The following is a 230,686-nucleotide window of genomic DNA, read 5'->3' as shown; positions in this document are numbered from 1 at the left end:
TCAATAGCGATGAATATAAAAAAATCGTTAAAAGCTATATATATCATATTTTATTGCCAAAATCTATTGATTCAGAATGGTGTTATATTATTGGAGTTATAGGGAGTATAGCATTCGCAATTTCTGCTATCACTATATCCTCTAAAACAAATGCCACGTTGTTTGGTACTTTTGTATTAGCAATGTTACCATCTCTATTAGGATGTATTTTACTCGATATTGTAATAGTACAACACCATGGTGATAATATAAATCTTGTTTTGACTCCATATTATACTTTCCGTGTTTTTATAACGGTACTTGTTGGCTTCTCTACCGTTAAACTCCTAGCTTATTATAATAAGCAGTTATATGAAGATAGTTTTATCCAAAAAATATGGAGTAATACTCTTGTTATTTGTGATTCTTTAGGGCAAGCATCCTTTATGATAATTGGTGTTGTAACCGTAATTGTACAAAGAATTGAACCGTTAGAGTTTTGGGGACCATGTTTTGCGTGTTTGACTTCTAGTGCTGGTATAATACTGCGGAATTTAATTTGTAAGCATGACAAGAATATGGAGTATATACCTAGAGAAGTTAATTTTGAAATATTCATATTATGGGGTGGGATCTTTAGTATATTATTAGATGCTTATGCTTATAATCCTAATTATAGTACAATAAAATACTCTATTATTACGGTAATTGCAGGTGCTTTTGTCAGTAGGTTTTTAGTTCACTACTATAATATTCCAAACTTAACTTTTCGTTCGGATAATGGGGGTATTACGAATTAATTCTTTTAGCTAAGGTAATGGTGATAGAATTGATGTCATTCCCGCGTAGGCATTGCCCGCGTGGATCACTAGTACATCATTTCCGCGTAGGGTGATGTCACCCCTGCGAAAGCAGGGGTCTAAAGGTGTTAAATAGTCTTCTATGCTATTTTCTTAGACCCCTGCCTACGCAGGGGTGACATTCGAAGGCGCAGGGACATTGCTTCTAGTTAAGCTAAGATTAACATATGGCTAAAACCTTCTCAACCCAATTCGGGATAAGAATTGGCAAATTCTTATCCCGAATTCGCGTTTCTCAGGTTAACTATAATAAAGGAGAATTAGATATGAGTAAAACAGATGATAAGGTATCAACTTTTACTAAAGCCGTTAAGCAAGTTTTTAAATCGGCTAATCATACTTTGAAAAAGCTACAAGAAAATATTTATAAAAAAGAACAAGCAATATTAGATATAAAGAACCTTAAAGATCAAGAAAAAATTGCCAAACAATCAGCAAAAATAGAAAGAAAGATAAAAAAAATAGAGGGATATAAAGAATTAGTTGAGCAAAGGCAAGCATATTTATTAGCAGAAATGACTAGCTATAAAGCAGAAATTACTAGGTATAAAGAGTTAATTGTATTAGCAGGGCAAAAACCTCAAGAAAAAAAGACAAAGGAACAACTGAAGTCATGGGAAGAAAAACTTAAAGCATGCAACAAAGAGATAGAGGATTATAACAAGTTAGTTAACTTACATGACAAACAACAAGTAGGAAAGGAGATAAAACAGGAACAAAAGCAACAAGAACAACAGCAAAAGCAAGAAAAAAAGGAGATAAAGCAACAGCAAAAGCGAGAACTTTCCTATCAAGAAGAAAAAGAAAAATTTTTTAAAATATGTAGCGATATTTTAAAAGATCAAACTCATTTAGAGAAAATATTATCTCCTTTAGCAGAGCCACGAACAAAAGAAAAAGGTATTGCTAAAGGTCAGGCATTTAAAGCTGCCATAGAGGGCATACAATTTGCAGTAAGTCATGCTAAAACAACTGTTGGTGTTATAACTTCAGGGGGGTTTTATGCTAAGGAAATAGAGAAATTACAGAAAATATTAAATGGTGAAGAAAAATATGATCCATCTAACTCTCCTTTCTTTATAAAATTATTGCAGGATTCTGATACAAAAACATTTCTTGCTCAAAATGTCGAAATAATTAATGGACTAGTGGAAAATCTTGCTCCAATTCTTGCCAAGATTGCATTAAAAGAGTTGGGGAAAATAGATGAGATACAAAAAGATTTTAATTCTAAAAAAGATGATATACAGAAATTACCGGAACTAGACAAAGAATTACAAAAGCTAAAATTGTTGACAACAAGAAAAGAATCTAAAATTAAAGAATTAGAAGAAAAAATTGATTCTTTAAAGTCTCTACAAGCCAAGTATGATAGGGCTATTTTATTACAAGAATTAAAGAAAGCTGGTTTTGATGAAAAATATATAAATAGTCAATTATTACCTATTGTCAAAAATACCGTTGTTGAGATACTTAAAAACCCTGAAAATATTATAGAAATTGTGCAGCTAACTGCCTATAGAGCTTTATCTGATGACCCTCAAGTAAAAAAAGATTTACTTGGTACAATATTAGATAAAATAGATCTTAGTGTACTCATAAAAAATGATATACTATCTAAATTCTTAATTAATGATGGAGAAAATATAGCAAAAGCATTGCAAATAATCATTGGATCAAATACAGAACTGCAGGGAACGCTTAGTAGCTTAGGAATGGGAAAAGAATTATTACCGGAAGTAGTACCTGTGCTTTCAGAACTTATTGGTAACATTTTAGCAAACCATGAAGGGGTTAGTAATATATATGAAGCTTTAAAGCCAGTTATATTGGATAATACTGATGATAAAGTGCGAGAGGCTAAAACTATTTCGGAAGTAAGTCACCTAGATAAACAAGGTGGAGCTAAAAAACTTGCTATTGTAAAACAGTTACCTAATATTTTGTTACAAGATGCAACCTTAACAACACTAAAGGAGAGATTGCCGGATGTTTTAGCAAAAAATAAAACAGAGATTGCCAATATTGCTGTTCAAGTTCTGCCAAAGTTGCTTGCAACACTAAAGAGTAATGCTGAATCTTTAGCTCAAAGCAATACTCAAAATTTAAAAAAGGAGGATATTTATAAAGTAGTAGTATCACCTATTGTTCCAATTCTAGCTAATGTGAGCCCTGAATTTTATGGGAAGGTAATTCCTCTAGCTATTGATGTGCTACAAAATACCATGAAAGCACTAAGTATAAAGCAAATAAAGGGACTCTATCAAGATATACAAACAATAAATCAGGAAACTGGTGATATTAAATTAAAAGATCAAGCTACAGAAAGACTAGTTAAACAATTTATAGGATTACTTGAAAATGCAGATATCCAGCAAAATATAAAGGAGGATTTGCCAAATTTACTTAGAGCAAATACAGGAACTATCAAGGCTATAGTTAATAATATTAGCAATAATAATCCCCAAATTGCAAGATATGGTGTGCCACAAGAATTGATAGATGCTACAGTACCATTAATTGTCGATATAGTGTCAGGAGGTCTTAGTGCAGTGCCAGAGCTAGTTAGAATTAATAGTAATTTAGCTAAGTACCAAAATGAAGCTAGTAATGAAGCTACGTTAGGAATTTTGTCTAATATAATTGATGATGTAGGTAGGATTGCTCAAAATATTACTCCTCTATTAACTAAGAGCATCCCTGCTTATTTACAACAAAATAAAGATACTATTTTAACAGTTACAAAAAATGTAACTGAGCAAAAAGAGATTAAAGCTAGCCTAGATCCTGCTGGAGTTAAACCTGAGCTAGTATTAAAGATGGCTGAGTTAGCTATTGATACTGTCCCACAAATATTACCAATAGCAGCTGATTTGGTTAATGCTACTTTAAAAGATAAAGAGGGGGTAACAACTATTATTACTAAAATTCAGGACCTAGTAAATAGTCCTGAACAAGAGAAAATTGCTCAAGCTATTACAGTAGCAGATTCTATTTTAGATTTTATAAATAAACCAAAAAATGTAGAGGTGAGGAAAATAATTGATAAAGATATTCCAAATTTTCTTGGCAAGAATGCTGAGCGATTTGGTTCTGTAGTTGATGAATTTCTCAATACAACAGTTGTGGGTAGGAATTTAAAAGTAAAAGGTCAGGAAATTATTGAATTAGCCAGCAAAAAGATACCAGATTTAACAAATATAGCCGAACAATTTAAGACTGGTAATTATAACATGGTTATGTTCGGGATATTCAAATTGTTATCTGACAAGAAATTAATAGGAATAGTATCAAAAACATTAGTTGAAGGGGCTAGATTCCTAATACAAAGAAGTTTTACCTCACTGAGAACCCGTAGACAAAAATGGAGTAAATCTTTAGACGAAATTCACTTTAGTTTTTCTAATAAAGATTCTCAGCAGAGTTCTCAGCAAATAGATGAACGGAAACTTGATTTAGGCGAGTTACTTCAACAACAAGCTGATGCCACTGATATTGGTACAATCTCAAAAACTGTAGAATATTCTCTAATAAGTAGAGATTTCAGAGGTTTGGTTTTTGACAAAGAAAATCCGATACCTACTGAAAATGTTATAATTAATGGGTTTAATTTTGATAATGCGATATTTAAAGAACGGTCTTTTCAAAATAGCGAAATTAGCAATTGCTCTTTTAAAGGAGCTATTTTTAAAGATAAAATTAGTTTCGAAGGGGCAACTATTGATGCAAAATCTTTAAAAACTCTTTTGTCTGCAATTAATCAATATAATAAAAATCATGCAAATAATAAAATAACTTTAGATAATGTTAAAATTGTTGGCGATATAAGTGGGCTAACATTTAAAGATATTTCTATGAAAGGCACGGATTTGACTGAGGCACAATTTACTTCAGAAGGCTCTAAGAGCAAGGCAATTAGTAAAGCTACGTTTGATCAGGTTAGTTTTGACGAGAAGACGAAATTACCTGAATATAAAAAAGATGTTCAAAGTGAGGCTAGAAAAATAGGACAAGAAGCAACCAGTTATGTGGCAAAGAGTACTAAAAGCAAGAATAGTGAAATGGCCATTAATGATATAAAGGATAGTGTATCTAAACATGTTATGCCAAATGGATCATCTAACAGCGATATAAAACGTTTGCCATCTCCTAAGTCTAAACAAGCAACAATTACTGGAAGCGTAATATAATACTAAATTTAGTGATATACTGCAAAAACTTGAAGAATTGGTAAACCAATTTTCAAGTTTTTGGGTATTGAGTGAGTCTATAATAGAATTTGTGTGTGTGCCAAGAAACATAGTACCCTACATTTTTCTATAATCGTCATCGCGAGGCATCTTTAGATGCCGTGGCGATCTAGGTAAACAGCGAAGCTGTTTTTTCTAGTACGCTTCGCGTATCCTGGATTGCCGCGTCGTCGCTTTCAGCGACTCCTCGCTAATAGACGATCAGCAGCCATTTTAATAGTGGTTATATAAAAAATGTAGGGTACTATGGCCAAGAAAAGGTGCATTAATCTTATGGGTGAAAGTCCCGTTATATGTCAATTCGGGATAAGGGATAAGAAAGAATAGTGTAGATATAAGAGTTGCAAGGAGTTAATGCCTAGATACTTAATATTCTTATGCATTTGTTATTTGGCGAGGAAACAGGTAGTTATTTTATTGATGCAACGACAATCAAGGCTTGCCATAATAAAAGGCAATAGACCTCTTTCGAAACTGGTTGACGTAGTTCAAAATTATAAATGCCAGAGATCAAATTAAATCTAAGACCAAATCTTTTACGTCTATTTCGATATTTGTCAGCAATAATTTTGAACCGTTTTAGCATACCAATAACGTTTTCATTTAGAACTCTTTCTCCTGCTAACCTACGATTATTCTTTTTATCATTTTTAGTTAAAGGATTTTTCTTGCTTTTTTTCTTTGGTAATTCAGAATTATTGTGAATTTTTTGTATACCTTGATATCCTGTATCAGTAATCGCTTTAACCTTAGGATGGATAAGAATTTTGGATTCCTTAAATAATCTAAAGTCATGTTTTTTACCTCAGTACAGGACAAAAAGATTAACAAGGTGATAATCGGAGTAAAGATGGTATTATTGGCTTAATAAATTTTGTTATAACTTCCATCCATTTTTCCATCATTTCTGCAATATTCAAAAATATTCTCTGCAAGTAATCTAAGCCATACCTGAATAAGGATATAGACTTTCTACCATGTTTTTTAAGCTTTATAGGTTTGATAGAATTTTGCCATTGACCCACAACATAAGCAAAAGTAAATGCTATAGCAAGTAAACCAAGCAATTTACTAATTCTATCTAAATGTATTATATGGGTATTTTCAAAATTGAAGCCCCGCGTCTTAAGGCAAGCAAAAAAGTTTTCTATTTCCCATCTTTTTTTATATATATTTAGTGCTATATACTGCTCGTAAATGAAGAGTTGAAGGAAGAGAAGAAAGAAGCTAGAATATGATAATGGGAAATATTTTAACATCTGAACAAAGAACGGCACTGAAGTCACGTCATGGTAATGAACGAGATAGGAGAGTATGTGACCGAATTAAGGCAGTTTTGCTGTATGATAAAGGTTGGAGCTATGGAGAAATAGCAGAAGCATTGCTGTTAAGTGAAGAAGCTATAAGAAAGCATGTAAGAGATTATCAAAAATTTAATAAATTAGAGACAGCTAACGGTGGTAGTGCAAGTAAGCTAAGTGAGCTAGAAGAGAAAGAGTTAATAGAGCATTTAGAAATATGTAATTATGTTTATGCCAAAGATATCAGCAATTACATAGAAGAAAAATACGGTGTTAGCTATACAATAGCAGGAGTAACAAAACTATTAAGGAGATTAGGCTTTGTATATAAAAAGCCAAAGATCGTACCTGGCAAGCTTGATGTAGATAAGCAAGAACTATTTAAGCTAGAATATAGTTTGTTAAAAGGTAATCTCAAGGCTAAAGAAGCTATATATTTTATGGATAGCGTTCATCCTCAGTATCAAACAAAAGCCCGTTATGGTTGGATCAGAAAGAATCAAAATAAAACTTTACCAACATTTAGTGGCTGGAAAAGGAAGCATTTAATAGGAGTAATTAATTTATCTGATTTGCAATTAGTTAGCACAGATAATCCTAAAGTAAACGGTGATTATATAATCAATTTTCTACAAAAATTAGAAGCAGAAAATCCTAATAAAGAGAAGATATATTTGATTTGTGATAATGCTGGGTATCATAAGTCAAAGAAAGTAAAGGAGTATCTAGTAAATAGCAAAATAGAATTAGTATTTTTACCTCCCTATAGCCCTAATCTTAATCCGATTGAACGATTATGGAAATTTATGCATAGAATTGTAACAAATAATAAATTTTACCATAATTTTGCTCAATTCTCAGAAGCTATAGATAGATTTTTTGGTAATATTGATAAATACAAAGGTAATTTGCTTACTCTTATAACTGACCAATTTCAGACTATAACTTTTAATCATTTTGCCAACTCTTCAGGTTAATTGAGTATATTAGGGTTATCATTGGTAGCTATGATAACCCTAATATAGCACTAAATATATATAAAAAAAGATGGGAAATAGAAAACCTTTTTGCTTGCCTTAAGACGCGGGGCTTCAATTTTGAAAATACCCATATAATACATTTAGATAGAATTAGTAAATTGCTTGGTTTACTTGCTATAGCATTTACTTTTGCTTATGTTGTGGGTCAATGGCAAAATTCTATCAAACCTATAAAGCTTAAAAAACATGGTAGAAAGTCTATATCCTTATTCAGGTATGGCTTAGATTACTTGCAGAGAATATTTTTGAATATTGCAGAAATGATGGAAAAATGGATGGAAGTTATAACAAAATTTATTAAGCCAATAATACCATCTTTACTCCGATTATCACCTTGTTAATCTCTTTGTCCTGTACTGAGGTTTTTTACCGTTAGAAAAATCTGTACATATTACTTGGTGTGTTTTCTTGTCTACCACTATTTGAGTTTTTAGTGTATGCCTTTTCTTCTTTCCTGAATAATAGAATTTTTGTTTTTTTTGGGTCTTTCTATAGGACTCTCAGTAGCATCAATCAAGACTACTTCATAATTCATATCACTCTTCATTAGAGCTTTACGACCTGGAAGAGCAAAGTTTGGGTGTTTAACTAGGGTGTCTTCTACCCATTTAACAGCTTTATATGCTGAACTTTCACTAATCCCATAGTTCTGACCTATATGGAAATAAGTACGGTATTCTCTAAGGTATTCTAAGACCATCAGCAACTGTTCCTCCAAATTGAGCTTATTTTTACGCCCACCTTTTGATTTCTTAAGACCATCAGCTTGCCTCAAAATATCCACCATCTTTGAGAATGTTCCCTTCTTTACTCCTGTTAATCGACGAAATTTTTCATCCTCTAACTCTTTAATCTGATCGAATTTCATATTATTACTTCAAATCAGATATTTATAACACCATTCTACATCATTGTCTAGTTTCGAAAGAAGCCTAATGAAAAAGGACAATTTTTAGCATTAAAAATGACTAAAGGAAACGTTGATGATAGGATTCCAGTACCTGAGTTAACAGATGGTTTAACTGGAGTTATGTATGCAGATAAAGGATATATTAAGCAAAACTTATTCGTCAGTTTATATGAAAGAGGATTAAAAATGGTGCATGGGATTAAGAAAAATATGCCAAATAAATTAATGGGTTTAAAGGAGAAGATTATGCTCTCAGTACATGACATAAAGGTTAACATGATATAGTTGTTGGTCATCATCTAACTCTTTTTTTTAGCACCAGCACTATGTTGATGAGTCCTAACAATGGTTGAATCAATCATGGCATACTCGTTATCAGCATCTTCAGCCAGCATCTCAAAAACCTTTTTCCACACACCTGTCTTGCTCCACCTTGAATGACGTAGGTGAATCACTCGAAAATCTCCAAAACGTTTAGGTAGGTCTCTCCAAGGTATACCAGCCCTATATCTATACAAGACTGCTTCTACAAATAGGCGATTATCCTTGGCTGTTACACCAACAGACTCTTTCCTTCCAGGTTATCTTTAATCCGATCCCATTGATCGTCACGTAGAGCATATCGACGCATAGAGAAGATTTATCCTTAATTTTCTCTCTATTACACAACAAATAAACCCTCCTGTCAACTTAATTGATGACACGCCCTAGACTATCTAAAACAATTGCCGCAAATAGCCAAGAAAACTATTTAGACTTTTCTAGACTCCTGCTTTCGTGAGGGTAACATCAACCCTAACAGGAGAGGCTAACTTGTTACATCGAACTCAGTTTATGTAGATTATCTACACGGGTTTACTGGGTTTCCGAAATTTGTCCAAAACTATTATATTATCTGCTGAATTAGATTTACTTTTAGAATCGCTAGATACCTTAATTGTTTCTCTTTTCTTCTCGTTAGGTAATTCATTAGATTTGATTGTTTCTAGCTTAAACTTTAGGCTGTAACCATTATTAGGATCAACAAAGCTGATAAGCGAATCAAATGGTACATAGATAGTTTCTTTGATACCATCAAAACTAATTGTTACAGAAAAGCCATTGAGTCCTGCAGTTAAATCTTCAAATTGATGTTGTATTACTATAGTGATTTCTTTTGGATAACGTTTTTTTATCCTAGAAGATAAAACTACTGCAGGATTATCAGTTCTGTAAGAAATATACAAGAGTTGATTCATCTGCAACTTATCGGTACGAATTTTTGAAAGAATCTTTTTTACAAATTCCAACATACATTCGTTCAGAAATTGTTGATATGGGGTGTTCATAGTTATAAACTAAATAAAGAAAATAACACAAAACTAGATATAGCTAATCCGAAAATGTTTGATCCATAGTAATAACCTTGATGTCATTACCCGCTTTCGCGGGAATGACATATCTTCTAGTAACATTAACATATAACTAAAACCTTTTCAGGTTAGCTATAGGCTGAACAAAATTTAAATAGTCTTATTCAAGCCTTATTCACATGAGGTTTTGTATATCTCTAGTTATGCAAGATAAAATTCTAGCGGGGCTTTTTCTGTTGCCCGGTTAAGCCCCCAACCGCGTAGGATTAGGCAGCTAGTGCTGCAGTTCCTACGAAACGTTCATTATCATTTGCGTTTCTTTTTTTAACCCAACGACACAAGGTCCGGCGGAATTATACCGAGTAAAGATAATTTTTTTATTAAGCACGTCGATCCTATTTCGCCCCCATGAAAGCTTATGGATAGAACCTGTAGTATCCTTCTATCACAACTTAATTTGGTGGAAGCGTCGGGTACCGCCCCCGAGTCCGCAACCTCTATTCTAAATCACGTTTATTACTATAGCTACAAAAGCAGCAATTTTATGCTACAACAATTATAATAGGATGTAAAGGGCTAAATTTTAAAAAAGTCTATTGTATATACTTATAAGAAGTGCGATAATAATTAACATGAGTTCGATTCTAATCCCCTCGATGTCATTCTTAGCAACGGCGGGAATGACATTATACCCAGTATGGAAGGATAATTATTACATCGAACTCAGATTAATTAAAACAGTTATTTGATTTTTATGAAACTAATAAAGCTATTCTTTCTTGTTATATGTTGTTCCTTTTTGATGACTGGTTGTGATAATCAATCTAAGGAACAAAATTTAATAGTTGCAACTTCTGCAGATAACCCCCCTTACGAATTTATCCAAAATGGTCAAATAGTAGGATTTGATATTGATATTATTAATGCTATAGGAGAACAAATAGGGAAAAAAGTTATAATTAAAAATTTTGATTTTAATGGTTTACTTGCATCCTTGACTACTGAAAATGTTGATATAGTGATAGCTGGATTATCGGTAACCGAAGAGCGTAAAAAACATATTAGCTTTTCAGTTCCTTATATATCAACGAATGTGTCAATATTGTATAGATCAGCAGATAATTTAAAGAATACTGGAGATTTGGATAATAAAGCTGTGGGTGTACAACTTGGTACAACATGGGCGGTAATAGTTCAGGATTTAGCTAAGCGGTTTAATATTAGAATAAATTATTTATCAAATAATTTAATGCTAGTCGAAGAGTTAAAGTCAAAAGTTATAGATGCGGTGGTACTAGAGGCATCCCAATCTAAGAAATTTATTGAAAATAATCCTGATCTTGCTAGCTTCAGTTTAACAGAGTTTTCATCTGAACTAGCTATCGCTATGCCAAAAAATTCTAAACTTATTGAGAGTGTTAATAGAGCTATTGCTGAATTGACAGAAGATGGGACAATTAGCCGTATTACTAAAAAATGGCTTCAACAGTGAATTCCGAACGATTTAAACAAGCTCTTAGCACTTTGCCTACAGGTGTTACTATTATCACTACTTTATACAATAATAAGCTATTTGGTTTTACTGCAGATTCCTTTACCTCAGTTTCCTTGTTACCACCTTTGGTATCGTTTTGTCTTGATAAACAAGCTTTTAGTATGAGTGCTTTTACTAGTAGTGAGTATTTTGCTGTTAGTATTCTAGCTGAGAATCAAGAAGATATTTCTAGGCATTTTTCTAAGTTTAACACTGATAAATTTGCGGGTATTTCGTATAATTTAGGGTGTGCTACTAATTGTCCTTTGATTGAGGGGGCAGTTTGCCATATTGAATGCAACAAATTTAGTCAATATGAAGTAGGAGATCATGTTATATTGATTGGTGAGGTAATAAATACTATAGTGAACAGTAACTTAAACCCACTAGTACATTGTTTAAGACAATATAGAGGATTAAAATGACTGTTTGTATAGGTGTTTGTGGTGCAACTGGTAAAATGGGGCAGATGATAATTCAAAGAATGAATGGATTTAATGCTTGTACACTTTCTACAACATTTACTAGAAAAAATAGCATAGATGATCTTGCTGTGTTTTGTCAGAATTCTGATGTAATTATCGACTTTTCTAGCAGTGAAATATTAGAAAAATTACTTGATTATGCTATTAGCTACAACAATAAATTAGTTATTGGCACTACTGGTTTGACTCAATATCAGCTTGATCACTTAAACGTAGCTTCCAAAAGCTTGGCTATATTATATTCAGCTAATATGAGTTTAGGTGCGAACTTACTTACAGTACTGGCAGAAAAGGCGGCAAAAATTCTAGATAATACTTACGATATAGAGATTCTAGATTGTCACCATCATATGAAGAAAGACGCCCCTTCTGGTACAGCTATAATGTTGGGTAAGGCTGTAGCTAAGGCTAGAAATTTAGATTTTGATGAATATGCAGTATTTAATCGTAGTCAAAAAGGTCAAAGACAGCCTGATGAAATTGGTATTAGTTCTATTAGGGGAGGGCAGGTACATGGGGAGCATGAAGTGTTATTTTTAGGTAATAACCAAGTTCTTAGTATAAAACATCAAGCATTAAGTAAAGAATCCTTTGCTGATGGTGCAATTCAGGCTGCCGTTTGGTTATTTGATAAACCAGCCGGTCTTTATTCAATGCGTGATATGTTCTCGCTACTTCAAAAATGTTGACGATTTTTGCATAAAGTTTGCATAAAAATTTCCATGAAAATGTATAATAATATACATTGACATAAGACCTTATTATATAGTATAATCCTGTGTTATAAATTATGGGAAGGGAGATCACGATGTCTCGTAGATGTGAGCTTAGTGGAGTAGGTGTTTTATATGGTAATAAAGTATCACACTCACAAAGAAAAACTAGAAGACGATTTGAACCTAACCTAAGGGTGGTGAGGTTTGTAAGTGATCTGACGAAGCAAGAATATAAGCTTTCGGTAAATGCCAAATGTATGCGTTCTGTTGAGAAAGTAGGTGGTTTTGATGCATATATGCTTAAAATATCATGTGATGTACTCTCAGATAAAGCACAGGTAATTAAAAGAAAGATAGCTGAAAAAAAAGTTGGTGCTTCATTATGAAAACTGGAATACACCCAAAATATAAAAAATTCAAAATTATTATCAGTAAGGATGTTTTTGAAACAAATTCCGGTGGTCATGCAGAAGAGATTCTGATGGATGTTGATTATAGGAAACATCCAGCATGGACTAAAGAATCTGGAAATGTTGTTAACCAATCTAATAAAAATATCAGTGACTTTAATAAAAAGTTTGCTGGGCTTAGTTTTGGTAAAAAGATATAGCTAAGCTTTTTACTCAAGGTGGATGTCAACCTGAACGGGGTGGAGGATTTGTTAAAACTAAGTAGTTTAGATTCTGAAATAAATTTAGGATGACGTCATAGTAGGTGCGTATATTATAGGAGTGTCTACGAATTGAGGAATTTTTAGGAAAAATGCAGCTGAGTATACTCGAACGATCCTACGAATTGGATTTGAAAATGAGGGACAAGCGAACTAGGTGCATATTTCATGAGTATGCTAGTTCCTGATATTTTCAAAAAACAATTTTTCAAAGCAGGAGAGTATCCCACAAGCAGTGTACAAATGTACGTGAGGAACGGAAGCAAATTTTGACAACAAAATTACCAAAAAAAATCAATTCACAGGCACTTCCATTATCGTGGGGTGGAGCAGTTTGGTAGCTCGTCAGGCTCATAACCTGAAGGTCGTTGGTTCAAATCCAACCCCCGCAACCAATTATGGTACGAATTTTAGTCTATCTGAGTTTGTTCTTGCAGTGTCCCATATATGACGCTCATGTATCTGTACCACACTAGGATACACTTAGGCTCTGTGGAGTTTCTTAATAGAATCTAAAGTAGTTTCTAAAATCATACTTGCTGCGATTGAATCATCTTTTTGGTTACGTTCTCGTCTTTTGATTCCTAGCGATTTTAATAAACTATTGGCAGCAAGGGAAGTAAGTCTTTCATCTTGTAGATATATAGGAAGATTTATAGCTAAACTAAGCTTTTTGCTGAATTTTAATACAATCGCAGTTTGATCACTAGCTTGACCATTCATACTAATCGGCAGCCCTACGACAACACCACAGCTAGAATAGGTTGCGATCAAATCTAATATTGATTTGATCTTATTTTCTTCTGTTATCTCATATATAGTTTTTATAGGCATAGCGATGGTATGTTCTTGATTTGAGATAGCGATGCCTGTTTTTCGTGTCCCATAATCAACAGATATAATTGGTCTATTAACTTGTAAAAGTTGAAAAAACTCTTGCAGTGTTGATGTTATCATGATACCTAAGTTACAACCATACAAAAGTACGTTATTTATATGTTAAAACTAATCCAAAAACATTTAGATAGTAAACTAATCAAACTATCTTTGGTGTTCTCTTTTATTTATTTTCTACTTTTTAATTCAGCAGTTATTGTTTACAAGTTCAGCTACTACAAAGTCACTTTTTTTAAAGCAATATTGGAGTTGAGTAAGGACTCTATTTATATTTGCTTTACTTGCTTTATCATTTTTTTTGGTTTAACTATTCATCGACTTGTTTTTATAATAGGAGCAATATTTTTATTTATAACGGGAGCAATTGCCAGCTATTATCTATATCTTTTCAAAATTTCTCCTACAAAAGAGATGATGGGTAGCTTTTTCTCTACTGACTTCAATGAAGTATATGAGATAGCTAGTATTAGGCTAATTGTTTGGCTAGTTTTTAGCCTAGCTACTTGTATTTATACGATGAAGCATTTCTCTATTTTAGATAGTAAACTATTCGTTACAAAATTACTATCGGCAATTTGTCTTTTAATTACCATTAATAATATTATTATGCCGCAGTTTAATTTGCTAAAAGGTTATTTTCCTATCCAATATTTACATAATACATATTTATCTTTAAATAGCAAAAAAAGTGCAATGCGTGATGATATAAGTAAGAAGTTTTCTTTCATTGATCAATCGGATCAAAATATTACAGTGGTACTTGTAATAGGAGAATCAGCACGATTTGATCATTTTGGTATTAATGGTTATCACAGGGACACTACTCCATATTTAAGTTCTGTTGAAAATCTTTTTTCATTTAAAGCACAGTCTGCTTCCAATCACACACATCTTTCTGTCCCATCTCTTCTATCTCGCCATCCTGCGAGTAGCTTAGACAAAAGTACAGAAGAAACGAGTTTTTTATCAATTTTTACCATGCTTGGTTTTAACACTAATTGGATTGGCACTCAGAGTATAGTAGGATACTTAAGAAGTAAAAATCCAGTTACAATTTATGATGAAGTTAGGTTTGCTATAATACCCAGTGGTTCTATTTTATTAAAGAGGCTTGATCACGATGGAGAAATGTTACCTCATATTGAAAATAATATTGTAAATTCTACTACTAAAAATGTTTTAGTTATCCACACAGCTGGTAGTCATTGGAAATATTCTGCTAGATATCCTAAAGAATTTCAAAAATTTACTCCTAAGTGTAATTCCATTACTAAGGTAGATCAGAGCAGTTGTGATATTGAAGGGTTGATTAATGATTACGATAATACCATTTTATATACAGATTTTTTTTTGTATAATGTAATAGGTCTATTAAAAAATAGTAACGCTATCCTAATGTATGTTTCTGATCATGCAGAATCTTTGGGAGAACATGGTTATTACGGTCACGGTGGACCTATGATTCCAGAACAGACCACAGTGCCTTTTCTAGTTTGGGTATCGAATGAATTTAAAAAAAAACATCCTGATTTGGTAAGTTCTATAGCCAATCATTTAGGCACTGAAATTAGTCATGACTATGTATTTCATTCGATCCTTAATTGTGTTGGCATTCATTCTGCTGTGATTGACAAAAATTTAAGCCTATGTAGTAAGCAGCGGTCAAATGGCTAAAATTTATCTAATTGCTGGTGAAATTTCAGGAGATTTTATAGGGAGTCATTTGATACAAAGCCTAAAAGATATCTATAAGCTGGAGGAGATGCAATTAGAGTTCGTTGGTGTAGGGGGGAGCAAGATGGAAGAAGCGGGGTTAGAGCATAGCCTTTTCCCGATTAGTCAAATAAACCTTATGGGTTTCGTCGAAATTATACCACATATTTTTAAGATCACTAAGCTAATCAAGCGTACTATTGCTGATATAATTCAGCATGCCCCAGATTTGTTAATTACCATAGACTCGCCAGGCTTTACTTATAGAGTGGCAAAGAAGATTCGAGCAGTCCGACCCAATTTAAAGATTATGCACATTGTCGCACCCTCCGTTTGGGCATACAAACCTTCTCGGGCTATGAAATACGCTAAAATTTATGATTATTTGTTGGCTTTACTGCCATTCGAGCCACCATACTTTCAGAAGGTAGGTCTAGATTGTCGGTATATTGGTCATCCAATATTAGAGCAGTATTTTTATGATGATAAAGATAAAGAGCTATTAAAGCGAGAATTACAAATACCTGTTCACTCAGAAGTGTTATGTGTCACTTGTGGTAGCCGCAAAGGTGAAATAACAAAACATGCTCCGGTATTCACGGCGGCGATCAATCTACTAGCAAAACAATTCCCTAATCTTGAAGTGATATTTGTCACGGCTGAGCCTAGTCATAAATCTTTAATTGAACCATTTTTATCAGATGCAGTATTTAACTACCATTTCTCAAGTGCTAGACTTAAGATTTTTGCTGTAGCTACCGTTGCTTTAGCAAAATCTGGCACTAATACCTTAGAAATTGCCGCTTGTAATACTCCGATGATTGTTGCTTATAAATTAAATATATTAAGCTTTTTTTTAATAAAGTTACTAATAAAAATACCTTATATTTCTTTGATTAATATTATTGCTAATAAAGAGATATTACCAGAATTTATCCAGTTTAACTGTACTAAATCAAATATAGCAGATAAGCTTACATCACTATTAGATGACAAGGAAAAAGCAGCACAGCAAGTGAAAGAAAGCAGGAAGATTTTAATAGAATTAGGTTTTAAAGGCCCTAGCTCTCCTTCAAGCGTAGCAGCATATATTATAAAGTCAGAATGTTTAAATTGATATATATAATAAATATCAAGTTTGTGCAAAAGGTGAAAGCCGCTATTATAGAACCTTTTGCACTCATTATTAAATAATTCCCTACTTCAAGAATTGTTTTCACAACTCTTGAAGTAGGAGAAGTATATAGGCGTTGTTCCATCGCTCCTGCTACCCAATCCTCCTGAATTGACTGTTATAGTGAAACCTATTGAATTAGGTGATACAAATTTTGTGTCATACCTGCGAAAGCAGGTATCTAGATTCCCGCCTTCGCGGGAATGACAATTTACAATTGTTATGTTCTTTGTCACCTAATCCTATGGGCTTAACTATAATGTAACACCCCTCTTGTAAGAGCTCGAGAACAAAAATAACGATGAAGTTGACCATTAGATACAAGAATCAGTTATGTTAGAAAAAAGTTATTATTTTTTGCACTTGAAAAAGATCACCTTAGCTGATATAAAACAAGCATCTTTGTATATATACTCTTCTGCTTTGAAGAATTGGCTTTTGCAAATACTTGCGGGAATTTCGCATGCTCACGTACTAGATGTACGCTCCGTTCGTTCATCCCTTGTTTTCCGTTCCAATTCTCTAAATCATTTGAGTATACGCACCCTTAGCTCAGCTGGATAGAGCAACGGATTTCTAATCCGTAGGTCAGAGGTTCGAATCCTCTAGGGTGCACCATTCTCCGATTTCAGTCATTTTACGAATGCGTCAAATGGTGGACGTAGCATAAAGTCTAGCTTTCCGTCTTTTAATTTTAGGTTCGTAAATACTAAATTTATCAATTTACGTTTTCCCTCCGTAGTCGAACCTTTGAAGGTTTCTAACGCTCCGGAAGCCAGTTCTACTAGGTTAACCAAGCATTCTGAAAATTTATCATCAGCATAATCATGGTTTTCTATTTCTCTCACGATATCTTCACGTTTTTGTATTAATTTCTGACGTTTTTCTTCATGATATTCCTTGCTAATATCACCGTCTAAAAATAAATCAGTTAACCTATCCATACGATTTTTAATCTTAGTATGCTCAGTATGTAGCTCTCCTATACGCATTTTATGAAAACCTTGCTCTATTTTTGCTGAGCTTTTAATATAACCAATTACTTCAGATCGCAATTCAGGTTCTAAATGGAGTGTTGCTAATACTTTTTCTACTCCTTGTAGTATTATTTCTTCTTTCACGTATATCCTCCTATCAGGTTCATTTGAGTCCCAAGTTCTTAAATATATCCATTCTTCAGTTTGACCATTAACATAGGTCTTCTTTTTGGTTTCAGCAGTAACAACTCGACCAGTGGTAGCACATTTTATTAACCCCCTAAATATATACTCTTTCTCTCCATATTTAAACGGTTTTTTATTCCAGTTAAGACGTATCTTTTAGTGATCAGTTCACAAAGGATTTAATACAGGGTGCAACAACGGCAGCAACTAGTAATATGCATAAACTTTTAAAAAACCTAGGGTGTGTCATCAATTAAGTTGACAGGAGGGTTTATTTGTTGTGTAATAGAGAAAAAATTAAGAATAAATTTTCTCTATGCGTCGATATGCTCTACGTGACGATCAAGAGTAGAGAGTGTGGTTTAAAAATTTCCTTCCAACCAGCATATATATTACCGTTCCAACTATTTCATAATTTCATTCAAAAATTTCCATACTGTTTCTATAGTGTTTTTTTGGCAAAATTCTCCAAATTTGACCTACAAAATAGTCTATTTTTAACCGTTTTTCACGGGGAGAAAATATGACAGAATCGTTAATTTTTTCCGACAACTTAATTGAAAATCCTGATACTATTTTCTATAATATAGTCGGTAATTTTGTCCCACCTGAGTGGCGAGATCTTACCAATAATTGTGGTAAGCAATTAAGTAAAACTTCTCTTCAACTTCTATCTTTGATAGTTTCTTGCACGAAAAATGATAACCACAACAATACACAAGAAGTACAAGAAATCATTTTTTCGAGAAAGAGCTAAGAGTTTGCCAAAGACGGGTTAAACAATGTCTAATAGAATTACAAACAAGTGGGTTCATTTATCACACTTTGATTACTACGGTCAAACATAACCTAAAATGCCGTAATATTTTATGTATCAAACTCCTTAAGAAATTTATAAATTTTCGTAAAGCTAATGATACTTCTTATCACTTTAATCGTACAAATATTCAATCTAGCCATCAAAAAATTTCAGCTCAACCTGAAAAAAATTACGACCCAACTGTAAAAAATTTTCAAAAAAACGCATCTATAGATATATCTATAATATCTAGATATGGAAAAAATCAAGAAAATTGTGGACAAGTCTGTGGACAAACTGTGTCAGAGCCTGAACCAACTGAGGAACAAAACGTTAATTTATCGCTTGAGGTAACAACGAAAAGAGGTGAAAAAACTTTGTCAGAAATTGAGTCAACTACGGAGCAAAACTTTGATTCATCGCCGGAGATAACGATAAGTTCAGGTGAACAAAATCTGTCAGAAATTGAGTCAACTGAGGAGCAAAGCGTTAATTTACCACTTGAGGTAACGGTAAGCTCAGCAAGTGAAGCATCACCCTGCAATTCCACAGACTACAATTCCTCTGAGGTAACTCCAACTGATGACGAGTCAGACTGCGATTCAGATTCTGATTCAACAGATGGCTATTCAGGAGGTAGCGGGTCTGAGCAAGAAGCTAGTGGGAAATTGCCTAGGTGGCTCAGTGATATTGCCAAACAGGCTAAAGGCTGGTATTCACATAGAAAGCTAGAGATGTTTTACCCATTGACCGAAGAAGATGCTGCTTGGTTAAGAAAGACAACAGGTCGTAATTACGAATTGAGTTTTGTCAATAAGCTGTTGATTAAACATAGCGTGGACTCTCCTAATCGTCTCTTTCCCTGCAAGCAAGCAGTACTGAATTACATGAAGAAAACTTTGATTCATGAAAGGCGTCCACCAGCTAAGGTAAATAACCCAAATTTTAACTTCGATCTGAACAATGCTACTAAGACAAGAAAGGCTTATTTGCAAAAGATAAAAGATAGTAAGGGCGTTAAACCATTGAATCAGTTGCAACGCAAGATTGTTGAAGCTTTTGAGGAGCATCAGCCTAGTACTGCTTATCAATTGCTGAAGAGGTGCAGTTTTTTTGGAGTATATGACGATGAATACAAGATTGATCTAGCGGATATCTCTTTGTCAGAAACTGACAAATGCACATTGCTCAAGACAGTGCAAGAGGTATATGGCAAAGAGGTTCAGCAATTGCGTATTACCAACAAAAGAGAGGTATCGGATTATCATTTAGAGCTAAGTGGACTAAATCCAGAGTCAGTATGGTATAAAGTAAGGAAATATTTATTAAAATTATACGGTGAGAACTTGGACAAAAGCTTGGTTTAGCAAGTTAGAAGCAGTTGAAGAAGATACGACTTGCAATAAACTTATTCTCAAACCAGCTACTGCCTTTATTGGAGATTGGATTAAGAGTAATTACAGGAGAGCTTTGGAAGATGCGTGCCGTAGCCAAAATTATACTTTTGAGTTAATGAAAGTTGATAGAATGGCTGGACTGTAAGCTATGGCAAATAGCAAATAGAAGAAAAGACTAATTGTATTAAGCGAGAAAAAATGATTACAAAGAAGTTAATAATAATCAAGAATTATTTAATTAGGGTTGAAAACACTATAAAAACACTACAGAAGGTTATTTGAACTTAGAGAAGATGAGAGTAATGCACCTTGTGGATACATCACTATCTTCCTACGAAGAAGATGGGGTTACACTAAATTCACCATCTATAGCTATTTTGCCAAGATTTTTAGCAAATTTTGTCACTTTTTTACATTTTTTGGCAAAAATTGTTCGCGAAATCACCCGGGGGTGGTAGCTATGCTAAATGGGGTATAGGGGGCGTCACGCGAAAAATTTTTTTGAGGTAATTAATCACTTGTTATTAAAAATTTTCACTTTTTTAGTTTTTGTTTTTCAAGTGGTAAAAAACCTAAAAATCAGCTATAATAAAGGGAATTATAAGGAATTTTTAAAGAGATGTACATGATCAAAAATTATGGTTTGTTTGAAAAATATTTAGCAAAGATATCATCTAGTACCATTAGTAAGTTTGGCTCAATAGATGATATCTCTAATTTCCTATTATATCTTTGTGAACATGGTAACATCGTTATTGCAGCTAAGAAGGCTGGTTGTATTTCACCACTTAGGTTGCACCGGATCATTAATAGCGATAAATATTTAGCCAAATGCGTCAATTTAGCTTTAGCCATTGCGGTAGATAGAGCAGAAGGGGTGTTATATGACAGGGCAATTAACGGTTATGAGGAAGTGACCTATAACCAAGATAATCAGGCAATAGCTACTAAGAAAAAATATTGTTCTAAGTCATTGTTGGAATATCTTAAAGCTAATTCGCCGAAATATCAAACAAGGAAGCATGATGCTAGTTACCATAGGAAAAATAGTGATGAAGCTGAACAAGCAGCAAAAGCCCGAGAAATAGCAAAGATGATAGATGTAACTAATTTTGAAATAGAATCGTATGAAGCAGAATATGCAATTGCCAAAGGACAGTAAGACCAAAGTGATGAAAACTATTAGTAAAGCTAAAGCCAGCAAAGAGGTTACTAGCTCTGCTTCTAAAAGTCTTAAATTTCCGGTAGATTGGTCACCCTATCCATTTCAGTTGCCTTTGTGGAGGTATTTGTATAGCGGTGGTAAGAAAGCTATAGCCATTTGGCATAGAAGAGCTGGTAAGGATATTATGGGTATTAACTGGATCACTGCTAGTGCTATTCGAGAAGTAGGCATATATTGGTATGTCTATCCTACCTATAATCAAGCTAAAATGAGCATATGGGATGGTATGACATTATCGGGGCGTCCTTATATGTCGTTTATCCCTAAAGGCATTATTGCTCGTAGTCAGCAATATAAGCAACGGATATTATTTAAAAATGGTTCAGTGATTCAGTTTGTTGGTAGCGATCGTTATGCTACTATCAGGGGTAGTGGTATTAAGGGAGCAGTTATCTCAGAGTATTCTTATCATGATCCACGAGCTATGAGTTGCGTTATAGAGCCGATGGTAATTCGTAATAATGGCTGGTTGCTTTATTTGTATACCCCTTCTGATAATCCAAAGCTTGTACATGGTGAAGAATTATACCGAAAATATCAAGATAGTCCGGAAGTATTTTGCCAAATAAAAACTATTGAAGATACTACTGATCATGAGGGGCAGCCATTAGTTGATAAAAACAAGTTGACTTCGGTCGACATGAGTAACGAAGAGATTCAAAGAGAGTTTTTTTGTGACTTTGCTGCCTATCGTTACAAGAGAGCTGATCAAGGTGGTACTTTTGTTGAACAGTTACGACTAGCTGAAAGTCAGGGGCGTATTGGCTATGTGCCGTATGATTCAGCCTATCAGGTTCATACTTACTGGGATATAGGGATTGTTGATTATACGGTTATTTGGTTTGTTCAAGAAAAAATCGATATTATTGACTTTTATATGAACAGGGGTAAGGATTTAGAGTTTTACTTGACGCATTTAAGAACTAGACCTTATCAATATGGACGCAATGTATTGCCCCATGATATGAGTCGAAGACAAATGCCAACTTTGGATACAAGATTACAACAAGCCAATGAGATAGCCGAAAAAGTAGGCTTTCCACCTTTTGCTATTGGCAGGAAATATTTGCGAGAAGAGATGATAACTAAAGCAAGAAATCTGCTAGGAACGTGCCGAATAGATGCCGAGAAATGTCAGCGTGGTATTAACGGACTTTTCGAGTTTGATGCTACAAAAAGAGGAGTGCATTCTAATTCATCTAGAGCAACTGATATAACCGAGAGCTTTTGTTATTTAGCGATGGATGTAAAAACTGGTAATGAGCAACAGCAATCCCAATATAATATATTACAGTATCGTAAAGTAATGAATGATTACAATGCGTTAGAGAATTGAGGATAAAAAAATAATATGTCATTTTGGACAAATCCGTGGAAAGCTATTAAAGGCTTTGTCAACAACTATATTCCTGGTGGCAGGTATATAACTGGAGCTGATACAGCAAGACAAAAACAACTCTATAATGAGTCACAAGATCGTTATGGTAATTATGCAAGCGAAGCACAAGCGACTATCAATAATTTGTCGCAGCAGTTGCAACAAGCTCAGCAGGTCTTACGTTCTTTAGAAGAGCAACAGTATCAAGCTAGCTCGAGAAGCTATGATATGCAACACCAACTAGATTATCATACTCTACAATATGATAGTGGCTTAAGAAACATAGAATCACAAAGAGCTAGTTTGACCGAATCAGCCAATCAACTGAAACAAGCTTTTGAAGCGTTTAAACAAAAAGCTCCTGCTCTTGATACGAAAATAAGTGAGGTAGAGCAATTACCGGGTCAGTTCCAAAACCTGTATGATCAAGTAGCCCAGCGAAGAGAAAGCTTGAAAGGTTTAACCGAAGAGGAAGCCGGTAGCCATATTGCTCAATATCAGCAAGACGTTGAATTGTTAAAAAAACAACGTAGTGAAACAGAAAACAAAATACGCCATTCAATGGATAGCATCACCAAAGAGCATCAACAGCTAACAAGGGAAAAAGCTAATCTTGAATATCAGCTTACTAACTACCAATCACAACAAAATCGATTGTTGCAGGATACTAGTAACTTCGATAATGCTAGACAACAATTACTCTTTTGTGTCATACCTGCGAAAGCAGGTATCTAGATTCCCGCCTTCGCGGGAATGACAATTTACAATTGTTATGTTCTTTGTCACCTAATCCTATGGGCTTAACTATATCATTTCTTTGCCCAGCAGTTAGTATAAACTTTAATGGATTACCAAGACCATCAACAAGGGCATGAATTTTAGTACTAAAACCACCTCTGCTTCTACCTAAAGCCGCTTCTTCTTGATTACCTTTGATATATCCAGATGAGCAAGCATGTGCTCTCACAATAGTTGCATCAATCATAATTGATTCCATATCTGCATCTACTTTAACATAATCCATTAAATCCTCCCATATACCTTTGTCAACCCATCTCTTAAATCTGCGATAAATACTGTACCAACAACCATAATCATCAGGTAGAAGACGCCATTGGCAACCTGTTCTAACAATAAACCATATTGCTTCAATAAAATGTCTCATTTTTTCTTCATTAGGCTTCTTTCGAAACTAGACAATGATGTAGAATGGTGTTATAAATATCTGATTTGAAGTAATAATATGAAATTCGATCAGATTAAAGAGTTAGAGGATGAAAAATTTCGTCGATTAACAGGAGTAAAGAAGGGAACATTCTCAAAGATGGTGGATATTTTGAGGCAAGCTGATGGTCTTAAGAAATCAAAAGGTGGGCGTAAAAATAAGCTCAATTTGGAGGAACAGTTGCTGATGGTCTTAGAATACCTTAGAGAATACCGTACTTATTTCCATATAGGTCAGAACTATGGGATTAGTGAAAGTTCAGCATATAAAGCTGTTAAATGGGTAGAAGACACCCTAGTTAAACACCCAAACTTTGCTCTTCCAGGTCGTAAAGCTCTAATGAAGAGTGATATGAATTATGAAGTAGTCTTGATTGATGCTACTGAGAGTCCTATAGAAAGACCCAAAAAAAACAAAAATTCTATTATTCAGGAAAGAAGAAAAGGCATACACTAAAAACTCAAATAGTGGTAGACAAGAAAACACACCAAGTAATATGTACAGATTTTTCTAACGGTAAAAAACATGACTTTAGATTATTTAAGGAATCCAAAATTCTTATCCATCCTAAGGTTAAAGCGATTACTGATACAGGATATCAAGGTATACTGCTCGTAAATGAAGAGTTGGTAGACGAAGATCAAAATCAACAAGTGCTAGGAGTGTCCAAGCCGAGGAGCACAGCGTACATTAGTACGTGAGCACCGCAGGTCTTGGACAACAACAACGCAATTGTTGATTTTCATCGAGTATATACAAAAAATTCACAATAATTCTGAATTACCAAAGAAAAAAAGCAAGAAAAATCCTTTAACTAAAAATGATAAAAAGAATAATCGTAGGTTAGCAGGAGAAAGAGTTCTAAATGAAAACGTTATTGGTATGCTAAAACGGTTCAAAATTATTGCTGACAAATATCGAAATAGACGTAAAAGATTTGGTCTTAGATTTAATTTGATCTCTGGCATTTATAATTTTGAACTACGTCAACCAGTTTCGAAAGAGGTCTATTCTTGTTGTGTATACCATTTTTTTTCTTAAAAAATGATAAAATTACTTCCCATGCTTGTTCTTCTATGTAATACTTCATATTGGTAGTTCCTTTTTTTGATAACTAGAAACTACCATTTCTTCTTACTATGGCAACTTTTTATTCCTCTTTCCTAACTATAATTTTTGTCAACAGAACCTAGTAGAAGAATTATTATCAAAAGCAAACCCATCAGAGTTATTTGGTCGAGATGGTTTATTTCAACAACTAAAGAAACAAATAGTTGAGAAAATATTAGCAAGTGAGTTAGATCATGAATTGGGCTACTCAAAACATAGTAAAGTAGAAAAAGTAGATAATAATCGTCGTAATGGTAGCTATGAGAAGACAGTAATTGATGATGATGGTCGTAAGTTGACATTAGAAGTACCAAGAGACCGGGAAGGTGAGTATAATCCACAATTAATACCAAAAGGGCTGAGGAGATTTAATGGATTTGATGAGAAGGTAATTTCACTTTATGGTAGAGGTATGACAGTCAGTGAGATTCGTGGTCACTTAGAAGAAATATATCAAACTGAAGTATCTAGTGATTTAATATCAACCATAACAGATGGAGTACTAGAGGAGGTAACTAGGTGGCAAAATCGCTGTTTAGATAGGATATACCCAATATTGTATTTGGATTGCATATATGTTAAATCTAGGGACAATCATATAGTAATAAATAAAGCTGTATATTTGGCAATTGCGGTTAATATAGAAGGCAAGAAGGAGTTATTGGGCATTTGGATAGGAAAAAATGAAGGCTCTAAATTTTGGATGCAAGTAGTAACTGAATTAAAGAATCGAGGTGTAGAACAAATTTATGTTGCTTGCGTTGATGGTTTAAAAGGCTTTCCTGAGGCTATCAGTAGCATATTTCCTGCTACTATAGTACAACTATGTATAGTGCATATGGTACGCAATTCAGTAAAGTACGTGTCATATAAGGATTTAAAAGAGGTAACATCAGATTTAAAACAAATTTACACGGCAAATAACGAAGAAATGGCTCGTTTAAAACTGCAACAATTTAGTGTAAAATGGGATAAAAAATATCCAGTAATTTCTGATATTTGGCAGCGTAGTTGGTCAGGAATAATACCATTTTTTGCCTTTCCTGAGGAGATTAGAAAGGTGATTTATACCACGAATACTATAGAGTCTATAAATCGTCAAATTAGGAAAATTATTAAAAATAAAGGTGTATTTCCAGATGATAAATCAATTCAAAAGATAATATTTTTAGCCTTACAAAATGCGGCTAAAAAATGGACTATGCCTATAAAAGATTGGTCATTAGCTTTAAATCAATTTGAAATACTTTGTGGAGATTTTAAATATGATTTATTGGAAAATAAAAAATGAACTTACACAAAAAAAATTATTGACTCCATTAATAAATACCGCCATGTGTACATATATCATCAAATCAAAATATTCAAGGAAAGTTCCTATTGACAGTAACCCTATAGTTTCTTTTTGTTCTTTGTTTAAACTTCTTTGTTCTTGAGGATACCCTATCATTTTCCTTACCATCAATAGCTTGGGCATTAATGATAGCAAGAAAAAATAATATTAAAAGTGAAAATAAATTTTTAGTTAACAATAACCTCAACTATTGATGTAAGACATCGGTTTACCTATTGTGTCATCCTTGACCCTTTGGATGTCACCCCTGCGTAGGCAGGAATCTAGAAAAATAGACTGAGAGGGTTTGTTAGACTTTTTTAGACCCCGCACCGAAGCAGGGGTTGTAAGATAAAACTATGATATAATGAAAAAAGTAAGTGGTGCTCGTCAGGGGTGAGTTTATACAAACATTGTCATCAAGAGACCACTTACTTAATAAGCTCGAACGTTTAAATAGTTCATTGGGCTGAAACGCCCGCTTACAATCGTAAATATGTCGAGGATTTTATGACCCCAACGGATAAATTATATAACAATTTTATTGGTATTGATATAGCAAAATCAACTTTTGCAGTAGCAATATCTAATAATAATAAAATTATGACTTTTTCTAATAACACTATTGGATTTAAGGAATTTTTTAAGCAATATAAAAGTTTTTTGACTGACTCCCTAATAGTATTAGAGACTACAGGTGGATATGAAACTGAATTAGTAAATTTTTTATTAAGCAAAAAATGTGCTGTTCATAGAGCACATGCCCAAAAAGTAAAGTACTTTATAAGATCACTTGGTACTCGTGCTAAAACTGATTCTGTAGATGCTCAAGCTTTAGTAAAATATGGACAAGAAAGGCATAAGGAATTATCTTTACAACAAAAACCTGATCAAAAGATGAGCAAGCTAAAAATATTTTTATCTCGTCGTGATGATTTAGTAAAATTGCAGACTCAAGAGAAAAATAGGATGGCAGGACCTAATAATGATATGATAAAAGATAGTATAGAAGATTTATTGTTATGTTTATCCAAAGCTATAAAGAAATTAGAAGAAGAGATAGCCGAGTTAACAACCGATGAAAAGACTGTAGAACAGCTTGAGGTATTGGAGACAGTAACCGGTATTGGTAAGGTTGTTAGTAAAGTTTTATTAGCATTTTTACCAGAGATTGGTAAGGTTGATCGGAGGCAAATAGCTAGTTTAGTCGGAGTAGCCCCACATCCTAAGGATAGTGGACAATATAAAGGGTATCGTTCAGTTAGTGGTGGTAGACAAAATGTACGAACCAAATTATTTACTGCAGCAATGGCAGCAGCTAAATCAAAGAGCAAGTTAGGTGAATATTATAGAGAGCTAATTGCTAGAGGTAAAAAGCCTATAGTTGCCATTACTGCTTTAATGCGTAAAATTATTGTCATTGCTAATGCAAGGGTTAGAGATTATTATTTAAAATCGGCAAAGACTTGATAAAAATTTAAACCTATATTTATTTAAATTTTTATCAAGTCGTGGTTTACTGTGAATGTTAAGCTAGAGATTTTTTGTTATTTCTCTAAACCAATTTGGTTTTTTATTTTAAACTTTTTTTTAATTTTTTAAAAATCATAGTTGATGACATAAAGGGAAGTAGGGGTGACATCCCAAGGTGCTGGGATGACATCGAGACTGCTTAAGTTGAATCCATATAAAAAAATAATAACCCTATAAATGAAGGATCTAATGCAAGAGAGATGTCAGACTAAGAAATGTCAGGCTAATATTATTATAAAAATTATTTTAGCAGTAGGTTTATTGATAACTATTACGTCATTGTATCTTTGGTTATCTGTTGATATACCGCAAAAACCCCTTGTTGGAAAGGGGGGAGGGGATAATATTGACGTGCAAATTGGTGGAAATTTTGAGTTAACTGATCAAGACGGTAAGACTTTCAATAGTGATAGTTTGAAAGGAAAATTAAGTTTAATTTATTTTGGTTTTACTTATTGCCCTGATATTTGTCCTACTTCTTTACAAAAATTAACAGAGGTCATTAATGCTCTTGATCAATATAAAATTAATGTTGAATTTGTTTTTATTACTGTAGATCCTCAGCGTGATACTCCTACAGTGCTTAAAGAATATTTAAAGCATTTTAATCCTAAATTTATTGGTTTAACGGGTAATGAACAACAAATTAAAGAGGTTGCTGATAAGTTTAAAGTATATTATGCTAGAGCAAATGATGGTGAAAATTATATGATTGATCATTCTTCTTTTAGTTATTTAATGGATCAACAAGGGAAATATATAAAGCATTTTTACTTAAATAGTTCAGCTCAAGAGATTATAGATTTTGTTAGAGTGAAGCAGCAAAATCAAAAAAGATATTAAGATGTTTAATTATCTACTAGCCTCATACCTGTTTGCTCTTGCTGCTCTTGCCTTATTGTTAATAACAAGTTGGCTAGATTATAATAAAATTAAAGTTAGATCAAGTAATGCAAAAAAAGGTAAAAAATAGATTAAAGTTTATATTATTTTACCTTTTATGCAGTGCTGGGGGAATATATATGATATTATACAATCTTGAAGATAGTATAGTATTTTTTTACCCTCCGTCAAAAATTAACGAGTCAAAACTTGGCAAAGAATTGAGGGTAGGGGGCTTAGTTAAAGTAGGTTCAATCAGAAAAGTGACTGCTGATAAAGTGCATTTTGTCATTACAGATAACATTAAAGACCTAGAAATATCTTACCAAGGGGTTTTACCCGCCTTATTTCGTGAGAATCAAGGGATAGTAGCTGTAGGTAAGTTATCAGGTAATATATTCATAGCTCGTGAGTTATTAACTAAGCATGATGAGAATTATTCTCCTTAGGCATTAGGGTAATTTAGAAAGTCACACTTTAAAGTTGAAAAACCGAAATAATTTTAGGTGGATATGTGCTTACAAACGTCATTGCGAGGAGGTTGCTTGCTGCAACCGACGAAGCAATCCAGCAAAAATACGGTAATTTAATTTTTTTTGTTTTCTAGATTGCTTCGGCGGCACTTCGTGCCTTCTCGCAATGACATTTGATGTTCTTAATAATTACTTATTTCAACTCTAGAGTGTGACTTTTAAATTACCCTAAATAACAGGAGGTATAAAATGGGAACAAATGAAAAAGAAATTGCTTATAGTGTAATTACAAAAATTTTTAATGAGAAAGGTATAATACTTAATGAAGTTAGTGATGGAACATTAAAGGAAATGATTCAGGCAGTTGACATTATCAGTAGAAGAACTGACCCTATTAAAGATCAAGATGAATTAATTATCTCAAAGTATGAAAAAGGTCTAAGCCGTATGCTATCAGACTACCCGAAGCTTAAGCCCTCAGTTGCAGATATAGCTGCAGGCTTTGAGCAAATTTGTACTGGAGCAACAGAAGAAAGGTCTAATTTTATAAAAAACGTAACACAAAAAGCTCTGAATGAAAGCATAGCTAAAGACTTCGCGAAAATTAAAGAGATAGTTGATTCAGTTTGTCAGCTAACTATGAATACGGATAATTTTGGCAGCTTATCTATATTAATTGGTAAACAAAATGCAAAAGAGTTACAAGACCATAGTAAGTCAATATATTCTCAATTTCAAAAGTGTAATATCAATAGTGTTGAAAAAGAATTTAAAAAATTAGCTGAATGGTGTGAAAAAAAACAAGAAGTAATAGATGCTCCAGTGTTTAAGAAAATTAAAAGAGTAATTTCTTCTGCTGTTTCAGTCATTTCAGCTGTTATTAGTAATAAACCAAACGCTAGTGAAAAGGTGAATGAATTTAAACAAAATATTAGCTCACTAGTGGACGATAATGAATGGTTTTCTAAATATTTAGCAGATACTAAGTCGATTATCAGAAACAATATTAATAAAGTTCCTTCCAATGATTCACATCAAGAGACAAAAATAAAAGCAATAACAGGTAAAGCAGATAATGTAACTTCTCCTCAACATCTAAAACCAAATATTAAAGGTGGATTTACCCGTAGTTAACAGGGTAATGTAAAAGTCATAATTAATAGTTGTTATATATATAATATGCCATGAGACAATAATGATTATTCGAATCATCTTAATTTTAACATGTTTTTTTGTAGTTAAAGTACAAGCTTTACCTGTTACTCGTGATACAGGTAGCTTACATGATACTGAAATCTTTGGGTACGAAGTTATTCCTAGAGAGGATAGTATTGAGTATATAAAAAAAATAATTAACAAAGCACAGGATAAAAAGACTCATATTACTGTGAAAGGAACGCAGCATAGCCAAGGAGGACACAGCTATAGCCGATGGGGTATAGTTCTAGACTTATCTAATCTTAATAATATAGAACTTTTAGGGAACAACTTAGTGAGGATACAAGCTGGAGCAACATGGAAACAAGTGATTGAATTCCTAAATCCTCTAGGTTTATCTATTGCTGTTATGCAATCAGATTATGATTTTAGCATAGGGGGTACAGTCTCAACTAATGTTCATGGTTGGCAAGCTAATAAACCGCCAATGGTTTCTACCATTCATGGTTTTCATATTTTAACTTCTGAAGGGAAGGTAATTTACTGTAATCGAAGCAAGAATTATGATTTGTTTAAAGCTGCAATAGGTGGTTATGGAATGTTTGGAGTTATCATAGATGTTGATCTTAAAATAGTTCCAAATAGATTATATCGGCTGAAACAAGAGATTTTTAATATAGGTGAATTTCCTAGCTACTTTCAGAGAGAGGTTAAAGATAATTCAAAAGCCCATATGTTCTTCGGTAGGTTTTCTATTAGCAAAAGATACTTTTTAAAGAGGCTTATTGTAAAGATATATGAAGATTATGATTTACCAATTGCTAATTCTTCTCTTTCCGTTTTAAACGGAAGTGATGAATTTGTTAGCTTATTATTTGCCTCCACTTATAACAACCAATTTTTTAAGAAGATTCGTTGGTATATTGAGACAAGTAAAGCGGCTAACAAAGTTTTTAAAACAGCATCACGAAATCAATTATTATACCAGTCTACAAAAGTCTATACTACTAAAGATCCAAAAAAAATAGATCTGTTACAAGAATATTTTATTCCTATAAACCGTTTTAATGAATTTGTCAGTTTCTTGCAGACTCTTCAAAAGGATATTAGTCCATATCTTATGAATCTTACCTTGAGACATATTGAGGGAGATTCTGAAACCTTGCTAAATTATGCAAAAGAAGAGATGTTATGCTTTGTGATGTTATTACGCGGTCCTAAAACTGAGAAATTTGATCAAGATATAGGCAGAGTGGCAATTAAGATAACTAATAAAGCTTTACAGTTAAACGGCAGTTATTATCTTCCTTATAGGCCTTATCAAACAAGGTCGCAGTTTATACAATCTTACCCAAGATTTCATCAATTTAAAACAATAAAGAACAAATATGATCCAAAGATGATTTTTGTTAATGAATTTTATAAAAACTACTTAGAGGAGTTATAATCAAATTTAGGTTTTTAACCTCAATTTGATGTAAGACATCGGTTTAATAGCCCCAATGTCACTCCTGCGTAGGCAGGAGTCTAAAAAATAGTATAGAACTTGATAATCAAGTTTTTATTGAGTTATATAATTCATGGCAGTTTAAAAGTCATGAAAAGAAGTTGAGAAGATGTCATTCCCGCTTCGGTCAGGAATCTAAAAATACAGAAACACCTTAGACGTAAAGGTTTTTGAGATCCCCGCCGTAGTTCGGATGACATAAACTACCATGAATTGTATGCCTTAGAAAAAACTTGATTATCGAGTAGAAGATATGTTATATAATTTTAGATCCCTGCCTTCGCAGGGATGACATAATAGCACTAACATCACCCCTAATAGCGATGATTACTTGAGCCTACTATTAATTTATTACATCAAATTTAGGTTATTTATTATGTAATGATGTAAAAATATGCTTTGCAAGAGTTTGGCTTATACCTTTTACTTTAGATAATTCCTCAATAGTAGCATCGCATATTGCTTTATATGAGCCAAAATAATGTAACAAGGCTTTTTTTCGGATAAGACCAACTGAATTTATGTCATCTAGACTAGAAACTTTAATGGCTTTGGAACGGCGTAGCCTATGATTTTTTATAGCAAAATTATGTGCTTCATCACGCAAAATCTGTAAATATTTCATAACTGGCAGGTTTTTATCGATTGTAAAAGCTTCTTGACTAGGCATATGAAATTGTTCGCATCCAGCATTTCTGTCAGGTCCTTTTGACATACAAACAAATGGAATTGCAAGATCAAATTCTGCCATTATTTTTTGTACTACTGATAGATGTCCTTTACCTCCATCAATAATCATTAAACTAACTATACTCTTTAGAGGTTCTTTTTTTAATCTTGTAAATCTTCTTGTTAGGACTGTTCTTAGCATTTCGTAATCATCACCTCCTTTGGCATCACCCCCATTGGTATCTGCCTTGGCAACAGGTATATTAAAAATCCTATATTCTTTTTTATCGAATCCGGATTTAGTCGCAACGATCATACTACCTACGGCAAATGTTCCCATAATGTGACTATTATCGTAAACTTCGATTCTATCTGGTAGTAGTGGTAGGTTGAATAATTGTTGTATTTGTTGGAAGATCATTTGATTTTTAGCAAATTGTTTTAAATGCTGATCAAGTGCTAGCTGGCCATTCAATTCAGCATTTTCTAATAATTTTACTTTATTACCATGGATAGGGTGTATTATAGACAATTTATTATTAGCACTAAGTTGTTTAATAGCTTTAGTTACTAATTCTATATCAATGATTGGATGATTTATAATTATCTCATCTGGAACGGGATTAGTTTGATAAAACTGATTGATAAATTGTGTTAGAATTTCAGCTTTGCTGCTTTCATCCGTTTGAAACGGAAAGTACGCTATATTTCCATAAGATTGACCAAACCTGTATACAAACAGTTGAATACAATAACAATTATTCTTTTCAACAATGGCTATAACGTCAGCATTTTTTATAGAATTACTAGATAAGGTTGATTTTAGTTGGATATAACTCAGTGCCTTTATCCGGTCTCGTATTTCGGCAGCAACTTCAAAACGTAATTGTAGACTTAATTGTTCCATTTTATCAGACAGAGTTTTTTGTAGTTCTTTAGTCTTGCCAGTTAAGAAGTCTCTTACTTGACCAACCAGCTCACTATAATCTTCTTTACTAATTTTGCCAACGCATGGGGCAGAGCATCTACCAATTTGGTATTGTAAACAAGGACGCTTGCGGTTCTTAAAATAATTATCACTACAAGAACGTAGTTTAAAAATTTTTTGTAATTCTTTTAGGGTAGTATCTACTTGCTCTGAAGAAACAAACGGACCAAAGAATTCACCACTAGATAAATTTTTTCCTCTATATTTAATTAATTGTGGGTAATCAGTATCCAAACGTAATTTGACATAGGGAAAAGATTTATCATCTTTAAGTAATATGTTAAATTTTGGCTGAAACTTTTTGATTAGTTGTGCTTCAAGTAATAAAGCTTCAATTTCAGAGTTAGTAACATTATACTCTAAATGATGTGTTAGAGATACCATGCGTATTGTTTTATTGTCAAGATCAGTTTTAATATAGTTAGTAAGGCGTTTTTTTAGATTCTTAGCTTTCCCCACATAGATAACTTGCTGATCAGCACCCAGCATTTTATAAACCCCAGGAAGATTAGGAGCATTCTCAAGATGAGATTTTATTAATTCACTACCTACAAGTTTAGATTTTTGTAACATAATTTAACCTCAAGTGTCGATGTAAGGATGGTTTAATAGCCCTGATGTCATCAACTATGATTTTTAAAAAATTAAAAAAAAGTTTAAAATAAAAAACCAAATTGGTTTAGAGAAATAACAAAAAATCTCTAGCTTAACATTCACAGTAAACCACGACTTGATAAAAATTTAAATAAATATAGGTTTAAATTTTTATCAAGTCTTTGCCGATTTTAAATAATAATCTCTAACCCTTGCATTAGCAATGACAATAATTTTACGCATTAAAGCAGTAATGGCAACTATAGGCTTTTTACCTCTAGCAATTAGCTCTCTATAATATTCACCTAACTTGCTCTTTGATTTAGCTGCTGCCATTGCTGCAGTAAATAATTTGGTTCGTACATTTTGTCTACCACCACTAACTGAACGATACCCTTTATATTGTCCACTATCCTTAGGATGTGGGGCTACTCCGACTAAACTAGCTATTTGCCTCCGATCAACCTTACCAATCTCTGGTAAAAATGCTAATAAAACTTTACTAACAACCTTACCAATACCGGTTACTGTCTCCAATACCTCAAGCTGTTCTACAGTCTTTTCATCGGTTGTTAACTCGGCTATCTCTTCTTCTAATTTCTTTATAGCTTTGGATAAACATAACAATAAATCTTCTATACTATCTTTTATCATATCATTATTAGGTCCTGCCATCCTATTTTTCTCTTGAGTCTGCAATTTTACTAAATCATCACGACGAGATAAAAATATTTTTAGCTTGCTCATCTTTTGATCAGGTTTTTGTTGTAAAGATAATTCCTTATGCCTTTCTTGTCCATATTTTACTAAAGCTTGAGCATCTACAGAATCAGTTTTAGCACGAGTACCAAGTGATCTTATAAAGTACTTTACTTTTTGGGCATGTGCTCTATGAACAGCACATTTTTTGCTTAATAAAAAATTTACTAATTCAGTTTCATATCCACCTGTAGTCTCTAATACTATTAGGGAGTCAGTCAAAAAACTTTTATATTGCTTAAAAAATTCCTTAAATCCAATAGTGTTATTAGAAAAAGTCATAATTTTATTATTATTAGATATTGCTACTGCAAAAGTTGATTTTGCTATATCAATACCAATAAAATTGTTATATAATTTATCCGTTGGGGTCATAAAATCCTCGACATATTTACGATTGTAAGCGGGCGTTTCAGCCCAATGAACTATTTAAACGTTCGAGCTTATTAAGTAAGTGGTCTCTTGATGACAATGTTTGTATAAACTCACCCCTGACGAGCACCACTTACTTTTTTCATTATATCATAGTTTTATCTTACAACCCCTGCTTCGGTGCGGGGTCTAAAAAAGTCTAACAAACCCTCTCAGTCTATTTTTCTAGATTCCTGCCTACGCAGGAATGACATGGATCTTTCGCAGGGACATCATCACAACTATCGAAAGTTCGATATGGATCGCGTATAAGTATATATCTATTGTTTTACCATTGAAAACCCCTTCTCTATCGAACTTTCGAGTGACATCACCCCTAATAGAGATGATACTAAGCCTAGTATTAACTTGTTACATCGAATTCAGATTTAGTTCTATCGTCCCATAGAACCTAGCTTTTTGGTAATTAATCCTATGCAGAAGACTAACAAACTGCACATAGTACCAACAAAGACCCCCTTTAGACGAGAATTATGAGTGAAAAAATATGTCCAAATGAGAAAAGATGTGATCCCGCTTAATCCACATAAAACCATCATTCTTTGTGTTATAGTAATGTTGAAAAGAGCAAATACTAGAGGGACTAATATTAGTGGTCCCCAAAATCCGGTAATAAACATTACTAAATCAATTACATTATTAAATTTTAAGGCAATAATTATTGCAAAGCTGCCAATTACGACATTAGTAATTCTAGCAATTAACAATAATTTCTTTTGATTTTGTATTTTAAAAATAGGATTTAATAAGTCCTTCACTAAGGCTATTGAGGTGACATTTAAATCAGAATCAGCGGTAGACATAACTGCTGCAAGTAAGCCAACTATCACAAAGCCTTGTAACCCTGAGGGTACTATTTGATCAATTAGGTGTGGTAATGCAAGATTAGAAGAATAGTTGGGATAAAGATTATAGGCAATCAGACCATTTAAGGTGATAAATATTAAGAATATAGCATATATAACTGATTTTATATATATAGCGGTACTAGTCTTTTTTGCATTATTATTAATTAGAGCCCTCTGAATAAAATTAGGATATAAGTTCATTACACAAAAACCTAGCATGGCAGTTATCGTATTAATAAATATCTCACTAGCAAAATTATTATTATAGATAAAATATACTTTTTCACTAGGTAGTTGTTGGATAAATTCATTGATGCCAACTTTATTGAGACCACATATGGCAATAACTGGAATAGCCATTATCATTGCAAAGAATTGTAATAAATTAGTAAACATAATCGATTGTAATCCTCCAATAGTTGTGTAGATGATAACAATTCCATAACTTAATATTACTCCTTCTAAATAATTAATCTTTAAAATATATTGAAAAATATAACCACTAACGCTAATTTGGGCAGCAACAAAGCCTATAGACACCATAACAGACGCAGTGCCAGCAATAAAACGACCTGAGGTACTATAATATTTTACCATTATATCGCCGACACTTTCTGCTCCATAATGTTTAGTTATTTGGGGTACAAGATAAATAGCTATGAGTATATCGATTGGTAGAGTGAGTATTAGTCCGTAGCTATACGATAAATCACCGGAAAAGGCTTTTTCAGCAATACCAAAAGTAGCACCTCCCCCAACAGATGAAGCAAAAATAGTTGCAACCAACAATAGTTTACTATTGCTAGTCTTACCTTGAACGGTAGCATAATCTGTAAAACTTATAAGTTTAGATCTGTAGTATGTACCAACAACAAGTATCGATACCAAGTATACTAATACAATAATATTATCAAGGGTCATTCTAACTATTTTTATTGAAAGTGGCAGAGTATACAAAACTTACGCTATGTAAGGTTCTAAATAGCGTAAAGAGGGTGAACGTAACTGCTGTTGCATATAATGATCTAAAAGCCCTAACTTTATTTGATAAACCGTCTTACCTATTTTGTGTGCAGTTCTTTTTAGAAAAGCCCACACTAAAAATGCACAACTAATGTGATTACGCTGGATGCGTTGTTTTCTGCATTGGCATCGTTCTATACCGGTAAGTTGCTTGATTTCTCTATGCATGCTCTCAATTACCCAACGAAAGCCACACTCATCTTGTACGGCTTTAGAAGATTTTTGAGTTTTGTTATTGGTAACAATATAATCAACTCTGTTGGTAGAAACAGTAAGTTTAAACAAATTAACATGCTTATCTTTTGCAAAGCCCTTTATATGAATCTCCACTCCGCTCTTAATTTCCTCATCTGAAAACGTTAACTTGCTAACAGCTTTATAAGGCTTAGAAGAGGAAGTTTTAGTAACGTTTCTATTTGCTTTAATAGGAGCATAATAATATTTACCCAAGGAATCAACATGTTGCATAATTTTATGCGTAGCATACCATGTGTCAAAAAGCACAGTTTGAAAAGGAATCTTTTTGCTATACACAGCATTATTTAACATATTTAATAGGTGTTCTACTTTTGTCGCTCCATCATGTTCGGGCGAAAAAATTCGGTAATCTATTACCCAAAACTTATTAATATCCGGATTATAATATACCAAACTTACTACTCCTATACCAGTAGTAATACCACCTGTAGCCCCACTGTACTGTGATCTAGCAATTTCTATTTTCTTGGTATTTCTTTTATTTAACACCGTATCATCAAATATTGTATATCCGTTAGGCGATAAAATAACATCATCCTTAATATGTTCCCATAACAAAGAAGGTGTATATTTTTCATTTTTTAAAAATCTATTAATAACATCATGGCTACATTTTTTGGCATGTTCAGCATAGTAGGTCAAACTATAATTCTTTTGACTCACTATTAGAAATTGACAGTAATCTGTCCTATTAACTGGTATTGCTTGCAATTTTATCCTCTTGGCATTTGTAAATTATACTCAACATAATTTACCATTTTTTTTCTCATAGCGTAAGTTTTGTATAGTACAAAAAAACTTTTTTGTATCACTTAAAGTACACTTATATGTTTGGAGTTCTAGGGGTAATATCATTTCCCATTATTAACTACGCTAATACTACAGTTGTAGTCATTACCTAGAGCTGTCATTCCCGCTTCGGTGCGGAATCTAAAAAAATAGCCTAAAAGACTATTAAACATTATTAGATCCCAGCTTTCGCTGGGATGACATCGTTTTGACATTAGTACTACAACTGTAGCACTAAATAGCGTAGTTAATAATAGGAAATGGTATAATAACCTCAGTTCGATATAAGAATTAATAATTCTTATATCGAACTGGCTTTGTTATAAGGAAAAATGCACTCTTGAAACGGTTCTGCGAGTGCATTTTAACTTTTTTCATCATTCAATATGTGATTTTAATTATTAAAATCACATATTGAATGGAGTGTTATAATATCATCCTTATGACGCGAATTCGGGTTTATGCATATTTGCGTATTCAATAACTGCAATCATCTTTATATATATCTTTTCTATGTTTTATAGCGACTATGAAAATCATTTTAATTTTTGGATCAATTCTATAGACAATACGATAATCGCTAACTCAGAGGCGTCTATGACCTTTCAGGCTGTAACGTAAAGGTTTTCCAAAACCAATAGGTCGATTATCAAACGCTCTTCAATAGCTTTTTTAATAAGTGCCTTAGCTTTTGTAGAGAGAGAAGGAATGTGTTTGTTTATTACTTCTTCTAAATAACGTACTTGATATTTTACTTCCATGCATCATCATGGCTATAAGTTTTGACACCGTCCTTATCAAGTTTCTCTGCTACTTTAGATAGATAGAAGTCCTCACGCATTTCTAAAGCTTCAAGAGCTAATTCACGCACTAAACTCGCAACAGACTTATGCTCCTGATGAGCTAAATGTGAAAGTAAGCCAGCAGTTGTTTCTTCAAAAGTTACATTGATTCTTGGGTTTTTTGTTGCCATGATGTATAGTTTCATTAATGTTTAGGATAAGTGTAGTGTAACACTTTTACATCACTTTGTCAAGGGATATCAGAAACAAGCAATGCTACAAGATCGTTTGTTACCTTCGAGTATTTGTAAGTGAATTTTGGTTATAGGTCTAGGTAATATTTTTTCAATTAGTTCTGGCCATTCAATTAGACAAAGATTACCTTGGAAGGCTTCTTCTATACCTAGTTCATAAATTTCTTCTAAGTAGTTTAAACGATAAAGATCAAAATGATAAATCGTGAATTTTGATGTAGTATAAATTTGTAGTAAATTAAAAGTAGGACTGATGATATGAGTAGCAGGCCCACAAAAATACTTTATAATCTCTCGACATATAAATGTTTTTCCGCAGCCTAAATCACCGGAAAAAGTTATAATGTCACTAGATTCTAAATTTTTAGCAATAGTTTGTGCAAACGATATAGAGTCTTGTTCATTGTTTAAAATAATAGACTCTTGTTGAAACTTCATTGGATATTCAAATTTGGGGGTGATCAATAGAAGTTAGGAAACTGGCTGTTTCTCCTCTTCTAGGCGATCAACCTTAGTTAAGAACCAATCTGTATTTTTAGAGATAAGGCTTCTAGAAAATGTCCATTCTTCTTGCATATATTTTATACTACTAGTTATTTTTTCACCTGTGAATAATACTTTTATGAAAATATTATTAGCGAATGTATAAGCTTCAGAAATTTTGGCATCTAGTACGCTGCCATTGACAAATTCTCCATAGGTTTCAGAAAAAATATGGAATTCTTGTATATATCTTTTATCTACCAATGTAAGTAAATTTTCAATATCATCATCATTAGAGGCTTCAATGATCAGTTCCAAGGCTGCTTTTGCACTATGTAAAAATTTTCTTGCTTTAAATGATGGAAGTTTAGCCGATACAGCTGCAAGACCAGCTATTATAGCAGTAGAATTCTCTTCAACTATTAACCCATCAAGCTCCATAGGGTTAATAGGAGGGGTTTTTACCACACTATGAGGCAAATTATTCTTAAAAATATTACCAGCAGCAGTTTTTGCTGTATAAGTAACGTCTTTGATTCCTGTTTCACCGAAAAAGGAAGATTTGTGTTTAGCTGGATCATCCTCTGATGTAGAGCCAAGAGTAGCAATTAGCCTATTTATAATAAAAAAAGCGACTCCAGCAAAAATTAACAACTCTATTATTTGAGCAGACATTAATATAACTCTATTAGTTTGAATTCTTTATATATCCCTGAATTCGATGTAACAAGTTAACTCTAGACTCGGTGTCATCCCTGTTAGGGTTGATGTTTCCTCGCTAAGGTTTATGTCATTCCTGCGTAGGCAGGAATCTAAAAAAATAGACCAAGAAGGTTTGTTAGACTTTTCTAGATACCAGCTTTCGCTGGGATGACACCCTAGGCTATTAAACCTATGTCTTACATCGAACTTAAGATTATACATATTCTATTGTAAAATTTAAAGATTTGGAAGTTATTTATGCACCAAAATACTTAGTGCAAGTATAAAATATGTTATAAGTGATAATTATTATTTATTTTAGGTGAATATGATAACAAAATATTTTAAAAAAATCTTTAAAGCTAAGTCCTGTAAATCACATACATTTATTGATTTTACTGCTCTAGGGAATTCAGAATTTAGGGATGTAAAAGTTGGTATAGAGGCATATCACGTCAATTCGGGATAAGGATATTGAGAACATGTAGATTAAAATCAAATTTTGTTGAAGGTTTATTTTTCTTTAATGAATAAGCAACAAGAGTAGATAATATATGGACAAAGGCATTTATTGGTGATCTATGTCTAGTATGTTCAAGGTTCATTTTATTTTTTAGATAATCAAAAACTGTTTCAATTAAGTTACGCTTTCGAAGTAAGATTTTTTCTTTCAAATCCATTAATTTATTTTCCATATTCTTCTTAATTCCATGAATCATTTTTAAGCCTCTTTCATATAAATTTAAGAACAAATTTTGCTTAATATAACCTTTATCAGCTGCTATAATTCCAGTTAATCTTTTTGTTAACTCCGGTACTGGAATCCTATCATCTACATTGCCTTTGGTCACTTTTAATGCCATAAACTCCCCTTTATTATTGATTATTACATGTAATTTAAAACCATAAAAATACCCCATAGAGGATTTACTATGTTTGGCTAATCCTTTAAAAACTTTATTGCTATAACGCCTTTTATTGTGACAAGCTTTAATCGTTGTAGAGTCAATAAAATAAATACCTGTTTCCTCACCAAACAACAAATGAATCAACATATTTAGCGGTATGAATAATCGTGCCATTAATTCAACAAATCTATTATAACTCAAGGCTTTAGGGAAATCATCCTTATGCATGCACTCTATATAACTTTTATAGAAAAATTTAAAATTCTTAGCATAGGATGTATGAAACATAATTATTATTGTTAACATTTCACTTAAACTCATGCTACAACAGCGATTTCTCTGCTTATTTGATGGTAATAACTTTCTCTGTTCATACTCCAAATAAATTTTACAAAAATCATCTATAAAACTATATAATTCTGTGATATCTTTTTTCATGCCTGTAGTTTGTTTTTTTGTTTAAAAATATAAATACTGCAGGCACTCCTTTTTGACAATCCTTTTATCTATTACTATTTCATCTATATCTTATCCCAAACTGACGTAATATATAAATTATTATCTAGTGACCAAGATATTAGACTTAGCGTTGACCGAATTTATATATCGGTAGTTCAGGATGCAAAATATCCGTTCTTGCTAATAAATATTTTGAAAGTTGAAAATATATCAAGATTAGATCAAAATATTTACGAGGTGGAATTTGAGATAAGTGCTTTTGCTAGGGATAAAAACCAAGGCCTGTTGACTTTACTTGCTGAAAAAATTACTAATAAATTAACAGCTAATGCATGTATTCTTCAAGATTATATTGTTGCTAGTATGAAAGCATGTAATATAAATTTTCAGCGTAGTTCTGACCTTATAACTACTAAGCTTACGATAGATTATAAAGCTTTATTGAAGGGGAATAGTTAATGAAAATCAACTATTCCATATACTCAAAGATCAGAAAATGATAGAGTTAATAATATTGAAGGAAAAGGGAGTAATTGATATGGAAAAATATTTAGACCCAACAAATGATAGTTTGTTTAAGAAAATCTTCCGTGATAAGGAGAATTTAAAAGAATTTCTTAATAGCGTTCTTGATTTATCTGAAATGTACAGAATTAAGGAAATTGAATTTATTCCAGTAGAAGAATTAGCGGGGATTCATAAGGGTAGGAGAAGTGTATTTGATTTAAAAGTTAAAGATGAATCAGGAAACTGGTACATTATCGAAATGCAGAAAAGAAATGAAACCGATTATTTAAAAAGAGTACAATATTATTCTGCCCATTCATATGTTGGGCAACTTATAGAAGGTTTAACTCACTTGGATTTATTGCCAGTAATAGTGATTTCATTGGTAAAAACTAGAATATTTGACAAAGAAGTGCCTTATATAAGTATTCATAAAAATGTTGAGACTACTACTAATAAACAATATTTATTTGACCTCTCTTATATATTTATAGAGCTTGGAAAATTTAAAAAAACACAATTAACGAGTGTTGCTGATGAGTGGTTACATCTATTCAAATGTGCAACACAAGAGACAGAACCACCTAAAGATATTAAGAGCAGTAAGGTATTAGATGCTTATCATATGATTGAACGGTATAAGCTTACCCCAGCAGAATACGACTTATATATTAGGACTAAATTGCAGGAAGATGCAGAAAATATCGCTTTATCAGAACATTTTACTAAAGGTAAAGCTGAAGAAAAAATAGCAATGGCAAAAGAAATGCTAGCTAATAATGAGCCGATAGAAAAAATAGTTAAATATACAAAACTATCCATAGAAGAAGTAGAACAGCTAAAGAAATAAGCTTTGTATACTCAAATGATTTGGAGAAATTAAATGATTAATCTTGAACAAGAAGATTTTTTATTATTGAAATCTATCTTAAAAAAATATCCATATACATTTCAAGCATATGGCTCTCGCAGTAAAGGTAGCAATAGGAAATTTTCTGATCTTGACCTCTGCATTATGGAGCTAATAAGTGATGAAGAATTACTTCCAGAGCTGTCATTCTTAGCAACGGCGGGAATCTAAAAAAATAGCCTAAAGACTATTAAACATTATTAGATCCCAGCGAAAGCTAGGATGACATCGTTTTGACATTAGTACTACAACTGTAGCACTAAATAGCGTAGTTAATAATGGGAAATGGTATGACACATTTACAGGAGAAATTATGAATTTTCATGATATACGTATGCCAAAATTTATTGAAACTTTTGCTGTTGGCAGACCAGAATTTGCTACTTCTTGTGCTATGACATTATCGGGCAGAGAAGTGAGAAATTTAGATAGAGAATATGCTAAACAAAAATATTTGATTAAAAATTGTCGCCTGAGTAGTCTCGAATTTGAACAGTTTAGTTCTTTCTTTAGAGCAAGAAGAGGAGGGAATTTTGCCTTCCGTTTTAGAGATAATGTTGATTATCAAGTATCAAGGCAAATTATTGGCAAAGGTGATGGGGAATTAACGCAATTCCAACTAGTTAAACTATATGAAGACCCAATTTTGCCCTATGCTAGGACAATTAGTAAACCGGTATTTGGTAGTGGAGAATTCTATGTTAATGATATCAATACAGAGATTCAAGTTGATTATAATACTGGAGTAGTAACCTTGCCAAAACCATTAGATAAAGATCAAATTTTGACAGGTAATTTTATTTTTGATGTAGCTATGCGATTTGCTAGTGATAGTTTTGAATATTTTTATTCTTCTGACGGGTCAATAGAATTATCTCCCATAGAATTATTGGAGGTTATATGACAGTAGCTTTAGCAGAAAATATTGATAATCCCATAGCTGAATTACAGGGGTTTACTTATTGTTTCCATATAAAACTACAAGATAGTCTTGATCTGTATCTTACCGAGTCTGATAGATCTTTATCAATTGATAATGTAATATTTGTTCCGAATTCTGGAGTGACTTTAAAGGAAGGAGGATTTAATGATTCTGCCCAGAATTACATTATCTTAGAAGGAGTTTTTGAGAATGAGGGAGTAAAGCAACATCATGATTTAGCACAAGCTATGGTCAAGATATATGTTTGTTTTGCTAACTCTTGTAGGCATTTTGTTACTTATCGCTGCATCACTTATACCAAAAGAGATTTGGATTTTACTTTACGTTTAGAGCCAAATATAGACGTATATAATCAGTCGTTACTGCAATCTTTTAGTAAGAATTGTCGTGCTAATTTTGGTGATTTGAAATGCAAAATAGATAAAAAAGTTTATAGTCAGATATATAATATTAAGGAAATGTTTGGTAGAACTATGGTTATCTCAAACCTTGATAAAGAAAATGGTTATTTCAATTACGGGGATGCTATTTTAGCTGATGATCAAGCTGATGTTCAGTTTTATAGTAAAATCCTTAGTCATTCTGAGAATTTAATTACATTGGATAAAACAATTCCCGATAGTATGAAGCATAATAAAACTGTTTTACTTACTGTAGGTTGTGATAAAAAATTTATAACTTGTTGCAATAAGTTCAACAATGCAGTAAATTTCAGAGGAGAGCCATTGATTCCTGATGATAACTTTATCAAAGTGATTTAGGTAAGGCAGACTAGATGTCCATAGTACCCTACTTTTTTCTATAATCGTCATCGCGAGGCATCTTTAGATGCCGTGGCGATCTAGTGAAGTGAGGCGTAATACTGCATAAAGATTGCCACGTCGCTGCTGTCGCAGCTCCTCGCAATGACGATTGTGGTGTCTGTAGGTGCGATTACACAAAAAATGTAGGGTACTATGGTTAATGGTACTTACAGAACCAAAAAGTATGTCATTCCTAGCTAAAAGCTGGAATCCAAAAAATAACCTGTAAAGGCTATTAGATATTGTAGATTCCGCTACCTGCACGGGAATGACATAAAGAGAAGCAGGGATGAACGAGTAGGGACATATACGATTCAGTATAGTTAATGGCAATTACTAGAAGCTTTACCCATCCCTACTGTAGTGTTATAGCCACAATCTACATAATGTATTTCACCAGTAACTCCTTCTGCTAAGTTACTCAGCAAGTATAATGTAGCCCCTGCAACATCACGCTGAGAAGTGTTTCTGCGTAACGGCGATGCAGCTTCATGGAGAGCTAACATAGTTTTGAAATCATTAATACCACTAGATGCTAGAGTTTTTATAGGACCAGCTGATATGGCATTTACTCGGATGTTATTTGATCCCATATCAGTTGCAAGATATTTTACACTAGATTCCAACGCAGCTTTAGCAGGCCCCATGACATTATAATTAGGGACTACTTTTTGTGAACCATAATAAGTTAGGGTAAGGATACTACCACCGTCTTTCATCAAAGGTTCTGCACGTTTTGCCAAGGCAATCAGAGAATAACATGATATATTCATGGTATTAAGAAAGTTAGACAATGAGGTATCTATGTATCTACCTTGTAATTCATTCCTATCAGAAAAAGCAATAGAATGAACCAAGAAATCGAGTTTGCCCCACTTCTGCTCAATAATTTTAAACAAATTATCAAGTGATTCTTCATCTGTTACATCACACGGAACAACGAAATCACACTTAATTTCTTCAGCAAGTGGTATAACGCGTTTTGCAAGCACTTCTCCTTGATAGGTAAAGGCTAAGTTTGCACCATGTTCTTTGGCCATTTGAGCAATAGCCCAAGATATTGATAAATTATTAGCGACACCTGTAATTAATCCCTTCTTACCATCAAGCAAACCAGTGACTTTAACTTGCATATATATTCTTTTATTTTTATTAAAACCTTGCCCAAACAATAGCATGATGTATATTTTTGTAAACAACTTTTATCAAAATAACATTAATGTTCTTATCCAAAATATTCACCCTGATTTCAGGTATGATTAGTGGTTTAGTTTTTGCTCCAATTTTCTTTATACCTGGATTATTTGCCTTGGCACTGCTATGTTATCAAGTACAAATTGCTAATAGCTGGAAAGAAGCTTCTATATTAGGTTTTATATTTGGCTATGGGCATTTTCTAGTCAGTATATACTGGATTAGTATAGGGGTTACTGTTTATATTGATGAATTTTGGTGGGCAGTGCCACTGGCATTATTTGGTCTACCAATTATTTTGGCTTGTTTCATTGCTACAATCTGTGGCTTCGGATTCCTAGCCAAGAATCATCATTTTTATCAGTTTATCTTTTGCCTTTATTGGGTATTTTTTGAATGGGTAAGATCATGGATATTTACCGGGTTACCATGGAATTTGCTTGGATATGCTTTTTCATTTTCTGATATTCTAATTCAGTCTTCTAGTATCATAGGAATATATGGTTTAAGTTTTATTGTAATATATATATCAACTAGTTTTTATCATATCTTTACTAAACAATATAATCTATTAAAAATATTATTAGCAAATTCATTGGTAATAATCGCTCTAATAACTTCCTATGGTTTATTAAAGCTACATAACAATCCTACCAGCTTCTCAAATATAAAAGTCCGACTAGTTCAGCCAAGTATTCCACAAATTGCCAAGTGGGACGTTGAAGAATTTTGGAAAAATTTTAATCTTCATATCGCATTGTCTAAAGAGCCGGGCAACGTAGACCTAATTATATGGTCGGAAGCTGCTATGGTAGTACCATATGATTATCAACCAATCAAAATAAAAATATTAAAGATGCTGAAAAGTAAAAAGGCAATTTTAATCACTGGTGGTATAACAAATAATGGTAAGAATGGGGAGGATTTTGAAATTTATACGAGTTTATACGCTTTAACAGAAGTAGGAAATAAATTATTTGAGTATCATAAATCTCATTTAGTACCATTTGGTGAGTATATGCCTCTCAAATGGCTATTCCCATTTAAGAAATTAACCCCTGGGTTCTTAGATTATACCGCAGGAGATGGACAGCTCGTTAGTCTTGATAAACCTAATATAACCATAAAACCACTTATTTGCTATGAATCAATTTTTCCAAATTTTGTTCGAACGAGTAATAAACTTTCAGATGTGATCATTAATGTCACTAACGATGCATGGTATGGAAACTCCACTGGCCCATACCAACATTTACAGATCAGTCGTATGCGTAGTGTAGAAAACGGTCTTCCTATGCTTAGAGCGGCTAATAATGGTATATCGGCTGTAATAGATCCCTTAGGCAGAATTATTCAACAACGTAGCATCAATGAAGTAGGTTATATAGATAACTTACTTCCCGACAAGCTAAAATTTGAAACTTTATACTCACAATTTGGAGATATATGTGCCTTGTTAGCAATAATAACTACCCTTATTAGTTACATTTTAATAAAAAATCTTATCAATATCAATAAAAAATTACTTGATTAAGTTAGAATACTATACTATCATTAGTTGTAATAGATAGGGAAATATTAAATTATTATAACAATGAATAAATCTAATGAATCAAAAGAAAGAATAAATATAATTGTAGGTATGCGTTTAAAAAAGCGTCGTATAATGCTCGGCATAAGCCAACAAGAATTGAGTGAAGCTATTAATCTTAGTGTAAAACAGATACAAAAATATGAAGATGCTACTACCCCAATAGCTGGCAGTATATTGTATTTTTTTGCAAAAATATTAAATGTATCTATTGAATATTTTCTTGATATAACTAAAACTACTGAGGTATCAGAGGATTACCTATTTGATACGCAATACAACAATAGTCTTGTAAATAATATTATTGCTGAAGATAAAGCAGAATATTTAGTACCTTTAAAATACGATACAGAAAAAGAAGTATCTTATCTTGTGAAAGGATTTACCGAGATTCAAAATCCACAGATTAGGCAGAAAATAGTTGAACTGATTAATTCAATAGTAGCATCTCAAGGTAATCAAGTCTAAACCGTAGTAATTAACTAGCTTTACAAGTTGTTCAACTTTTGAAGTTAGTCAAGTCAGTTGGATTTGATACTAAGAGTGAGGAGCAAAACCTAGTACTCACTACTCTAGAGAGAAATCGAACAACTACGTAGCAAATCCAACTGACTTAACTATAACTAGATTCTTGCATACAGTTTCGTTCTTATGAGTATATTTATAACCTCAAGTATCGATGTAATAAATTAATAGTAGGGTAATCATCGCCATTAGGGGTGACATCCCACAGCTGTCGAAAGTTAGAAGAGGAAGCGGTTTTAGAAGTCATAATGACAGTTTAAAAGTTGTGGGCTTATAACCGCTGTCATTGCGAGAAGGCGTAAGCCGACGAAGCAATCCACTTATGGTTACTTTTTTGGATTGCTTCGTCGACCTACGGTCTTCCTCGCAATGACGTTACCCTATTTAAAACCCCTTCCTCTTCTAACTTTCGACAGTTGTGGGTTGGACACCCTAGGCTATTAAACCGATGTCTTACATCGAATTGAAGTTTAATAAGGTGATAAACATATCTAACTCATTAATTAAAGTTGATTATTAACTATTAGCAGCATCATATGCATTAGTCTATTATGTAAATAAATCTGATTTAAAGATATATTATTTTTATTAGCAATATGTGACAATTTCCTTTCAAACAGTAGTTGAATACATAAGATGTGTTTTAGTAAATAAAGACATAAAATTTTTGGAAGTGGCACTTGCTATTGTTTCTAGGTTTGTTTCCTTTATTTCAGCTATTTTTTCTGCTACATATTTAACAAAGGCTGGCTCATTTTGCTTTCCACGCATTGGAACGGGGGCTAGGTAAGGAGAATCTGTTTCAATTAATAATCTATCTAGTGGAATATAACGTACTATATCCTGTAAACTAGCTGCATTTTTAAAAGTTACAATTCCAGCAACCGATATATACATACCAAGGTCAAGCATTTTCTTTGCCAAATGTTTTGAGGATGTAAAGCAATGAATAAGACCGGTAAATGGTGCGTTTTGTATTTCACTGCTTAAAATATCAATAGTATCTTCTTCTGCTTCTCTTGTATGTACTATAATTGGTAACCCGGTACTTTGAGATGCTTGTATATGTTGCCCAAAAGAACCAATCTGTTTATTTTTGTCGGATGTTTGGTAATAATAATCAAGACCAGTTTCACCAATACCAATAATTTTAGGGTGATTAGAATAATCCACAATAGTTTCGCACATAGCGATTTCTTTGACTTCATTAGGATGTACGCCACATGAGGCAAATATATTACCGTATTTTACGGTTATTTCTAAAATAGCCGGTAATTCCTCAAGGGTAGTACAAATAGTCTGCATGTACTGAACACCATTATCCTTAGCCCGAGCTATTATTGTTGATAAATCTTCTTTCAACATGTTTAAATGGCAATGAGAGTCAATTAATATCATGAGCGTATCCAATTTTTTGAGACTATTATATTAGCAATTTTTTCTACTTCATTAAGTGGGAGATAATTATACTGTTCAAGCTGAGTTACAGATTCGTCTAATATTCTCGCTATTCCTAATTCTACCAATTTTTGTGTAAACGATAGATGTTTAGGTGATTTAAAATTATTAGGATAAAATATGTAAAGAGGCTTGCCAGTGGAGGCTGCCTCACTACACATTGAAATCGAATCAGCAGTAGAAATTATGTAATCTGCCTGTGATAACATACCAAAATAAGGGTTAGGTTTAGTGTTTTCCTCTGTTGGATCATAAATAATGGCAGAGGAAGATATATTGTTTTTAATAATTTCTTTTGCTGAATTGGGGGTGCGTCTACTAAAACTAATAAACAAGCTATATTCTTTGCTTTTTTGTATAAGATTAGATAATATTGTTGTAATTTGGCGAGCATTATCATCGGTAAAAGTATAATTTTTACTATTACCACCGATAATTACTGAGATAAATTTCCCAAGTTTTGGATAATTTTTACGTAATTCAATGCCGCCATCCTGTATTTTTGCTTGGACATTGTTCAGACCCCCAGTAATTCTCAATATACTCAAATCACTTGAGTACATATTTAGTTCTTCCTTACTAACTTTATCATGGTGTGGTAAAATAATTAGATCAAATTGCTTGAACGGTAGGTTAGGGTGCATAATTTGAACAATTTTTATTCTACCATTAGACTTATGTTTTAAATAACTTGCTAAAGAAGCAGTTCTTCTCCCGGCAGAAATTATTAAGTCTGGGAATCCTTGCCTGTCTGTAATAAATTCCCACGATTGTAATAGTTCCTTTTTTACATGGATAGGGCTTAATCGGAGTAAGAAATTTGGCAAATTACCCCAAAAATTATATTCAATAGGTTTTAATTCGTAACCAAGCTTGATCTTTTCTGCTAGAGCTATGGCTTGATTGGCGTTACCTACGCTGCTGTCAGCCAGTACCCAAATTTTAGGTTTAGTAGTATCTATCATATTCTTTTCTATGCTTAAACCTTATAGCTAACCTAAAAAGGTTTAAGCTACATGTTAATGTTATCTTAAATAAAAAGCAATGTCAATCTCTGCACCTTCGGATGTACCCCTAATGGCGATGATTACTTGAGCCTACTATTAATTTATTACATCGATACTTGAGGTTTATAAATAGATAACTTAATTTTAACAGATTGACAAATATATTAGATTCAGATATCCTCTAGTCCTTAAATTCGAGTAAGCGAAGAAATCTTAAGGACTAGGTTTTAAGGACTGAAAAAGAGAAATTAGGCGTCAAAATTACGACATCCTCGCTTACAAAAGGGCGGCAATTCGAATCTGTCATTGCCCACTAATAATATAAATAATTAAATAAGTAGAATTATGACAAACTGTATTAAAAAATCATTGTTTGTTACAGCTGGTCTTGCTGTAATGGGTTTGGGACTATTTCTTGGTAATCCTAGTAGAGTTGATGCTGCGGTTAAAGAGGGGCAAAAATTTTCAGATTGGGTAGTTAACTGCACCACAGATGCTGAAAAAAGACAGGTCTGTTATTTAAGTCAAGCAATTAACTCTACTAATAAAGATGGTAAACAACAAGTGTTAGCTGTGTATCAAGTAGGTTATTTGGGTAGTGGTAAGGCAAAAAGTTTAAAAATGATACAAATAGTTCCTACGGATGTTTCTGTTGCTCCAGGTACGTCAATTATTAGTTCTCAAAAATTAGTTGCTCCAGGTAAGTACGTTACTTGTACAAAAGATTCTTGTCAGGCTGTTGCTGAAATATCAGATAAAGATCTTAAAGATATTTTATCAAAAGATGCTAATCCTATCGTGGGGATAATGAATTCAGCTGGTCAACAAGTAAATCTTCCACTTTCTACGAAAGGTCTTGAAGAAGGCTTGAAAGCGTTAAAGTAACCTGAGTTCACGCCAATTCGGGATAAGAATTTGTCAATTCTTATCTCGAATTGGCGTGAGTTCGATATAACGTTACCGTACTCTCGATGCCATTCCCAAATAACATCGAGTGGGTGAGTGGATGACATACCTCCTCCTGAAGTTAAAAATAACTTTACAACTAAAATAGTAAGTTAGCCCAATGAGTATTTGTCCTAATAAATTATCTGAAACAGATAATGAAATATACCAAATTATTAATGCTGAAAAAAAGCGTCAGCATGATTTTATCGAATTGATTGCTTCTGAAAATTTTGTAAGCCCGGCAGTATTAGAAGCACAAGGGTCAGTTCTTACCAATAAATATGCTGAAGGATATTCGGGAAAACGCTATTATAATGGTTGTAAAGAGGTTGATAAAGCTGAGCTTTTAGCAATAGAACGAGTAAAAAAACTATTTAATTGTAACTATGCTAACGTTCAGCCTCATTCCGGCTCTCAGGCTAATCAGGCAGTATTTTTAGCCCTATTAAAGCCACATGACACCATACTTGGTATGTCGCTAGATACAGGGGGGCATTTGACTCATGGTGCTTCCCCTAACTTGTCTGGCAAATGGTTTAACTCTGTGTCCTATTCGGTGAATAAAGAAACTTTCTTAATTGATTATTCACAAATAGAGCAAATGGCCGTGCAGCATAAACCTAAATTGATTATAGCTGGCTATTCTGCTTACTCACGTCAATTAGATTTTAGCAAATTTAGGGAAATTGCTGATAGAGTAGGGGCATATTTGCTAGCAGATATTGCCCATATTGCCGGACTTGTTGCTACAAAGGAACATCCAAGCCCCTTACCTTATGCTCATGCTGTTACCTCTACTACTCATAAAACTCTGCGTGGTCCACGTGGTGGTATTATTCTTTCAAACGATGAGGAATTGGGCAAAAAGATAAATTCTGCTTTATTTCCTGGCATGCAAGGTGGACCGTTAATGCATATTGTTGCAGCAAAAGCAGTAGCATTTTTGGAAGCCTTAAAACTAGACTATCATCTTTATATAAAACAGGTTATGAGTAATGCAAAAGCTCTTGCTAGTAGTTTAATGGCAAGAGGCTACGATATTTTAACTAATGGCACTGATAATCATATAGTATTAGTGGACCTGCGAAAATATGGTATAACTGGTAAGATGGCCGCAGATTCGCTTGAAAGAGCCGGCATAACCTGTAATAAAAATGCTATACCATTTGATACAACTTCACCGTTTATTACTTCTGGTATTAGGCTTGGTACTCCAGCATGCACCACTAGAGGATTCAAAGAAAAGGAATTTATAGAAGTTGGCGAGATGATTTGCAAAGTATTAGATGGGTTGAAAGCTACGCAAGATAATAATGATTGTGAGCAAGAAACTCGCAAGCAAGTTAAAAAATTAGTAGATAATTTCCCGATTTATGTTTAATACCATTTCCCATTATTAACTACGCTATTTAGCACTACAGTGTAGTACTAATGTCAAAACGATGTCATCCCAGCGAAAGCTGGGATCTAATAATGTTTAATAGTTTTTTAGGCTATTTTTTTAGATTCCTGACCGAAGCGGGAATGACAACTCTGGGTAGTAACTACAACTGTAGTATAATGCTGGGTTAATAATGGGAAATGGTATTATGTATGAATTCGGGATAAGAATTAGTTAATTCTTATCCCGAATTCGCTCTTTCATCTCCTTAATTTTTACCATAATCTTTTCTAGGATATTTGAAGGAGTAAGGCCAAAATATGAGTATACATCTTCAGAACAGCTAGATAGACCAAATTGGTCGACTCCAAAGAACAGCCCGTTTTCTCCGATGATTCGATGCCAGCCGAAACTACTTGCAGCTTCTATAGCAACTTTTAAGTTACCCCTAGATAAAATATTTTGGATATAGCTAGGTTTTTGTTTAAAAAACAGCTCAAAACATAATATTGATATGACCTCAGATTTAAAACCATGGTTAGTTAGCAGCTCTTGTACTTTTAAAGCAATTGATAATTCAGAACCTGTGGCAAATATAGTAATAGTTTGACCGTCATCCCTATTGCTTATGTCATCCTCGTCACTACACTCATTGTTATCCCTGTTCCCGATGTCATTCCCGCGAAGGCGGGAATCCATAATGTCTAATAACCTTTCATGGTTTTCTTTATATCCCTGCCTTCGCAGGGATGACAGTGAATGTAGTCGCGGGAATGATATAAAACCTGACAATATATACCCACCTTTAGAGCATAAATTTTGTGAACTGATGTGGCTAACTATTTGATTTTCTCTATCTTGAATCTTAGTAATTTGAGGAACAGCTTGTCTTGTTAAAGCAAGAACAGAAGGACCTTGTTTATTAGATAGTGCAATTCGCCAAGACTCAGCTGTTTCTATATAGTCTGCAGGGCGTAGTACCATCATATTTGGTAAACTTCGGAGGGATGCTAGATGCTCAATTGGCTGGTGAGTAGGCCCGTCTTCTCCTACACCGATTGAATCGTGAGTCATTATATAGATTACTTGTTGCTGCATAATAGCAGAAAGTCGCATACTTGGCTTCATATAATCAGAAAAGACTAGAAAAGTAGCACCTACAGGCAAAAATCCTGATAATGACAGTCCGTTCATGATAGAACCCATAGCATTCTCACGAACACCATAATGGATGTAATTGCCGCTAAAATCATCTTTACTGATTACCTTACTATGATTATTTTTAATATTATTGGATAATGATAAATCAGCTGACCCAAAAATAATTTTATCAGATAGTTTGCTTAATTCTTCTACAATTCTACCGGATGAACTACGAGTTGCTTCATCTTTTACCGGGATAGGGATATTATCAAGAAAAGAACAATCGATATTAGGTCTAGCAAAATACGCTTTTTGTTCTTGACTTATATCAACAAAGTTTTCCTGCCAATTATTATAACTCACTTGATTTCTTAGCCAAGCGATGCCCCATAGGTCTTTTAATTTTTTTGGCAGACCAAACTCTTCATCCTTAAAACCTAAATTTTCTTTTAGCAGTTTAACTTCGTCTTTGCCAAGGGGCGAACCATGGGCTGCATTTGAATTTACCTTGTTAATAGAACCTTTGGCAATTAAAGTACGACAGGCAATGAAGTAGGGTTTATCAGAATTTTTTGCCCTAGTTAAGCTGGCATTAATTTGCTCAAAATCATGTCCATCAATAGATTCGGTAATCCAACCCATGGCAGCAAATTTAAGCAAATGGTCTTCAGATACGGTAAGGTTGGTAGGACCATCGATGGAAATTTTATTATCATCAAATAAAACTATTAAGTTATTAAGGCATAAATGCCCAGCTAAAGAAGCAGCCTCGTAGCTTATACCTTCCATTAGGCATCCATCTCCAATTATACAGTAAATCTTATGATCACTAAGATCTTTGCCCAATTTTTGTTGATATTTTTTTTGACCAATCGCCATACCCACTGAAGTGGCAAATCCCTGACCTAAAGGACCTGTAGTAGCCTCAATAGCTTCATATGCCCCATATTCTGGATGTCCAGGAGTTTTTGAATGTAATTTTCGAAATTGTTTTAAATCTTCTAAGTAAAAATTTTTATAATTTGTTAAATAATAAAAACTATAAAGCAACATAGATCCATGTCCAGCTGATAGAACTAGGCGATCACGGTCAAACCAAGTTGGATCATTAGGATTGAATTTAAGAAAATCAAACACTAAAACTGTCATCACATCTGCCATACCAAGTACCATACCCGGATGCCCTGACTTGGCATGTTCTATGCTATCACTTGCTAAAACTCTAATACAGTCACTTAATTTACAATATTTTTCTGAATATTTTGGTATTTTATTAAACTTCATTATAATAAATATTAATTTTATGTTAAAAGATATATACTTTACCAAGTGTGCAAGTTTTATTAACTTAAGTAACCTCGGTGTCATCCCTGCGAAGGCAGGAATCTAAAATATCTAACAATATTATCTATACTATTTTTTTAGATTCCTGCCGTTGCTAAGAATGACATCAACCCTTAAAAACTATTATATTTACTTAAACTTGCACACTTGCTTACTTTTCTAGTTTCAAGAATTGGAATACATTGATAAAAATTTTTTATGAATCTACATCAAAATAGATATTATGACAACAAAACTATTATCCGTTTTCTCGTGGTTTGCTACTTTATTTCATCAATTACGGTTATCAATTAGTTCAATAAATTTTTACCAAGATGTTTATAGATCATATACAGGGTATGGAATTAAGTACATATTTACGGTATCTTTTATATCATCATTGATTTTTTGTCTTTTTATATTTAATTATTTGTTGGCTTTGACGGATTATTTTACTGAAAACCGCACTACAAAAAGCACCACAACTATTGAATATATATTAAAACAGTTACCGGAAATCTATTATGATGGTAGTAAAATTTTAGTTAATCAAGATGAACCTATATATTTACTTGATGAAAATGGTAATAAAATTGCTGTTATAGACTCAAAGAATCAACTACCTTATAGCGAGAAAATTAAAGTTCCTATCCTCTTTAGTAGCAATAATATAACCCTTACTACGATTGAAATAACTGATAAAAAAAAGAGTGCATTTAGTATTGGATATTCTAAATTATTTACTTCTGATCAAAAAATTCTAACTGAAGAAGTCATTAAAAAGCATTTTTCCGGAATCCTTACACAAGCACCGAAGGTATTTATTTACATTTTAATGCCGATAATGATAGTTGTTCGTTTTGTAACAATTTTATTCGAAAAAAGTTTTATTATCATATTAATATATCTGTTAACTAATTATTTTGGTCCTAAATCCTCTTGGCAAACATGCACTAGGATAGTATTATTTTCAAGTGGAGTAGCCATTTTATTACAACCTATTATCGTTATATTTTTACCAGAATTGAGTGACATGGTATTTTTTATACAGATGTTTGCCTATTTTTTACTCCTTTTGGGGATGTTACAACTACGTAATAACAGGGTAGGGGGGTGATATAGCATAGTACCCTACATTTTTTATATAACCACTATTAAAATAGCTGCTGATAGTCTATTAGCAAGGAGTCGCTGAAAGCGGCGACGCGGCAATCCAGGATACGCGAAGCGTTACTCTAAAAAAACAGTTTCGCTGTTTACCTAGATCGCCACGGCATCTAAAGAGCCTTGCTATGACGATTATAGAAAAATGTAGGGTACTATGGTGATATAGCTCCTTGCAATGACGAAAAAGAATTTTTAACTTGCAGAATGTAGGTTTACTGTATATACTTGTTTATACAGTAACAATATTAATAATATTATGCAAACTCAAATCCAAAAATGGGGAAATAGCTTGGGAATTAGAATTCCTAAACATCTAGCTGATAAGTTACATTTTCAACAAGGTACATTTATTAATTTAGAAATAGCTGATAACTATTTGATTATCAGTACAGAAACATCAGAATTAGATATATTATTGGATAATATTACAGATTCTAACTGTCATCATGAAATATTAAATGATGACATTACTGTAGGTAATGAATCGTGGTAACATTCATCCCTGAAAGAGGTGATGTAGTTTGGCTTAATTTTGAACCTCAAAAAGGCAAAGAGATTCAAAAAACACGACCAGCGGTAGTTCTTACTCCTTATAAATATAACCTTAAGAGTGGTCTTGCTCTATTTGTACCTATCACTAGTCAAATTAAGGGCTATCCTTTTGAAGTGATAATAAACTTTGAACAAATAAAGGGAGCAGTATTATGCGATCAAGTACGATCTATGGATTGGAAAGCCCGCACAACAACTAAAATTCTTACATTAGACAAAATACTCATAAATGTTATATTATCAAAATTAAGACTATTATTGTAGTTATACATAGGAAGAAAACAGCCCGGCGTCTATTAGCGAGGAGCTACTTTAGTAGCGACGAAGCTCTAATGAATGTGGATTGCCACTACACTCACGTGGTCTCGCTAATAGACTCTTGTACTTTTCTGCAATTTTTAAATGCTATACGTAAGGTGAACTAGTAAGTAAAAAATATAGGATGTTCATTTGAAACAGGATAGTACACAAAGGCTAGCAAAAACGATTAGTAACGCAGGGATATGCTCCTTACTATTACCCACAAATATTAGAGTTAGCTAATTGATAACCTTGAACTAGATCAAATAACCGTTGCCATCCTCTCCACAATACAATAGGACCAGGCTCTAGATCATTTTTTCTTGCTAAATACCCACCCAATTTAGCAACCCATATTATAGCATTTTTTATTGTAGGAATTGTATTATTAGGGGGAGCTGCTTTGTGTATCTTTACATACAAAACTCGCCATTCTTCTTCAGCTAATATTACACTACATGGTAGATTAGGATTAGTTCTGCCAATTAAAGTAATAAAAAAAATTCTCCAAGCAATTATGCTCATGATTGTCAAGTATTTTATTAATCTTTCTCCTGTTGCAAGTCTACATTGTTCAACCCTAAATCCAGATTTTAAAATTTTATGAAAAATTTCAATTCTCCATCTTAAACAATACCATCTTACTTTCTCTATAGCTTCTTCAAAATTATTGATAACTATATTGGTTAGTAACATCCATTCTAATGGTGTTGTTCCACTAGGGGGACGACGCTCAATAACATTGATGGCATATACTGGTAAATTTGGCAATGTTTCTGTTTTATGTCTTACATTGTTTACAGGAGGATTCATTATAAATTTTCCAAATCTAACTTCCAAATGTCTAATCCTATTAGCTTTATTTTCTTGACTAGTATCTTTAACTGCTATTTCTCCAGCACACTGGAAACCCGATACTACCTTCCACAAATATTGTCTATCTTTTTTGGAATATTTTGACTTTTTATTTATTTCTCTATCCTGTGCAGCTCTAACTAAAACTTTAGATTTCTGAGCTTGTGCCAATTCAAAAAAATCATATATATCAGCTTCTCTATCACAAACAGTTATAATTTGGGTATTACTATTATTCGTTGCATTAATAGTGTTCTGTAATGCATTAAGCCACTTCATACTTTCTTTATCTTTAATATGTACCGCATTACCATGACTAGTTTTTTTTAACTGTTGTATTTCTTCAGGCACTGCTGGTCTATTGTGAATCTTTTGATCCAACAACCCAAGTGCTAATCCATTGGTAGCAACCGCAAAGGCAGTATGCATTATCAGACCTTTACATTCAATATTTTTAACATTCTTTCCCTCTTTTCTTGATAACACACCCAATCCAGTAGTTTTTTTATGACTAGTATATGTGATATAACTAGTATCTTGTATAACAAGAACTTTATCATGCTCTTTGATTCTTTCTACTGCTTTAGCAATATGGGCTTCTAATATTTTTGATTCCTTAACATTATCGTTTTTAAAAAAACGATATGCTGCTTTTGTTTCTGCCCAATTTCCACATGCTTGATTAATTGAGCTTTCAGGTATATTTGCAAAATTATCAGCTATCTTTATTAACCTATTTGTCAGCCTTTTATCACCCAAAATAGCTCCACTAAATTCCTCGGTCAAATAATTATTTATTATTTCTTGACTCATACTATACCTCTACAATGTAATATTTTAATTGCAAATCAGTATATTATTTTTACTTCTTTTTCACCATTGTTATTTTGTGGGTAATAGTAAGGATATGCTCAAGACGTGATGCAGAACTGCTTATTAAAAATAATCAAGTAAAAGTAAATGGCGTTATTATTGATTCACCAGCAACCAATGTTGATGAAACTAGTGTTATTGAAGTATCGGGAAAACTAATAAATCAACAACAGATCCCGCGTTTATGGGTATATTACAAACCTGTTGGACTCATTACTTCGCATAAAGATACAAGTGGTAGAAAAACGGTATTTGCCAGTCTTGCAAAGCTGAATCTGCCTAGAGTAATCTCAATAGGGCGACTGGATCTCAATAGTGAAGGGCTATTATTACTAACCAATAATGGTGATTTAGCAAGAAAGTTTGAGCTACCATCAAGTAAGATAGAACGTGTATATAAAGTAAGAGCATATGGTAACCCAAACTTTTTGTTAAAAAATTATAAAAATATAGAAATTGATCAAATACGTTATGATCCTAAATCAATTAAATTAATAAAATCAGGCAGAACAAATTGTTGGTTTGAAGTAGTTTTGACTGAAGGTAAAAATCGTGAAATTAGAAAGATATTTGAATATTTTGGCTTGACTGTTAACCGGTTAATTAGAATTAGCTATGGAGATTTTTTATTAGGTAATTTGCAACCAAATCAGTATAAAGAACAGCCATTCGAAAAATTTAAGAAATTTTTATGATACGAATTATCGCCGGCAAACATAAAAACCGGATCATACCTACCTTAAAAAACTCTAACTATCGTCCTTCTACAGGGAAAATCCGAGAGGCCATCTTTAGTATACTAACTTCAGGAGAATTTAGTGATGGCAGATTATTTACCAAGGAGTCTAAAGTTCTCGATTTATTTGCCGGCACAGCTAGTCTAGCTTTTGAAAGCTGTTCTAGAGGTGCTGGAGCAGTTACATTAGTTGATATAAATGCTAATTATTTGCAGGCAGCAAAGGAATTTGCCAGTAAAATAGGTGAGCTGGATAAAATGACTTTCCTAAATATTAATGCAGTAGCTCTACCTTCGGCTTGTCACAGTTTTGACTTAATTTTTATTGACCCTCCATATTATCATAATCTTGTACCGAAGGCAGTTAATGCTTTAAAAAAAGGTCAATGGTTAAAAGATGGTAGCATTATTGTAGTCGAACTTGCTAAAAGCGATGATTTTTTTGATGATTCTTTACAGCTAATTAAAGAAAAAATATACGGTGATAGTAAGTTGCTTATCTTAAGATATACTACTCATAAATGAAGAGTTGCAAAGATAGGAGAGATATTATAAAGTTTAGGACATTATGAGTAAGAATGTATTGACAGAAGAACAAAGAGAAAAGTTGAAGGAACGTCATAAGACAGAACCTTACTATTACCCACAAAATAACAATGGTGAAAAAGAAGTAAAAATAATATACTGATTTGCAATTAAAATATTACATTGTAGAGGTATAGTATGAGTCAAGAAATAATAAATAATTATTTGACCGAGGAATTTAGTGGAGCTATTTTGGGTGATAAAAGGCTGACAAATAGGTTAATAAAGATAGCTGATAATTTTGCAAATATACCTGAAAGCTCAATTAATCAAGCATGTGGAAATTGGGCAGAAACAAAAGCAGCATATCGTTTTTTTAAAAACGATAATGTTAAGGAATCAAAAATATTAGAAGCCCATATTGCTAAAGCAGTAGAAAGAATCAAAGAGCATGATAAAGTTCTTGTTATACAAGATACTAGTTATATCACATATACTAGTCATAAAAAAACTACTGGATTGGGTGTGTTATCAAGAAAAGAGGGAAAGAATGTTAAAAATATTGAATGTAAAGGTCTGATAATGCATACTGCCTTTGCGGTTGCTACCAATGGATTAGCACTTGGGTTGTTGGATCAAAAGATTCACAATAGACCAGCAGTGCCTGAAGAAATACAACAGTTAAAAAAAACTAGTCATGGTAATGCGGTACATATTAAAGATAAAGAAAGTATGAAGTGGCTTAATGCATTACAGAACACTATTAATGCAACGAATAATAGTAATACCCAAATTATAACTGTTTGTGATAGAGAAGCTGATATATATGATTTTTTTGAATTGGCACAAGCTCAGAAATCTAAAGTTTTAGTTAGAGCTGCACAGGATAGAGAAATAAATAAAAAGTCAAAATATTCCAAAAAAGATAGACAATATTTGTGGAAGGTAGTATCGGGTTTCCAGTGTGCTGGAGAAATAGCAGTTAAAGATACTAGTCAAGAAAATAAAGCTAATAGGATTAGACATTTGGAAGTTAGATTTGGAAAATTTATAATGAATCCTCCTGTAAACAATGTAAGACATAAAACAGAAACATTGCCAAATTTACCAGTATATGCCATCAATGTTATTGAGCGTCGTCCCCCTAGTGGAACAACACCATTAGAATGGATGTTACTAACCAATATAGTTATCAATAATTTTGAAGAAGCTATAGAGAAAGTAAGATGGTATTGTTTAAGATGGAGAATTGAAATTTTTCATAAAATTTTAAAATCTGGATTTAGGGTTGAACAATGTAGACTTGCAACAGGAGAAAGATTAATAAAATACTTGACAATCATGAGCATAATTGCTTGGAGAATTTTTTTTATTACTTTAATTGGCAGAACTAATCCTAATCTACCATGTAGTGTAATATTAGCTGAAGAAGAATGGCGAGTTTTGTATGTAAAGATACACAAAGCAGCTCCCCCTAATAATACAATTCCTACAATAAAAAATGCTATAATATGGGTTGCTAAATTGGGTGGGTATTTAGCAAGAAAAAATGATCTAGAGCCTGGTCCTATTGTATTGTGGAGAGGATGGCAACGGTTATTTGATCTAGTTCAAGGTTATCAATTAGCTAACTCTAATATTTGTGGGTAATAGTAAGGGCGCATACGTGATCGTATTAAGGCAGTTTTGATGTATGACGATGGGTATAGTAATGTAGAGATTGCTAAGGTACTACTCTTGAGCCACGAAGCGATAAGAAAACATATTGTTGATTATTAAAAAGCCAATAAGCTTAATACCGACAATGGGGGTAGTGCAAGCAAATTAAGTGATGGTGAGAAGACAGAATTAGTGACTCACCTAGAAGCAAATAATTATGTTTATGCGAAAGATATTATGCATCACATTGAGAACAAATATGGTGTGACATATACGATAACGGGAGTAACAAAATTACTATACAAACTGGGATTTGTTTACAAGAAGCCGAAAATAGTACCGGCTAAGCTGGATTTTGACAAGCAAGAATTATTTAAGTTAAACTACAGTTTGCTAAAAGGGAATCTCAGAGATAAGGAAGCTATATATTTTATGGATGGTGTTCATCCTCAGTATCAAGCAAGGGCAAGGTGTGGTTGGATAAGAAAGAACCAAGATAAAACCTTACCAACATTCAGTGGCTGGAAAAGAAAGCACATGATTGGTGCTATTAACCTAGCCGATTTGCAGTTAGTAAGTACAGAGAACCCCAAAATAAATGGGGAGCAGATAGTTAATTTTTTACAAAAGTTAGAAGAGGAGAATAGTGACAAGGAGAGAATATATTTAATCTGTGACAATGCTAGTTACCACAAATCCAAGAAAGTCAAGGAATACCTAGTAAATACGAAAATAGAGCTAGTATTTTTGCCACCATATAGTCCAAATCTGAACCCAATTGAGAGATTATGGAAGTTTATGCACCGTATTACAACTAATAATAAATTTTATCATAATTTTGAACAATTTTCGGAAGCAATAAACAAATTTTTTAGCAACATCGGTGATTATAAAGATAGGTTACGTACCTTAATAAACGATAATTTCCAAACTATTACCGTTAACCATTTCTGCAACTCTTCAGGTTAATTGAGTATACACGAATGTTCCATAATATATATTATGGAAAATAAAATTCTTTATAAAAAATATTGATTTGTTATATATAATAAATTACTCTATTATACGTTTATTAAATATGATTAAAAAATATATAGCAATAATATTGATAGGTTGTGTAGTTGAGCAGTTGGTCTGAATATTGCTATATGAATAGAAAAGCGGCATATTTTGTATTTTTACCATGGATATTTCTTAATGCTTTCAAAGCATTAAGAGCTCTTTGTAAGAAAGATAAGAAATAATAATTCTTATCTTTCTTATAGCTTTTTATAAAGAAGCATTGCATCACCATAACTAAAAAACCGCATTCTCTTATCTATAGCATATTTGTAGATATCAGTTATTTCCTGATAACCAGCAAACGCACAAACTAACATGAATAATGTAGACTTTGGCAAATGGAAGTTGGTAACTAACATATCAACAATTTGAAATTTAAATCCTGGTCTGATAAAAATGTCTGTTTCAAATCCGCCATTTGTTATTTGTCCATCAAGAGAATTGGCAATTGCGTTACTTTCTAATGCTCGTAAGCTGGTAGTTCCCACGGCTATTATCCGTCTATTTTCTTTTTTTGCCTTGTTAATTATATCTACAGTTTTTTTATCTATATGATAATATTCTGAATGCATTTTATGTTGATCAATATCCTCAGTTTTAACTGGTAGGAACGTCCCTGCTCCAACATGCAAAGTAATAAAAGCAGTTTCAATATTTTTTACTTTAATTGAGGCTAATAACTGTTTAGAAAAATGTAGCCCTGCAGTTGGAGCGGCTACTGCTCCAAGGTTCTTACTATAAACTGTTTGGTATCTATTATTATCCTCTAGTAAATTTTCGTGCCTCTTTATATAAGGAGGTAGCGGAATTTCACCATATTTCTCTAAAAATTCAAAAACTGAAATATTATCTAGAACAAATGCTATCTCAACCTGCCCCATCCCAAGTTTTTTACTTATAATAATCTTATTACAACCAAAATCAAATTGATCTCCTTCATTAAGTCTTTTTGACGGCTTAGCAAAACCATGCCAATAATTATTACTTATTGCCTTATTTAGATATAACTCGATCTTTTTACCAGCTTTATTCAATAGCAATTTGCCTTTAATAACTTTACTATCATTAAACACCATTAAATCACCAGGGCATAGATAGTTAATTATATCATGAAACTTAACCTGCACTAAGTGATTATTTGGTGCAGCTATCAACAAATTAGACTCATCTCGTTTTTTTTCTGGTTTCTGAGCTATTAATTCAGTCGGTAAGGTAAAATCAAAATCAGATAATTTCATTGTACCTCTCATATAAATTTTGGGGCGATTATGTTTTAATATAATCTGCTCGTCAATGATTATTTCACAAATCCCTTGTGTTACTGTAATATTAGCTAGACAATTATAGGTTTCTTTTCTACTATTCTATACCAATTATTATATTTTAACCTATTAAAACAGGTTCTATGTGCTTATCTAAGGTTAAAATACTTATAGCAAAGGTGCTATTTGTAATATTTGCATTGGGGACTGTAATTATTATACCAGTTACGGTATATGGAACTGGTGATTCATCTAGACATGAGGCTGTAGAACTTTTTAATACTCCATTGGTTATTAATGAAAAACGAACATTTGAACAGTTTAAAAAACAGTTGGGTGTTAACCGACCCCACTCTTACCTAACTAAGGTGGCTAATTTTTTCTGTAAAAAAACACAAGGGCAAAATGAAATCCCTCTAGAAGAGATGAATGTTGAACTTACTTCTTCTGAATTTTATGATGATATAGCCCCTAATGAACCTTATGTGGATATAGAAAAAACAAAAAAAAATCAGGAGGATACAACTGATGGACAACAACCAATAGTGCCAGTAGCTAATGTACCACAACAAGCAGGATTAGAACCAGCAGGAGAAGCACCGCCACAAGGAGGAGCAGGAGTACCTGCACCGCCAGCAGAAGCTATAGCACCACAAGAAAAAGTTGCACAGGTAGCAAGGGTAACAGCGGTATTAGCGGAAGAATTATTACAAAAACAAAAAGAAACAGTAAGAAATATTGCCTTAGCACTGAATGAAATAATTATCTTGTCTCATGAATTCGCAAACTCATCTATTGATTTAAGATTAAGCGATTTAAGACATCTAAACAATCTTTCCCCTCCCGCTGCTGGTGATGAAGATAATATTGTTCCTAAAAATGTGTGGGTTAGTGGTACGATAGGTATAACTAAATATAATGGGCAATGCTTATTAAGTAGCTATACTACTAGAACTAGTGCCACAACTATTGGGGGTGATTTAGAGTTACCTAATGGCAACATTATTGGAGGAGCTTATAACTATGTTCTCTCTAATTTTAAATACAAGAATCATACTGACAAAGTTGCTGCCCACACTCACGTAATATCTATATATGGTCAAACTAACTTATCTGAAAAACTGATACTACAAGGGTTTCTTTCCCGTGCTTTTGTTAATGTTTCTGCAAAATTACCAGTACAAAACCAGCTAGCTAAAGCTAAATTTGCTAATAGCTCATATAGTAGTAAGATAGTAGTTGCTTACAAATCAAAGGTTGGTAAAGCTTTAATTATCCCCCATATTGGGCTTAAATATGGGGGACAGGATATTGCTGGATATGAGGCAAGCTTTGAAAAACAAAGTCTATCGGTAGCTGCTACTAACAGCCGAAGATCTTCGGGGCTTATAGGATTTGAAGTAATTATGCCAATGAAGATTAGTGATACTACCCAAGTGATTCCTAGATTTCATATGGAAGTCGAAAAGTTTTTACATAATAAGCAGCAGAAGCTTCATATGCAGGTTATGTCATATCCAAGCAGTAAAGAGGAAATATTGCTGCTTGAAAAACCTGCTAAATACAACTACAAAATTGGCGGAACTATCACTATAAAACGTGGCTCAACAGAAATCATGGCAGTATATAACTATTTAGCGTCTAATAATAAATATTCAAGCCATCAAGGTTCACTTAAATTAAAATTATCGTTCTAGGCTCTTATATCGTGAGGGTTGATGTCATTATAAAAATAATTATTATTCTAAGCACCTTCGATGTCACCCCTGTGAAGGTAGCAGGGTCTAAAAAAATAGCCAAGAAAACTATTTAAACTTTTCTAGACCCCTGCTTTCGCAGGGGTGACATCGAAGGGGAATCAGGGGTAACATCACCCCTAACAGGGATGATACTGATAACTTGTTAAACCGAACTCAGGTTATATTTATATATTATCATTCGAGTATATCCACATCCACCTCTTCCTCAGGGCTATCAGCAATCAATGCGGTAGAAACTACTTTTTCTTCTTGTTCGGTTTTGAATAATATTACACCACTAGTATTACGACCAGTTATACGTACAGATTCAAGTTTACACCTAATTAGTTTGCCATTATTAGTAATTAACATCAACTCATCAGACATATCAACCGGCATTACTCCAACAACTAATCCAGTTTTGTCAGACACATCCATATTAACAATACCGCTACCACCACGGTTAGTAATCCTATATTCGTATGCGGAACTTCTTTTTCCGAAACCATTTTCACTAACAGTAAGAATAAATTCTTCTGAAACAGCCATTTCTAAAATCTGTTCTTTATTTAACTGTACATCAAATTCTTCCGGGGTAAATTCCTTGCCACCCGCTATTAGCAACCTATTCTCTATAGGAATTGATAAATAGGCTTCCCTTTCTTCCATTGTACACGATATTCCTTTTAATATTGTCATAGAAATAACATAGTCGCTAGAAGCAATCCTCATACCTCTTACACCATCAGAAGTACGGCTTTTAAATACCCTAACTGAACTAGCTGGGAATCTTATAGCTTTACCAGCTTTGGTTGCCAGTAAAACATGGTCTTCATCCTTACAAACTTTAACATCTATTAAATGGTCATTATCATCAAGCCTAATAGCAATTTTACCATTTGATTGAATACGTTTAAAGTCTGATAAATCATTCCTTCTAATATTACCTTGGCTTGTAGCAAAAATAATATTCAAACTATCCCACTCATCCTGATTTTCAGGCAATGGCATAATATTATTTATACGTTCTCCTTCTTTTAAAGGTAAAATGTTGACTATTGGTCTTCCTTTACTCTGAGGATTACCAAGTGGCAGTTTATATAATTTTAAGCTGTATACCTGCCCGGTATTTGAGAAAAACAACATAGGTGTGTGAGTACTGCCAACAAATATTTGAGTGGTAATATCTTCGTCCCTCATTGACAGCCCTGATCTCCCCTTCCCTCCTCGTTTCTGTGCTCTATAGGTAGCAAGAGGTACACGTTTAATATAACCACCCAATGTCACGGTCACAACCATTTCTTCTCTTTGGATAAGATCCTCAATATCTTGATCAAAATCACCTAATTCAATGCTAGTAAGGCGGGGGGTAGCGAATTCATCTTTGATTCTAATTAACTCATTTTTTAGGATCTCTAGAAGTTTCTCACGTGATGCTAGAATGTCAGTATAACCCCTAATCTCCGTCGCTAGTTCCGCAAGATCATTTTCTAATTTATTCTTCTCCATAGCAGTTAAACGTTGCAATCGCATTTCAAGAATTGCTTTTGTTTGTGTTTCAGTAAAATAACATTTACCATCATCTGCTATCATTGCTCTATCATCAACAAGTTTTACTAGATCTATTATAGATGACGCATCCCAAGTTCTTTGCATTAGTTGCTCTTTAGCACTTGCCGGATCATTGGAAGATTTAATTATTCTAATAACCTCATCAATGTTACTAACCGCAATCATTAGTCCCAATAAAATATGAGCCTTATCACGAGCCTTATTTAACAAATATATCGTCCTGCGAGTTATTACTATTTCTCTAAAATTGACAAAAGCAGCTATCACTTCTTTTAAGTTCATAACTTCTGGTAGCCCATCTCTTAGAGCTAACATAATCACACCAAAACTAGTTTGTAGCTGGGTATAGGAATATATTTGATTCAGCACCACTTCTGTTACAGCATCTTTCTTTATTTCAATTACTACTCGAATACCATCCTTATTTGATTCATCTCTAAGATCACTGATACCTTCAATACGTTTTTCCTTGACTAGTTCGGCAATTTTCTCAACCAATTTCGCTTTATTAACCATATATGGTATTTCTGTAATAATAATAGCCTGTCTATTATTAGCAATCTCTTCAATTTCGCTGCGTCCTCTAATTAGAATACTCCCCCTACCCGTTAAATAAGCCGACCTAATACCGCTTGTACCAAGTACTATACCAGCAGTAGGAAAATCAGGCCCTTTAACTACGGTCATAAGTTCTAATATTTCTACATCATTATTATCAACATATAGGCAGCAAGCATCAATTATTTCTCCAAGATTATGAGGTGGAATGTTGGTAGCCATACCCACAGCAATACCATTAGTTCCGTTCACCAAGAGATTGGGAAACATTGACGGCAATACCGTAGGCTCCCTCTCAGAGCCATCATAATTTGGCGTAAAATCAACGGTTTCTTTATCAATATCTTCGAGCAATGTATGAGTAACTTTAGCAAGTCTTGACTCTGTATACCTCATAGCAGCGGCAGCATCACCATCTCTTGAACCAAAATTACCCTGCCCATCAACGAGCAGTAATCTTAAAGAGAAATCCTGTGCCATTCTCACTAATGAGTCATAAATTGCAGAGTCGCTATGCGGATGGTATTTACCCATCACATCACCGACAGTTCTTGCTGACTTACGATAAGGTTTGTTAAAGTAATTAGATGCTTCATACATTGCATAAAGGATTCTACGATGCACTGGCTTTAGACCATCACGTACATCTGGAATTGCCCTACTAACAATTACACTCATAGCATAATCTAAGTAAGAGCCTTTCATCTCATCTTCAATGCTAATAGATATTAAGTTTTGACGAGCTAAATTAGTCACAGTTAGAACCTACATTTATTAAAGTAATATTAGAATAGTTTAAGTATATTACATATTCGGAAAAAAATCTATTGCTGAATGAGCGTAGACTAGCTGGAAAAGCTATTTTTTTCCAAGTAGTATATAACCCGAAGAGCAGATTTCCCAGTTGAGGAAAAAAAGGAATTAAATAGATAGGGACAAGTTTAAAAGCTCAAGACGTCATTGCGAGGAGCTGCGATGCAGCGACGAAGCAATCCATTTTTAATCACTTTTATGGATTGCTTCGTCGGCTCATGCCTCCACAACTGTCGAAAGTTAGAAGAGGAAGGGGTTTTAAATAGGGTAACGTCATTGCGAGGAAGACCGTAGGTCGACGAAGCAATCCAAAAAAGTAACCATAAGTGGATTGCTTCGTCGGCTTACGCCTTCTCGCAATGACAGCGGTTATAAGCCGACAACTTTTAAACTGTCATTATGACTTCTAAAACCACTTCCTCTTCTAACTTTCGACAGCTGTGCTCATGCCTCCTCGCAATGACGCCATTTTACTATGGTTAGCTATACATAACATCTTTTTTTAGATTGCCTGAATTTTAGATAAATCGGCAGGCTAAATAATGTTAAAATTCTTATAACATAATAATAACGATAATCGGATGCCATGGTAGCAAAAAATAGTACTATTGAAAAAACAATAGATATTGCTACGATATATGCCAAAATAACTTTCTCGGGACTATTAGATTGTTTATTTGTTAGAATAGATATTAAATACACAAATATTAATATAAAACTAATAAGATTTATTGTTAAAATCTTTGGATATAATTTTAAATATTTAATTGTCCAATTTTTTAAGTAATTCTTTTTAATAACCATACCATGTTTTTGAGCTTCGTTAAGTTCAATAAAGGCGTAATGATGGAATCCCCAGTTTTTCATTAACATAACAAAATTTATTGTACGATGTTTAAGAAAATCTAGTGGATAGTGAGTAATGGCTCGTTTGTAAGCAGATTCCATTTCTTGTAACTTTATAAGATCTGCTGTAGAGGCATAAATCCTAGTATCACCAAAAATTAATGGATCAACCCATCTAGGAGTGTAATGAACTTTAAGCTTTTCAAAACTATATAAATCTAGGTCTTCTTTAACATATTTTGGCACTAAATCATCATTATTGATAGCAACACTTACTCCAGCAACATCAAATAATTGACGTAATTGCTCTGCATGACTTTCAGAGGAAAAATGCTTAGTAAGTTTAGCATTACCATATATTATTGATAGCAAAATGATGCAGGTTAATATTATTCTTATTAACAAGCTAGTTTTAAGATAAATTGACAATACAAACAAAATCAGAATTGGAGCTATAAATTGTGCTTGAAACTTAACACCAACAATATAAAAAACAATTGACAATAATCCAATAACTACCAACAAAGGAGCAGGTTTTTGGCGATAAGTATAAAAAATACAAGTAGCTACTACAAAGAAACTACCAAAGGCAAAAGCTACATCTTTCCAAATTGTTCCAGATTGGGATAATATATTAGACCTCATTCGAAACTGGTTGACGTAGTTCAAAATTATAAATGCCAGAGATCAAATTAAATCTAAGACCAAATCTTTTACGTCTATTTCGATATTTGTCAGCAATAATTTTGAACCGTTTTAGCATACCAATAACGTTTTCATTTAGAACTCTTTCTCCTGCTAACCTACGATTATTCTTTTTATCATTTTTAGTTAAAGGATTTTTCTTGCTTTTTTTCTTTGGTAATTCAGAATTATTGTGAATTTTTTGTATATACTCGATGAAAATCAACAATTGCGTTGTTGTTGTCCAAGACCTGCGGTGCTCACGTACTAATGTACGCTGTGCTCCTCGGCTTGGACACTCCTAGCACTTGTTGATTTTGATCTTCGTCTACCAACTCTTCATTTACGAGCAGTATACCTTGATATCCTGTATCAGTAATCGCTTTAACCTTAGGATGGATAAGAATTTTGGATTCCTTAAATAATCTAAAGTCATGTTTTTTACCGTTAGAAAAATCTGTACATATTACTTGGTGTGTTTTCTTGTCTACCACTATTTGAGTTTTTAGTGTATGCCTTTTCTTCTTTCCTGAATAATAGAATTTTTGTTTTTTTTGGGTCTTTCTATAGGACTCTCAGTAGCATCAATCAAGACTACTTCATAATTCATATCACTCTTCATTAGAGCTTTACGACCTGGAAGAGCAAAGTTTGGGTGTTTAACTAGGGTGTCTTCTACCCATTTAACAGCTTTATATGCTGAACTTTCACTAATCCCATAGTTCTGACCTATATGGAAATAAGTACGGTATTCTCTAAGGTATTCTAAGACCATCAGCAACTGTTCCTCCAAATTGAGCTTATTTTTACGCCCACCTTTTGATTTCTTAAGACCATCAGCTTGCCTCAAAATATCCACCATCTTTGAGAATGTTCCCTTCTTTACTCCTGTTAATCGACGAAATTTTTCATCCTCTAACTCTTTAATCTGATCGAATTTCATATTATTACTTCAAATCAGATATTTATAACACCATTCTACATCATTGTCTAGTTTCGAAAGAAGCCTATTAGGTAGAAATGGTATTAATAAGTAAAGCCATCTATATTTATTTTGTTGATCAGCATAGAAAAGCAGCAATACTCCACCCCACAACAGTCCTAAATTAAGCAAGAGCATCGTCTGCGGACCTTGGTAAATATAGTGAAGTAAGAACCACACCATTGACATTAACGGTGGATGATGAGAAAAATAATTTTTATTGATACTCTGCCCATATTGATCGAAACTATCAGACGACATCCCACCAGGGTAGGCAGAGGCAAAATGTAAAGACATTAAGAGTAAACACAAAATGACAGGGTAATATTTACGCAAAAACTCTGTACAACAATTCATGTTCACAATTTATTATTTCAAAAACTCAATTTCGGATTAATGGAATTAATCCGAAATTGGAATGAGAATGTAAACAATCAGGCTTAAAGCGGTTTGACGCCTGATTGTTAAATATTTCATTTGCTAATAATCTTATTTTTATTGGTATAAAAATAAGATTATTAGCGATAATAGATTAAAATGCATTCGTGCCAGTCGCTTCAAGAATGCATTTTTCTGATATTCTAGCCAGTTTTGGATTAAAATTTTTAATTTTAATCCAAAACTGAGGTTGCAAATATGATGGTCTATAAGCCGGATTTTGTATAAATAATATTTCTATTATCTACTGCAGTTATTTATCTAGGATAAATATTACCATTTATCTCAAGCGATCCACCCACATTACTTCTAGTCAGAGATGCCTAGGAACACGTAAGTTCTGTAATGCCTATTTGATCTTGCTCTTGGTGGGGTTTACCATGCGTAGCTTGTTACCAACCTACCGGTATGCTCTTACCACACCATTTCACCCTTACCAAAATTTGATAACAAAGTTTGGCGGTATATTTTCTGCGGCACTTTCCCTAAAAGATTACTCTTCCGCTGGACGTTAACCAGCACCATATCTCTGTAGAGTCCGGACTTTCCTCGTAAATTCTAGTATAGATTTTTACGCAACTGCACGACCATCGAGATGATTATGTTTTAATATAGTTGTCTCGTCAATGATTTTTTTTACTAGATCACTTAGTGCTAGCTAAAAACATGCTATTATTAATTCTTTCAAGATAATAATAGTTATAATTATGGTAGTAAGTATAAAATTTGCCGCTGAATTACGGGATAAATTATATGGATTAAATCTTTCTGACCCAAAACATCTACAATTTTACCAAGAAATGGTATTTATTTTTATTAAAGGTAATGAAAATGAAATATTACAAGTATATAAAGACATTAAGGGGTACAACACTATAGGGATAGGCTTTAACATGGATAATCCAAAAGCAAAAATTGTGTGGCAGACAATATTCCAAGGCTCTTTATCATTTGACAAAGTTTATAATGGCGATAAAGCTATTACAATACAACAATCTCGAATGATATATGACTATAAGAGTGCTGTTAATCGCCTAGAATTAAAAAATATTTATGGCAAGTGTTGGGATAAGTTAAAACCCAACGAGATGCTGATGATTCTTACTATTACCCACAAAATAACAATGGTGAAAAAGAAGTAAAAATAATATACTGATTTGCAATTAAAATATTACATTGTAGAGGTATAGTATGAGTCAAGAAATAATAAATAATTATTTGACCGAGGAATTTAGTGGAGCTATTTTGGGTGATAAAAGGCTGACAAATAGGTTAATAAAGATAGCTGATAATTTTGCAAATATACCTGAAAGCTCAATTAATCAAGCATGTGGAAATTGGGCAGAAACAAAAGCAGCATATCGTTTTTTTAAAAACGATAATGTTAAGGAATCAAAAATATTAGAAGCCCATATTGCTAAAGCAGTAGAAAGAATCAAAGAGCATGATAAAGTTCTTGTTATACAAGATACTAGTTATATCACATATACTAGTCATAAAAAAACTACTGGATTGGGTGTGTTATCAAGAAAAGAGGGAAAGAATGTTAAAAATATTGAATGTAAAGGTCTGATAATGCATACTGCCTTTGCGGTTGCTACCAATGGATTAGCACTTGGGTTGTTGGATCAAAAGATTCACAATAGACCAGCAGTGCCTGAAGAAATACAACAGTTAAAAAAAACTAGTCATGGTAATGCGGTACATATTAAAGATAAAGAAAGTATGAAGTGGCTTAATGCATTACAGAACACTATTAATGCAACGAATAATAGTAATACCCAAATTATAACTGTTTGTGATAGAGAAGCTGATATATATGATTTTTTTGAATTGGCACAAGCTCAGAAATCTAAAGTTTTAGTTAGAGCTGCACAGGATAGAGAAATAAATAAAAAGTCAAAATATTCCAAAAAAGATAGACAATATTTGTGGAAGGTAGTATCGGGTTTCCAGTGTGCTGGAGAAATAGCAGTTAAAGATACTAGTCAAGAAAATAAAGCTAATAGGATTAGACATTTGGAAGTTAGATTTGGAAAATTTATAATGAATCCTCCTGTAAACAATGTAAGACATAAAACAGAAACATTGCCAAATTTACCAGTATATGCCATCAATGTTATTGAGCGTCGTCCCCCTAGTGGAACAACACCATTAGAATGGATGTTACTAACCAATATAGTTATCAATAATTTTGAAGAAGCTATAGAGAAAGTAAGATGGTATTGTTTAAGATGGAGAATTGAAATTTTTCATAAAATTTTAAAATCTGGATTTAGGGTTGAACAATGTAGACTTGCAACAGGAGAAAGATTAATAAAATACTTGACAATCATGAGCATAATTGCTTGGAGAATTTTTTTTATTACTTTAATTGGCAGAACTAATCCTAATCTACCATGTAGTGTAATATTAGCTGAAGAAGAATGGCGAGTTTTGTATGTAAAGATACACAAAGCAGCTCCCCCTAATAATACAATTCCTACAATAAAAAATGCTATAATATGGGTTGCTAAATTGGGTGGGTATTTAGCAAGAAAAAATGATCTAGAGCCTGGTCCTATTGTATTGTGGAGAGGATGGCAACGGTTATTTGATCTAGTTCAAGGTTATCAATTAGCTAACTCTAATATTTGTGGGTAATAGTAAGGCTGATGATTGAGGATCTGTATTGGAATGGTGGTAATAAGCTAGTAGGTAAATATACCAAGTTTTTTAAACATATGATCCTTTATACTGAAAGTTCTAGATTAAAATATCTTACACAAGGATTGATTGAGGTAAGAGAAAATTCTAATAAAGAGAGAATTAGGGGTATTCAAAATCGTAGAAATGTACAAAGTGAAATAGGTGACTCGTCCAAGTGTTCTGCTCCGGTGTCAATTATAAACAAGGCTATAAATCAGCATTATAAAACTAATTAGGCATAAGGATATGATATAACTTTTTTTCACATCTACCTCTTGTAAAATGGACGAGAAGACACTATATCAAAACTTATCAAGTTGATTTATTAAATTGGGATTAGGAGTGTATATGGCAAAGATCATAGGTATAGATTTAGGAACAACAAATTCTTGCGTCGCGGTAATGGAAGGAAAAGAACCAAGAGTCATAGCAAATGCTGAGGGAGTTAGGACTACTCCTTCAATGGTAGGATTTGGTAATGACGGTGAAAAATTAATTGGCGAACCAGCTAAACGTCAAGCTGTAACCAATCCAGAGAATACTTTATACGGCATTAAAAGATTGATAGGTAGAGGTTTCTCTGATCCTATGGTAAAAAAAGACCAAGATCTTGTACCATACAAGATAGTAAAAGCTGCTAATAACGATGCTTGGGTTGAAGTTAAGGGCGAAAAATATTCTCCAAGCCAAATTAGTGCTTTCATTTTACAAAAAATGAAAGAAACAGCCGAGAATTATCTTGGTGAGAAGGTAACACAAGCAGTCATTACTGTACCAGCATATTTTAATGATGCACAACGTCAAGCAACTAAAGATGCTGGTAAAATTGCTGGTTTGGAAGTATTAAGGATAATCAATGAACCAACAGCAGCTGCTTTAGCATATGGTTTCGATAAAGCTGAGAGCAAAATAATTGCCGTTTATGATCTTGGTGGTGGTACGTTCGATGTATCAATTTTAGAGATAGGTAACGGTGTATTTGAAGTTAAATCTACCAACGGTAATACTTTCCTTGGTGGCGAAGATTTTGATTCTAGAATTCTAGATTATTTAATTGATGAATTTAAGAAAGAAAGTGGTATAGATTTACGCAAAGATCCTTTAGCTTTGCAACGTCTGAAAGAAGCTGCTGAAAAAGCTAAAAAAGAATTATCATCTGTACCTCAAACTGATGTTAATTTGCCATATATTACAGCTGATAGCTCAGGTCCTAAGCATTTAAATATAAAATTTACTAGGGCGAAATTAGAATCCTTAGTGGCAACGTTAATTGATGATACAATAGAACCATGTAAGAAAGCTTTAAAAGATGCTGGGCTAAAAGCTTCGGATATTCAAGAAGTAGTACTTGTTGGCGGTATGACTAGAATGCCAAAAGTTATTGAGAAAGTAAAGGAATTCTTTGGTCGTGAACCACATAGAGGAGTTAACCCTGATGAAGTCGTGGCTCTAGGTGCTGCTATTCAGGGAGGAGTGTTAAATAAAGAAGTTACTGATATATTATTGCTAGACGTCACCCCTTTATCTTTAGGTATTGAAACTCTTGGTGGGGTATTTACTAGGCTGATTGATCGTAATACTACTATTCCGACTAAAAAGAGTCAGGTATTCTCTACTGCTGACGATAACCAGCATGCTGTAACGATTAGGGTATTCCAAGGTGAACGGGAAATGGCATCTGATAATAAAATACTTGGTCAATTTAATCTTGATGGCATCCCGCCTGCACCACGAGGATTACCGCAAATTGAAGTAACTTTTGATATAGACGTTAATGGTATAGTTCATGTTTCTGCCAAGGATAAAGCTAGTGGTAAGGAACAAAAAGTAACTATTCAAGCTTCTGGAGGTCTTAGTGATACGGAAATTGAACAAATGGTAAAAGATGCAGAAAAAAACGCTGAGGATGATAAAAAGCGTCGTGAATTAATTGAGGCTAGAAATAGTGCTGATAGTTTAATTTATTCAACCGAAAAAACTCTAAAAGAACATGATAGTAAAATATCAGCTAGTGATAAACAAGAAGTAGAAAATAGCATAACAGAGTTAAAAGCAGCTTTAGAGTCTGATAATCTTGAGCAAATTAAAGCAAAAACTGATGCTCTTATGGCTAGTAGTATGAAAATAGGAGAAGCTATGTATAAATCTCAGCCAGATGATCATAGTGAGGAAAAACCTGAGACGAATGATGACAAAGTAGTTGATGCTAACTACGAAGATGTCAGCAACAAGTAGGAATTTTAGGCTCTGAGATGTCATCCTTGCATCTTCGGATGTCACCCCTGCGTAAGCAGGGGTCTAAAAAAATAGACAGGAAGGGTGCTTTAGATATTCTAGATCCCAGCCTTCGCTGAGATGACATAATGGTGAGTAGGGGTGACATCGAATGATGCAAAAGGATAAATTAACTAAATTTAAAATCAGATATTCTTATTATGTCGACAAAAGATTATTACCAAATACTTGGGGTTAGTAAAACTGCTACCCAGGAAGAGCTAAAAAAAGCTTATCATAAATTGGCGATGCAATATCATCCTGACCGTAATACACAGGATAAACAAGCAGAAAAAAAGTTCAAGGAAATAAGCAGTGCTTATGATATCCTAAAAGATGAACAAAAAAGAGCTGCCTATGATCGTTTTGGACATGATGCTTTTCAGAATTCAGGTGCAGCATCGTCAACTGGAAGACATAACAATAGTGGACCTGATATAAATGATATATTTGGTGAGTTTTTTAATGATTTTATGGGTGGCGGGGCAAGAAGACAACGACCATCAACTACTATTAGAGGTTCAGATCTAAAATATGATATCATAGTTACTCTGCAAGAAGCATTTCGTGGTATCGACAAAAATATTAGTTTTACCAGTGAAGTAAAATGCCAAACATGTAACGGCAACGGGTCAGAAAGTAATGCCGGAATGACCAAATGTGACGCTTGTGCAGGACAAGGGGTTACAAGAAGACAACAAGGCTTCTTTACATTAGAACAAACTTGTGGAAAATGCCAAGGTTCAGGACAAATCATTAAAAATCCATGCAAAAAATGTCATGGTCAGGGGCGTTACTCACAACATAGAAATTTATTAGTAAATATTCCAGCTGGTATTGAAGAAGGTACTAGAATAAGGCTTACTGGTGAAGGAGATGCCGGAGTACGAGGAGGCAATAACGGGGATTTGTATATTTTTGTTACTATTAAACCGCATGACCTCTATAAAGTTGATGGAATTAATTTGCATTGCAGACTACCAATTAGCTTTATTAAAGCTATTTTAGGTGGAGAAGTAGAAGTCCCAGATATAGAAGGTGGTAAGGTAAAATTACAAATACCCGTTGGTACACAAAATGGCGAACAACTTAGGTTAAAAGGCAAAGGTATGTCTAAGGTTAGATCAAGCATTAGAGGTGATATGTTTGCCCACATACATATTGAGATACCAAAGAATCTTACTAAAAAACAAAAAGAATTACTAGAATTGCTGGATAAAGAATTTACAAGCGACAAAGATGAGGATGATGCTAGTTTTTTTAATAAAATGAAAAACTTATGGTCGTGAAATGCAACATTCGGTAGAGAATGACGCCATCATTACAGACTCAGATTTAAGTGATAATGAGGGTACTTATATACTCACCTTACGCATGGCATTTAAAAGTCATAGGGAGAATAGCCTAGAGCTATTAACGAGGAGCCACTTTGGTGGCGACGAAGCAATCCAGTAACATCATTTATCTATAAATTGTTTCCTAGATTGCTTCGCTTACGCTCGCAATGACGTTGTGGTATAGGTATTTGTAAACTTTCGACAGTTGTGGATGTCACCCCTGCGAAAGCAGGGGTCTAGAATATCTAAAGCACCTTTCCTGTCTATTTCTTTAGATTCCGCACCGAAGCAGGAATGACATCGTTTCATCGTATATGTCCCTACTTCCCTTTATGTCATCCCAGCGAAAGCTGGGATCTAAAATATCTAAAGCACCCTTTCTGCTTGTTTCTTTAGATCCCGCCTTCGCGGGGATGACATAATGGTACAAACAGGGGTGACATCCGAAGAGACAGAGATGACACCCTAGGCTATTAAACCGATGTCTTACATCAAATTCAGATTACCATTACTTGCGTTGGCGTTTTTGATCCACGCTAGCAATGTCTATGCGGGAATGACATATATGGTAAAATGATGTTATCTGCTTTATAATTTAGAACGAAACATCAGTATGTTCTCCTAGTATAGGATGATAATAAGTATCATGATGATCACTATCATGATACTTATTGGCTATATCTACATTATGCTTATATTTAGAATAGTCCCTAGAAGGTGGACATGGTGGTAGCTTATTACTAATAGTGCTAGTATTAGTTAATTCATCACTAAAAGAACCAGAATAACCCGATTCTTGAGAATCATTTTTCTTCATTTTAGCTTGCAACTCTTTTATAGGGGCTGAATATCTAGAAACTAACTGATCATGTACTGACTCAGTAAGCACTTTTGAGTTTGTAGGACTAGGTGTATTTGGATCATTATTTTTAGCTTGCAACTCTTTTATAGAGGCTGAATATCTAGAAACTAACTGATCATGTGCCTCAGTAAGCACTTTTGATTTTGTAGGACTAGGTGTATTTGGATCATTATTTCCTGTTGTTAATTCATTATTCCACTTTTCAAGACATTGCAAAGCCTGCTTTATAGTATAGTCCTTATCAAGCTTATCACATATATCTGGAGATATACCAGCTGTTTTGAGTATATCTCTAATATTTAGATTAAATTTTTCAAGGAGAGTAGCTATATCTAATACTTTACAGATTGCCTCTATTTCAACTTCATCTTTTAATTTAACTTTCTCCTTATTAAAGAATTTTTTAGTGTGTTGTATATGTTGTATAATAGGCTTATGATTGAATTCCTTAAGAAACTTCTCCTGTGTTTTCCACGGTGACCTGATGAACAATTAGTTAATTTTTATTAATGCATTAATAAAACGCTTTAAGTTATTTGATGACCAACCCATAGTAAGCATCATTTTTGGCTTGGTCTCTCTTTTTGTCTTTATTCTATTTAAAATATTCAATACAAACCTTCGAATAATAGCCATATTTGCAGGAGCATTGCCTTGACGTATGCTGTTTGCATCTTCATTAAATACCACATCGAGCACCCAATGCATAGATTCAATCCCCCAATGAGATCTTATGCTTCTTAACATTGTTTCAGCGGAATTATTAGAACTACTAATATAATAATTTACTGATTCTAATACTTTATTTTTTTCAACTACTTTTCTTTTTACTTGGATAACAGAATTCAAACCAGTCCATTGCTCATAACCAAATATTTTTTTAACATCACGTATTACACAGCATTTTCTTTCTTCAATTCTACCATGCCCTTTATCATAAGTTTCTGCCACATCTGTTTCTAGAAACTTAGCTATGTCTACCTGAAAGGACTTTTCAACCTCATTATATAATCCAGGATGGTTCATCTTTAAGCCTAAAATATAGTCAGCTTCTTTTTCTACAATCTGTTTGGCTATGTTTTTTTGACACCCCATGGCGTCAATAGTAACTATTGCATTTTTAATATCCAAACATTCTATTACTTCTGGAATAGCTGTGATTTCATTGTCTTTGCTATCAATTGCTTGACCAAACAAAGTGACACCCGATTCAGCTGCATAGACATTTAAAAAATGTAACGCTCTACTATCTTTATATTTTGAACCTCTAAGCGTCTTGCCATCTATTACGTAATGTTTCTCATTTAAATCATGATTAAAATATTTTACTAATACTTTATTTAATTGCTTAGAATCACATCTAGTAATAAAACTTCTAATAGTACAATCACTAGGAGAGCCATTTTTAAAGGGTAAATATTCTCTTAAAGTATCAATATGAGCTTTACCAAATTCTTCAATTTCTTCCCAACTCTCTGCCCTTGCTGCAACTGCTACTACTGCTAAAAACAATAATTCTATTAACGGATAAGCTATTTTACTCTCTTGTCTATGTTCTTTAATATCACAAAAATGTTCTGCAAAACTCTTGATAAATTCTTTTTCTTTTAACATCAATATCTCTAAAATAATTATCTTATTTAGAGATTCTTATGTCATTTCTGTACTTTTTGCAAAAACTTTATTATTACAATCTACTTAACTTTTATTCATCAGACTGCCGTGCTGTGTTTTCTTAGATACATTAACTATATAGCATATTGGTAGAACATCTAGTTCTTGAACAGATTTAAGCACTTTCTGAGCTTTTTGTATTTCAGTGAGTGTAGTTGTATTAGTAAGAGACATATCAGTAATAGATATAAAAGAAACTCTTGATGAATCTTGTTGTTTAGCCATATATAATAATCTTTTTAGTTAAAAATAACTAGGTTGTTTTATCTTAAAAAGGTGATATAACAACCTAGGAAAAAGATTTTGCGATATTGTTTTATAAGATACAATAAAAAACAATATATTAAACAAAAATTTACTTTTTTGTAATAATTATTGTGTTATTCTTGCAAGTATATTTGAGTAGTATTATAGTTGTAGTTACTACTCAGAGCTGTCATTCCCACGTGGGCGGGAATCCATATTATCTAATACTCGATAATCAAGTTTTTTTCTGAAGGCTACAATTCATGACATCTTCTCGGCTTCTTTTCATGACTTTTAAACTGTCCTGAATTATATAACTCAATAAAAACTTGATTATCGAGTAAAAGATAAATTTTATAAATTAATATCAGTTTGCAACTTAATTTTGTTTTTATAATCTTTCTCAAAACATTTTGCCATAAAATATGCTAATATTGCAAAGAACATAAGATATATGATTGGGAATAATTGAAAATTTAGGTATCTCATTAATATTAAACAGACAGAATTAGCTGTACCAGACATCAACATTGACCCAATATTATGACCAAGACTTACTGCACGATAACGATCATTGACAGCAAAAGCTTTTGTCATGATACCATGAGAAAGAGCATTGAAAGGAGCAACAAAACATGCTAGCATTAAACAAGAACCCAAAGCTAAATTAACCATCTGATAGTTAACGGATATAATAAATAATAGACTAGATACAATAGTACCAAATAAGCTAAACTTAAATACTAACATTTGACTAAGCCGGTCTGCAAGTAAGCCAGCAATAGGCATAGGAATGGCAAAACATATGATTATTAAAACTGAAAATGTACTAATAATGAAACTAGTCTGCGGTAGGACCAAAGGCAAATATTGTTTCATAAATATAATGGATATTTGATAAGTTGCACCAAATCCACCAGCAAGAAACACTGCCATCAAAATAACTCGCCACTGTTTCTTAATTAAAGTAGCCAAGCTTTGCGTCTTCGCTTTACTGTCTTGATTCTTTTTAAATTCAGGTGTTTCATCAAGTTTTTGGCGAAAATATAGAACGATTAAAGCTAAAGGTAAACTAAGTAAAAAAGGAATACGCCAACTCCAATCTGGAAAAATATGGGCATTAAAAAAATTGGTCGCCCCATTCCCTAGTAATAAACCTACAACCCCTGTACAACGAGTTATTGCTGAAGCTGTATATCGGTATTTCTCCCCTAAATGTTCGATAACATAAATAGCCGCTCCATCATATTCTCCACCTATAAAAAAACCTTGCATAAAGCGACACAAAGCTAAAATTATTGCACCCCACACACCAATAGACGAGTATTCTGGCAAACAACCTATAACCAGCGTAGGCACTACAATACCTATGATGGTTATACTTAATGCAACTTTACGCCCATACAAGTCTCCGATACGACCAAAAATCAGTGATCCCATAGGTTTTGATAAATATGCTATCGCATAAATAGCAAAAACATTTATTAGATTAGTTAGATAATCAGTATTTGGAAAGAATTTTGCTGCCATAATACCAGCAGACAAACCATACAAACCATAATCATAATATTCAACTATTGTACCTAGAAATGCTCCGATAATTTTATTTCTTGTTTTTTTTTTCACTATATACTGCTCATAATTTAGTACTTAAGAACCTTCAGTTAACAATTTATTTCTAGCTGAAGGTGATAAGTTAATATTAAGCTCTTTTAAAGCTTTTTCATCAATATAATCAGGAGCATTCATCAATAAATCTTCCGCTTGCTGATTTAGTGGGAAAGCTATTACCTCTCTAACATTAGTTGAATCAGTTAATAACATAACCATCCTATCTATTCCAGGGGCTATCCCGCCATGTGGAGGGGCTCCAAATTTAAAAGCCCTGATCATACCACCAAATTTTTTATCGACAATTTCCGGGGAGTATCCAGCAATCTCAAAAGCTTTATACATTATTTCCGGTTTATGGTTTCTAATTGCACCACTAGATAACTCGATACCATTACAAACAATATCATATTGATAAGCTTTAATGGCTAGTAGATCATCTACTGTTTTGGCTGATTCTAGTGCCTCCATATCACCTTGTGGCATCGAAAATGGGTTATGGCTAAAATCTATTTTTTTGGTTTGTTCATTTAATTCATAAAATGGGAAATCTGTTATCCAACAAAACTCAAAACAATCTTTTTTAAGTAAATCTAATTCCTCCCCTAATTTAGTTCGTAGCTTGCCAGCAAGTTTAGATGCTTTATCAACTTTATCACTAGAGAAGAAGACAGCATCGCCATTTTGTAGATTCGCTAAAGACTTTAAATTCAATAATTGCTCATCTGTTAGAAATTTAACAATAGGTCCTTTAGCTTGTCCATCTTCTAGGAACTGGATATAACCAAGCCCACTTGCCCCCTCTACAGTCGCAAATTCTGCCATTTTGTCAAAGAAGCTTCTAGGTAAAGCAGAAGCTTTAGGAGCTGGCACGGCTCTAACAACAGAGCCATTTTTTATATTTTCTTTAAAAATAGCAAAGTTAGAATCTCTAAATAATTCTGTAACATCTGCAATGATCAGTGGATTCCTAAGATCCGGCTTATCAGAACCATATTTTAGCATCGCTTGTTCATATGGAATTTGTACAAAAGGCGTATTTGATACTTTTTTATCAGAAAATTTGCTGAATATCTCATACATTACCGGCTCAATGGTATTAAATACCTCTTCCTGCGTGACAAAAGACATCTCCACATCCAATTGGTAGAATTCGCCTGGTGACCTATCAGCCCTAGCATCTTCATCTCTAAAACAAGGTGCTATTTGAAAATAACGATCAAATCCTGACACCATCAGTAATTGTTTAAATTGCTGAGGAGCTTGTGGTAATGCATAAAATTTACCAGGATGCAATCTGCTTGGAACTAAGAAGTCCCTCGCCCCTTCTGGCGAACTAGCAGTTAGGATTGGTGTTTGAAACTCGGTAAACCCTTTTTGCGTCATCAGATGGCGCACGTGAGCTATAACTTGCGATCTTAATATAATGTTATTATGTAATTTCTCGCGTCTAAGATCTAGGAAACGATATTTTAACCTAGTTTCTTCGGGAGCGAGTTGCTCAGAATTAACTATCAAAGGCAGTGCTTCTGCATTAGACTCAACTATAAACTCACTTGCCAATATTTCAATTTTACCAGTCATTAACGAGTCGTTTATTGTTTCATCACTCCTTGCTACCACTCTACCTACAACAGTTATAACTGATTCATACCTTAACCGACTAGCATCATCCATTAAACTTGGATTTTGATCAGTAAATACCAACTGGCTTATACCAAAATGATCTCTAAGATCAATAAACACTAAATTACCGTGATCTCGTCTCCTATGTACCCAACCAGATAATTTTACCTCTTGCCCAGCATCCTTTAATCGCAATTCATTACAATTATGCGTCCTATATTTATGCATTCTATATCTCTTAAAATGAAAGGATTATATAAAAATATCTCTATTAAGCAATAAGCTTCTTCATCCTTGCAAGCTAAATTTCTCTTAAAACTTGTAGAACAATATATCATAAAATTTGAATACACTAATAGTATTCAGCAATAAATTATAACTTACATTTCTAAAAGCTAGACTTTAAATTAATTTGGTTTATCACTTAACTGCTGTTTAGTAAAGTTTATTAACTCATTTATTTCATCATCTTCAAAAAGATTTTGAATATCCTTTAAATTACCATTTATAGTAATATTATCAAAGGCTTTGTAATGTTCTTGTAAAAGAAGAGATTCTAAATAATTAATGAGTGAATTAGCAAATTCTTTATGGGCAAAATTTCCTTTTTTCTTTTTAAAATTTTCTAGAGATATTATTTTATCTTCAGTATTTGCAATATAATTAGGATTAAATTGATCAGATATGAAACAATCATAAATTTTCTGTATTGTAGAAATAAATTGATAGACATTTTTACTATCAACTTTACTATATAAAAAAATGGATTTTAAAAACATTAAGTTTTGATACTCCTTAGTTTTAGGGTATAAATATTCACCATTCCAGTGAGTCCACAAATTAGATGAAAAAAAACCTAAAACATATCCTACTGACCAATAGGGTATATTACGCTTTTCTTCTTTTTCATCTTTGAATAAGCTACGAATAGCTTTTACCAAAGAGTCTATTGCTTCTTTTATTATTACTTGAGTATCAGTTTCTATTTGAATCTGAGGATATTTTTTCTTTACTTCTTCTTTAAATATCTTTAATGCCGTAAGAGCTATCTCTTTAATTTTAAAAATTATAGGAGATTGATATATTATTTTTAAATATTGTTCTTCCTCTGCCTGCATATTTTTTCTCTTTTAATAACTTAATAATATCATTTGTATACATATTCTTTAAAGATTAAAAAGAAACTTTGTGTTTTGTACTTAAATAATTAAGTTGTTTGGTTGAAGAAGTTCTAATACAAACATTATCTGGTATTTCTCCAAGAAACCTAGAAGGAGAGGATCTTATTATTTCATAAAACATAAAACGACTTTCTGCATAAGTAATATACAGGTCTTTCTTAGCTCTAGTAATACCAACATAGGCGATTCTCCTCTCTTCTTCTAGACCTTTTTCACCCTCTTTTAGTGATCGCTGATGTGGAAACACCCCCTCTTCCCAACCTGGTAGAAAAACTAAATCAAATTCAAGACCTTTAGCAGCATGGAGCGTCATAATGCTAACAGAACCCCCAAAATTTGATTCTAATTCCTCATTTTCCATTACTAAACTAGAATGTTCTATAAAATCTTGAATATTATCGAATTCTGCGATTGCTCTAAGCATTTCGTTAATATTTTCAATTCTACCGATTGCTTCATCTGTTTTTTCTTCTTGTAGCATCTCAAGATAACCTGATTCTTCTAGTAAAGATTTAGTGACATTAATAGCTGGATCATTTCTATATCGTAAACTCCAATTATCGATATTACTAATAAATTTGTTTAGACTATCTTTGACTTTATTTTTAAAAGTTTCTGCTTGTAACATCTGACGAATGGCAGGAATAATAGGTATATTATGTTCAACCGCATGATCTTTTATTTGTTTTAATGTGGTATTACCAATTGCTCTCCTTGGAACATTTATTATGCGTTCAAGAGCAAGATTGTCACTATGATTTAAAGTGATACGTATATAGGCAAGTAAGTCACGTATCTCCATTCGTTCATAAAACTTAAGACCACCGATAATTTTGTATGGTAATGCATTACTAATAAACACTTCTTCAAATGCTCTAGTTTGGAAACCTGCTCTAACTAATATCGCAACTAATCCTGCATTATACTTTCCCTCTGTAACTAACTTGCTAATTTCAGATACAACGAATCTTGCTTCTTCTTTATCATTCCAACAAGATATAATTTTAATTTTTTCTCCATCATTTTTATCAGTCCATAATGTTTTTCCGTGACGATTCTTATTATGGTCAATTACACTTGATGCAGCTAATAAGATTTTTGAGCTAGATCTATAATTTTGTTCTAATTTTATTACTGTAGCATTTGGAAAATCCTTTTCAAAACGTAATATATTCCCGACTTCTGCACCCCGCCAACTATATATAGATTGATCATCATCACCAACACAGCAGATATTTTTTGAGCTACTTGCCAGCATCCTCGCCCAAAGATACTGAACAGCGTTAGTGTCTTGATACTCATCAATCAGAATATATTTATATTGTTCCTGATAATACTTTAATATTATAGGGTTTTTTATAAACAATTCATTATTGTAAAGTAGTAAATCCCCAAAATCTACTACATTAGATGCTAGTAAATTTTGCTGATATTCGTCATAGACAAATTTAGCCACTTTATGAATTGGTAGCTTAATATCAGATTCAGAAAGTTTATACGGCAATAATCCCTGATCTTTCCAACACGAAATAATAATATGTAAAAGTTTGGGGACATATTTTTTGGGATCTATATTTTTCTGCTTAACTATATCTTTAACCAATTTAAGTTGATCATCAGGGCTAATAATAGTAAACCTACTATTCAAACTAAAATTCAAATGTTCTGCTTGCTGACGCAAAATTTTTGCTGCTATAGAATGAAATGTACCTATATTTAGCCCATAACAATCAATCATTTTGTTGATTCGATCTTGCATTTCTCTAGCAGCTTTATTAGTAAAAGTAACTGCTAGAATATTTTGAGGTAGAATTAACCCTTGCTGGATTATGTTGGCTATTCTAGTCGTTAACACTTTAGTTTTGCCAGTCCCTGCTCCAGCAAGCACAAGAATAGGACCATGTATATGTGACACTGCTAACAGTTGTTGAGGGTTTAATGATTTTAGGAAACTTTGTTGTGTCATGATCTAGTACTACAGTTGTAGATTAGTGGAGTTATAGTCAGATAGTTTAATATTTTGTTTATACCCCAATTCGGGATAAGAATTAGTTAATTCTTATCCCGAATTCGCGTTTTATGGTTAATTAACCTAAATTTGATGTAACAAGTTATCAGTATCATTCCTGTTAGGGGTGACATCAAGCTTGTTCAAGTTGAGATTCATTAGCTATAAGAGTTAATTTTTGGATTTCCTCTATACTCAAACCAGTAGACTCAGCAATGACATCAATTGATAATCCAGCTTTAAGTAAATTTTTAGCTATAACAATTTTTTCTCTAGCTTCACCTCTAGCTTCAGCAGCTTGCAATTCATTTCTATCGTTATAAAGTTTTTTTTGGTAATAGGAGTAGTTTTCCCTCTCTTCTTTGGTCATTTTGAGAATGTTAAGCTTGTCCGCTACTTGGCTCATATAAGGCGAATGATAGTTTGGTGGTACTTTATCATATTTCATGACATGTAGCCAGTCATCAATCTCTTTCTCTAAACGATCATTAAATAAAGGCACTGATATATAAAAATACTCTGGTAGGATGTCAGTAGCATCAAAAACCTCAGAAGTCTCCATATTCTTAATATGCACATTTAATCTTTCATTAGTTTCTATCTCATGAATAATAGTTTTACCATGGTAAATAACTCCATTACCATTTCCTATAGGAAAATAGAGTAGGGATATATGAAATATCTTTATTATTTGGGTATAATCTTCCCTTTGGGCAAGGTTATCAACGATAAGTCTTGAGGTGTTAAAGCAGGCCTTATGAATAAAAGAATCCTTAACATTACGCTCGATTTCAATAATATATTTATGGTGATCTTCGTCTTCTACAATTACATCAGCTAGACTTCTTTTACTTTTACTATCTTCTTTGTTACTCTTGGTCTCAAGTAAGGCTACTATTTTAACGTCCTTATAACCCTTGGTCTTAAGAAGAGCTGAGATAAAACCTTCTACTATAGTATAATCGCCTTTATCTTTCAGAAGGTACTTAATAGCATAGTCAAAGGAAATTAACGGTTTGTCGTTACTCATGATAATTATTTATGTTATTAGTAGTAATCAGTTATTAAAGCTAATATAGCATAAAATCAATAGTACTACTAGCTTCATAATTAAATTAACCAGTGTACGCGAATTTGGGATAAGAATTAGTTAATTCTTATCCCGAATGGGGGTAGTGTGGTTGAAGTTAAGTTATACCATTTCCCATTATTAACTACGCTATTTAGTGCTACAGTGTAGTACTAATGTCAAAACGATGTCATCCCAGCGAAAGCTGGGATCTAATAATGTTTAATAGTCTTTTAGGCTATTTTTTTAGATTCCGCTACCTGTGCGGGAATGACAGCTCTAGGTAGTAACTACAACTGTAGTATTAGCGTAGTTAATAATGGGAAATGGTATTAAGTACTAATATCTATAAATCTACATTGTAGTATTATGATTATCTTTTATAACTGTCAGCAAAGAGTTTTTTAAAGCAAGAGCTCTTTCATTATATTTTTTAATGAAGTCAGGTAGCTTAGAACAGATTATATCAATATTTTGTTGAACCTTTTCTACGGCATTAAATATAGTTAACGGACAGTCAACACGGTTAACCGTTAACATATCACGTAAAAATTCATCATCATAAATATCCGCTGTAGGACCAACTAAGCAAGGCACTCCTAAACCTAGACTTTCTAAAACTATCATAGGGGAACATTCCGAATTAGTAATGTATAAAGTTAAATTAGTATTTGCCATCAATTTTATTAATTCTTTATGTGGTAAATTCTCAGGAAAAACTTTAAGTTCTACATCTTCCATCATCCAAGAAGCATATTTATTGTTATCAAAAGAGAAATTAGTATAACAACAAACCCGATCTTTAAACATACTTATCGCTGCAAATTGAGGGTAGAGATTCTTGATCCATCTGTTTGATGTACTCCATATACCAATTTTAAATTTACCAGTTTCTATTAGAGGCATTTGAACTTCCCCGATTTCATCCTTGCTTCCTACAATGTCATTCCAGCAACGGCGGGAATCTAGAATGTCTAAAGCACCCTTTTGGTCTATTTCTTTAGATTCCCGCCTACGCGGGAATGACATTGGGAGAAGGGTGGATAACATTGTTTCATCGTATATGTCACCCTGCACAGATAGCGTATCTAAATTCTTGCTTTCGCTGGAATGACATTGGGAAAAGCGGGAATGTAATGGTATGAAGTTTTGTAATAGATAAGATTGTACACCATTGGCTATAAGAAATTGTTCTAGACCATTTTTCAGAGTAATAATGGATTTAATTTTATGCTGCTTATATAAATTCAACCATTTGTAAAAAGTTTGGCAATGACCAATACCTACCCATTGGGCAGGGGAACCATGCCATAAGTAGTAGATATTTAAACAATTATCCCCTTTCATTTCATGCAGCTTCTCTACTAATTGAATATGAACATCAAGCCCTCCAGATATAATTAAGTTTTTAATGCCTGTTTTTATAAGTAATTTTGCTATTGGAGTAATAACTTTGTCAGGTAAATACGAGTTAATATAACTTATCAAAACATTGAATTTCCCCATAGGAAAAGGAATTATTTTATCAAATAATCCTTTAGTGGAATTAGCAACTCCAGGAAAAATGCTAGGATAAATTACATAAATATCATCAATATCTTTTTGTCCTAGAGGCATTTGAACTTCTCCGATGTCATCCCTGCTTTCTTCAATGTCATTCCCGCCGTTGCTGGAATGACATCGATCTTGTTTTTGTCCTTGATATTTGATTATAAAATTTTTAAAATTGTCATAGTCATTTTTTGAAAAAAAAGAATAGAACATAGTAATTATTCGTCTAACAGACAACTTAATCCAAGAATATTTTAGAAGAAATCGTGCTATTTCTTTAAGAAATGGGAGAAAAAGGATTTTTGAGAGCAGTCTATACGTTACAAAGGAAGAATTCTTATTATTAACAAGCTCTATATTGCTTAAAATTTGTTGTTTTGTTTGTAATATCTGTTTTTTGGTATGATTGTTTACTGAGTCTTCTATAAATGAATACCATAAGTTTTGCATTTGAGTTTTATTTGCAAAGATTTCCTGATAAGATAGACAGTTTTGTTGTTTAATCTTTGCTAATAGTTTCCTTTCAACATTTAATTTTTTTATTGCATTTATAAATCCTGTATGATTCCTGTTAATTATAAATTCATGTTGCACCTCAGGTAACACCTCCCTAGCAATACCTACATCCGTAGTGATAATTGCACAACCAAATGCCATAGCTTCAATGATGGTTAGCGGCGTTCCTTCTTGCACAGATGCTATTAGCAAAATGTCTGTTTTTTTTAAAATCTCCCAAATTTCTTGTTTAGAACGTATTCGCTCATTTTTATCCACTATACATCTTTTGATATGAATTCCATCTTTATCAAGCTGTTCTAGTGCTGGTATAATTACTGTTTTTAGACCTTTATAATCAGGAGTACTACTATGCCAACTTCCCCAAGAACTATTACCAATCCATGTTACAACTAAACTTGCATGATCTTCATCATGACTTGATTCCGCATCCTGAATTAGTACATTATCATAAATTACTTGCCAAGGTTTTGGATAATCTATGATATTTGCATAAATATCATATAATTTTTTAGAAGTAGTGTAGTAGTTATCAATAAATTGGAAAGTTGGTAAATTTTTTAATATTTCACTTTCACTTTCAATAAATAGATGATCAGGTATGCTAGTGGTAATGGTAGTATTTAATAATATTCCTCCTGTAGCCTTACTATTACTAGAATTATCTGCTATGCTTCTTAGTAATTCTGTCAGATAGCCACGATAGAAAAAATGTATTAATTTAATAGAAGTATATTGATTTAATTTGATTAAAAAATCCTTATATGTTTTGTAATCACAGCTGTAAATAATATGACAATCATATTGCTCGTTTAGCAAAGATTGAACATATTGAGCGACGTTATCAAAAGCCCATCCCCTAACATCAGATACTAAAATCAGGGTCTCTTTTGAATTCATAAATTTACACTAAATAACTCTAATAATCCAGCTTCTAACTCATATACTGGCATATAATTTAAAAGCTGCTGAGCCAATTCTGTGCTGCCAACAGAACTATTTATACTCCCAGCCTGACTTGGTAGATATTTTATCCCTTTGACAATAGCAATCTTATTAATTAATTGAATAAGTTCATTTATAGAGTAGGTACGTCCTGTACAAACATTTAGTACAGGGGCTGAGGTATTCGCAATAGACAAAGCTCTAACACACATATTGGTAACATCTGAAACATGTATAAAATCACGACTTTGATTACCATCACCAAAAACAACCAGTTCCTTACCCTCTTCTACTTTCTGTTTAAATATCGATATTACACCAGAGTAATCAGAACCTCTAAGTTGCCCTTTACCATAAACATTAAAAAGGCGTAAACCACAGGTTTTAAGAGATTTAAGCTCACCAAAAACCTTAGCTTGCAGCTCACAGGCTAATTTATCCACTGCATAAGGAGAAAGCGGGTTTACCTTACCATTCTCTTGTAAAGGAAAGTCACTTACTGTGCCATAAACGGCAGCAGATGATGCATATACAACTGGTATATTCTGTTTACTTGCCTGAAGGAATATATTAATAGTTCCCGTTAAATTCACTTGATGATTATGATACCAATTATCAATTGATTCCTGTACATTTGCTATCGCTGCAAGATGGAAGCAACCATCGATATTTCTAAATAGTTTTTCTAAAATATCTTGATCTAAGATATTCCCTTGAACAAATTCAACATTTTTATTAAACGAATTATTGAAATTACCTGTTGAAAGATCATCTAATATTACAACCTGACTGCCTTCTTTTACTAGTAAGTTAACAAGATGTGAACCGATGAAACCAGCACCTCCAGTGACTAAATAATTTGACATATGGTATTAGTGTAGTTAATTTTTATGATATAGTTAAGTGGGTATTTGCTATATGGTATTATTTATAGAATTATTATTAAGAAAAGCAAATGAAAAAAATTATCATTTTCACAAATACAGATTGGCACTTTTACGCTCATCTTCTGCCAATTGCTTTAACCGCTAAAATGCAAGGCTATGAAGTTAAAGTGTTAACAAATATTAGTAAATTTAAAGATAAGATAGAACAGCATGGTTTACAAGTAATTCCAATTTCAATAAAGCGTGGAAGTATCAACCCTTTTACTGATTTAGTATTATTAAGCAAGTTAATTAGCATATTAAATAAGGAGAAACCGGATATATTGCATAATTTTACTATAAAACCAATTTTTTATGGGAGTATAACTGCCTTCTTGTGCAGTATATACTCAAAAAAGAAGAGTTTACCGCAAGTTATTAACACTTTTGTTGGTATGGGTTTAGTTTTTATAAGCAACAATTTTTTGCTAAGACTAGTTAGAAGCATTATAGTTAGAATAATATCCATAATAGGATATTATAAAAGCATGTTATTTGTCGTACAAAATGATGATGACTTAGCCTTACTGGTAAAATTAGCTATAGCACCCAAAAATTTAATTGTTAAACAATGCAGCGTTGGTATAGAAACTGAAAAGTTTCCTTCTCTTCTAGAACCACTAGGTAGTAAAATAGTGGTGGCATTGATAGCTAGAATGATTATTGATAAAGGTATATATGAATTTATATATGCTGCAAAAATATTAAAAGAAAAAGGTATAGATGCTGAGTTTTGGTTAGTTGGCAAACCTGACAAAGATAATAAGCAATCAATAGCACAATCAATATTAGAAGACTATCAAAATCTAGGATATATCAAATATCTTGGTTATCAGAAAAATATAGAAGAAATATGGAAAAAAGCACATATTGCAGTATTACCTTCCTACCGTGAAGGGCTAAGCCGTAGTCTTTTAGAGGCTGGGGCATATGGTAGAGCCATTATTACTACTGATGCCCCAGGTGGTAGAGAATTAATACAAGACCAAATAAACGGATTATTAGTTAAACCACAAAATACAGAAGATTTAGCAAGAGCTATGGAGCTATTAATCACTATGCCTCTACTTAGAAAACACCTAGGTAAAAAAATTCGACAAGATATTTTAGAAAAATATGATTGCCAATTAATATCCGAGAAGATGGTTAATTTTTACGACTAACCCGAATAAGTATTTATACCAAACTTACGTCACTACGAAAAGCCTAAAGCAACAAAAGCAACCTAATGAATAGACTTCTTGCAAGACTCTACTCTACTTCTGCTGATAATTTCTTAGCATTACCCACAAATATTTTGTCAGCAAGAGTACCACCGTCATTGCGAGAAGCTGCGATGCAGCGACTAAGCAATCAAGAGATTAGACATAGGCAAGCCAATCTATTGCCTTGATCCAAAATTAGTAATGACTATTTAACTTGATTATAAAGCATTTGTGCTCTTGCGTAGTTAATTGGTTTATTTCTTGGAATTTCTAAAAAATATTCTAGTTGCCATGCTTGAGTTTTTTTAGCTTGCTTGTTTATAACAATGTCCCAAGGTGGATATACCCTTATTGCTCTCTTACCACCTTGGTTATTATGCGAGACTATATCATATTTATACAAAACAGATTGTGGAAATATAAATTGACCAAACTTATCTCCTTTACGTGTTGCCACAATAAAAAGATCAATTGAATCTGCAATATCATATGGCTGAATTGATCCATTCCCAATTCTCTTCCATAGTGTTACAAATTGACCAATCTTTGTAGGAGTAATCTTAGCAACACGGAATCTAACATTCATAGAATTTAACTTGAACATGTAGGTCCCATATGCAATACTTTCACTTTCCATTACTGGTTCAGAACATATAAACTGACATGGATTATATATTAGATCTCTCGATGTAATAAGTTCCGAGTGGATTAAATCATTAGTACTCCAAGGTTTGCTGGTAGGATTACAAATAAGATTATTCATATAGTACCACAAATTTGTTAAAAGTTGAGAATAGCTTTTGAATTAGCACCCCTTTGCTCATAAATATCCAGCTATTCAACGAGAGGATATAATGAACAAAGAGTCATTACAATGAATATTATACATAAAAGTAACCAAAAATAGATTGCTTCGTCGGTTTATGCCTTTTCGCTAATAGACGTAACCTCAGTTCGATATAAGAATTAATAATTCTTATATCGAACTGGCTTTGTTATAAGGAAAAATGCACTCTTGAAACGGCTGACGCGAGTGCATTTTAACTTTTTCCATCATTCAATATGTGATTTTAATAATTAATTTCCATATTTATGGTCATCCCCCCTTAGCCTGCCCTACTCCCTTTCCTCCACTACTAATTCGAAATGCCTCACTTTTATTTTTACCTAGAAAATCATTAAAATCTTCTTTTGTAAACTTAAATTCAGTAATATTCTTTGCTGGACTTTTACTTGTATCAAATCTCTGATCTTGTTTTTTATCAATAGCTAATAATTCTACAAAATCATTTTTAATTTTACTCGGTGTTGTTGGATTATTTAAGGTCTTAATCAGCGATTCTATAGACTTGGTATCATTTCTGACTTCATTATTGCGTGCAGTTGCTGCAACTATTACATACTCTTTTAACACAGTCTTGTTATCTTTCCCCTGCCAGCGTTTTTCAGTACAAAAAGATAACAATGTATCAGCTTTTTCTTGATGATTTCGCATAACATCACGATCTTGCCAAGAATTCTTTTTCCTAGTTTCTTCCTGTGGGGCTATATGATCTAATAGCTTATTAAAAAAAGTTTTATTCAAATTTTCATTATCATAAACTTCATAAACATTTAGGAGAAATTTTTGTTGTTCAAATGCTTTATCTACCCCTTTACCAAGTTCAAAATTATCTAAATACTCCAAAGTCTGAAAACGACCTTTAATATGTAAGTAACCTGCATATTTTTCAGCATCATCAAAGCTGAGAGTAGATATACCTTGAGTATCTAATGTAACCGTATTTAATGCATTCTCACGTAAATCATCAAAAGTCTTTTCATTAGTTTTTGTGTATATAAAATTTCCACCAACTTTAGCTAGCATTTTATATACTACATCAAGTAAAAATTTCACTAGGACATTTGGACCTTCAAAATTCTTGGCACTATATATAGCAATATTTGCTGAATCATCCATGCCACTACCGAAGGCAAGAGCCAAAACCCTACCTTGCTTTTTTGCTAGGGTAACATTCTCAAAACCATCCAACTCTTCTGCAACATCGACTTTACTGTCATTTTCAGGGAAATAGCCTATAGGAGTATTGTCTCTATACCCCCCATCGACATATTCGACACCATCAATTTTCACAGGTTGAAAAACTAAAGGAAGAGAAGCGGAAGCATGGCAAGCTCTAGCAATTGAAACAATAGGAGTATTTTCAGCACTAAAAATTCGCAAAGTACTATCATCTCGCTTTACTGCAGTAATTAATAAGTCTTTAAATTGCACTGGATCAAGAAGTCTTAAAAGAGCTAAATCCTTAAAAAGGAGTTCACCACCCTTTTGACATTTGTCTGTTAATTCAATGAATTCTTTACCATTAGATTCTATTATAGCTTGAATTTTCTTGGATTGTTTTTTAAAATCTTGTTCCTGAAAATCTAAACCTCGAATATTTTCATTTATATCAGCAATCTGCTGACTATTATTATCATCTTGTTGTTTTAATGTTTCAATCGTATTTAAAAGATCTTGCCTTTTTTTATCCAACTCTCCTAGTTCTTCTGAAATCCTTTCATGTCTCGCTGTAGCAAGCTCCACAAAGTTCTTGCCCTTTAAAAAATTATAAGCACTTTTTCTTATAGTCTTATCTACAAGCTCGTATAATGGAGTACCATCTTTGCTAAGCGGCACCGGACCAATTGAAAATCCTTGAGTCCCAAGTAAATCTTTGAAGTTTGTATTTTTTGAAATAGCTTCATATTCTTTAGGGGGGATACCAAATGCAGTCACTGCAGCAGCTATTGCACCTGCCGATGATCCTGCAACTGCTTCTACCCCTTCAATTACTTTAGACTCATTCAAACCCTCATAAACACCAGAATATCCAGCACCCTTAGCTCCACCACCACTAAAAACCACATACTTAAAAGGGCTTTGCTGCCTTTCTTGCATTTCTTTTTGTAATTTACTCATAATCTTTACTCAATTATTTGTATTAGATGTTAATTAGATCTTATAGGGTATAATTTCACCTTCTAGTATAGTCTCTCCTCTTAGTAAATTTAGCAGAAGATAAGAATATTCCAGTTCCTATGCCTACCAATACTGAAATAGTGAAAATACTGGCAATCATAAAATGCCCCAACACAGCCAAAACTACAATAGTAATACAGACCATTATCATGAATATAATGCTACTTATTCTACCTTTTTTTGTTACGCTTTCATAAACCTCAATACTTTTAATATCCATCTGATGTCTATGTGCTTGCTCTTTTTCTGCCATGACCATTAGTTTTGTCAATGTTCCTGGATAAATATCTTCATATTCTACCATTAAATCTATAGGTGGCAAAACATGTGCAAACTTCTTACTATAGAAGCTATTATCAGACTCCTTAGGATTACTAACTTTTAAATATCCTTTATTCAACCTATTGTTATTAGCAAAAAAACTTTTACTATCTTTCATATTCTTTTTTTATTTCTTGAAATGTTGAATTAATATCTTTTTCTATTTTAATAAAGTACTCAAGCAAATCTGTCTCTGGCTTTTTTCTTATTGTCGTTTGAGATATTTTAAATACACTAAAAAAGCCTATTAGGAAATGTCTTACAAATTCTTTATTCATTTATTCTCATATTAAATTATAAGATTTAAGTATACTAACCTCAACTATCGATGTAATAAATTAATAGTAGGCTCAAGTAATCATCGCCATTATGGGTTATGTCAACCCCTGCCGCCATTATGTTATCCCCGCTTCCCTTTATGTCATTCCCGCGTAGGCGGGAATCTAGAATATCTACACCCTTCCTATCTATTTCTTTAGATTCCTGCTTTCGCAGGAATGACATCGTTTCATTGTATATGTCATCCCAGCGAAAGTTGGGATCTAAAACTATATAACATACCTTCTATGCTATTTTTTTAGACCCCGCACTGAAGCGGGAATGACATCAACCCTCACGGGGATGATTACTTGAGCCTACTATTAACTTATTACTATCAAATTCAGGTTAACTAAGAGTGATTATAACAAAGCTTTAAGAAAAAGGGGAGAAATAATCTTTAGTTTTGATGAAAATTATTTTCTAATCTCAAGTATCGATGTAATAAATTAATAGTAGGCTTAAGTAATCATCGCCATTAGGGGTGATGTCACCCACAACTGTCGAAAGTTAGAAGAGGAAGCGGTTTTAGAAGTCATAATGACAGTTTAAAAGTTGTCGGCTTATAACCGCTGTCATTGCGAGAAGGCGTAAGCCGACGAAGCAATCCACTTATGGTTACTTTTTTGGATTACTTCGTCGACCTACGGTCTTCCTCGCAATGACGTTACCCTATTTAAAACCCGCTATACCTTCGAACTTTCGACAGTTGTGATTTGTCATCCCTAACGAGTGTCACTTACTTTCTTAGTATATCATAACTATAATTATATCATAGTTTTATCTTACAACCCCTGCACCTTCGATGTCACCCCTGCGTAGGCAGGGGGCTAAAAAAATAGCCAAGAAAACTATTTAGACTTTTCTAGACCCCGCTATTTTTGCAGGAATGACATCGAAGCCTATTGAGCTGGATTGCACTGTTTTGTCAGTTACCTATTATGTACATCTGTTTTTTGTTTAAGCTTTACTCCAAAATTTGGTGTAGGTGCTTCTGTTTCTTTTTGAGGAGAAGTGACTGCTTTCCTCAACCCTGCTAGTGCATTTGTGATATCTGCTGAGCCGACAGCAAACCCAAGTCTATTTTGATCAGTCTGTGGCTTGGTTATTGGGGATTCTTTTACAGCTGTTTCTAATTTTCTAATATTAGCTAGTGGGTTTGTACTAGGCGAAAGAAGTGGCGGAGGAGGTGGTGGTGGAATTTCTCCAAACTTAGGTTGAACCTTAGGAGGAGATAGTATCTTTTCAGCTGCTGCCTTCTTTTCCGCTTCTTCCTTTAGTGCTGCTGCTATCCTTGGAGCATCTATCTCCTCTTGTCTTTTTTGGCGTGCTTCTTCTTCTCTTCCCAGCCTTTCAAATTCAGCAGCATCTTTAACATATGTTGGAGATAGCTTCTTATCGCCTTGCTCCTCAGATCCTCGACGTGCTGCCAACTTTTTCTGCAACTCATTCATAAATGGATCATCTGCTTGGTCTGCAGGTAATTCATTTAATATTCGGTCTTCTACTTTGTTTAACTTAAAGTTACCTCTTGTTATAGCCGCCAACAAATCAGCTTGAGATATCTGTTGCAGCACTACATCAGAAAGAGAAGGTGAAGGCGGAGGAGGCGGTGGTGGCGGTGGCGTAACTGGATCGTTAGGAGGAGTAACTGTTGCCTGCACTGAGATAGTAAAGTGTGCAGTTTCATGTACTACTACCGGTGCTGTGGTAGCCGTCGTTACATGAGGTTTCTGCTGAGTTTCTACCAAAGATGGGGGCAAAAGCCCGGTTTCTTTTGCTGGAATACTTGTAGATATTTGTTCCTGCACAGGGGAAATACCCTTATCGTAACTTTTTTTTATAAGTTCAAGCTCTTTAATAAAATCTGCTTCTACGTGTTTTAACTCTTCTTTATGTTGTTTACTAAATGGAAATTTTAAAAACTTAATAAGAGAACGAGCCCATTCCTTTACTTTAATAACAATTAGAGAACTATTTTTACTGTTTTCGACCTTTTTGCTTAATGCTTCTAGATTTTTCTGTGAGTTACTTCCATCCGCAACATTTATCGTACTAGTTATAATCTCAGCAACATCTTCTAAATTTTTCTTATCAGGAGAAGATGGCGGTAAGCTAACATAAGCTGCAATTGCAGCCTCAGCTAGCTTATTCACAGATTCATTGGCAAAATTTAAGTTTTCATTACCACTTGTCATACAACTACTCCTACTTAATTAATATTTCTTGAGTATACAATATAACGTTATTAATTTAACGAAGTCAAGGACTGTAAATAAAAAAAGCAAATTTCGATGTAATAAATTATCAGTATCATCCCCATTAGGGGTGAACCCTTGATTCCCTTTCGATGTCCCTGCTAGCCATTATGGCATCCCAGCGAAAGCTTTGCCCGCGTGGATCACTAGTATGTCATTCGAGCTGCGGCGGGAATCCAAAAAATAACCTCAAAGGCTATTAGATATTATGGATTCCTCACCGAAGCGGGAATGACATAAAGGGAAGCAGGGCACAACTGTCGAAAGTTAGAAGAGGAAGGGGTTTTAAATAGGGTAACGTCATTGCGAGGAAGACCGTAGGTCGACGAAGCAATCCAAAAAAGTAACCATAAGTGGATTGCTTCGTCGGCTTACGCCTTCTCGCAATGACAGCGGTTATAAGCCGACAACTTTTAAACTGTCATTATGACTTCTAAAACCGCCTCCTCTTCTAACTTTCGACAACTGTGGGAAGCAGGGATGAACAAAGTAGGGACATATACGATGAAACGATGTCTTATACCATTTCCCATTATTAACTACGCTATTTCTCAGTACAGGACAAAGAGATTAACAAGGTGATAATCGGAGTAAAGATGGTATTATTGGCTTAATAAATTTTGTTATAACTTCCATCCATTTTTCCATCATTTCTGCAATATTCAAAAATATTCTCTGCAAGTAATCTAAGCCATACCTGAATAAGGAGATAGACTTTCTATACTGCTCGTAAATGAAGAGTTGGTAGACGAAGATCAAAATCAACAAGTGCTAGGAGTGTCCAAGCCGAGGAGCACAGCGTACATTAGTACGTGAGCACCGCAGGTCTTGGACAACAACAACGCAATTGTTGATTTTCATCGAGTATACCATGTTTTTTAAGCTTTATAGGTTTGATAGAATTTTGCCATTGACCCACAACATAAGCAAAAGTAAATGCTATAGCAAGTAAACCAAGCAATTTACTAATTCTATCTAAATGTATTATATGGGTATTTTCAAAATTGAAGCCCCGCGTCTTAAGGCAAGCAAAAAGGCTTTCTATTTCCCATCTTTTTTTATATATATTTAGTGCTACATGCGGATTATCATTGGTAGCTATGATTACTAATACGCCTTCATCATTACGCAGTGCAGCCACAGATACTTTAGGTCCTTTATAATTCTTACCCAAATATCTTTTTCCTTTAAATAACATATATTCACCATTCTGTAACTTCTTAATTAAATGATTAGCAGTAACTAACTCGTCTTCTGCTCTACCAATGGTAAGATTGGCTTTGATTCTAATATAAAATGGTATCATTTTATCGGCTAAAAACTTTAGCCATAAATCACCAATAAACTCCTGATCCCCAAGCAATGCTGACATTTTCTCTATGCCAAACACACTCATAAACCTTTCCATTAATTGCTGACGTTCAACGTTATTAGAAGTTCCTGCTTTTGGCAACATATCCCACATAATTGGTATAGCTATACCATTGTGACAAATTGACAATACTAAAATATTGATGTCAAGCTTGCCAAATTCCCAATTTGTCCGATCAAGCACTAGTAACCATTGTTCAGCATCAATTCCAGCCAACCTAACCAGTAACTTGGCTAAGGACGTATATGATAATTCACATTTGGCAAAAAATCTCTGTAATTTCTTATAGCGTGATTCTTGCTTATCTCCTTTTATCGTTAAGGCAAGCTGTGTAAGATTTACATCTCTCACTTGCAATAATCCTAATATTATTTGTTCTATTAATTTTATGCTTGCAAAACTATTAAAAAAGTAGTCTCCTATTAATTGTGATAACGCTGTAATCATTCTCTTGCCTCTTAAGTCTTCAATAACCTAAGTAATAGAGCTTTGGCTACGCGTTATCTACTATTTTTTATTCTCTCCTTAATCTCTTTGTCCTGTACTGAGCGCTATTTAGTGCTACAGTTGTAGTACTAATGTCAAAACGATGTCATCCCAGCGAAAGCTGGGATCTAATAATGTTTAATAGTCTTTTAGGCTATTTTTTTAGATTCCGCTACCTGTGCGGGAATGACAGCTCTAGGTAGTAACTACAACTGTAGTATTAGCGTAGTTAATAATGGGAAATGGTATTATATCAAACTTAGGTTACTTTAGCATTTTTTGGATATATATTAGTCTGAAAGTAGAAGTTTATTCTCTTAACTTACCTTGGAATTTCTCATAAACAATTGTAACAATTTCTTGACTCAATAAATTTAGGTCTGCTTCATTTAGCGTACGATCATCTGCTTGGAATTGCACTTTAATTGCTACTGATTTTTTGCTAGATGGTAGTTTATCCCCTACATAAACATCAAATAGATCAACTGATTTTATTATTTTTTTATTAGAATTCTTTATATAAGTCATCATCTCGCCAACCGGCTGTTCTAGATCAACTACAAAAGCATAATCTCTAAAAGTTGGCTGGAAGTCGGAAACAATAAACTCGTCTCTTTTAGCAAACTTTGCTTTAGCAAATGGTATATTGGCAATATTTATTTCAAAGGCAAATATCTCACAATCAATATCAAAATGCTTTAATATAGATGGATAAATTTGTCCAAAATATGCTATGACATTTTTACCAAGTTTTATAAGAGCTGATTTTGTCGGATGGTAATAAGGTAACTCAGTTGGACAAAATTGGCACTTATCAATTGATAAGCCAGTATAATTTAAAACATTTTCTAGGTCAGATTTAATATCAAAAACATCTACTAAGCGAGCTTCAGAATGACAATCTTTCACATGATATTGTCCACATCTTACTGCAGAAGCAAAAACCAACTCACCATCAGATGTGCAAGAGTTAAAGATTGGACCTACTTCCACCAAAGCAATTTCTCTAATTGATCTTGCTAAATTTTTTTGAACTAATTTAAGTAAATTTGCAATGAGGCTAGGTCGCATATAATTATTATCTACACTAATAGGATTTAGTAGAAATAATTCCTCTTTTATTGGAGCAAATAATTTTGTAACTTCACTATCCATAAATGAGTTTGTTACGACTTCATCATACCCGCAAGTGGCTAAAATCCTTTTAATATCAGAAATTCTTCTTTGCTCTTTAGGTATAATCCTTGTTAGTTGCATTTCTGGTAATTTAATCGAGTCTAACTTGTCATAACCATAAATACGAACAATTTCTTCAACAATATCTTCTTTGATTGCTATGTCATGTCGCCAAGAGGGTATGGTAAGTTTTAGAGTGTCACCTATATCTACTATAGCAAAGCCAAGTTTCTCTAAAATATTACAAATCTCTATCTTATTTAAGCTCAGACCAGTTATTTTAGCTAGACAATCTACAGGGAATTCCACGAATCTTTGAGCAAAGGTGATATCCCCATTATACACTATATCAGAAATTTTACCTCCACAAATAGATAAAATCATTTTACTTGCAATATTTAAGGCTTTTAAGGTAAATTCCTGGTCAATATTACGTTCAAAACGATAGCGAGAATCAGTATCGATCTGCAGATGTCTGCCAGTTTTAGTAATATATTTAGGAGAAAAACACGCCGCTTCTAGCAAGATATTTTGCGTTTCAATCCCACAACTGCTATTATCCCCCCCTATAATACCAGCAAGAGTAGCTACTCGCCTATCATCTTGAATTACCAAATCTCCTGCATCTAAATCATATTCTTTACCATTTAAAGCTAGAAATTTAGTTTTTTCTTTAAGTAGTGTAATGTGCAGGTGATCTGATAATTCACTTCTATCGTAAGCATGCATTGGTTGCCCGAAGCTATAAGATATGTAGTTAGTGACGTCCACTAGGGCTGAAACCGGTTTTAGCCCAATATTTTGCAATAATTGCTTTAACCAATCAGGGCTTGTCTTGTTTTGTAAATTTCTTATTTCCCGAAAGCAGAATAATGGGCATGCTTCTTTATTTTCTATCTTTAAAGCCACAGTAGATTTAAATTCTCCGGCAATTGATGGTACTTCTAATTCTTTAAGCGTACCAATACCCTTGCTAGCTAGGTCTCTAGCTATACCATAGACGCCAAGAGCATCACCACGATTTGGGGTAACGTTAATATCAAAAACTGGGTCATCATACCCATAATATTGTATAAATGGCTCTCCTATTTTAGCATTGGGCATCAGTTCTATTATACCATCAGAATTAGTACCCACTAATAGTTCTGCTTCAGAACATAACATTCCGCAACTTTTTTCTCCTCGTATTACCGACTCTTTAATTTTAAATTTACCATTAGGGATTTCACAACCTATTTTTGCCAGTACTACTTTAATATTTTCCCTAGCATTACTTGCTCCGCAAACTATCTGTAAAATACCTTCCCTAGTTTGGACATCACATATTTTTAGCTTGTCCGCCGATGGATGAGGTTTAGTAGCTAGTATATGAGCTACTTCAAAATCCTTTAGCTCCGTCCTTCTATCTATTACTTCTTCCACTTCAAGACCAAGCATAGTTAAACATTCAGCAATTTCTTCAACAGAACTCTCGGTATCTAGGAATTTTTTTAACCAAGATAAAGTAAATTTCATCTTGTTAATCCTCCAGCTAGAGTTGGCCAGTCAAAAGCAGAGAAATTATAGTGCTTTAACCATCTTATATCTCCTTCAAAAAATTGCCTGAGATCCTTGATACCATATTTTAACATAGCAAAACGCTCAACACCTAGACCAAAGGCAAACCCTTGATAGCACTCACTATCTATATTAACATTTTTAAGAACGTTTGGATGGGTCATACCACAGCCAAGTACCTCAAGCCATTTATTGCTACCTTGCATCTTAATATCCACTTCTGCACTCGGCTCAGTAAACGGAAAAAAACTTGGTCTAAAACGTATGTCAATATTTGTTTGTTCAAAAAAATCTTTGATAAACTCTGTAATAATGTATTTTAAATGTCCCATATTGATATTTTTATCGATCACCAGCCCCTCAATCTGATGAAACATTGGTGTATGAGTCATATCTGAATCAGATCTATAAGTTCTACCAGGAGCAATAATCCTAAAAGGTGGTTTACCCTTTTCCATTGTCCTGATTTCCATCGTTGAAGTATGGGTACGCAACAATAAAGGCTGTTCTCCTTCTTTTGCTTTTAGATAGAAAGTATCATGCATCTGCCTTGCAGGGTGATCTTCATAAAAATTTAGGGCAGTAAAATTATACCAATCATTTTCAATAGTTGGACCATACTCAATTGTTAACCCAAATTTTGCAAATATTTGAATTAATTCTTCGGTAGCTTGGGTAATGGGGTGTATGCTCCCCTTCTTATACTGCCGGGCTGGAATTGTTAAATCTGTCTTTTCTTCAGCAAATCGTTTATTTAATGCAATTTCCTCCAAGACTGCTTGTTTTGCTTCTAGCAAATTACTAATCTGCCCTTTAAGCAGATTAACTGCCTCGCCTAACTTTCTACGATCATTTTGCTCAAGACTACCAAGCTTTCTCATTTCTTGGTTAAGTAAGCTTTGTTTCCCAAGAAACTCCACCCTAATTTGTTGCAACTCTGATAGAGTTTGAGTTGATTCTATTCTGTTTTGTGCAGATTTTAGTATTTGGTTTAGATGATCCATAACAAGTTAATAATAATATCGAGCCTTAAAGATTAGACTAAATTTTATTATATGTCTAGATTAATTAGAAGCAAATGTCAATAACATGGTATTGACAATGACTTAGAAAAAACTTGATTATCGAGTATTATTACTGATATAGTTATTATATTAACCTCAATTCGATGTAAGATATCGGTTTAATAGCCTAGGGTGTCATCCACAACTGTCGAAAGTTAGAAGAGGAAGCGGTTTTAAATAGGGTAACGTCATTGCGAGGAAGACCGTAGGTCGACGAAGCAATCCAAAAAAGTAACCATAAGTGGATTGCTTCGTCGGCTTACGCCTTCTCGCAATGACAGCGGTTATAAGCCGACAACTTTTAAACTGTCATTATGACTTCTAAAACCGCTTCCTCTTCTAACTTTCGACAGCTGTGGGGTGTCATCCCTGCGGAGCTTTGCCCGAATCAAAAAGCCAACGTAAGTAATGGTACTTACAGGATCAAAAACGATGTCACTCCCGCGTAGGCGGGAATCCAAAAAATAACCTACAAAAGCTATTAGATATTATAGATTCCCGCCTACGCGGGAATGACATAATGGCAAGTAGGGATGACATAATGGCGATGATTACTTGAGCCTACTATTAATTTATTACATCGATAGTTGAGATTATATTATACATGTATGATACCAGTGGTGTTTTATCATAGTACCCTACATTTTTCTATAATCGTCATCGCGAGGCATCTTTAGATGCCGTGGCGATCTAGGTAAACAGCGAAGCTGTTTTTTCTAGTACGCTTCGCGTATCCTAGATTGCCGCGTCGCCGCTTTCAGCGACTCCTCGCTAATAGACGATCAGCAGCCATTTTAATAGTGGTTATATAAAAAATGTAGGGTACTATGGTGTTTTATACTCGATAATCAAGTTTTTATTGAATTATATAATTCAGGACAGTTTAAAAGTCATGAAAAGAAGCTGAGAAAATGTCATTCTTAGCAACGGCGGGAATATGAAAAAATAGCATAGATAGTGTTGTTAGATATTTTAGATCCCAGCTTTCGCTGGGATGACATACACTGCCATGAATTGTAGCCCTCAGAAAAAAACTTGATTATCGAGTTATAATAGCTCTTGCTTCACTTTTGGTTGTAAAATCATCCACTACGGTCACCAATTTTTATTTTAAAATGATTAATTTTAAAACTCTTTCAATTTACCTGCTCAGGCTATATTGTGGCTATTTCATCGGTATATTGCTTCTGCTTATCGGGGTTTTAATTCTTTCAAATATCTTTGACCTTTTGCAAAAATTTAAAGCTGCATATATTCCAACACATTTTTTTTGGAAACTTGTATTATATAAAATACCTTATTTAGTTAATGAAGTAGCTTCTCTTCTTAGCTTCATTGCGATGTTATTTTTTCTAAAAAGACTAACTAAACATAACGAACTAATAACTATTTTATGCAATGGTATACATATTTGGAGGGTTATTGCTGTTCCGGTTTTTGCAGCGGTGATTTTTGGTATAATACTAATAACTATATGTAACCCTATTGGTACATTTGGTTTACAAAAATATGAATATTTAGAAGCAAAATTGAGTAAAAAGACATCTAATAATTTTATAATATCAAAATCTGGTTTACTATTTTTTGAGAATTATCAAGGCAATAAAAGAATTATTCAGGCTGGGTCTATTGATGTAGTGAACAATAAGTTAAATAAGATTATTATATTATTTTTAGATGACAAAAATAATTTCTTAAAAAGAATTGATGGAGAACATGCTATTTTAGTTGATAATAATTTAAAACTAACTTCTGTAAAAATTTCGGATAACTATAATGTCAAACAATATGAGCATTTTACTGTTCCAACAAATTTATCAATAAGTAACTTACTAAATAGTTTTATAAATCCTGAGATGATTGCTATTTGGGATTTACCAGATACAATTAAACATTTAGTAGAATTTGGTTTACCAATAACTAACTACCAAATTTATTTCTATAAACAGTTATTTAAGCCTATAATTATGGCTACCACAGTGATTTTAGCAGCCTGCTTTTTTAGTCTTAAGCAACGTGATAATTCTCAAGAAAAAATCTTAGTAATTGGCTTATTTCTAGGTTTTATTATTTATTTTCTATTAGAGATTTTGTTTAAAATACTCGCATATAATGCAACCCCCCCTTTCTTAGCTATTTTATTGCCAAATATATGTATATTATTTTTCAGTAATTTTGTTATTATGCATTCTAAAGAAACCTGATGCACGCGAATTCGGGATAAGAATTTGTCAATTCTTATCCCAAATTCGGTAAAATTATAGAAACAATCAGATTTGAGACGGCTCTGCATCTGATTGTTAAATTAATATTTTGCTAAAAACATGATTTTAAAAGATTAAAATCATGTTTTTAGCTTTAGAAAGGTTTAAAATGCATTCGCGTTAGCCGCTTTAAGAATGCATTTTTCCTTATATTAAAGCCCATTCGGGATAAGAATTAACTAATTCTTATCCCGAATTAGGGTGATGCGTTAAAATGATTTGATTTTGGAGAAATAAAAATGCTAACAAAATTTTTCAGGAAATTTGTATGTGATATGGCCATAGATCTTGGTACGGCTAATACTTTAGTGTACGTCAAAGGTAAAGGAATCGTACTTAACGAACCTTCTGTAGTTGCATTGATTAAAGTGGACGGAGCATTTAAGCCATACGCATTTGGTCAGGAAGCAAAGAATATGTTAGGACGTACCCCAACAGACATTGAAGCAAAAAGACCACTAAAAGATGGTGTTATAGCCGACTTTAAGGGAGCTGAAGAAATGATAAAATATTTCATCAGAACAGTACATAATCGTAGATCATTTACTGGTCCAATGATTATAATTTGTGTACCATCAGGTTCTACACCAGTTGAGCGTAGAGCTATTCAAGAAGCAGCAGAGAGTGCAGGAGGTAGAGATGTATACCTTATAGAAGAACCTATGGCAGCAGCAATTGGTGCTGGATTACCAGTAACAGAAGCAACTGGTTCAATGATTGTTGATGTAGGCGGAGGAACAACAGAAGTAGCCGTCCTATCATTAGGTGGTATTGTGTATGCTAGATCAGTACGGGTAGGTGGCGATAAAATGGATGAGTCTATTATTTCTTATATTAGAAGGCATTATAATTTACTAATCGGTGAAGCTACAGCAGAAAAAATCAAAAAACAGATTGGGGCTGCTTACGTAGATGATAGTTTAGAACCAAGAGTAATGGAAATTAAAGGACGGGATTTAATCCATGGTATCCCTAAAGAAATGCTACTAAATGAAAGACAAATTGCTGACAGTCTAATTGAACCAGTTAGTCAAATTGTAGAAGCAGTAAAAGTGGCGTTGGAATGTACTCCTCCAGAGCTTTCATCTGATATTGTAGATACGGGAATTGTTATGACTGGTGGTGGGGCATTACTCCGAAACCTAGATCATGTCCTAAAAGAAGCAACTAAACTACCGGTAATTATTGCTGATCAACCACTATCATGCGTAGCTCTTGGCACGGGAAAAGTACTAGAAGATTTCCAAAAATTCAAGCATGTGTTATTTAAACAAGATTAACCGATGGCATTACTTGCAAACAGAATAAAGCGTTCTAGTAAAATAGTAGAGTTTGCTAGATTTATACTTGTTACTTTGAGACGTGTTTTCGTTTTATTTTTTGTTATCGCCTCACTTTACTTATTTATTGCTGCTCCAAAAAGATTTTCTTCTATTTCTCTTGAAGTCGTTGGACATGTTATTTTTGGTGGATTGCTAATTCATGAAAACATATTTAAGCAAATTAATTTAATAACCCAAAATTTTATTTATTTACGAGACTTAGCAAGAGAAAATATCGAACTACAATTAGAAGTGGCAAGACTAAGAAACTTACAGAGCAATATATATTTGATCCAATCTGAGAATAAAGAGCTAAAAAAATTACTGTCAGTTGTAGAAGAAGAGCAATATAACTATGTCAGTGCTAAATTACTAAGTGTTTCATTAAACCCCTTCAGTAAAACTGCTTTAGTGTCAGCTGGAGTGAGACATGGTGTAGAAGTTGATCAGATAGTTACCAACAGTGAAGGATTAGTTGGGCGAGTAATACAAGTAAGCAACAATTACTCTAAAATAATTTTAGTTAATGACGTAAACTCTCGAATCCCCATCACTACAGTATCTTCAAAAGAAAAAGGTATCATGAGCGGCTATGAGAACGGTAGCAAAATACTCTATTTACCAAAAACTCATCTTGTGCAAAAAGGCGAAAAAGTTATAACATCTGGTTATGGTAATATTTATCCTTACGGCATAACAGTGGGTTACGTAAAAAAAGCAAATGCAGAGAATGTTCTTGTAAAGCCTGTAGTTGACTTATCAAAAACCGAATTTGTTAGCATATTGCTACCACAATAAGCCCATAGTACCCTACATTTTTTATATAACCACTATTAAAATGGCTGCTGATCGTCTATTAGAGAGGAGTCGCTGAAAGCGGCGACGCGGCAATCCAGGATACGCGAAGCGTACTAGAAAAAACAGCTTCGCTGTTTACCTGGATCGCCACGGCATCTAAAGAGCCTTCCTATGACGATTATAGAAAAATGTAGGGTACTATGCAATAAGCCCCACAAGTGTCGACAGTTGTAGGCTATTAACCTTCACGAAACCTAATAAATCTAGCATTCTACAAACATGGGATCAACAGAAGCAATAAGCGGGACGTCATTCTCTTGATTATGTTCTTGAGTAATGTATTGCTCTACAGAAGGACTATCTTTTGTTTCAAGTGCTACTGCTAGTAAACTGTTTGTAATATCAACTAACTCTTCAATTTCCCCTTCTTTTTCTAGTAAACTTTTTAATTTTAATCCTTGTTGACTATTAAAAAAATCCTGCTTACGAGTTACTGGACCTGCATTTCTCCACTTGTTCTTAAGATTACTAAATTCATAATCCCTCATTACACTGACTAAATTTGAACCATTACCCCAAATGAAAGAATTAAATATTTTTCCATCTACGGCATAACTGTTTTGTGTTGCATAAATGTAATATTTATCAACATTTTCTTTACCAATAGTTGTCATTAATTCTTTTTCGCAAGCTTCTACAGGCCAATCTTTTGGAATATTTACTGGTGTCTTGTTGTCATCAACATACCATCCACCAAATGTTATACTCTTAATTTGCTTGATTTCATTCACGGAAAGAAGCTTATATCCTCTTATTTCTTGACCATCTAGGTCTTTCGTTAAATAATCTAATGGCTTTAAACCTAGCAGATCTTTATATGTATAATCAGCCCCTTTAGACTTTAATAGTTTAATAAGTTTAACTGTTTCAGTATTTTTTTCTTCTGATACTAATCCTAAATGAAAACATAGCACACTCAAAGATGTTAGCCCATATTCATCAGTACCATTTGGATCAGCACCTTCATTTAGTAATTTTTGAGCTAATTGATATTGATTATGCTTGGTAGCTAAAGTTAATGCAGTATTGGTATACCAGCTTCTTTTCTGACCAGTTACATCTACATATTGATAATTCAGGAAATCTTTGTATTCCTCATCTGACAACTTACCTTTTGCATCATCAATTAACCTCTCAGCTAGTGGATATAATTTCGAGGCAATCGCAAAAAGTAAACAATTATTACCTGCTGGGTCCTGATGGACTGCTTTAACATTACCATCTTCACTGTAAAATGTTTTATAACAACTACCTTCTATATCTTTTTCAAGAATATTATCTATCCCACATAATGATACATTGCTATCAAGGTCCTTATTTGTGCCTAGCAAAATAATTTCTTTCCTAATAGCATCAATAAAATTATTTTTTAAATATTCACTGTCACTTCTCATGTTTTTACCACCATAATTATTAAACCTTTTCATATAAAGAGCTATTTATATGTTGAGTAGTTAATATAAATTATATATTATAGTTATATTTTGAATAACTAATTTTTATAGTTGAGCATTATATACTAAAATATTAATTATACTACTCCAATCTTATTAGCCTTTCCATTTAAAAATTAACAATATTTTTATACTAATACATTATGTTTGGACAAAACCCTAAAAGGCCAGCCATATTTAATGATGGAACTAGTCTAGAAATCAAAAGTATTTTTAAGACTATTCAGGGAGAAGGACCTTTTGTAGGTATGCCTGCTGTTTTTATTAGGCTTGGTGGATGCAATCTTGCTTGTAATTTCTGCGATACCGACTTTGAAGATTTTAATATATTAACTATTAATAATATTATCGAAGAAGTTGAAAAACTGGCAATTAATAGACTTCTTGCAGAATTCGCTTCTGCTAGGGGATTTGCAAAAACCACGGAATCTCAACCCCCAACGTATTTAGATGTATGTGAGGAGCAAAGTACCGGTAGCACACACAAATTACCAGCAGCAATAGAATTATGCAATAGGTCTAATATCAAATTAGTGGTTATAACTGGTGGTGAGCCTTTTCGTCAACCTATAGAATTATTGTGCTATAAATTAATAGATTTGGATTATATAGTGCAAATTGAAACTAATGGCACATTATATCGTGATCTTCCAGATAAAGTCCATATAGTTTGCTCACCAAAAGCTGGGAAAAATGGTTATGCACTATTGAGAGATGACTTACTATCTCATATTAATGCCCTGAAATTTTTGGTGGCTAAAAATATACCCAAATACTCTAACATACCAGAAGTAGGACAAAGCAAGTATAATATACCAGTATTTATTCAGCCTATGGATCAAAATAATCCGTTGCTAAATAAAGAAAATGAACGGTTAGCTATTGATTTGACCATTAAGTATGGTCATCGCCTTTCTTTACAAACTCATAAGATTTTGGGTATTGAATAAAAAATTATTTATCCCACTTTTTCCTCCTCTAATTCCTTATTATATAATTTATAATATTCCGCTTTATTGTCCATAAGTTGTGAGTGAGTTCCTTGTTCAAATATCATGCCAGATTTCATAACAACTATATGATCAACATCCTTAATGCTCGATAAACGATGTGTTATAATTAGGGTGGTTTTATTCTCACGAATATTTACTAAAGAATTTAGAATTAATCGCTCAGAATTTTGGTCTAACGAGCTGGTTGCTTCATCCCAAACTAAAATTGCCGCTGATTTCAAAAAAGCTCTAGCTATGGCTAAACGCTGACGTTGTCCACCTGAAAGTGTTGAACCTTGATTACCAATTATCGTGTCGTACTCTGCTGGAAGGTGTGAAATAAATTCATGAGCATCAGCATATTTTGCCGCTATAATAATCTGATCACGAGTTGCATTTGGATTACCATAAGCAATATTTTCTGCAACACTAGTGTCAAATAATGTAGTATCTTGCGTCACTAAAGAGATTTGCTGCCTTAAAGAGTCAATCCTTATATCTTTAATATCGTAATCATCAATTAAAATCTGTCCGCTAGTTGGGTTATAAAATCTTACTAATAAATTAGATAATGAAGTTTTGCCACTGCCAGAACGTCCAACAAAAGCTGTAGTTTTCCCTGGCATTATTTTTAGATTAACGAGCTTTAAAGCTACTTTATTATTAAATTTTAGTTCAACATTATTAAAAACTATTGATGGATTAACTAACTGAACATTTTGAGCATTTACACTATCTTTAATAATAGGCTCAGTATCTAGAATATTAAAGACTCTTCTTGTTGCAGCAATACCCTCTTGTAAGTTTACATTTAAAGAAACCAAACTTTTAAAAGGTCTATAAGCTGCAAGAAAGGCAGTAATAAAAGCAAAAAATGCTCCTGGTGTAGTTTCTCCTTTTATGACTAACAACCCACCATACCAAATAAGCCCTCCAACTGTCATACCACTTAATACTTCCATGATTGGTGAGACCAATGCATCCAATTTTGCAGTCTTCTTTAGAAAACGTAAAATATTGCTAGAGAGCAATAAAGCTCGATTGCTTTCAATCTTCTCTCCTAAAAAGGACTTAACAATTTTAATTGACTGAAAAGTTTCATCTAACCTAGAAGTATAATTAGCTAATTCCTCTTGAGCTTGACCTGATATTCTACGAATTTTTTTCCCTAATTTCTGTATTGGATAAATTGCTAGGGGAAATGCTAGAAATACCATACAAGATAACCTAGGTTCTAACTTAAACATCACTATGATAAGGCCTACTACTGTTAAAAAATATTTGGCACAACCTACTAGTAAATGCGATATAGCACCACGCATCATGGAAATATCGTTAGTAAAACGTGATATTAAACGCCCCGATGATTGAGATTGAATAAAGAGAATGTCGGCAAACAATAAATGCTCATACATCTTAATTTGCAGATCAGTTAAAATCCTCTGACCAACAAATTTAATTAAATAATTTGAATAATATTCAGCAATACCTTTAACAGTAAAAGTTATTATTACCATTAAAGGTACAAATAGTAGCATTTGACGATTGCCTGTTAAAAATATTTGATCAATAGTTGGTTGTACTAAATTAACGCTATAAGCAGCACACACAGCCGTAATTACCATACAAAATACTGCTATGCCGATCTGTTTGAGATATGGCTTTATATGATCAACTATTAACCTTCTTAAAGTATTATAGGCACTATAGTCATAATTTATTAGATTATGTTTTTTTTGCAAAATTCTCTCCTTCAGTTTGATAATTTGTTATAACGTTTGTACTATACAGATAAATTACTGTACTGAACAATATTAATAACAATAGCAGAAAAAATCCTAGCACTAAGAATATTGAATTAAAATATTGCCACAATAACATACAAAAAAATGGTGTTGTTGACGAAACTATCATGCCACCAAGTGAATGCGATAGGCTACACATTCTAGCCCTAATATTAGTAATGAATAGAGATTGGACAATAACTTGTAATGGTACTACATAAAATGGAGAGAGTGCTATAAGAATGATAGGGAAGTAAATCACAAAGATTTCTTTATATAATAGAAACTGTACAATAATTATAACTAACAAACTTAATGATAACGATGTAATAATTTGTTTTTTAGGATAAATCCTATCGGATAAAAAACCAGAAAACACTGACATAATAGCGTAAATGGTTATTAAGACTATATTGATAATTTGAGCTTGATTGCTATTCATAAGCAACGCACTTTTTGCTGCAAAGACTCCCCAAAAAATAATTAAAAAATGGTAAATACCTCCTATGCAACCACTTATTAATATTGCTATGATAAATCTGCCAAATGAATTTTTTATAATCTTTCCTAAATCAAAAAAGTTATAATCTATAGATTTATGATCCTTTTTAGACTTTAAAAACTCCTCACTTTCACGAAAATAGTGCCTTAGACTTATGATAAATAAACCAAAGATTCCACCAATAATAAAATTTGCCCGCCATAAATGAGACATTTGTTCAAACTTTGTCGAAAAATGATAAATTGCTGCAGCAACCAATGCCCCAACCTGAGTACAAAATGACACGATACCATAAGTATAATTTTTATGCCTATTTCCCACCTTTTCTACAACATAAATTTTTATTGCATCACCCTCCCCTGCCAAACTCATTAAAAATGTCATACGACAAAATATTAAAATTATTGTAGCATACATACCAATTTTATCAAAATTAGGGGTTAATCCTATAAGAATTGTAGAGATAGTAGCCAAAAATACTGAAATTTTAACTGATACAACTCTACCATATTTATCACTGATAAAACCAAAAATGATCGAGCCTATGGGACGAGCTATTACAGCTATGCTGAATATAGCAAAAAATAATAATATCTGCCTATCATTTGATCCTAGAGGTAAAAAATTCTTGGATAGAGCTGCTGCCGAGAGACCAAAAAGAGCATAATCATAATAACGCACAATTGTTGTAAAAAAAGCAATTAGGAATGCCGGTCTTGTCATACATCTAGACCTATTATTTTTGTCATGGTATACTGCTCGTAAATGAAGAGTTGGTAGACGAAGATCAAAATCAACAAGTGCTAGGAGTGTCCAAGCCGAGGAGCACAGCGTACATTAGTACGTGAGCACCGCAGGTCTTGGACAACAACAACGCAATTGTTGATTTTCATCGAGTATATAATTTTTCATCTTATAGCTAACCTGACTAGCATTACTTTGTTTATTAGCAAGAAGTCACTTCAGTGGCGACGAAGCAATATAAAAAATGATTAAAAATGGATTGCTTCGTCGTACTCACGCATTCTTCGCAATGGTGGCAGTACTTTTACCCAAATGTCATTGCGAGGGCTGCTTTAGCGGCAACGAAGCAATCCAAGAAAGTGATGTTTGCTTAGTTGTGTTTATGCACTCCTTGCTCATAGACGAAGTAATGATAGTCGGGTATAGTCAATTGATGAGAATTTGGTGACGTCGTCTTCGATCGCTCGCCTATTATCTATAGGCTTCGCTCCATCGTTCCTAGCATCAAATTCTCCTGAATTGACTATAGTTATAGCTTTCATGTTAATTTTCTATTCTTGAGTATATACATTAATGCAAAAAAAGAAAATGTTAGTTATATGTGGACCTACCGCTAGCGGCAAGTCTTATTTGGCACATTATTTAGCTAAAATATATAATGGTGAGATAGTTAACTGTGATTCTATGCAGATATATAGGCAGATTCCTATTATTACTGCCTCGCCATCACAAACATACCGTAATGAGATTCCTTATCATCTTTATAATTTTTTATCTATAGATCAAGAATTTTCAGTAATACAATATATAAATTATGCTCTTGAAAAAATTACAAACATTCGTAGTAGAGGCAAGCTACCAATAATTGTTGGCGGTACTGGGTTATATATTAATTCATTACTTTTTGGTTATAATGAAATACCATCAATATCTCCTAAAATTAGGCAATATGTTAGAGAGGTACACTCTAAGATTGGTTCGACCCAGTTTTTTAATAAACTAAAAGAGCTAGATAGACTGGCTAGCCAAAAGTTACACGAACACGACACTCAAAGGGTTATAAGAGCCTATGAAGTATTTATGGAAACCGGGCAATCTATATTTGCTTTCCAAAGCTTACAAAATAAATCTATTCTTCCAGCATTTGATTTTAAGGTAATTTTTCTACATCCAAAGAGAGAATTTCTTTATCAAACATGTAATACTAGGTTAGAAAAATTATTTAATGAAGGAGCAATTGAAGAAGTAGCTCAAATTAAAAAAGATTTTCCTGATATATATTCTTCTGCAATAAAAACCATTGGTCTACGGGAAATATTATGCTATTTAGATAATGAAATTACTTTGCAAAATGCTATAAATTTAGCACAAATTAAAACTAGGCAATATGCAAAAAGGCAAATTACTTGGTTCAAAAACCAAATAAAAGACAAAATAACTCTAGAATATTCTAATAATCAGCAATTTGAAGAATTGATTATTGATTTGGAGATATTATAAATTAACTAGACCTCTAGCCTAGGGTGTCATCCCTGCGAAGGCAGGGATCTAAAAAAATAGCCTAAAAGACTATTAAACATTATTAGATCCCAGCTTTCGCTGGGATGACATCGTTTTGACATTAGTACTACACTGTAGCGCTAAATAGCGTAGTTAATAATGGAAAATAGTATAAGACACCTGTTTAATAGTCTTGATTTCCTTATGTTATTGTTACTGCATTATGACACATATAACAACTATTGATTATAATTTACGATTAAACTGTTGTTGATTATTTAAATTATTTGGTATATAGTTGATCTAGGATAAAAAAATAGCTTTATGAAAACTACCTTACCTGACCGCTCACTAGTTATTAAAGAAAAGCTAGAGAATATTGTTAAAGAAATCCTACATGTAGGCAAGTCAAAAATAGCGATGATTATCTTATTTGGCTCTTATGCTAGAGGAGATTGGGTAGAGGATATAGAGAAGGTAGGGGATATTAGTTATTATAAGTATCAAAGTGATTTTGATCTTTTGTTGATTTTAAAGAACGGAGAATATGCTAGCTATCCAGCTATAAACCTACAACATAAGATAGAGAACAGGCTAGGTAAAAAATTCTCATTAGATGAAAAACCACCAATTACTCTGATACTTGAACCTATTAAGCTGGTAAATAGACAACTGGAAAAAGGTCAGTATTTCTTTAGTGATATCAAGAAAGAGGGAATTCTTTTATATGATAGTGGTGAATTTATACTGTCTGAAGCTGAGGAACTATCATGGCAGGAACGTAAACCAATAGCTGAAAAAAAATATAAATATTGGTTTAAAAAAGCTAAGGACTTTCTATTGCTCACTCATTTGTGTTTGGATATAGAATAATTGAATAATGCAGCCTTTGTGCTTCACCAAGCTACCGAGAGCTTTTATAATGCTATCTTGTTAGTTTTTACTGGTTACAAGGCCAAGTCACATGATATACTGGGACTTGGCGATAGGGCTAGAAGTCATCATTACGATCTCTACAAGATATTTCCACATGAGACTCCTGAGCAAGAAGAGTGCTTTACGTTACTGCGAAATGCTTATGTTGATGCAAGGTATGATCAAGATTATACAATTAGTAAAGAACAATTACTTTACCTTATTAACCGGGTAGAGGAATTAAAGATAGTGACTGAAAAGATCTGTCTAGAAAGGATTAATACAATAGAAGTATGATAAGCCAACTAAAATTAATAAAGGAGCGGAGATGCCTAACAAATCTAGTGAAGCAACACTTTTAGATGATTCATTACCAAATTATGTAACTGCATGTGTATCTAATCTAGAAGCGACTGCAAAAACATCAATAAGAATAGTTGCAAGTCATGTTAAATTTCCTTTATCTAAGGAAGATAACAAGGATATAGCAATACTTATAAGCAAATTTGATAATGAAAAAAATTGTGCTGGTCTAGCAGCTCCGCAAATAGGAATTTCTAAACGAGTTATTGTTTTTGCAGTACCTAATGATCCTTTGTTAAAAAAACGGCATCCAGATTTAACTGAAACTATGCCTAAAACTCTGTGGATTAACCCATCTTATAAACCAATTGGCACGGAGATGCATGAAGATTATGAGAGATGCTTTTCCGTAAAAGATGTAGCTGCTCTAGTTAAGCGTTATAAGAAAATAAGTTACACAGCCTTCAACCAAGAAGGTAATATAGTAGAAGGACAAGCAGAGGGGTTTGCAGCTAGGGTTATCCAGCATGAAATAGATCATCTTGATGGTAAATTATTTATAGATCTTGTACCAAAAGATAAGCTTATGAGTATAAAAGAATATAGAAAAAAACGAGCAGAAGAAATAAAGTCAGAAGATATAATCAAAAATTAAATTCTAATATGCGTATACCATCAATATTTAAGAAAATATTACTAATTATTCGCCAAAGTAGTCGTATAATTGTTAAATTAGTAATTATAGATCAATTAGTAAAATGGTATTTTATAGGTTATCTAAGAGGTAAAGTTGGTCTAACACTAGAAGTAACCAGCTTTTTAGATATGGTTTATATTTGGAATTATGGAATTAGTTTTGGGATGCTTCGAAATTATTATCAGTATAGTAATATGCTTTTTATAGTTGTTAACTCTGCCCTTATAGCATATTTGTGGTATATCTTATTAAAATGTAAGACGATGCCAAGCTTTGTTGGTTGTAGTTTTGTCATTGGTGGTGCTATTGGTAATTTGATCGACCGTTTTGTTCATGGGGCGGTATTTGATTTTATTTATTTTCACTATAAAGATTTTGGTTTTCCGGTATTTAATCTAGCAGATAGTTTCATTTCATTAGGTGCAATATTCTTATTGCATGATTATTATAAGACCAAGAAAATTGTTGAACAACAACAAGATGTTGAATATAATCACGCTCGATTGCAAACTGAAGCGGATAGGATTCGTGAACTTGATTTTAAGAAAAATATAAATTTATAAAGAGGATTGATATGCACTCAAATGATTTGAAGCATGGGGGGAACAAACAAGGGGTGAGCGAACTAGGCATACATGAAGTACGTGAGTACACGAATTCCCCGATAGTATTTGCAGAAACCAATTCTTTAAAGCAGAAGAGTATACCCGATGAATTTCAAGAGTTGGCTAGGTCTGCGAGTGACGAGCGAACTAGGCGTAGTCAAACCGTTGTTCCTACACGAAGTCCCATCGTGCCACAACGCCAACACTTAAAAGGCGAAGGGTATATGCGTATAATTTTTTTGTTATTTACTACCTTAGTAACACTGTCTGCCTGCAATAAAAAAGTAAAAGAAACAATGGGTATAGTGACACCTGGTCCTGATGAGTATAGGGTACAACGCAATAAAACCTTAGAAGTCCCCCCTCACTATGACTTACCTTCTATTGAAAAAAAAGATACAAAGAACCACAAAGTTCATTCTCCAAAAAATCTCAATGATGGAGAGCAAGCTTTAATAGAGGACATGGAAAAATAATGCTATTATTTTAATATTATATAATTTTTTCACTTAGTGGACAAAAATTTTGGTATATACTCGATTAAAATCAACAATTGCCGGGGTCTAAAACAAGGTGGGTGATAATAATAAAAGTGTTGTGTTAAATTTTGGTCCACAACATCCAGCTACCCATGGGGTATTAAGATTAATTTTAGAAATGGATGGTGAGGTTATCAATAAAGCAGACCCGCATATTGGGTTGCTGCATCGTGGTACTGAAAAATTAATTGAGCATAAAACATACCTACAAGCTATACCATATTTTGATCGGTTAGATTACGTATCGCCAATGTGCCAAGAACACGCTTTTGCCTTAGCAGTTGAAGGATTACTTGGCTGCAATGTGCCAAGACGAGCGGGGTTTATTCGAGTGATGTTTTCTGAGCTTACTCGTATCCTTAATCACATACTGAATATAACAACACAAGCCCTAGATGTTGGTGCTACTACCCCTCTATTATGGTTATTTGAGGAACGCGAAAAAATTATGGAATTTTATGAGCGTGTCTCCGGCTCTAGAATGCATGCAAATTATTTTAGACCTGGTGGTGTTGCACAGGACTTACCAAATGGTATACTAGAAGATATAAATATTTTTATTCAGCAATTCTCAAAAAAATTAGAAGACGTCGAGACTCTGTTAAATGACAATAGAATTTGGAAACAACGCTTAGTAGATATCGGAGTAGTAAGTCAAAAAGAAGCTATGGATTGGGGGTTTTCTGGCCCAATGCTTAGAGGCTCAGGCATCGCATGGGATCTTAGAAAAGCCACCCCGTATGATGTATATGATGAACTAGATTTTGATATACCAATTGGCAAATCTGGTGATTGTTATGATAGGTATTTGGTTCGTATTGAAGAAATGTACCAATCGCTTAAAATTATACAGCAATGTCTTGAAAAAATGCCAGAGGGTGCTATTAAAACTGATGATCCTAGAATTGCACCACCCTCAAGAGAAAAAATGAAAGAATCAATGGAAGCCATGATTAATCATTTTAAACTTTACACTGAAGGATATGATGTGCCAAAAGGCGAAATATATAAATTTGTTGAAGCACCAAAAGGCGAGTTTGGTGTGTATTTATACTCTGATGGAACAAACAGACCTTATAGATGCCGGATTAAAGCTCCTGGGTTTGCCCATCTCCAAGGTCTAGATTTCATGTCAAAAGGACATTTGATGGCAGATGTGGTTACTATTATCGCCAGTCTTGATATTGTTTTTGGAGAAATTGATCGATGAATGATGAACCACTAAATTTCAGTTTTAATGATGAGAACTTAAGAAAAGCCCAAAATATCATTAAGAAATATCCTGAAAACAAACAAAAGAGTGCTATCCTGCCATTACTTGACCTTGCACAACGCCAAATGAATGGTTGGTTACCAAGAGGCTGCATAGAGTATGTAGCAAATTTTCTAAATTTACCTTTCATCCGAGCATATGAAGTTGCAACATTTTATACCATGTTTAATCTAAAGCCAGTAGGACGATATCATATACAAATTTGTGGTACTACTCCTTGTTGGCTAAGGGGTAGCGATAAAATTGTAACTATTTGTAAAAAAAAACTTGGTATTAACTTTGGGGGACTAACAAGTGATAAAAAATTTAGCCTTACAGAAGTTGAATGTTTGGGAGCTTGTGTCAATGCACCAGTTGTACAAATTAATGATGATTTCTTTGAAGACTTAGATGAAGAAAAAATGGCTGATTTAATTGATAGTCTCACCTGACTTCTGCAGCTTTTAATATTTATTATTGGGTAGTAGCAAAATTAAAGAAGTATCTCAAATGATTTGGAGAATGGGAACAATAAATAAGGGGTAAGCGAACTAGGTGTACATAAGGTATGTGTATAAATGAATCTAGGGTTGCAATAATATCGCTACTGGTTTAAACTTTCACTCTTTAAAGATAATTATTTATTACAATAGAAATTAAATTGTTGACATCTAAACTACTTAGCATAGCATAAGAAATATGATATATAACTTAAAGAGGTGTACTTATGCTACGCAATGTGATTCTGAAGGAGCTAATGAAATTGGATGTTTTAGGTACATTACAGCAACTAGTAGAATCAGCCAAATTACATCTTAAACAGGGCGATAAGAATAGCTGTCTGACTGAGCTTGATAAACTAGAAGAGTATCTAGAAAATTTTCAAGATATGAGTATGATATACTCAATGTTTGAAAAACATGTAATAGAACAAGGACTAGAAAATGATGATATCATAGAGATCGATAAACATAAACGAGATTTATAACAGTAGATAGATCTATAATTAGCTAAGTATAAGCTCCTTTTAATATAAGGAAAAATGCACTCTTGAAGCGGTTGACACGAGTACATTTTAACTTTTTTCATCATTCAATAGGTAATTTTAATTATTAACATCACCTATTGAATGGAATATTATATTTTAATAATCAGGTGTAGGCGAGCATCAAACCTGATTGTTTCTACTTAACCCCTGAATTCAATGGTAAGTATACTCGAAGATTTGAAGAATAGGAACAACAAACAATGGGTGAGCGAACTAGGTGTAGATAATGTGTATACGAATTCCCATAGTACCCTACATTTTTCTATAATCGTCATCGCGAGGCATCTTTAGATGCCGTGGCGATCTAGATAAACAGCGAAGCTGTTTTTTTCTAGTACGCTTCGCGTATCCTGGATTGCCGTGTCGCCGCTTTCAGCGACTCCTCGCAATGACGATCAGCAACCATTTTAATAGTGGTTATATAAAAAATGTAGGGTACTATGACGAATTCCTCGCAATTTTGCGAAGCCAATACGGGATAAGAATTAACTAATTCTTATCCCGTATTGGAGTGTAACGCTTGTTCTAATTTTGGTAGTTCAAAATACTGTGCAAAAAGAAAAAAAGATAGTAAAGTTTCTTTGACTATTTTTCGAATTTTTTCAGGAGATTTAGCATATTTAGTCTGCATATTATGAAGTCGATCAAGTAACTTAACTAATAGCACATCAGGTTTCTTTTCTTTATATAATATTTCAACCATTTCCGCTGAGCTAATCTTGCCATGAGACTTAACCCTAGTCAGGTCTTCTACTTGACTAGCAACCTTGTTGCCAAAGATGTAAGCAATCATCTTTTTGGTCAGTTCCGTATCTTCAAGGGTGTCGTGTAGTAATGCGGTAACAATCATGTCGGTTCTAAACAATCGTGGAATTTCTAGGGCTGTGTACTGGGCAACCATATAAGCTACTTCAATTGGATGAGAATAATAAGGCTCACCGGATTGTCTCATTTGGCTACCATGATATTTTTTAGCATAGTAGATGCCTTTTTTGACTTCATCAATGTCTATTGGTTATTTTATTTTTGTATTTAGCAAAATTAATTCAATAGACCTCATTCGAAACTGGTTGACGTAGTTCAAAATTATAAATGCCAGAGATCAAATTAAATCTAAGACCAAATCTTTTACGTCTATTTCGATATTTGTCAGCAATAATTTTGAACCGTTTTAGCATACCAATAACGTTTTCATTTAGAACTCTTTCTCCTGCTAACCTACGATTATTCTTTTTATCATTTTTAGTTAAAGGATTTTTCTTGCTTTTTTTCTTTGGTAATTCAGAATTATTGTGAATTTTTTGTATATACTCGATGAAAATCAACAATTGCGTTGTTGTTGTCCAAGACCTGCGGTGCTCACGTACTAATGTACGCTGTGCTCCTCGGCTTGGACACTCCTAGCACTTGTTGATTTTGATCTTCGTCTACCAACTCTTCATTTACGAGCAGTATACCTTGATATCCTGTATCAGTAATCGCTTTAACCTTAGGATGGATAAGAATTTTGGATTCCTTAAATAATCTAAAGTCATGTTTTTTACCGTTAGAAAAATCTGTACATATTACTTGGTGTGTTTTCTTGTCTACCACTATTTGAGTTTTTAGTGTATGCCTTTTCTTCTTTCCTGAATAATAGAATTTTTGTTTTTTTTGGGTCTTTCTATAGGACTCTCAGTAGCATCAATCAAGACTACTTCATAATTCATATCACTCTTCATTAGAGCTTTACGACCTGGAAGAGCAAAGTTTGGGTGTTTAACTAGGGTGTCTTCTACCCATTTAACAGCTTTATATGCTGAACTTTCACTAATCCCATAGTTCTGACCTATATGGAAATAAGTACGGTATTCTCTAAGGTATTCTAAGACCATCAGCAACTGTTCCTCCAAATTGAGCTTATTTTTACGCCCACCTTTTGATTTCTTAAGACCATCAGCTTGCCTCAAAATATCCACCATCTTTGAGAATGTTCCCTTCTTTACTCCTGTTAATCGACGAAATTTTTCATCCTCTAACTCTTTAATCTGATCGAATTTCATATTATTACTTCAAATCAGATATTTATAACACCATTCTACATCATTGTCTAGTTTCGAAAGAAGCCTATTAAGCAACCTCTCAGCATATGCACAATACTGGTATCTTGAATTATCCCAATAGTTAATATCTTCCATAAGAAACCATAATATTTTAATTATAAAGTTATTATAAACTAAAATTTTGACTATTTAAAGCATTTACTACTTTTTATTTTTAAAAAGATGCATATTTTCTAATCCTGTTGTATAAATTACAGATTTATGAGATAATGCAACCAATTCTAGATGAAGATTTATTAGTCTTTCTAGGTACATGGTTCATAGTAGTTGTGGTTGGTTTATTATGACTTGGCAGATTCTTTGTTAATTCTAATGCTTTGGACTTTAAATCTTTTTCTTTAGAAGTAGCTTTAGCACTTTTCTCAATAAAACAACTCTGTATTGACTTGCCTGATGGTAGTTTGATGGCGTGATTGAACTTAGTTAGTTGCTCATTAAATACCTTTACATCCACTCCCTCAACTGGCAGCTGATCACGAGTTTGTTGTACTAATTTTACTAGTGCATCGATTTTAGGTTGCATAGATTTAGCAATTATTGGTTTAGTTTCAGGTTTGACCTTATCAGCACAGTCTTGAGGTGTAAGTTGTAATGCTGCACCATACATGAGATCTCTCATATAAGTATCTTTCTCTACACCAACACCTTGTCTAAAACATTTAAACAAGGAGAGAGGAGCTTTTTCACTACCTAAAGTTAATGCAAACCAAAATTCCATAGCAGCCATTTTCCAACATGCATCTATTTTTCTTTGTGCTTCATCCATATCCTCCATATCAGCGGCTAAGCCATAATAATACTCTCCCCAACGGTGATGATGTTCAGACGTGAGTTTATTTTGTGATGTTGATTTTGCCATAATACTACCTATTATTTATCTTTAAATCTTTTAATTCTGCTATAATAACCTCATGTAAGACATCGTTTTAACAGTCTAGGGTGTCATCCCAGCGTAAGCTGGGATCTAGATTCCCCCGCCTACGCGGGAATGACATTAACCCTAGTAGGGATGACATAATGGCGGCAGGGGTGACATCACCCCTAATGACGATGATTACTTGAGCCTACTATTAATTTATTACATCACGCGAATTCGGAATAAGAATTTGCCAATTCTTATCCCAAATTCGGTAAAATTATAGAAACAATCAGATTTGAGACGGCTCTGCATCTGATTGTTAAATTAATATTTTGCTAAAAACATGATTTTAAAAGATTAAAACCATGTTTTTAGCTTTAGAAAGGTTTAAAATGCATTCGTAAAACCGCTTTAAGAATGCATTTTTCCTTATACTAAAGCCAATTCGGGATAAGAATTAACTAATTCTTATCCCGAATTGGGGTACATCGATACTTAAGGTTGTAATATTACTAATCTCTTCCACCTATACCTTTGCTAGTATCTTTAGTATTTGGGTTATTAAGATTTATAGAATTCGTTCTTTGTAATTGAGTGTCCTTATTTTCTTTACCACTTAATATTCCCATATGTTTCTCTAACTTATAATCAGAAATTATTTGTTTTGTATCTAACTCTTGTTGAGATGCTAGAACGGCTAGGCTTTTTGACGATAATGCACTTTTAGCAGGTGGTAAAGTAATAAAAGTTTTGGGCTGTTTTTCCGTTGGAGTTAATTTTTTAGCCATTTCCGTTGGAGTAACATCGTATATATTATGAAATACTTCTTCCCAAAATTGTGCTGCATCTTCATTACATCTATTTTCCTCAGCTAACTCTTTATTAAGACAAATATTGTAAGCATGTTGTTTTATTTCTTGCTTGTATGCTTTGTACTGATCTATTTTCTTATCAACTAAATTACGGTAACCTTCATGATGTTTTTTCTGATTAGCCAACAAGACTCTTTCCGGGTGGTTCTCTGATAAATGCTTAACTTGTTCCTCACATTCCTTAATTTTCTTTATTTCATTAGAGTGATGTTCTCGTTCTATTTTAGCTAGCTTTTTAGTTAGCCGCATGTGTTTACTACAAGCTTTTTCTTCTTTTATTTGTTCAGGTGTTTTCCCGAATTTCTGCTTTTCTTCCTCAGTAAGTTGCCGACCTGCTTTTATAGCTTCAAAAATTTCGTGTAAACTTTCATTATCTTTCCTTTGTCTATTAAGAGAATCATCATAAAAAGAATCAAAAGCTTTATAAATGCCTTGAACTTTATGCTCTCTATCAATTTCTTCTTGTTCTTTTACTAATCTTATGCCCTCATTGAAATCCACAACTTGGATTTGCTCAGTTGTTTCATAATAAAGAGTTTTACTTACTGCAGTTGCTATTAATTCCAGTATTCCAAGATCTATCCCTAACTGACTAGCCATTAAAGCTAAACTACCAGCATCAGATATAATCAAAGCTAATTGCGTCCTTGAAGTAGCATTACATACCCTCCCCTCAAGTTTTTCATATTCTTTTTTAATGAAATCCCTCTTAGAAGCATCATTATCTAAATCATTGGTCATTTTATACTTCACTTATATTTCACCATGTTAGGGTTTGATTAACTACTTTAATTATTAAAACTAATACTAAACTATTAGTCAAGCATTCTTAAATTGTAACCATTATTAATTTCTACTATTTGTTATCTATAACTCGATAATCAAGTTTTTATTGAGTTATATAATTCAGGACAGTTTAAAAGTTATGAAAAGAAGCTGAGAAGATGTCATCATTCTCAGCAACGGCATCACCTAGCCTTCGGATATCACCCCTACGTAGGCAGGGGTCTAAAAATGTATAACATCCTTCTTGGCTATTTTTTTAGATCCCAGCTTTCGCTGGGATGACATAAACTGCCATGAATTATAGCCTTCAGAAAAAAACTTGATTATCGAGTATAAAAACAATATCCAATAATTCACCAACATGGGATATGTGGATGGTGGTCAATAACTCTCTGATCTCCGTTGATATTTTAGCAACATCTCCATTATTTATAAGCACTATGAATAGCAGCAACACCTAAAGTAAGATTCTTATAACTAACATTAGTAAAGCCGATATCCTTTAGCATAATTGCAAAACTCTCCTGATCTGGGAATACATTAATACTTTCCACCAAATATTGATAAGCTGATTCGTTGTTTGCTATAATTTTACCAATCTTAGGAATAATATTAAACGAATAAAACTGGTATAATTGCTTCAGACAATCGTATTCCACTTTAGAAAATTCTAAACATAAAAATTTACCCCCAGGCTTTAGTACTCGATATGCTTCTTTTAGGGCATTGTCAATTTTTGCCACATTCCTAATACCAAATGCTATAGTATAATAATCAAAACTATTATCAGGAAAAGGTAAGTTTTCTGCATCAGCAACGACATACTCTAATCCCTGTAATATATTACTATCAATAGCTTTGTGACGTGCTACCTCCAGCATATCATGATTTATATCACACATCGTCAGCTGCACTAATACATTTTTTGCCGATGCTCGCTTTATTATTTTAAAAGCTATATCACCTGTACCACTTGCCACATCCAATATATTTGATTTTAAATTGGGGATTTGCCTAACAAATTCATCTTTCCATAAACGATGTATTCCTAAACTCATGAAGTCATTCATTACATCATATTTATTAGCAACACTAGAAAAGATATCTTTAACTAAATCTCTTTTCTGATCAAAGCTCACTTTTGAGAAGCCAAAATTTACTTGATCAGATTGGTTATCATTATTTTGCATATTACTACTTAGTGCTAAGTTGTTTATGTGTTATATTATGATATATAATGAATTATTAATACTATTAAAATGTAAAAATGCCAGAACTTCCTGAGGTTGAAACATTAAAACGTTGCCTAGAACAGCGAATAATAGGGGCTACCATTAATAAACTCGATAAGAGACGAGATGATATACGTTATAAACTAAGCGATCAGTTAGAGTCAAATGTAGAGTCAGCAAGAATTGTAGCTTTAAGGCGTAGGGCAAAATATTTGCTAATAGATTTGGATAATTATTATTCCATTATTGTACATCTTGGCATGACTGGTAGGCTAACGCTACAACCTAGTGATTATAAGCTACAAACGCATGATCATGTGGTTATATCTTTGACAAGTTGCGAGAAATTAGTTTTTAATGATCCACGACGTTTCGGGATGATTTATAGTATGCCAACAAACCTCGCCCTAGAAAAATTTTTACTAAATTTAGGTGTAGAACCTTTGTCAAATGATATGTCTGATGAGTATCTAAAAACAAAATTATTGAATCGCTCTGTTCCGATAAAAAATTTATTAATGGATCATCGGATTATTGTCGGTGTTGGTAATATATATGCTTCTGAAAGCCTTTTTATTGCTAAAATACACCCAAGCAGACTGGGGAGTAGTTTGTCAAACAAGGAAATAAGTAATTTGGTATTAGCCATTAAAAATGTTTTAACAAAGGCAATATCAGCAGGAGGTACTACTCTCAAAGATTTTGTTAGCGGTGATAGTAAACCTGGTTACTTCCAACAAGAATTACAGGTCTATGCACGAGAAAATCAAAAATGCCTAAACTGCGAGGGAATAATAAGGAAAATAAAACAATCCGGCAGAACTAGTTTCTATTGTTCTATTTGCCAAGAATGAGAGGTATTAAAGGATTAGTACCGTTTAAGGTTGACAATTAAATTATCACATAGTTATTGAATATATTTGTAATATTGTGGTTAATTGCATTAAATAATTATCTCCCAAATTTTAGTTAATGACATCGCTTTTAGCCAAGATAACATCACCATATAGCACACCTTCTCGGGCTAGCTATAAAGTAGACTTCCTGCATAAATCAATCTAGTTGGTGATTTTGTCGCCGAAACTCGCCTTGCTCCGTAACAATCATCTGAATACGCTGCGGCACTCGGCTTCGTTTCTTCTAAAAATCCCGAAAGCTTTTTTGACTTATGCAGGAAGTCTAGCCTTTAAATTACAAGATGAAGTATTTAACACTTTCTAATAAGGCTGGATTCTCCCCTATTAGGCTTGACTCTTCTCCTAGATTATGACTTTTATAAGGATGACCTAAGTCATAACTTCCATAGTGATGATGATCCCACTGCTTTATAGAAGTTAGTACGGTATCACTAATTTTTTCATGTAATGTACTAATAGATGATTTAAGTGCTGTCCACATAGCCCCTATACTCCAACTAGAAATGTGACTTATAACTATTGGGCTTTCTACTAATTCTGTATTATTAGCTTCTAAAGACTCAAGCTCAGATTTAGTGCTATCAATCACTGTAGTAGTGCTATTTAGAGAAGATGCTTCTGTATCTACATCACAGCCTCTATCCTTTGGTGATATATCAGATTGGTTACTATCAACAATATGTTGTTCATTTAAAACTGTTACCTCTGTATTATCAAGATTATCGCTTGCTATATTAATAGAGTTAGTTTTTTCTTGTTGATCATTACAATCTTGAAACTCAGTCAGGGCTTCTTGCATAGGGCTAGATTGCTGTTCTACATCATGTTGTGCTACCGCTTCTACATCACAGCTTAATTGATCAGTAGCTATGTCTATTTGAAACTCTCTTATTTCAGGGTAAATTATTGTTATATTTTCTAGCTCTCCAATATCTGTAATAGACTCTATCTTTTCTTCTTCTATCGTTTCTTCATAATTTTCTACTACATAGGATATCTCAGTAGGCACAGGTTGCTGTTCTATATCATAATCTATATCTGTAATAGAGTCTTCATCTTGAGACTCTATTGCTTCAAAGGAAGTTATTGATATATCACTTAACTCACCATTAATATCTATAGCATCCGTATTTTCTTCTTTTATATAAATCCCTTTTGCCTTATTATATGATTCAGTTATCCCTTTAGAGACCTTTTCTAACTTCTTAGCAGAAGTATCGACCCATTTACTATACTTCCTAGTAAGATTTGTAGTAATTTGTATTACAATTTGATCTTTATTGTTCTCTAAATATGTATCATTAAAATCAGCTAATACTGGCAATAATTTAGCTATCAGTTTTTCACTTTGTATTTTTTTGGTTATTTTTAACTTCTGAATTGATAATAATATTATTTCCATAGAGGAAATAATATTATTCACAGACTTAGCAAATTCATGAATATTCTCTGAAGTGAACTTTCCCTGATCAAAATAACCCCACTCTCCTACCTTTTTGCCTTGCTGTATTTCTACTGCAAAATGCTTAAGTCCGGTTCTATTAATGACTCCCTTAAAAGATGGAGATACACCATAACCATTTTTTAACATATAAGTTTGTACTTTATCAGGGATTGTTATATGTTCCGTAACTTCCAAAGCAATATCTTTCGTACTAAATCTAGCCTCTTCATTCGAGTCGCTTAAAACTATCATACTAACAAGATCATCTTGTAAACGTCCAGTAACAATCTCTGCGATTCCTTCATTAGTTGATAATTTTTTAATTATATCTGCTCTATATTGCTCAATTTCCTCTTTAAACTTATTAATTTTTTTTGCACCCTCTGATGTTGTCTTTATTTCATCAAGCCTTTTCTTTATATCTTTTATAGTCATAAATAGACTTAATGCACCTTTCTGATCATTATATAATAATGAGTGACACATTATCTGAAAAATATCCTTTGTTATATCAACTTCACCTTGATTGCCAGCTACTGTGCTAAAAAACTCTTTACGTAAATATTTCTCAAAAACATGTAGACTATTTTCCCTCAAATGATTAATAGTATCATCCACTTCTTGTGCCGTTTTAGATACAGCTAATTCACTTGAAGATTCTGTGTTATCTACTTCCTTTGTTAAAGGAAAAGCTTCCTGAACAAGTGTAACTGCATTTACTGTTAAAACATCTTGGGACATGTTCTTATATTTTTCTATAAAATTAAAAAAATCTTCCTGCCGTATCAAACGGATATTATGATTGTGAACGCATTATAACATACTCATTCAAACAATGCAAGATAAAAATATATCTTCTGCTTCTCAGGGCAGTTTCAAAGCCACAATCATCAGTTGGTATATGTAGTAGTATTAACTACCAAGGATGCCATCACCCCCTGCGAAAGTAGCGGACGTATAGGCTATTTTTTTAGATTCCGCTACCTGCACGGGAATGACATTGAATAGGAATGGAAGCAAATTTTGACGACAAAATTACCATAACTCTTCTATTAATGCTATGGTATTAGCCCTTAGATCTAGGTCATAATCTATGGTGTTATTTATTATTCGCTTGATATTTGCAAATTTTGTTATCAAATAATCAGGGGAATTAGAATGCAATTGATTAAATATTTTATTCTCTAATTCATTGAATTCAATATTGATATTGAGAGATTTTTTAGTAATTCTATTAACTAGATATAGCATGCTACAAGCAAAATCTCCCCATAATTCCTTGTTTTTACTAGTAAACTCTTCGATAAGATCTAACCTCATTTTAGGATTTGCATAGTTAGCAATATACGTCGTAAATTTAACATATATATCGCTTCTCACTAAGCGATTTTGTGATTTTATGTTAATTTTAGCACATCTAGATCTTATAGTACTTATTATTCCGGCAGCCCTTGAGGTAATCAAGAAAATAAAACCATCCTTTGGCGTGTCTTCTAAAAGTTTAAGACAGGAATTTGCTGCATTGAGATTCATTAGATCTGCTTGATAAATAACAGCTACTCTATATTTAGAGATTGATGATGTTCTATAAAAAAATTGCTGTAAATCTCTAATTTGGTCAACAGATATGTCTTTGACACTGCTCGTCACAGAATTATCCCTAGCTACTAACCGATAATCTGGATGATTTGTTAATTGAATTTTATCTACAATCAAACTGCTTTCTATAAATATAAGCAAATCTTCTAAAGCTTTTGCAGTATCATCAACATCAATCAGCCAACTATTATAAAGCCTGGCCTGTTTGAATCTACATTCAAGATATTCTTTGATCATTCTGCTAATGGCATAATAAAAAATAAGTTTCTAGGCTTTGCCAACATGGGTCAGAAACGCCAACATAAGTAATGGTACTTGTATGGCAAAAGCGATGTCAATCCCTACATAGGCAGGGATGACACTAGCTTTGTTGTATTGAACTCAGAGTACTTAAACTTGTACACTTGGTAAAAACTACAATATTTTATAGAAACAGGTTCTAAGTAAAACACGAAGTTACGAATTATTACAGGCTTCCTTCATTTTCTTACCAGCTCTAAATACTGGTTGTTTATAGGCAGAAATATGCATTTTCTCACCAGTTTTTGGATTACGACCTTCACGTGCAGCTCTACTTTGTATATGGAAAGAACCAAACCCCACTAGGTTAACGTCCTCACCACGACTAAGGGCTTTAAGTACACTGTCTACAACCCAAGTAAGGGCTTTCTCTGCATCACTTTTTGAATGACCTGCTTCAGCCATTAATGCTACTAATTCTCCTTTATTCATATGATCAACTCTCCAAATAAATTGTTAACATTTCAGACATTAATGTATTTAGTATACTCAAATGATTTGGAGCATTGGATTTGAAAATGAGGAACAAGCGGAGCGTACATAAGGTACGTTGTTACGTTCGTCCTTGATATTTTCAAAAAACAATCCTTCAAAGCAGAAGAGTATATACTAACATGCCAGCAAGATTTGTTATATCTCGTTGGCTAGATTATAGCAAACACTAAATTGACTGCAACTGAGACTTCTTTAGAACTTTTGAATATATTATTTTATAATCTAATTTCAATAAAATTGTATCTATTTTACATCAAGTTAGTTTCTTATCCTGTAGTTAGGAGGTAATTTAACTAGTCTTATAACTAATAACTAAACTTTAAAACTAGTTAATAGTATATTATTTTTGCTTAAATGAAATAATTAGTTGAAAATCATAATAGTTTATATATTATACCTTTCTTATTTAATATATAAAAAGGTAACTTTTATGATCACTAGACTATTCTACATATTATTTATTTCAATTTTTAGTTTAAATGTTAGTGCTAATCCAACTCCATTGGGTTTTGAATTAAATAAAGCAAGTATAGCAGATGTAGAGCAAGTATATCAGATTACCAAAAAAGAAAGGAATCATTGGGATGGATATAATTATTATGTTAATGTTAGAGATGTCAAATTAGAGGGGCTGACTGAGTTATTAGTAATATGTAATGATGACAATATTATCCAAGCAATCATCTTAACGATAAATAACAATAAATTCACAGAGTTTTATGAGTTACTTTCAGAAAAATATAAACTCACCCATAGCCAAAACCCTAATTTAGGTAATAAGGAGATTAGATTTGCCGATGGTGGTTGTACTATTATATTAGATGCTCCATTCCTTAGCTTTAGTATGAGTCTTATATACATAACAGATGAGTTTCTAACAAAATTTAAAGGTAAGCAAAAAGAAGAAGAAAAAGTAAAAGGTAAAGAATTGCTATAATTCAATTATGGGAGTTTTTGAAGTATAAGCCCAACAAACATAAGCCACTGCAAGGGCATCTGCTTGATCAAAGTTACTGATTGCAATTGCTCCTGGTAGTAAAAGTTTAATCATTTGCAGAACCTGATTTTTTTCAGCATGACCATAACCCACTACCGATTTTTTGATAACATTAGGTTTAAATTCTTGAAAAGCAATATCATATCCTCCTATAAGTGACATGACTGCTCCTCTAGCATATCCCAATTTTAAAGATGAAACACTATTCATATTAACAAATGTCTCCTCCATAGCAACAATAGCAGGTTTATATTGTACTATTATCTTTTGCAAGGACGAGCTAATGAAAGCTAGCCTTTTATGCATTGGTTCGCTTGATTTAGTCTTTATAACCCCACTATCTAAATATTTCAGAGGATCGGTATCGATTACCCCCCATCCCATACCAGCTAAAGATGGGTCAATTCCTAGTATAATCAAAATTATTCCCCCACTAATAGATTTTTGTAAAAAATTATCTAATTCTTCAATTCATTTATTTACCCTAATTCGGGATAAGAATTATAATTCTTATCCCGAATTAGGGTGATATAAAGAAAAATGTACTCTCGAAGCGGTTCTGCGAGTACATTTTAACTTTTTTACCGTTCAATAGATGATTTTAATTATTAAAATCATCTATTGAACGCAAATGATATTTTAACAATCAGGTATAGAACCGCTTCAAACCTGATTGTTTCTATATATACAGCCGAATTTGGGATAACTTGTTATCCCGAATTCACGTTTATTTGAATATATTCCCTTTTAAAACTTTGATATAAAACTGGAATAACAAATATAGTGAAAAGAGTTCCTATACTCATTCCACCAACTATTACCAGACCAATAGACTTTTGAGCTTCAGCCCCTGCTCCCGAGGCAATGACTAATGATATTGCTCCAAAAATAGTCGCTAGAGTGGTCATTAAAATTGGTCTAAATCTTAAGTTAGAAGCTTTAGTTACAGCTTCTCTAATATTTAATCCTTGGCTTCTTAAGTTATTAGTAAATTCTACGATCATAATAGAATTTTTTGTGATCAAACCAATTAAAGTGATCAAGCCAATATTACTGTATATATTCAGCGTATTACCACATATTAAGAGCATTAATACCCCTCCAGTAATTGAGAATGGTACAGCAATAAGTATTAATATAGGATCAGTAAAACTTTCAAATTGTGCCGAAAGCACTAAATAAATAAACAACAAAGCAAATAAGAAAGTAATAAGAAGATTACTTTGTGATTCAGACTTTTGCTTAATCTCGCCAATATATTCTAGGATAGTTGTATTACTATCCAATAATTCATTAGCTATGTTATTCACTTGTTTTATTGCATCGCTAACTTTTTGGTTTGGGGCTAAATCTGCCGAGATGGTTACTGATCTAGAATTATTATAGTGGTTATAAGACTCAATAGACACTTTCCCAACCATATTAGCGACTACACTTAATGGCAACAAATTATCAGTTGGTTTATTAGTGGGTATTAGTATCTTACTAAAATGATCGATATTACTACGATGTTTTAAATTATACTGCATAGTTATATCATACAGTTCATTGCCCATTCTGAAATCACCAATTTGCTTTCCTGCCAGTAAATATTGCAATGTTAACCCTATATTTTCTAAACTCACACCAAGCAGATAAGCTTTATCTCGGTTAACAATTACGTCAATTGTCGGCATAGAAGAATTTAAATCACTACCCACATTGATAAAAACTGGATCTTTCTTCATTCTATTAACGAATTTCTGCGATATTTGATCTAGCTGCTCATATTCAAGCGAGGATTGCAAAGTAAATTCCACGGGACTTTTAGCATTACCACTAACCATTGAACGTGGATCCATTGCAAAAATCGATATTCCAGCTATTCGTTGAAATTGCCGATTAAGTAAATTTTTTATAGTTTTTTGTGACCTTGACCTTGCCTTCCAATCTTTAAGAGATACGAAACCGCTACCACTACCTCCCTGATAAATTACTATCAAATGACCTATTATATCTTTACAAGAACTAAGTATTTTTTCAACTTCTACTATTGCTTTTTCTGATTGTTCGCTATTAAATCCTTGAGGACCTGAGAAAAAAATCTGCAAAAAACCATCATCTTCCTGAGGAATAAAAACCTTTGGAACAAAGATAAAACTAACAACTAGCACCACTAAAGATAATGCAATAATAAGTGAGAATTGCTTTTTATGATCAAAAGCAAGATTTAAATAAGACAAATACTTGCTTTGGACTAATTTAATAAACTGATCAAATTTGACTAAAAACCCTAAAGGAAGTTGATTATTTTTGTTAATCATTCGACTTGCCATCATTGGCGTTAAAGTAATCGCCACAAAACCAGAAACTAACACACAAAATGCCAAGGTCCAAGCAAATTCAATGAACAACTTGCCCATAAATCCATCAATAAAACCTATTGGTAAAAATACTGAGGCCAGTGTTATAGTCATTGCTATAATGGCAAAACCAATTTCCTTAGATGCAAGAAAGGCAGCTTCTATAGGAGAATGCCCCATCTCATTGTATCTAAAAACGTTTTCCAGCATTACTATTGCATCATCTACCACCAAACCAATAGCCAATATCATTGCTAAAAGGGTAAATATGTTGATAGAAAACCCTAAATAATACATCACCATAAATGTGCCAATCAGCGATACCGGAATGGTTACAAGTGGTATCAGAGTGATTCTTGCTGATGCCAAAAATAAATATACTACTATTATAACTAAAATTAATGCTTCAGCGATAGTAAAGAACACTGACTTGATTGAGGCATTAACTGGAATCGAAGCATCATAGGCTATATCAATTGTTATACCCTTAGGTAGATTCTTTTTAATTTTATCTAGTGACGATCTAACTTCTTTGGATAAATCAAGCAGGTTCGCCTGTGATTGTTTTATAAGACCAAGTGCTACCGAACTTTTACCGTTATATCTAAAAATTACATCATCTTCTGGAGGACCTAAATATATTTTAGCAATATCTTGTAACCTTAATATACTAGCATCTTTTACTTTTAGTATAATTCTTTCAAACTCTTCCAGTTTACTTAAAGAGCCATCTAATCTTACAGTAAAATCACGTGCAGCTGTTTTAATAGTTCCCGCTGGATAATAGATATTTTGTTTTTTTATAGCACTCTCAATTTCTAACACTGACATTTTATGCTGATATAATTTTACCGGATCTGGTTCTATTCGCATAGAATAATATTTTCCACCCTGCACTTTAACCTGACCTATTGTTTCAAGTTTTTCTAAAATGCTTTTAACACTCTCTTGAACAATTTGGGTTAATTGCAAATCATTATATACATCACTACTAATACTTAAGAACAAACTAGGGAAATTATTGCCATCTAGCTTAGCAATATAAGGAGCTTGCATATCTTTGGGAAATATATGACTTATCTCAGCAATTTTAGATCGAACATCGTTTAAGACTGCTTCGATATTAGCAGATGACCGAAATGTTAAAGTGATATAGCTACTACTTGTTGAGCTTTGGGAAGTAATAGAATCAAGATTTTTTATAGTTTTCAGGGCTTTTTCAATACGAGTTGTGATCTCTTTTTCCATATAAAGAGCATCTGCCCCAGGATATTCTGCATGTACTGTTATTACAGGAAAAGAAATATCGGGAATAGCCCTAATTTGCAGTTTAGTAAAAAATACCGCCCCTAAAATAACAACCACTAAACTCAACACTGTTGCGAATACTGGACGTTTTATACATATTTCACTTAAGTACATATTATCAATAAATCCTACTCAACTCCAATTATTAATCTTTTTTCAATAATCTTAGCTAATTTACTGATAATTATTACCATAACATAGTAACAAAGCCCTGCTATTAACATAGGAGTAAAAAAAGTAAGATGTTCAGCCGATACTAGCTGAGCTCTCCGCATTAAATCCATTTCACCGATCATTGATATAATCGCCGACTCTTTGATTAAATTAATAAGCTCATTAACTAGTGAAGGTAAAATATTTCTTATGGCTTGAGGCAAGATAATATCTTTCATCATTAATCTCTCGGGTATAGCTAATGCTTTAGCTGCCTCAATCTGCCCTTTATCAACACTATTAATTCCAGCTCTAATTATTTCCGAAACATATGCCCCGGAGTTTAATGAGAAAGCTATGCTACCAGCAACGAAGACACCAAGCTTAATACCAATTACACTAGGTAAACCAAAATAAATTATGCTAAGTTGTATAAGTAACGGAGTACCACGAAAAACAGATGTATAGAAATTAGCAAATAGTCTTAACGCACAACTTTTACTTACCTTACAAATTGCTAGTAAGATACCAATAATCAATCCTAATAACACTGAAACTATACTGTATTTCAGTGTTACTACCATCCCTTGCATAATAAAATATATAGAAGAAAAATCAAGTAATTGCTCAAACATCTAACACTCTTAAGTAATCTCCATTAATAAAGCCAACGAATACCAGTGTACTCAGGCGGGAATGATGTCATCTACCGTCTTAAGAGTCAAGAGTAAAAAACATTATTTTATATAAATTTTGTTATCTTTTAACATAGAATTTAAACAAATAATAATTTTACGCATGACAGCTACCAATGCAACTTTAGCCGGTTTACCCGATTCAATTAAGCAGTCGTAAAAGACTTTCATTTTACAGCTAACCCGAAAAGGTTTAAGGCATAGTAATGTATAGTGAAACCTATTGAATTAGGTGATACAAATTTTGTGTCATACCTGCGAAAGCAGGTATCTAGATTCCCGCCTACGCGGGAATGACAATTTACAATTGTTATGTTCTTTGTCACCTAATCCTATGGGCTTAACTATAATAGCCTTGATGTCATTCCCGCTTCGGTCAGGAATCTAAAAAAATAGCCTAAAGACTATTAGATATTATATATCCCTGCCTACGCAGGGATGACATCGCTTCTAGCTAATCTAAGATTAACATACACCTAAAACCTTTTCGGGTTAGCTATATCATTAGATATCTTTCGAAACTCGCTTATGCTGAGGAATTTAAAGAAGCTACGGAATCTTGACCCGCAGCGTACTCAGATGTACGTGAGGAGCAGAGTACCGGTAGTACGAATAAATTACCAGCAGAAGTAGAGTTTCGAAAGATATCTATTATAACGCATAGCCACCAAAGCCGCCATATATAAAGCTTTTCTAGCATAAAATTTGCCGCCACTAATATACCCCTTACCACTCTTATTAATATAGTCCTGAAATAAATTCAGGATGACGTCCCCTAAGTCCAAAGATGTGGGTAATAGTAAGCTCACAACTAACCTGAGGTTAACTGAGTTCACACATAGACCATGATTGACTTTGTCCTATTGGTGGACTGTGAAAAATAGCAGAACAATTTTTAAGATGTATAATTGGCCAGCCTAAAAGTCTTTGGATAGCATAATAAACTCCACCATGTGCAACAATTAAAACTGGCTCTTGAAAGCTGAGTGCAATATTAATACCACGCAGAACTCTCTTGTCAAAATCATTTACATATTCTGCTCCTTGGTGAGGATTGCCATCTAGCCATCTCTTCAGAATATTATCATCAATGGGTTGACCTTCATATTCACCCCAACAACATTCTGCTAACTCCGGGACAATTGTAATATCAACCTTTAGCTTTTCATTGACAATCTCAGCAGTCCTGTATGCTCTTATAAGCAGGCTTGTGACAATATGCTTTATATCCTTTTCTTCAAGAATATCAGAGGCTTCCCGTGCTTGGTTTTCTCCAGTTTGATTGAGAGGAATATCCTGTGCACCCATGTAAATATGGTGTCTATTCCAATCTGTTTCACCATGACGTAAAAAATAAAAAGGTTTTAAGGGAAGCATCATAACTGTAATCTCTCATGCATAGTCATAAAACCTTGTGGTGCAGGATTTTCCTCTACAAAAGTCAGAATTTGCTTGGCAATCTCAAAAGGTGACCGGCTCGTAGTATCAACTGTTAAATCATATTCTCGCATGCTACCTGCATGGACTCTATCTATTTGGTCATTCGATAAACCTATAGCACGATCACAGCGTAAAATTTCTCGCTCTTGCATCACTGAAAGATCACAAAAAACTCCGACAAAATATACAATATGCCCTTTCAAGACTTTTATGTAAGATTTGAGATAAACATCATCAAATAAGACTTCATCGATGATAAGGTTGTTGTTACGACTTGCAAGTAGATTGGCAAAATCCGGCATGATACCAAAGAGCTGCTCACCCTTTGGCTTAGTTTCAACACGCATGGTTGGTCCACGGTCATTTATCCCCGGAACGAAGGAAAAGTATCCAACATCCAGTTTATCATCAGATGAGCATGGTAATGGTGTCATACTAATAAAAGTATCTATACCAAAAGTAAGCCAAGAATCCTTACTTAAATACTGTATTGCTCTTGCGATAGATGTTTTACCAGCAGAACCACATCCATTTAAAAATATAATTTTACTCATATGTACAGCTCCTCCAAGGTGGAACACACAAAGAAACAGTTTGGTTTTTTACAGTAATAACTGTGTTTTGTAATGAATGATAGTTGTCTAATCTAATTAAAGCTATTGCACTATTCTTATAGCTTGAACATACCACTCCAATTTTTGTATTATTTGCCATAATTTCATCATCTTTTGAGATATCTAGATTGTCTGTGTTAACGGATAATTTAAATATTTTTTTCCTTACTACTCCTTGGTATTTTGTTCTTGAAATAACTTCCTGTCCAATATAGCAACCCTTGGTATAACTTACAGCGTTTAATTCCTCACAGCCATATTCAACCGGAATAGATCTGTTGAAAATTAGATCCTCATACCCATCAACTATGGCAAAATTATATTTATCTTGCAGGTATAGTCCTGCTGTTCCTGCAGTTATTAGTACATCTTTACTAACAATGGAACGGAAACCGAGTTGATCATAACGAGGGTCTTTATATTCATTAAATTCCAACTGTTGTTTTGAGTAAATAACCTGATAGATGTTAGTTAAGTCGTTCACTTCAATTTTAGCACGTAATTTATACCGCACTAAGTGATTTTTAAATAAATCAGACTGATTAACATTTATATCAATAAAAAACCTTGTTGCTGATAGTTTTAATACAAAGAAATCAAATAAATACCTTCCTTGATTACTTAGAGCATAACTATAACAATAATTATTATTTTTTATATCATTAGTTGTCAAATTATGCAAGAAATTCATCGCATCATTACCAACAACTTCAATAATTGCTCTATTTGTTAATATTTCATGCATAATTACCAACTATGATATTTTAATTGACTTTAATAAGTTTTATAATACTATATTATACTGATGCAACAGTTGTTTGCTATAAATTATTTATTATATGAGATGTGCTTCCTACTGTACGACTTCTGAATATAAGATGAATGACTTAGTAATAAATCTTAATAAGATTGGTCTTGAACCTAAACACTTCGATGATGTACTATATATTCAAAAAGAACAAGTAAAAAACTTAGACCCTATAGATGTTTTCTTTTTCCCATTTGGCTGTGTTACTATATGGGGAGCTGAAGAAAGCCAAGAAAAAATGATTCTAGAAGACATAGTAGCTCTGCAAGCTAATCAAACTGACGAGATAATGTCTGACTTTATCTATTTTGATTATGATGAAACTACAGGCAAAACCTTTATAGATGAAGAAAAAAACCAAATCATTCTAGCAGATAAATCAACTTTTATAAAATTATCTATATCGCATGCTTTAGCTCAGTCAGTTAAGCTTAGTGTACTAGAAAAATCGGTAAGTAATCTAATTGTAAAAACAACCCCGATTCAACAAGAGCTAGCCAGCACTGGTAGTGTATCACTTTCCAAAAAAGAAATATCCCAACAAATTGGTATATTATTTAACGAACGATATTCTATTAATTTACACAGCGATATACTAGATACTCCTGAATTTTTTTGGCGTCGTCCTAGTTATGAACCTTTATACTTAATGACTGCAGAGTTTCAAGATATTCAAATTCGTCAGAATATTCTTAACCATCGACTGAACATGATCCATGAACTCTACAATATTTTGTCAAATGACTTAAACTATAAACACTCCACTAGACTTGAATGGATCATTATAATATTAATTACCATAGAAGTTGTACTATCCCTTGTTCACGATAAACTCTTTTTCAAAATAATTGGTTATCTTTTGAATGAAAGTTAATTAACTCTACTCACATAATCAAGTTTTTTTCTGAAGGCTACAATTCATGACAGTTTATGTCATTCCCGCTTCGGTGAGGAATCTAAAAAATAGCAAAGATAATGTAGTAAGATATTTTAGATCCCGCACCGAAGCAAGGATGACATCGATAGTGGTTAAACTTGCATCTATAACAGCTAATGATTGTGACTTTTAAATTACCCTGATACAATTCATGGTAGTTTATGTCATCCGAGCTACGGCTTTGCCCGCGTGGATCAAAAAGCCAACGTAAGTAATGTACTTACAGGATCAAAAACGATGTCATTCCCGCGTAGGCGGGAATCTAAAAAATAGCAAAGATAATATAGTAAGATATTTTAGATCCCGCACCGAAGCAAGGATGACATCGACCATTACTTAAAACTTGCACACTTGGTAAATTCAGATTATTTAGGCTTAAAATTTGAATTTATAATTTCTGATAGTTCTTGTCAATAGTAATCCTATGACTTTACATATGGATTCTCAGTTTTAGTATAAGTAAATCTTATTGGCACACCGGGTAAATTAAAAGCTTCCCGCAAGTTGTTTACAAGGTATCTAGTATAACTATCCGTGATTTTCTCAGGATTATTAGAGAATAGTTTAAAAGTTGGTGGGCGAGTTTTTGTTTGGGTCATATATTTAATTCTAACACGTCTGCCACCTTTTTGTAAGGGCAGCGGATGTTGCTCGAGTGCAAAACCTAACCAATTATTCAGTTTACTGGTAGCAATTTTTTTATTCCATAAAGTATAAATTTTTATAGCCTCATCTAGTACCATATTAATATTCTGCTTTTTTAAGGCTGATATGAATATTATCGGTACTCCTTTAACTTGCGGTAGATTGCTTTCCATCTTATAAAGAAATTCTTCCTTAAATTTATCTTTATTTTTCCCTTCAATTAAATCCCACTTATTAACTACTATGAGCAGGCTTCTGCCCTGCTCTATAACATAACTGGCAATATTTAGATCTTGTTGCTCCAAATTCGTTCGTGCATCAACCATCAAAATAACAGTATTAGCAAACTTAATACTATTAATAGTATCAGAAGCTGATAATTTTTCTAAGGACTTGTTAATAGCTCCCTTTTTTCTTAGACCAGCCGTATCAATTAATTTAAATTTATTATCATTATATAGCCAATCAATTTCTATAGATTCCCTTGTTATACCGGCTTCAGGTCCTGTTAACAATCTTTCATTGTTAATAATACTATTAATAAGAGTAGATTTTCCTGCATTTGGTCTACCACTCACCACTATTTGTATACAGTCAGCCTTTATTGGATCAGTTAATTCTTCCTCTAATTCCTCATCTCCTAATTCTTCAGTTATTGCATCGTGTAAATCTGCCATACCAACACCATGTTCTGCAGAAATTGGCACTACATTATCAAAACCAAGCTTGTAGTATTCTTTAGCAAAATCAAACCGTCCTTCACATTTATTGACAATCAACACAGATTTTTTATCATATCTTCTGATAAAATTAGCAAAAAACTTATCTTCCGGTAATACGCCATCCTTACCATCCACCATAAGGCATAGCAAGTCTGCTTCTAGGATGGCTTCTACAGTCTGTTGCATCATTCTATATTCTAATTTTTCACCGATTGCTTCTTCTAAACCAGGAGTATCAATTACCGTAAAATCAAATGGTCCAATTTGGGCATCAGAGTATTTTCGATCACGTGTTACCCCCGGGAGATCATGTACGATAGCCTTTTTCCTTATAGCCAAACGATTAAAGAGCGTAGACTTCCCTACATTGGGTCTACCAATAATCGCCACAATTTTTTTATGCATCACCTTTATATTATCATAATAATTCATTAGCACTAATACCCAAATCATTTGAATATTGCAGTATTTGAGTATATTATTAACACTTAATTATATAAAATTAAAGCATAAACAGACTTCTCAAGGACAAATATTATGCATAATGGCAGTTCTAATAATCTTTATTATGCACTAGAAGGCTTTAAAACTATGCTTATTCCAATGCGAGCAAACATAGAAATTTTAGAGCAATGGTTTAAAAATAGTAATAATCCTATAAAAGATAGCGGCTATAGTCACGTTATGTTAGCATATTTGACTCTTGCTGAGAGGATGACTAGAACATACAAGAAGCCAAAATTTAACATTAATGAATGTATTATTGATGGTACGTCTTATGTTGTTAAAGAAAAAACAGTTGCTACTAAAACATTTTGTCAATTAAAGCATTTTAGCAAAATTGGTATTAAGCAAAAAATGCCAAAATTATTAATAATCGCTCCACTGTCAGGACACCATGCTACCTTACTTAGGGACACTGTAACTGAAATGCTCCCATACGCAGATGTATATATTACAGATTGGCTTGATGCAAGCACTATACCTAATCAACTTGGTAAATTTAACTTAGATGATTTTATAGACTACTTAATTGAGTTTATGACGCTTCTAGGATCAAATCTGCACACTACGGCAGTATGCCAACCAACAGTCCCCCTTCTAGCTGCCATTAGTATAATGTCTGCAAATAATGATGTAAATGTATCGCGGTCAATGATTTTGATAGGTGGACCTATTGATGCAAGGCTTAATTCTACAGATGTTGACTTGTTTGCAATCCATAAAAGCATGCAATGGTTTTGCCAAATGATGATTACATCCGTCCCCTTTAACTATCCTGGTTACGGAAGAAATGTCTATCTAGGGTTTGTACAACTTATGGGTTTTATCAGTTTAAATATTCCTCGGCATATTAATTCGCATTTGGATTTACTACAAAATTTGCTAGATGGCAACCTTGAAAAAGCTAATCATACCATAAAATTTTATGATGAATATTTAGCCACTATGGATATGACATCGGAATTCTATCTCCAAACAATACAAGAAGTATTTAAAGATTTTGCTCTTGCCAAAGATGAATTTGTCTCAAAAAATCGTAAAGTTCATTTAAAAAATATAACAAAATGTGCTTTACTAGGCATCGAAGGCGAGAATGATGATATAGCTGCGGTTGGACAAACTAAAACTGCATTAGATTTGTGTTCCGGTATTCCTATGGTAATGAAAAAATATCATTTACAAAAGGGAGTTGGGCATTACGGCTTATTTAGTGGTAGCAAATTCAAACAGTTTATTGTACCGATAATTAGGGATTTTATATATACTCGATAATCAAGTTTTTTTTTGAAGGCTACAATTCATGGCAGTTTATGTCATCCCCGCGTAGGCGGGGATCTATATTACTTAATAGTCTTTCAGGCTATTTTCTTTAGATCCCAGCTTTCGCTGGGATGACATCGAGTGCATATTAAGCACTTTTTCCTTTATCTATTAGGTTTGCAGCCCGACTTTTAAATTACCCTAGACTTCTAATGCAAAAAAGTTATTGCATTAACCGTCAATCTGTTTATAACGGTAATAGTTAATGTTTAACTAATTAAATGCAAATTATATGAGCAAAATAAAATTTCAGCTTTTACCACAAAGAGAAAATAAAGTGAATTTTGATTCACTTTATTTACTTCCAACAAGACAAAGTAATAAAGCTTTTATAAACAATATTTGTTCTAATGCTCATTATGAAGTGTTAATGGAACTAATTAAGAAAAAAATGTTGGGGGATAATACAGAACTAACAACAGAATATTTGCTTGTTAATTTACATTCTCATCAAGAATATAAGGGGATGCAGTATACATACAACAAATCATTTGCCAAATTTATTGAAAACTATGCCAATATTAAAATTGGCAAAATTCATCCAACTGATCCAAGAATCAAATTTGAGAAACCAAATGATAATATAGTAAAAGTAATCTCTAGCAAAAATAATTTAAATATAAGTCAAAGTGAAAAGATATGGACATCTTATGCCGAAGCATTACTAAACTTACACAACTATAAATCACAAAACACAGTAACACCTAAAGAGATATCCTGTATAAAACAGTCTTTCCTATCAATTATAGATTCTATAGATAAGAACGATCTGTTTATTGAATTATTTTATGATTTTACCAAAGTTATTGGATCAATGGATCGAGATACTTTAACAGTAATTCGTAATAAGCAACTCTTTAAAGATTCAATAATACTTTCCCAAAACTTAACACAGTATTTTATTAATATTCATAATATAGAAGACGCAAAATATTTTTTAAACATTACAGATCAATTAATACGTTCTTCTCAACTTCATGAGATTGATAAACAACAAGATTTTAAAGTATTACAAGCCAATCATTACTGGAATAATGGACTGCTGCTAATACTTGAGAATAAACTTTTAGAAGCTACAGATTATTTTGAAAAATATTATCAATATAATGCTGATCAAGATGCTGTCATTAAATTATATCATCTATACGATAAAATAGGAGAATATACTACTCATAAATGAAGAGTTGCAAAGATAGGAGAGATATTATAAAGTTTAGGACATTATGAGTAAGAATGTATTGACAGAAGAACAAAGAGAAAAGTTGAAGGAACGTCATAAGACAGAACGAGACGGACGCATACGTGATCGTATTAAGGCAGTTTTGATGTATGACGATGGGTATAGTAATGTAGAGATTGCTAAGGTACTACTCTTGAGCCACGAAGCGATAAGAAAACATATTGTTGATTATCAAAAAGCCAATAAGCTTAATACCGACAATGGGGGTAGTGCAAGCAAATTAAGTGATGGTGAGAAGACAGAATTAGTGACTCACCTAGAAGCAAATAATTATGTTTATGCGAAAGATATTATGCATCACATTGAGAACAAATATGGTGTGACATATACGATAACGGGAGTAACAAAATTACTATACAAACTGGGATTTGTTTACAAGAAGCCGAAAATAGTACCGGCTAAGCTGGATTTTGACAAGCAAGAATTATTTAAGTTAAACTACAGTTTGCTAAAAGGGAATCTCAGAGATAAGGAAGCTATATATTTTATGGATGGTGTTCATCCTCAGTATCAAGCAAGGGCAAGGTGTGGTTGGATAAGAAAGAACCAAGATAAAACCTTACCAACATTCAGTGGCTGGAAAAGAAAGCACATGATTGGTGCTATTAACCTAGCCGATTTGCAGTTAGTAAGTACAGAGAACCCCAAAATAAATGGGGAGCAGATAGTTAATTTTTTACAAAAGTTAGAAGAGGAGAATAGTGACAAGGAGAGAATATATTTAATCTGTGACAATGCTAGTTACCACAAATCCAAGAAAGTCAAGGAATACCTAGTAAATACGAAAATAGAGCTAGTATTTTTGCCATCATATAGTCCAAATCTGAACCCAATTGAGAGATTATGGAAGTTTATGCACCGTATTACAACTAATAATAAATTTTATCATAATTTTGAACAATTTTCGGAAGCAATAAACAAATTTTTTAGCAACATCGGTGATTATAAAGATAGGTTACGTACCTTAATAAACGATAATTTCCAAACTATTACCGTTAACCATTTCTGCAACTCTTCAGGTTAATTGAGTATATAATAAAGCAGAGGATATATTTAATAAACATCAAGATGCGTTACCTTGTGTAAAGATGATGAAAAATATTTTACATAACCAAGAATATACTGAATTGCAATTAATAAAAGATTTATGTTATGCAGATAAGTACAATATAGTTATTAGCAATCTTAAATTGGCTATATCATTAAATGATGAAGAACACATAGAATCTTATAGGTCAATATTAAAAGATGAGATAGTAAAGAAAAAAGAAGAGTTTAAAAAAATCTTACCTAAATTTCAGGCAGAAGCTAGATTATTATTAGATAATTGTGTTGAGAATGTCAGTGCAATTATAAAAAAGCTTGATCCTGATATAACATCAGCACTATTTTATAAGCTGTCAGTATTATATTCTGATATTTCCAATTATAACATTGCCTTAAAATATATAGATCTAGCTATATGCTATAAATCAAACGATCCTTTATACTTATTTCACAAAGACATTTTAGAAATTTGTAAGGAACTTTTAGAGACTCCTCAGGAATCGTATCCGGAAGAGCAAGCAGAAATTGCACACAAAGAACTGAATGAAATAACTCTAAGTAATGACGAAGAGTCACAGATAGAAAAAAGAGTTACAAAAGAAAAAACTAGACCAACACAAACTTTGTCTTCGTATGATGATATAATTGATAGCTATGACCCTCAAAAAATAGACCAATACTTCAAATTAAGTAAAAAACTTCTTTTAGAACAATCGATAAATCCAGTTAATAAAGATCAAGATGCTGGATGGACAATCAATGAAGAGACTAAAATTAAGTTATTAGATGCAATTAATATATTTCCTAATTTATACGCTGCTATTGATTCTAGTTTAAAATTAGATATTAATCTTAGTAAGTGGGAGAATATTCTAACAAAAGGTTTTACCTCAAGAAAAAATGCTGAAAATGGAATTAAGTACTTAAAACATGGTATTTATGAAGCAAAAGATTGTAGTAGTGATACTAGGGTGTGTCATCAATTGAGCCAAATTACCATGGAAGCCATATAAACAGCACCCAAAAAGTTCTGAGATGTTTTGTCAAATCGTGTTGCAATAGCTCTATATTGCTTCAATTTTGCAAAAAAGTTCTCAATCAAATGCCTAGCTTTATATAGGTCCTTATCATACTTAGCTGGATTCACACGATTCTTCTTTGGGGGAATCACAGCTATACATCCCTTATCTTTCAGCTTATCTCGCATACGTACATCGGCATCATAAGCCTTATCAGCAAGTACAGCATCCGCTTTCGTCAATTCATTCATCAAAACATCAGATCCTTGCAAATCATGAGCTTGACCCGGGGTAAGATGGAATCCCGTTGGATTCCCTAGAGCATCACATGTGGCATGGATTTTAGTACTCAGCCCCCCTTTACCTCGTCCAATTGCTTGGTCATCATCTAACTCTTTTTTTTAGCACCGGCACTATGTTGATGAGCCCTAACAATGGTTGAATCAATCATGGCATACTCGTTATCAGCATCTTCAGCCAGCATCTCAAAAACCTTTTTCCACACACCTGTCTTGCTCCACCTTGAATGACGTAGGTGAATCACTCGAAAATCTCCAAAACGTTCAGGTAGGTCTCTCCAAGGTATATACTCGATGAAAATCAACAATTGCGTTGTTGTTGTCCAAGACCTGCGGTGCTCACGTACTAATGTACGCTGTGCTCCTCGGCTTGGACACTCCTAGCACTTGTTGATTTTGATCTTCGTCTACCAACTCTTCATTTACGAGCAGTATACCAGCCCTATATCGATACAAGACTGCTTCTACAAATAGGCGATTATCCTTGGCTGTTACACCAACAGACTCTTCCCTTCCAGGTAGCTTATCTTTAATCCGATCCCATTGATCGTCACGTAGAGCATATCGACGCATAGAGAAAATTTATCCTTAATTTTTTCTCTATTACACAACAAATAAACGCTCCTGTCAACTTAATTGATGACACACCCTAGATTACTGGCTTATAAAACTTATATAAATGAATATAACAAAAAATTAATGTTATTTACTAAAGAAATGAATCATAAAGAAGTAGCAAAATATACAGAAAACACTACTTACGAAGAGATTTATTGTACTAATCATAATAACGAACCACAACTAATGGGAGCATCGTCAATGGATGAGTAGGAGTCAAGACTCAGTTTAACAATTAGCCTTAAGGCCACTCAATTGCAGGATAATGCAAAAATCACAATTAATAGTTGTTATAGATATAAATTCAACCACCATCGATGTCATCCCAGCTTTCGCTGGGATGACATCGAGTGCATATTAAGCACTTTTTCCTTTATCTATTAGGTTTGCAGCCCGACTTTTAGTTTATGTCATCCGAGCTGCGGCGAGGATGCAAAAATAACCTGCAAAGGCTATTTTCTTACTAAGATTTTTGCTCTATCGGTGATGATTTCATCAACAAGTCCAAAAGATTTAGCTACTTCAGGATCCATGAAATTATCACGTTCCATACTTTTCTCAATAGAATCTAGTTCTTGCCCTGTATGCTTGACATATAAGTTATTGAGCATTCTTTTTAATTTCATGGTTTCTTTAGCATGAATTTCTATATCTGTAGCTTGCCCTTGGTAACCACCTGACGGTTGATGGATCATTATACGACTATGTGGTAGGGAATAACGCATATTTTTCTCACCAGCAGTAAGCAACAAAGACCCCATGGAACAAGCCTGCCCTATACAAAGAGTAGAAATTTTAGGTTTAATATATTGCATAGTATCATAAATTGCCAAGCCAGAAGTCACAACACCACCAGGAGAGTTAATATACATAAAAATATCTTTTTCTGGATTTTCTGCCTCTAAGAATAGTAATTGTGCAATCACCACATTGGCCATATAATCTTCAATTTGACCACAAACAAAAACGATGCGTTCCTTTAATAACCTAGAATAGATATCATAGGCTCTTTCCCCCCTAGGGGTTTGTTCAATTACTATAGGCACGTATGTCATTAAATTTTCTCCTAAATTTATTGTAACCTGAATTCGATATAACTTGTTATCAGTATCATCCCCTGTTAGGTGTGATATCGAAGATGCTAAGAATAATAATTATTTTTATGTCGAATTCAAGTTAAATAAGTAATTACTCACTAGCACTCGTTTGTTTCTTCACAGAAGATTCTTTAGACAATTTTTTATTGCTCACTGATTTTAGCTGATCAAAAATGCTTAAAGCTTGAGTTATAAAGCTTCCTGGTTCAGAAAGATTTGCTGGTAGAATTACTGTATTACTATCTTTGGCTAACTCACCAAAAGCATTTATATATTGTTCAGCAATTTTTAAAGATACTGCGTCATTACCCCCAGACTTTTGAATAGATGCGGCAATAACTTCAATACTTTTAGCAGTAGCCATTGCTACTAATCCTATTGCCTCAGCTTCACCTTTAGCTCTATTGACTTGGTCAGTATAGGAAGCTTCAGAATTTAATACAACTTGAGCCTTCTCACCTTCTGCATGGTTTATTTTTGCTTGTCTATTGCCTTCTGAATCCAAAATTTGAGCTCGTTTCTGACGTTCTGCTGCAACTTGTAATTCCATCGCTTTAAGTATTGTTTGCGGTGGCTGAATATCTTTAATTTCATAACGCATACATTGTATCCCCCAATTTATTGCAGCTTGGTTAATAGCAGACACAATAGCGATGTTCAAGGTTTCTCGTTCTTCAAAAGTCCTATCTAATGGTAATTTACCTATTTCTGAACGCATGGTTGTCTGTGCAAGCTGTGTGATGGCATAATATGGACTACTAACACCATAAGATGCAGCAACTGGATCAACAATTTTTACATATAAAACACCATCTATTAATAACGTAACATTATCATTGGAAATGGCTGTTTGAGCAGTAACATCAATAGCTTCCTCCTTCAAAGTGTGTTTATAGGCTACTCTCTGAATCACTGGTATCAAAATATTCAATCCAGGCTGCAAAACCCTATCAAATTTTCCAAACTTTTCTACAACCCATGCTTGTTGTTGTGGTACAACCTTAACCATCTGTACAATAATAAGAATTGCCACGATACTACAAACTAATAATATATATTCCATTTTAATCCTCTGTTAATTTAATCTTAGTTGATGACATCGTTCGCAGTTGATGCTTAACAATGTAACTTTGTTACATTGAATTCAGGTTAATCTAACAATTTGACGACACTACCATCATAAATCTTAGTAACTCCTTCCAGTACCACCATATCTCCTTCCTTAATTTCGTTTGATATAATCTCTGTTAAACCATTTAAACTAGTGCCAAGTGTAACATAAAGTTGTTGTACCTTATTGTCATTGAGTTTATATACAAAATACTCACCTTTATTATTACTCTGTACTGATTGATTAGGCACAGCTAAATTCCTATGTTTGTTAAGAATTAGATCTATATTTACATAGCTTCCATGCACAATATTACTATTAGAATCAACGATAATTTTAGCACTTATAGTGCCATTATCTGAAACATATTGTGAGATTTCAGCAATTTTTCCATTAATTAATCCACCCTTATTATCGGTTATCACTAAATTAGTGGATTCTGACACCTGATTATAAAGCCCCTCAGGTAGCTCCATTAAAATATTATTAGTAGTAGAGTTTTGAGCAATAATGCTAAAAAGATAATCTCCTTGTTTTATCTTATCCCCTATTTTGGATTTTATTATACCAATATATCCATCAAATGGAGCTATAAGAACCATATCGTTATAACTATTCATTGCTTTAGCAAAAGCAAGCTTAGCTTCTTCTAACTCGCTGCTAGATTTGTCTAGCACATCACTACTAATATATTTTTTGGCAAGTAATTCCTTGTTACGGCTATAAGAAGCCTTGGCTTTTCTTAAAGAGACTTCCGCTTGTGACTTAATTGACATAGCTAAATCTTGGTCAATAATAAGCAAAACATCACCTTGATGGATCTTACCTCCTTGGGAAGTAGATACTAAATCAAGTCTACCAGAAACATTTGCATAATAATCACGGCTCATACCACTCTTACATTGTCCTATAACGCTGAAAACATTATATAAATCAGCCATTTGTACTTTAGTAGCTTTTACCCCAATACTTTCTTGTTCTTCAGCTATAGCACAGCAAGAAGTAATGCATATACACAAAAAAATAATTATAGTTTTAAATCTGTTATCCAACGATGTTCCTTCTCTAAAATCTCAAAACGAATTTTTTCACTTTTTTTATCTAGTTCTGTTTCCGGGATCAAAGAAGCTCCGTCAAATTCAAAACCATAAAAATTAATCTGTAATTTGCTACATATTTTTGCCACTGACTCAATATTTTCTAAAATATCGTCAACAAATATTATTGTTTTAGGATAGTAGTTTTTTTTGTGTAAAATATTCTCTAATACTGCACCTTTATCAACATCGGCTGTAAGAATCACCCCTTCTTTCATCATTGGCACACCACCCCCAATATGTAATTCATCAACTAATATTTCCTCTTTTATCGGAGTAGATTTCATAAAATCTATATTTATCCCTTTAAGCTCTGTAAGACGCCAATTGGTAAAATCCTCAATAACACCAAATTTCCCTGTATATAATTTGGTCAGAGCAGCAGTTGGGATTTGCATCTTCCATAATCTACCTAGTATATCAGTTATATTATAGTCCACTAAGCGAATAGTACGATTTTTTAAAATAATACTGAATAAAAGATGTCTTTCTTCTCTCGTAAGACGGTTTTTGCTTTCAGCACGCCACTGCCGTCTATAAGGATGAGTTAAGCGATATTCATCTTGATCCATGATAAGTACGTCATCTACATCAAAAAGCACCAAACTATCTTGATCTAGCTTATCTATTACTTCTGATATTTTTAAAAAATCGGAAACCTTAGTTGTTTTAGCAAATATATGTTTATTCATAGTTCTAATGATAAGTTTATTATTTCTTCCAAAGAATTAGCTATTATAGCTAAATCTGATTCTCGTACAAGAGTATGAACTCCGTCTTTTATTAATTTCATCACTACCATATCACTAGTAATCTTTTCTACAAGGTTATTTGAGATGGTATAAGGTACGTCCTCATCTAGCATCCCGTGAATTAAATGAATAACTCCCTTAAGATTAATACTATTTGAATTTAGTAACAAGTGATTTCTAGCTTCGAGTATTAATTGATAACTTATTGGATATTTATAGTTGCAATTAGGGCTGCCAATTTCAAGGTGATTTTGTTGTTGCATTTGTGTTTTTTGCATTTCAGTTAAATTTTGCCAAATAGTTTCTGTAAAATCTAGGGCAGGAGCAATACAAACAAGACCACAAACTTTACTAGGAAATTTTATAGCAGCAAGAATGGCTAACCAACCACCCATGCTGGAGCCTATTATAATAGCTGGTTGCACTACAAGTTTATTTAAAACTAGTTCAACCCCTGTAAGCCAAGATCCAATCGTTTCATCTAGAAATCTACCTGATGATTCTCCATGACCAAAGTTATCAAATGTGATAAAATTATAATCACGTTTTTTACAGTAATTCTCAAGAAATATAGCCTTTTTACCATTCATACCCGACATTAAGCCATGCAAAAAAATTACCGATGGCATATTTTTTTTACTACTTTCGTGATGATTGTAAGTGATAAATCTTTTCTTTTCTGTATTATATATTTTACGCATTTAAATTAATTATGTAAAAGATTAATGATTTCATCAGATTCACCCAAACGATATCATAAACCCACCATTTTGCAAGTAGTTCCAGCTTTATTCTCTGGTGGAGTAGAGCGAGGAACAATTGAAGTGGCTAAAATGTTAAAAAAAGTTGATTATAACGTGATTGTAGTTTCATCTGGTGGTTCATTGGTTGAAGAATTAGTGGCGGCAGGAGTGCCACATATTTCTATGAATAGTGCTACTAAAAATCCTTTGACAATATGGAAAAACGCAAGAATTCTGTCAGAAATAATTAAGGAATATAACGTAGATATAGTACATGCAAGATCGAGAGCTCCAGCTTGGAGTTGTTATATGGCGGCAAAGGCTACAGGTGCTAAATTCTTAACAACATTTCACGGAGTCTACAACATCTCGAATCCTTTCAAACATTTTTATAATAGCGTCATGGTCAAAGGCGAAAAGATCATAGCTGTGTCTAATTTTGTAAAACACCATATATTAATTAATTATCAAATCCTAGAAGATCAAATTGTTGTAATATGTCGAGGGGTAGATTATCGTTATTTCGATCCAAAAAATGTTACAGAAGAAAAATTACTAAAACATAAAAAGAAATACGGTATATCTAACAATACTCCTATAATATTATTACCATCAAGAATGACCAGTTGGAAGGGGCATCTTACCCTTGTTGAAGCACTTGGCAAATTAAAACATCTAGATTTCTACTGTCTAATGGTTGGAGATTTATCCAAACATCCCAATTTTACCAACCGAGTAAAATCTCTTATAAACTTATTGAAGCTACAAAGTAAAATTCAAATTTTTGGTAATGAAGCTGATATGCTCAGCCTTTACGGTATTTCAGATATAGTAATATCTACTTCAATTGAGCCAGAAGCATTTGGTCGAACTATAACTGAAGGACAATCAATGGAAAAGCTAGTAATTGCTACAAATATAGGTGGAGCTATTGAAACAATATTAGATAAAAAAACTGGATTTCATGTCAAACCAAACGATGCTGTCGATTTAGCAGAAAAAATCGAACATTGCTTATCTATACTCAAAACCAATGAAGGTAAAAAAATACAACAAGCAGCAAGAAAAGCAGTAATCGATAATTTTTCCCTTGATTTAATGCTTAGTAAAACCTTAGATTTATATAAAGAAATGCTCAAAAAAACATAATATTTCCCCCAGTTCTTTGTAGTTCCCTTATATCTTTCCACCTGTAGCTACGATTTTTAAACTACCATAGAGAGGCAATGAAAATTCTATTCTTGAAATATACTAATTATACTTTATACTGATCCGTTATTGTAAGATTAAAAAGAGAGTATTATGGCTAGAATAACGATTGAAGATTGTGTTGGCAAAATTCACGATAGGTTTAAACTTGTAGCTTTAGCTGCTCAAAGAGCAAATGATATAAATTCCGGTAGTAAAATGACTATTAATAACGTTAAAGGTGATAAGGCAACTGTGCTGGCATTACGTGAAATAGCTGCTGGTCATATAACGATTCCAGCCCTAAAGGCACAATTATTAAAACGTCTTCGAACAAAAAGTAGAATCGATCCTATTGATGAAGAAAATACTGATGCTTCCCTTGATACTGCTGTAGAAGAGTTTGATTATTTACCAAGCGGCTCAGATCTTTGTGTTACTGAAGACTACTCTGATTTAGATGATCAAATATTTGATGATACTGCTAGTGATGATGAACAAAAATGATTATTGGTGTTGGTACAGATATAGTACAAATTCCAAGAATAGAAAGGATCTTAAACCTATATGACCAGCGTTTTATAAACAAAATTCTTTCTAAAACGGAAATACAAAAGCTAACTTCTCTAAGCAAAGACCAATATGGTTGTTTTTTGGCAAAAAGGTTTGCTGCGAAAGAAGCAGTTAGCAAAGCCCTTGGTGTCGGAATTGGGCGGGGTTTACAATTTAAAGACATCTCTGTACTAAATGATGCCTTAGGAAAGCCCTTTGTCCAAATTTGTCATCCTGAAAATCCAAACAAATTTGGACAAATCAAAATTCACTTGTCCATTTCAGACGATTACCCAACTTCTGTAGCTTTTGCAGTCATTACCTCTAAGGTTTAGAGCATAGCACCCTACTTTTTTCTATAATCGTCATCGCGAGGCATCTTTAGCTTACTATTACCCACAAATATTAGAGTTAGCTAATTGATAACCTTGAACTAGATCAAATAACCGTTGCCATCCTCTCCACAATACAATAGGACCAGGCTCTAGATCATTTTTTCTTGCTAAATACCCACCCAATTTAGCAACCCATATTATAGCATTTTTTATTGTAGGAATTGTATTATTAGGGGGAGCTGCTTTGTGTATCTTTACATACAAAACTCGCCATTCTTCTTCAGCTAATATTACACTACATGGTAGATTAGGATTAGTTCTGCCAATTAAAGTAATAAAAAAAATTCTCCAAGCAATTATGCTCATGATTGTCAAGTATTTTATTAATCTTTCTCCTGTTGCAAGTCTACATTGTTCAACCCTAAATCCAGATTTTAAAATTTTATGAAAAATTTCAATTCTCCATCTTAAACAATACCATCTTACTTTCTCTATAGCTTCTTCAAAATTATTGATAACTATATTGGTTAGTAACATCCATTCTAATGGTGTTGTTCCACTAGGGGGACGACGCTCAATAACATTGATGGCATATACTGGTAAATTTGGCAATGTTTCTGTTTTATGTCTTACATTGTTTACAGGAGGATTCATTATAAATTTTCCAAATCTAACTTCCAAATGTCTAATCCTATTAGCTTTATTTTCTTGACTAGTATCTTTAACTGCTATTTCTCCAGCACACTGGAAACCCGATACTACCTTCCACAAATATTGTCTATCTTTTTTGGAATATTTTGACTTTTTATTTATTTCTCTATCCTGTGCAGCTCTAACTAAAACTTTAGATTTCTGAGCTTGTGCCAATTCAAAAAAATCATATATATCAGCTTCTCTATCACAAACAGTTATAATTTGGGTATTACTATTATTCGTTGCATTAATAGTGTTCTGTAATGCATTAAGCCACTTCATACTTTCTTTATCTTTAATATGTACCGCATTACCATGACTAGTTTTTTTTAACTGTTGTATTTCTTCAGGCACTGCTGGTCTATTGTGAATCTTTTGATCCAACAACCCAAGTGCTAATCCATTGGTAGCAACCGCAAAGGCAGTATGCATTATCAGACCTTTACATTCAATATTTTTAACATTCTTTCCCTCTTTTCTTGATAACACACCCAATCCAGTAGTTTTTTTATGACTAGTATATGTGATATAACTAGTATCTTGTATAACAAGAACTTTATCATGCTCTTTGATTCTTTCTACTGCTTTAGCAATATGGGCTTCTAATATTTTTGATTCCTTAACATTATCGTTTTTAAAAAAACGATATGCTGCTTTTGTTTCTGCCCAATTTCCACATGCTTGATTAATTGAGCTTTCAGGTATATTTGCAAAATTATCAGCTATCTTTATTAACCTATTTGTCAGCCTTTTATCACCCAAAATAGCTCCACTAAATTCCTCGGTCAAATAATTATTTATTATTTCTTGACTCATACTATACCTCTACAATGTAATATTTTAATTGCAAATCAGTATATTATTTTTACTTCTTTTTCACCATTGTTATTTTGTGGGTAATAGTAAGGCATCTTTAGATGCCGTGGCGATCCAGGTAAACAGCGAAGCTGTTTTTTCTAGTACGCTTCTCGTATCCTAGATTGCCGCGTCGCCGCTTTCAGCGACTCCTCGCAATGATAATCAGCAGCAATTTTAATAGTGGTTATATAAAAAAAGTAGGGTACTATGGGTTTAGAGCTTTTCTAATAGTTCAAACATAGTTTTACCAATATCAGCTGGCGATCTAGTGATAGTAACACCTGCACTTTGCAACGCCTCCAACTTATCTTCAGCTGAACCCTGTCCATTAGAAATAATTGCACCAGCATGCCCCATTCTTTTACCTTCAGGAGCAGTAACACCAGCAATGAAACTAACCATTGGTTTTTTAATCTTTGAGCTTTTTATTAATTCAGCAGCATCTTCCTCAGCACCCCCACCTATTTCACCAATCATAATAATCGATTTTGTTTCATCATCTTGTAAAAACATTTCAATACAATCAACAAAATCGGTGCCGTTAACTGGATCTCCACCAATACCAATACAGGTAGATTGACCAAGACCAACAGCTGTAGTCTGTGCTACTGCTTCATAAGTCAAAGTACCGGACCGGGATATAATTCCCACCCTGCCTCTCTTATGAATATAACCAGGCATTATGCCAATTTTGCATTCATCAGGAGTAATAATGCCAGGACAATTTGGCCCAATTAATCTAGTTTTTGATCCGATTAATGCCCTTTTGACCTTTATCATATCAAGTATCGGTATTCCTTCTGTAATACACACTACCAAACTAATTCCTGCATCTATAGCTTCCAAAATTGAATCAGCAGCAAAAGGTGGTGGAACATAAATAACGCTGGCAGTAGCCTTAGTTTTTGCAACTGCCTCATGTACTGTATTATATACAGGTAGATCTAGATGAGTATTTCCACCTTTTCCAGGAGTTACCCCTCCTACCATTTTAGTACCATAACTGATGGCCTGCTCAGAATGAAAAGTCCCTTGAGAGCCAGTAAAACCTTGGCAAATTACTTTTGTATTTTTATCAACTAATATTGACATATATGCATTTTCCGTATTTTTTATATGAATTATTTTACTGCATCGACGATCTTAACAGCAGCATCACCTAAATCATTTGCAGCAATTATTTTTAAACCAGAATTTGCTAAAATATTTTTACCTAATTCAAAATTGGTCCCAGCTAAACGTACAACCAGTGGAACTGTAATGCCAATCTCTTTCACTGCAGCAATAATTCCTTCGGCTATTATATCACAACGCATTATACCACCAAAAATATTAACTAAAACCCCTTGTACATGTGAATCTGATAAAATTATTTTTAGCGCTTCCGTTACTTTCTCACGATCAGCCCCACCACCAACATCTAAAAAATTTGCCGGTTCAGCACCATAAAGCTTGATAATATCCATTGTAGCCATAGCTAGCCCAGCCCCATTCACCATACAACCAATAGTACCATCCATCTTAACATAACTAAGACCAAGACCAGCTGCTTTTATTTCAAGAGCATCTTCTTCATCATCATCCCGCATATTTAAAATATCAGGATGTTTAAATAATCCATTATCATCAAAGTTAATCTTGGCATCAAGTGCCAATAAACTACCATCAGCTTTTGTTATTAATGGATTAATTTCAATTTGATTAGCATCAGTTGCTATAAAAGCTCGATAGGTTGATTCAACAATTTTCATCATTTGTTTTGCCTGCTCATTCTTAAAGCCAAGCTTGTATGCCATTCTACGACAATGAAATGGCTGTATGCCTGTTGCAGGATCAACTGATACTTTAATAATTTCCTCTGGAGTATTATGAGCAACTTCTTCGATATCTATCCCACCTTCAGTAGAAGCTATAAAAGTTACCTTGCTATTACTACGATCAAAAACGGCACTAAAATAATATTCTTTTAAAATATCACACCCAGATTCAACATAGAGATGGCGAACCTTTTGGCCAATAGCTGACGTCTGATGAGTTACTAAGTTAATGCCAAACATTGCGTGTGCTGCTTTCTTTGCCTCTTCTTTAGTTCTTACAACTTTTACACCACCAGCTTTTCCCCTACCACCTGCGTGGATTTGGGCTTTAACCACATATATTTCTGCTTCTAAACCATCAATTAGCCTATCGATGTCTTCTTTTTGCAATATTACAACTCCTGTAGAAGTAGGTATACCATATTGCCTCAAAATCATCTTTGCTTGGTATTCATGAATATTCATTTTTATAATTCTTTAAATAATTTAATCCTAGGCTCTTATATACTACAAATGTTGCCAATTTGTAAAGCTTCATTTACTACTTGTTAGGCAGGGTAATTTAAAAGTCACAGTCATTAGTTGTTATAGATGTAAGTTTAACCACTACCGATGTCATCCCTAATGGCGATGATTACTTAAGCCTACTATTAATTTATTACATCAAACTGAGGTTAAACTAATAGGTATATTCATCTTACTCTACTTTTTTTGCTTACGATTTTTGTCTCCTAGATATATATACTCCACTTGAAATTATTATTATTGCTCCAATAATTGGAAAACTATCCGGTATTTCCTGCCATATAACTACACTTAAAATTAAAGAAAATACAACGCTGCTATAAGCTAGTATACTCATTTCAGTAGCTAAACCAATTTCTAATCCCTTATTTAATAATATTTGGTGTAAAAGCATCAACAGAGCGTTGATTAATAGCAATATCCAATCCTTTGAAGAAACTTGCGTTATATTAAAATCCACTAAAAATGGTAACATAATAAGAGAGGAAATCCAAAAATAATACACTAATACTCTATCTGAGGTCTCTGTTTTTAGTAGGTTGTGTAATGATATAATAGTTAATGCCATAAATATTCCGCTAAATAATCCAAAAATGGCTCCTAAATTTATAATTTCTACTGATGGCTTCAGTATTAATAAACAGCCAATAAACCCAATTATTGCTAAAAATAATAGATCATTTTTTATAGATTTATCAGTAAAAATACCCGTTATTAGCAGTACCCAAATTGGAGACAGATTCGTAAGTGTACTAACATTGAAAAGAGACAAGTAATTTACTGATGAAAACATGCAATACCAATATGCTGTACCCAATAATCCCCTTGTAATTAATGCACAATATCGCTGTGATACTATTAATTGACCACGAGACCTAATAACTTTTGGTAAAAAAAAGATAGCACAAAGAAAGAATTGTAAAAATACAACTAGAGAAATAGGTATACTACTATTAAGAGATTTTACTATACTAGCTTTCATTGCTCCAAGTCCAAATGCACTTAAGATATATAATGTTGCTTTCATAGTGGTTCTACTCTAATGAATTGACTTTGCAAAATTTCGCGTATACTTCTCCTACTTCAATTGGAACATAAAATAATCCATAATACGCGAATTCGGGATAACAAGTTATCCCAAATTCGGCTGTATATATAGAAACAATCAGGTTTGAAGCGGTTCTACCCCTGATTGTTAAAATATCATTTGCGTTCAATAGATGATTTTAATAATTAAAATCATCTATTGAACGGTAAAAAAGTTAAAATGTACTCGCAGAACCGCTTCAAGAGTACATTTTTCTTTATATCACAGCTAATTCGGGATAAGAATTATAATTCTTATCCCGAATTAGGGTATAATGGGTAACTCGCATTAATCAATAAATTGTCCTACCACTACCTTTAAAATTCTGATGAGCCTTATCTAATTTTTTGATAAATTCTGGAGAATAAGATTTAAGATCATTTTTCGATCCACCTTCATATTTTTTAGCTAGATCTATCCCCCCTCTAATCATATTATAAGCAAAATTTTCTTCCTTTGTTTCTCCAGCTATTCTTTTAGGGTTCATGAACTTATAAACTTGGTATAAAGCAAAATTTTTCACTAAACGCCTTGCTTCCAATCTAGATTGATTACTTATACCTTGTAGCTTATCTTTTGATTTTATCAAACCTCGGTTAGCTTCTTTTACCAATTGCGAATGTTGTTGCATTAAGTAACTACTTACTTCAGCAACATTCTTACTAACAAGGTTCTCATCAATTTTAACACCTAATTTTTCTAATTTCTTGTGTCCAAGTTTACCTAAATATTTTTTTATTAATAGGATGATCTGTGTCTGTAATTTTGTTAGATCCATTGTTTGCTCGTTAAGACAAGCCAATATTTGTTCTATTTCCTGTTCGAAAGCATCGTTTTTACTTAACTCATTGAAAATTTCCATCGCCTCATCAGATCCAAGTTCATCATCAGTGATGCCTACTAATGCATCCTTAATTTGGTCTGCCAATTTTCTAGAGTCCTTTGGTTTTTTGTCATCTGTTTCCATTTATTAGTCCCCTGTTTACGAAGTCTATTCTTGAGTAGTAAAATGTCCTCTATAAGTTCGGTGCAACGTGACTCCCCGATGTTTTTCAATTATACTTCGGCACAGCAAGGCTGAGTCAATAGATTTTTGTTTTTTGGTAAATTTATGTTCTTTTTCGAGACATAACTCACTTATACTAATATTTTGCCAAACAAGTCCATCAAAAATTTTTGCTTTAATATAACCACTTGACTTTAAGTTATCATAATCTCCTTTATTAAGACTCAATGCATCATCATTTAATAAAAGCTTAACATCCCCGACATCTGGTGCTGGTATAGGATCAACATATTTAATATAGACTTTACCGGTTAATTCTATCTTGCTAGGTATCATGATGCTCTATCTATATTAAATTAAGTTTCTGTCATATCTTTGATAAAAATCACAATCTATTTTATTATCACGACTCTTTGTTATCTTCTACTCCTGATTCTAGAGATGGTTCAATAACTTCTCCTTGAAAATGATGTAATAATGTTTCTTGTTCATCATATTCTTTCAACATATAACCACGTCCCCATACTGTATCAATGTAGTTTGTACCACCAGCAGCATCAGCTAATTTCTTACGTAATTTGCATACAAATACGTCTATAATTTTAATCTCCGGCTCATCAACACTATTATAAAGGTGGTCTAAGAACATCTCCTTATTCAGTACTGTTCCCCTACGTAAGACTAATAATTCTAAAATAGCATATTCCTTATTCGTTAAATGAACCCTTGTTCCATCAACTTCTACAATTCTAGTATCAAGATGAATACTTACCTTGTCAAACCTAACCACTGACTCAGAATGTCCTTTAGAACGACGAACAATTGCATAAATACGAGCAATTAACTCTTCGCGGTTAAATGGTTTTGTGATATAATCATCTGCCCCACACGTAAGTCCTTTGATTTTTTGATCAACTGTAGTAATACCTGATAAAATCAGTATAGGTGTTTTTACTTTAGCAGAACGTAATCTCAGTAGGACTTCGAATCCACTAATATCTGGCAGCATCAGGTCTAAAATAATTAAATCATAATTATAAATTTTAGCTATTTCTATTCCTTCTGTACCAAACTCCACCACCTCACAAATAATTCCTTCTGAAGCTAAGGTTAATTCAATAGAACTAGCTATATCACTATTATCTTCTACTAACAGTACCCTCATGACATTTCTCCCATTAACAAATTTTTCTATAATATTAATTTATTATTCTTTATTACATAGTCTATGTTCTCATTTTATCTCTATAAGAGCAAGTAATTTTATCAAAATAAGATCCAAGCAACCCCAATTCGAGATAAGAATTAGTTAATTCTTATCCTGAATTGGCTTTAATATAAGGAAAAATGCATTCTTAAAGCGGTTTTGCTAATCCGCTTACTCGCCCCTCATTTTCGAATCCAATTATCCAAATCATTTGAGTATATATCAAGTATACTCGATGAAAATCAAGAATTGCGTTGTCGTCTTCAGGAATCTTCAGTACTCACGTACTAAATGTACGCTCCGTTCTTCGACCCTTCGACTCCTAGCACTTCATAATTTTGATCTTCGTCTATTAACTCTTCATTTACGAGTAGTATAAATATTACTTGGTTAATTATCATTTTCTTGCATTTTTTTATGATATAAAGCACCAAAATCAATCGGGTCAATCATCAATGGTTGGAAACCACCATCCTGAGTGACATCAGCAATAATTTTTCTAGCAAATGGGAAAATCATTGCTGGACAATGAATTGCTAGTATTATTTGGTGTTGTTCTTCCTCTATATTAATTAAATTAAAAACCCCCGCATATTTTAGGTCCACTATAAATAGTTTATGCTTTTCACTCATTGCTTTAGCTTCTATACTTAATTCTACCTCATAAAAATTCTCTTCAGGTAAATTAGAAATATTGAGGTCTAGGAATAAATCAATTTGTGGATTACGTTCCAAAGATACTAAAGATCTCGGAGCATCTGGATTTTCAAAAGACAAATCCTTTATGTATTGTGCATTAACAGCGATATGAGGCATTTCTTTTTGGTTAGTATCTTTCATAATAATATAGTCCTTTACATTTTAAATTTTAAGTTATTGGAAGGGTAACACCTTTTTGTTTCATATATTTCCCATAACGATCGGCATAAGATATATTACAAGTTTGATCACCTTTTAAAAACAAAAATTGACATGCTCCTTCATTAGCATAAATTCTTGCTGGCAGTGGGGTAGTATTGGAAAACTCTAATGTCACATGCCCTTCCCATTCCGGTTCTAACGGCGTTACGTTAACAATTATACCACATCTTGCATAGGTTGATTTGCCAACACAGATAACTAGCACATCTCTTGGAATTTTAAAATACTCAATTGTTCTTGCTAAAGCAAAACTGTTTGGTGGAATAATACAAACATCAACCTCTCTGTCTACTAAACTATATTCATCAAAATTTTTTGGATCAACTATTGCCGAATTAATATTAGTAAATATTTTAAATTCCTTCGAGACTCTTGCATCATAACCGTATGAAGATAAACCATAAGAAATAATTCTCTCTGAATTATTCAATCTAACCTGCGTATCAGTAAAAGGTGCAATCATATCGTGTTCTATACACATTTTTCTTATCCAATTATCAGACATAATGGTCATATATAATTACACATACTATGTTTAAGTTCTCGAATATAAATGATATAGTTAAAAATTAAAAGTACTAAAACTTTAATTAGCAGGGCAGCCTCATTAAAATATTTATATACTCTTCTGCTTTAAAGAATTAGTTTCGCAAAAATGTGGGAGATTTGCGTATATACCCGATGAATTTCAAGAGTTGGCTAGGCGTACGAGTGGCGAGTAAGCCTTACTATTACCCACAAATATTAGAGTTAGCTAATTGATAACCTTGAACTAGATCAAATAACCGTTGCCATCCTCTCCACAATACAATAGGACCAGGCTCTAGATCATTTTTTCTTGCTAAATACCCACCCAATTTAGCAACCCATATTATAGCATTTTTTATTGTAGGAATTGTATTATTAGGGGGAGCTGCTTTGTGTATCTTTACATACAAAACTCGCCATTCTTCTTCAGCTAATATTACACTACATGGTAGATTAGGATTAGTTCTGCCAATTAAAGTAATAAAAAAAATTCTCCAAGCAATTATGCTCATGATTGTCAAGTATTTTATTAATCTTTCTCCTGTTGCAAGTCTACATTGTTCAACCCTAAATCCAGATTTTAAAATTTTATGAAAAATTTCAATTCTCCATCTTAAACAATACCATCTTACTTTCTCTATAGCTTCTTCAAAATTATTGATAACTATATTGGTTAGTAACATCCATTCTAATGGTGTTGTTCCACTAGGGGGACGACGCTCAATAACATTGATGGCATATACTGGTAAATTTGGCAATGTTTCTGTTTTATGTCTTACATTGTTTACAGGAGGATTCATTATAAATTTTCCAAATCTAACTTCCAAATGTCTAATCCTATTAGCTTTATTTTCTTGACTAGTATCTTTAACTGCTATTTCTCCAGCACACTGGAAACCCGATACTACCTTCCACAAATATTGTCTATCTTTTTTGGAATATTTTGACTTTTTATTTATTTCTCTATCCTGTGCAGCTCTAACTAAAACTTTAGATTTCTGAGCTTGTGCCAATTCAAAAAAATCATATATATCAGCTTCTCTATCACAAACAGTTATAATTTGGGTATTACTATTATTCGTTGCATTAATAGTGTTCTGTAATGCATTAAGCCACTTCATACTTTCTTTATCTTTAATATGTACCGCATTACCATGACTAGTTTTTTTTAACTGTTGTATTTCTTCAGGCACTGCTGGTCTATTGTGAATCTTTTGATCCAACAACCCAAGTGCTAATCCATTGGTAGCAACCGCAAAGGCAGTATGCATTATCAGACCTTTACATTCAATATTTTTAACATTCTTTCCCTCTTTTCTTGATAACACACCCAATCCAGTAGTTTTTTTATGACTAGTATATGTGATATAACTAGTATCTTGTATAACAAGAACTTTATCATGCTCTTTGATTCTTTCTACTGCTTTAGCAATATGGGCTTCTAATATTTTTGATTCCTTAACATTATCGTTTTTAAAAAAACGATATGCTGCTTTTGTTTCTGCCCAATTTCCACATGCTTGATTAATTGAGCTTTCAGGTATATTTGCAAAATTATCAGCTATCTTTATTAACCTATTTGTCAGCCTTTTATCACCCAAAATAGCTCCACTAAATTCCTCGGTCAAATAATTATTTATTATTTCTTGACTCATACTATACCTCTACAATGTAATATTTTAATTGCAAATCAGTATATTATTTTTACTTCTTTTTCACCATTGTTATTTTGTGGGTAATAGTAAGGCGAGTAAGCGGAGCGTAGTCAAACCGTTGTTCCTACGCGAAGTCCCATCGTGCCACAACGCCAACACTTGAAAGGCGAAGGGTATACTCGGATGATCTAAAGAATGGGAACAATAACCAAGAGAGGCTTTGCCAGCGTAGATGACATCTAGACGATTACCGATACTAGAGTTAACGATAGCTGACCATAGTACCCTACATATTTTTATATAACCACTATTAAAATGGCTGCTGATCGTCTATTAGCGAGGAGTCGCTGAAAGCGGAGACGCAGCAATCCAAGATACGCGAAGTGTACTAGAAAAAACAGCTTCGCTGTTTACCTAGATCGCCACGGCATCTAAAGATGCCTCGCGATGACGATTATAGAAAAATGTAGGGTACTATGATAGCTGGCACATAAGGCGTATAAATATCCATTCATTATAAGAACGACTAACTACTTTGTTTTTACTTCTACTTGAACAACTTTCTGAAGGCCATTATCGAAATATAAGGATAAATCAAAGTGATCACCAACTTTTAGTATGGTTTTTATATCCAAGAGCATAATATGCATACCACCCGGTTGTAAAATAGCACTACTTTTAGCTGGGATGACTAGCTTATCGAGTTTTACCATTCTGCTAACCCCTTTTTCATCAACAAAACTTTTATGTAATTCAACCTTGTTAGCTATATCTGAAGAAACATTTACCAAATTATAATCGAGGTCAGAGTCATTAAAAATCTCAAAATATATTGCAGAATTATTAGTAGCAGAATCTCTTGCCCAAGCATTTAGTATTTTAATAGATGCAGTTGATGCAATAGGAGTTGATACTTCTAATGATGCTGCTGGATTGTTATTACTTGGCGTGGTAGTTGCAAAACATATTGATAGGCTAAAATATAAAGTAACAGCAATGAGGGTTACTATGTTCTTAAGTAGCATATTATTACCATAAATTAAATTAATTACACACTCGAGTCACTTAATTATACAATATATTATACATACACTAAGTATATTTTGCAAAAAAAATAATATATTTTATTTATAGTGTATAATGCTAACTTTGGCTCACTTTAACAAATCTTTGTTTAACAGAATCCCAACGATAGTGAACATTTACTGTTTTAATTTCTGTAACTGTAATATCTCCATTAGGTAACTGGGCGACATCAAAGCCTTTTTGTATAGATTCAGTAATTAGAGTCGTTGATTGACAAATATACCTAACATTAAAAAAGGGATTATTATCAGTATCTAATGAGCTTATAGTTTTCTTAGTTGGGGTATTCAAAATAGGTACGTTTTTTTCTTTCATTCTAAACAACTTCAGATATTGTGTACGTTTTTATAACAGTTTAGTAATAAGGTGGCAAGAGTTTGTTGTTAGGTTAATTTAAGTCTAATTAGTTTTTTTGTAATGAGGTGTGTGCTGTGCTAGAAGGTTTTGATTTTTCAAAGTCTGCAATAAGGTTATTTTTCTATTTTTTAAAGAAAAGAAGAATTAAACTAACTATTTTAGGGTTGTTATGCATAATACGGGGAATAATACCAGCTATTGATAGTGTGTTGCTACAAAAAATTATAAATTTGATTGAGTCTTTTTCTGATGAAACAGTTAAAGACCTACCTTCCTCCATGTTGTTTTGGGCAATAATATATGCATTTTGGTGGGTATGTGTAAATACTATGTGGCGAATTTATGATTATGTTTATCTAAAAACAATACCGTATATCAAAGCTCAGATATTAGACGAAATGTATAATTACACTCAGTACCATAATCATAGATTTTTTCAAGAAAACCTTGCTGGTCATATTACCAATCGTATTACTGAAGGAGCTAGATCTTTTGAAATAGTTTTGTCTTTATTTGGAGAGAAAATTCTATACAAACTAGCTATAATTGTTTTTGCTCTTGGAACAATGTACTGGGTACATCAAATATTTGCTACTATATTCCTTATACATATTTGTGTTTTTGTAGGAACTAGCGTTATCTGTTCAAGTACAATAAACAAATATTCAGTAAATTATGCACGAAGCAAATCAATAGTTGCCGGCAGTATTGTTGATGCAATTGCAAATATTGGTGCAATACGGATGTTTACTTCTCATAAATTTGAACGTCAGAATCTAGAAGTAAGAATAGATGATGCTGTAGTTAATGAACAAATTATGCAACTCTTTATGTTTAAGCTACGTATTGTACTAGGCATAGCTTGTTCTATAATGATTTTTATAATGGTTTATTATCTAGCTCAGCTTCGTAGTCAAATGCAAATAACTATAGGAGATTGCGTATTGATACTTACTTTGTCTATAACGGTTAGTAGTGAAATTTGGGATCTAACGCAGGAAGTAGGAGATATGTTCGAAGAGTTTGGTTCTTTTAATCAAAGTGTATCATTAATGAAACCTCATATTATAGAAGATATTGAGAATGCCCATCTTCTAAAAGTTACAACAGGTGAGATAATATTTAAAAATGTTAGTTTTAAATATTATCATAATAATAATTTATTTGAGAATAAATCCGTTACAATTTTTAGTCAACAAAAGGTCGGATTAGTAGGGTTTTCTGGTTCAGGAAAAACAACTTTTATTAATCTTATTACACGGTTGCACGATATAGACCAAGGAGAAATTCTAATTGATGGGCAAAATATTAGATATGTCACACAAGACTCTTTACGAGAAAATATTAGTATAATACCGCAAGAACCGATCCTATTTCATAGGACAGTCATGGATAATATTAGATATGGAAAAAAAGATGCTAGCTTAGAAGAGGTAATAGAGGCAGCAAAATTAGCTCATATACATGAATTTATTGAGGGTCTACCAGAAGGATACCAAAGCTTATGTGGCGAAAGGGGTAATAACTTGTCAGGTGGTCAGAGACAGAGAATAATAATAGCACGAGCCATATTAAAGAATGCTCCAATATTAATTCTTGATGAAGCAACAAGTAGTCTAGATAGTGAGACTGAGGAGTTGATACAAGATTCTCTATATTACTTAATGCAAAATAAAACTGTATTAGTTATAGCTCATAGATTATCAACTTTGTTGAATATGGATAGAATTTTGGTTTTTAATGAAGGTAGCATAGTTGAAGATGGACAACATGAGGAATTACTAAAAAACAGTAAATTGTACAAAAAACTATGGAAATCACAAGTAAAAGGCTTAATAATTTAAAGAAATTGCTGATTATTTATTATACCATTTCCCATTATTAACTACGCTATTTAGCGCTACAGTGTAGTACTAATGTCAAAACGATGTCATCCCAGCGAAAGCTGAGATCTAATAATGTTTAATAACCTCAGTTCGATGTAAGAATAATTATTATTCTCTGCACGCTCGATGTCATCCCTGCGAAGGCAGGGATCTAAAAATGTTTAAGCACTTAATCCTTGCTACTTCTTTAGACCCCTGCCTACGCAGGGGTGACATCACCCACAATAGAGATGATACTGGGTCTAGTATTAACTTGTTACATCGAACTGAGGTTTTAATAGTCTTTTAGGCTATTGTTTTTAGATTGTATCTTGAATATTAGCTCAATATGGAGTTAATATGGTCGGAAGGAGTGACGCCGTTTAATTTAGATTGGTCTTTAAAGACCGAGGGAATCTTGGTGCACTCCTTCCTTGAATCGCAAAGTATTATAATACGAACGGTAGGATGATCCTTTAGAGATCGAATTTACAATCATGTATCAAAACTTTGCAAAACAACCACTAATTATAGGTAAAGCAAATGACCGAAAAAAGCAAGATATTTATGGGAATAGATGTTTCAAAAAATACGCTTGATATATCTATGAACAATATTCATTGTAAGATTAAAAATACAGATAAAGCTATTTCTGATTTTATAAAATCAGAAGTAGCTTCTCGAAATATTGTGCTTACTGTTTTGGAATCTACTGGCGGTTATGAACGTTTGGTTATGAGGATGTTGCAACAAGCCGGGCTTGCTGTGCATAGAGCTCATCCTAATAGAGTTCACGCTTTTGCCAAGGTCTGTAACCATTTTGCTAAGACTGATAAATTGGATGCGTTATTACTTGAGAAATATGCAGCTTTTATTGCTAATGATGAGAAAGGAGACCAAATAATTTCTGTTATACAAGAAGAATTACAATCTCTAAGGAGCATAGAACGTAATATAGAAGAAGATATACATGCTAATCAATGCAGAACAAAAGTTGCATCCGAGAAGGCTAAGAAATATCTCGAGGAAATGATAAAGTGTGGCAAAAAACAGCTTGAGGAAATTAGAAAAGATATAAAGGCTGCCATAAAGGAAGATAAGAGTTTAAAGGCAAAAAATGATTTGCTGATAAGCTATAAAGGTATAGGCGAAAAAACAGCTAGTGTTTTGCTAATAGAACTGCCAGAGCTTGGTGTGCTGAGCAATAAGGAAATTGCAAGCTTAGTTGGACTCGCCCCAAAAACAAGCCAAAGCGGTCAAAAAACTAATGGGGCTCATATTAGAGGCGGCAGGTTTTTTGTTCGAAAAAGCTTGTATATGGCTGCTTTAGTAGCCTTACTATTACCCACAAATATTAGAGTTAGCTAATTGATAACCTTGAACTAGATCAAATAACCGTTGCCATCCTCTCCACAATACAATAGGACCAGGCTCTAGATCATTTTTTCTTGCTAAATACCCACCCAATTTAGCAACCCATATTATAGCATTTTTTATTGTAGGAATTGTATTATTAGGGGGAGCTGCTTTGTGTATCTTTACATACAAAACTCGCCATTCTTCTTCAGCTAATATTACACTACATGGTAGATTAGGATTAGTTCTGCCAATTAAAGTAATAAAAAAAATTCTCCAAGCAATTATGCTCATGATTGTCAAGTATTTTATTAATCTTTCTCCTGTTGCAAGTCTACATTGTTCAACCCTAAATCCAGATTTTAAAATTTTATGAAAAATTTCAATTCTCCATCTTAAACAATACCATCTTACTTTCTCTATAACTTCTTCAAAATTATTGATAACTATATTACGTCAGTTTGGGATAAGATATAGATGAAATAGTAATAGATAAAAGGATTGTCAAAAAGGAGTGCCTGCAGTATTTATATTTTTAAACAAAAAAACAAACTACAGGCATGAAAAAAGATATCACAGAATTATATAGTTTTATAGATGATTTTTGTAAAATTTATTTGGAGTATGAACAGAGAAAGTTATTACCATCAAATAAGCAGAGAAATCGCTGTTGTAGCATGAGTTTAAGTGAAATGTTAACAATAATAATTATGTTTCATACATCCTATGCTAAGAATTTTAAATTTTTCTATAAAAGTTATATAGAGTGCATGCATAAGGATGATTTCCCTAAAGCCTTGAGTTATAATAGATTTGTTGAATTAATGGCACGATTATTCATACCGCTAAATATGTTGATTCATTTGTTGTTTGGTGAGGAAACAGGTATTTATTTTATTGACTCTACAACGATTAAAGCTTGTCACAATAAAAGGCGTTATAGCAATAAAGTTTTTAAAGGATTAGCCAAACATAGTAAATCCTCTATGGGGTATTTTTATGGTTTTAAATTACATGTAATAATCAATAATAAAGGGGAGTTTATGGCATTAAAAGTGACCAAAGGCAATGTAGATGATAGGATTCCAGTACCGGAGTTAACAAAAAGATTAACTGGAATTATAGCAGCTGATAAAGGTTATATTAAGCAAAATTTGTTCTTAAATTTATATGAAAGAGGCTTAAAAATGATTCATGGAATTAAGAAGAATATGGAAAATAAATTAATGGATTTGAAAGAAAAAATCTTACTTCGAAAGCGTAACTTAATTGAAACAGTTTTTGATTATCTAAAAAATAAAATGAACCTTGAACATACTAGACATAGATCACCAATAAATGCCTTTGTCCATATATTATCTACTCTTGTTGCTTATTCATTAAAGAAAAATAAACCTTCAACAAAATTTGATTTTAATCTACATGTTCTCAATATCCTTATCCCGAATTGACGTTATTTGGAAGCAAGTGCAGAGAAACGATCTGAATATTTAGAAAAGGTCAGTAAATATGACAAAGAGCAAATGGTATATCTTGATGAAAGTGGTATAGATAGGACTATTTGCCAAGATAGAGGTTGGGGTAAGATAGGAGAATTGTTGCTAGGACAAAAAAGTGGTAAACAGTATCAAAGAACTAATATCATAGCTGGTTTGGTAAATAATAAGCCGATAGCCCCTTTTGTGTTTAATGGAACTTGTAATACAGAACTATTTAATAATTGGGTTGAGAAGTTTTTAATTAAAGAATTAAAAGCAGGACAGGTTGTAGTACTGGATAATGCTAGTTTCCATAAATCAAAGAAGACGAAAGAATTAATAGAATCAGTAGGTTGTAAGGTTATTTTTTTACCCCCATATTCACCAGACTTAAATCCAATAGAAAAATTTTGGGCTAATATGAAAAAATGGATTAAAAATAAGATAACAGAAACTAGTAAATTATTCGAAGCTATTTCTATGTTCTTTGTCACCTAATTCAATGTATTTTACTATATAGTAATAAAATATTTAAGGGGCTAGCAAAACATAGCAAATCATCGATGGGTTATTTTTATGGGTTCAAGTTACACTTAATTATTAATGAAAAAGGACAATTTATAGCATTAAAAGTGACCAAAGGCAATGTAGATGATAGGATTCCAGTACCTGAGTTAACAGATGGTTTAACTGGAGTTATGTATGCAGATAAAGGATATATTAAGCAAAACTTATTCGTCAGTTTATATGAAAGAGGATTAAAAATGGTACATGGGATTAAGAAAAATATGCCAAATAAATTAATGGATTTAAAGGAGAAGATTATGCTAAGAAAACGTAATTTAATTGAAACAGTTTTTGATTATTTAAAGAACAAAATGAACCTTGAGCATACTAGACACAGATCACCTATAAATGCTTTTGTTCATATACTTTCTACACTAGTTGCCTATTCTCTTAAGAAAAATAAACCTTCTATAAATTGCAATCTCGACTTCCCTCTAAATTATAACCTTATCCCGAATTGACGTAAGTTGGTTAGTAACATCCATTCTAATGGTGTTGTTCCACTAGGGGGACGACGCTCAATAACATTGATGGCATATACTGGTAAATTTGGCAATGTTTCTGTTTTATGTCTTACATTGTTTACAGGAGGATTCATTATAAATTTTCCAAATCTAACTTCCAAATGTCTAATCCTATTAGCTTTATTTTCTTGACTAGTATCTTTAACTGCTATTTCTCCAGCACACTGGAAACCCGATACTACCTTCCACAAATATTGTCTATCTTTTTTGGAATATTTTGACTTTTTATTTATTTCTCTATCCTGTGCAGCTCTAACTAAAACTTTAGATTTCTGAGCTTGTGCCAATTCAAAAAAATCATATATATCAGCTTCTCTATCACAAACAGTTATAATTTGGGTATTACTATTATTCGTTGCATTAATAGTGTTCTGTAATGCATTAAGCCACTTCATACTTTCTTTATCTTTAATATGTACCGCATTACCATGACTAGTTTTTTTTAACTGTTGTATTTCTTCAGGCACTGCTGGTCTATTGTGAATCTTTTGATCCAACAACCCAAGTGCTAATCCATTGGTAGCAACCGCAAAGGCAGTATGCATTATCAGACCTTTACATTCAATATTTTTAACATTCTTTCCCTCTTTTCTTGATAACACACCCAATCCAGTAGTTTTTTTATGACTAGTATATGTGATATAACTAGTATCTTGTATAACAAGAACTTTATCATGCTCTTTGATTCTTTCTACTGCTTTAGCAATATGGGCTTCTAATATTTTTGATTCCTTAACATTATCGTTTTTAAAAAAACGATATGCTGCTTTTGTTTCTGCCCAATTTCCACATGCTTGATTAATTGAGCTTTCAGGTATATTTGCAAAATTATCAGCTATCTTTATTAACCTATTTGTCAGCCTTTTATCACCCAAAATAGCTCCACTAAATTCCTCGGTCAAATAATTATTTATTATTTCTTGACTCATACTATACCTCTACAATGTAATATTTTAATTGCAAATCAGTATATTATTTTTACTTCTTTTTCACCATTGTTATTTTGTGGGTAATAGTAAGCTTTAGTAGCGATGCGTCATAATGACAAAATGAAGGCATTATATGAACGTATGACTAATGCTGGTAAAAAAGCAAAGGTCGCTTTAGTAGCCGTTATGCGTAAAGTAATTATTTGTTTAAATTCTATGGTAAAAAATAATAAAATTTATGAATAATAATCTACTTTTTTTCTTGACTAGCAAGACGGTAGATTCCCGCCTACGTGGGAATGACAGCTCTGGATAGTAATACCATTTCTGATCATGGCACGCACTTAACTATTGATTGCAATTTTTAAATTACCCTGCTAATTCATTTAAGATTTGCTATTGTAATACATTATTATTTTGTGTATCATAACTTGAGTTCGATGTAAGACATCGGTTTAATAGCCTAGGTGTTATCCCTGCGTAGACACACTAGTGTCCGGTTTAAGTCGGCGGCGTCATCTTAGGCAAGTGAGAGCCTTCGGTGCGAACGCTCGAACCGGGATCGAAGGACTTCAAATTGTCGTAAGGCTGATTTGTCAATCTTACTTAACCTGAGTTTGATATAACTTGTTATCAGTATCATCCCTGTTAGGGTTGATGTTACCCCTGATTCCCCTTCGATGTCACCCCTGCGTAGGCAGGGGTGACATCGAAGGGGTTTAGAATAATAATTATTTTTATGTCGAATTCATGTTACTTACGATAATTTACGCTAACTACTTGATTTTCTAGATTCTGAAATAAATTCAGGATGATGTCGGTAGCTTCAAAGTTTATGGCTTTTAAAAGATGTGGGTAATAGTAAGCTACTTTCGCAGGCTGACATCACCCCTAATGAGGATGATACTGAGCCTAGTATTAATTTGTTACATCGATACTTGAGGTTATCATAAGAAATATTTTTAATCACTTGAAATTGAAGGAATTTAAAATGCAAGTATTCGTTGGAAAAGCTGCACCGGATTTTACAGCTAAAGCTATTATGCCTGATAATAGTATAGAATCTGAATTTAATCTTAAAAATTATGCTAAGGGTCATAAAGTTGTATTGTTTTTTTATCCCCTAGATTTTACTTTTGTTTGTCCATCAGAAATTATAGCCTTTAATAATAGATTAGGAGAATTTACTGAGAGAAATACAAAATTAATAGCAATAAGCGTTGACTCGCATTTTTCTCATTTAGCTTGGAAGAATACTCCTTACAATAAAGGTGGTGTTGGCAATATCCAAATTCCCATGGTGTCAGATCTTAATAAAAGTGCCTCACATAGTTATAATGTACTTCATGATGATGGAATATCACTGCGTGGTACTTTTGTTATTGATGAAGCATTTATAGTACGCCATTTGTCAGTTAATGATTTGCCAATTGGCAGAAATATTGATGAGGTAATAAGACTGATAGATGCTCTAGACTATAATGCAAAGCATGGTGAAGTATGTCCAGCTGGGTGGCATAAAGGTGATGAAGGCATTACCCCATCATATAAAGGAGTGGCAGATTACTTAGCTTCTAATGCAGAAAAATTATAGTATATAGCGTAGCTAGAAATGACATCGAGATTGCTTAAGTTGACACACATAGGTTTACGTAGCTTTCTACTGCTAGTTGTAATTTTTAAACTTCCCTAGTTAGAAATTAATTGTTTTTTTATTTTTTTACTTAGTGGGAAAAAATTTTGCTATATACTGCAAATATCATCCAAGGGATAATTTATGTCAAAGTAAGCTTAAAGCCAAAGAAAGAGATTTGATGCTTAAGGAGCTATTTTTGGATACTAACCGAGTATCTTATACAAAAGAAACAATTGATATTCTAAGACTAATTAGGAGTGAAAATGTTGGTTCGAGAACTTTTTGGAGTTTAATAAAGTTATTTGGTAGTAGTAGTAGTACTGCAATTGAAAATATACAAGAATTTTCGCTGCGAGGTGGACGCTCTAAACCAGTAAAGGTATTTTCACAAAGTGAGGCAAGTAAAGAACTTGAGCTTTTGGAAAAGAATAACGCCAAAATTATTACCTATAAGTCTCTAGAATATTCAAGGTTATTGTTAGAGATTTTTGATTGCCCGCCGATACTAAGTTATAAGGGCAATATCGGGTTATTATCACACGAAAGATGTTTAGCAATTGTTGGAGCAAGAAATGCTTCAGTAAATGGTCGTGCTTTTGCAGCTAAAATCGCTAAGGAATTGACAGACGCAGATTATATAATGGTTTCTGGACTTGCAAGAGGTATTGATACGGCAGTGCATCAAGTTAATACCTCTAAAACAATAGGAGTTATAGCCGGAGGAATTGATCATGTTTACCCCATAGAAAATGTTAAATTATTCAAGCAAATTCAGCAAGAAGGGTTAATAATTGCTGAATTACCAATAGGTTCAAAACCTCTTGGACAACATTTCCCACAGCGTAATCGATTGATTTCTGGTATATCTCTTGGAACGGTAGTAATTGAGGCAAGCCTAAAATCTGGATCATTAATAACAGCAAGGTTTGCTTTAGAACAGAATAGAGAAGTATTTGCAGTGCCGGGATTTCCGCTAGATACTAGGTGTCAGGGTACTAATAAACTTATCAAGGAAGGAGCATACATGGTGGAATCTACCCAAGATATAGTAACTAATCTACCACATTTTTCTAAGGTTGTCAGCAAATCTAAGGATGTGGCAAATGATTCAGCTGAGAATAACCAGTTTAAAGCGTTAGATGTAAAATATGCTAATCCAATTACCAACGATATGCGTATGAAAGTTAAGGAGCTTTTATCTTCAACTCCTATAGATTTTGATTGTTTGCATCAAACGCAGCTACCTTTACAGGTTATATATATGATAATACTGGAGCTAGAACTGGCTGGAAAAATAACTAGATATCCTGGCAACAAGATCTCTTTAATTTATAAATAAATATGAAATTAGTAATAGTAGAATCGCCAGCAAAGGCGAAAACGATAAATAAATATCTAGATAATGGTTTTAAAGTTATTGCTTCGTTTGGGCATATTAGAGATTTACCATCTAAAAATGGTTCAGTTCTGCCAGATGAAGATTTTGCTATGAAATATATTATATCAGATAAAGCAGAAAAATATGTTGAAGCAATAACTAAAGATGCTGCCAAAGCTGAAATGATTTATCTAGCAACAGATCGAGACCGAGAAGGAGAATCAATTGCTTGGCATGTTGCAGAAATAATAAAAGAAAAAAACTTGGTTAAATCTAGTGATTTCTTTAAAAGAGTAGCATTTGATGAAGTTACAAAAAAAGCTATTTTACATGCAATTGAAAACCCAAGAAAAATTGATATTGATTTGGTTAATGCTCAACAAGCAAGGAGGGCATTAGACTATTTGGTAGGATTTACTTTATCGCCGATATTATGGCGTAAATTGCCAGGATGTAGATCAGCCGGAAGAGTGCAGTCTGTAGCACTGAGACTTATTTGCGAACGAGAAGATGAAATTGAACGTTTTAAATCACAAGAATATTGGGATATTAGTCTTAATGTTCTTAATAGTAATAATGAACCGTTTTTAGCGAGATTAACTCATGTTAATGGTAAAAAATTAGAGAAATTCTCAATTACTAATGAACTGGCTGCCAATGATCTAGTCGAGAAAATAAAATTAAAGAATTTTCATGTTGCAGCTATAGAAAAAAAACAGCAAAAACGTCAACCGCAACCGCCTTTTATTACCTCTTCGCTGCAGCAAGAAGCTGCAAGAAAATTAGGGTTTACTGCTAAGAAGACTATGCAAATTGCCCAAAAACTTTACGAAGGTATGGATATAGGTAATGAAACTATAGGTTTGATCACTTATATGAGAACGGACGGGACAACTCTTGCTAGTGAAGCTGTTGAGCAAATACGTCAATTGATAGATAAGAATTTTGGGGATAAATATCTGCCAGCTAGCCAGCGAGTGTATAAATCTAAAGCGAAAAATGCCCAAGAAGCTCACGAAGCGATTAGACCAACTGATATTACCCTGCTACCAGAAAAGTTAAAGGATAAACTAGATAAAGATTATTACAAGCTTTATGACCTAATTTGGAAGAGGACGGTAGCTTGCCAAATGGAAAATGTTATTATTGATTTGGTAGTAGCTCAGCTTGATACAGAAGATAAAGAATTTACATGCAGGGCAAATGGCTCAATTATTGCGTTTGATGGTTTTTATAAAATTTATCGAGAAGGTCTAGATGATGAAACAGAAGAAGAAAATAGGCTTCTACCACCGCTAAAAGAAGGAGAGAAATTAATTACAGATTCAGTGAATCCAGCACAACATTTCACTGATCCGCCACCAAGATATTCTGAAGCTAGTTTAGTGAAGAGGCTTGAGGAACTTGGTATTGGTCGCCCGTCTACTTATGCTTCGATTATATCAGTGTTGCAAGATAGAAAATATGTAGTTGTTGAGAAAAAACGATTCTTTCCAGAGGAATTAGGGCGTTTAGTTACAACATTTTTGACAGGTTTTTTTAAGAAATATGTGGAATATGATTTCACAGCTGATCTTGAAAATGATTTAGATGAGGTGGCAGAAGGTAAAATAGAATGGAAATCTTTACTAAAAAAATTCTGGGATGGGTTTAATAATAATGTAGAAGTAGTTAGTGGAAAGAAAATATCTGATATAATTACTTATGTTGAAGAAGCCTTAGATTATCACTTATTTGGAGAAAAGTCAGAAAGTAACAATTCAAGAATTTGCCCATCCTGCTCTACAGGTCAATTAGGTCTGAAACTTGGTAAGTTTGGAGCATTCTTAGCTTGCAGTAATTACCCAGAATGTACTTTCAAAAAACAAATTACCTCTAAAAATAGTGATGATGTTGCTACTATGGAAGAGAACAAACTATTAGGAGTAAATAAAGATGGTTTTGATGTTTTTCTAAAGAAAGGCCCATATGGTTTATATGTACAGACTAGTGAGCAAGTTGCCAAGGGTGAAAAGCCAAAGCGTGCATCATTGCCCCCTTCTATTGCACAAAGTGATGTTACTCTTGCTTTAGCTATGAGGTTGCTTGAGTTGCCAGTTAAATTATGTTTACATCCTGAATCTCAACAAGAGATTATACTTGGTATAGGTAGATATGGTCCGTATCTTAAATATCTTGATAGGTTTATTTCAATACCAAAAAGATACGATCCTTTTACCATAACAACAGAGATCGCTGTAGAAATAATTGAAGCTAGTAATAATAAGTTAAAGAATAAACAAGAGAAAGATAATGGCACACAGGTGATAGTTACAAAAAAAACTTCTAAAAAGAAGGCTACAGCAAAAAAAACAACAAGAAAGAAAAAAGTACAATAAGCGGTTAAGATAAAATTATGGGTAGGGTTATCACAAGATTCGCACCATCACCAACAGGTATGCTGCATATAGGTAATAGTAGAACAGCTCTTATAAATTGGTTATATGCTAGAAAGCATAATGGCATATTCATTTTAAGGTTTGATGATACCGATCTTGAACGTAGCAAACAACAATATAAAAATGCCATTGAACAGGATTTTAAATTTTTAGGACTTAACTGGGATCAAACTTTTTGCCAATCTAATAGACTTGCTAAATATGAGGCTGTAAAAACATTATTATTGCAAAAAAATAGATTATATCCTTGTTTTGAGACTCAAGAAGAGCTGGAACTGAAACGTAAATTACAATTATCAAGAGGACTCCCCCCCATCTATGATCGGGCAGCCTTGAATTTGACTCAACAACAAATAAATGACTATATTAGTCAAGGAAGAAAGCCGCATTATCGATTTTTGGTATCGCATACTCCAATTATGTGGCAAGATATGATTAAGGGTGAAGTTAAATATGATGGGAAGAATCTTGGTGATCCGATAGTTATCAGAGAAGATAATAGTATGACTTATATGCTTTGTTCAGTTATTGATGATATTGATTATTCGATTACCCATATTATTAGGGGCGAAGATCATGTAACTAATACGGCGATTCAGCTACAAATGTTTGAAGCCCTACAGGAAGAGCTATACTCAAATCAAAAGAGTATACCGAATTTTGCTCATCTTGGTCTAGTCATTAGCCGAGATGAAAAAATATCTAAAAGAATAGGAGGGTTTGAGATCGCTGCTCTAAGGGATGAAATTGGATTAGAACCAATGGCAATTAATAGTTTTTTTAGTTTAATTGGTTCGTCATCAAGTATTGTATCGTTTAAGAATTTAGATCAGCTAATAAAAGAGTTTGACATTAATAATTTTTCTAAAAGTCCAACAACTTATTTGCCGGAAGAATTAGAACGTCTGAATCATAAATTACTAATTAGCCTTAGTTTTGATGAAGTAAAAGATCGCTTAAGAGAAATTAAGGCTGAGCAAGTAACTGAACAGTTTTGGTTGGCAGTGAGAGCTAATTTGCAAAAATTATATGAAATAAAAGATTGGTGGAATATTTGTTACTCACCATCTAAAGTTGAAGGCTTAGATAAAGATTTTTTACAACAGGCAACTATATTGTTACCAGACGAACCAATAACCCTCGACAGCTGGAGCATATGGACTAAAAAAATTATGGTCGTTACTGGTAAAAAGGGCAAGGATGTATTCTTACCTCTAAGGCTTAGCATAACGGGAATGACATCCGGACCGGAAATGTCAGTAATATTACCCTTACTTCGCAGAGAGGAAATTATAAAAAGATTAAGTTGATTTTTGTGTTGATGTCATTCTCAGCAACGGCATTGCCTGCTGGATCAAAAAGCCAACGTAAGTAATGATATACTCAAATCATTTGAGTATATCATTACTGTTATGGGTGTTACCCCCCTGATTCCCCTTCGGATGTCACCCCCCTGCCCCTTCGCAGATGTCACCCCTGCGAAGGTAGCGGGGTCTAAAAAAATAGCATAGAAGGTATGTTATATAGTTTTAGATCTCAGTTTTCGCTGGGAGGCTTTGCCACGTGGATCAAAAACGCTAACGTAAGTAAAATGGTATTTACAGGACTAAAAACGATGTCATTCCCGCGTAGGCGGGAATCTAAAGAAATAACAGGAAGGGTGCTTTAGACATTTTAGATTCCCGCCTACGCGGGAATGACATACTAGTGATCCACGTTGGCAAAGCTTTCGCTGGGACATCGAGGGAAGTAAACAAGTTACATCGAACTCAGGTTAAATTAGGGAAAACCATGACCTTTCACCTTCTGAGTTTTAAAAGCAGGAACTAGCTTTTTGGATTCTTCTTGATTAATTTCAACAATTCTATTCTTTAGGAATGTTTGTAAATTTACATCATCTTTAACATTAACATGTTCTCCTTTCTGTTGGTATCCTATTTGAGGAGATCCATTTGTACTTTTTCTCCTCTGTTCTGTTCTTAATCTAACCTGCCCTACATTTGCTTCTTTCTCTCCTCCAGGACCAATTTCTTTAACTCTTTCTCCCCTTCCATCCGCTTCAACCCGTGCCAATTCCTGTAACAGTTCTATCTTTTCTTGAGGAGTTGATAATTTTTTTAATTCTTCATTGATATATTGTTTCTGCTTTTCAAGTTCTTTTTTTTGCAAATTTTTATATATATCTTCTGCTTGTGCAGTAATCTCAACATTGGTTTTTCGAGGTAGAATTACCCGTGTTGTTAGGTTCTTCCTAAAAGATTGTACTACCTCGTTTACAGTTTCCTTAACAGACTTTGACTCAACTAATTTGCTAGCTGTACGAACATTATCAACTACTTTTGGTGTTAGAACGGGGGCATTTTGAAGAGTGGGGTTAGGTTCATCTAGAATATTACCCCTTGGATTTACTTTTTCTGGTGTTAGAACAGGTGTGCTATCTAGGACATCAAGAGGTTCATCTAGAATATTACCCCTTGCATTTACTCCTTCCTCTTGGGTCGTGTCAGCAAGAGAAACCACAGCCTCTTTTGTTCTACCCAGCTCTTCAGTCTTCTGAGGGGAAGTTATAATACGGTCCACAGATGGTGTATCGATAGATTGTGAAATATCCACGTCATGTCCCTTGTTTTGGACTACTTCTTTCATCATTGCTTTATATTTTTCTTGCGTTACTGGCAAGGTATAGATCTGTCCACCATGTTCTATATACCCAACTGCATCAGGGCTAGTTCCATTAAACTTAACTGGACGTGGTGAGCTGACCTCGATTAGCTTACCATCATCATCGTAGTGAGCAGTAAAATATACAGCCTTACTTGCGGCAATATTTCTGCCAAATGAATCCTTTACCGCTAGCGATAAATGCATTGGACCGCCTTCATTAAGTTTTATCGGAAAATCTATCGTCCTATAATTTTTAATTTCTACTGTAGTACCATCACTTTTTTGCACTGTTTGAGGAGGATTTATTTGATGTGTTGCTTCTGTTAATCTAGCAATCTCGTTGTCATTTACATCTCGTACTATCTGCGTTTTAGTAGTAATACCATTACCACTTTCTCCAACTCCATCCTTCCATTCCATAGTACTAAATCTATCTGCAAACTGGGTATGAACATTTTTGTAGCCGGCAATTTCTACTTGTTCTAAAGCTTTTTTTAATTCAACCCCTCTAAGAACTTCACTGATTTTTTCTTTGTTTTCTTCATTTTCACAGTATGCACGAAATTTAGTTATATCTCCAATTTCTTTTGGTTGTGCTATATTATTATTTACTAGAGCTTCAACTATTAGCTCCCTCTGCTTGGTTAAGATTTGATTTCTAATTGCTTGGGTTATAGGGTCAACATCTCGATCGGCAGCAGAAAAAGAAGAGGTACGGATAGCGTCAAAAGAAGGGTCTTCTAATTCTTTAAGACTTTCCTCAGCAGAATCTTGCAACACAAAGACGTCCTGAGCAAGTTCTTCTTTAGCAGGTTCTTCTATTTTAGTAGAAGCAATGATTGCCTGCAACTTATCTTTATATCTTTGCCAACCATTAGGCATTTCCCCTTGCTGTATGGACTGTGCCAATTTGTCAGCTAGTTTCTCAAACACTATAGCTTTCTTAACTGTTAACTCATCTTGTTCAGTATTTTCCCCTATCTTTTCACATTCATCAGCATTAGTCTTAATTGCTTCAGCAAAACCGTCTAATACATCATTTATTACAGCAATCTTGCCTTCTTTTGAAATCGAATGATCTCCCAAAACTCTATTTGGAATTTTAAGTAGATAGTCAAATAGAGAATCAATGGCTGCATTTTCAATTGGAGTATCTTCTACATTACTGTCTACTTTTTCTCCAGCTTTATCTATTTCAATCATCAAGTCTGTATAATAATCAAAATACTCTCTAGGATTTTTCTCTTCACTCTTACTCATTTTTACCACCCTATTCTTAAGTTCTAATTATATTGATGCTAGATAATATTCTTCTTTAAAGCAACTATTTTGTTTTATTTTTAAGGCAACTTCCTTAAAAAGTAGGCTCATTCACTTTAATTATATCATAAATAATATTAGCACTAAGCATATACGCAATTATATCTTGACATTTTCTTTGCCTAGAGGCAAACTAGGCTTTAACAGGCAGTAGTAGTGGTAATTATGATCTTGATATTTATTTTAATGTTTTATGTTTTTACAATTAATAGGCATAGAAATACCCAAAAGAGCTATAATTATATCATACCATTATTTTATATTAATTTTTTAATAGCTAGTATCTATTTTTACTTACATGCTACTGACCACTTAAATATCTCATTTTAATTTGTTATGAATCCAGTTTTAAGCCGACCTACAATTATATATATTGCTATTGCTATTTTATGTATAGTAACAAATGTCGTAGCCTTTATTTTCCAATTTTTTTATTATGAACTACCCTGCCCTTTATGTTTATTACAAAGATTCGGTTTTATTGCTATCGGACTTGGAGCACTACTTAGCATAATATATAATCCTTCTTGGAAATATGATATGATTATATTCACCTCTAGTGTTTATACGTTGATGGTAGGGATTAGGCAGGTTTTGCTGCATATTTTACCCCATGATTTAGGATATGGTAATACTTTTCTTGGGTTACATTTTTATACATGGTCAGCAATAATTTCTTTTTCTTTAATCCTATTAATGTCTATAATCCCTATAGTTAGCCTTATTCTAAGTAAATTTAGTATACTACAATTTTATCCTAGTTTTGTACCTACATTAATTGAGATTAGTTTGATAATTATCACTCTTGTTAATGTGTTTGCAACTTATTTTGAATGTGGTTTTGGCATGTGTCCTAGCGATCCTACAACTTACTTAGAATGGAAAAATTTACAGCAATTATTTGGTAGTAGTTAAGTAATTTTAATTTATTAGATTTCTGTTAAAAAAAGACGACTATTTCAAGAAGTTTAATTATATTACTATAATCTCAGTTTGATGTAATAAATTAATAGTAGGCTCAAGTAATCATCGCCATTAGGGATGACATCGTGGTATTAAACCGATGTCTTACATCAAACTGAGGTTACTATAACAGGACATCATAAAAATTTTTAATAATAACCAATAAATGGAGGATAAAATGCCAAAAAGCTTTGTAGAACAATTAAAAAAAGGGGCAAGAAGATTAGCGGATAAGGTAGAACAAAAGGTAGAGCAATTTGTTGATACTGTACCAAATGATGATGAGATAATAGACAAACTCCGAGATGGATTACAAAAAGTTAACTCTAAAGTTGCTCAAGTAAGCCCAGACGCTGCAAGAAATTTGCGGAAAATACAAGGAAAAATAGGGGTTAAGCCAAGTCCACAAAATCTTACTGAAATAGTTGATGACTTACATAATCTCACAGATAATTTTATGAAAGATATGAAAACCCCAAAAGTTATCACTCAATTCGGTGATTTTTTAAAATCTACTATCGCTTTAATAGGATCTATTGGTAAATCTCCAGAAGAGCGTGGAAAAGCTTATAATAACTTTACCAAATCAACAGAAGCCCTAGGTAAAGCGATTAGCAAGGCATTGGAGGGGTCAAGAACACGTTGAGGATAAACCAAGGCGGATTATTGATTCCTGCGTGATAGAAGTGCTGTCACTCCCTGTGAAGGTAGCGGGGTCTAAAAAAATAGCATGAAGGTATGTTATATAGTTTTAGATCCCAGCTTTCGCTGGGATGACATGTAAGACATTGGTTTAACAACTCCGATGTCATCCCCCCTGCGAAAGCAGGGGTCTAGATTCCCGCCTTCGCGGGAATCTAGACCCTAGCAGGGATGACACCCTAGGCTATTAAACCAATATCTTACATCAAATTAAGGTGTTAGATTATTTTTTAGTCTCATTTGTTATTTGTGACTTTGGTAACATTATTTTGATATCAGCTTTACTTTCAAGATCAGCAACATACTTTAATATAGCATCTCTACTAAGTTGATTGGTTATACCAGCAGTAGCTTCCTCCTTAGAAGGTATTTGTGCAGCTCTTTTATCAAGTACAGTAATTATATGCCAACCAAATTGGGTTTTAACTGGAGCAGAGATTTCATTTACTTTCATTGATAATGCTTTATCTTCAAATTCAGGTACTAGCTGTCCAGAAGTAATATAGCCTATTTCTCCACCATTTGCTTTAGACCCTTCATCTTTTGAGAAATCCTTAGCAAGCTTAGCAAATTTTTCTCCTTTATTAAGTCTATTTTTTACATTTATCGCTTCTTTTTCAGTTGCAAGCAAAATATGACTTACTTTTACTTCCTCTTTTCCTTTTAGGCTAGCAACTAATTTATCATATTCAGCATTAATCATTTTCTCATCAACATGAGATTTTACATAACGCTCCATCAATTCTTGTTGAAGCAATTGGTTTTTTACGATATTCAACTTAGATTGGAATTCTTTTGAAGATTCAATATTAGAATTCTTTGCTTCTTGCTCAAGCAATTTTGTATCGAGATAGCCCTTTACTAACATTTCCTGTATATTCGCATCGAAATCAGCAAACTTTTTTCCTTTAGCACTTGGTTGGGTATCTAAAGAAGGTTGGAATTGTTGCATAACCTGTGATTCTTTTACTTCACCACCTTTGTAGGTAGCAACAATTTTATCTTCATCAGCAAAAGCATTACTCGCAAGTAAACTAGCAGCTAAAAAAATTATAGTTGTTCTTTTCATTTGTTATCCATTATTATATATTGTTTATGATAGCTGGATTTTATAAGGATAACCCTTCTACGTCAACAGCTATTTACAATTTGTTTGATAAATATCATAAAATATCATATTTTACAGGATATTTACTAATTTGAATCTAGGATATAAATGCTTTCTTTACTTAAAAAATTATTCGGCACAGCAAATGATAGAAGTATAAAAAAACTATCTCTAGAAATTGAAAAAATTAATTTGCTCGAGCCTTCAATACAAAAACTTTCTGATGATGATTTGAGAAATAAAACAGAGCAATTTAGGCAAAGGTTAAAAGATGGTGAGTCATTAGATGACTTAACTTATGAAGCTTTTGCTGTTGTACGGGAAGCTTCAAAAAGAGTCTATGGGATGAGGCATTTTGATGTTCAGCTAATTGGTGGATTGATATTGCACCGTGGTATGATTACTGAAATGCGTACAGGAGAAGGGAAAACTTTAGTTGCCACATTACCCGCATATTTGAATGCTCTTACTGGTGAAGGGGTACATGTTGTTACGGTAAATGATTATTTAGTAACACGTGATTCTGAGTGGATGGGAAGAATTCATAATTTCCTAGGGTTATCTGTTGGTTGTATCATCGCTAATATCAGTGATGATGATAGACGTAACGCTTATAGAGCAGATATTACTTATGCAACTAATAACGAGCTTGGATTTGATTTCCTCAGAGATAACATGAAATATAGTGAAGATTCTAAGGTACTTCGCCCTTTTAAATTCGCTATTATTGATGAAGTTGACTCAATTTTAATTGATGAAGCAAGAACTCCGCTAATTATATCAGGTCCAGTAGACGATCGCTCAGATTTATACAGCATAATTGATAAATTAGTTCGTCAGTTTAAAGATGAAGATTACGAAAAAGATGAGAAATTACGGACAGTTAATCTTACTGAGAATGGTATAACTCATGTAGAATCAATGCTTGTAGCTAATAGTCTTATTGAAAAAGATTCAAGCCTTTACGATTTTGAAAATTTAAGTTTGGTTCATTATATCAATCAATCATTAAGAGCTCATATCCTCTTCAATCGTGATGTTGATTATTTAGTACGCGATGGAAAAGTTATGATTATTGATGAATTTACTGGACGCGTTATGGAAGGTAGACGCTATTCCGAAGGGTTACACCAGTCACTAGAGGCAAAAGAGCATGTACAAATTCAAAATGAAAATCAAACCTTGGCTTCTATTACTTTCCAAAACTATTTTAGGAATTATCCCAAATTATCAGGCATGACTGGTACAGCAATGACCGAAGCTGCAGAGCTAAAAGACATATACAATCTTGATGTTCTTGCTGTTCCTACCCATAATCCAATTACTAGAGTTGATTATGATGACGAGATTTATGGCAGTAAACAAGATAAATATGAAGCTATCCTAACATTAATAAAAGAATGTTATGATCGTGGTCAACCTGTTTTGGTTGGAACGGTTAGTATAGAGAAGTCTGAAGAAATTTCTAACTTACTTACCAAAAATAAAATAACTCATAATGTTTTAAATGCAAAATTTCATCAGCAGGAAGCATTTATTATAGCTCAAGCTGGACGATTTAAGGCTGTGACTATCGCCACAAATATGGCAGGTCGTGGTACAGATATTATGCTTGGCGGTAACCCAGAAATGCTAATAGAACAACTATCTCTAAAGAATCTACCAAAAGAGCAATATGAATTAGAAATAGTAAAAATAAAAGAGCAGATAGCTGAAGAGAAGCAGCGTGTAATAGAGGCTGGAGGATTATTTGTTATAGGTACTGAAAGGCATGAGAGTCGTAGGATAGATAACCAGTTACGAGGAAGAGCTGGTAGACAAGGTGATCCAGGCAATACAAAATTTTTCTTGTCTTTAGAAGATGATCTGATGCGTATTTTTGCCTCAGACCGTATTTCCGGAGTTTTAAGAACGTTAGGTTTAAAAGATGGTGAAGCAATCCATCACCCTATGATTAGTCGTTCACTTGAAAAAGCTCAACAGAAAGTTGAAGGACATAATTACGAAATACGTAAAAATTTATTACGTTTTGATGATGTTATGAATGATCAACGTAAGATAGTTTATGAACAACGCAGTGACATCATTAAGTCAAAAGATGCACATGATTTTTTAACTAACATGACAAAAGAACTGGTGGAAAAAGTGGTATTAACTTTTATTCCACCTAGTTCTTATAGAGAAGACTGGGATATAAACGCTCTAACAGGAGAGTTGCAGCGTATTTTTGCTATAAAACTACATCATGAATCTATAACAAAAGCTGATGTTACCGAAGTACAGGTGGTATCTAACGTTGTACAAATGGTAAATGACTTGTACCAAGCAAAAGATGAAGCATATAGCGTTAACTTGATGAATGACGCAATTAAGTATATTTTACTAACAACTTTAGATCAAGTATGGAAAGATCACCTACATAATTTAGATCATTTACGACAAGGTATATCACTAAGGGCTTATGCCCAAAAAGATCCTCTTAACGAGTATAAAAGAGAAGCTTTCAATTTATTTGAACAAATGCTCGATAATTTGAAGGAATTATTTATCCAAAGAGTTTGTCATCTCCATATGGATACTAGCCATATTAAAAAAGAGTCAATGTCTTTGGAAAATAAAAAACTTCAAAAGACAATGCGAGAAACTAGGGAGGATCCAGCTTTTAATAAATATAATGCTGGTGTTAGTATTGAAACTCAACTTAAAACCATCAAAACTCAAGTCAATCCACAGGATAGAGTGCAATCAGACCCATCAAGTTGGGGAAAAGTGGCTAGAAACGAGTTATGTCCCTGTGGTTCTAGCAAGAAATATAAATATTGTCACGGAAGTAATGAATAAGCAGGGCAATTTAAAAGTCATAATCAATAGTTAGTGTAAACATAAGTTTAACTACTCTCAATGTCTTGCATCGAACTCATCCCCCTGTTAAGGGTGATCTTACAACCCCTGCTTCGGTGCAGGGGCTAAAGAAATAGCACAGAAAGCTATTAAATATTTTTAGATTCTGCTACCTTCGCGGGAATGACATAAATGGAAGCAGGGATGATGGTATGGACATATACGATGAAACGATGTCATTCTTAGCAACGGCGGGAATCTAGAAAATAGTCTGAAAGGCTATTAAGAAATATGGGAGTGTTATGAACTAATCCTACAAACTGATCCCATAATAAGAAATTAATGATAGGTAAATAACTAATGATAGACAGTCAACTTGTGAGTTGCCTAGTAGCCACCCAGTTTCCACAATTTAGAGATTTGCCTGTTCAACCGGTCGAACTTAGTGGTTGGGACAACAGAACATTTCGCTTGGGTAAGTACATGCTTGTACGCATGCCAAGTGCTGAGAGGTATGCAATACAGGTAGAAAAAGAGCAAAAGTGGTTGCCTAGGTTGGCATCTTTGCTGCCACTTTCAATTCCACTGCCTGTAGCAATGGGAGAAGCTGGTGAGGGCTACCCATGGAGATGGTCCATTTATCGCTGGATTGAGGGCGAAACTGCTACATCTGCACACATAGTCGACCTAGATGACTTCGCAACCAGTCTCGCACAATTTCTCATCGCTCTGCAAAGCATTGATCCCACGGACGGACCTCTACCAGGCTTACATAACTTCTATCGTGGTGGACCTCTAATGATCTACGACACTGAGACACGACAAGCAATCTCTGAATTAAGTAACAAGATCGATGTCAGCACTGCTACTAAAATTTGGGAAGAAGCTCTTACTACTACTTGGCAAGGTTCACCAATATGGATTCATGGTGACCTCAGCACCGGCAACCTGCTAGTGCAAGAAGGAAAGTTAAGTGCTGTCATTGATTTTGGAGGGCTAGGGATCGGCGACCCAGCCTGTGATTTGGCGATTACTTGGACGTTGTTTCAAGGAAAAAGTCGGGAAATCTTTCGAACAATGCTTCCGTTAGATGCTGGCACTTGGACTCGCGGTCGTGCATGGACATTATGGAAGACCTTGATTGTAGCAGCAGGTCTCCCGGGTACAAATGCTGCAGAAGTTACACAATCATGGCGTGTTATTGATGAAGTGCTTACAGATTACAGACATAACTAAACAATGTTATGAATAGCAAAAATAGGACATAGAAGTAATTTCTATATTAGACCTCTTATGTAACCTAAAATAAATGATCATGATGATAAAAAATAAAAATAATCTTTATCATGGAATATATGTAATTACAAGATTTTGGAGATGATGAGTTTCGTAAATTAACAGTAATAAAAAGATCTGCATTTGAGAAAATAGCTAGGTTCTTATATCTTAGTTATGGAATAATTGGCATTTTACTTACCCTTATTACATCAGAAAGTTTAGCAGTAGATTTAGGTAAATTTGGAGAACATTCCCAGCAGCTGCTATATCTTCATATGGGGGGAAAAACAGATCATTCAGCAATACTGCTAAATGGACATATAGCATGAGATCAAAATATTCTAAGAATGTTCCTATCGACAGTAGACCCACAGCTTCTTTTTGCTCTTTCGTTAAGCTAGTTTGAGGTTGGATCACTCTGCCTTGTACAAATTCACTCATAATATTAAATATTGCTGTTAAAAAGAATCTTCTAGGAAACAAGAGTAAATTTGCTTGTTTCTTCCATATATAAAAATTTCTTGCTTGGCATAGTTACCTCTTATGTACTTGGTTTTTTTTTGATGGTACTTGTGGTGTTTGTACTGGTGGTAGTATTATATTAGCATTAGGCTTAGGATTAACATTGCAAACCAAGCTCGTTTTTTCTTCGGCTTTTTCTCCATGCAATTGAGAATCACTACCAATGAATTTTTTTATCATACGATCTGTTAGAGTTTTACAATAATTAGCTGGATTATTATTTGTTCCTTGATCAATTTGTTTAGCTGCCTCAGTTCTTCTTAAGGCTTCATCTTTTTCTTTACTTTTTGGTAGTGGATTACCTGTCCTAATTGCCTCTTGCTCCTCTAGCTTTAATTTAACAAAAATGGTTAATTTCTCTTTATAGGGATCTGATTCTAGTAAATTATCAGCTAGTGCTTGTATTTTGTTAAGTTCTTTACGCAAAGATTGAGTAGTTGTTTCTAACTTAGCCATTAGTTTGTCTGCTTTTTTTTCCATTTTAACAGATTGTTGTTTTATTTTACTAAGTTCAGGGGATTGTTTTATTACTGGAGTTAAACCTAATTTTTTATAACCACCACATATTTTTACAATAGAATCTAACTCTTCTAGGGTGTGTCATCAATTGAGCCAAATTACCATGGAAGCCATATAAACAGCACCCAAAAAGTTCTGAGATGTTTTGTCATATCGTGTTGCAATAGCTCTATATTGCTTCAATTTTGCAAAAAAGTTCTCAATCAAATGCCTAGCTTTATATAGGTCCTTATCATACTTAGCTGGATTCACACGATTCTTCTTTGGGGGAATCACAGCTATACATCCCTTATCTTTCAGCTTATCTCACATACGTACATCGGCATCATAAGCCTTATCAGCAGTACAGCATCCGCTTTCGTCAATTCATTCATCAAAACATCAGATCCTTGCAAATCATGAGCTTGACCCGGGGTAAGATGGAATCCCGTTGGATTCCCTAGAGCGTCACATGTGGCATGGATTTTAGTACTCAGCCCCCCTTTACCTCGTCCAATTGCTTGGTCATCATCTAACTCTTTTTTTTAGCACCGGCACTATGTTGATGAGCCCTAACAATGGTTGAATCAATCATGGCATACTCGTTATCAGCATCTTCAGCCAGCATCTCAAAAACCTTTTTCCACACACCTGTCTTGCTCCACCTTGAATGACGTAGGTGAATCACTCGAAAATCTCCAAAACGTTCAGGTAGGTCTCTCCAAGGTATACCAGCCCTATATCGATACAAGACTGCTTCTACAAATAGGCGATTATCCTTGGCTGTTACACCAACAGACTCTTCCCTTCCAGGTAGCTTATCTTTAATCCGATCCCATTGATCGTCACGTAGAGCATATCGACGCATAGAGAAAATTTATCCTTAATTTTTTCTCTATTACACAACAAATAAACGCTCCTGTCAACTTAATTGATGACACACCCTAGAAATCCTTAATAAGCACAAAATAATTTACTAACTATGAAAATTAGAAGTATAATTGCTAATTTTCATAGTTAGTAAATTAAAATGCTTAGACAAAAATTCCTTTCACTAGTTGAGCAACATTTTCAAATTCATAAAGTTTGTGCATTACTTGGACCAAGGCAGTGCGGTAAAACAACATTTTCTCGACAATTTGCTAGTTTAAAAAAGATCCCCCAAATTAATATTTTTGATCTTGAAAATCCTTTAGATTTAGCAAGACTTAGAGAACCTATGCTTGCTCTTTCCGACTTACAAGGTTTCGTTATTATTGATGAAATCCAATATAAACCCAATTTATTTTCTATCCTTAGAGTATTAGCCGACAGAGAAAATATTAAGTTTTTAGTATTAGGAAGTGCCTCAAAAGACCTAATTAAACAAAGTTCAGAAACATTGGCTGGACGAATTGGTTACATAGAAATGACTCCATTTGAGATATCAGAAATTTCAGACACTAACAAATTATGGTTACGTGGAGGATTCCCTTTATCATATCTTGCTAAAAGTGATGAATTAAGTTTTTTATGGCGACAAAATTATATCAAAACCTTTTTAGAGAGAGATATACCAAATTTGGGATTCTCGATACCTGCAATGCAGTTACGTAAGTTTTGGATTATGATTTGTCATTATCACGGAGGGATATTTAATGCTTCAGAGTTAGGTAAATCTTTAGGTATTTCTTATCACACGGCAAAGCATTATCTCGATATTTTAGAAGGAACATTTATGATTCGAGTCTTGCAACCATGGTATGAAAATTTAAAAAAGAGACAAGTTAAAACACCAAAAATCTATTTTAGAGATAGTGGCATTTATCATACTCTCTTAGGACTAAATAATAGTGAAGCTATTATTTATAGCCCTAAAATAGGTGCATCTTGGGAAGGTTTTGCCTTAGAACAAACCATTAGATATTACAATGCAGAAACAGAAGAGTGTTATTTTTGGTCTTCTCATAACATGGCAGAAATAGACCTTTTAATTTTCAAAGATGGTAAACGTATAGGATTTGAATTTAAGTACACTGATACTCCTAAAATTACCCCATCAATAAAAATCAGTTTAGAAGATTTAAAACTTGATCAAATAAAAATTATTTTTCCTGGAGACATCAATTTTAAATTATCTGAAAAAGTAGAGGCTATTGGTCTAACATCCTTAATCAAAAACTTTCCTTGATTGCTAGAATTTGTGTTTATGATTGCAAGCCAATACATCTAAGTCTTACAGCTGCAATTTCAATATCTTGTATAGTATTAACTGGGACAAGCAAATGCGTTTTAAGATGCTTTTAAGGCTATTACACGTCAGTTTGGGATAAGATATAGATGAAATAGTAATAGATAAAAGGATTGTCAAAAAGGAGTGCCTGCAGTATTTATATTTTTAAACAAAAAAACAAACTACAGGCATGAAAAAAGATATCACAGAATTATATAGTTTTATAGATGATTTTTGTAAAATTTATTTGGAGTATGAACAGAGAAAGTTATTACCATCAAATAAGCAGAGAAATCGCTGTTGTAGCATGAGTTTAAGTGAAATGTTAACAATAATAATTATGTTTCATACATCCTATGCTAAGAATTTTAAATTTTTCTATAAAAGTTATATAGAGTGCATGCATAAGGATGATTTCCCTAAAGCCTTGAGTTATAATAGATTTGTTGAATTAATGGCACGATTATTCATACCGCTAAATATGTTGATTCATTTGTTGTTTGGTGAGGAAACAGGTATTTATTTTATTGACTCTACAACGATTAAAGCTTGTCACAATAAAAGGCGTTATATACTGCTCGTAAATGAAGAGTTGGTAGACGAAGATCAAAATCAACAAGTGCTAGGAGTGTCCAAGCCGAGGAACACAGCGTACATTAGTACGTGAGCACCGCAGGTCTTGGACAACGACAACGCAATTGTTGATTTTCATCGAGTATAGCAATAAAGTTTTTAAAGGATTAGCCAAACATAGTAAATCCTCTATGGGGTATTTTTATGGTTTTAAATTACATGTAATAATCAATAATAAAGGGGAGTTTATGGCATTAAAAGTGACCAAAGGCAATGTAGATGATAGGATTCCAGTACCGGAGTTAACAAAAAGATTAACTGGAATTATAGCAGCTGATAAAGGTTATATTAAGCAAAATTTGTTCTTAAATTTATATGAAAGAGGCTTAAAAATGATTCATGGAATTAAGAAGAATATGGAAAATAAATTAATGGATTTGAAAGAAAAAATCTTACTTCGAAAGCGTAACTTAATTGAAACAGTTTTTGATTATCTAAAAAATAAAATGAACCTTGAACATACTAGACATAGATCACCAATAAATGCCTTTGTCCATATATTATCTACTCTTGTTGCTTATTCATTAAAGAAAAATAAACCTTCAACAAAATTTGATTTTAATCTACATGTTCTCAATATCCTTATCCCGAATTGACGTGTATATAGCCGGTGTTTAATAATTCAGAACTTAGATAACAACTCTCTTATCATATCTTGTAACTTTCCTACTTTACTTACATCCATGCCACCAGCTTGGGCTATATTTGCCTGACCACCACCGCCGCTACCGCCAAGGAATACAGACACTTCTTTAGCTAAGTTACCTGCATGTACCTTATTGCTAATTTCTTTACTAACCGCAATAGTAATAGATAATTTACCCTGCAAATCAGGCATACCTATATATACAATCACTAGATTATCCGACTTATCAGCTATTTGTTGGGCAGATAAGCGTAATATTTTAGTATCCAAGTTTTGTACTAGTTTATAGACAAAATTTATACCTGATACATGGATTGATTCTTTGGCAATTTGCTCAATATTCAAATCAAGCATAGAGACCTGAGTAGCTACTAACTTATCTTCTAATTGTTTTTTACTAGCAATCAGGTTATTTACTTTATCAGTAATTTCATTCTTACCTATTTTTAAGGTTGAAGACAAGTCATCAATTACAGTATCGTTTTGTCTAATTAATTTTAATGCAAATTCACCACAAACAGCTTCTATCCTTCGAATGCCAGCTGCAATAGCACTTTCGCTAGTAATTTTAAATATTCCAATATCCCCAGTTCTATTAACATGCGTGCCACCGCATAACTCAAGCGAGTTGCTCATTGCTACCACCCTTACTTCAGAATCATATTTCTCACCAAATAAAGCCATAGCCCCTACCTTAATAGCTTCATCTGTTGACATTAATGTTGTAGTAACCTTAAAATTATCAGTGATAATTTGATTTACCTTATCTTCTATCAATATAATTTCTTGTTTTGTTAGTGCTGTCATATGGCTAATATCAAAACGCAGACGATCATGTGCTACGAGAGATCCTTTCTGTGTTACATGTTTCCCCAGCACTTCATGTAATACTGCATGTAATATATGAGTTGCAGAATGATGAATTCTTAAATTTTTACGGTACTTGACATCAATAGCAAAATCAGCATTATCTCCCACTTGGATAGCTGTTCCTTCCTGTAAAACGCATATATGAGCAATTATTGAACCAAGATGCTTTAAAGTATTTACTACCTTAATTTTATTGCCTGCTGATCTGATAAATCCTATATCTCCCATCTGTCCACCAGACTCCCCATAAAAAGGAGTTTGATTACTAATTAGAATAAATTGCTCTTCGCTAGTTTCTATACTGTTGACTAACTTATTGTCTTTAATTAGAGCTAATATCTTACCTTCTGCTTTATCCAAAGAGTAACCCAAAAATTCAGTACTACCAAATTCGCCTTTAATATCAAACCATATTTGATCAATTTGTGACTCATTTGAACCTAACCAAGCTTTTCTTGCCCTTTCTTTTTGCTCTTGCATCCTATTATTAAAGCTATCAAGATCAACTGATATCTGTTTACTTTTTAATATATCTTCAGTTAAATCAATGGGAAAACCGTATGTATCATATAATTTAAAGGCTATCTCTCCTGAAAGCTGCGAATTCTTACTGAGTTGCTTTGTTTCATCGTCAAGCAGCTTAAGACCTCGTTCAAGAGTTGCTTTAAATCTTAATTCTTCCTGTTCCAAGATACTACGGGTAAAAGCCTCAGCTCTCTTCAGTTCAGGATAAGTTGCACCCATAAGATCTACTAATTTGGGTAGCAATCGGTGCATTAAAGGTTCATTGCTACCAAGTATATGTGCATGCCTCATACTCCGACGCATAATACGTCTTAGCACATATCCTCTGCCTTCATTAGACGGCATGACACCATCACTAATTAGAAAGGCACAAGCTCGTAAATGATCAGCAATAACCCGGTAAGAAAATTTTGCTTCCCCTTCTACTTTAACTTTTACTATACTTTCCGTATAAGCAATTATTTCCTTAAATAAATCTATGTCATAATTATCATATACATTTTGCAATACAGCACTAATACGTTCTAGCCCCATGCCGGTATCAACGGATTGTTTAGGTAAGGCAATCCTAGTATTGCTATCCAATTGTTCAAATTGCATAAAGACCATATTCCAAATCTCAATATAGCGATCGCCATCTTGATCTTTTGTACTAGGTAAGCCCCCTGGTATCTTATCTCCATGATCATAGAAAATTTCTGAACATGGTCCACAAGGTCCGGTATCTCCCATTGACCAAAAATTATCATTGGTTGCTATTTTAATAATTCGGTCATCACTTAAATTAGCAATTTTTTTCCAATATGAAGCCGCTTCTTCATCAGTATGATAAACAGTTACATACAATTTTTCTTTATCTATAGCAAATTCCTTGGTTAAGAGATTCCACGCGTAATATATTGCTTGTTCTTTAAAATAATCACCAAAAGAAAAATTACCTAACATTTCAAAGAATGTATGATGTCGTGCAGTATAACCAACATTTTCAAGATCATTATGCTTACCACCAGCCCGTAGTGATTTCTGACTAGTAGTTGCTCTTTGATAGTTTCTAGTTTCCTGACCGGTAAAAACATTTTTAAATTGTACCATCCCGGAATTAACAAACATTAAACTAGGATCATTATGAGGAATTAGGGAGCTAGCTGGAACGTGCATATGATTATTTGCAACAAAATAACTTATAAATTTACTTCTAATTTCTTCAGTGGTAAGTTTAGTCATTAATAATGATCCTTAAAAATTAGACATACTGTAATGGAGTATGTCTATTATGTTATTAACTGTGTATTAAGCCTTGCTATCGCTTCTAATAAACTTTCTTCTGAGCCAGTTATAGATATTCTTATATGATTTTCTCCGGCTTTACCAAAGGCTGTCCCAGGGACAACCGCAACATGAATTTTATCTAAAAGAAAATTAGCAACAGATTCACTTGCAGAATTATTCTGATAGCTATTAGGAATTTTTTTGTATAAGGTACTAATGTTAGGAAATAAATACATACCTGAATCTGGAGCTTTATCAAGCTCAAAACCATCAATTTTTTGCAGTGAAGAGAAAAAGCGAGTTAGCTTTTTCTCTAACAGTGATACATTACTTTGGGTCGTATTTATAACCTCTTGATCATTCATTACCTCAGCTATTGCTGTTTGTATCAATGTGTTAACAGCCAAACAATTATAAGTATGAGCCTTTAGTGCTTGTGCAGTAAACTTCTCTGATGCAACTAGCCATCCTAATCTCCAACCAGTAATTCCTAATCTTTTTGAAAAGCTGTTTACAACAATTAAATTATGCATGTTATCACAAAATTTAATTATTGGTATATGAGGTTGTCCTGTAAAGATAAAATCATCAAAAACTTCATCTTGCATAAGATAAATATCTTTTTCTACTATAATTTGGTACAATTTTTTTAATGTTTCTAAAGTATAAACTGTACCCGTTGGATTACACGGAGTATTAATGATGATTAATTTGGTTTTAGGAGTTATGCACTTTAAAATATCGTCAAAATCTAATTCAAATCTATTAAGATGCGAAGTAGCACTTCTTATAGGTAAACGTCCTAATGAAATAACAATAGGTTCATAAAGCATATAACATGGATCAGGAATTATTACCTCATCTCCTATGTTAGTTGCAGTAAAGATTGTTAACCAAATAGCTTCCGCACAACCGTTAGTAACAAGTATTTGGTTATTTGGTTGCAGCTTAATGTTGTATTTTATCTTGTATCTTTCTGCAATCGCGGTACGTAAAGGGTAAAAACCTCTTGAATCTGCATACTTATTAAGAGTGCTATCATTGTTTTCTATTGTAGCCTTTAAACTATTCAAAAGTTTTTCAGGAAAGTTGAAATTTGGATTGCCTACCGTCATATTGATATAATTCTCTTTGCCCCCAATTTTATCTGATATGTCTTTAGAAGGATGGGGGTGAATTATATTCAACAATTTATTCATACTAAACTCTCTTTATTAAATTCACCTCTTCAATTGGGAATTATACTGACTCTACATATTTGCAAATCAAGAGTTATTAAAACTTAGCAATCTCAAATTTGGGGTATAATTTAGGCTCTTAATATTGTAAAATCCTTGAAGATAGCAGTATTATAGAGAATAGGGGGTGTGGTGTCTACTGCAAATAATAACTTTTTTTAGTATATAACCGCCATGGTAGTTTAAAAATTATGAAGAGAATTTGAAAAGATGTCATCCTAGCTACGATATTGCCCACGTGGAACACTAGTATGTCATTCTTAGCAACGGCGGGAATCCAAATACGATCTTACGATGTCACCCCTGCGTAAGCAGGGGTCTAAAATAACTTAACACAACCTAATCTTGGTCATGTTTTTATATTCCTGCCTACGCAGGAATGACATAAATCCTCGCAGGAATGACATTGATTCTATCCCATTACTGCAACTAACTTTTCCGTGTTAGCTATAGTTTAATACGTATCATTATGTTCTACATGTCCCCCTGCTACGCTAAAGTCATCAGTATTATTATTAATATGATGTTCAGCGTTGTCGAATCCTCTCGTTAGAGTGAATGCATTTGATATTTCCTTGATCTTTAACAATACTTCATGCTTTGGATTATTTGTTAATATATAACTTAGAAACTTCACTGTGTGTTGTGTTTTGCTAGTTAATATACTAAGATCATCATCGCTAGATGTATAATCAGAATCACTTTCTGATACTAGATCACTATCTGATACTAGATCATTATCTGATACTGGAGTATCAAATGTAGACAATAAGTTTTCCAATTGTTGTACAACTTTAGATATAGGTGTATCCTCGTCTAAATGCAGTTTTTCTATTATACGATAAGATACGTCGCTCATATTAAGTATTTGTTTAATAGATACATTTATATTATTCATTATATTATTCATGGCATGAATCAAATTTAGACATTTTTGTACTTGTTCTAATTCTTCTTTTTCCGTAGCTAATTTTGTGCATAAATTGTTTAGTTCTTGGGATTTTGAGTCTATAATATTGTATTGTTCTTCGTTTGTAGCGTAACTCGTTTTTAAGTCTGAGAGTTCTTTAGTCAATATCTTTTTAGCGTCACTAGTTTTAGCATTAAATTTCTGTAGTATTCTACTAGGTAAACTTACTATTTTGTATACAGCATTTGCTTTAATATTTTGATCATTAAGTTCCTGTTGTATTCTACTAGGTAAAGCTGCTATAAGTTCCTGTTGTATTCTGCTAGGTAAAGCTACTATAAGTTTCTGTAGTATTCTACTAGGTAAATCTACTTTGTATACAGCCTCAATATCTTGGTCTTGCACAGATATAAGTATCTTCTTAGCTTCCTCTACATTCGGTTTTGTAAACAAATAAGCTTCCTCTACATCCTGTTTTGTAACCAAATCATTTTGTTGTTTAGACATAATAATATAATCCTCAATTAGTTCAACATATTACTAATAATTGATTTTGTAATACTACAAATTTTCAATTATTAAAACCATTAGAATTTTATTAGGTTATCATCCTTTATAATAACCTAACTCAAGGAAAGTATATTTATTATTTAAGAATGTTCAACAAAATATTACAAAAATAAAAATTTATGTTAAAGTAATAGTAATTTAACCTCAAGTATTGATGTAAGACCATTTCCCATTATTAACTACGCTAATACTACAGTTGTAATTACTACCTAGAGCTGTCATTCCCGCGTAGGCGGGAATCTACCGTCTTGCTAGTCAAGAAAAAAAGTAGATTATTATTCATAAATTTTATTATTTTTTACCATAGAATTTAAACAAATAATTATTTTACGCATAACGGTTACTAAAGCGACCTTTGCTTTTTTACCAGCATTAGTCATACGTTCATATAATGCCTTCATTTTGTCATTATGACGCATCGCTACTAAAGCAGCCATATACAAGCTTTTTCGAACAAAAAACCTGCCCCCTCTAATATGAGCCCCATTAGTTTTTTGACCGCTTTGGCTTGTTTTTGGGGCGAGTCCAACTAAGCTTGCAATTTCCTTATTGCTCAGCACACCAAGCTCTGGCAGTTCTATTAGCAAAACACTAGCTGTTTTTTCACCTATACCTTTATAGCTTATGAGTAAATCATTTTTTGCCTTTAAACTCTTATCTTCCTTTATAGCAGCCTTTATATCTTTTCTAATTTCCTCAAGCTGTTTTTTGCCACACTTTATCATTTTTTCGAGATATTTCTTAGCCTTCTCGGATGCAACTTTTGTTCTGCATTGATTAGCATGTATATCTTCTTCTATATTACGTTCTATGCTCCTTAGAGATTGTAATTCTTCTTGTATAACAGAAATTATTTGGTCTCCTTTCTCATCATTAGCAATAAAAGCTGCATATTTCTCAAGTAATAACACATCCAATTTATCAGTTTTAGCAAAATGGTTACAGACCTTAGCAAAAGCGTGAACTCTATTAGGATGAGCTCTATGCACAGCAAGCCCGGCTTGTTGCAACATCCTCATAACCAAACGTTCATAACCGCCAGTAGATTCCAAAACAGTAAGCACAATATTTCGAGAAGCTATTTCTGATTTTATAAAATCAGAAATAGCTTTATCTGTATTTTTAATCTTACAATGAATATTGTTCATAGATATATCAAGCGTATTTTTCGAAACATCTATTCCCATAAATATCTTGCTTTTTTCAGTCATTTGCTTTACCTATAATTAGTGGTTGTTTTGCAAAGTTTTGATACATGATTGTAAATTCGATCTCTAAAGGATCATCCTACCGTTCGTATTATACTTTGCGATTCAAGGAAGGAGTGCACCAAGATTCCCTCGGTCTTTAAAGACCAATCTAAATTAAACGGCGTCACTCCTTCCGACCATATTAACTCCATATTGAGCTAATATTCAAGATACAATCTAAAAAAAATAGCCTAAAAGACTATTAAACATTATTAGATCCCAGCTTTCGCTGGGATGACATCGTTTTGACATTAGTACTACACTGTAGTGCTAAATAGCGTAGTTAATAATGGGAAATGGTATAAGACATCGGTTTAATAGCCTAGGGTGTCAATCCCTGCACCTTCGGATGTCACTCCTAATGGCGATGATACTGAGCTTATTATTAATTTATTACATCAAATTGAGGTTAATTTAAGATGTTGTACCTATATCATTCATATAGCTATCATCCGTTTAAAACGGATGATATTGTAATTATTCAATCAATGTTTAATATTTTTTTATAGATAAATCATAAAAAAATACTAAATCCACTTAGTGGAAAGATAATTGCTGTTATAATAGTCTATGTTTAAATATTTAAGTCTAAGTATTAGTTACATGATTAACATATCCAAACTACCCAAACTACAAGTTTTACTAAAAAAACTACATGAATTGGTGGTATATTTTTTATATAAAAGAAATATTATTATTTTAATAGGAGGTAAAGGTACATTTCTTTGTGCTTTAATACACGATAAAGTTGTGGATACTTTATTTGTCCCTGCTGAAAACCAAGATAATTTAGACTGCTATAAAGAATTTTTTGGTAAATTCAAAAACTGTTACGTTTTCTTCTTATTAAGCGGTTATGCATGTGAAGTACGCCATGATATAGTACCTGTACTACATTCAATAGTAAAAACCAATCCTGTAGAAAAGTTTATTGAGGAGTATTTTTCTATAGATGATATAGTTGCTTACAATGTCTATAACATCAATACCAAATATAGTGAGGTGTGGAATACCTTGCTGGTATCTACTCCTTATACCTCACCTTTAAGTAAGCTACTTGAGAATCTTCTAGCAAGTAAGAGGCAAAAGTTTGGTGGGATTTATTTTTTAGCTTTGGAATGGAAAACAATTATAGATAAAATTGTAAAAAATGTTGAAAATAATAAATATAGTGAATATTTACAAATTTTTGTATGTATTTTAAGTACAAACGGTATTAAACTTGTTGTTAAACACCGAGGTAATATAATCTCAATTCAAACATTTGATTATCCAGCTGATAAGTCAGACTTATACATTCAAGGTATAATTGAACAAGAAGTGGAAGATTGTTTGATATCTTGTAAAAGCTATATTGATAGTTTAACCCTTAAAGTTTGTATAATTCTTATAGCAGACCAAAGTCTAAAGTTGTTATTAGAACAATCCAGTTTTGGTGAACATCCAGTAATATGTAAGTCTAACAGTGTATTAGATGATAATAGCAAATTTTCAGATGAAATGGTTGCCAAGTTATTTAATGAACAAAAAAGCTTTCCAGCCTCTAACAAATATTTAGAATCCATAGCTAAACTCAATATTATTAGTTCTTTAATTTTCAAACCATTTATCACTATAATAATAGTATTGATATTTGCTGCATGCGTTATCAAAATTAAAACCATAGCAAATTACAGAGAATTAGATCTTTTAAATTCACACTATTTTAGTGCTGAACAAGATTATTATAATGTTAAGCAAACCTATCCATATATTCAAAATACCACTAATTTAGCTGATTTATACGTATTTGAAGCATTATTGCAAATCCCCGTACCAACGCCATTTGACTCGTTAGAAAAGTTTTTAACAAATTTACCACCTAATCTGCACCTAGAGGAGATTAAATGGCAAAGGTCGGATCTAGATAATACGTTATTATCATCTAATCAGTATATACAAATCGAGATATTATTAAAACTTATCGTTAGTGATATGCTAGTTGAAGATGCTACTCAGATATTAAAACAAGAAATTGCAAATTTTAGTAAAATATTTAGCAATATGGATATTAATTTTACAATATTTACTGATCAAATATTAGAGTTACCTAATAGAGTAGTAATACCTGCTGAGGTCATTATTACTAAGAAGAAAGGATAAGAGATGCTTAAAAATTTTATTGTTCATCTAAAAAATGTTATATTCTTTAAGTTTATTATGTGTTGTTTGTGTATTTCTACTATTTTTTGGTTACTGCAAAGTATTAATAAAGATTATATGGAGTCAATTGCCAAGAATCAAAATATAGAAGAATCTCTAGCTCAAGAAACGTTAAAGTTGTATTCTATAATAAATTCCAAACATAAAATACTAGAAACTTATGTAAGATATTCGAAATTATTATCTATTTCTGCTAGACAAAGTTGTTTAGCACGAGCAAGGTTAATAACAACAATTGATAGTTTTTCAAAAAAATACAACTTAAATGAGCCTATTACTATATTAATTAAACAAGAATTCTTAAGTGGTATTAACCCAATGGTGGGAACAAAGCAGGATACTATAAGGATAAAGAATTATGATGTTTATATAAGATTTGCTACTAAAGATTTTGCAACTTTCTTGACAATTATAAGAGAAATCTACTCTTGTATGCCGGAGAATACTATTGTATTGTCTATAGACATAAAGAAAGAAGATGTATTAGAACCCAAGGTTGTTTATAAACTATCAACAGAAAGAACACCTGATATGATATTTACAAAACTTAACATGCGTATAAGAGAAATAACGGCAAATAAGTAATTGTAACCTTAAGTAGTTATTATATATTTTATAACAAAATTATTAATACTCGATAATCAAGTTTTTATTGAAGTTTATAATTCATGGCATGTTAAAAGTCATGAAAAGAAGCTGAGAAGATGTCATCCCTGTGAAGGGGGTTGTAGGGTTTATGTCATTCCTGCTTCGGTACGGAATCTAGAAGAATAGACCAAGAGGGTTTGTTAGACTTTTTTAGACCCCTGCTTTCGCAGGGGTGACATCGTAGGAAGGGGTGACATAAACTGCCATGAATTGTAGCCTTCAGAAAAAAACTTGATTATCGAGTAATAAATCTTAAAGAAATATATGAATATTATTGTAAAAAAGTTAATAAGATTTATCATTATTTTAAATATTATTTTTATTGCAGAAGTGACGATGGCTAGTAACTCCTCATCAAAAGAAACAAAAGATTATATCGCTACTGGTAAATATTACCATAATTTAATATCCAGTAACGATATGGTAGAGCTTAATATGTTTTTAAGTTTATTACCCAAAGGAGGGGAGCTTCATCATCATTTTAGTGGAGCTATATATGCTGAAAATTATTTAGATTTTATTAGTAAGGCCGGTTTTTATATAGATAAGAATAGCTATCAAGTGCAAAAAAATAAACCAAATAAAACATGCCTTAGTGTTACTGCTCTGCAAGATAATTATGATCTATATACCACCATTTTACGTCACTGGTCATATGGTAAATTCTTTTACGACCATGATTATACTCAAGAAGATGGATTAAAGCATTTCTTTAATGTTTTTGGATATTTAGCCCCGATAGAAGCAGTAGATGTCAAAAGTAGTTTGACTTTGTTGAAGCTAAGAGCTAAATCAGAAAATATCCAATATATTGAAACTATATTGTTCCCAGCCCCAACTAGTTTCAATCCTGCACTTGATAAGATTAATCAACTAACAAGTAATACAGATGATACTACGATCAATAGCGTTTTAAGGCAGGCTGTTGATGTTTTAGATAAAGATAGCATTATACAAAATGAAATTGCTCAAAATTTACGTGAAATCGTATCTAACTCCCAAGATATTGATGATGATGATTTTAGTATGCGATTTCAACCATATGTACTACGTTTCAACAAACCATCGCTGATATTTTCTGGATTATATTCAGCGTTTTTAATGGTCAAAAATAATACCAAATTTGTTGGAGTTAACATTGTTGGTAATGAGGCTCATCCTATTGCTTTACGTGATTATAAGTTGCATATGAAAATGTTTCGTTTCTTAAAACAAAAATTTCCTAACGTAAAATTGTTGCTGCACGCGGGAGAGCTTACTTTAGGGCAAGTTACTCCTGAAGAATTGAGTTATCATATTAATGATGCGGTTAATGTGGCAGAGGCAAACCGTATAGGACATGGTGTCGATATTATGCACGAATCTAACCCCTACCAATTAATAAATACATTATTAAACAAAAATATACTTGTAGAAATTAATTTGACTAGTAATGAAACGTTACTAGGAGTACAAGGTAACGATCATCCAGTGAGACTTTATATGCGGTATGGAGTACCAATTGCAATTTCTACTGATGATCCAGGGGTATCACGTAATAATTTAACGGATGAATATTTAAAATTTGTCACTCGCTACAAGCCATCTTATGATAAGCTAAAAGAAATAGTGTCTAATAGTATTAAATATTCTTTCTTAACTGAAGATGAAAAAATAAAGCAAATTAATTTACTAAATGAAAAGTTTATTTTTTTTGAGGATACGATAGCTTCATTTATAAAAAAACACTCTCATGTTAAAAAATAAAGAGTCAAAGACTAATGAACATCTTTAGCAGTATAAACATTTCTATATGTAGAAAAAGAATAAGTGAAGAGTTATTTAATAATATAACAAAACATGCGTGTTTAACACTTGCTAATATAATAGTTATTGATTACGAAATTAGACTTAAATCAACACCTGAGATTGATGTCCATATAAGTAATTGTATTGGTAAATTAAGAGTTTTTCTCGGTCAGAAAGTTATTACGGATGATAGTTTTTCAACAGTTTTAATGTTATTTTCGGTAGCAATCTCTCCTGATGCAGTAGAATATCAAGATAGAGATAATATTCTAAACAAATCAGAAGATATAATAATTGATACACTAATAAGTACAAATTTTGGTAAGGCAAATTCTGAAGAGAGAAAATTAATAAAACAAGTGTTAAAAGATTTACTGGCAGCAAGGAATAGTTATGAATTAACAAATTTTATACAGCTTGAACCAGAAATATTTTGTACAACGGTAATGCATGCGGTGAAAAAATATCAAAACCCAAAGGAAGTCAGTACTAATGCTAGATTAGAAATTAATAGAATAGTAAATGTTGCAGTAAAACATAATAAGAAAATTGAAATATTTAAACAAGCAACTAGTAAAATTATAACTGCCATTTCTGTTCTAGCAGTTGGGGCTATCAGTGTTGCAACAGCTGGTGCTACATTTGCTTTTATGGTAGTACCAGCTTCTATTCTAGCAATAGAATATGCTCCCAAAATCGGCGAAAAAATTGGCGGGGTAATTCTGAGTCAGGATAAATCCATGAGTAGGCAAGAAGAAAAAATTACCACTCTAAAAACTAATTTATGGAAAAATAATAAGGAATTCTTGTCTCAACAGCAAGCAGTAGAACATAATGTATCCATACAAAAATTAGATAGTCAAATAAAGTCGGTAGTTGATCTAAAATCTAACAAATTAAATATAATAAGAGATCAGGTATCGGTTAACTTACCTAGTAAAAAATCTTTACAAAATAATAAAAATAGCAAATCTTCAGGACAAATTAAACAAAGGTAACAATATGCTAGTAACTTGGGTTCTCCTTATACTTGCAGGATTATTTGAGGTAGGTTTCTCTATATCGCTGAAATTGTCAGATGGTTTTACCAAAGTAAAACCCATTATAGCTTTTATTATTTTTTCTATATTGAGTTTTGTTTGTCTAAGTAAAACTCTAGATAAACTTCCTCTTGGTACTGCTTATCTTATATGGACTGGTATCGGAGCTGTAGGAACAGTAATAGTAGGGATGGTGTGTTTTAACGAGCCATACTCTGCCATGCGAGTTTTCTTTATTACGACTATGATAATTTCTATGATAGGGCTTAAGTTGTCTTAAACTTATGATCAGGCTTATTTATCCTAAATTTTGGCACACCAAGAACATTATAGCATATTTATTATTACCACTAAGTTGGTTATATCTTTTTGCTAGTTATTTAAGAAAAATAATTGCATGCCCTATAATATTTCCTTGTAAAGTAATTTGTGTCGGTAATATAAGCATTGGAGGTACTGGTAAAACTCAAATAGTGATGTTCCTTGCGGAAATGTTGAAGGCTATTAATATTGATTTTATAATTATTACTAAAGGTTATGGCAGTAAACTGCAAACGGCGTTGTTAGTTGAACCACATCATACAGTACTAGATGTCGGGGATGAAGCAGTAATGCTATTAAAATATGGTAAAGTCATAGCTAGCAAGAAAATTCAATATATACTACCTTTTATACAGAGAATTAAACCAAAGGTGATTATAGTAGATGATTCAATGCAGAATCCTAATTTTTATAAGGATCTTGTTATTCTGTCAGTTGATGCTGACAGGTTATTTGGCAACGAATTGTTAATTCCAGCCGGTCCTTTGCGTGAGTATCCTAAACAAGCTATTGAAAAAGCGGATATAGTTATTCTCGTCGGTTCGAGTAATGTTGCTCCTTCTTTCTTACATAAGGACCTTCCCTTTTTTCAAGCCCAAATAGTCCCAACTATAGACATAGATAAAACAAAGAGCTATTTTGCCTTTAGTGGTATAGGTAATCCGGAACGGTTTTTTTCTACATTAGAAAATTATGGATTGCAGTTAGTTGGTAATAAAATTTTTCCGGATCATCATCAATATCGTGAAGAAGATTTAGACTATTTAAAAGAACAATCAGAAAAATCTAATTCTCTTCTAATAACAACTAGAAAAGATTACGTAAAAATATGTGATACTGACTTGTCAGTAATATGTTGTGATGTACATTTATTACTAAATAATCACAAATTATTAGTAGATTTAATATATGAAAAAATTCTTTAAAAATATTAAGTATTTGCTTGAGTATTTTTTTGTTTTAATAGTACTAAAGATACTAGGAGCATTTGGTATCGACAAATCTGTACAAATTTGTCGGTATATAGCAAGGAAAATAGGACCTCTATTGCCAGTCAATAAAATTGCAAAAGAAAATGTTCAAAATATTTTTGGCAAGAATCAGACAAATGGTCTAAGCGTGGAGACTCAAGCAACCATTAATCAAGTATGGGATAATTTTAGCAGTTTTATAGGAGAATTTCCATATATTAATAATATGTCAGAGGAAGAATTATCTAGAAGGGTAGAAATAAGCGGACTTGATAATATAATAGAATTTCAGAAATCACACCAACCTTTCTTATTATTTACGGGGCATTTTGCTAATTGGGATTTTGCACTTAAAATTATAAATAAATTTTATCCTAAGTTTGCTATTATCTATCGTAAATTAAATAATCCTTATATTGATAAGCTAATTAATAATACGCGTAAAACTAGTGATATAAAGCTAATTCCAAAAGGAGAAAAGGGGGCAAGAGATCTCATATCTGCAATCAAATCAGGATATGCAATTGGCATGCTTGTAGATCAAAAAATGAATAATGGCATTGAAGTACCATTTTTAGGTCAGCCGGCCATGACTGCTCACGCAATTGCTAAAATTGCCTTACAATTCGGCTACCCGATTGTACCATTACAAGTGGTTCGCACTAATAGTAATAACAGTTATTTTAAAGCTATTATCCATCCACCAATACAATTACAAAAAACTAATAATAGTAAAACAGATTGTTATAATATAATGTTTACCATTAACCAAATTTTAGGTAATTGGGTTAAAGAAAATCCAGGTCAATGGTTTTGGTTTCATAATAGATGGAAGAAGAATCATAATAAATATCCGAAGGTTAAGTAATTGCAATTACTTAACAAATATGCAATAATCAGCCTATAAGAAATTAAAATTAATAAAAAATAAGATTATGACAAGGGTAAAACCCCATCAAAAGATTATATCTTTCGCTGAAAATAAATCTGATTTAGATAAAATTACTCAATCTATTATGGACGGTTGGGCAATAGTAAAACTAATGCCACATGGTAATTATTTTATTGGTGTCATGGAAAAAATGAATTGTGACAATAATATAAATGACCAAGAAAAAATTGTTTATATCCCTCCAAGAAAAAAGATCATTTTTACTTAGTGGTCTCTATTTTTTAGTGTATAAAACCTTATGGGCTTTGTTATTAACTAGACTATACTCTTTTAGGATTATTTATAATGACTTATTTAAAATTTTGTCTTCGTTTAATATTATTGGTATTTTTAATAAACTACTCCGCTCAAGGAAGATGGAGTAACTACGAAGATGCTCCTGTTGAAATAAAATTGTGTAACAACAATATTACTATTAACCAAGATGGTACTTCTGAAGAAATAACGGAAATGCACGCAAAAATACTAAAAGAATCAGGACGTAGTGAGTTCTCTCAATATAGATTGACTTATAATAACTATAGTTCCCATATCTCTATATTAGAAGCCAAGACTATTTATAATGGACAAGAATATGTAGTTTCTAAAGATATGATTGAGGATAAACCGCTAGCTAGTTTTGGACAAGGTTTTGATCAATTAAATCAGATAACTATCTCATTCCCTAAAGTGGAACTTGGTGCAGAAATATACTTAAAATGTAAGTTTGTTAAAACGAAAGTCCCTGTAGATAATTTTTATGGTACTACTTTATTTTATGGTACGGAAGGCTACTTGCGAGCAGATCATACTAAGATTAATTCCAAATTACCTCTAAATATCAAAGTAAACGACCCAAAAGGCGTATTAAAAGTTATTACCGATGCTAAAAGTGACTTTCATTCGGCAGAGATTATCTTAGAAAAACCTGTTTATAATCAATTAACCAATGAACCAAATAATGGTGTATTAAATGTTAAACATACTACTTGGATATCCTTGTCAAGCTTAACTAAATGGCAAGATTTGGCTAAACAACTTGCTCCTGGCTATTTTAAGGTAATCAATCAACCACTTCCTACAATCTTCATGAATATAGCGGAATCTGCTCTAGATAAAAATACCGATGAAGAAAAAATTAATTTTGTCACTTCTTCATTAGCTGAGAAAATCCAATATATGGGTGATTGGCGAACAGTATCAGGTCGGTATTTTCCTAGAGATTTAGAAAAGATTGCTACTTCTCAAATTGGTGATTGCAAAGATTTTTCTGCAAGTACTGCTGCTATCTTGCAAAAGCTTGGGTTTAAGGTTCAACCCATTTTAGTAATGCGAGGTATTACTAATTTTTCTAACCCAAATGCACTACCTAACATAGGAAATTTTAATCATGTGATGCTTAAAATAGCTAATAAAAATGGAAAAATATATTGGATTGACCCAACAAACTTTGTTAGTATGGCACAAGGAATTTTTCCGGATGTTGCAGGTAAGTTAGCCTTGGTATTAGATCTTCAACAAGCAGGTTATACCAAAATTCCTGAAATAGCCTATCAAAATTCACAAGCTATAATACACAATGAGTTCGTAATAAGAAATAATATTGTAGATGTGCAAGGTCAGCTTGATTTGAAAGGAGAAGAAGCAGTAAATATAACAGGTGCTGGGTTATATGAATCAAATGAACAGCTAAGAGATATTACTTTCCACATGTTGACAGGAGTATATCTTGATGAAGAAGACAAGAAATTTTTAGAATTACCTGACCTTACTTCTCGTATTGTTAAGGATCTTACAATTAAATACGCATATCAGCAAAAAAACCGAATTTTTAAAACCAATAAGGGGTCTGGTTTAAGGTTAAAATTGTATGAAATGAAGGATATTACCAATACAGCTTTTGACCAAGTATCAGACCTTTTTATAGGTATACCTAACACTAACACAAGACATATAATTATAAAAAATATTATAATTAAAGACTGTAAAAAATTAAACTTTGAGGTTGATACTCCGTGGATATATGTCAATAGATCATGTAAATATCAGGATAAAGATACCGAATTTACAGATATAATCTCCATAAGAAAAAGTTTGATTACCAATGAAGAGTTAAAAACTCCTCAGTATAAAAACCTTAAAAGCAATTTAGAGAATAAGTTTGAGCGAGCTGCGATAGTTATTGAATGAATATAATTATCCCTTGCTGTCAAGGTAATGTCATTCCCGCTTCGGTACACTAGGGCGTGTCATCAATTAAGTTGACAGGAGTGTTCGTTTGTTGTGTAATAGAGAGAAAATTAAGGATAAATCTTCTCTATGCGTCGATATGCTCTACGTGACGATCAATGGGATCGGATTAAAGATAACCTACCTGGAAGGAAAGAGTCTGTTGGTGTAACAGCCAAGGATAATCGCCTATTTGTAGAAGCAGTCTTGTATCGATATAGGGCTGGTATACCTTGGAGAGACCTATCTGAACGTTTTGGAGATTTTCGAGTGATTCACCTACGTCATTCAAGGTGGAGCAAGACAGGTGTGTGGAAAAAGGTTTTTGAGATGCTGGCTGAAGATGCTGATAACGAGTATGCCATGATTGATTCAACCATTGTTAGGACTCATCAACATAGTGCTGGTGCTAAAAAAAAGAGTTAGATGATGACCAAGCAATTGGACGAGGTAAAGGGGGGCTGAGTACTAAAATCCATGCCACATGTGACGCTCTAGGGAATCCAACGGGATTCCCTCTTACCCCGGGTCAAGCTCATGATTTGCAAGGATCTGATGTTTTGATGAATGAATTGACGAAAGCGGATGCTGTACTTGCTGATAAGGCTTATGATGCCGATGCACGTATGCGAGATAAGCTGAAAGATAAGGGATGTATAGCTGTGATTCCCCCAAAGAAGAATCGTGTGAATCCAGCTAATTATGATAAAGACCTCTATAAAGCTAGGCATTTGATTGAGAACTTTTTTGCAAAATTGAAGCAATATAGAGCTATTGCAACACGATTTGACAAAACATCTCAGAACTTTTTGGGTGCTGTTTATATGGCTTCCATGGTAATTTGGCTCAATTGATGACACACCCTAGTGTTCGGTTTAAGTCAGCGACGTCATCTTAGGCAAGTGAGAGCCTTAGGTACGAACGCTCGATCCGGGATCAAAGGACTTAAAATTGTCGTAAGGATGATTTGTCAATCTTACTTACGATAATTTTTGCTAACTACTTGATTTTCTAGATACTGAAATAAATTCAGGATGATGTCCCACGAATCCAAAGATGTGGGTAATAGTAAGCACAAAACCGTAGCGTACTAAATTCCGTTACGGATTCGAGAACGAAAATAACGATCGATAAAACCATTAGATAGAAATCTTCACATCACCTAGCAAAACAGGTTATTCATCTTTTTTCTTATCAATGTCTTTCATTCCTTCCTTGAAAGCTTTAAGACCTTTTGCAAGATCTGACATCACTTGAGGCAATTTACCAGCACCAAATAACACTAAGATAATTAACAAGATCACTAACAAGTGACTGAAGCTCATTCCCATAATATCAATTTTGTAAGTTTTAAGTTAAAACTACTATAATACTATAGTAAATAGTTAATTTGATCTAGCATAAAAAAATATAAGTTTATCAGCATGAAAAGATTAAAAACTAACATCACTAATATCTATGGCGATCAAGGTAAGATTTGGTTAGATGATTTACCAAGAATTGTGGATGAATTGGCTAAGGAGTACGGTTTGTCTAGTTTAAATCCTATTAAAAACTTGAGTTACCACTATGTTTTAGTAGGTTTTCAAGGTCATCAGCCAATTATCTTAAAGTTGGGTCTAGATATTGCTGGACTTAAGAGAGAATCAGCAGCTTTAAAGGTTTTGTCTAGATTTGGCAGTGTTAAGGTTTTAGCTGAAAGCCCTAGCTTACTATTAACGTTAATTCGGGATAAGGACGTTGTGGATATGCATATTAAAGTCAAGTTTTGTTGAAGGCTTATTTTTCTTTAGTGAATAAGCGATAAGGGTTGATAATATGTGTACAAAAGCATTTATAGCAGACCTATGCCTTGTATGCTCAAGATTCATTTTATTCTTTAGAAAATCAAAAACTGTCTCGATTAAATTTCGCTTTCGAAGTAAGATTTTCTCTTTTAAATCCATTAATTTATTTGCCATATTCTTCTTAATTCCATGAATCATTTTTAATCCTCTTTCGTATAAATTTAAGAACAAATTTTGCTTGATGTAACCTTTATCAGCAGCCATAATTCCAGTCAATCCTTTTGTTAATTCCAGTACGGGAACTCTATCATCTACATTGCCCTTGGTCACTTTTAATGCCATAAGCTCTCCTTTATTGTTAATTATCAAATGTAATTTAAATCCATAAAAATAGCCCATAGAGGATTTGCTATGTTTGGCTAATCCTTTGAAAACTTTATTACTGGAACGCCTTTTATTATGACATGCTTTAATTGTTGTAGCGTCAATAAAATAAACACCTGTTTCTTGACCAAATAATAAATGAATCAAAATATTTAATGGCATGAATAATCTAGGTGTTAATTCAATAAACCGGTTATAACTTAAGGCTTTAGGGAAATCATCCTTATGTAGATGTTCCATATAAATTTTGTAGAAAAATTTAAAGTTCTTGGCATAAGATGTATGATACATAATTATTATGGTTAACATCTCACTTAAACTCATACTACAAGGACGATTCCTCTGCTTATTTGATGGTAATAATTTTCTTTTTTCATATTCAAGATAAATTTTACAAAAATCATCTATGAAACTGTATAATTCTGTGATATCTTTTTTCATGCCTGTGTTTATTTATTTCTTTTCAAATAAACTATTTAGCACAGGCTTAAAATCCTTGCAACCCCTATTATATATCAACTATTCTCTCTTACCTTATCCCGAATTAACGTATTACAGAAGAATTTTGTTTTTAAGCTACACCTTAAACCAAAAAATAAATTCTTATACTAGAATGTCTTTAAAAGGTACATTTGGAGTATTATTTAATAGCTATCCGATTTTTTAAGGTAGACTATCAAACGACCTAAAGTTTAGTAGTTCATAAATCAACTAATAATCGTAACTTATATAAAATACTATTTAATTCATTATAGGTAGTTTGTGCTAATCTAGGGTAAATAACACGATTTACAGTAATTGAGCGACAATGCTCTACTAAAGCATAACTCTTAACTTGTAAATTATCCCTAACCTCTAACTCAAAATGAAGTTTACTAAATTCAGTTTGTGACTTACTACTAAGAGGACAGACGAAAATGATGGGTGGACTAGCATTCAATATTATTTGTGAGTTTAATATTATGATGGGGCGTATTTTTCCAATCTCAGATTTCTTTGCTGGGTCAAGTCTAGCTAAGTAGATACCACCTTGAGTTAAAATTTTCTGTTGTTCCACCATTCCTCTTTTTCTTGCGGTAGATTTGAGTTTAAACCCTCTATTAATTCCTCTGACTCCTTAAGATATTCTTTCGATTTTTTCATAGCGGTAAAACTCTTAATAATGTCATTTTGTTCAAGATGAACCTGAAAATTATTTAATTCATGTATAACTGCTTTGCGTATAAATTCAGTTCGAGATATACCTAACTTTTTTGCTACTTCATTACTGGCTGTAGCTATGTTATTTGGTAAAGTTATGGACAAACTTATCATATTAAAAACCATATGAGATAATATATAAGATATTATACTAATAAATAAATAATTTAAAAACAAAAACCTACATTGAAACGTATTGAATACTTATAACTGGCAAGCAGAGTTAGCATAACTAAAATGTTTCTGTACTATACTCGCTTTATAGCTAATTATTACTAATAACAACATAATCATGGACAAAATAACTACTCGAGAATCATAAAGAAAGGTTATAAAATTATGAAATTCAGGAGAGTAAGTTTTTTAATAATTCTTTGGTTTCTTTGAAACGTTGGATAATCATTAAAATAATATCCATAAATTACATGTTTTAAGGCTATTATAGCATTGATATTTATTTTTTAGGTCGTATAGCTTAAAAATAAAATTCTTCTATAAAAGCCTTAAAAGTATCTTAAAAAGCACCTGTTCTAATTTGGTTAAATTGTCATTAAAATAATCCCCCTTTATTACGTCAGTTTGGGATAAGATATAGATGAAATAGTAATAGATAAAAGGATTGTCAAAAAGGAGTGCCTGCAGTATTTATATTTTTAAACAAAAAAACAAACTACAGGCATGAAAAAAGATATCACAGAATTATATAGTTTTATAGATGATTTTTGTAAAATTTATTTGGAGTATGAACAGAGAAAGTTATTACCATCAAATAAGCAGAGAAATCGCTGTTGTAGCATGAGTTTAAGTGAAATGTTAACAATAATAATTATGTTTCATACATCCTATGCTAAGAATTTTAAATTTTTCTATAAAAGTTATATAGAGTGCATGCATAAGGATGATTTCCCTAAAGCCTTGAGTTATAATAGATTTGTTGAATTAATGGCACGATTATTCATACCGCTAAATATGTTGATTCATTTGTTGTTTGGTGAGGAAACAGGTATTTATTTTATTGACTCTACAACGATTAAAGCTTGTCACAATAAAAGGCGTTATAGCAATAAAGTTTTTAAAGGATTAGCCAAACATAGTAAATCCTCTATGGGGTATTTTTATGGTTTTAAATTACATGTAATAATCAATAATAAAGGGAAGTTTATGGCATTAAAAGTGACCAAAGGCAATGTAGATGATAGGATTCCAGTACCGGAGTTAACAAAAAGATTAACTGGAATTATAGCAGCTGATAAAGGTTATATTAAGCAAAATTTGTTCTTAAATTTATATGAAAGAGGCTTAAAAATGATTCATGGAATTAAGAAGAATATGGAAAATAAATTAATGGATTTGAAAGAAAAAATCTTACTTCGAAAGCGTAACTTAATTGAAACAGTTTTTGATTATCTAAAAAATAAAATGAACCTTGAACATACTAGACATAGATCACCAATAAATGCCTTTGTCCATATATTATCTACTCTTGTTGCTTATTCATTAAAGAAAAATAAACCTTCAACAAAATTTGATTTTAATCTACATGTTCTCAATATCCTTATCCCGAATTGACGTAAGATATGATAAGAGAGTTGTTATCTAAGTTCTGAATTATTAAACACCGGCTATATACGATATTTTTACCACATTTATCCAAGAGTTTAATGCTAAAACTATTTTAGGCTTTTAAGTGGCAGTATGATAATATATAATACATAGATGAGATGTTTAACAATTTTTCTGTTAAGCAAATATAACCAATAGCTTTATTTAAATTAAGGAGTTTATTATGCTACTAAAAAAAACTGCAATAGCTTTTTTAGCACTATTTGTGCTTTCTGGATGTAATACTAAAAAGAAACCGGCAGAAGGGGTGGTGACTCCTATTGTCGAGGAAAGTTCTTTAGCTGCTGATTTCGAAAGAAATGTTGGTGATAGGATATTTTTTGCTTTCAATAAATCAGATCTTTCAAGTAAATCAAAAGAACAGCTAAATAAACAAGCCGTTTGGTTAAAAAAACATTGTCATACTAAAGCTACTATTGAAGGACATTGTGACGAAAGAGGCACAAGAGAGTATAACTTAGCACTTGGTGAAAGAAGAGCAGAAGCTGTACTAAAATACTTGGTTGGTCTAGGAATTGAGAATAACAGACTTGATACTATCTCTTACGGTAAAGAGAAACCAGCTGTTATGGGTTGTGACGAAGCAGCTTGGGCACAGAATCGTAGAGCTGTAACTGCTATAAAATAAAGTATACTCTTGCTATTTCAAGAGTTGTAAAAACAACTCTTGAAATAAGTAGTGTGTCTTCGATGTCATTCCCACTTTTAGCTAACCTCAAGTATTGATGTAATACCATTTCCCATTATTAACTACACTATTTAGCACTACAGTTGTAGTACTAATGTCAAAATGATGTCATCCCAGTGAAAGCTGGGATCTAATAATGTTTAATAGTCTTTTAGGCTATTTTTTTAGATTCCCGCCGTTGCTAAGAATGACAGCTTTGGGTAGTAACTACAACTGTAGTATTAGTGTAGTTAATAATGGGAAATGGTATAAGACATCGGTTTAATAACCTAAGGTGTCATCCCTGCTTCGGTGCGGGGTCTAAAAAAATAGCATAGAAGGTATATAGCATAGAAGGTATGTTGTATAGTTTTAGATCCCAGCTTTCGCTGGGATGACATAATGGCGGTGACATCACCCCTAATGGTTCTGACAAACAGCAGTCATTTCTTGTATATCACCACTACAATGTAGCACTAAGTCGCAACCAGCTGCAATAGTTTGCCTAGCAACTTTAGCTATACTTGTAACAAATTCTGCCTTCAGTTTTGGGAATTCTTCTACTAAATATTTTTTTAGTCCGGTCTGGTCGGATTTGTCTTTAATAATTCCGTATTCAATAAGTTTTTCTAAATCTTGATCACTTATAGTAGTCGTAGAATCCTGCTTTTCAAAAATCGTCAGAGGTTTTTTAACTATTGAGTATTTAGCTCCAATTTCACCATGCAGGGCAAGCATACAAATATCATCTGAAACTAACATACCTTTAAAACCAATGTCATTTCTAATGAACTTTATGGCAATTGGCGATAAAGTCACTGGTAAATTGGGATCTAAAGCCTCAAATACAATGTGAGCTGTCATAGCCCATCCTGCCTTAGCATTTTTAGATAGTTGTCTAAACACTTCAAAATCTGTATTATTTAATTCAGCAAGCAAACTGGTAACACGCGGCAACTTATAATGACTATCACACGTAGCTCTACCATGCCCTGGTATATGCTTAATAATGGCAATGCCCCCCTGCCCTTCTATCGCCTCTATTGTTTTTGTACATAAGTCAACTACTTTTACTACAGAATCTCCAAAGCTACGATCTCCAATAGCATTATCAGTATAAGGGTAACGCAAATCAGCAACTGGACAACATGGCGAGTCTATTCTATATTCTTTTAAACTCTTCATCAGACTTGAATAATTTGCAAAAACTTTTAAGTATGCATTCTCTGCACCTTCTTGATCATATATTTTACCGAAATCACCAGCAGGGGGATATTCTAGATCTATGATAGGTGGCTTCAACCTCGCAACCCTGCCCCCCTCCTGATCGACAAAAATCAATATATTATAGTCATATAAGCCTCTTAAATCTTGTACTAACTTCAGTAACTGTTCTCGATCTACAATATTTCTCTTAAAGAGAATAAAGCCATATATTGGATTTTTTGACAATAATTCCTTTTCTTGCACCGTCAAACTAGTACCAGCAATACCAAATATTAAAGGTTTCTTGAACATTTATTATCCCTATAGTGTTTTCTGTAAATTACTAAATTTTGAATACTGACTATCATATTGAAGTTTTACGCTACCAACACGACCATTACGATGTTTTGCTATTATAATATCGGCAATATTATATACTTGATTTAAATTACTCAACCATTCTGCGTGTTTTTCTGCGTATTTTGCATCACTCAAAGAAGGCTCTTTACGAGTTAGATAATATTCTTCTCGATAAATAAACATCACTATATCCGCATCTTGTTCAATAGACCCAGATTCTCGCAAGTCAGATAACATTGGTCTCTTATCTTCTCTAAGTTCTACAGCTCTAGATAATTGCGATAAAGCAATTACTGGGATATTTAATTCTTTTGCTATAGCTTTTAATCCTTGAGTAATTTCCGAAATTTCATTTACTCTATTATCAGATTTATTTATCCCTCTAATCAACTGCAGATAATCTATAAATAATATACCAAGATTATATTTACGCTTCATTTTTCTTGCCCTAGTACGAATAGCCGCAATGGATAAAGCTGGCGTATCATCAATAAAAAATGGTAGGTCAAGAGCTATAATTTCTCTACGTAATCGATTATAATTCTCTTCTGTCACATGACCAGACCGTAAGGCTGAAGAGTCAATGTTAGTATGCATGGAAAGAATACGAGTAGCAAGCTGCTCAGATGACATTTCAAGAGAGAAAAAACCTACTGACTTATCTTTTTCTTGTTCCTTATTTTTTAACTGCATAGAATTACAAGCATTTATCGCAAGATTTATGGCAAAAGCTGTTTTCCCCATTGATGGGCGTGCAGCAATGATAACTAAATCTGAATTATGAAAACCTGATAACTCCCTATCTAAATCAATTAATCCTGTAGAAATACCTATTACGTGATTAGAATTCTTCATCGCCCTGTTAATACTAGCAAGAGACTCTGAAAGAGACACAGCAATTTTAACAAAACTCTTGTCATTAATTCCTTCACTAGCAAGGTTATAAAGCTTACCCTCTACATGCTCTATTTGTTGAGTTGCATCATATTCTAAAGAGGAGTCATAAGCATTATTAACTACCTCCTCCCCTATCTGAATTAAACTACGCCTTACTGCCAAATCATAGATTATTCTTCCATAATCAAGAGGATTAATTACCATCATTGACAGAGTAACCAACTTATTTAGATAGTCACTGCCACCTAATTGCTGAAATAATTCATCTCGTTCTAACATACTTCTAAGCGTTACCGGAGTAGCAATTAAGCCTTTTTCGGTAATAACTTCAATAGCATTATAAATCTTTTGATGTATCGGCTCAAAAAAATGATCTAGTCTTAGGAATTCTGAGACAGTATTTAAGTAATCATGGTTGACTAAAATTGCTCCTATTAACATTTGCTCGGCCTGAACATTTGCCGGTAAAGTTCGAGCAACAGGCAAAACTATACTTGTCTCATTTGATCCACTTAACTTATCTGCTTTATCACTCTCTTTTTTACTACGAGGCATAATTTTTTATTTAATGGTTTAAAAACTTTTCTACTTCCAAAGCCGCCATGCATCCCGTACCAGCAGCGGTAACTGCTTGTCTAAAAATTTTATCTTGTACATCTCCAGCAGCAAAAACACCTTTAACACTGGTTTCTGTTGAATTTGGTTTAGTAATAATATAATTATCACTATCTATATCTAGTTGTCCTTTGAATAAACCAGTATTCGGCATATGACCAATTGCTACAAATATACCAGTACAATTAATTGAACTAAGCTCACCTGTTTGAGTGTTTTCAAGCTTGGCTGAATTAACCGATTTAGGATTATCAGTACCAATGACCTCAACCAATCTATGATTCCAAATGACCGATATTTTGGGATTTTTAAATAATCTCTCTTGTAAAATCTTCTCGGCTCTAAAACTATCCCGGCGATGAACAATAGTCACCTGACGTGCATGATTAGTTAAATATAATGCCTCTTCAACAGCACTATTTCCCCCACCAATAACTAATACATCCTGATTCTTGAAAAAAAAACCATCACAAGTAGCACAAGCTGAAACACCATACCCTTTGAATTGTGCTTCGGAAGGAATATTAAGCCACCTTGCTTCTGCACCGGTACATATTATAACGCCGTCCGCCCTAATTATACCAGACGAGGTGGTTACCACTAAGGGTTTTTTTGAAAAATCAACCTTTTCTACATAATCATAGATAATTTCCGCACCAACATTTTTTGCCTGTTGTGTCATTTGCTCCATTAACCATGGACCTTGAACAGGCTCTGCAAAACCTGGATAATTTTCAACATCTGTAGTAATAGTTAGCTGCCCACCTGGCTGCATACCATGCAATAATATCGGTTTTAGTGCTGCCCTAGCTGTATAGATTGCTGCACTCAGTCCAGCAGGACCTGAACCTATAATAAGTACTTTAGTAGAACGATTCATAGCAACCTAAATTTTTATATTTTCAAAGCATTTACCCAAGATTTTATATAACTAATCTGATCATCGGTCATTAATGAAGGTGTATGACCAGCATAATCAACAACGAAAAGATCAAAATCTTTGGTTTTTTTCATCTCCTCAATAGTATCTTGTTGTAAAATTTCTGATTTAGCCCCGTGGATAACCAACAATTTACAAACAATCTTATTCCATATAGTCCATATATCAACATTTTTTGGCTTATCTGCATTAGCATTCATACCTTGTATGATGCCAGGATCATAATGCATTTTATATTTTCCATCTTGGATTTTTATAAAACTATATTTGGCAAGATGATCCCAATCTTCCTCACTACTAATACCGAATTGGCTATATATTAGCTTTAAATGTTGCTTGGCACTAACTAAATCAACAAATGAGGGAGTTTGACCTGCATATTGACCGATTTTAACCAAAGGAGCTGCTGGAATAAAAGGTCCTACATCATTTATAATCATTGCTTTGATAAGTTCCTTATATTTACTAGCTAGCACATAACCAATTATTCCACCCATGGAAGTACCAAGCCAAATACAGTTGTTAATAGCTAATTTTTTTAAAAAAAGCACCGTATCTTTTACATATACTTGATAATTATAATACTTTTTCGTTTTAAAAACATCACTATCCCCACGTCCTGGATAATCTATAGCAATTACTCGAAAATTATCACTTAATGCCATAGCGATTTTATCAAAATCATGAGCATTCCTAGTTAAACCATGGGCACAAATTATTACATTTTCATTATTAGGGTCACCAAACTCAAGATAAGCTATTTTATGAGCTGGAATATATTGTGAGCCTAACCAATTAATATAAGACCCAACTTGGATAAATTTTTGTATCATTTTTTTCTACTAATTAATTTTAAGTCGGGTATGTCCTCCTGAATTTATTTCAGGACGATGTCATTCCCGCCTACACGGGAATGACATCGTTTTTGATCCTGTAAGTACCATACTAACGTCGGTGTTTTTGATACACACAACAAAGCCTTCCCGCATTGCACACACTGTGTTCATTGGTTAATTCAAATCGCTTAAAAATATAGTTACCATAATTGGTATATATACTACACCAAAAAGCAGGGAAAGAAATACTGTGGTAGCAACTTTTTCTGGATAGAATTTTTGTAAACTGGCTATGACAATTACGTTTGCTGCCATAGGAGCAGTTGAAAGAAGCCTTAAAGCATTGTAATAATTCTCATCATACCATCCTAAAACAAACTTATCCAAAAGAATAAATATGTTAACCCCTAGTGGATAGAATAAAAATTTTGCCATGAAAGTAGCTAAAGTAAACTTTATGTCTATTTCAAACTTTTTCAAAGCTGAAAGAGCTAAACCAACCATAACCATACCAAGTATAGAAAATGCCCCCCGCATGTTATATATAAAATCATCTAGGAAATCAGGTAAAGTAAAACCAGCAAAACTAAATAAACAACCTAGTAAAAAACCGTTTAAAATTGGTAACTTCACAACCTTTAAGATACTTTCACTACTATTAGCAAAGCTCCTAGCACAAATATAAAAACCTACTGATGATTCGAAAATATTTATTCCTATAACTGCCATCATATAGATGCTTAAAACATAATCATCAAAGAGAGCAGCAGCTATTGGCAACATAAAATAACCACCATTAGCGGTACCCGCAGATAATGCTATAATGTTTCGTGTATGATCAAGCCAATATCGCCCAAAAAAATAGTAGGAAAATATTGATAACGAAGTGGCAATGAAAAAAACAACTACAGTAACGCTTAATGCTGATAAAGTCAAAGTAGTACTGGCGGGAATAGCAAAAAAAACAATAGGAGATATAAAATAGAATAACAAAGAAGCTATACTATCTCTCTCAACTTTAGAATATCTTCCTGCTAAAAAACCAATTACTACGCTCAGTAATACAGAAATGGTTTTAAAAAAAACTATAGTAAAAATTGCCATGCAATAAAAGCCAAAAGATATCAGATGCTGTTTTACTTAACCTTTTAGAAAATAGCAAATTTATTCCACAATTAACATAAATAAAGTACCTTTATTCACCTAATTCTTGTATAGCAAGACACAGATCTGCTAATTGAGTTCTATATTTTTGTTTACTAAGATAGCGACTATTTAATTTAAGATTTTCAAAATCTTTATTACTGGTAGGTAAATATTGACAAATCTGTACTAATTCCTCATCAGAAATAAAATGTCTCCTTGGTAAATCTATTGTACTGGCTTGTTCTTCCCGATAAGCTGCCATAATTTTCATTTTATGAATAAAAGACTCTGAATGATTATCGAATCTGACTTTTTGCCAAGCTTTTTGTACATTAACAATATAATTTTCAATATTAAGCAAAGATTTTATTTGCTCGTCATATTCGTTTTGTAAGTTATTATCTTGAATTATTTGTTGCAATACCTTATAAACCGGTTCTAAATATTCAACATCTTTAATAGCATAATTTAACATATTAGCATTAATTGGACGCTTTAACCAATCAGACCTTTGGTAAGTTTTATCAATGTGAACGAAGCAAATTTTGCTACATATATCCGCATAACTCAAATATTTACCAAAATCACAAATAGCAGCTGCAATTTGTATGTCAAAAACATTTTTTGGCAGTTTCTTAAATAAATGATAAAATATCTCAAAATCCTCTCTAGGGGCATGAACTATTTTAAGAATCTTATCGTTCAAAAATATTTCGTTAATAGGAGAAAGATCCAAATTACTCAAAGTGTCAATTATCACTTTGTAACTACTGGTCATAATTTGAATTATGCTAAGCTGAGCAAAATAGGTATTTTTACGCAAGAACTCAGTATCAACACTTATAGTCTTACAATCCAATAACTGTCGACAGAATTCATTTAATGCTTTCTGATTATCAATAATAAGTATTTTTGAAGTATTAGTAATTAAATTGCTCCTATCTAATAAACTTACGCGAATTTTGGATAAGAATTAACTAATTCTTATCCCGAATTGGGGTAACTTGGTATTTTTCTATGCTTTTTTGTGCTTAACAAGTAGCGTAACACTTTTACACTACTTTGTCAAAGATGGAATCCTTAATTTATAAAACTTATCTTGTATAAGTGTCTCATAAGTGCTACAATTAAAAAAACAATTTGAGATCATTATGAACAAATCTGTATTTGTTAGAGCAAGAATAGAACCTGAAATAAAAAAAGAGGCAGAAGAAATATTGTATGAGTTAGGTATTACGCCATCTCAAGCGGTAACAATGCTTTATAAATATATAGCTCGTAAACATGAATGGCCTATTGAATTAAAAATACCTAATGCAAAAACAATTAAGACATTTAAAGAAACAGATAAAGATATTGGGTTAATAAAGTGCAGGAATACTGACGAAATGTATAAAAAACTAGGTATATAGAGCTTGTGTTAACACCTGTATACACCACTAATTTTAGCAAAGATATAAAACGTATACTCGATGAAAATCAACAATTGCGTTGTCGTTGTCCAAGACCTGCGGTGCTCACGTACTAATGTACGCTGTGTTCCTCGGCTTGGACACTCCTAGCACTTGTTGATTTTGATCTTCGTCTACCAACTCTTCATTTACGAGCAGTATATAAAAAAACACAGAAAAAACTTAGATAAATTAAAATTAATTATAGAATTATTAGTGCAACAAAAACCTTTACCACAAAAAAATCATAATCATGTATTAATAACCTGAATTCGATGTAACAAGTTAATACTAGACCCAGTATCATCTCTATTGTGGGTGATGTCACCCCTGCGTAGGCAGGGGTCTAAAGAAGTAGCAAGGATTAAGTGCTTAAACATTTTTAGATCCCTGCCTTCGCAGGGATGACATCGAGCGTGCAGAGAATAATAATTATTCTTACATCGATACTCGAGGTTATTAATAACCTGAATTCGATGTAACAAGTTACATCGAATTCAGGTTAAGTTATAATTGCTGATTAAGAAAGTTCAACTTATCAAATGTACTTCTTAATGTGGGAATGTAAGATCTAATATTATTATAAATTTTATCCGCTAGCTGCTCATCATAAGTGTGAGAGGTAATATTTCTATCTAGCAGCATTTTTAACCACTCTTGTTCATGATCAATCAGATGTCCTTTAAATGCTTCTCTTAAAACATCTTTAGGATATTGCACTGCTACTCCTTTGCTTTCAAGAATCACCCTTAATAATTTCCAAAATAGTTCTATTGTAAACTCAAATCTTTGAATGCTAGCATCTATATTACTTCGATCTTCTAGCATGGGCTTAAATACAATATCTTCTAAAGATATTAAAGCTCTACTTAGCTTTGAGAAACCTAACTCTATTTTAGGATCTTTCATATAATTTCACCCCTTCTCGTATTATAGATAATTTTAAGTCTGATGAGTCCTCTAATTCGTCAAGCCTTATACAATCTATTTTTAAGAGTGTATCAGCATTATCAACAATTTCTTGTAATTTCAACCAATCCTTAGTAGTAGCATTATGACATACTATAGCTAAATCAATATCTGCTCTATCCTGATTATCGTTCCTTGCCCTAGAACCAAATAACCAAACTTCCTCGACCACAATCTGTGATATTAAATCATTATAAAATTTATAGTCCTGAACTTTCATTTATTAATTCCATACCTTCTATTATTTTAATAACTTTTTAAAATAATAAAGAGGTAAGATCAGATTGCAATAAAGTTATCTTCACAATTTTAAAATTATATTATAGCTAACCCGAAAAGGTTTTAGGTATATGTTAATCTTGCTTAGCTAGAAAGCGATGTCATCCCTGCGAGGGTTTATGTCATTCCTACGTATGCAGGAATCTAAAAAAATGACCAAGATAGGTGTGTTAAGTTATTTTAGATCTCTACCTACGCGGGAATGATACCAAGGCTATCACCTCCCTTAAACGTGTTAGCTATACCTAAGATTATTTACTTAACCTTGCTTAAGAATTAACTATTCTGCGTATTTCTTCTTTGACTCTTTCTATTTTTTGAATCACATTAATCACTCCATTTTTTGTTTTTTGATTATATATCGTAATATCGGCAACAACTTTTGTTCCATTTCTGTAAGGATATATTTTTATAGAAATGTCAAATTGCTCATCATTAAGGTTTAATCTGTAATTAGTGCTATCTTTACCTAACAGGCGATCAAAGTTTGCTTTTATTGAATCACCATTATATTCTGAATTGAGTTCAAATACATGAATTGAGTTCAAATACATAATCAAATACAGCACTTGATAAATAAGATTCTATATCAAAATCAGGCACAGGAAATGGCAAAACTACACCCTGTTGGTATGTTTCTTGAGTCTTAGGCGTTAGTATAACCCATGTGCTATCAGGCTTAGATATAGTATTTACGTCAACATTGTAAATCACACCAGAACCTGCCACCCCATTGTCAGTCCTTCTTTCTATTAACAAACCATTATGTTTAGAATTAATATGTAACCTTTCTCTTTTACTCTCAGGTCCACAATTATATTGCTTGAACCTTAGTCCATTAACTGTCCCAGCATTTTGTTCAACCCCATGTGGTAAAATATATGTTACTTGGATACCTGTAATGTCTTGGGCTAAATTAGCCTTCGGCATCAAAACCCCATCTCCAACACACCCTGTTAAAAATAGAAAAACAGATAATATCATTATTAGTGTACTTAAACGCACATTTCCCTCTTATTTACATAATTAAGATATTTTTTATAATTTAAACGTAAAAAGCAATTTTTATATTAAACAAAAATAATTGTATATATCTAATATAATTAGAGATGGACTCATGTCAACAATTTTTAAATTATTAATCATTAATAACACGAATTTAACATAACAGTTTTACCTTTTACCCAACATTCCCCAATGTTAAAAAATAAGGTACATGATCAGAGGGCATAAGCCAATTCCTAGCTTCTGATAAGGAACTGACAGATAGCATCTTATCTTGTAAGTTAGAACTAGTCCAAATATGATCTAATCTACGTCCCCGATTAGATTTTTGCCAGTCTATATTTCTATAACTCCACCAAGTATAACATTTTTCATTATACGGTATGAAATAGCGGCTACTATCGATAAAACCTAAGGAAGCCTGTAATTCCAACAGAGTTGAACGCTCTATGTCTGTATGGCTGACAACATTACGCAATTGACGACTAGACCATACATCATGCTCATGAGGGGCAATATTTAGGTCTCCCGTTATGATAATCTTACTATCTTTACTCCGATTATTGGTTAACCATTCTTGCATTAATTTGACGTATGCCAATTTATGTTTAAATTTTTCATTAACATTCACATCAGCTATATCACCACCAGCCGGTACATAAAAATTATGTATCTCAATACCTAAAACTTCTACTGCTACATGCCTTTTATTGCTATTATATAATTCAAGAATGAATTTATTGGTAAAAGGAAATTTTGATAAAATTGCTACTCCATTATAAGATTTTTCCCCTGAACAATATATATGCTGGTAGCCCATATCATTAATAGCTTGGTGAGGGAATAATTCATTAATTGTTTTAATCTCCTGCAGTGATATAATATCAGGCTGATGTTCATCAATTAGCTTTTTGAGCAAACTAAGTCGCAAACGTACCGAATTAATATTCCAAGTTACTATTTTCATTTATTAAATCTCTCCAATATTTCCACTACAACATGCTTTAAAATTCTAAGAATTTTTGCCTCTGGGCTAAGATTCTTAGCCGCCCATTTCTTGATCCATGGTTCTATAAGCTGCCATACGTTAATTTCTGGATCAAGTTGCTGCCCTACCCCTTCAACTACTACTATAGTTTTTTGTAATAATAGCAATTGTGGTTGTACCTCCATGCCAAAATCTTCGGTGATTTTAAATAATTGTGCAAGTAACCTACCTATAGAAATATTTTTGACGGCATATCCCATAATCGGTTCACTCACTGCTCTGCACGCCTGAGCAAAAAGATCAAGATCGGTATTCTGAGGAATATAACCAGCCCTAAGATGGACAAGTGCTACTAACTTATAGTTTCTACTTAAAAAACCAAATAGGCTTTCAGCAATTGCCATTCTATCTTTATCAGATAACCTACCCATTATACCAAAATCTAGTAACACTATGCTACCATCCGACCTAACTAAAATATTGCCGGGGTGTAAATCTGCATGAAAGAAACCATCTCTATATACTTGGTTAAAAAATATTGTAGCAAATCTTTTGGCTATTTTAGTTAAATCTAAGCCCTGCTCTACAAGCTTATCTCGAGCATAAATTGATATTCCATCTACCCATTCTGTGGTTATTATATATTCATGAGTCAGTTGCCAATAAACTTTAGGAATATATATATCAACATCATTTTGCAGATTATCAGATAGTTCTGAAGCTGCCGCTGCTTCTAAACGTAGGTCAAGCTCAAATTTAATAGTAGTATTAAATACATCTATTACCGCTACTGGTCGCAATCTTTTAAATTTTATAAATATTCTTGCTACTAGTTTAGCAAGAATATATAAAAGTTTAATATCCTTATTATATGTATAATGAATTCTCGGGCGTAATATTTTTACTGCAACGAATTCACCGGTCTTCAACTTAGCTCTGTGTACTTGAGAAATCGAAGCTGCTGCAATTGGTATATCCTCAAAGACGGAGAATAACTCATCGGTACTTTGACCAAAAGATTCATCAATAATCTTTCGTGCTATACTACTACTAAAAGGTGGCAACTTATCTTGAAGAGTCTGCAAATAATTGGCAATCTTAACTCCTATAAGATCCGGTCTTGTGGAAAGAGTTTGACCAAATTTTATATAAACAGGACCTAATTTTTTAAAACAATCGGTTAACCTTATACCAAAATCATCTTTTGGTGTTTTAAATAGACCAATTGGATAAACTACTATGGTTATCATCCAGCCAAGAATTTTCAACCTAGATGGTAACCTTATTGTACCAGGATAAGTCAGTATTTGCTGCTTGCTTACCACTCTTAATATATATAAAAAATTCAATAATAAGCTAATCATATATACTCAAATACACTACACTATTGATTTTGACTATTATAGTTCTTTAACCAACTCGGCTAACTGCAACTTTAACACAGGATCGTCGCAAATACTATACCAAGAGGTGTAGCAGTTTGAGGATCGTAAGTCATTTTAGATTTTCTATTTGAGATTTACTTAACTTAGTGTATTTAATAATTTTTTTCATCGGCTCATTGTTTAATAGCATTTCTTTTGCCATAGATATTCTTTCTTCATATCTACCTTCCTCTCTACCTTCCTTTTTACCTTCCTCTCT

At 33.1% G+C, this 230,686-nt stretch carries 200 protein-coding genes, 2 tRNA genes, 2 other RNA genes and 17 pseudogenes (2 of these 221 cut by a window edge); 107 read left to right on the top strand and 114 right to left on the bottom strand.

The window, feature by feature from the left end; translation table 11 throughout:
- Both AAGD29_RS02590 and AAGD29_RS02585 read left to right on the top strand, forming a co-directional pair.
- Positions 1-779, top strand: the 3' portion of a protein-coding gene (locus tag AAGD29_RS02590) for a transporter substrate-binding domain-containing protein (RefSeq protein ID WP_341758402.1). Its footprint begins 817 nt before the window's first position; only the last 779 of its 1,596 coding nucleotides appear in the window; the start codon falls outside the window, past its left edge; it ends in the stop codon at positions 777-779.
- Between the two features lie 326 nt (positions 780-1,105).
- Positions 1,106-5,029, top strand: coding sequence for a hypothetical protein (locus AAGD29_RS02585; protein WP_341758401.1), 3,924 nt, complete (start codon positions 1,106-1,108; stop codon positions 5,027-5,029).
- 544 nt (positions 5,030-5,573) lie between these two features.
- On the opposite strand, the pseudogene AAGD29_RS02580 reads toward AAGD29_RS02585, so the two are convergent.
- Positions 5,574-5,894 (bottom strand): annotated as a pseudogene (locus tag AAGD29_RS02580) (transposase family protein); the annotation flags it as partial.
- Positions 5,895-5,913: 19 nt separating this feature from the next.
- Entirely contained in the window at positions 5,914-6,348 is a 435-nt protein-coding gene (locus tag AAGD29_RS10220) for a transposase (RefSeq protein WP_410521168.1), read from the bottom strand.
- Here AAGD29_RS10220 and AAGD29_RS02570 point away from each other — a divergent pair.
- A complete protein-coding gene (locus AAGD29_RS02570) occupies positions 6,330-7,367 on the top strand; it encodes an IS630 family transposase (RefSeq protein ID WP_341758400.1) in 1,038 nt (345 codons plus the stop codon). The two genes, AAGD29_RS10220 and AAGD29_RS02570, sit on opposite strands and share 19 nt — an antisense overlap.
- Entirely contained in the window at positions 7,367-7,771 is a 405-nt protein-coding gene (locus tag AAGD29_RS10215; RefSeq protein ID WP_410521183.1) for a transposase, read from the top strand. The genes AAGD29_RS02570 and AAGD29_RS10215 overlap by 1 nt, the downstream gene beginning before the upstream one ends.
- A 9-nt stretch (positions 7,772-7,780) precedes the next feature.
- Here AAGD29_RS10215 and AAGD29_RS02560 read toward each other — a convergent pair.
- Positions 7,781-8,298: pseudogene (locus tag AAGD29_RS02560) on the bottom strand (transposase family protein); the annotation flags it as partial.
- A gap of 78 nt (positions 8,299-8,376) precedes the next feature.
- On the opposite strand from AAGD29_RS02560, the pseudogene AAGD29_RS02555 reads away from it, so the two are divergent.
- Positions 8,377-8,625 (top strand): annotated as a pseudogene (locus AAGD29_RS02555) (transposase); the annotation flags it as partial.
- 23 nt (positions 8,626-8,648) lie between these two features.
- Here the strand turns inward: AAGD29_RS02555 and AAGD29_RS02550 are convergent.
- The 3 genes and pseudogenes from AAGD29_RS02550 to ssrA form a co-directional block, all read right to left on the bottom strand.
- Positions 8,649-8,971: pseudogene (locus tag AAGD29_RS02550) on the bottom strand (IS5 family transposase); the annotation flags it as partial.
- A 214-nt stretch (positions 8,972-9,185) separates the two neighbouring features.
- A complete protein-coding gene (locus AAGD29_RS02545) occupies positions 9,186-9,668 on the bottom strand; it encodes a ClpXP protease specificity-enhancing factor SspB (RefSeq protein ID WP_341758399.1) in 483 nt (160 codons plus the stop codon).
- 244 nt (positions 9,669-9,912) lie between these two features.
- Positions 9,913-10,269: a transfer-messenger RNA gene (gene ssrA / locus AAGD29_RS02540) on the bottom strand.
- Between the two features lie 177 nt (positions 10,270-10,446).
- On the opposite strand from ssrA, the gene AAGD29_RS02535 reads away from it, so the two are divergent.
- The 6 genes from AAGD29_RS02535 to AAGD29_RS02510 all read left to right on the top strand — a co-directional run bounded on the left by AAGD29_RS02535 (position 10,447) and on the right by AAGD29_RS02510 (position 13,492).
- Positions 10,447-11,184 (top strand): ABC transporter substrate-binding protein, encoded by a 738-nt coding sequence (locus AAGD29_RS02535; protein ID WP_341754780.1) that lies wholly within the window; start codon positions 10,447-10,449, stop codon positions 11,182-11,184.
- Positions 11,169-11,651 (top strand): flavin reductase family protein, encoded by a 483-nt coding sequence (locus tag AAGD29_RS02530; RefSeq protein ID WP_341758398.1) that lies wholly within the window; start codon positions 11,169-11,171, stop codon positions 11,649-11,651. Before AAGD29_RS02535 ends, AAGD29_RS02530 begins: the two co-directional genes overlap by 16 nt.
- On the top strand, positions 11,648-12,400 hold the full coding sequence (dapB, locus tag AAGD29_RS02525) for a 4-hydroxy-tetrahydrodipicolinate reductase (RefSeq protein WP_341758397.1): 753 nt from the start codon (positions 11,648-11,650) through the stop codon (positions 12,398-12,400). Before AAGD29_RS02530 ends, dapB begins: the two co-directional genes overlap by 4 nt.
- Positions 12,401-12,519: 119 nt before the next feature.
- Complete coding sequence (gene rpmB, locus AAGD29_RS02520) at positions 12,520-12,813, top strand: 50S ribosomal protein L28 (protein ID WP_341754519.1); 294 nt, start codon at positions 12,520-12,522, stop codon at positions 12,811-12,813.
- Complete coding sequence (gene rpmE, locus AAGD29_RS02515) at positions 12,810-13,037, top strand: 50S ribosomal protein L31 (protein ID WP_341758396.1); 228 nt, start codon at positions 12,810-12,812, stop codon at positions 13,035-13,037. The genes rpmB and rpmE overlap by 4 nt, the downstream gene beginning before the upstream one ends.
- A gap of 378 nt (positions 13,038-13,415) precedes the next feature.
- Positions 13,416-13,492, top strand: a tRNA-Met gene (locus AAGD29_RS02510).
- 88 nt (positions 13,493-13,580) lie between these two features.
- Here the strand turns inward: AAGD29_RS02510 and ruvX are convergent.
- Positions 13,581-14,054, bottom strand: coding sequence for a Holliday junction resolvase RuvX (gene ruvX, locus AAGD29_RS02505; protein WP_341758395.1), 474 nt, complete (start codon positions 14,052-14,054; stop codon positions 13,581-13,583).
- Between the two features lie 39 nt (positions 14,055-14,093).
- Here ruvX and AAGD29_RS02500 point away from each other — a divergent pair, with 39 nt between their 5' ends.
- From AAGD29_RS02500 to AAGD29_RS02490, 3 genes are all read left to right on the top strand, one after another.
- Complete coding sequence (locus AAGD29_RS02500; protein WP_341758394.1) at positions 14,094-15,668, top strand: phosphoethanolamine transferase; 1,575 nt, start codon at positions 14,094-14,096, stop codon at positions 15,666-15,668.
- Complete coding sequence (gene lpxB, locus AAGD29_RS02495; RefSeq protein ID WP_341758393.1) at positions 15,661-16,824, top strand: lipid-A-disaccharide synthase; 1,164 nt, start codon at positions 15,661-15,663, stop codon at positions 16,822-16,824. The genes AAGD29_RS02500 and lpxB overlap by 8 nt, the downstream gene beginning before the upstream one ends.
- 598 nt (positions 16,825-17,422) lie before the next feature.
- Positions 17,423-17,499 (top strand) — tRNA-Arg (locus AAGD29_RS02490).
- Between the two features lie 14 nt (positions 17,500-17,513).
- Here AAGD29_RS02490 and AAGD29_RS02485 read toward each other — a convergent pair.
- A complete protein-coding gene (locus AAGD29_RS02485; protein WP_341758392.1) occupies positions 17,514-18,002 on the bottom strand; it encodes a hypothetical protein in 489 nt (162 codons plus the stop codon).
- A 565-nt stretch (positions 18,003-18,567) separates the two neighbouring features.
- Between AAGD29_RS02485 and AAGD29_RS02480 the strand changes: the two genes are divergently transcribed.
- The 6 genes from AAGD29_RS02480 (at position 18,568) to AAGD29_RS02455 (ending at position 23,578) form a co-directional block, all read left to right on the top strand.
- On the top strand, positions 18,568-18,801 hold the full coding sequence (locus AAGD29_RS02480; protein WP_341758391.1) for a hypothetical protein: 234 nt from the start codon (positions 18,568-18,570) through the stop codon (positions 18,799-18,801).
- A 68-nt stretch (positions 18,802-18,869) separates the two neighbouring features.
- A complete protein-coding gene (locus AAGD29_RS02475) occupies positions 18,870-20,210 on the top strand; it encodes a hypothetical protein (protein WP_341758390.1) in 1,341 nt (446 codons plus the stop codon).
- Positions 20,182-20,385: a DnaA N-terminal domain-containing protein gene (locus tag AAGD29_RS02470; RefSeq protein WP_341758389.1), complete on the top strand. Its 204-nt coding sequence runs from the start codon at positions 20,182-20,184 to the stop codon at positions 20,383-20,385. Before AAGD29_RS02475 ends, AAGD29_RS02470 begins: the two co-directional genes overlap by 29 nt.
- Positions 20,386-20,865: 480 nt before the next feature.
- The gene (locus tag AAGD29_RS02465) at positions 20,866-21,402 is read left to right on the top strand and encodes a hypothetical protein (protein WP_341758388.1); all 537 of its coding nucleotides are present in this window, start codon (positions 20,866-20,868) and stop codon (positions 21,400-21,402) included.
- Positions 21,368-22,801, top strand: coding sequence for a hypothetical protein (locus tag AAGD29_RS02460; protein ID WP_341758387.1), 1,434 nt, complete (start codon positions 21,368-21,370; stop codon positions 22,799-22,801). The genes AAGD29_RS02465 and AAGD29_RS02460 overlap by 35 nt, the downstream gene beginning before the upstream one ends.
- Before the next feature lie 15 nt (positions 22,802-22,816).
- Complete coding sequence (locus AAGD29_RS02455) at positions 22,817-23,578, top strand: hypothetical protein (RefSeq protein ID WP_341758386.1); 762 nt, start codon at positions 22,817-22,819, stop codon at positions 23,576-23,578.
- Here the strand turns inward: AAGD29_RS02455 and AAGD29_RS02450 are convergent.
- Positions 23,571-24,020: pseudogene (locus AAGD29_RS02450) on the bottom strand (IS5 family transposase); the annotation flags it as partial. The gene AAGD29_RS02455 and the pseudogene AAGD29_RS02450 sit on opposite strands and share 8 nt — an antisense overlap.
- A gap of 66 nt (positions 24,021-24,086) precedes the next feature.
- Here AAGD29_RS02450 and AAGD29_RS10210 point away from each other — a divergent pair.
- A pseudogene (locus AAGD29_RS10210) lies at positions 24,087-25,109 on the top strand (IS5 family transposase).
- A gap of 85 nt (positions 25,110-25,194) precedes the next feature.
- Positions 25,195-26,469 (top strand): IS256 family transposase, encoded by a 1,275-nt coding sequence (locus AAGD29_RS02435; RefSeq protein WP_341758736.1) that lies wholly within the window; start codon positions 25,195-25,197, stop codon positions 26,467-26,469.
- A 9-nt stretch (positions 26,470-26,478) separates the two neighbouring features.
- Here the strand turns inward: AAGD29_RS02435 and AAGD29_RS02430 are convergent.
- Positions 26,479-26,628: pseudogene (locus AAGD29_RS02430) on the bottom strand (MFS transporter); the annotation flags it as partial.
- A 393-nt stretch (positions 26,629-27,021) separates the two neighbouring features.
- On the opposite strand from AAGD29_RS02430, the gene AAGD29_RS02425 reads away from it, so the two are divergent.
- The 6 genes from AAGD29_RS02425 to AAGD29_RS02400 all read left to right on the top strand — a co-directional run bounded on the left by AAGD29_RS02425 (position 27,022) and on the right by AAGD29_RS02400 (position 32,004).
- Entirely contained in the window at positions 27,022-27,981 is a 960-nt protein-coding gene (locus AAGD29_RS02425) for an IS110 family transposase (protein ID WP_341757783.1), read from the top strand.
- Positions 27,982-28,233: 252 nt separating this feature from the next.
- Positions 28,234-28,887, top strand: coding sequence for an SCO family protein (locus AAGD29_RS02420; protein ID WP_341758384.1), 654 nt, complete (start codon positions 28,234-28,236; stop codon positions 28,885-28,887).
- A 1-nt stretch (position 28,888) separates the two neighbouring features.
- Positions 28,889-29,017: a hypothetical protein gene (locus tag AAGD29_RS02415; protein ID WP_341758824.1), complete on the top strand. Its 129-nt coding sequence runs from the start codon at positions 28,889-28,891 to the stop codon at positions 29,015-29,017.
- Positions 28,995-29,375: a cytochrome c maturation protein CcmE gene (gene ccmE, locus AAGD29_RS02410; protein ID WP_341753758.1), complete on the top strand. Its 381-nt coding sequence runs from the start codon at positions 28,995-28,997 to the stop codon at positions 29,373-29,375. The genes AAGD29_RS02415 and ccmE overlap by 23 nt, the downstream gene beginning before the upstream one ends.
- Before the next feature lie 273 nt (positions 29,376-29,648).
- Complete coding sequence (locus AAGD29_RS02405; RefSeq protein ID WP_341758383.1) at positions 29,649-30,533, top strand: hypothetical protein; 885 nt, start codon at positions 29,649-29,651, stop codon at positions 30,531-30,533.
- Between the two features lie 61 nt (positions 30,534-30,594).
- A complete protein-coding gene (locus AAGD29_RS02400) occupies positions 30,595-32,004 on the top strand; it encodes an FAD-binding oxidoreductase (RefSeq protein ID WP_341758382.1) in 1,410 nt (469 codons plus the stop codon).
- 427 nt (positions 32,005-32,431) lie between these two features.
- Here the strand turns inward: AAGD29_RS02400 and uvrC are convergent, their stop codons facing one another.
- The 9 genes from uvrC to AAGD29_RS02355 form a co-directional block, all read right to left on the bottom strand.
- Positions 32,432-34,294 carry an excinuclease ABC subunit UvrC gene (gene uvrC, locus AAGD29_RS02395; RefSeq protein ID WP_341758381.1) on the bottom strand — a complete coding sequence of 621 codons (1,863 nt, stop codon included), beginning with the start codon at positions 34,292-34,294 and terminating at the stop codon, positions 32,432-32,434.
- 195 nt (positions 34,295-34,489) lie between these two features.
- Positions 34,490-35,449 (bottom strand): IS110 family transposase, encoded by a 960-nt coding sequence (locus AAGD29_RS02390; protein WP_341757783.1) that lies wholly within the window; start codon positions 35,447-35,449, stop codon positions 34,490-34,492.
- Between the two features lie 431 nt (positions 35,450-35,880).
- Positions 35,881-37,275 (bottom strand): sodium:solute symporter family protein, encoded by a 1,395-nt coding sequence (locus AAGD29_RS02385; protein WP_410521167.1) that lies wholly within the window; start codon positions 37,273-37,275, stop codon positions 35,881-35,883.
- A gap of 39 nt (positions 37,276-37,314) precedes the next feature.
- Positions 37,315-38,346, bottom strand: a complete 1,032-nt coding sequence (locus AAGD29_RS02380; RefSeq protein ID WP_341748048.1) for a transposase — start codon at positions 38,344-38,346, stop codon at positions 37,315-37,317.
- Between the two features lie 555 nt (positions 38,347-38,901).
- The gene (locus AAGD29_RS02375) at positions 38,902-38,970 is read right to left on the bottom strand and encodes a hypothetical protein (RefSeq protein WP_341758734.1); all 69 of its coding nucleotides are present in this window, start codon (positions 38,968-38,970) and stop codon (positions 38,902-38,904) included.
- A 205-nt stretch (positions 38,971-39,175) separates the two neighbouring features.
- The gene (locus AAGD29_RS02370) at positions 39,176-39,412 is read right to left on the bottom strand and encodes a DUF6290 family protein (protein ID WP_341758380.1); all 237 of its coding nucleotides are present in this window, start codon (positions 39,410-39,412) and stop codon (positions 39,176-39,178) included.
- 54 nt (positions 39,413-39,466) lie between these two features.
- Positions 39,467-39,898 carry a tRNA (adenosine(37)-N6)-threonylcarbamoyltransferase complex ATPase subunit type 1 TsaE gene (gene tsaE / locus AAGD29_RS02365; protein WP_341758379.1) on the bottom strand — a complete coding sequence of 144 codons (432 nt, stop codon included), beginning with the start codon at positions 39,896-39,898 and terminating at the stop codon, positions 39,467-39,469.
- A 33-nt stretch (positions 39,899-39,931) separates the two neighbouring features.
- The gene (locus AAGD29_RS02360) at positions 39,932-40,618 is read right to left on the bottom strand and encodes a hypothetical protein (protein WP_341758378.1); all 687 of its coding nucleotides are present in this window, start codon (positions 40,616-40,618) and stop codon (positions 39,932-39,934) included.
- Between the two features lie 482 nt (positions 40,619-41,100).
- Positions 41,101-41,991, bottom strand: coding sequence for an IS982 family transposase (locus tag AAGD29_RS02355; RefSeq protein ID WP_341757373.1), 891 nt, complete (start codon positions 41,989-41,991; stop codon positions 41,101-41,103).
- Positions 41,992-42,204: 213 nt separating this feature from the next.
- Between AAGD29_RS02355 and AAGD29_RS02350 the strand changes: the two genes are divergently transcribed.
- The 5 genes from AAGD29_RS02350 to AAGD29_RS02330 all read left to right on the top strand — a co-directional run bounded on the left by AAGD29_RS02350 (position 42,205) and on the right by AAGD29_RS02330 (position 45,133).
- Entirely contained in the window at positions 42,205-42,471 is a 267-nt protein-coding gene (locus AAGD29_RS02350; protein ID WP_341758377.1) for a hypothetical protein, read from the top strand.
- Positions 42,472-42,508: 37 nt separating this feature from the next.
- Complete coding sequence (locus tag AAGD29_RS02345) at positions 42,509-43,369, top strand: Rpn family recombination-promoting nuclease/putative transposase (RefSeq protein ID WP_341758376.1); 861 nt, start codon at positions 42,509-42,511, stop codon at positions 43,367-43,369.
- A gap of 33 nt (positions 43,370-43,402) precedes the next feature.
- Complete coding sequence (locus AAGD29_RS02340) at positions 43,403-43,600, top strand: hypothetical protein (RefSeq protein ID WP_341758375.1); 198 nt, start codon at positions 43,403-43,405, stop codon at positions 43,598-43,600.
- A 142-nt stretch (positions 43,601-43,742) separates the two neighbouring features.
- A complete protein-coding gene (locus AAGD29_RS02335; protein WP_341758374.1) occupies positions 43,743-44,333 on the top strand; it encodes a TIGR02217 family protein in 591 nt (196 codons plus the stop codon).
- Entirely contained in the window at positions 44,330-45,133 is an 804-nt protein-coding gene (locus AAGD29_RS02330) for a DUF2163 domain-containing protein (RefSeq protein WP_341758373.1), read from the top strand. Before AAGD29_RS02335 ends, AAGD29_RS02330 begins: the two co-directional genes overlap by 4 nt.
- 365 nt (positions 45,134-45,498) lie before the next feature.
- On the opposite strand, the gene AAGD29_RS02325 is transcribed toward AAGD29_RS02330, so the two are convergent.
- Positions 45,499-46,308 carry an enoyl-ACP reductase gene (locus tag AAGD29_RS02325; protein WP_341758372.1) on the bottom strand — a complete coding sequence of 270 codons (810 nt, stop codon included), beginning with the start codon at positions 46,306-46,308 and terminating at the stop codon, positions 45,499-45,501.
- Between the two features lie 86 nt (positions 46,309-46,394).
- Here AAGD29_RS02325 and lnt point away from each other — a divergent pair, with 86 nt between their 5' ends.
- Positions 46,395-47,903 (top strand): apolipoprotein N-acyltransferase, encoded by a 1,509-nt coding sequence (gene lnt, locus AAGD29_RS02320; RefSeq protein ID WP_341758371.1) that lies wholly within the window; start codon positions 46,395-46,397, stop codon positions 47,901-47,903.
- A 60-nt stretch (positions 47,904-47,963) separates the two neighbouring features.
- Positions 47,964-48,428 (top strand): helix-turn-helix transcriptional regulator, encoded by a 465-nt coding sequence (locus tag AAGD29_RS02315; RefSeq protein WP_341758370.1) that lies wholly within the window; start codon positions 47,964-47,966, stop codon positions 48,426-48,428.
- Positions 48,429-49,097: 669 nt separating this feature from the next.
- Here AAGD29_RS02315 and AAGD29_RS02310 read toward each other — a convergent pair.
- Together AAGD29_RS02310 and AAGD29_RS02305 are read right to left on the bottom strand one after the other, a co-directional pair.
- The gene (locus AAGD29_RS02310; RefSeq protein WP_410521166.1) at positions 49,098-49,883 is read right to left on the bottom strand and encodes a TatD family hydrolase; all 786 of its coding nucleotides are present in this window, start codon (positions 49,881-49,883) and stop codon (positions 49,098-49,100) included.
- A complete protein-coding gene (locus AAGD29_RS02305) occupies positions 49,880-50,908 on the bottom strand; it encodes a mitochondrial fission ELM1 family protein (RefSeq protein ID WP_341758369.1) in 1,029 nt (342 codons plus the stop codon). The genes AAGD29_RS02310 and AAGD29_RS02305 overlap by 4 nt, the downstream gene beginning before the upstream one ends.
- A 387-nt stretch (positions 50,909-51,295) precedes the next feature.
- Here AAGD29_RS02305 and AAGD29_RS02300 point away from each other — a divergent pair, with 387 nt between their 5' ends.
- Positions 51,296-51,835: an invasion associated locus B family protein gene (locus AAGD29_RS02300; protein ID WP_341758368.1), complete on the top strand. Its 540-nt coding sequence runs from the start codon at positions 51,296-51,298 to the stop codon at positions 51,833-51,835.
- Between the two features lie 181 nt (positions 51,836-52,016).
- Positions 52,017-53,279 carry a serine hydroxymethyltransferase gene (gene glyA, locus AAGD29_RS02295; RefSeq protein ID WP_341758367.1) on the top strand — a complete coding sequence of 421 codons (1,263 nt, stop codon included), beginning with the start codon at positions 52,017-52,019 and terminating at the stop codon, positions 53,277-53,279.
- A gap of 234 nt (positions 53,280-53,513) precedes the next feature.
- Here glyA and AAGD29_RS02290 read toward each other — a convergent pair whose 3' ends face one another.
- Complete coding sequence (locus tag AAGD29_RS02290; protein WP_341758366.1) at positions 53,514-55,706, bottom strand: transketolase; 2,193 nt, start codon at positions 55,704-55,706, stop codon at positions 53,514-53,516.
- Between the two features lie 283 nt (positions 55,707-55,989).
- Here AAGD29_RS02290 and AAGD29_RS02285 point away from each other — a divergent pair, with 283 nt between their 5' ends.
- From AAGD29_RS02285 to mazF, 3 genes are all read left to right on the top strand, one after another.
- The gene (locus AAGD29_RS02285) at positions 55,990-56,862 is read left to right on the top strand and encodes a DUF1189 family protein (RefSeq protein WP_341758365.1); all 873 of its coding nucleotides are present in this window, start codon (positions 55,990-55,992) and stop codon (positions 56,860-56,862) included.
- Between the two features lie 306 nt (positions 56,863-57,168).
- Complete coding sequence (locus AAGD29_RS02280) at positions 57,169-57,405, top strand: AbrB/MazE/SpoVT family DNA-binding domain-containing protein (RefSeq protein ID WP_341758364.1); 237 nt, start codon at positions 57,169-57,171, stop codon at positions 57,403-57,405.
- The gene (mazF, locus tag AAGD29_RS02275) at positions 57,399-57,728 is read left to right on the top strand and encodes an endoribonuclease MazF (RefSeq protein WP_341758363.1); all 330 of its coding nucleotides are present in this window, start codon (positions 57,399-57,401) and stop codon (positions 57,726-57,728) included. The genes AAGD29_RS02280 and mazF overlap by 7 nt, the downstream gene beginning before the upstream one ends.
- Positions 57,729-57,980: 252 nt before the next feature.
- On the opposite strand, the gene AAGD29_RS02270 is transcribed toward mazF, so the two are convergent.
- Positions 57,981-59,432, bottom strand: coding sequence for an IS4 family transposase (locus AAGD29_RS02270; protein WP_341757292.1), 1,452 nt, complete (start codon positions 59,430-59,432; stop codon positions 57,981-57,983).
- A 74-nt stretch (positions 59,433-59,506) separates the two neighbouring features.
- Between AAGD29_RS02270 and AAGD29_RS02265 the strand changes: the two genes are divergently transcribed.
- From AAGD29_RS02265 to AAGD29_RS02250, 4 genes and pseudogenes are all read left to right on the top strand, one after another.
- On the top strand, positions 59,507-60,187 hold the full coding sequence (locus AAGD29_RS02265; RefSeq protein ID WP_341758362.1) for a pseudouridine synthase: 681 nt from the start codon (positions 59,507-59,509) through the stop codon (positions 60,185-60,187).
- The gene (gene rsmD, locus AAGD29_RS02260; RefSeq protein WP_341758361.1) at positions 60,184-60,753 is read left to right on the top strand and encodes a 16S rRNA (guanine(966)-N(2))-methyltransferase RsmD; all 570 of its coding nucleotides are present in this window, start codon (positions 60,184-60,186) and stop codon (positions 60,751-60,753) included. Before AAGD29_RS02265 ends, rsmD begins: the two co-directional genes overlap by 4 nt.
- A gap of 198 nt (positions 60,754-60,951) precedes the next feature.
- Positions 60,952-62,403 (top strand): IS4 family transposase, encoded by a 1,452-nt coding sequence (locus AAGD29_RS02255; RefSeq protein ID WP_341757292.1) that lies wholly within the window; start codon positions 60,952-60,954, stop codon positions 62,401-62,403.
- A 162-nt stretch (positions 62,404-62,565) separates the two neighbouring features.
- Positions 62,566-63,381 (top strand): annotated as a pseudogene (locus AAGD29_RS02250) (IS630 family transposase); the annotation flags it as partial.
- 290 nt (positions 63,382-63,671) lie between these two features.
- On the opposite strand, the gene queA reads toward AAGD29_RS02250, so the two are convergent.
- A complete protein-coding gene (queA, locus tag AAGD29_RS02245) occupies positions 63,672-64,712 on the bottom strand; it encodes a tRNA preQ1(34) S-adenosylmethionine ribosyltransferase-isomerase QueA (RefSeq protein ID WP_341758359.1) in 1,041 nt (346 codons plus the stop codon).
- 167 nt (positions 64,713-64,879) lie between these two features.
- Between queA and AAGD29_RS02240 the strand changes: the two genes are divergently transcribed.
- A complete protein-coding gene (locus AAGD29_RS02240) occupies positions 64,880-66,433 on the top strand; it encodes an autotransporter outer membrane beta-barrel domain-containing protein (protein ID WP_341758358.1) in 1,554 nt (517 codons plus the stop codon).
- 237 nt (positions 66,434-66,670) lie between these two features.
- Here AAGD29_RS02240 and gyrA read toward each other — a convergent pair whose 3' ends face one another.
- The 5 genes and pseudogenes from gyrA to rnpB form a co-directional block, all read right to left on the bottom strand.
- Entirely contained in the window at positions 66,671-69,361 is a 2,691-nt protein-coding gene (gene gyrA / locus AAGD29_RS02235) for a DNA topoisomerase (ATP-hydrolyzing) subunit A (RefSeq protein WP_410521165.1), read from the bottom strand.
- 540 nt (positions 69,362-69,901) lie between these two features.
- Positions 69,902-70,909 (bottom strand): hypothetical protein, encoded by a 1,008-nt coding sequence (locus AAGD29_RS02230; RefSeq protein ID WP_341758357.1) that lies wholly within the window; start codon positions 70,907-70,909, stop codon positions 69,902-69,904.
- Positions 70,899-71,891, bottom strand: a pseudogene (locus AAGD29_RS10205) (IS5 family transposase). The gene AAGD29_RS02230 and the pseudogene AAGD29_RS10205 overlap by 11 nt, the downstream one beginning before the upstream one ends.
- 9 nt (positions 71,892-71,900) lie before the next feature.
- On the bottom strand, positions 71,901-72,287 hold the full coding sequence (locus tag AAGD29_RS02215) for a hypothetical protein (protein WP_341758356.1): 387 nt from the start codon (positions 72,285-72,287) through the stop codon (positions 71,901-71,903).
- Between the two features lie 274 nt (positions 72,288-72,561).
- An RNA gene (gene rnpB, locus AAGD29_RS02210) (RNase P RNA component class A) lies at positions 72,562-72,963 on the bottom strand.
- A 112-nt stretch (positions 72,964-73,075) separates the two neighbouring features.
- On the opposite strand from rnpB, the gene AAGD29_RS02205 reads away from it, so the two are divergent.
- The 5 genes from AAGD29_RS02205 to dnaJ all read left to right on the top strand — a co-directional run bounded on the left by AAGD29_RS02205 (position 73,076) and on the right by dnaJ (position 78,619).
- Entirely contained in the window at positions 73,076-73,510 is a 435-nt protein-coding gene (locus AAGD29_RS02205; RefSeq protein WP_341758355.1) for a hypothetical protein, read from the top strand.
- Between the two features lie 49 nt (positions 73,511-73,559).
- Complete coding sequence (locus tag AAGD29_RS02200) at positions 73,560-75,011, top strand: IS4 family transposase (RefSeq protein WP_341757292.1); 1,452 nt, start codon at positions 73,560-73,562, stop codon at positions 75,009-75,011.
- Positions 75,002-75,292 carry a hypothetical protein gene (locus tag AAGD29_RS02195; RefSeq protein ID WP_341758354.1) on the top strand — a complete coding sequence of 97 codons (291 nt, stop codon included), beginning with the start codon at positions 75,002-75,004 and terminating at the stop codon, positions 75,290-75,292. Before AAGD29_RS02200 ends, AAGD29_RS02195 begins: the two co-directional genes overlap by 10 nt.
- A 112-nt stretch (positions 75,293-75,404) precedes the next feature.
- Positions 75,405-77,291: a molecular chaperone DnaK gene (gene dnaK, locus AAGD29_RS02190; RefSeq protein ID WP_341758353.1), complete on the top strand. Its 1,887-nt coding sequence runs from the start codon at positions 75,405-75,407 to the stop codon at positions 77,289-77,291.
- A 200-nt stretch (positions 77,292-77,491) separates the two neighbouring features.
- Complete coding sequence (gene dnaJ, locus AAGD29_RS02185; RefSeq protein ID WP_341758352.1) at positions 77,492-78,619, top strand: molecular chaperone DnaJ; 1,128 nt, start codon at positions 77,492-77,494, stop codon at positions 78,617-78,619.
- A 643-nt stretch (positions 78,620-79,262) separates the two neighbouring features.
- On the opposite strand, the gene AAGD29_RS02180 is transcribed toward dnaJ, so the two are convergent.
- The 10 genes from AAGD29_RS02180 to AAGD29_RS02135 form a co-directional block, all read right to left on the bottom strand.
- A complete protein-coding gene (locus tag AAGD29_RS02180) occupies positions 79,263-80,021 on the bottom strand; it encodes a hypothetical protein (protein ID WP_341758351.1) in 759 nt (252 codons plus the stop codon).
- Positions 80,022-81,143: an ISAs1 family transposase gene (locus AAGD29_RS02175; RefSeq protein WP_341758350.1), complete on the bottom strand. Its 1,122-nt coding sequence runs from the start codon at positions 81,141-81,143 to the stop codon at positions 80,022-80,024. It lies immediately after the preceding gene.
- An 84-nt stretch (positions 81,144-81,227) separates the two neighbouring features.
- Positions 81,228-81,428: a hypothetical protein gene (locus tag AAGD29_RS02170; protein ID WP_341758349.1), complete on the bottom strand. Its 201-nt coding sequence runs from the start codon at positions 81,426-81,428 to the stop codon at positions 81,228-81,230.
- A 375-nt stretch (positions 81,429-81,803) separates the two neighbouring features.
- Complete coding sequence (locus AAGD29_RS02165) at positions 81,804-83,078, bottom strand: MFS transporter (protein WP_341758822.1); 1,275 nt, start codon at positions 83,076-83,078, stop codon at positions 81,804-81,806.
- 21 nt (positions 83,079-83,099) lie between these two features.
- Entirely contained in the window at positions 83,100-84,914 is a 1,815-nt protein-coding gene (aspS, locus tag AAGD29_RS02160) for an aspartate--tRNA ligase (RefSeq protein ID WP_341758348.1), read from the bottom strand.
- A gap of 179 nt (positions 84,915-85,093) precedes the next feature.
- Positions 85,094-85,804 carry a hypothetical protein gene (locus AAGD29_RS02155; protein ID WP_341758347.1) on the bottom strand — a complete coding sequence of 237 codons (711 nt, stop codon included), beginning with the start codon at positions 85,802-85,804 and terminating at the stop codon, positions 85,094-85,096.
- Between the two features lie 55 nt (positions 85,805-85,859).
- A complete protein-coding gene (locus AAGD29_RS02150) occupies positions 85,860-87,833 on the bottom strand; it encodes a UvrD-helicase domain-containing protein (RefSeq protein ID WP_341758346.1) in 1,974 nt (657 codons plus the stop codon).
- A gap of 175 nt (positions 87,834-88,008) precedes the next feature.
- On the bottom strand, positions 88,009-88,905 hold the full coding sequence (locus AAGD29_RS02145; RefSeq protein WP_341758345.1) for an Rpn family recombination-promoting nuclease/putative transposase: 897 nt from the start codon (positions 88,903-88,905) through the stop codon (positions 88,009-88,011).
- A gap of 393 nt (positions 88,906-89,298) precedes the next feature.
- Positions 89,299-91,911 carry a glycosyltransferase gene (locus tag AAGD29_RS02140; protein WP_341758344.1) on the bottom strand — a complete coding sequence of 871 codons (2,613 nt, stop codon included), beginning with the start codon at positions 91,909-91,911 and terminating at the stop codon, positions 89,299-89,301.
- Positions 91,908-92,822 carry an NAD-dependent epimerase/dehydratase family protein gene (locus AAGD29_RS02135; RefSeq protein ID WP_341758343.1) on the bottom strand — a complete coding sequence of 305 codons (915 nt, stop codon included), beginning with the start codon at positions 92,820-92,822 and terminating at the stop codon, positions 91,908-91,910. Before AAGD29_RS02135 ends, AAGD29_RS02140 begins: the two co-directional genes overlap by 4 nt.
- An 89-nt stretch (positions 92,823-92,911) precedes the next feature.
- On the opposite strand from AAGD29_RS02135, the gene AAGD29_RS02130 reads away from it, so the two are divergent.
- Both AAGD29_RS02130 and AAGD29_RS02125 read left to right on the top strand, forming a co-directional pair.
- On the top strand, positions 92,912-94,045 hold the full coding sequence (locus AAGD29_RS02130) for a glycosyltransferase family 4 protein (RefSeq protein WP_341758342.1): 1,134 nt from the start codon (positions 92,912-92,914) through the stop codon (positions 94,043-94,045).
- 65 nt (positions 94,046-94,110) lie between these two features.
- Entirely contained in the window at positions 94,111-94,275 is a 165-nt protein-coding gene (locus AAGD29_RS02125; protein ID WP_341758341.1) for a hypothetical protein, read from the top strand.
- 17 nt (positions 94,276-94,292) lie between these two features.
- Here the strand turns inward: AAGD29_RS02125 and AAGD29_RS02120 are convergent, their stop codons facing one another.
- From AAGD29_RS02120 to pheS, 10 genes and pseudogenes are all read right to left on the bottom strand, one after another.
- The gene (locus tag AAGD29_RS02120; RefSeq protein ID WP_341758340.1) at positions 94,293-94,850 is read right to left on the bottom strand and encodes a MepB family protein; all 558 of its coding nucleotides are present in this window, start codon (positions 94,848-94,850) and stop codon (positions 94,293-94,295) included.
- A gap of 333 nt (positions 94,851-95,183) precedes the next feature.
- On the bottom strand, positions 95,184-97,049 hold the full coding sequence (locus tag AAGD29_RS02115) for a patatin-like phospholipase family protein (protein ID WP_341758339.1): 1,866 nt from the start codon (positions 97,047-97,049) through the stop codon (positions 95,184-95,186).
- A 187-nt stretch (positions 97,050-97,236) separates the two neighbouring features.
- Positions 97,237-97,548, bottom strand: a pseudogene (locus tag AAGD29_RS02110) (DUF2335 domain-containing protein); the annotation flags it as partial.
- Positions 97,538-97,708, bottom strand: coding sequence for a hypothetical protein (locus AAGD29_RS02105; protein ID WP_341758338.1), 171 nt, complete (start codon positions 97,706-97,708; stop codon positions 97,538-97,540). The gene AAGD29_RS02105 and the pseudogene AAGD29_RS02110, both read right to left, overlap by 11 nt.
- A 40-nt stretch (positions 97,709-97,748) precedes the next feature.
- Entirely contained in the window at positions 97,749-97,934 is a 186-nt protein-coding gene (locus tag AAGD29_RS02100) for a hypothetical protein (RefSeq protein WP_341758337.1), read from the bottom strand.
- A 746-nt stretch (positions 97,935-98,680) separates the two neighbouring features.
- A complete protein-coding gene (locus AAGD29_RS02095; protein WP_341758336.1) occupies positions 98,681-99,946 on the bottom strand; it encodes a hypothetical protein in 1,266 nt (421 codons plus the stop codon).
- A gap of 630 nt (positions 99,947-100,576) precedes the next feature.
- Positions 100,577-100,774: a hypothetical protein gene (locus tag AAGD29_RS02090; RefSeq protein WP_341758335.1), complete on the bottom strand. Its 198-nt coding sequence runs from the start codon at positions 100,772-100,774 to the stop codon at positions 100,577-100,579.
- A 37-nt stretch (positions 100,775-100,811) separates the two neighbouring features.
- On the bottom strand, positions 100,812-101,825 hold the full coding sequence (locus tag AAGD29_RS02085) for an IS4 family transposase (protein WP_341758334.1): 1,014 nt from the start codon (positions 101,823-101,825) through the stop codon (positions 100,812-100,814).
- 348 nt (positions 101,826-102,173) lie between these two features.
- The gene (pheT, locus tag AAGD29_RS02080) at positions 102,174-104,555 is read right to left on the bottom strand and encodes a phenylalanine--tRNA ligase subunit beta (protein WP_341758333.1); all 2,382 of its coding nucleotides are present in this window, start codon (positions 104,553-104,555) and stop codon (positions 102,174-102,176) included.
- Positions 104,552-105,601: a phenylalanine--tRNA ligase subunit alpha gene (gene pheS / locus AAGD29_RS02075; RefSeq protein WP_341758332.1), complete on the bottom strand. Its 1,050-nt coding sequence runs from the start codon at positions 105,599-105,601 to the stop codon at positions 104,552-104,554. Before pheS ends, pheT begins: the two co-directional genes overlap by 4 nt.
- Before the next feature lie 1,175 nt (positions 105,602-106,776).
- Here pheS and AAGD29_RS02070 point away from each other — a divergent pair.
- From AAGD29_RS02070 to mreC, 3 genes are all read left to right on the top strand, one after another.
- A complete protein-coding gene (locus AAGD29_RS02070; RefSeq protein ID WP_341758331.1) occupies positions 106,777-107,865 on the top strand; it encodes an LptF/LptG family permease in 1,089 nt (362 codons plus the stop codon).
- 299 nt (positions 107,866-108,164) lie between these two features.
- On the top strand, positions 108,165-109,205 hold the full coding sequence (locus AAGD29_RS02065) for a rod shape-determining protein (RefSeq protein ID WP_341753644.1): 1,041 nt from the start codon (positions 108,165-108,167) through the stop codon (positions 109,203-109,205).
- A 3-nt stretch (positions 109,206-109,208) separates the two neighbouring features.
- Positions 109,209-110,045, top strand: coding sequence for a rod shape-determining protein MreC (gene mreC / locus AAGD29_RS02060; RefSeq protein WP_341758330.1), 837 nt, complete (start codon positions 109,209-109,211; stop codon positions 110,043-110,045).
- A gap of 263 nt (positions 110,046-110,308) precedes the next feature.
- Here the strand turns inward: mreC and AAGD29_RS02055 are convergent, their stop codons facing one another.
- Positions 110,309-111,532, bottom strand: a complete 1,224-nt coding sequence (locus AAGD29_RS02055) for a hypothetical protein (protein ID WP_341758329.1) — start codon at positions 111,530-111,532, stop codon at positions 110,309-110,311.
- 170 nt (positions 111,533-111,702) lie between these two features.
- On the opposite strand from AAGD29_RS02055, the gene AAGD29_RS02050 reads away from it, so the two are divergent.
- On the top strand, positions 111,703-112,509 hold the full coding sequence (locus AAGD29_RS02050; RefSeq protein WP_341758328.1) for a radical SAM protein: 807 nt from the start codon (positions 111,703-111,705) through the stop codon (positions 112,507-112,509).
- An 8-nt stretch (positions 112,510-112,517) separates the two neighbouring features.
- Here the strand turns inward: AAGD29_RS02050 and AAGD29_RS02045 are convergent, their stop codons facing one another.
- Together AAGD29_RS02045 and AAGD29_RS02040 are read right to left on the bottom strand one after the other, a co-directional pair.
- Positions 112,518-114,293 carry an ABC transporter ATP-binding protein gene (locus AAGD29_RS02045; protein ID WP_341758327.1) on the bottom strand — a complete coding sequence of 592 codons (1,776 nt, stop codon included), beginning with the start codon at positions 114,291-114,293 and terminating at the stop codon, positions 112,518-112,520.
- Positions 114,277-115,560, bottom strand: coding sequence for an MFS transporter (locus tag AAGD29_RS02040; protein ID WP_341758326.1), 1,284 nt, complete (start codon positions 115,558-115,560; stop codon positions 114,277-114,279). The genes AAGD29_RS02045 and AAGD29_RS02040 overlap by 17 nt, the downstream gene beginning before the upstream one ends.
- A gap of 594 nt (positions 115,561-116,154) precedes the next feature.
- On the opposite strand from AAGD29_RS02040, the gene miaA reads away from it, so the two are divergent.
- The 9 genes from miaA to AAGD29_RS01995 all read left to right on the top strand — a co-directional run bounded on the left by miaA (position 116,155) and on the right by AAGD29_RS01995 (position 122,380).
- Positions 116,155-117,081 carry a tRNA (adenosine(37)-N6)-dimethylallyltransferase MiaA gene (miaA, locus tag AAGD29_RS02035; RefSeq protein WP_341758325.1) on the top strand — a complete coding sequence of 309 codons (927 nt, stop codon included), beginning with the start codon at positions 116,155-116,157 and terminating at the stop codon, positions 117,079-117,081.
- 324 nt (positions 117,082-117,405) lie between these two features.
- A complete protein-coding gene (locus AAGD29_RS02030; RefSeq protein ID WP_341758324.1) occupies positions 117,406-117,954 on the top strand; it encodes a nucleotidyltransferase domain-containing protein in 549 nt (182 codons plus the stop codon).
- On the top strand, positions 117,955-118,293 hold the full coding sequence (locus AAGD29_RS02025; RefSeq protein WP_341758323.1) for a HEPN domain-containing protein: 339 nt from the start codon (positions 117,955-117,957) through the stop codon (positions 118,291-118,293). It begins immediately after the preceding gene.
- Positions 118,294-118,324: 31 nt separating this feature from the next.
- On the top strand, positions 118,325-118,954 hold the full coding sequence (locus AAGD29_RS02020; protein ID WP_341758322.1) for a peptide deformylase: 630 nt from the start codon (positions 118,325-118,327) through the stop codon (positions 118,952-118,954).
- 8 nt (positions 118,955-118,962) lie between these two features.
- Entirely contained in the window at positions 118,963-119,559 is a 597-nt protein-coding gene (lspA, locus tag AAGD29_RS02015) for a signal peptidase II (RefSeq protein ID WP_410521164.1), read from the top strand.
- A 266-nt stretch (positions 119,560-119,825) separates the two neighbouring features.
- Positions 119,826-120,077, top strand: a complete 252-nt coding sequence (locus tag AAGD29_RS02010; RefSeq protein ID WP_341758321.1) for a DUF3035 domain-containing protein — start codon at positions 119,826-119,828, stop codon at positions 120,075-120,077.
- Between the two features lie 97 nt (positions 120,078-120,174).
- Positions 120,175-121,350, top strand: coding sequence for an NADH dehydrogenase (quinone) subunit D (nuoD, locus tag AAGD29_RS02005; RefSeq protein ID WP_341758320.1), 1,176 nt, complete (start codon positions 120,175-120,177; stop codon positions 121,348-121,350).
- Entirely contained in the window at positions 121,347-121,844 is a 498-nt protein-coding gene (nuoE, locus tag AAGD29_RS02000; protein WP_341758319.1) for an NADH-quinone oxidoreductase subunit NuoE, read from the top strand. Before nuoD ends, nuoE begins: the two co-directional genes overlap by 4 nt.
- A gap of 305 nt (positions 121,845-122,149) precedes the next feature.
- Positions 122,150-122,380: a hypothetical protein gene (locus AAGD29_RS01995; protein WP_341758318.1), complete on the top strand. Its 231-nt coding sequence runs from the start codon at positions 122,150-122,152 to the stop codon at positions 122,378-122,380.
- Between the two features lie 580 nt (positions 122,381-122,960).
- Here AAGD29_RS01995 and AAGD29_RS01990 read toward each other — a convergent pair.
- From AAGD29_RS01990 to ubiE, 5 genes and pseudogenes are all read right to left on the bottom strand, one after another.
- Positions 122,961-123,455: pseudogene (locus AAGD29_RS01990) on the bottom strand (HD domain-containing protein); the annotation flags it as partial.
- Between the two features lie 31 nt (positions 123,456-123,486).
- Positions 123,487-124,482 (bottom strand): annotated as a pseudogene (locus AAGD29_RS10200) (IS5 family transposase).
- Positions 124,483-124,741: 259 nt separating this feature from the next.
- On the bottom strand, positions 124,742-125,401 hold the full coding sequence (locus tag AAGD29_RS01975) for a hypothetical protein (protein ID WP_341758317.1): 660 nt from the start codon (positions 125,399-125,401) through the stop codon (positions 124,742-124,744).
- 512 nt (positions 125,402-125,913) lie between these two features.
- Positions 125,914-127,014, bottom strand: coding sequence for a hypothetical protein (locus AAGD29_RS01970; protein ID WP_341758316.1), 1,101 nt, complete (start codon positions 127,012-127,014; stop codon positions 125,914-125,916).
- A gap of 470 nt (positions 127,015-127,484) precedes the next feature.
- Complete coding sequence (ubiE, locus tag AAGD29_RS01965; protein ID WP_341758315.1) at positions 127,485-128,249, bottom strand: bifunctional demethylmenaquinone methyltransferase/2-methoxy-6-polyprenyl-1,4-benzoquinol methylase UbiE; 765 nt, start codon at positions 128,247-128,249, stop codon at positions 127,485-127,487.
- A 77-nt stretch (positions 128,250-128,326) separates the two neighbouring features.
- On the opposite strand from ubiE, the gene mutM reads away from it, so the two are divergent.
- Positions 128,327-129,145, top strand: coding sequence for a bifunctional DNA-formamidopyrimidine glycosylase/DNA-(apurinic or apyrimidinic site) lyase (mutM, locus tag AAGD29_RS01960; protein ID WP_341758314.1), 819 nt, complete (start codon positions 128,327-128,329; stop codon positions 129,143-129,145).
- Positions 129,146-129,482: 337 nt separating this feature from the next.
- On the opposite strand, the gene AAGD29_RS01955 is transcribed toward mutM, so the two are convergent.
- From AAGD29_RS01955 to AAGD29_RS01945, 3 genes are all read right to left on the bottom strand, one after another.
- Positions 129,483-131,393 (bottom strand): hypothetical protein, encoded by a 1,911-nt coding sequence (locus AAGD29_RS01955; RefSeq protein WP_341758313.1) that lies wholly within the window; start codon positions 131,391-131,393, stop codon positions 129,483-129,485.
- Positions 131,394-131,687: 294 nt separating this feature from the next.
- Positions 131,688-132,488: a DNA polymerase III subunit delta' gene (locus AAGD29_RS01950; protein ID WP_341758312.1), complete on the bottom strand. Its 801-nt coding sequence runs from the start codon at positions 132,486-132,488 to the stop codon at positions 131,688-131,690.
- A gap of 219 nt (positions 132,489-132,707) precedes the next feature.
- Positions 132,708-132,983 (bottom strand): HU family DNA-binding protein, encoded by a 276-nt coding sequence (locus AAGD29_RS01945; RefSeq protein WP_341754294.1) that lies wholly within the window; start codon positions 132,981-132,983, stop codon positions 132,708-132,710.
- 493 nt (positions 132,984-133,476) lie between these two features.
- Here AAGD29_RS01945 and AAGD29_RS01940 point away from each other — a divergent pair, with 493 nt between their 5' ends.
- Positions 133,477-133,983, top strand: coding sequence for a hypothetical protein (locus tag AAGD29_RS01940; protein ID WP_341758311.1), 507 nt, complete (start codon positions 133,477-133,479; stop codon positions 133,981-133,983).
- On the opposite strand, the gene ruvC is transcribed toward AAGD29_RS01940, so the two are convergent.
- From ruvC to AAGD29_RS01905, 6 genes are all read right to left on the bottom strand, one after another.
- Entirely contained in the window at positions 133,978-134,463 is a 486-nt protein-coding gene (gene ruvC / locus AAGD29_RS01935) for a crossover junction endodeoxyribonuclease RuvC (protein WP_341754291.1), read from the bottom strand. The genes AAGD29_RS01940 and ruvC overlap by 6 nt on opposite strands.
- A 290-nt stretch (positions 134,464-134,753) precedes the next feature.
- On the bottom strand, positions 134,754-137,807 hold the full coding sequence (locus AAGD29_RS01930; protein WP_341758310.1) for an efflux RND transporter permease subunit: 3,054 nt from the start codon (positions 137,805-137,807) through the stop codon (positions 134,754-134,756).
- Between the two features lie 14 nt (positions 137,808-137,821).
- Positions 137,822-138,481 (bottom strand): amino acid ABC transporter permease, encoded by a 660-nt coding sequence (locus AAGD29_RS01925; protein WP_341758309.1) that lies wholly within the window; start codon positions 138,479-138,481, stop codon positions 137,822-137,824.
- A gap of 882 nt (positions 138,482-139,363) precedes the next feature.
- Positions 139,364-139,921 carry a histidine phosphatase family protein gene (locus AAGD29_RS01915; RefSeq protein ID WP_341758308.1) on the bottom strand — a complete coding sequence of 186 codons (558 nt, stop codon included), beginning with the start codon at positions 139,919-139,921 and terminating at the stop codon, positions 139,364-139,366.
- Complete coding sequence (locus tag AAGD29_RS01910; protein WP_341758307.1) at positions 139,918-140,535, bottom strand: phosphotransferase-like protein; 618 nt, start codon at positions 140,533-140,535, stop codon at positions 139,918-139,920. The genes AAGD29_RS01915 and AAGD29_RS01910 overlap by 4 nt, the downstream gene beginning before the upstream one ends.
- The gene (locus AAGD29_RS01905; RefSeq protein ID WP_341758306.1) at positions 140,528-141,340 is read right to left on the bottom strand and encodes a folate-binding protein; all 813 of its coding nucleotides are present in this window, start codon (positions 141,338-141,340) and stop codon (positions 140,528-140,530) included. Before AAGD29_RS01905 ends, AAGD29_RS01910 begins: the two co-directional genes overlap by 8 nt.
- Positions 141,341-141,473: 133 nt before the next feature.
- Here AAGD29_RS01905 and AAGD29_RS01900 point away from each other — a divergent pair, with 133 nt between their 5' ends.
- On the top strand, positions 141,474-142,277 hold the full coding sequence (locus tag AAGD29_RS01900; protein ID WP_341758305.1) for an RMD1 family protein: 804 nt from the start codon (positions 141,474-141,476) through the stop codon (positions 142,275-142,277).
- 485 nt (positions 142,278-142,762) lie between these two features.
- On the opposite strand, the gene der is transcribed toward AAGD29_RS01900, so the two are convergent.
- Positions 142,763-144,112, bottom strand: coding sequence for a ribosome biogenesis GTPase Der (gene der, locus AAGD29_RS01895; protein ID WP_341758820.1), 1,350 nt, complete (start codon positions 144,110-144,112; stop codon positions 142,763-142,765).
- 132 nt (positions 144,113-144,244) lie between these two features.
- Between der and phaZ the strand changes: the two genes are divergently transcribed.
- The 4 genes from phaZ to AAGD29_RS01875 all read left to right on the top strand — a co-directional run bounded on the left by phaZ (position 144,245) and on the right by AAGD29_RS01875 (position 148,831).
- On the top strand, positions 144,245-145,483 hold the full coding sequence (gene phaZ / locus AAGD29_RS01890; protein ID WP_341758304.1) for a polyhydroxyalkanoate depolymerase: 1,239 nt from the start codon (positions 144,245-144,247) through the stop codon (positions 145,481-145,483).
- Between the two features lie 280 nt (positions 145,484-145,763).
- On the top strand, positions 145,764-146,711 hold the full coding sequence (locus AAGD29_RS01885; protein ID WP_341758303.1) for a hypothetical protein: 948 nt from the start codon (positions 145,764-145,766) through the stop codon (positions 146,709-146,711).
- A gap of 43 nt (positions 146,712-146,754) precedes the next feature.
- Positions 146,755-147,795 (top strand): IS630 family transposase, encoded by a 1,041-nt coding sequence (locus AAGD29_RS01880; protein ID WP_341757979.1) that lies wholly within the window; start codon positions 146,755-146,757, stop codon positions 147,793-147,795.
- Positions 147,796-147,862: 67 nt separating this feature from the next.
- On the top strand, positions 147,863-148,831 hold the full coding sequence (locus AAGD29_RS01875; protein WP_341758302.1) for a hypothetical protein: 969 nt from the start codon (positions 147,863-147,865) through the stop codon (positions 148,829-148,831).
- Here AAGD29_RS01875 and AAGD29_RS01870 read toward each other — a convergent pair.
- Positions 148,798-149,709, bottom strand: a pseudogene (locus AAGD29_RS01870) (IS5 family transposase). The gene AAGD29_RS01875 and the pseudogene AAGD29_RS01870 sit on opposite strands and share 34 nt — an antisense overlap.
- A 66-nt stretch (positions 149,710-149,775) precedes the next feature.
- Here AAGD29_RS01870 and AAGD29_RS01860 point away from each other — a divergent pair.
- Positions 149,776-149,967 carry a hypothetical protein gene (locus tag AAGD29_RS01860; RefSeq protein WP_341758301.1) on the top strand — a complete coding sequence of 64 codons (192 nt, stop codon included), beginning with the start codon at positions 149,776-149,778 and terminating at the stop codon, positions 149,965-149,967.
- Positions 149,968-150,206: 239 nt separating this feature from the next.
- Here AAGD29_RS01860 and clpP read toward each other — a convergent pair whose 3' ends face one another.
- From clpP to AAGD29_RS01835, 5 genes are all read right to left on the bottom strand, one after another.
- Positions 150,207-150,809, bottom strand: a complete 603-nt coding sequence (clpP, locus tag AAGD29_RS01855; protein WP_341758300.1) for an ATP-dependent Clp endopeptidase proteolytic subunit ClpP — start codon at positions 150,807-150,809, stop codon at positions 150,207-150,209.
- A gap of 133 nt (positions 150,810-150,942) precedes the next feature.
- Positions 150,943-151,914, bottom strand: coding sequence for a stomatin-like protein (locus AAGD29_RS01850; protein ID WP_341758299.1), 972 nt, complete (start codon positions 151,912-151,914; stop codon positions 150,943-150,945).
- Between the two features lie 86 nt (positions 151,915-152,000).
- Positions 152,001-153,014 carry an efflux RND transporter periplasmic adaptor subunit gene (locus AAGD29_RS01845; RefSeq protein WP_341758298.1) on the bottom strand — a complete coding sequence of 338 codons (1,014 nt, stop codon included), beginning with the start codon at positions 153,012-153,014 and terminating at the stop codon, positions 152,001-152,003.
- A complete protein-coding gene (locus AAGD29_RS01840; protein WP_341758297.1) occupies positions 152,990-153,751 on the bottom strand; it encodes a DUF2608 domain-containing protein in 762 nt (253 codons plus the stop codon). The genes AAGD29_RS01845 and AAGD29_RS01840 overlap by 25 nt, the downstream gene beginning before the upstream one ends.
- On the bottom strand, positions 153,748-154,512 hold the full coding sequence (locus AAGD29_RS01835; RefSeq protein WP_341758296.1) for an alpha/beta hydrolase: 765 nt from the start codon (positions 154,510-154,512) through the stop codon (positions 153,748-153,750). The genes AAGD29_RS01840 and AAGD29_RS01835 overlap by 4 nt, the downstream gene beginning before the upstream one ends.
- A gap of 24 nt (positions 154,513-154,536) precedes the next feature.
- Between AAGD29_RS01835 and AAGD29_RS01830 the strand changes: the two genes are divergently transcribed.
- The 3 genes from AAGD29_RS01830 to acpS all read left to right on the top strand — a co-directional run bounded on the left by AAGD29_RS01830 (position 154,537) and on the right by acpS (position 156,629).
- Complete coding sequence (locus AAGD29_RS01830) at positions 154,537-155,703, top strand: glycosyltransferase family 4 protein (protein ID WP_341758295.1); 1,167 nt, start codon at positions 154,537-154,539, stop codon at positions 155,701-155,703.
- A gap of 153 nt (positions 155,704-155,856) precedes the next feature.
- The gene (rpoZ, locus tag AAGD29_RS01825) at positions 155,857-156,249 is read left to right on the top strand and encodes a DNA-directed RNA polymerase subunit omega (protein ID WP_341758294.1); all 393 of its coding nucleotides are present in this window, start codon (positions 155,857-155,859) and stop codon (positions 156,247-156,249) included.
- The gene (acpS, locus tag AAGD29_RS01820) at positions 156,246-156,629 is read left to right on the top strand and encodes a holo-ACP synthase (RefSeq protein WP_341758293.1); all 384 of its coding nucleotides are present in this window, start codon (positions 156,246-156,248) and stop codon (positions 156,627-156,629) included. The genes rpoZ and acpS overlap by 4 nt, the downstream gene beginning before the upstream one ends.
- A 57-nt stretch (positions 156,630-156,686) precedes the next feature.
- On the opposite strand, the gene AAGD29_RS01815 is transcribed toward acpS, so the two are convergent.
- From AAGD29_RS01815 to AAGD29_RS01760, 12 genes are all read right to left on the bottom strand, one after another.
- Positions 156,687-158,138 carry an IS4 family transposase gene (locus AAGD29_RS01815; RefSeq protein ID WP_341757292.1) on the bottom strand — a complete coding sequence of 484 codons (1,452 nt, stop codon included), beginning with the start codon at positions 158,136-158,138 and terminating at the stop codon, positions 156,687-156,689.
- A 255-nt stretch (positions 158,139-158,393) separates the two neighbouring features.
- Positions 158,394-159,272 (bottom strand): succinate--CoA ligase subunit alpha, encoded by an 879-nt coding sequence (gene sucD / locus AAGD29_RS01810; protein ID WP_341758292.1) that lies wholly within the window; start codon positions 159,270-159,272, stop codon positions 158,394-158,396.
- A 29-nt stretch (positions 159,273-159,301) separates the two neighbouring features.
- Positions 159,302-160,462, bottom strand: a complete 1,161-nt coding sequence (gene sucC / locus AAGD29_RS01805; protein WP_341758291.1) for an ADP-forming succinate--CoA ligase subunit beta — start codon at positions 160,460-160,462, stop codon at positions 159,302-159,304.
- A 250-nt stretch (positions 160,463-160,712) separates the two neighbouring features.
- The gene (locus AAGD29_RS01800; protein WP_341758290.1) at positions 160,713-161,549 is read right to left on the bottom strand and encodes a DMT family transporter; all 837 of its coding nucleotides are present in this window, start codon (positions 161,547-161,549) and stop codon (positions 160,713-160,715) included.
- Between the two features lie 352 nt (positions 161,550-161,901).
- Complete coding sequence (locus tag AAGD29_RS01795) at positions 161,902-162,576, bottom strand: DUF5394 family protein (protein ID WP_341758289.1); 675 nt, start codon at positions 162,574-162,576, stop codon at positions 161,902-161,904.
- 24 nt (positions 162,577-162,600) lie between these two features.
- A complete protein-coding gene (locus AAGD29_RS01790) occupies positions 162,601-162,951 on the bottom strand; it encodes a hypothetical protein (protein ID WP_341758288.1) in 351 nt (116 codons plus the stop codon).
- A 67-nt stretch (positions 162,952-163,018) separates the two neighbouring features.
- Positions 163,019-163,780: a response regulator transcription factor CtrA gene (ctrA, locus tag AAGD29_RS01785; RefSeq protein WP_341758287.1), complete on the bottom strand. Its 762-nt coding sequence runs from the start codon at positions 163,778-163,780 to the stop codon at positions 163,019-163,021.
- Positions 163,781-164,212: 432 nt separating this feature from the next.
- A complete protein-coding gene (gene secB, locus AAGD29_RS01780; protein WP_341758286.1) occupies positions 164,213-164,662 on the bottom strand; it encodes a protein-export chaperone SecB in 450 nt (149 codons plus the stop codon).
- A 28-nt stretch (positions 164,663-164,690) separates the two neighbouring features.
- Positions 164,691-165,257, bottom strand: a complete 567-nt coding sequence (gene dcd / locus AAGD29_RS01775; protein WP_341747229.1) for a dCTP deaminase — start codon at positions 165,255-165,257, stop codon at positions 164,691-164,693.
- Positions 165,258-165,474: 217 nt separating this feature from the next.
- Positions 165,475-166,926: an IS4 family transposase gene (locus AAGD29_RS01770; protein ID WP_341757292.1), complete on the bottom strand. Its 1,452-nt coding sequence runs from the start codon at positions 166,924-166,926 to the stop codon at positions 165,475-165,477.
- Positions 166,927-167,456: 530 nt separating this feature from the next.
- Positions 167,457-167,951, bottom strand: a complete 495-nt coding sequence (locus tag AAGD29_RS01765) for a copper chaperone PCu(A)C (RefSeq protein ID WP_341758285.1) — start codon at positions 167,949-167,951, stop codon at positions 167,457-167,459.
- Between the two features lie 118 nt (positions 167,952-168,069).
- Positions 168,070-168,327: a DUF2671 domain-containing protein gene (locus tag AAGD29_RS01760; RefSeq protein WP_341754314.1), complete on the bottom strand. Its 258-nt coding sequence runs from the start codon at positions 168,325-168,327 to the stop codon at positions 168,070-168,072.
- 116 nt (positions 168,328-168,443) lie between these two features.
- Between AAGD29_RS01760 and AAGD29_RS01755 the strand changes: the two genes are divergently transcribed.
- On the top strand, positions 168,444-170,213 hold the full coding sequence (locus AAGD29_RS01755) for an ABC transporter ATP-binding protein (protein WP_341758284.1): 1,770 nt from the start codon (positions 168,444-168,446) through the stop codon (positions 170,211-170,213).
- A gap of 564 nt (positions 170,214-170,777) precedes the next feature.
- The gene (locus tag AAGD29_RS01750; RefSeq protein WP_341758283.1) at positions 170,778-171,602 is read left to right on the top strand and encodes a transposase; all 825 of its coding nucleotides are present in this window, start codon (positions 170,778-170,780) and stop codon (positions 171,600-171,602) included.
- Here the strand turns inward: AAGD29_RS01750 and AAGD29_RS01745 are convergent.
- Positions 171,576-172,043, bottom strand: a pseudogene (locus AAGD29_RS01745) (IS4 family transposase); the annotation flags it as partial. The gene AAGD29_RS01750 and the pseudogene AAGD29_RS01745 sit on opposite strands and share 27 nt — an antisense overlap.
- 107 nt (positions 172,044-172,150) lie before the next feature.
- Between AAGD29_RS01745 and AAGD29_RS01740 the strand changes: the two are divergent.
- The 3 genes and pseudogenes from AAGD29_RS01740 to AAGD29_RS01730 form a co-directional block, all read left to right on the top strand.
- Entirely contained in the window at positions 172,151-173,041 is an 891-nt protein-coding gene (locus AAGD29_RS01740) for an IS982 family transposase (protein ID WP_341757373.1), read from the top strand.
- A gap of 6 nt (positions 173,042-173,047) precedes the next feature.
- Entirely contained in the window at positions 173,048-173,566 is a 519-nt protein-coding gene (locus AAGD29_RS01735) for an IS630 family transposase (protein WP_341758101.1), read from the top strand.
- A 23-nt stretch (positions 173,567-173,589) separates the two neighbouring features.
- A pseudogene (locus AAGD29_RS01730) lies at positions 173,590-174,096 on the top strand (IS982 family transposase); the annotation flags it as partial.
- Here the strand turns inward: AAGD29_RS01730 and AAGD29_RS01725 are convergent.
- Positions 174,075-175,088, bottom strand: coding sequence for an IS4 family transposase (locus tag AAGD29_RS01725; protein WP_341758282.1), 1,014 nt, complete (start codon positions 175,086-175,088; stop codon positions 174,075-174,077). The pseudogene AAGD29_RS01730 and the gene AAGD29_RS01725 overlap by 22 nt on opposite strands.
- Positions 175,089-175,190: 102 nt before the next feature.
- Here AAGD29_RS01725 and AAGD29_RS01720 point away from each other — a divergent pair, with 102 nt between their 5' ends.
- The 5 genes from AAGD29_RS01720 to gltX all read left to right on the top strand — a co-directional run bounded on the left by AAGD29_RS01720 (position 175,191) and on the right by gltX (position 181,850).
- The gene (locus AAGD29_RS01720) at positions 175,191-175,334 is read left to right on the top strand and encodes a hypothetical protein (RefSeq protein WP_341758281.1); all 144 of its coding nucleotides are present in this window, start codon (positions 175,191-175,193) and stop codon (positions 175,332-175,334) included.
- Positions 175,335-176,079: 745 nt separating this feature from the next.
- A complete protein-coding gene (locus AAGD29_RS01715) occupies positions 176,080-176,682 on the top strand; it encodes a peroxiredoxin (RefSeq protein WP_341758280.1) in 603 nt (200 codons plus the stop codon).
- 220 nt (positions 176,683-176,902) lie between these two features.
- Positions 176,903-178,063, top strand: a complete 1,161-nt coding sequence (dprA, locus tag AAGD29_RS01710; RefSeq protein WP_341758279.1) for a DNA-processing protein DprA — start codon at positions 176,903-176,905, stop codon at positions 178,061-178,063.
- Between the two features lie 2 nt (positions 178,064-178,065).
- The gene (topA, locus tag AAGD29_RS01705; protein WP_341758278.1) at positions 178,066-180,480 is read left to right on the top strand and encodes a type I DNA topoisomerase; all 2,415 of its coding nucleotides are present in this window, start codon (positions 178,066-178,068) and stop codon (positions 180,478-180,480) included.
- A gap of 17 nt (positions 180,481-180,497) precedes the next feature.
- Positions 180,498-181,850 carry a glutamate--tRNA ligase gene (gene gltX, locus AAGD29_RS01700; protein WP_341758277.1) on the top strand — a complete coding sequence of 451 codons (1,353 nt, stop codon included), beginning with the start codon at positions 180,498-180,500 and terminating at the stop codon, positions 181,848-181,850.
- Positions 181,851-182,319: 469 nt separating this feature from the next.
- On the opposite strand, the gene AAGD29_RS01695 is transcribed toward gltX, so the two are convergent.
- Positions 182,320-184,464 (bottom strand): Sca4 family protein, encoded by a 2,145-nt coding sequence (locus AAGD29_RS01695; RefSeq protein ID WP_341758276.1) that lies wholly within the window; start codon positions 184,462-184,464, stop codon positions 182,320-182,322.
- 396 nt (positions 184,465-184,860) lie between these two features.
- On the opposite strand from AAGD29_RS01695, the gene AAGD29_RS01690 reads away from it, so the two are divergent.
- Positions 184,861-185,439 carry a disulfide bond formation protein B gene (locus tag AAGD29_RS01690; RefSeq protein WP_341758275.1) on the top strand — a complete coding sequence of 193 codons (579 nt, stop codon included), beginning with the start codon at positions 184,861-184,863 and terminating at the stop codon, positions 185,437-185,439.
- A gap of 226 nt (positions 185,440-185,665) precedes the next feature.
- The gene (locus tag AAGD29_RS01685) at positions 185,666-186,133 is read left to right on the top strand and encodes a hypothetical protein (protein ID WP_341758274.1); all 468 of its coding nucleotides are present in this window, start codon (positions 185,666-185,668) and stop codon (positions 186,131-186,133) included.
- Positions 186,134-186,412: 279 nt separating this feature from the next.
- On the opposite strand, the gene AAGD29_RS01680 is transcribed toward AAGD29_RS01685, so the two are convergent.
- Positions 186,413-187,258 carry a peptidylprolyl isomerase gene (locus tag AAGD29_RS01680; protein WP_341758273.1) on the bottom strand — a complete coding sequence of 282 codons (846 nt, stop codon included), beginning with the start codon at positions 187,256-187,258 and terminating at the stop codon, positions 186,413-186,415.
- A 147-nt stretch (positions 187,259-187,405) separates the two neighbouring features.
- Here AAGD29_RS01680 and secA point away from each other — a divergent pair, with 147 nt between their 5' ends.
- Together secA and AAGD29_RS01670 are read left to right on the top strand one after the other, a co-directional pair.
- Positions 187,406-190,138: a preprotein translocase subunit SecA gene (gene secA, locus AAGD29_RS01675; RefSeq protein WP_341758272.1), complete on the top strand. Its 2,733-nt coding sequence runs from the start codon at positions 187,406-187,408 to the stop codon at positions 190,136-190,138.
- 360 nt (positions 190,139-190,498) lie between these two features.
- Positions 190,499-191,374: an aminoglycoside phosphotransferase family protein gene (locus AAGD29_RS01670; RefSeq protein WP_341758271.1), complete on the top strand. Its 876-nt coding sequence runs from the start codon at positions 190,499-190,501 to the stop codon at positions 191,372-191,374.
- 246 nt (positions 191,375-191,620) lie between these two features.
- Here the strand turns inward: AAGD29_RS01670 and AAGD29_RS01665 are convergent, their stop codons facing one another.
- From AAGD29_RS01665 to AAGD29_RS01655, 3 genes and pseudogenes are all read right to left on the bottom strand, one after another.
- The gene (locus AAGD29_RS01665; protein WP_341758823.1) at positions 191,621-191,857 is read right to left on the bottom strand and encodes a hypothetical protein; all 237 of its coding nucleotides are present in this window, start codon (positions 191,855-191,857) and stop codon (positions 191,621-191,623) included.
- Positions 191,858-191,950: 93 nt separating this feature from the next.
- The gene (locus AAGD29_RS01660) at positions 191,951-192,418 is read right to left on the bottom strand and encodes a hypothetical protein (RefSeq protein WP_341758270.1); all 468 of its coding nucleotides are present in this window, start codon (positions 192,416-192,418) and stop codon (positions 191,951-191,953) included.
- Positions 192,419-192,541: 123 nt separating this feature from the next.
- Positions 192,542-193,304: pseudogene (locus AAGD29_RS01655) on the bottom strand (IS5 family transposase).
- 162 nt (positions 193,305-193,466) lie between these two features.
- Between AAGD29_RS01655 and AAGD29_RS01650 the strand changes: the two are divergent.
- From AAGD29_RS01650 to AAGD29_RS01640, 3 genes and pseudogenes are all read left to right on the top strand, one after another.
- The gene (locus tag AAGD29_RS01650; protein ID WP_341757348.1) at positions 193,467-194,606 is read left to right on the top strand and encodes an ATP-binding protein; all 1,140 of its coding nucleotides are present in this window, start codon (positions 193,467-193,469) and stop codon (positions 194,604-194,606) included.
- A 232-nt stretch (positions 194,607-194,838) separates the two neighbouring features.
- Positions 194,839-195,315 (top strand): transposase, encoded by a 477-nt coding sequence (locus tag AAGD29_RS01645; RefSeq protein WP_341758269.1) that lies wholly within the window; start codon positions 194,839-194,841, stop codon positions 195,313-195,315.
- Between the two features lie 55 nt (positions 195,316-195,370).
- Positions 195,371-195,877: pseudogene (locus AAGD29_RS01640) on the top strand (IS982 family transposase); the annotation flags it as partial.
- A 26-nt stretch (positions 195,878-195,903) separates the two neighbouring features.
- Here the strand turns inward: AAGD29_RS01640 and alaS are convergent.
- From alaS to AAGD29_RS01620, 4 genes are all read right to left on the bottom strand, one after another.
- Positions 195,904-198,546: an alanine--tRNA ligase gene (gene alaS, locus AAGD29_RS01635; RefSeq protein ID WP_341758268.1), complete on the bottom strand. Its 2,643-nt coding sequence runs from the start codon at positions 198,544-198,546 to the stop codon at positions 195,904-195,906.
- Positions 198,547-198,593: 47 nt separating this feature from the next.
- Positions 198,594-199,790 carry a pyridoxal phosphate-dependent aminotransferase gene (locus AAGD29_RS01630; protein WP_341758267.1) on the bottom strand — a complete coding sequence of 399 codons (1,197 nt, stop codon included), beginning with the start codon at positions 199,788-199,790 and terminating at the stop codon, positions 198,594-198,596.
- Positions 199,791-200,283: 493 nt separating this feature from the next.
- Entirely contained in the window at positions 200,284-201,246 is a 963-nt protein-coding gene (locus AAGD29_RS01625; protein ID WP_341758266.1) for a hypothetical protein, read from the bottom strand.
- Between the two features lie 338 nt (positions 201,247-201,584).
- Positions 201,585-202,520 (bottom strand): IS110 family transposase, encoded by a 936-nt coding sequence (locus tag AAGD29_RS01620; RefSeq protein ID WP_341758265.1) that lies wholly within the window; start codon positions 202,518-202,520, stop codon positions 201,585-201,587.
- A gap of 609 nt (positions 202,521-203,129) precedes the next feature.
- Between AAGD29_RS01620 and AAGD29_RS01615 the strand changes: the two genes are divergently transcribed.
- From AAGD29_RS01615 to AAGD29_RS01570, 10 genes are all read left to right on the top strand, one after another.
- Positions 203,130-204,701 carry a hypothetical protein gene (locus tag AAGD29_RS01615; RefSeq protein WP_341758264.1) on the top strand — a complete coding sequence of 524 codons (1,572 nt, stop codon included), beginning with the start codon at positions 203,130-203,132 and terminating at the stop codon, positions 204,699-204,701.
- 3 nt (positions 204,702-204,704) lie between these two features.
- Positions 204,705-205,346 (top strand): hypothetical protein, encoded by a 642-nt coding sequence (locus tag AAGD29_RS01610; RefSeq protein ID WP_341758263.1) that lies wholly within the window; start codon positions 204,705-204,707, stop codon positions 205,344-205,346.
- Positions 205,347-205,673: 327 nt separating this feature from the next.
- Positions 205,674-207,155 carry a hypothetical protein gene (locus AAGD29_RS01605; RefSeq protein ID WP_341758262.1) on the top strand — a complete coding sequence of 494 codons (1,482 nt, stop codon included), beginning with the start codon at positions 205,674-205,676 and terminating at the stop codon, positions 207,153-207,155.
- Between the two features lie 14 nt (positions 207,156-207,169).
- On the top strand, positions 207,170-208,195 hold the full coding sequence (locus AAGD29_RS01600; RefSeq protein ID WP_341758261.1) for an RP853 family protein: 1,026 nt from the start codon (positions 207,170-207,172) through the stop codon (positions 208,193-208,195).
- A gap of 4 nt (positions 208,196-208,199) precedes the next feature.
- Positions 208,200-208,517, top strand: coding sequence for a multidrug efflux SMR transporter (locus AAGD29_RS01595; protein WP_341758260.1), 318 nt, complete (start codon positions 208,200-208,202; stop codon positions 208,515-208,517).
- 4 nt (positions 208,518-208,521) lie between these two features.
- Positions 208,522-209,484: a tetraacyldisaccharide 4'-kinase gene (gene lpxK, locus AAGD29_RS01590; RefSeq protein ID WP_341758259.1), complete on the top strand. Its 963-nt coding sequence runs from the start codon at positions 208,522-208,524 to the stop codon at positions 209,482-209,484.
- Entirely contained in the window at positions 209,468-210,397 is a 930-nt protein-coding gene (locus tag AAGD29_RS01585) for a lipid A biosynthesis lauroyl acyltransferase (RefSeq protein WP_341758258.1), read from the top strand. Before lpxK ends, AAGD29_RS01585 begins: the two co-directional genes overlap by 17 nt.
- A 67-nt stretch (positions 210,398-210,464) precedes the next feature.
- Positions 210,465-210,689: a DUF2674 domain-containing protein gene (locus AAGD29_RS01580; RefSeq protein WP_341758257.1), complete on the top strand. Its 225-nt coding sequence runs from the start codon at positions 210,465-210,467 to the stop codon at positions 210,687-210,689.
- A gap of 77 nt (positions 210,690-210,766) precedes the next feature.
- Entirely contained in the window at positions 210,767-212,650 is a 1,884-nt protein-coding gene (locus AAGD29_RS01575; protein ID WP_341758256.1) for a DUF3857 domain-containing protein, read from the top strand.
- Between the two features lie 129 nt (positions 212,651-212,779).
- Positions 212,780-213,543 (top strand): IS5 family transposase gene (locus AAGD29_RS01570; protein WP_341758255.1). Its coding sequence is split into 2 segments (ribosomal slippage): positions 212,780-213,112 and positions 213,115-213,543, totalling 762 coding nucleotides; the frame shifts between segments, so codons are not numbered across the junction.
- A gap of 321 nt (positions 213,544-213,864) precedes the next feature.
- Here the strand turns inward: AAGD29_RS01570 and AAGD29_RS01565 are convergent.
- Positions 213,865-214,020: a Sec-independent protein translocase subunit TatA gene (locus AAGD29_RS01565; protein ID WP_341747719.1), complete on the bottom strand. Its 156-nt coding sequence runs from the start codon at positions 214,018-214,020 to the stop codon at positions 213,865-213,867.
- Between the two features lie 93 nt (positions 214,021-214,113).
- Between AAGD29_RS01565 and AAGD29_RS01560 the strand changes: the two genes are divergently transcribed.
- Entirely contained in the window at positions 214,114-214,464 is a 351-nt protein-coding gene (locus AAGD29_RS01560) for a hypothetical protein (RefSeq protein WP_341758254.1), read from the top strand.
- Here the strand turns inward: AAGD29_RS01560 and AAGD29_RS01555 are convergent.
- The 3 genes from AAGD29_RS01555 to AAGD29_RS01545 form a co-directional block, all read right to left on the bottom strand.
- Complete coding sequence (locus tag AAGD29_RS01555) at positions 214,411-215,301, bottom strand: IS982 family transposase (RefSeq protein ID WP_341758188.1); 891 nt, start codon at positions 215,299-215,301, stop codon at positions 214,411-214,413. The genes AAGD29_RS01560 and AAGD29_RS01555 overlap by 54 nt on opposite strands.
- Positions 215,302-215,560: 259 nt before the next feature.
- Positions 215,561-215,920: a type II toxin-antitoxin system PemK/MazF family toxin gene (locus AAGD29_RS01550; protein ID WP_341758253.1), complete on the bottom strand. Its 360-nt coding sequence runs from the start codon at positions 215,918-215,920 to the stop codon at positions 215,561-215,563.
- Positions 215,896-216,174 (bottom strand): ribbon-helix-helix domain-containing protein, encoded by a 279-nt coding sequence (locus AAGD29_RS01545; protein WP_341758252.1) that lies wholly within the window; start codon positions 216,172-216,174, stop codon positions 215,896-215,898. Before AAGD29_RS01545 ends, AAGD29_RS01550 begins: the two co-directional genes overlap by 25 nt.
- 564 nt (positions 216,175-216,738) lie before the next feature.
- Here AAGD29_RS01545 and AAGD29_RS01540 point away from each other — a divergent pair.
- On the top strand, positions 216,739-217,629 hold the full coding sequence (locus AAGD29_RS01540) for an IS982 family transposase (RefSeq protein WP_341757342.1): 891 nt from the start codon (positions 216,739-216,741) through the stop codon (positions 217,627-217,629).
- A gap of 217 nt (positions 217,630-217,846) precedes the next feature.
- Positions 217,847-218,311, top strand: coding sequence for a peptidoglycan-associated lipoprotein Pal (pal, locus tag AAGD29_RS01535; protein ID WP_341758251.1), 465 nt, complete (start codon positions 217,847-217,849; stop codon positions 218,309-218,311).
- Between the two features lie 459 nt (positions 218,312-218,770).
- Here the strand turns inward: pal and AAGD29_RS01530 are convergent, their stop codons facing one another.
- The 6 genes from AAGD29_RS01530 to AAGD29_RS01505 form a co-directional block, all read right to left on the bottom strand.
- Positions 218,771-219,868: a glycoside hydrolase family 3 N-terminal domain-containing protein gene (locus tag AAGD29_RS01530; RefSeq protein ID WP_341758250.1), complete on the bottom strand. Its 1,098-nt coding sequence runs from the start codon at positions 219,866-219,868 to the stop codon at positions 218,771-218,773.
- A 9-nt stretch (positions 219,869-219,877) separates the two neighbouring features.
- Positions 219,878-221,368: a replicative DNA helicase gene (locus AAGD29_RS01525; protein WP_341758249.1), complete on the bottom strand. Its 1,491-nt coding sequence runs from the start codon at positions 221,366-221,368 to the stop codon at positions 219,878-219,880.
- A gap of 10 nt (positions 221,369-221,378) precedes the next feature.
- The gene (gene trxB / locus AAGD29_RS01520) at positions 221,379-222,308 is read right to left on the bottom strand and encodes a thioredoxin-disulfide reductase (protein WP_341758248.1); all 930 of its coding nucleotides are present in this window, start codon (positions 222,306-222,308) and stop codon (positions 221,379-221,381) included.
- Positions 222,309-222,322: 14 nt separating this feature from the next.
- Positions 222,323-223,201: an alpha/beta hydrolase gene (locus tag AAGD29_RS01515; protein WP_341758247.1), complete on the bottom strand. Its 879-nt coding sequence runs from the start codon at positions 223,199-223,201 to the stop codon at positions 222,323-222,325.
- A 177-nt stretch (positions 223,202-223,378) separates the two neighbouring features.
- Positions 223,379-224,308: an AEC family transporter gene (locus AAGD29_RS01510; protein WP_341758246.1), complete on the bottom strand. Its 930-nt coding sequence runs from the start codon at positions 224,306-224,308 to the stop codon at positions 223,379-223,381.
- A gap of 91 nt (positions 224,309-224,399) precedes the next feature.
- Complete coding sequence (locus AAGD29_RS01505) at positions 224,400-225,260, bottom strand: ribonuclease D (RefSeq protein ID WP_341758819.1); 861 nt, start codon at positions 225,258-225,260, stop codon at positions 224,400-224,402.
- Between the two features lie 241 nt (positions 225,261-225,501).
- On the opposite strand from AAGD29_RS01505, the gene AAGD29_RS01500 reads away from it, so the two are divergent.
- Positions 225,502-225,762, top strand: coding sequence for a type II toxin-antitoxin system RelB/DinJ family antitoxin (locus AAGD29_RS01500; RefSeq protein ID WP_341758245.1), 261 nt, complete (start codon positions 225,502-225,504; stop codon positions 225,760-225,762).
- A 546-nt stretch (positions 225,763-226,308) separates the two neighbouring features.
- Here the strand turns inward: AAGD29_RS01500 and AAGD29_RS01495 are convergent.
- The 7 genes from AAGD29_RS01495 to AAGD29_RS01465 form a co-directional block, all read right to left on the bottom strand.
- Entirely contained in the window at positions 226,309-226,710 is a 402-nt protein-coding gene (locus AAGD29_RS01495; RefSeq protein WP_341758244.1) for an HI0074 family nucleotidyltransferase substrate-binding subunit, read from the bottom strand.
- A complete protein-coding gene (locus tag AAGD29_RS01490; RefSeq protein ID WP_341747307.1) occupies positions 226,697-226,990 on the bottom strand; it encodes a nucleotidyltransferase domain-containing protein in 294 nt (97 codons plus the stop codon). The genes AAGD29_RS01495 and AAGD29_RS01490 overlap by 14 nt, the downstream gene beginning before the upstream one ends.
- A gap of 328 nt (positions 226,991-227,318) precedes the next feature.
- Positions 227,319-227,597, bottom strand: coding sequence for a hypothetical protein (locus tag AAGD29_RS01485; RefSeq protein ID WP_341758243.1), 279 nt, complete (start codon positions 227,595-227,597; stop codon positions 227,319-227,321).
- A complete protein-coding gene (locus AAGD29_RS01480) occupies positions 227,575-227,979 on the bottom strand; it encodes a hypothetical protein (RefSeq protein ID WP_341758242.1) in 405 nt (134 codons plus the stop codon). Before AAGD29_RS01480 ends, AAGD29_RS01485 begins: the two co-directional genes overlap by 23 nt.
- Before the next feature lie 250 nt (positions 227,980-228,229).
- Positions 228,230-229,021: an exodeoxyribonuclease III gene (gene xth / locus AAGD29_RS01475; RefSeq protein WP_341758241.1), complete on the bottom strand. Its 792-nt coding sequence runs from the start codon at positions 229,019-229,021 to the stop codon at positions 228,230-228,232.
- Complete coding sequence (ubiB, locus tag AAGD29_RS01470) at positions 229,018-230,406, bottom strand: 2-polyprenylphenol 6-hydroxylase (RefSeq protein ID WP_341758240.1); 1,389 nt, start codon at positions 230,404-230,406, stop codon at positions 229,018-229,020. The genes xth and ubiB overlap by 4 nt, the downstream gene beginning before the upstream one ends.
- Positions 230,407-230,536: 130 nt before the next feature.
- Positions 230,537-230,686: the end of an Rpn family recombination-promoting nuclease/putative transposase gene (locus AAGD29_RS01465; RefSeq protein WP_341758239.1), read on the bottom strand. 738 nt of this gene lie beyond the right edge of the window; the window shows 150 of its 888 coding nt (coding positions 739-888); its start codon lies off the right edge, out of view — the gene reads right to left on this strand; it ends in the stop codon at positions 230,537-230,539.

It is taken from the genome of Candidatus Tisiphia endosymbiont of Ditula angustiorana (assembly GCF_964026425.1).
Classification (GTDB): domain Bacteria; phylum Pseudomonadota; class Alphaproteobacteria; order Rickettsiales; family Rickettsiaceae; genus Tisiphia.
This window is presented reverse-complemented; position numbering and strand designations above follow the sequence as displayed.

Coding starts and splice junctions, on each gene's coding strand:
- AAGD29_RS02585 (WP_341758401.1), top strand. CDS start 1,106: ATGAGTAAAACAGATGATAAGGTATCAACTTTTACTAAAGCCGTTAAG.
- AAGD29_RS02570 (WP_341758400.1), top strand. CDS start 6,330: ATGGGAAATATTTTAACATCTGAACAAAGAACGGCACTGAAGTCACGT.
- AAGD29_RS10220 (WP_410521168.1), bottom strand. CDS start 6,348: ATGTTAAAATATTTCCCATTATCATATTCTAGCTTCTTTCTTCTCTTC.
- AAGD29_RS02545 (WP_341758399.1), bottom strand. CDS start 9,668: ATGAACACCCCATATCAACAATTTCTGAACGAATGTATGTTGGAATTT.
- AAGD29_RS02535 (WP_341754780.1), top strand. CDS start 10,447: ATGAAACTAATAAAGCTATTCTTTCTTGTTATATGTTGTTCCTTTTTG.
- AAGD29_RS02530 (WP_341758398.1), top strand. CDS start 11,169: ATGGCTTCAACAGTGAATTCCGAACGATTTAAACAAGCTCTTAGCACT.
- dapB (WP_341758397.1), top strand. CDS start 11,648: ATGACTGTTTGTATAGGTGTTTGTGGTGCAACTGGTAAAATGGGGCAG.
- rpmB (WP_341754519.1), top strand. CDS start 12,520: ATGTCTCGTAGATGTGAGCTTAGTGGAGTAGGTGTTTTATATGGTAAT.
- rpmE (WP_341758396.1), top strand. CDS start 12,810: ATGAAAACTGGAATACACCCAAAATATAAAAAATTCAAAATTATTATC.
- ruvX (WP_341758395.1), bottom strand. CDS start 14,054: ATGATAACATCAACACTGCAAGAGTTTTTTCAACTTTTACAAGTTAAT.
- AAGD29_RS02500 (WP_341758394.1), top strand. CDS start 14,094: ATGTTAAAACTAATCCAAAAACATTTAGATAGTAAACTAATCAAACTA.
- lpxB (WP_341758393.1), top strand. CDS start 15,661: ATGGCTAAAATTTATCTAATTGCTGGTGAAATTTCAGGAGATTTTATA.
- AAGD29_RS02480 (WP_341758391.1), top strand. CDS start 18,568: ATGACAGAATCGTTAATTTTTTCCGACAACTTAATTGAAAATCCTGAT.
- AAGD29_RS02465 (WP_341758388.1), top strand. CDS start 20,866: ATGATCAAAAATTATGGTTTGTTTGAAAAATATTTAGCAAAGATATCA.
- AAGD29_RS02460 (WP_341758387.1), top strand. CDS start 21,368: ATGAAGCAGAATATGCAATTGCCAAAGGACAGTAAGACCAAAGTGATG.
- AAGD29_RS02455 (WP_341758386.1), top strand. CDS start 22,817: ATGTCATTTTGGACAAATCCGTGGAAAGCTATTAAAGGCTTTGTCAAC.
- AAGD29_RS02425 (WP_341757783.1), top strand. CDS start 27,022: ATGACCCCAACGGATAAATTATATAACAATTTTATTGGTATTGATATA.
- AAGD29_RS02420 (WP_341758384.1), top strand. CDS start 28,234: ATGCAAGAGAGATGTCAGACTAAGAAATGTCAGGCTAATATTATTATA.
- AAGD29_RS02415 (WP_341758824.1), top strand. CDS start 28,889: ATGTTTAATTATCTACTAGCCTCATACCTGTTTGCTCTTGCTGCTCTT.
- ccmE (WP_341753758.1), top strand. CDS start 28,995: ATGCAAAAAAAGGTAAAAAATAGATTAAAGTTTATATTATTTTACCTT.
- AAGD29_RS02405 (WP_341758383.1), top strand. CDS start 29,649: ATGGGAACAAATGAAAAAGAAATTGCTTATAGTGTAATTACAAAAATT.
- AAGD29_RS02400 (WP_341758382.1), top strand. CDS start 30,595: ATGATTATTCGAATCATCTTAATTTTAACATGTTTTTTTGTAGTTAAA.
- uvrC (WP_341758381.1), bottom strand. CDS start 34,294: ATGTTACAAAAATCTAAACTTGTAGGTAGTGAATTAATAAAATCTCAT.
- AAGD29_RS02390 (WP_341757783.1), bottom strand. CDS start 35,449: ATGACCCCAACGGATAAATTATATAACAATTTTATTGGTATTGATATA.
- AAGD29_RS02385 (WP_410521167.1), bottom strand. CDS start 37,275: ATGACCCTTGATAATATTATTGTATTAGTATACTTGGTATCGATACTT.
- AAGD29_RS02370 (WP_341758380.1), bottom strand. CDS start 39,412: ATGAAACTATACATCATGGCAACAAAAAACCCAAGAATCAATGTAACT.
- tsaE (WP_341758379.1), bottom strand. CDS start 39,898: ATGAAGTTTCAACAAGAGTCTATTATTTTAAACAATGAACAAGACTCT.
- AAGD29_RS02360 (WP_341758378.1), bottom strand. CDS start 40,618: ATGTCTGCTCAAATAATAGAGTTGTTAATTTTTGCTGGAGTCGCTTTT.
- AAGD29_RS02355 (WP_341757373.1), bottom strand. CDS start 41,991: ATGAAAAAAGATATCACAGAATTATATAGTTTTATAGATGATTTTTGT.
- AAGD29_RS02345 (WP_341758376.1), top strand. CDS start 42,509: ATGATAGAGTTAATAATATTGAAGGAAAAGGGAGTAATTGATATGGAA.
- AAGD29_RS02340 (WP_341758375.1), top strand. CDS start 43,403: ATGATTAATCTTGAACAAGAAGATTTTTTATTATTGAAATCTATCTTA.
- AAGD29_RS02335 (WP_341758374.1), top strand. CDS start 43,743: ATGAATTTTCATGATATACGTATGCCAAAATTTATTGAAACTTTTGCT.
- AAGD29_RS02330 (WP_341758373.1), top strand. CDS start 44,330: ATGACAGTAGCTTTAGCAGAAAATATTGATAATCCCATAGCTGAATTA.
- AAGD29_RS02325 (WP_341758372.1), bottom strand. CDS start 46,308: ATGCAAGTTAAAGTCACTGGTTTGCTTGATGGTAAGAAGGGATTAATT.
- lnt (WP_341758371.1), top strand. CDS start 46,395: ATGTTCTTATCCAAAATATTCACCCTGATTTCAGGTATGATTAGTGGT.
- AAGD29_RS02315 (WP_341758370.1), top strand. CDS start 47,964: ATGAATAAATCTAATGAATCAAAAGAAAGAATAAATATAATTGTAGGT.
- AAGD29_RS02310 (WP_410521166.1), bottom strand. CDS start 49,883: ATGATATTAATTGACTCTCATTGCCATTTAAACATGTTGAAAGAAGAT.
- AAGD29_RS02305 (WP_341758369.1), bottom strand. CDS start 50,908: ATGATAGATACTACTAAACCTAAAATTTGGGTACTGGCTGACAGCAGC.
- AAGD29_RS02300 (WP_341758368.1), top strand. CDS start 51,296: ATGACAAACTGTATTAAAAAATCATTGTTTGTTACAGCTGGTCTTGCT.
- glyA (WP_341758367.1), top strand. CDS start 52,017: ATGAGTATTTGTCCTAATAAATTATCTGAAACAGATAATGAAATATAC.
- AAGD29_RS02290 (WP_341758366.1), bottom strand. CDS start 55,706: ATGAAGTTTAATAAAATACCAAAATATTCAGAAAAATATTGTAAATTA.
- AAGD29_RS02285 (WP_341758365.1), top strand. CDS start 55,990: ATGACAACAAAACTATTATCCGTTTTCTCGTGGTTTGCTACTTTATTT.
- AAGD29_RS02280 (WP_341758364.1), top strand. CDS start 57,169: ATGCAAACTCAAATCCAAAAATGGGGAAATAGCTTGGGAATTAGAATT.
- AAGD29_RS02270 (WP_341757292.1), bottom strand. CDS start 59,432: ATGAGTCAAGAAATAATAAATAATTATTTGACCGAGGAATTTAGTGGA.
- rsmD (WP_341758361.1), top strand. CDS start 60,184: ATGATACGAATTATCGCCGGCAAACATAAAAACCGGATCATACCTACC.
- AAGD29_RS02255 (WP_341757292.1), top strand. CDS start 60,952: ATGAGTCAAGAAATAATAAATAATTATTTGACCGAGGAATTTAGTGGA.
- queA (WP_341758359.1), bottom strand. CDS start 64,712: ATGAAATTATCTGATTTTGATTTTACCTTACCGACTGAATTAATAGCT.
- AAGD29_RS02240 (WP_341758358.1), top strand. CDS start 64,880: ATGTGCTTATCTAAGGTTAAAATACTTATAGCAAAGGTGCTATTTGTA.
- AAGD29_RS02230 (WP_341758357.1), bottom strand. CDS start 70,909: ATGAGGTCTAATATATTATCCCAATCTGGAACAATTTGGAAAGATGTA.
- AAGD29_RS02215 (WP_341758356.1), bottom strand. CDS start 72,287: ATGAATTGTTGTACAGAGTTTTTGCGTAAATATTACCCTGTCATTTTG.
- AAGD29_RS02205 (WP_341758355.1), top strand. CDS start 73,076: ATGGTAGTAAGTATAAAATTTGCCGCTGAATTACGGGATAAATTATAT.
- AAGD29_RS02200 (WP_341757292.1), top strand. CDS start 73,560: ATGAGTCAAGAAATAATAAATAATTATTTGACCGAGGAATTTAGTGGA.
- dnaK (WP_341758353.1), top strand. CDS start 75,405: ATGGCAAAGATCATAGGTATAGATTTAGGAACAACAAATTCTTGCGTC.
- dnaJ (WP_341758352.1), top strand. CDS start 77,492: ATGTCGACAAAAGATTATTACCAAATACTTGGGGTTAGTAAAACTGCT.
- AAGD29_RS02175 (WP_341758350.1), bottom strand. CDS start 81,143: ATGTTAAAAGAAAAAGAATTTATCAAGAGTTTTGCAGAACATTTTTGT.
- AAGD29_RS02170 (WP_341758349.1), bottom strand. CDS start 81,428: ATGGCTAAACAACAAGATTCATCAAGAGTTTCTTTTATATCTATTACT.
- aspS (WP_341758348.1), bottom strand. CDS start 84,914: ATGCATAAATATAGGACGCATAATTGTAATGAATTGCGATTAAAGGAT.
- AAGD29_RS02155 (WP_341758347.1), bottom strand. CDS start 85,804: ATGCAGGCAGAGGAAGAACAATATTTAAAAATAATATATCAATCTCCT.
- AAGD29_RS02150 (WP_341758346.1), bottom strand. CDS start 87,833: ATGACACAACAAAGTTTCCTAAAATCATTAAACCCTCAACAACTGTTA.
- AAGD29_RS02145 (WP_341758345.1), bottom strand. CDS start 88,905: ATGAGTAACGACAAACCGTTAATTTCCTTTGACTATGCTATTAAGTAC.
- AAGD29_RS02140 (WP_341758344.1), bottom strand. CDS start 91,911: ATGAATTCAAAAGAGACCCTGATTTTAGTATCTGATGTTAGGGGATGG.
- AAGD29_RS02135 (WP_341758343.1), bottom strand. CDS start 92,822: ATGTCAAATTATTTAGTCACTGGAGGTGCTGGTTTCATCGGTTCACAT.
- AAGD29_RS02130 (WP_341758342.1), top strand. CDS start 92,912: ATGAAAAAAATTATCATTTTCACAAATACAGATTGGCACTTTTACGCT.
- AAGD29_RS02125 (WP_341758341.1), top strand. CDS start 94,111: ATGAATAGACTTCTTGCAAGACTCTACTCTACTTCTGCTGATAATTTC.
- AAGD29_RS02120 (WP_341758340.1), bottom strand. CDS start 94,850: ATGAATAATCTTATTTGTAATCCTACCAGCAAACCTTGGAGTACTAAT.
- AAGD29_RS02115 (WP_341758339.1), bottom strand. CDS start 97,049: ATGAGTAAATTACAAAAAGAAATGCAAGAAAGGCAGCAAAGCCCTTTT.
- AAGD29_RS02105 (WP_341758338.1), bottom strand. CDS start 97,708: ATGAATAAAGAATTTGTAAGACATTTCCTAATAGGCTTTTTTAGTGTA.
- AAGD29_RS02100 (WP_341758337.1), bottom strand. CDS start 97,934: ATGTCATTCCTGCGAAAGCAGGAATCTAAAGAAATAGATAGGAAGGGT.
- AAGD29_RS02095 (WP_341758336.1), bottom strand. CDS start 99,946: ATGACAAGTGGTAATGAAAACTTAAATTTTGCCAATGAATCTGTGAAT.
- AAGD29_RS02085 (WP_341758334.1), bottom strand. CDS start 101,825: ATGATTACAGCGTTATCACAATTAATAGGAGACTACTTTTTTAATAGT.
- pheT (WP_341758333.1), bottom strand. CDS start 104,555: ATGAAATTTACTTTATCTTGGTTAAAAAAATTCCTAGATACCGAGAGT.
- pheS (WP_341758332.1), bottom strand. CDS start 105,601: ATGGATCATCTAAACCAAATACTAAAATCTGCACAAAACAGAATAGAA.
- AAGD29_RS02070 (WP_341758331.1), top strand. CDS start 106,777: ATGATTAATTTTAAAACTCTTTCAATTTACCTGCTCAGGCTATATTGT.
- AAGD29_RS02065 (WP_341753644.1), top strand. CDS start 108,165: ATGCTAACAAAATTTTTCAGGAAATTTGTATGTGATATGGCCATAGAT.
- mreC (WP_341758330.1), top strand. CDS start 109,209: ATGGCATTACTTGCAAACAGAATAAAGCGTTCTAGTAAAATAGTAGAG.
- AAGD29_RS02055 (WP_341758329.1), bottom strand. CDS start 111,532: ATGAAAAGGTTTAATAATTATGGTGGTAAAAACATGAGAAGTGACAGT.
- AAGD29_RS02050 (WP_341758328.1), top strand. CDS start 111,703: ATGTTTGGACAAAACCCTAAAAGGCCAGCCATATTTAATGATGGAACT.
- AAGD29_RS02040 (WP_341758326.1), bottom strand. CDS start 115,560: ATGACAAGACCGGCATTCCTAATTGCTTTTTTTACAACAATTGTGCGT.
- miaA (WP_341758325.1), top strand. CDS start 116,155: ATGCAAAAAAAGAAAATGTTAGTTATATGTGGACCTACCGCTAGCGGC.
- AAGD29_RS02030 (WP_341758324.1), top strand. CDS start 117,406: ATGAAAACTACCTTACCTGACCGCTCACTAGTTATTAAAGAAAAGCTA.
- AAGD29_RS02020 (WP_341758322.1), top strand. CDS start 118,325: ATGCCTAACAAATCTAGTGAAGCAACACTTTTAGATGATTCATTACCA.
- lspA (WP_410521164.1), top strand. CDS start 118,963: ATGCGTATACCATCAATATTTAAGAAAATATTACTAATTATTCGCCAA.
- AAGD29_RS02010 (WP_341758321.1), top strand. CDS start 119,826: ATGCGTATAATTTTTTTGTTATTTACTACCTTAGTAACACTGTCTGCC.
- nuoE (WP_341758319.1), top strand. CDS start 121,347: ATGAATGATGAACCACTAAATTTCAGTTTTAATGATGAGAACTTAAGA.
- AAGD29_RS01995 (WP_341758318.1), top strand. CDS start 122,150: ATGAAATTGGATGTTTTAGGTACATTACAGCAACTAGTAGAATCAGCC.
- AAGD29_RS01975 (WP_341758317.1), bottom strand. CDS start 125,401: ATGGCAAAATCAACATCACAAAATAAACTCACGTCTGAACATCATCAC.
- AAGD29_RS01970 (WP_341758316.1), bottom strand. CDS start 127,014: ATGACCAATGATTTAGATAATGATGCTTCTAAGAGGGATTTCATTAAA.
- ubiE (WP_341758315.1), bottom strand. CDS start 128,249: ATGCAAAATAATGATAACCAATCTGATCAAGTAAATTTTGGCTTCTCA.
- mutM (WP_341758314.1), top strand. CDS start 128,327: ATGCCAGAACTTCCTGAGGTTGAAACATTAAAACGTTGCCTAGAACAG.
- AAGD29_RS01955 (WP_341758313.1), bottom strand. CDS start 131,393: ATGTCCCAAGATGTTTTAACAGTAAATGCAGTTACACTTGTTCAGGAA.
- AAGD29_RS01950 (WP_341758312.1), bottom strand. CDS start 132,488: ATGATCAAAGAATATCTTGAATGTAGATTCAAACAGGCCAGGCTTTAT.
- AAGD29_RS01945 (WP_341754294.1), bottom strand. CDS start 132,983: ATGAATAAAGGAGAATTAGTAGCATTAATGGCTGAAGCAGGTCATTCA.
- AAGD29_RS01940 (WP_341758311.1), top strand. CDS start 133,477: ATGATCACTAGACTATTCTACATATTATTTATTTCAATTTTTAGTTTA.
- AAGD29_RS01930 (WP_341758310.1), bottom strand. CDS start 137,807: ATGTACTTAAGTGAAATATGTATAAAACGTCCAGTATTCGCAACAGTG.
- AAGD29_RS01925 (WP_341758309.1), bottom strand. CDS start 138,481: ATGTTTGAGCAATTACTTGATTTTTCTTCTATATATTTTATTATGCAA.
- AAGD29_RS01915 (WP_341758308.1), bottom strand. CDS start 139,921: ATGATGCTTCCCTTAAAACCTTTTTATTTTTTACGTCATGGTGAAACA.
- AAGD29_RS01910 (WP_341758307.1), bottom strand. CDS start 140,535: ATGAGTAAAATTATATTTTTAAATGGATGTGGTTCTGCTGGTAAAACA.
- AAGD29_RS01905 (WP_341758306.1), bottom strand. CDS start 141,340: ATGCATGAAATATTAACAAATAGAGCAATTATTGAAGTTGTTGGTAAT.
- AAGD29_RS01900 (WP_341758305.1), top strand. CDS start 141,474: ATGAATGACTTAGTAATAAATCTTAATAAGATTGGTCTTGAACCTAAA.
- der (WP_341758820.1), bottom strand. CDS start 144,112: ATGCATAAAAAAATTGTGGCGATTATTGGTAGACCCAATGTAGGGAAG.
- phaZ (WP_341758304.1), top strand. CDS start 144,245: ATGCATAATGGCAGTTCTAATAATCTTTATTATGCACTAGAAGGCTTT.
- AAGD29_RS01885 (WP_341758303.1), top strand. CDS start 145,764: ATGAGCAAAATAAAATTTCAGCTTTTACCACAAAGAGAAAATAAAGTG.
- AAGD29_RS01880 (WP_341757979.1), top strand. CDS start 146,755: ATGAGTAAGAATGTATTGACAGAAGAACAAAGAGAAAAGTTGAAGGAA.
- AAGD29_RS01875 (WP_341758302.1), top strand. CDS start 147,863: ATGAAAAATATTTTACATAACCAAGAATATACTGAATTGCAATTAATA.
- AAGD29_RS01860 (WP_341758301.1), top strand. CDS start 149,776: ATGACACACCCTAGATTACTGGCTTATAAAACTTATATAAATGAATAT.
- clpP (WP_341758300.1), bottom strand. CDS start 150,809: ATGACATACGTGCCTATAGTAATTGAACAAACCCCTAGGGGGGAAAGA.
- AAGD29_RS01850 (WP_341758299.1), bottom strand. CDS start 151,914: ATGGAATATATATTATTAGTTTGTAGTATCGTGGCAATTCTTATTATT.
- AAGD29_RS01840 (WP_341758297.1), bottom strand. CDS start 153,751: ATGAATAAACATATATTTGCTAAAACAACTAAGGTTTCCGATTTTTTA.
- AAGD29_RS01835 (WP_341758296.1), bottom strand. CDS start 154,512: ATGCGTAAAATATATAATACAGAAAAGAAAAGATTTATCACTTACAAT.
- AAGD29_RS01830 (WP_341758295.1), top strand. CDS start 154,537: ATGATTTCATCAGATTCACCCAAACGATATCATAAACCCACCATTTTG.
- rpoZ (WP_341758294.1), top strand. CDS start 155,857: ATGGCTAGAATAACGATTGAAGATTGTGTTGGCAAAATTCACGATAGG.
- acpS (WP_341758293.1), top strand. CDS start 156,246: ATGATTATTGGTGTTGGTACAGATATAGTACAAATTCCAAGAATAGAA.
- AAGD29_RS01815 (WP_341757292.1), bottom strand. CDS start 158,138: ATGAGTCAAGAAATAATAAATAATTATTTGACCGAGGAATTTAGTGGA.
- sucD (WP_341758292.1), bottom strand. CDS start 159,272: ATGTCAATATTAGTTGATAAAAATACAAAAGTAATTTGCCAAGGTTTT.
- sucC (WP_341758291.1), bottom strand. CDS start 160,462: ATGAATATTCATGAATACCAAGCAAAGATGATTTTGAGGCAATATGGT.
- AAGD29_RS01800 (WP_341758290.1), bottom strand. CDS start 161,549: ATGAAAGCAACATTATATATCTTAAGTGCATTTGGACTTGGAGCAATG.
- AAGD29_RS01795 (WP_341758289.1), bottom strand. CDS start 162,576: ATGGAAACAGATGACAAAAAACCAAAGGACTCTAGAAAATTGGCAGAC.
- AAGD29_RS01790 (WP_341758288.1), bottom strand. CDS start 162,951: ATGATACCTAGCAAGATAGAATTAACCGGTAAAGTCTATATTAAATAT.
- ctrA (WP_341758287.1), bottom strand. CDS start 163,780: ATGAGGGTACTGTTAGTAGAAGATAATAGTGATATAGCTAGTTCTATT.
- secB (WP_341758286.1), bottom strand. CDS start 164,662: ATGAAAGATACTAACCAAAAAGAAATGCCTCATATCGCTGTTAATGCA.
- dcd (WP_341747229.1), bottom strand. CDS start 165,257: ATGACCATTATGTCTGATAATTGGATAAGAAAAATGTGTATAGAACAC.
- AAGD29_RS01770 (WP_341757292.1), bottom strand. CDS start 166,926: ATGAGTCAAGAAATAATAAATAATTATTTGACCGAGGAATTTAGTGGA.
- AAGD29_RS01765 (WP_341758285.1), bottom strand. CDS start 167,951: ATGCTACTTAAGAACATAGTAACCCTCATTGCTGTTACTTTATATTTT.
- AAGD29_RS01760 (WP_341754314.1), bottom strand. CDS start 168,327: ATGAAAGAAAAAAACGTACCTATTTTGAATACCCCAACTAAGAAAACT.
- AAGD29_RS01750 (WP_341758283.1), top strand. CDS start 170,778: ATGACCGAAAAAAGCAAGATATTTATGGGAATAGATGTTTCAAAAAAT.
- AAGD29_RS01740 (WP_341757373.1), top strand. CDS start 172,151: ATGAAAAAAGATATCACAGAATTATATAGTTTTATAGATGATTTTTGT.
- AAGD29_RS01725 (WP_341758282.1), bottom strand. CDS start 175,088: ATGAGTCAAGAAATAATAAATAATTATTTGACCGAGGAATTTAGTGGA.
- AAGD29_RS01720 (WP_341758281.1), top strand. CDS start 175,191: ATGCGTCATAATGACAAAATGAAGGCATTATATGAACGTATGACTAAT.
- AAGD29_RS01715 (WP_341758280.1), top strand. CDS start 176,080: ATGCAAGTATTCGTTGGAAAAGCTGCACCGGATTTTACAGCTAAAGCT.
- dprA (WP_341758279.1), top strand. CDS start 176,903: ATGCTTAAGGAGCTATTTTTGGATACTAACCGAGTATCTTATACAAAA.
- topA (WP_341758278.1), top strand. CDS start 178,066: ATGAAATTAGTAATAGTAGAATCGCCAGCAAAGGCGAAAACGATAAAT.
- gltX (WP_341758277.1), top strand. CDS start 180,498: ATGGGTAGGGTTATCACAAGATTCGCACCATCACCAACAGGTATGCTG.
- AAGD29_RS01695 (WP_341758276.1), bottom strand. CDS start 184,464: ATGAGTAAGAGTGAAGAGAAAAATCCTAGAGAGTATTTTGATTATTAT.
- AAGD29_RS01690 (WP_341758275.1), top strand. CDS start 184,861: ATGAATCCAGTTTTAAGCCGACCTACAATTATATATATTGCTATTGCT.
- AAGD29_RS01685 (WP_341758274.1), top strand. CDS start 185,666: ATGCCAAAAAGCTTTGTAGAACAATTAAAAAAAGGGGCAAGAAGATTA.
- AAGD29_RS01680 (WP_341758273.1), bottom strand. CDS start 187,258: ATGAAAAGAACAACTATAATTTTTTTAGCTGCTAGTTTACTTGCGAGT.
- secA (WP_341758272.1), top strand. CDS start 187,406: ATGCTTTCTTTACTTAAAAAATTATTCGGCACAGCAAATGATAGAAGT.
- AAGD29_RS01670 (WP_341758271.1), top strand. CDS start 190,499: ATGATAGACAGTCAACTTGTGAGTTGCCTAGTAGCCACCCAGTTTCCA.
- AAGD29_RS01665 (WP_341758823.1), bottom strand. CDS start 191,857: ATGAGTGAATTTGTACAAGGCAGAGTGATCCAACCTCAAACTAGCTTA.
- AAGD29_RS01660 (WP_341758270.1), bottom strand. CDS start 192,418: ATGGAAAAAAAAGCAGACAAACTAATGGCTAAGTTAGAAACAACTACT.
- AAGD29_RS01650 (WP_341757348.1), top strand. CDS start 193,467: ATGCTTAGACAAAAATTCCTTTCACTAGTTGAGCAACATTTTCAAATT.
- AAGD29_RS01645 (WP_341758269.1), top strand. CDS start 194,839: ATGAAAAAAGATATCACAGAATTATATAGTTTTATAGATGATTTTTGT.
- alaS (WP_341758268.1), bottom strand. CDS start 198,546: ATGACTAAACTTACCACTGAAGAAATTAGAAGTAAATTTATAAGTTAT.
- AAGD29_RS01630 (WP_341758267.1), bottom strand. CDS start 199,790: ATGAATAAATTGTTGAATATAATTCACCCCCATCCTTCTAAAGACATA.
- AAGD29_RS01625 (WP_341758266.1), bottom strand. CDS start 201,246: ATGTCTAAACAACAAAATGATTTGGTTACAAAACAGGATGTAGAGGAA.
- AAGD29_RS01620 (WP_341758265.1), bottom strand. CDS start 202,520: ATGACTGAAAAAAGCAAGATATTTATGGGAATAGATGTTTCGAAAAAT.
- AAGD29_RS01615 (WP_341758264.1), top strand. CDS start 203,130: ATGTTTAAATATTTAAGTCTAAGTATTAGTTACATGATTAACATATCC.
- AAGD29_RS01610 (WP_341758263.1), top strand. CDS start 204,705: ATGCTTAAAAATTTTATTGTTCATCTAAAAAATGTTATATTCTTTAAG.
- AAGD29_RS01605 (WP_341758262.1), top strand. CDS start 205,674: ATGAATATTATTGTAAAAAAGTTAATAAGATTTATCATTATTTTAAAT.
- AAGD29_RS01600 (WP_341758261.1), top strand. CDS start 207,170: ATGAACATCTTTAGCAGTATAAACATTTCTATATGTAGAAAAAGAATA.
- AAGD29_RS01595 (WP_341758260.1), top strand. CDS start 208,200: ATGCTAGTAACTTGGGTTCTCCTTATACTTGCAGGATTATTTGAGGTA.
- lpxK (WP_341758259.1), top strand. CDS start 208,522: ATGATCAGGCTTATTTATCCTAAATTTTGGCACACCAAGAACATTATA.
- AAGD29_RS01585 (WP_341758258.1), top strand. CDS start 209,468: ATGAAAAAATTCTTTAAAAATATTAAGTATTTGCTTGAGTATTTTTTT.
- AAGD29_RS01580 (WP_341758257.1), top strand. CDS start 210,465: ATGACAAGGGTAAAACCCCATCAAAAGATTATATCTTTCGCTGAAAAT.
- AAGD29_RS01575 (WP_341758256.1), top strand. CDS start 210,767: ATGACTTATTTAAAATTTTGTCTTCGTTTAATATTATTGGTATTTTTA.
- AAGD29_RS01565 (WP_341747719.1), bottom strand. CDS start 214,020: ATGGGAATGAGCTTCAGTCACTTGTTAGTGATCTTGTTAATTATCTTA.
- AAGD29_RS01560 (WP_341758254.1), top strand. CDS start 214,114: ATGAAAAGATTAAAAACTAACATCACTAATATCTATGGCGATCAAGGT.
- AAGD29_RS01555 (WP_341758188.1), bottom strand. CDS start 215,301: ATGAAAAAAGATATCACAGAATTATACAGTTTCATAGATGATTTTTGT.
- AAGD29_RS01550 (WP_341758253.1), bottom strand. CDS start 215,920: ATGGTGGAACAACAGAAAATTTTAACTCAAGGTGGTATCTACTTAGCT.
- AAGD29_RS01545 (WP_341758252.1), bottom strand. CDS start 216,174: ATGATAAGTTTGTCCATAACTTTACCAAATAACATAGCTACAGCCAGT.
- AAGD29_RS01540 (WP_341757342.1), top strand. CDS start 216,739: ATGAAAAAAGATATCACAGAATTATATAGTTTTATAGATGATTTTTGT.
- pal (WP_341758251.1), top strand. CDS start 217,847: ATGCTACTAAAAAAAACTGCAATAGCTTTTTTAGCACTATTTGTGCTT.
- AAGD29_RS01530 (WP_341758250.1), bottom strand. CDS start 219,868: ATGTTCAAGAAACCTTTAATATTTGGTATTGCTGGTACTAGTTTGACG.
- AAGD29_RS01525 (WP_341758249.1), bottom strand. CDS start 221,368: ATGCCTCGTAGTAAAAAAGAGAGTGATAAAGCAGATAAGTTAAGTGGA.
- trxB (WP_341758248.1), bottom strand. CDS start 222,308: ATGAATCGTTCTACTAAAGTACTTATTATAGGTTCAGGTCCTGCTGGA.
- AAGD29_RS01515 (WP_341758247.1), bottom strand. CDS start 223,201: ATGATACAAAAATTTATCCAAGTTGGGTCTTATATTAATTGGTTAGGC.
- AAGD29_RS01510 (WP_341758246.1), bottom strand. CDS start 224,308: ATGGCAATTTTTACTATAGTTTTTTTTAAAACCATTTCTGTATTACTG.
- AAGD29_RS01500 (WP_341758245.1), top strand. CDS start 225,502: ATGAACAAATCTGTATTTGTTAGAGCAAGAATAGAACCTGAAATAAAA.
- AAGD29_RS01495 (WP_341758244.1), bottom strand. CDS start 226,710: ATGAAAGATCCTAAAATAGAGTTAGGTTTCTCAAAGCTAAGTAGAGCT.
- AAGD29_RS01490 (WP_341747307.1), bottom strand. CDS start 226,990: ATGAAAGTTCAGGACTATAAATTTTATAATGATTTAATATCACAGATT.
- AAGD29_RS01480 (WP_341758242.1), bottom strand. CDS start 227,979: ATGCCGAAGGCTAATTTAGCCCAAGACATTACAGGTATCCAAGTAACA.
- xth (WP_341758241.1), bottom strand. CDS start 229,021: ATGAAAATAGTAACTTGGAATATTAATTCGGTACGTTTGCGACTTAGT.
- ubiB (WP_341758240.1), bottom strand. CDS start 230,406: ATGATTAGCTTATTATTGAATTTTTTATATATATTAAGAGTGGTAAGC.